Origin of the sequence: Burkholderia semiarida (genome assembly GCF_029268935.1) — a bacterium.
Classification (GTDB): Bacteria; Pseudomonadota; Gammaproteobacteria; order Burkholderiales; family Burkholderiaceae; genus Burkholderia; species Burkholderia semiarida.
The window spans coordinates 488,130-715,631 of the sequence record NZ_JAHLCL010000008.1; the positions used below are offsets into that span (position 1 = coordinate 488,130).

Consider the following 227,502-nt stretch of genomic DNA (forward strand, 5'->3'; position numbering starts at 1 on the left):
CCATGCCGCTGGAGGCGTCCGCCCAGGGGCAGGCGTCGTGACGCATGAGGCGACGCATCGTGCGATCGAGGCGGTCTGGCGAATCGAGGCGCCGAAGATCATCGCGCGCGCCGCGCGCGTGGTGCGCGACGTCGGCGTGGCCGAGGAACTGGCGCAGGACACGCTCGTCGCCGCGCTCGAGCACTGGCCCGTCGACGGCGTGCCCGACAACCCGGCCGCGTGGCTGATGACGGCCGTGAAGCGTCGCGCGCTCGACCGGGTCCGGCAGGAGTCGCTTCATGCGGCGAAGCGCGATCAGCTCGGTCACGAGATGGACGCGCTCGACGCGCATGTCGTCCCCGACATCGCGGACGCGCTCGCCGACGCGCGCGACGACGACATCGGCGACGATCTGCTGCGGCTGATCTTCACGTCGTGCCACCCGGTGCTGTCGACCGACGCGCGCGTCGCGCTGACGCTGCGGCTGCTCGGCGGGCTGACGACGGGCGAGATCGCGCGTGCGTTCCTGACGCCCGAGCCGACGATCGCGCAGCGGATCGTGCGCGCGAAGCGCACGCTCGCGGCGGCGCACGTGCCGTTCGAGGTGCCGGCCGCCGATGCGCGGCCCGCGCGGCTCGCGTCGGTGCTCGAAGTGATCTACCTCGTGTTCAACGAAGGCCATGCGGCGACGGCGGGCGACGACTGGATGCGTCCGGCGCTATGCGACGAGGCGTTGCGGCTCGGCCGCGTGCTGGCCGGGCTCGCGCCGGACGAAAGCGAAGTGCTCGGGCTCGTCGCGCTGATGGAACTGCAGGCGTCGCGCATGCACGCACGCATCGATGCGCAGGGCCGGCCCGTGCTGCTGCTCGACCAGGACCGCAGCCGCTGGGATCCGTTGCTGATCCGGCGCGGCCTCGCGGCGCTGGAGCGGGCGACGAAGCTCGGCGGCGTGCGCGGGCCGTATGCGCTGCAGGCCGCGCTCGCCGCGTGTCACGCGCGTGCGCGGCAGGCGGCGGACACGGACTGGGTGCAGATCGTCGCGCTGTACGACGCGCTTGCCGAAGTCGCGCCGTCGCCGGTCGTCGAGCTCAACCGCGCGGTGGCGGTGGGGATGGCATTCGGGCCGGCCGCGGCGCTCGAACTCGTCGACGTGCTGCGCGACGATCCGGCGCTCGCGCGCTATCACTGGCTGCCGAGCGTGCGCGGCGATCTGCTCGCGAAGCTCGGTCGCACCGACGAGGCCAAGCGGGAATTCCGCCGCGCGGCGGAACTCACGCGCAACGAGCGCGAGCGAGAATTGCTGCTCAAGCGCGCGATGGATGCGTGACGCCTGACGAGCGGGCGCGGTGCCACGCGCCGCGCAACGCCGTTTTCCTGGTACGCGCGCTCTGCCGCCATGCTATCGCCTGCATTGAAAAAGCCTATTGGGTGATGCGAACGCGAGCGCCTAGATTGAAGAGCACGATGCGCGCCCGGCGCGGCATCGTTCCCCACATATCTGATCGGCCCGGCGTCGCACGCGGCCGCGCCGACTCGAACGGAGGCGCAAATGGCTCAACTCAAGGGCAGCAAAACCGAAGCCAACCTGAAGGCCGCATTCGCGGGCGAATCGCAGGCGAACCGGCGCTATCTGTATTTCGCTTCGAAGGCCGACGTCGAGGGGCAGAACGACGTCGCCGCGCTGTTCCGCTCGACCGCCGAAGGCGAAACCGGCCATGCGCACGGCCACCTCGAATATCTCGAAGCAGTCGGCGATCCGGCGACGGGCTTGCCGTTCGGTTCGTCGCGGCTGAACCTCGAATCGGCGATCGCCGGCGAAACGCACGAATACACCGACATGTATCCGGGCATGGCGAAGGCGGCGCGCGAAGAAGGCTTCGACGAAATCGCGAACTGGTTCGAGACGCTCGCGAAGGCCGAACGCAGTCACGCGAACCGCTATACGAAGGCGCTGGACGCACTCGTCGACTGACGCGGCCCCCTGCAAGGCCGCACGGCCCGGTCGGAAAATTTCGCTGGCCGGCGGCCGTGCGCCGCTCGCTGCCCGCACTACACGGGCGGCGCGTCCGCGCGCATGCGCGCCACGCTGGAGGGCCCCATGCCCCACAAGGAAGGCAGTCTCGAAGCGCCGACCCGGCATCCACTCGACTGGCAGTCCGAAGCATTCTACGACCAGGCCGCGATCGACGCCGAAATGACGCGCGTATTCGACATCTGCGCCGGCTGCCGGCGCTGCGTGTCGCTGTGCGGCGCGTTTCCGGCGCTGTTCGATCTGGTCGACGACACGCCGACGGGTGACGTCGAGGAAGTGCCGAAGGCCGCGTTCGGCAAGGTCGTCGACCAGTGCTACCTGTGCGACCTCTGCTACATGACGAAATGCCCGTACGTGCCGCCGCATGCATGGAACGTCGATTTCCCGCACCTGATGCTGCGCGGCAAGGCGGCGCGTTACAAGCGCGGCGAAGCGACGCTGCGCGACAAGGTGCTGTCGAATACCGATGCGCTCGGCCATTTCGCGGGCATTCCGGTCGTCACGCAGGCGGTCAACGCGGTGAACCGCACGCCGCCCGCGCGCCATGCGCTCGAAGCGGCGCTCGGCGTCGATCGCGACGCGTGGCTGCCGGAATTCGCACCGCGCAAGTTCCGGCGCGCCGCTCGGCGCTCGGACGGCCCGCCGGTGCGCGACGGCGAGCGTACGCCCGGCAAGGTCGCGATCTACGCGACGTGCTACGTGAATTTCAACGAGCCGGGGATCGGCCACGACCTGCTCGCGATCCTCGCGCACAACGAGATCCCGTACGAGCTTGTCACGCGCGAAGCCTGCTGCGGGATGCCGTTGCTCGAGCAGGGCAATCTCGACGGCGTCGCCGCGAAGAAGGCGGTGAACATTCCGGTGCTCGAGCGCTATGCGCGCGAAGGCTATGCGCTGATCGGCGCGATCCCGAGCTGCGTGCTGATGTACAAGAGCGAGCTGCCGCTGATGTTCCCCGGCGACGCAGCCGTGCGCGCGGTGGCCGACGCGTTCTGGGATCCGTTCGAATACGTGATCGCGCGGCATCGCGACGGGCTGCTGAAGACCGATTTCAAGACGGGCCTCGGCACTGTGTCGTATCACGTGCCGTGCCATGCGCGCGTGCAGAACATCGGCCGCAAGACGGCCGATGCACTGTCGCTCGTGCCCGACACGCGCGTGAACGTCGTCGAGCGCTGCTCGGGCCACGCGGGCACGTTCGGCGTGAAGAAGGCATTCCATGCGGACGCGATGCGGATCGGTGCGCCCGTGTTCAAGGCGATGGCCGAGCCTCGGCCGGATGTCGTGTCGTCCGACTGCGCGCTCGCCGGCCATCACATCGTGCAGGGCATCGACGAGAGCGGGGTGCCGCCGGCGCCGCTCGCGCATCCGCTGACGCTGCTGCGCCGCGCGTACGGCGTCTGAGCCGCCGGCCATCCACGAGGACACCCATGACGCTGACCCGCGACTCCCTGCTGACGCTCGAAGCGTACGCGAAGATCCGCAAGGCCGAACACGCGCGGCTCGTCGCGTACAAGCGCCGCCGCGCGGTGGCGCTCGGCAACCACCTGCGTTTCCTGTTCGAGGACGAGACGACGATCCGCTACCAGATCCAGGAGATGCTGCACATCGAGAAGATCTTCGACGAGGCCGGCATCGAAGCCGAGCTCGACGCGTATCTGCCGCTGGTGCCCGACGGCACCAACCTGAAGGCGACGATGCAGATCGAGTACGAGCACGAGATCGAACGGCGCGCGGCGCTCGCGCGGCTGATCGGAGTCGAGGATCGCGTCTACCTGCGGGTCGACGGGCACGGGAGCGTCTACGCGATCGCCGACGAGGATCTCGAGCGCGACAACGCCGAGAAGACGTCGGCCGTGCACTTCGTCCGCTTCGAGTTCGATGTGCCGATGCGCGCGGCGCTCAAGGGCGGGGCGGCGCTGTCGATCGGATGCGATCACCCGGCCTATACGATGCCGGCGCAGCGTGTCGACGCGGACGTGGCCGCGTCGCTGGCCGGCGATCTGCGCTAGCGCCACCGCCACTGTCGCGCGCTGTTCACCACGCCGGCTTCCTCCTTTCCGTTCCGGCCTGCAACGGCCGCGCCACATGCCGCGCGGCGCGGCCGCTTGCCGGTCCCCGCGAAGATGTAACAAGCGTGACGGATTTGCATGCGGGGACACATTGGTCGCGCTACGTCAGCGTATTTTCATTACCCGCAGAGAAACAATAAAGAGATTGTGCGGAGAGATAATTTGATTCAACGCAAATTGAATGATTTACCGATCCGTGAATATCTTGTTACGAATTTTCCCCTGATTTACCGATTTCCCGAAGTAATCCCGGAGATTGTTGCCGATCGGGGTCGGATCAGACGGTAACAGCCGGTTCGACGGCATTCTTCAGACGCTGAGGCGCCCCGCCAGACGGGCCTTTGCAGCGATCGGCATAAAGATCCCGCAAAAAAATTCAAGCGTAAATGGATTGCTCGCCCATGGCAGGTTGTTTCAGTGCGTAACATTAAGTCATTGTCATATTGAGATAAACCCTAGGGATGGTATGCTTCGTGCACAAAAATTCCCACATTGGAGTGAGACCGCGATTTGTGCGCCATTGCCGGGAATCGCGGCACCGTGAAAGTGCGGTGTCGCCCGGTATGCACAACGCCGGATAACCATAATGTGCAACCTGGCCGCCCCGCGACGCGATGTGTCGCGACGGCGCCGCCAATCGCAGCCCCGGCCTGGCTGCGTGGAGAGATCGACTATGTTCTTCGATGAGCTTAACGATGAAGAGTGGTTTCGCCTTTCAGCGCTGATCGCCGATGAACCCATCCGGCTGAATCGTCGTGGGCGTCCGCGCGCCGAACCGCGCGTCGTCGCCAACGCGGTGCTCTGGATCCTGACGACCGGGGAAGCCTGGTCAAAGCTGCCGGGCCGCTATCCGTCCGGGCCGACGTGCCGCCGCCGTTACGAGGAGTGGCTGGCGAACGGCACGCTGCTGAAGATGATCGACGTGCTGACGCAGTTCAGCGGGCGCACGTTCGCGTATATTCCGCCGCCGCCGGAGGCAGTCGTGCCGGCTCGCCGCGCGGAGCCCGTGCCCGATAACGACCGTCTGCGCGGCGTGTTCTGGCAGAACCCCGAGTCGTGGCAATTGCCGGTTGCGCAGGCAAACGTTTGGCAGGGCGAAGGGGCGTCGTCGTTGAGCACGATGCGCGACGACCAGGTGGACGGCCGCGCTCGCGTGTCGTTCACGGTGCCCGGTGCGCCGGCCGCGGAGTTGCGCCATGCGCGGGCGTCGTCGGCGAGTTTCGCCGCGGCCGAGCCGCAGGTCGATGAATATCGCGGCTATACGATCAGCGGCATCGCGCAGCCCGTGCAGAACCTGATGTATCGCGCGTGGGCCGAGATCTCGCAGGACGACCGGCGCGTCGAGCGCTCGGGCCTGATCGGCCCGCGCTTCACCGATGCCGAGGCGGCCGAGCAGTACGCGCTCGACTGGGCGCGCCAGTGGATCGATCGACACGGCGCGAGCGACGCACCGGCGCGCGAGCCGCAAGGCGAAGTGCTGGCCGGTTTGTCGGCGCTGGCGCGCGCGGAATCGGACATCAAGCGCTTCATCGCCGAGCGTCGCGCGGGTGCGTTGTCGGAAAGCCGCAACGATCCCGTGCAGTCGGAGCGTCACGAATACGCGTACCGCGTGGGCTGATCGCCGCTGCCGTGCGGCGCGCGGGCCGTCGTGTGCCACGACGCCCGCGCGGAAGTCCGGTGTCTCCATGTGTGCCTTGCCCGGGCGCCGCTGTTACAGCGGCGCCCTGTGGTGCATGACGCGTTACCGTCTGCCGTAGGTATCGTCGAAGCGGACGATGTCGTCCTCGCCGAGATACGCACCCGACTGCACTTCGATCAGTTCGAGCGGCATCTTGCCCGGGTTCTCCAGGCGATGCGATACGCCGAGCGGAATGTACGTCGATTCGTTCTCGGACAGCAGGAACGTTTCTTCGCCGCGCGTGATGCGCGCGGTGCCGCGCACGACGATCCAGTGTTCGGCGCGGTGGTGGTGCATCTGCAGCGACAGTTGCGCGCCCGGCTTCACGACGATGCGTTTCACCTGGAAGCGCTCGCCGGTGTCGACCGAGTCGTAGTGGCCCCACGGACGATGCACCTTGCGGTGATCGGTCGCTTCGGAGCCCTGTCGCGCCTTGATGTGCCCGACGATCTTCTTCACGTCCTGCACGCGCGACTTGTCCGCGACGAGCACGGCGTCGGGCGTTTCGACGACGACCAGGTTCTGCGTGCCGACGCAGGCGACGAGCCGGCTTTCCGAATGCGCGAACGTCGATTCGGCGCCTTCGAACAGCACGTGGCCGCGGCCGACGTTGCCGGTGTCGTCCTTCGGCGAGATCTGCCAGATCGCGTCCCACGAGCCGACGTCCGACCAGCCCGCGTCGAGCGGCACGACGACGCTTTCGCACAGTTGCGGCAGGCTCGCGAGCGGCTCCATCACCGCGTAGTCGATCGAGTTCGACGGCGACGCGGCGAATGCGTCGCGATCGACGCGGAAGAAATCGCCGTCTTCCTTGCCCTGGGCGACGGCCTGTTCGCAGGCCGCGTAGATCGCGGGCTCGAGCTGCCGGATCGCCTTCAGCCAGACCGACGCGCGCACGATGAAGATCCCGCTGTTCCACCAGTATTCGCCGGACGCGACGTACTGCTGCGCGAGTTCGAGGTGCGGCTTCTCAACGAAGCGGTCGAGGCGGCGCACGTCGAGGGCGCCCGTGCCGGCGTCGCCGAGCGGCGCGCCGACGCGGATGTAGCCGTAGCCGGTTTCCGCGTGCTTGGGCACGATGCCCATCGTCGCGATCTTGCCTTGCGCCGCGCAGTGCACGCCGGCCGCGACGGCCGCGTGAAAGCGCGGCACGTCCGCGACCGCATGGTCGGCCGGCATCACGGTCATCACCGCGTCGTTGCCGTTCGCGACGAGCCGCAGCGCGGCGAGCGTCAGCGCGGGCGCGGTGTCGCGGCCGAGCGGCTCGAGCATGATCGTCGCGCGCTTGGCCGTGAGGCGCAGCTGTTCGGCGGTCGTGAAGCGGTGATCCTCGCCGCACACGATCAGCACGTCGTCGTTCAGCGGGTGATCGGCGCTCAGGCCGTCGAGGCGCAGTGCGGTGGACTGCAGCAGCGAATGATCGCCGAGCAGGCCGATCAGCTGTTTCGGAAAGCGCTCCCGCGACATCGGCCACAGGCGCGTGCCGGAGCCGCCGGCGAGAATCACGGGCTGCACGGCGAGGCGCGTGCCGACGGCGGGCGTACCGGCTGCGGGCGTGCCGACGGCGGGTGCGGCGGAAGAAGAATGGCGCGTTTCGGCGGCCACTGCCGGAGCATTCATGATGACACTCTCCATGGTTGAAGTCGGTGCCTGTCGTTGTAGCATGAAGTAAATCGACAATAAAACCGGACCCAATGCCGGATATCCGCCGCGCATGCGGTCGGGAGAATTTTCCGCGGTAGCACCGGCAGGAAATAAAAAAATAAAAAATAATTCCGGGTGCCGGCCCGGCATGCCCGTCTGCAAAGGGCGAGCGGGAAGCGCAATGCATCTGAAAAAATCCCCGTTTCACACCGATTCGGGAAAACCTGCCGATTTAATTAAAAAAGATCGCAGCAAGAATTTCCGATTATTTTTCGAAATACTTGTGCGCTTGAGGCGGAATTTTCTTGTCGCTTCAATAGCGTCATGCAACGTTTGAATCGAAGGTGCGGCACGGGTCGCACGAGGAGCAGTTCGGCAAACGCCTGTTCAAAGAGGAAGCGGACATGTTGAGCGTGCTGGCGAGAGTCATCGATATCGCGATGGTCGTGACGGGGGCGCTGATCGCGGCGGCGCTGCACGACGGCAGCATCGGGCTCAGCGACCTGCAACGTACGACGGTGCTGTTCGATTGCCTGCTCGTCGTCGTGTTCTTTCCGGCCGTCGGCATCTATCAGTCGTGGCGCGGCAAGCGTCTCGTCGGGCTGGTGGTCCGCGTGGCGTTCGCATGGCTCGCGGTCGAGCTCGCGGGCATCCTGCTGAGTTTCAGCTTTCACCAGTCGGGCGACCTGTCGCGGCTGTGGCTCGGTTACTGGGCGCTCGTGACGATGGCGCTGCTCGCCGGCTCGAAAACCTGCGTGCACGTCGTGCTGCGGCAGTTGCGCCGCGGCGGCTACAACCTGAAGGCGGTCGCGATCGTCGGCGGCACGCCCGCGGCGCGACGGCTGATCGCGCAGATGCGGGCGCGGCCGGAAGCCGGCTTCAACCCGGTGTGCGTGTACGACGAAAGCGAGGCGCCGGGCGAAGTCGCGCTCGACGACGTGCGCATCGAGCGGCAGTTCGACTCGCTGGTGTGGCTCGTGCGCAGCCGCGCGATCAGCGAGCTGTGGCTCACGCTGCCGATCACGGAGGAACGCCGGATTCACCATATCGTGACGGTGTTCCGCCACGACTTCGTGAACATCCGCTTCATTCCGGACGTGCGCACGCTGTCGTTCTTCAACCAGGAAGTGGTCGAGGTGCTCGGCGTGCCGGCGATCAACCTCGCGGCGTCGCCGATCACCGACGTGCGGATCCTGCCGAAGTTCGTGTTCGACCGGCTGTTCGCGCTGGCGGCGCTCACGGCGCTCGCGCCGGTGATGGTGCTGATCGCGGCGCTGATCAAGCTGACCTCGCGCGGGCCGGTGTTCTTTCGGCAGAAGCGCAAGGGCATCGACGGGCACGAGTTCGAGATCTACAAGTTTCGCTCGATGAAGGTGCACCAGGAAGTGGCCGGGCAGGTCACGCAGGCGACCAAGAACGACGCGCGCGTGACGCCGGTCGGCCGGTTCCTGCGGCGCACGAGCCTCGACGAGCTGCCGCAGTTCATCAACGTGCTGAAGGGCGAGATGTCGGTGGTGGGGCCGCGCCCGCATGCGCTCGCGCACGACGACATCTACAAGGATCTGGTCAAGGGCTACATGTTCCGCTACCGGATCAAGCCCGGCATCACCGGATGGGCGCAGATCAACGGCTATCGCGGCGAGACCGACCAGATCGAGAAGATGATGGGGCGCGTGAAGCTCGACCTGTACTACATGCAGAACTGGTCGTTCTGGCTCGACATCAAGATCGTCGTGCTGACGCTGTGGAAAGGCTTCACCGGCAGCAACGCGTACTGACGCCGACGCGCCGCGTCACGCAGGCATTCCGGTTTTCCGAATTTCGAATCATTGGTCAAGGGGTCCGACACATCATGAATCTGACTATCATCGGCAGCGGTTACGTAGGGCTTGTCACCGGCGCCTGTCTCGCCGACATCGGGCACGACGTGTTCTGTCTCGACGTCGACCAGGCAAAGATCGACATCCTGAACGACGGCGGCGTGCCGATTCACGAGCCGGGCCTGAAGGAAGTCATCGCGCGCAACCGCTCGGCCGGCCGCCTGCGCTTCTCGACCGACGTCGAGGCCGCGGTCGCGCACGGCGACGTGCAGTTCATCGCGGTCGGCACGCCGCCGGACGAGGACGGCTCGGCCGACCTGCAGTACGTGCTTGCGGCGGCGCGCAACATCGGCCGCTACATGACCGGCTTCAAGGTGATCGTCGACAAGTCGACGGTGCCGGTCGGTACGGCCGAGCGCGTACGCGCGGCGGTCGCCGAGGAGCTCGCGAAGCGCGGCGGCGACCAGATGTTCTCGGTCGTGTCGAATCCGGAATTCCTGAAGGAAGGCGCGGCCGTCGACGATTTCACGCGGCCGGACCGCATCGTGATCGGCTGCGACGACGACGTGCCGGGCGAGCGCGCCCGCGAGCTGATGAAGAAGCTCTACGCGCCGTTCAACCGCAATCACGAGCGCACGCTGTACATGGACGTGCGCTCGGCCGAGTTCACGAAATACGCGGCGAACGCGATGCTCGCGACGCGTATCTCGTTCATGAACGAGCTCGCGAATCTCGCCGACCGCTTCGGCGCCGACATCGAGGCCGTGCGCCGCGGGATCGGCTCCGACCCGCGCATCGGCTACCACTTCCTGTACGCCGGCTGCGGCTACGGCGGCTCGTGCTTCCCGAAGGACGTCGAGGCGCTGATCCGCACGGCCGACGAGCACGGCCAGTCGCTGCAGATCCTGAAGGCCGTGTCGTCGGTCAACGCGACGCAAAAGCGCGTGCTGGCCGACAAGATCGTCGCGCGCTTCGGCGAGGACCTGAGCGGCCGCACGTTCGCGCTGTGGGGCCTCGCGTTCAAACCGAACACCGACGACATGCGCGAGGCGCCGAGCCGCGAGCTGATCGCCGAGCTGCTGTCGCGCGGCGCGCGCGTCGCCGCGTACGACCCGGTCGCGCAGCAGGAAGCGCGCCGCGTGCTCGCGCTCGATCTCGCCGATCACCCGAGCTGGCTCGAGCGCCTGTCCTTCGTCGACGACGAGGCGCAGGCCGCGCGCGACGCCGACGCGCTCGTGATCGTCACCGAATGGAAGGCGTTCAAGAGCCCCGACTTCGTCGCGCTCGGCCGCCTGTGGAAGGCGCCCGTGATCTTCGACGGCCGCAACCTGTACGAGCCGGAGACGATGAGCGAGCAGGGTATCGAGTACCACCCGATCGGCCGGCCGGGCTCGCGCCAGGCGGTCGCCGCGCGCGTGCCGGGCGCCGCGCGCGCCAGCGCGTAACCCGTTTTCCGTCACTCGTTACGAGACGCCATGTTCCGGAACATCCTGATCGTCTGCCACGCCAACGTCTGCCGCAGCCCGGCGGCGGAAATGCTGTTCAAGTCGCACGCCGCGTCGCGCGGCGGCCCGCGTCCGACGTTCCATTCGGCCGGCGTGCACGCGAACGACGGCGACGGCATCGATCCGGTGATGCGGCAACTGCTCGCCGAGCGGGGCGTCGATGCGACGACCCACCGCTCGCGGCGGCTGTCGCGCCGGATCGTGCGCGACGCCGACCTGATTCTCGTCAGCGAGCGCGGACAGATCGCGGCCGTCGAATCGGTCGATCCGTTCGCACGCGGCAAGGTTCACCTGCTCGGCAAGTGGGAAGGGGCCGAGATCGCGGACCCGCACGGCGGCCCCGAGGCCGACTACCGCGAGAGCTACTCACTGATCGAACGTCTGGTTCAAGGATGGCTACAGAAACTATGCTGAAACGCCCGATGCGCCCGGTGGCGCTTGCCGTCGCGCTGACGACTTTCCTGTCAGCCTGTGCAACCGCGCCCGGCAACTACCTCGACTCGTCGAACCTGAAGGACGACGGCCGGCAGGAAGCGGCCGAAACCTATCCGGTTCATTACATCGACGCCAAAGTGGTGATGGACCAGCTGCAGAAAGCGCAGGTCGATCATCCGCTGCCGCCCGGGCGCTATACCGATCCGTCGCAGTACACGTATCGCGTCGGCCCGCAGGACATCCTCGGCGTCACCGTGTGGGACCACCCGGAGCTGACGACGCCGCAGGGCCAGTCGTTCTCGAGCGGCGGCAACACGACGCAATCGGTCGCGGGCGCGTTGCAGCAGCCGTATACGACCGCGCTGCCGGGCCAGGCCGATCCGTACGGCCAGACGGTCGCCGCCGACGGCACGATCTTCTTCCCGTTCGTCGGCCGGATTCGCGTGGCCGGCAAGACGGTCGCGCAGATCCGCGACGAGATGGCGTCGAGCCTCGCGCGCTACGTGAAGAATCCGCAGCTCGACGTGCGCGTGCTGTCGTTCCGCAGCCAGAAGGTGCAGGTGACGGGCGAGGTGAAGCAGCCGGGCCCGCTCGCGGTGAGCGACGTGCCGCTCACGCTCGTCGACGCGATCTCGCGCTCGGGTGGCTCGACCGCCGAGGCCGACCTGCAGCGCGTGCGCCTGACGCGCGACGGCAAGCTGTACACGCTCGACGCGAACGGCGTGCTCGATCGCGGCGAGGTGAAGCAGAACGTGATGCTGCAGCCGGGCGACATCGTCAACGTGCCGGACCGCAGCGATAGCCGCGTGTTCATCATGGGCGAGGTCAAGACGCCGGTCACGGTGCCGATGCTCAAGGGCAAGCTGACGATCGCCGATGCGCTGACCGCGGGCGGCGGGATTCTCGACACCGACGCGAACCCGCGCAAGATCTACGTGATGCGCGGGATGCGCGACAACCCGACGAAGCCCGAAGTGTACCGCCTCGACATGACGCAGCCCGATGCGCTGATGCTGTCGAGCCGCTTCCCGCTTCAGCCGCTCGACGTCGTCTACGTCAGCACGGCCGGTTCGGTGCAGTTCAACCGCGTGCTGCAGCAGGTGCTGCCGACGATCCAGACGATCTTCTACATGCGGCAAATCACGCGCTGATAGCCCGCCGGGGCGGCGTCCGCCCCCCGGCACCACTCAAGCGGGAACGAATGGTGAACACGCAAGCGAAACACTCCTACGCGGACCTGACCGCGAAGACCGAGGAAGAGGACGTCGTCCTCGGCCAGTTGCTCCAGGTCATCCTGGACGACATCTGGCTGCTGCTCGGCATCGCGGTGATGGTCGTCGCGCTCGCCGGCCTCTACTGCTTCGTCGCGAAGCCGGTCTACCAGGCGGACGTGCACGTGCGGGTCGAGGGCAACGACAACACGTCGCAGGCGCTCACGCAGACGCAGACGGGCGCGTCGATCAACAGCGGGCCGCAGCAGGCGCCGACCGATGCGGAAATCGAGATCATCAAGAGCCGCGGCGTCGTCGCGCCGGTGGTCGAGCAGTTCAAGCTGAACTTCTCGATCGCGCCGAAGACGCTGCCGGTGATCGGCAGCCTCGCCGCGCGCGTCGCGACGCCCGGCGAGCCGTCGCGGCCGTGGCTCGGCCTGAAATCGTACGCGTGGGGCGGCGAAGTCGCCGACGTCGATTCGATCAGCGTCGTGCCGGCGCTCGAAGGCAAGAAGCTCACGCTGACGGCCGGCCCGAACGGCACCTATTCGCTCGTCGACGAGAACGGCACGCGGCTGCTGGCCGGCCGCGTCGGCGAATCGGCACAGGGCGGCGGCGTGACGCTGCTCGTGAGCAAGCTCGTCGCGCGCCCCGGCACGCAGTTCACGGTGGTGCGCTACAACGACCTCGACGCGATCAGCGGGTTCCAGGCCGGCATCCAGGTGAGCGAACAGGGCAAGCAGACGGGCGTCGTGCAGATTTCGCTCGAAGGCAAGGACCCGGACCAGACCGCCGCGATCGCGAACGCGCTCGCGCAGTCGTACCTGAACCAGCACGTGATCGCGAAGCAGGCCGAAGCGACCAAGATGCTCGACTTCCTGAAGGGCGAGGAACCGCGCCTGAAGGCCGACCTCGAGCGCGCCGAAGCCGCGCTCACGCAATACCAGCGCACGTCGGGCTCGATCAACGCGAGCGACGAGGCGAAGGTCTACCTCCAGGGCAGCGTGCAGTACGAACAGCAGATCGCCGCGCAGCGTCTGCAGCTCGCGTCGCTCGCGCAGCGCTTCACCGATTCGCACCCGATGGTGATCGCCGCGAAGCAGCAGCTCGCGGAGCTGCAGGGCGAGAAGGACAAGTTCAGCAACCGCTTCCGCAGCCTGCCGGCGACCGAAGTGAAGGCCGTCCAGCTCCAGCGCGACGCGAAGGTCGCCGAGGACATCTACGTGCTGCTGCTGAACCGCGTGCAGGAGCTGTCGGTGCAGAAGGCCGGCACGGGCGGCAACATCCACCTCATCGATTCGGCGCTGCGTCCGGGCGCGCCGGTCAAGCCGAAGAAGGTGCTGATCCTGTCGGCCGCCGTGTTCCTCGGGCTGATCCTCGGCACGGGCGTCGTGTTCCTGCGCCGCAACCTGTTCCAGGGCATCGAGGATCCGGACCGCATCGAGCGCACCTTCAACCTGCCGCTGTACGGGCTGGTGCCGCAAAGCGCCGAGCAGGTGAAGCTCGACGCGGCGGCGGAGAAGGGCGGCAGCCGCGCGCGGCCGATCCTCGCGAGCCTGCGTCCGAAGGACCTGAGCGTCGAAAGCATGCGCAGCCTGCGCACCGCGATGCAGTTCGCGATGATGGACGCGAAGAATCGCGTGATCGTGCTGACCGGCCCGACGCCGGGCATCGGCAAGAGCTTCCTGACGGTCAACCTCGCGGTGCTGCTCGCGCATTCGGGCAAGCGCGTGCTGCTGATCGACGCCGACATGCGCCGCGGGATGCTCGACCGCTACTTCGGCCTCACCGTACAGCCGGGCCTGTCCGAGCTGCTGAGCGATCAGTCGCCGCTCGAGGAAGCGATCCGCGAGACGCCGGTGCAGGGCCTGTCGTTCATCGCGGCCGGCACGCGCCCGCCGAACCCGTCGGAGCTGCTGATGTCGACGCGCCTGCCGCAATACCTCGAAGGGCTCGGCAAGCGCTACGACGTCGTGCTGATCGATTCGCCGCCGGTGCTGGCGGTGACCGACGCGACCATCATCGGCCGCATGGCCGGCTCGACGTTCCTCGTGCTGCGCTCGGGCATGCATACCGAAGGCGAGATCGCCGATGCGATCAAGCGCCTGCGCACCGCGGGCGTCGATCTGGAAGGCGGGATCTTCAATGGCGTGCCGCCGAAGGCGCGCGGCTACGGCCGCGGCTATGCGGCCGTGCACGAATACCTGAGCGCTTGACCGCATTGCACGACACCGGGCCGGCGCGCGCCGCATCGGCCCGGCCGAATGGAGAACCCTCGATGAAAATTTCCGTGCTCGTTCCGACCTACCGGCGTCCCGCCGACCTCGCGCGCTGCCTGCTGGCGCTGCAGCGGCAGCAGCGGCTGCCCGACGAGGTGATCGTCGTCGCGCGCCCGGAGGACGACGCCACGCACGAACGGCTCGCCGACCCGGCGGTCGGCGGCGCGCTGCCGCTGCGCATCGTGCCGGTCGACGTGGCCGGGCAGGTCGCCGCGCTGAACAAGGGGCTCGACTCGGCGGGCGGCGACATCGTCGCGATCACCGACGACGATGCGGCGCCGCACCCCGACTGGCTCGCGCGCATCGAAGCCGCGTTCCTGTCCAACCCGCGCGTGGGCGCGGTCGGCGGGCGCGACTGGGTGCACGAGAAGGGCCGCGTGCTCGACGAATCGCGCGAGCGGGTCGGCCAGCTCACGCTGTCGGGCAAGATCGTCGGCAATCATCACCTCGGCGTCGGCGGCGCGCGTGAAGTCGACATGCTGAAAGGCGCGAACATGAGCTACCGCCGCGCGGCGATCGAACGGCTGCGCTTCGATACGCGGCTGCGCGGCGCCGGCGCGCAGGTGCACAACGACATGGCGTTCAGCATGGCCGTGCAGCGCGCGGGCTGGACGCTGCTGTACGACCCGGCGATCGCCGTCGATCATTTCCCGGCCGAGCGCTTCGACGACGACCGGCGCGATGCGGCGTCGCTGAACGCGATCGGCAACGGCGCATACAACCTGCAGCTGACGCTGCGCGAGCATCTGCCGCCGCTGCGGCGCGAGATCGCGTGGTGGTGGTGGACGCTGGTCGGCACGCGCGTCTATCCCGGCTTCGCGCACGTGCTGCTGTCGCTGCCGAGCCCGCGGCGCGCCCGCGTGCTCGCGCACTGGCGCGCGGTGCGCCGCGGCGCGCGCGATGCACGCCGCACGAACCTCGCCCCCCACCGTGCGGCGATGCCGCCGGTGACGTCTTGAACGGCCTGCGCGCCTCGCGCGCGGCCATGCCCGGAGGGCTCGCATGACCACCAAGGCTGCAACGAACGTTCACGTCCATTTGTTCTACGGCGCCGATCCGCGTACCTACCGGAAAGGCGACGGCATCGGCTGCCTGTACGGCTATCACCACGCCGAATCCGACGAATTCCGGCTGACCTATTCGCAGGACGTGCGCGAGAACCGCGTCGTGAGCCTCGCGCGCCGCGCGCTGAAGGCGGCGCTCGGCTTCGACGTCGTGCATGCGTGGCGCAACCGCGCGGCGCTGCGCGCCGCCGACGTGATCTGGACGCACACCGAGCAGGAGCATCTGGCCGCCGCGCTGATCCTGAAGCTCGCCGGCGCGCAGGGCAAGCGGCCGCTGCTGCTCGCGCAGAGCGTGTGGCTGTTCGACAAGTGGGACGGCTTCGGCGGCCCACGCCGCTGGCTGTACCGCAAGCTGCTCGCGCGCGCCGATGTGCTGACCACGCTCGCCCGCGACAACGCCGAGCTGTGCCGCCGCACCCTCGGGCGCGAAGCCGAGTTCGTCTATTACGGGCTGAACACGCAGGATTTCCCGCCGGTCGAGCCGCGGCAATGGCAGCCGAACCGGCCGCTGCGGATCGCCGCGATCGGCAACGACCGCGACCGCGACTGGCGCACGTTTCTCGCCGCGTTCGGCGGAGACGAACGCTACGACGTGCGGCTCGCGACGCGCCGCCGCGTGCCGCGCGAGTGGCATGCGCCGAACGTGAAGATCGGCTCGGCATCGGGGCTCGCGAAGCAGCACGAGCTGTACGCGTGGGCCGACGTGATCGTCGTGCCGCTGCGGCCGAATTTCCACGCGTCGGGTATCACCGTGATGCTCGAGGCGGCGGCCGTCGGCAAGCCGATGATCGTGTCCGACGTGGGCGGCCTGAGCGACTACTTCCCGCACGATACGGCCGCCTACGTACCGGCGTTCGACGCGCAGGCGATGCGCCAGGCCGCCGACCGCTTCGTCGCCGATCCGGCGGCGGCGCTCGACTGCGCACGGGCGGCCGCCGCGTGCCTGCGCGAGCGCAACCTGACCACGCAGGCGTTCGCCGAGCAGCACGTGCGGATCACGCGCGACATGCTGCGCCGGCGCCGCACGCCCGCGGCGGCGGACGTCGCGATGCCGCTCGCGGATTCGAGCGCGTCGTCGCGGTGAGCGCGGATCGATGAGTACGATTGCCGCCGAACGCGCGCCGTCGCGGGCCCGCAGCTGGTTCGCCGAGCCGAAGCACTGGGCCGGGCAGGCCGGACTGTGGGCGTTCACCGCCGCGCTGATCGCCGTCCACCAGGGCAAGGTGCTGACGCTCGCGTTCCCGGTGCTGGCCATCGCGGTCGGCATCTGGCTGTATTTCAAGAGCCCGGCGCGCTATGTCGGCTTCATGTGGTGGGTGTGGTTCCTGAGCCCGGAAGTGCGGCGCCTGGCCGACTGGTCGAAGGGCGCGTTCACGCCGACGAGCCTGATCCAGGTCGCGCCGCTCGCGGTGACGATGATCGCCGGCCTGGGGCTCGTCAGGCATTACCGCGTGCTCGCGCAGCGGCGCGGGATTCCGGTGCTGCTGATGCTGTTCGGGCTCGTGTACGCGTACCTGGTCGGGATCGTGTCGAGCGGCGTGATGGCCGCGACCTACGACCTCGCGAACTGGCTGTACCCGATCCTGATCGGCTTTCACATCATGGTGAACGCGCGCAACTATCCGGAGTATCGCGACGTGCTGCTGTCCACTTTCATGTGGGGCATGCTCGTGATGGGCGTGTACGGCGTCGTGCAGTATTTCGTGATGCCGCAGTGGGACGTGCTGTGGATGGTCGGCTCGCAGATGGGCTCGCAGGGCGAGCCGGTGCCGTACGGCGTGCGCGTGTTCAGCACGATGAATTCGTCGGGGCCGTTCGCGTTCGCGATGATGGGCGCGCTCGTGTTCGTGCTGGTCGCGCCGCAGAAGATCCGCTGGTTCGCGGGCGCGGCCGGCTTCGTGTCGTTCGCGCTGTGTCTCGTGCGTTCGACCTGGGGCGGCTGGGTGATCGCGCTCGCGATCCAGCTCGTGCAATCGAGCAACCGCGTGCGGATGCGGATCCTGATCAGCGGCGTCGTGCTGGTCGGGCTGTGCGTGCCGCTGCTGACCGTCGGGCCGGTGGCTGACCGGCTCGGCCAGCGCCTGCAGTCGATCACCAACCTGAAGGACGATCGCAGCTACGACGACCGCAACAAGTTCTACGCGACCTTCGCGCAGACGGCGTTCACCGACGTCGCCGGCGAGGGGATGGGCGCGACCGGCGCGTCGACGAAGCTGTCGAGCGACAGCGGCGAGCTCGGCAAGTACGGCAGCTTCGACAGCGGCGTGATGAACGTGCCGTTCGTGCTCGGCTGGCCCGGCACGCTGCTGTATCTCGCCGGCGTCGTGATGCTGTTCGGCCGCACGCTGCGCGCGGCGTTCAAGCTGTGCAAGGACAAGTTCGTCGGCGCGTGCCTGAGCCTGTGCCTGTCGACCTTCGCGATGCTCGTGTTCACGAACTCGCTGATCGGCACCGGCGGCCTGCTGATGTTCACAGCCATTTTTTCGATACTTGCCGCGGCGCACTGGCAGAAGGCGCAACGCCTGCTGGCCGCCGCGCGTTCACGGGGAGGCGACCATTGAGAATCGCGATCGTCACGCACGTCGTGCGACATAACGACGGGCAGGGCCGCGTCAATTACGAAATCGCGCGCGCGGCGCTGGCCGAAAACTACGAGGTCACGCTGGTCGCGTCGCATGTCGCGCCCGAGCTGCTGGCCGATCCGCGCGTGCGCTGGGTGCCGGTGAAGGTCGGGGCCTTCTGGCCGTCGAATCTCGTCAAGCAGCAGGTGTTCGCGCTGAAAAGCGCGGCCTGGCTGCGCGCGCACCGCGGCGAATACGACGTGCTGCACGTGAACGGCTTCATCTCGTGGATCGAGGCCGACGTGAATACCGCGCACTTCGTGCACGGCGGCTGGTTCAAGAGTCCGTACTATCCGTTCGGGCCCACCAAGGGGCTGTGGTCGGCTTACCAGTACGTCTACACGCGCGTGAACACCGTGCTCGAGCGCTGGGCGTACAAGCGCTCGCGCGCGATCACCGCGGTATCGCAGAAGGTGGCCGACGAGATCGCCGGGCTCGGCATCGACAGTCGCAAGATCAGCGTGATCTACAACGGCGTCGACGGCAGCGCGTTCGCGGGCGCGCAGGCCGACCGTGCGGCGTTCAAGCTGCCGGACGACGCGTTCCTGCTGCTGTTCGTCGGCGATCTGCGCACGCCGCGCAAGAACCTCGGCACCGTGCTGAAAGCGCTGACGAAGCTGCCCGCGAACGTGCATCTGGCGGTGGCCGGCTACCTGCCCGGCAGCCCGTATCCGGAAGAAGCGCGCGCGCTCGGCCTCGATTCGCGCGTGCATTTCCTCGGGCTCGTGAAGAACATGCCGACGCTGATGCGCTCGGTCGACGCGTATGTCTTTCCGTCGCGCTACGAAGCGATGAGCCTGTCGCTGCTGGAGGCGATGGCGGCCGGGCTGCCGGTCGTCACCGCGCGCACGGCGGGCGGCGCGGAAATCATCACGCGCGAGTGCGGGATCGTGCTGGAGGACCCGGACGATCCGGCCGCGCTCGCGCAGGCGATCGGCTCGCTCGCGGCGTCGCGCGACACCTGTCGCGCGATGGGCGGCGCGGCCCGCGAACTGATGACCCGTTTCGGCTGGGCGCACATGGGCGCCCAGTACGTCGCGCTTTACCGGCGCATCGGCCAACCCACGCAGCCGTCCGCGTTCGAGCGGGTCGAGCATGCAATCACGCAGGAGCAACCGTGATGTCCCAATCCTCCCGGCCGATCAAATCGTTGCAGATCGGCATGCACTGGTTCCCCGAACGCGCGGGCGGCCTCGACCGGATGTACTACTCGCTCGTCGGCGCGCTGCCCGGCGCGGGCGTCGAGGTGCGCGGGCTCGTCGCCGGCTCGCCGAAGGTCGCCGACGACACGGGCGGGGCGATCCAGGGCTTCGGGCCCGCGTCGCAGCCGCTCGCGCGCCGGATGCTCGCCGCGCGGCGCGCGCTGCGCGACGAGATCCGCACCGAGCGGCCCGACGTGATTTCGTCGCACTTCGCGCTGTACACGTTCCCTGGGCTCGACGTGACGCGCGGGATTCCGCAGGTGTCGCACTTCCAGGGGCCGTGGGCCGACGAAAGCCAGGTCGAGGGCGCCGCGTCGCTCGGGCAGCGCGCGAAGCGCTATCTCGAACAGGCCGTCTATACGCGCTCGTCGCGGCTGATCGTGCTGTCGCAGGCGTTTGGCCAGATCCTGACGAACCGCTACGGAATCGATCCGTCGCGCGTGCGCGTGATTCCCGGCTGCGTCGATACCGCGCAGTTCGACACGCCGCTCACGCCCGCCGAGGCGCGGCACAAGCTGCAACTGCCGCAGGACCGGCCGATCGTGCTGGCCGTGCGCCGGCTCGTGCGGCGCATGGGGCTGGAGGACCTGATCGACGCGATCGGCCTCGTCAAGCGCCGTCATCCGGACGTGCTGCTGCTGATCGCCGGCAAGGGCAAGATCGGCGAGGAACTGCAGCAGCGTATCGACGAAGCCGGGCTGCAGGACAACGTGAAGCTGCTCGGCTTCGTGCCCGACCACCATCTCGCGGCGCTGTACCGCGCGGCGACGGTCAGCGTCGTGCCGACGGTCGCGCTGGAAGGCTTCGGGCTGATCACCGTCGAATCGCTCGCGTCCGGCACGCCGGTGCTGGTCACGCCGGTCGGCGGGCTGCCGGAGGCGGTCGCCGGGTTGTCGAACGATCTCGTGCTGCCGTCGACGGGCGCGGACGCGATCGCGGAAGGGCTCGGCGGCGCGCTGTCGGGCGCGATCGCGCTGCCCGACGAGGCCGCATGCAAGCGCTACGCGCGCGAGCATTTCGACAACGCGGTGATCGCGCGGCGCGTCGCCGGCGTGTACGAAGAGGCGATCCAGGCGGCAGGCTGAACGCCCGCGGCGCGCGCCGCGGGCGCCGCACCGAAGCGGGTCCGAAGCGGGACCGAAGCGGTCCGAAAACCCCACCGGCGCGCGTGCGTGGCCGGTTCGCGTGCCGGCCGTCCGGCAAAGGCGGGCCGGCTTTTCCCGTCCGATCCGCATGGCCGGCGCGCATCACGCGCGCCGGAGCGTCGCGGCCCATACGCCGAGCGCGGCCACGCTCACCCCCGCCCCGAGCACGCACACGCCTGTCCATCCGGCGCGCGCATACATCATCGTCGCCGCGATCGCGCCGAGCCCGCTGCCGGCCGAATAGAACAGCATGTAGCAGCCGACGAGACGCGCATGCGCGTCGGGCCGCGCACCGAGAATCATGCTCTGGTTGACGACGTGCACGGCTTGCCCGCCCACGTCGAGCAGCACGATGCCGACGACCAGCAGCGCAATCGACGTATTGCCGAACGCGAGCGGCAGCCACGCGCACGCGAGCAGCGCGAGTGCGGCGCCTGTCGTCGCTTCGCCGCGCCCGCGATCCGCGAGCCGGCCCGCGCGGGCGGCGGCCGCCGCGCCGAGTGCGCCGACGAGGCCGAACGCGCCGATCTGCGTGTGCGACATCGCGTGCGGCGGCGCGCTGAGCGGCAGCACGAGCGCGGTCCAGAAGATGCTGAACGCCGCGAACATCAGCAGCGCGATCGCGCCGCGCACGCGCAGCACGCGTTCGTCGCACAGCAGCGACCCCATCGAGCGCAGCAGCGCCGCGTAACCGATGCGTTCGCGCGGCGCGTGCATGTCGGGCAGCAGCCGCGACAGCACGACGAGCATCGCGATCGCGAGCGCGCCCGACACGAGATAGACGGCCCGCCATCCCGCGACGTCGGTGACGACGCCCGCCAGCGAGCGCGCGGCCAGCAGCCCGACCACGACGCCGCCTTGCGCGGCCCCCACGACGCGCCCGCGTTCGCCTGCGCCGGCGAGCGCGGCCGAGCACGCGATCAGCCCTTGCGTCATCGCGGTGCCGAGCAGCCCGACCGCGACCATCCCGGCCAGCAACGCGACGCGCGTCGACGCGGCGGCCACGCCGACGCAGGCCGCGGTCAGCAGCAGAAGCTGCACGGCGATCAGGCGCTTGCGGTTCACCAGGTCGCCGAGCGGCACGACGAACAGCAGGGCGAGCGCGCAGCCGAGCTGCGTCGCGGTGATGACGCCGCCGACGGCGGCCTGCGACACGCCGAAGTCCCGCGCGATCGAGTCGAGCAGCGGCTGCGCGTAGTAGACGTTCGCGACGCTCGCCGCGCAGCACGCGGCCAGCAGCGCGACGCGCGCCGGCGACAGGCGGCCACCCTCGGCAGAATGGATCGCATCGATGGGCGTGCGAGCGGCAACGGTGCCGGAATGACAGGACGATCCCATGGTTCCCTTGTGCAATGTAGTTGCAATTTAAAACTGGTTTGGAGTGTAGGGAAACAGGTTTTAAAATGCAACCTGTTGAGTGGCGGGCCAGAGGCCCGTGCACGGATGGCCGGCATGCCCGCGAAGGCGGCCGGCATGCTTGCGGAGAGGAACATGGCCAGACAGAAAAGTCTTGCGGATTCGCCGTGCCCGGTGGCGCGCGCGACCGATATCGTCGGCGATCGCTGGGCGTTGCTGATCGTGCGCGACGCGTTCGACGGCGTGCGCCGCTTCGGCGATTTCCGCGCGAGCCTCGGCGTCGCGAGCAACATTCTGTCCGACCGGCTGAAGATGCTGGTGGACGCCGGTGTGTTCGACGTCGTGCCGGCGTCCGACGGCACCGCGTATCAGGAGTACGTGCTGACCAAAAAGGGCGAGGGGTTGTTTCCGGTCATCGTGATGCTGCGGCAGTGGGGCGAGGCGAACCTGTTCGCGCGCGGCGAGCCGCATTCGGTGCTGGTCGATCGCAGTACCGGGCGCGCGATCCGCAAGCTCGCGCTTCGGCACGACGACGGCCGGCCTTTGAAGGCGGCCGATACGGCCGTCAGGAAGATCGGCGACGAAGCCGGCGCGGCACGGCGGTAAGCGTCATGGGCGATGGTTGCGCCGCCGGATGGTCGTCGATCGTAGGCAGCGACGGACATGCGATGTTTCGGCGGGACGTGAAGCGTCGGTACGGCTGCGGGTGTTGTTGCCTGCTATGTGCGTCGATATGGATTCAGCGAGGCCGATGCGTTCAATGCCGTTCACCGCGCCAGCGTCCCGGCGCGATGCCGAAGCGCTTCGTGAACGCATGCGTGAACGTGCTTTGATCCGCGAAGCCGACGCTGCCCGCGATGTCGACGAGCGAATGCCGGCCGTCGGCGAGCAGCACGACCGCTGCGTCGAGCCGCAGCCGCTGCAGATAGCGATGCGGCGTTTCGCCGAATGCGTCGACGAACAGTTGATGAAACCGGCGCATCCCGTAGCCGCAGTGCGCGGCGAGATCGGCGATGCGCAGCGGTTCGGCGAGGTGGGCGCGCAGCCAGCGGTCGATGCGCGCGAAATCGAGGCCCGACGCAGGCGCGGCGATGCCGGCATCGTCGAGCAGCGCGTCGCACAGGCGCGCGGCGGCCTGCCACTGGAAACGGTGCGCGGCCGCCTGCCGTGCGTCGCCGTCCGGCGCATCGTACTGCGCGGCGGCCGCCGCGACCTGCGCGACGAGCGACGTGAGCGCCGGGTCGATCGACACGGCACGTGCATGGTCGAACAACCGCTGCGGCACCGCGAGCGACGCGAGGGGAAGGTTGAGCACCAGCTGGCGATTCTCGCCCAGGCCCGCGTAATCGTGGCGCGCACCGGCCGGAACCAGCCACGCGCCGTGCCGGTCGAGACGCTGGCTGACGCCGTCCACCGCCATCACCATCGCACCGTCGATGCCGAGCACGATCTGGTGAAAGTCGTGCACATCCGACGCTTCGAGCGTGTCGTAGCGTTGCAGCGCGACGGTGGGGGACGGAAGGTGCGCCATGGGGCAGCGCGTCAGCCGGCGGCTCGCGTGCCGTGTCAGACGTCGAGCAGTTCGACTTCGAACACGAGCGTCGCGTTCGGCGGAATCACGCCGCCCGCGCCGCGCGGGCCGTAGCCGAGTTGCGGCGGGATCGTCAGGCGACGCACGCCGCCGACCTTCATGCCCTGCACGCCTTCGTCCCAGCCCTTGATGACCATGCCGCCGCCGAGCACGAACGCGAACGGGTCGTTGCGATCCTTGCTCGAATCGAATTTCTGACCGTCGGTCAGCCAGCCCGTGTAGTGGACGCTTACCGTCTTGCCGGCTTGCGCTTCCGCGCCGGTGCCTTCGGTCAGGTCCTCGTACTTGAGGCCCGATTCGGTCGTGATGACGGACATGATTTCTCCTGAAAGAGGTTGCGTGAAACCGCTATTGTAGGCGAGCGGGCAGTGGGCCGGCGCGCACGGATTTCGCGCCGCCGCACGCGTGCCGGCAAGCGTGGCGGGGCGCCGAGCGCACCACCGCCCGAAACGCAATTGGAACGCGCGTTTGAATTTTTCGCGAGCCGCTCGGGCCAAGGTTGCACCATGGGGGTGCGCGGCGCGTATGAATCGATGTGACCGGCACGCGTCGCCGCCCGCTGCGCGACGGGTGCCCGATGCGGTGCAAGGCCCGCCGCACGGGGCTCGCGGGCCGACGTGGGGGCGCGGCGCCGCGCCCGGGACCGCGTTCGTCAGTGCACCTCAGCGTTCGAATCGCAACCCGTCCGGGCGTCGTCCGAGCGCCATTTTTTCCGCCTTGCGGACCGCGCGCTGTTTGGAAGCGCGCATCTACCGTGCAGCTTGCGTGTGCCGGCGCGCGCGGCCTATCTTTACATCTGTCGATGTCATGATTTTGGCGGTGCGCGATGCGCCGCCCGGGCTTGCGCCGGCCGCGTCGTACGATGCGCCGGCCGCTCCGCAACAGGAGAACGATGAACATGAAGTCAGCCGCTTGCGCCACCGCAGCCGGGATCATGCCGGTGCGCCGCGACCTGCGCTTCGACCTGCCGGTCGAGCGCGCGAAGGACTGGCATGGCCTCGGATCGCACGTGACCCATTTCTTCAACGCGCTGTCGCTGCTGTTTCCGGCCGGCGAGCGCTTCTTCATGGATGCGGTGCGCAACTATCGCGACCGGATCGACGATCCCGTGCTGAAGCAGCAGGTGCTCGGCTTCATCGGCCAGGAGGCGATGCATACGCGCGAGCACGTCGAATACAACGAGCTGATGCAGGCGAACCGGCTGCCCGCGCGCAAGCTCGACCAGCGCGTGTGGAAGGTGCTCGGCTACATGAAGCGCAAGCTGCCGCATTCGGTGCAGCTCGCGCACACGGTCGCGGCCGAGCATTACACGGCGATGCTCGCCGACTGGCTGCTGCGCGACCCGACGCGCCTCGACGGTTCGGTCGAAGGCTACCGGCAGATGTGGATCTGGCATGCGCTGGAGGAAACCGAGCACAAGGCCGTGTCGTTCGACGTGTGGAATGCCGTGACGGAGCCGGGGCTGCGCCGCTACCTGATCCGCATCGGCGTGTATCTGCTGACGACGCTGACGTTCTGGCCGACCGTGTTTCTGATCCATGTAACGCTGTTGTGGCGCGATCGCGGCGCCGGGCATCACGCGCGCGGCATGCTGCGCACGATCGCGTTCCTGTACGGGCCGCGCCGCGGGCTGTTCCCGCGCATCGCGGGCGAATGGCTGAGCTTTTTCCGGCCGGGCTTCCACCCGTGGGATCACGACAATCGCCACCATCTCGCGCGGGTCGACGTACTGGCCGCCCGCTACGGCCAACACGGCGGCACGCCGGCCGGCCGCGGCCGCGGCCGCGCGAACGCGCCGGCACCGCTCGCATCGGGCCGCTGACCCGGCCCCGCCGCGCGGCGGGGCGCTGAGCATGTTGCGTTCGTGCATCAACCGGCTTCTTTCGGCGATTGACGAAAATCAACCGGAATCGATCTCCCGGGCGCCCGCATGCCCGGCCGACCGGTTGCGCGCACCGGCGCCGGCGCGCCGGCCTTGCATGCGCCGCGTCGCGCGGAATCGCCGCGCGCCAGCACCGGCGCGGCTTTGCGCGTGCAGGGCCGGGCCTTTCCGGTCGCGCGCGGTGCCTGCCACAGGGATAACACCCATCTAGCCGCAGGCCGGCCGCATCGATATACCGTTCATGACAACGTCCACCTCACGCGCGATTCATGCGCAGGGGGATTTTATTCGGACGGAAATACGGCCAATATGTCGGTTCGATCGTGTCCGTCGGATGCGACGGCGAGCCGGCGCGCGATACCAACGCCAAGCGGGGAATAACGATGGTTGCAAGGTCACCCGACGCAAACGGGCAGGCGGCGCCCGAGATGACGGACGTGTCCGTCACCGCTCCCGAGGCCGGACGCAAGCTGTTCGTGATCATGCGCACGCCCGACGAGCCGTTGCTCGCGCAACTGCGCGGGCTCGGCTGGGAGATCTCGGTCGCGAAGACGGCCGGCGCCGCGCAGAACATGACCTCCGGCGTGAGCGTGGCTGCCGGGCTGGTCGATTTCACCGGGTTCACGTCGCGCGACTATCCCGCGCTGAAGATGTGCCTGAGCCAGCCGGCGATCGGCTGGATTTCCATCGCGCAGGCCGGCATCACGATCGGCCCCGCCGTGCGCGAGCTGATCCGCAGCTATTGTTTCGACTACGTGACGCTACCGCTGCCGTACGAATGGATTTCGCACGTGCTCGGCCATGCACGCGGGATGGCCGCGCTCGATCGTGTCGACGGCGCGGCCTATGCGGCGTCGATCGGCGAACACGGGATGATCGGCAACTGCGAGGCGATGCAGCAGTTGTTCAGCACGATCCGCAAGGTCGCGAAGACGGACGCGAGCGTATTCATCTCGGGCGAGTCGGGCACCGGCAAGGAATTGACGGCGCTCGCGATTCACGAGCGCTCCAGCCGCGGCAAGGGGCCGTTCGTCGCGATCAATTGCGGCGCGATTCCGCATCACCTGCTGCAGTCGGAGCTGTTCGGCTACGAGCGCGGTGCGTTCACCGGCGCGAACCAGCGGCGCGCGGGCCGGATCGAATCGGCGAACGGCGGCACGCTGTTCCTCGACGAAATCGGCGACATGCCGGTCGAAAGCCAGGCGAGCCTGCTGCGCTTCCTGCAGGAGGGCAAGATCGAGCGGCTCGGCGGACAGGAATCGATCCCCGTCGACGTGCGGATCATCTCGGCCACGCACGTCGATCTCGACGGCGCGGTCGAGGCCGGGCGCTTCCGCGCGGATCTCTATCACCGGCTGTGCGTGCTGCGCATCCACGAGCCGCCGCTGCGCGCCCGCGGCAAGGACATCGACATCCTCGCGCACTACGTGCTGCAGAAATTCAAGGCCGACAGCGGCCGCAAGATCAGCGGTTTCACGTCGGCCGCGCTCGACGCGATGCGGCGCTACGAGTGGCCCGGCAACGTGCGCGAGCTGATCAATCGCGTGCGGCGCGCGATCGTGATGGCCGAGAGCCGGCTGCTGACGCCGCACGATCTCGGGCTCGACACGCCCGGCGAAACCGAACCGGTGACGCTCGAACAGGCGCGGGCGCTGGCCGAACGCACCGCGATCGAGAACGCGCTGCTGCGCAACGACCACCGGATCAACAAGGCCGCCGCCGAGCTCGGCATTTCACGCGTGACGCTCTACCGGATGATGATCGAACACGGGTTGAACGATCACGACGGCAACGGCGGCAATGGCGACAGCGGCGGGCACGACGGCGCGCCATCGGGCGACGCGGGGCATCAGCGGGTCGGCTGAGCGGCATGCGCGATGCCTGCGATGCGTGCGGACCGGCTTAGCGATAGGTCCACAGCCGGTGCAGCGCGAACGTGACGGGCGGCACGCACAGCACGACCGCGACGATGCTCCATGCGTGGGCGAGGCCGAGCGCGCCGGTGCCGTGCGCCAGCAGCATCGTCACGGCGAGGCCGGCCGTCGCGACCACGAGAAAGCGCGCGAAGTTGCCCCACGTCACCGGCGACGCAAAACTCCACAGCGTGTTGGCGAGATACGAGAACGCGGTCGAGCAGACGAACGCGGTCGCGTTCGCGATGACGGGCGTCGCGTCGAACAGCGCGAACATCGCGGCCGCGATCAGCGCATGCAGCGCGGTCGAGCCCAGGCCCGACACGCCGAAGCGGATCAGTCTCGTGCGCTCGGCGGCGTGAAAGGTTCGGATCATCGTGGGCGCTCGTTTGCGTGAAGTCGCTGGAGGTCGCGTGAGCTCGCGTGAAGCGGTGTCGCAGTATAGCCATGCGATTGGCCGCTGCGTCCAGCGGCGACGTCCGGTGCGTCTAATTGCCGGCGTGGGCATGTAAAGCGCATGAAACATTTCGCGTCGGCCGCCCGGCGAATTTCCGCGTCGAACCGGGCCGATCGGCCAGCCTGCCGCCGGTAAAAATTCCGCGTCCCATTGTTCAGCCTTATTCCGCAAGGCCTCGCCGTTGCCGGGCCGGCGCATGCCCGCGCCCCGATGTTTCAGTTTCGTAACTTCCGGCGGGCCACGCCCGATGCGGCCGGCGGCCGGCCCGATCATCGCCTTGTCCGGCCGGGCTCGCGTGGGGCTGGCCCGGTCCTTGCGACGAGAGACGTGCGAGAGTCGACGACACGAGGTCCATCCGGTCACGCAGCGAAAGCTTCCCGTACCGGCCAGGACGCAGTCCGCGGGGATGCGGCGGCCGAGCGCGGTGCAGCGCAGCAGCCGCGCCGCGGCGAGCACGGAACGTCGTCGCCTGATCGCCGGGGCATCGGCATTGTCCGGTTGCCGGAACACACATCAGACAGCAAACGGGGTAGAAAAATGATCGATCATCACACGCCGCGGTCCGCAGGCCGCGATCGCAGTGATTCGGGACATCGCCGCTCGAACGTCGCGCTTGCGGCCGACCGGCATGCCTCGACAGGCCATCTCTCCGCGCCCGGTGCGAGGCGGATCCGGCTGGTTGCCGGTCATCCGCGCCGGGTCGGCACTTTCCTGCACGCGAACCCGATCCGCATGGGCATGTGCGCACGGGCGCCGATGCCGCGACGCCCGGTCTTCGCCTATTGACCCGAGCGGCACGAGGTCCGTTCGCATGGCCATCTTTTCCGCGAACGATTGATCTGTCATCCGAACGATGGCCGACGCATCGTGCTGCGCGCGATGCAAGACGACAGGCATTCGATGCAACGGCGAACCACGCGCCGCCGTTGCCATCCGGTTGAAGGGGAGGGGCGGTCGGACGCGCGCGACGGAAAAGCGGTATCCGTACGCGCGCGACGCCGTTTTTTCAACCGCCGTAGCGCCGCGTCGAGGCGGCCGGCGATCAGGTCGGCATACACGCCGTCCTGGTTCTGATACGACACGACGTTCGCGCCGTGCTTGCCCCAGTACGCCTTCGCGTACGTCTCCTGCGTCGTGCCCTGCTCGACGCCGGTCGACTTGCCCTTCAGCGATTCGGCGGTCGGCAGCAACGACGAGCCTTTCTTCACGACGAGCCGCGTCGGCGGGTTGTAGATCTTCGTCATGAAGCCGATCTGCTGCGCGCGCCGCGGCGTGATCGACACCGACGACCGCACCGCGTCGAACTTCTTCGCCTTCAGCGCCGGAATCATTCCGTCGAAATCGTTCTCGGGCACGAGCACGGTCGATGGTGCGACCCTTGCAAAAATACAGGAATGGACTAATCTTGTTAGTAAATTCGTTTCGAGACTAACGATCATGTCACAGCCTGCCTATGAATCGCATTCCGCCGTGCCGCGCGCTTCGGTCGCGCAGATGTCGGCGGCCGGCCTGCGTGCATTTTTCAACATCGCGCGCGACTGGGAACTGACGATCGACGAGCAGATCGTGCTGCTTGGCTCGCCCGGCCGCTCGACATTCTTCAAGTGGAAGGCCGCGCCGGAATCGGCGCGCCTGCCGCGCGATACGCTCGAGCGGCTATCGCTCGTGCTCGGCATCTACAAGGGGTTGCAGATCCTGCTGCCGCAACCCGCCGCGGCCGATGCATGGATCAAGCGGCCCAACGATGCGGCGCCGTTCGGCGGCAAGCGCGCGCTCGACCGGATGCTGGCCGGCAACGTCGGCGATCTGGTGGCCGTCCGGCAATATCTCGACGCGATGCGGGGCGGCTGGGCGTGACGATACCGACCGAAGTGACCCGGTGGCCCACGACCACCGTCGACTGGGCGCCCGCCTATCGTGTGATTCCCACCCGTTTTCCCGCCATCAACCTGTTCGATCGCGTCGCGTCGGCGGACGATTTCGACGCGCTCTACGCGCTCGAATCGCTGACCAACGACCGCATCCGCAACGAAGTCGGCACGCTCGACCTCGTGCCGCCCGCCGAGCGTCGCTACGGGCAAGGCTGGGGGCCGATCATGGCCGCATTCACGCACCTGAATCCGCTGGGCAGCCGCTTTTCCGACGGCAGCTACGGCGTGTTCTACTGCACCCGCTCGCGCGACACGGCGATCGCCGAAACGCGCTATCACAGCGGGCTGTTCCTCGCCGCGACGAAGGAGCCGCCGATGCGCCAGCAGATGCGGCTCTATACCGTGTTCGCGCACGGCGACGTCGCCGACGTGCGCACGTGGCCGCAGCGCGATCCCGCGTTGCTGGATCCGGCCGACTACAGCGTCGGGCAGGCATTCGGCCGCGCGGTGCGCAATGCAGGCGGCGCGGGGATTCTCTATCCGTCGGTGCGCGACCCGCGCGGCGAGTGTCTCGCCGCGTTCCGCACGACGCTGCTGCGCGACTGCCAGCATGCGGCCTATCTCGAATACAACTGGAACGGCTCGGCCGTCGATGCGGTGTTCGAACTGAATCAGGTCGGCTAGCGTTCGCCTGGCCCGGGCCGGCTGGGCGCGGTGTACCGTTGCGCGGCCCGGCGCGTCAGGGCAGCGGCCAGTCGCCTGCGCGGCGTTCGCGCGCTTCGGCCTGCGTCATCGACAACGTGTGGCCGGTGCGCGGCTCGGCGAGCGTCAGCCGCCCGGCCGGCGCGAACGCACCCGTGTCGATGAACCATTGCGCGCCGATCCGCTGCGGCGCACGCACGGGCGTGTGCCCGGTGCACGTCAGCGACAGTCCGGCCTGCCACCCGGGATCCGCGAGCCCCTGCACGAGATCGCGGCCCCAGATCAGCCGCTCGCGCACGTCGTGCGCATAACTGCCCGTATCGAGATCCGCATCCGAGCCGAAGAATTCGGCATGCAGCACGTTGAAGCGCGCCGGGCCGTCGCCGATCACGCGCACGAGCGGCAGCGCGTCAACGCGCGCCGCATGCGCGCGCAGCCGCTCCGGCGGCAGCTCGGCCCCCCAGTCGCCGCCGATGCCGCGCCACGCGTCGAGTGGCAGCTTGCCGTGCGCGACGAGGCTCAGCACTGCCTCGTGATTGCCGCGCACGACGTGGCACCACGGCCGGTCGAGCAGGTCGAGCGCGGTTTCGGAGGCCGGGCCGCGGTCGACGAGATCGCCGACCGAGAACAGCCGGTCGCGGGCCGGATCGAAGCGGACGTCGTGCAGCAGCGCGCGCAGCACGTCGACGCAGCCGTGCAGGTCGCCGACGACGAAGTCGCGGCCGGCCGTGTTCGCGGGATGGCGGCAGAGCAGGGCGGTGGCGGTCATCCCCTTATCTTAGGCGCTCGCGCCCATCGCCACGCCACGATGGAATGAGGATAATCGGGGCGCGTTACGTGTCGGCGCCGGGGCTCTCCCGCGCACCGGCCGAATCCTTTCCATCCGCTTTCGGAATCACACGATGACGTTTTATCCGCAGGTATTACGCAACCGGCCGCGCATGGTCGCGGCATTCGTCGCCGGCGTGCTGTGCGCGGTGGTGCTGCCGTTTCCGCTGCGTCCGACCGCGCGCGCGCTGATCGGCTGGGATTGCGCGGTCTGGCTGTATCTGGTGCTGATGTGGGTGCGCATGGTCACCGCGCATCATCACAAGGTGCGCGAAGTCGCGATCCGCGAGGACGAAAACGCGACGACCGTGCTGACCGTCGTGTGCCTCGCCACCGTCGCAAGCGTGGCGGCGATCGCGATCGAACTCGCGACCGCCAAGAGCGTCGGCTTCAGCGCGGGGCTCAGCCACTACGCGATCACGGGCGCGACGCTGTTCGGCGCCTGGTTCCTGATCCCGACGATTTTCACGCTGCACTACGCGCGCCTCTATTACGGCTCGCCGAGCGGCGATCGTGCGCTCCGTTTCCCGGACCAGCACCCCGAGCCCGATTATTGGGATTTCCTGTATTTCGCGTTTACGCTCGCGGTCGCGTCGCAGACGGCCGACGTGTCCCTCGCGAACCGTTCCGCGCGCCGTTCGGTGCTCGCGCAGTCGATCCTGTCGTTCTACTTCAACATGGCCGTGCTCGGCTTGTCGATCAATGTCGCGGCGGGGCTGCTGAGCTGACGCCGGTTACTTGAGCAGGTCGTACCGGCCGCCGCGTTCCAGCGCACGCCGGTACGCGGGCCGTGCATGGATCGCGTCGAGAAAGCGCGCGATCGCGGGATACCGGCTGCCGCCGCCGCGTGCGGTCGCGGCCTCGAGCGGAAAGCTCATCTGGATGTCGGCCGCGCTGAAGCGGTTGCCGACGAACCAGCCGGTGCGCGCCAGCGCGCTGTCGACGTGGCCGAGATGCAGGTCGATCTGCGGATCGACGAAACCCGACTGCAGCGTCGCGGCGATCTTGCGTGCGATCGGCCGCGCGAAGAACGGCATCGGCGCATGCGCGATCCGCAGCGCGACGAGCTTGAGCAGCAGCGGCGGCATCGCCGACCCTTCCGCGTAGTGCAGCCAGTATGTGTAGTCGTGCCGCTCCGGCGAGCCGGGCGGCGGCGCGAGCCGCCCGTCGCCGTAGCGTGCGACCAGGTATTCGATGATCGCGCCCGATTCGGCGAAGGTGCGACCGTCGTCGGTCACGACGGGCGACTTGCCGAGCGGATGGATCGCGCGCAATTCGGCCGGCGCGAGCATCGTCTTCGGATCGCGTTCGTAGCGCACGATCTCGTACGGCACATCCAGTTCTTCGAGCAGCCAGAGCACGCGCTGCGAACGCGAGTTGTTCAGGTGATGGACGGTAAGCATGTCGAGGCCGGAAGGGGGCGGGAACGACATCATACCGAGCGCGGGCGGCGCGTTCGCGAAAGGCGTGATGCGTGCCGTCGCACGTCGCGTCGAACCGTCACGTGCGCCGCACCGCGATCCACGCGCCCCAGAACAGGCTCGCGAAAAAACGCAGCGGCGCATCGAAGCCCGCGTCGCGCAGCAGCGCGAACACGGCTTCCTCGGACGCGGGCGGATCGGCGCCCTGCAGGATCTTCGCGAGTTGCGCGCGCACGGCGTCGGGCGTGGCGCCCTTCATGCGCCAGCGTTGCTGCCACGCATCGAGCAGGCGCGGGTGATCCGCGTAGCGGCGATGGTTGCCGGCGAGCACGAGCGGCGCGCCGGGCTTCAGGCGTCGCGCGATCGCGCGCAGCAGCGCGGCTTTCGCGTCGTCGCCCGGTACGTGATGCAGCACGCCGATCAGCGTCGCGCCGTCGAACGCGGGTGCGTCGGGCAACGCGTCGACGGCATCCTCGACGAACGTCGTCCGCGCGCCGAAACCCGCGGCTTCGACGTTCGAGCGCGCGAGCGCGAGCATCGGCGCGGACGGGTCGACGGCCGTGAATTGCCAGCCCGGTTCCAGCGCGGCCGCGACGCAGATTTCCTGGCCCGTGCCGCCCGCGCCCGCGACGAGCATCCGTGCATCGGCCGCACCGATCGCCGACGCGAGCATGCAGGCGGCGAGTTCGTGGCAGGCATCGTAGCCGGCGAGCGCGATGCGCGATTGCTCGGCATATTCGTGTGCGCGTGACGGATCGAATTTCGCGGCGCTGGCGGGAAGCGACATGGCGGAGTCCTCGAGTCAGGGGGCGGACGACGTGTCCGCGAACGTGACGCAAAGCGTAGGTGCGCGAGGCCGGCGCAACAAGGCGAGCGGTCATTCCGGTATGCCGACTACCCGACTCGCCGGCACGTGCCGGCCGGCGGTTACGACCGCTGGTTTGCCGGGGTCGATTCGCATTTAAAAATGTCTGACCACGCCGCATCGCGGCGGCAAATCCGGCGCATACTCGTTTCTCCCCCCGCCTGGCCTTCGCATGCCGGGCCCCGATGCGCTGCGCCATTGGCGCGGCCATGCCGCTCGGTACGCACGAGGAGCGCATGATGTCCGATTGTCCGCACGATCCGTACGCGCAGCACTACATCCACTGCTTGCCGTTTGGCGCGCAGCCCTGCGGCGCGCTCTGCACGACGCCGCGCACGCATTTCCGCGTGTGGGCGCCCGGCAGCACGCACGTCGAGCTCGAACTCGATACCGGCTACGGCCCGACGCTCATCCCGATGACGAGTGCCGGCCCGAACTGGTTCGAAGTCTTCGTCGATTGCGGCGCGGGCGCGCGATACCGCTATCGTCTCGACGATACCGTGTCGATTCCCGATCCCGCGTCGCGCTCGCAACCCGAAGGGCTCAACGGCCCGAGCGAGGTCGTCGATCCGCGCGCGTTCACGTGGCGCAATACGTTCTGGCACGGGCGCGCGTGGGAGGACATCGCGCTCTATGCGATCCGCCCGCACGCGGTGGGCGGCTTCGACGGCGTGCGCCGCCGCCTGCCGCGGCTCGCGCGCCTCGGCGTGACCGCGCTGGAGCTGCTCGCGTCGCCGCACGACAGCCTGCCGTTCGCGCCGCTCGCGGCCGAAGGCGGCCCGGCCGCGTTGAAGGCGCTGATCGACGATGCGCATGGCTACGGTCTCGCGGTGCTGCTCGAGCTCGACTATGCGCGCTTCGGCAGCGGCACCGATGCGCTTCGCCACTACGCGGGGCCGTTCTTCCATACGCGCGACGATCCGTTGCAGGCCGCGCCGCTCGCGCTCGATCATCCGGAAGTGTGCGATTTCTTCTGCGACAACGCGCTGTACTGGATCGACGAATACCGCTGCGACGGGCTGCGCCTGCGCGAAGCCGACCGGATCGGCGTGTCGTGGCTGCGCGAGATCGCGGATCGCGTGCGCGCCGCCGTGCCGGCCGACCGGCTGATCCACCTCGTGCTCGGCAGCGAGCGGCATCCGGCGCATCTCGCCGATACCCATTTCGATGCGCAGTGGAACGGGTGCGGCGAGCGGGCGCTGCACCGGCTCACGGGGCGCGACACGTCGGCGCATGAAGGCATTTCCACGCATCAGTCGATTCACACGCTCGCCCGCGCGCTGACCGCGGCCGGCGCGGCGTACCAGCCGGCCGCATCGGCGGACGGAATGGCCGCCGAAGGCGGCCTGTCGCTGACGTCGCTCGTGCTGTCCGATGGCGCCTGGCGCGACACCGGCCCGGGCGACAGCGGGCAAGCGGCCGGCCTGGCCGCGCTCGCGCTGTCGCTGCTCACGCCGCAGATCCCGCTGATCTTCGACGAAACCGCGCGCGACATCGATCGTGCGCATTTCGTGCAGTCGGCGCTCGCGGTGCGCGCGAAGCTGATCGCGCCCAGGCTGTCCGATTGCCGGCCGCAGGAAGCCCATGCGCTGAAGGCGAACGGCGACGGCGATGCCGACGCGCTGTGCGCGTCGTGGCGGCTTGCCGACGACGAGACGTTGACGATCGCGTTGAACCTGTCGCCCGATGCGGTGCCGTTCGACGCGCCGGGCGGGCGGGTGGTGTTCGAGACGCCGGCGCGCGCGCGCGACCGGGTCGATGAAGGGGAGTTGCCGCCGTATTCGCTGGTCGCGTGGCTGACCGGCGACGTCAACCACTATGCGCTGACGCACGACGTGCGTCGCATCGACGACGGTTCATGGCGCGCGATGCGTCCGCACCTGAACGCATGAGCGCATGAACGCCTGAGTCGATGAACGTGTGAAGCGGCGGGGCCGGCAGCGCTGCCGGAGGGGGCCGAATTACCAGAACCCGCGAATGCCCGCGATCCCGTACGCGCCGTGACGGCGCGCGTCGTCGAGGTGTGCATGGGTCAGGCCGCCGAGCGCGAACACGGGCATCGCGGCCTGTGCGGCCAGCATGCCGAATTGCGCCCAGCCGAGCGTCGGCGCGCCGGGATGACTCAACGTGGGCAGCACCGGCGACAGCGTGACGAAATCCGCGCCGGCGCGCGCGGCCAGCAGCAGATCTTCCGGTGAGTGGCACGCGGCGGACACCCATCGTCCGGCCGGCAGCGGCCGTTGCGCGACAGCGGGCAACGCGGCGCCGTCGAGATGCCAGCCGGCGCCGTCGAGCCGCATCACGCCGGCTGCCTCGATCGGGCCGTTCAGCATCAGGTGCGCGCCGGCCGCGTCGCAGCGCGCGAGCGCCGCGGCGGCCAGCGACGCGAACGCGGCCGCGTCGAGCGATTTGACGCGCAGTTGCACGAGCGTTTCGCCGCGCGCGAGCACGGCCGACAGCCGGTCGAGGAACGCGGCCCGATCGGCCGCCGACGCGGACGCCGGTTCCGGCGTGATCACGCAGCAGCGCGGCAGCGGCGCGTTCATCGCGCGATGCGACGCGCGGCCGTCATTCGTCGGCCTCCTTCGCGATCTTCGGATAGACGCGCACGAGCACGATGCGCGGCCCGTTCATCTTCTTCACGACGATGTCGAAGCGGTCGAACGATACGCGCTGCCCTTCGGTCGGCAGGTCGCTGAGCGCCTGGATCACGAGGCCGCCGACCGACTCCGCGCGGCCTTCGTCGATGTCGATGCCGAGCGCCTGCTCGAGCGACACGACGGGCAGGCTGCCCTTGCCCATCAGCGTGCCGTCGTCGAGGCGGCTCCAGTCGGCGTCGCCCTGGCGGAATTCGTCGTGGATCTGGCCGACCAGCGCGCCGAGCAGGTTGTCGAGCGTCAGGAAGCCGATCGGCTTCTCGCCCTTGCTGCCGACCAGCGCGAAGTGCGGGGCGCCCTTGCGGAAGCGGCGGAACAGCTCCAGCGCCGGCGTATCGGGCTTCACGTACTGGACCGGGCGCACGTAGTCGGAGAGATCCTCGAGCGCGGCGCCCGCGTGACGCGCGAGCAGCAGGTCCTTCAGGTGGATCAGCCCGCTCACCTGTTCGCGCGACGCATCCTCGAACAGCGGATAGCGGCTGAAACGGTGCCGCGCGACGATCTCCATGTTGTCGGGCAGCGGCAGGTCGCGCCGCAGGCCGATCATTTCATGGGCCGGCCGCATCAGGTCCGACACGGTCATCGACGAAAAATCGAGCGAATGCGCGAGCGTGTTCCACTCGTCGTTGCTGTACGTGCCGCGCGCCGGCTGCGCCGCATTGCCGGCCGCGCTGCGGCGGCTGCGCAGGATCAGCTTCAGCTCGTCGGTCGAATAGTGCGCGTCGCCGCCGTGGTCGGCCGACAGCCCCGCGAGCCGCAGCACCGCGTTGGCGCTGGTGTTGAGCACCCAGATCGCCGGATACATCGCCCAGTAGAACGCGTAGAGCGGCAGCGCGACCCACAGGCCGACCTTCTCCGACTGGCGGATCGCCATCGATTTCGGCGCCAGTTCGCCGACGACGATGTGCAAAAACGAGATCAGCGAGAACGCGAACACGAGCGAGATCAGGTGCACGACGCGTTCGGACTCGACGCCGATCAGGTCGAGCAGCGGGCCGATCAGTTGCGCGAACGCAGGTTCGCCGACCCAGCCGAGGCCGAGCGACGCGAGCGTGATGCCGAGCTGGCACGCGGAAAGATATGCGTCGAGCCGGCCGTGCACGAGGCCGAGGATGCGCCCGCGCAGGCCGTGCTTGCGGGCGAGGGTCTTGACGCGCGTTGCGCGGAGTTTGACGAGGCCGAATTCGGCCGCAACGAAGAACCCGTTCAGGGCCACCAGGAACAACGCGCCGATGAGCGCGAAGATCTGTAACAAAGAATCGCTCCGGTTATGACAGGCCCGTCAGTATAGGGCCCGGAAAGGAAGTTGTAATGTTTCGGGCGGCCGACCGCTTACACCGGCGCCTCGCACGGAATCGAGAACGTGATGGTGGCGGGCGCGCCGTCGGCGAACGCGTCGTGCGCGAACGTGCCGCCGTGCGCGAGTGCGACGCGCTGGCACAGCGCCAGCGTCCACGCGCTGCGTTTCGCGTCGCGCTCGCGCAGCATCTCGCGCCGCGCGAACGATTCGAATACGTGCGGCCGCGCGGGATCGACGAGCACGTCGGCGTTCACGGTGCACGTGGCGCGCGCGGTGAACTGCGCGCCGTCGCGTGTGCATGCGAACGCGACGCGGCTGCCCGCGGCGCTGGCCTCGACGGCTGTCGTCAGCAGGGTCCAGAGCGCCTGCGCGACGCGTTCGCGATCGACGGCGAGCGACGGCTCGCCGTCCGGCAGCGTCGCGTCGAGCGCGACCTCGCGTGCGTCGGCGAGCGCGAAGCGCACGAGCGCCAGCGTGTCGTCGAGCAGCGCGCGCAGCGCGAACCGCTGCGGCGCGAGCGCGAGCGTGCGCGTTTGCGCGCGCGGCGCGTCGAGCACGTCGTCGATCAGCGCGACCTGCTGGTCGATGCCGGTGCGGATGCCCGCGAGCGCGCGCTGCAGGTTCGGATCGGCATTGGCGAGCTGGCGTTCGAGCACGTAGGCCCAGCTGTGCATCGCGTTCAGCGGGCTGCGCAGGTCGTGCGACGCGGTGGAGAGCGCCTGGTCGCGCAGGAACAGCGCCGCCTGGGCGGCGTAGTGCGCTGCGCGTTCGCGCAGCAGGTCGGCGGCGGGATCGACGGAATGGGGCGTCACGGAGCTGGCCTGTCGGAAACGGTTGGCGTAAGGGTCACGCGAATCGTCATTATAGGGACGGTGGCGATCACGCCGGCAGCGCGTCCTCGTCCTTTTTCGGCGCGGCGCCGTTCGGCAGCAACTGGCACGCGAGCAGGCCGGCCAGCATCAACGCGCAGCCGACGAGCGCGCGCAGCGTCAGCGTTTCGCCGAGCGCGGCCCACCCGGCGATCGCCGCGAACACGCCTTCCATGCTGAAGATCACGGCCGCGTGCGCGGGCGCCGCGTCGCGTTGCGCGACGACCTGCAGCGTATAGCCGACGCCGACCGACAGCAGCCCGCCGTACAGCAGCGTGGGCAGCGCGCCGCGCAGCATCGCGACGCTGACCGGCTCGACCGCCAGGCCGACGGCGAGGCACGCCACGCCGCACACGGCGAACTGCAGGAACGCGAGCACGAGCGGATCGTGGCGTTTCGCGAGATGGCCGACCGCCATCACGTGCGCGGCGATGATGACGGCGCCCGCGAGCTGGAACCAGTCGCCGTAGAGCACCGAGAAGTGCTCGTCGATGCTCAGGAAATACAGGCCGATCGCGGCCAGCAACGCGCCGAACCACGTGCCCGCGCCGATCCGGTGGCGCGCGAACACGCCCATCAGCGGCACGATCACGACGTACAGCGAGCTGATGAAGCCGGCGTTGGCGATCCGCGTGTATTGCAGGCCGACCTGCTGCAGCGAGATCGACACGGCGAGCAGCCCGCCGAGCGCGAGGCCCGGCAGCAGCCGCGCCGGGCCGCGGCGGATCGCCGCGAGCTGCGCGCGCGACGCCGGATTCAGCATCAGCAGCGGCGCCAGCACGAGCGCGCCGAGCAGGAAGCGCAGCCCGGTGAACAGGAACGGCCCGATCACGTCGAGGCTCAGGCGTTGCGCGACGAACGCGGAGCCCCAGATCGCGGCGGCGCCGAGCATCAGCAGGTTGGCGCGGAGATGCTTGCGGGCGTCGGGCTTCATCGGCATTCGTCTGGAGATTACGGGCGGCGGGGCCGCTAGTTTACGCCGAGATTGCCAGGCTGTCGGCAAACCTGCGCAGCGCGGCGGCGGCGCGGGCGTCGCGGACGCGCGAATACAGCACGACCTGCGATTGCGGCAGCGCCGGCAGCCCGAATTTCGCGCCGACGTCGACCAGCGTGCGCGGGGCGACGCGCCGCGCGAGCGGGCAGACGGCCAGCCCCGCCGCGGCGGCGGCCGAGACCGCCGCGACTCCGCCGCCCGTGAAGCGCTCGCGCCACGGCAGCCCCGCGCGGTCGAGCGCGCGCAGCGCGGCCGCCCGCACGCCGCAGGGGCCGGCCAGCACCGCGAGCGGCAGCGGCTCGCCTGCGCGCGGCGCCCAGTCGGGCGCGGCGAGCCACGCCAGCGGCTCGGTGAACAGCAGCGTGCCGTCGTCGCGCGGCGGGTCTTCGCCGGGCTCGTGCCGGACGATCACCGCGTCGAACCGCCGTTCGTCGTACTGCGGGAGCAGGCTCGTCGACGCCCCGAGATGCATTTCCAGCGACAGCCCCGGATCCTGGCGGTGCAGGCTCGTGAGCACGGCCGGCAGGTCGGGCACCGCGACGTGCTCGCTGACGCCGAGCGACAGGCGCACCGTGCCGGTCGAGATCGCGCCGAGCGCATGCTCGTGCGCGTCGAGCAGCGCGCGGGCGGCCGGCAGGAAATGCTCGCCGTCGGCGGCCAGCTTGACGACGCGCGGCGTGCGCGCCAGCAGCGGCTTGCCGAGGTGGGCTTCCAGCCGTTTGAGCTTCAGGCTGACGGCCGATTGCGTGGTGCCGAGCGCATCGGCGGCGCGCGTGAAGCTCGCGAGATCGGCGACCAGCACGAACGCGCGCACGGCATCGAGATCGAGTACTTTCATTTCAAATGAAAATGAATGAAATATTCATCAATGACTGTTCATTATAGATTGACGAGCCTAACCTGACGCTGTGTTTTCGTTCTTCAACGTTACTCACCAACAGGAGCAGGACCATGCCATTCACTCGTATCGCCGTACGCGAAGGTAAACCGGCCGCCTACCGCAGGGCCCTCGTCGACGGCGTGCAGCGCGCGCTGATACAGACGTTCAACGTACCCGAGGACGACATCTTCATGGTCGTGACCGAGCATGCGCCTGACAACTTCGTGTTCGGCCGCCATTACCTCGATATCGAACGCAGCGACGATCTCGTGATGATCCAGATCACCGCGAACAACACGCGCACGTTGGAGCAGAAGCGGGCGCTGTACCGGACGATCGCCGAGAACCTCGCGCAGCAGCCCGGCGTGCGGCAGGAAGACGTATTCATCAGCCTTGTCGAGGTACTCAAGGAGAACTGGTCGTTCGGCAACGGCATCGCGCAATATGCCGTCTGACGTACCGGCTTGACCTGCCGGTTTGACGTGCCACACGGAGACAGGGCCGGATCGTCGCCTGCGCCCTTTTGGGGCGTGTACTATGGAAGCTGCTTCACGAGCGACGCCGGCGCGGTGGATGCGCCGGCGATCCTTCTTGTGCGGGAGCCTCCATGTCGCGTGTGCTGGAAATCGTGTTGTCGTTGTCGCTGGAAGGGTGGCCGGTCAAGGGCGCGAGCCGTGCCCGTGGCGCGCAGCGCGACTTCGGCGCCGAACTCGTGCGTGCGTGGCGGATCTGCCCGCAGGTCCGGATGCGGCGTGGCCACGAGCGCGTGACGATCGAGCCGTGCCAGATCGAAGAGGCCGAGCGCAGCCCGGGCGCGAGCTGGTGGACCTGGGTCGAATCGAACGCGCATGGCACGCGGGTCGTCGCGTCGCGCACCGAGGCGTTCGCGCCCGGCGTCACGCAGCGCGAACTGTTCGACGCGGAGCACGCGGGCATCGTCGTCGCGGCGCCGCTGCCGATACCCGCGACGCGTGCCGCAGCCGATGCCGACGCGCCGGCTGCCGACGTGAACGGCGTTGCACCGGACACCGACGAAGCGCGATCCCAGGCATCGGCGCCGCGCATCGTCAGCGAACGGCGGCGCGGGCGCTGGGCCGACGACAGCGGCGTCGTGGTCGAAATGACGCTCGACGACATCACGCTGCACGGCGGCGGCGAGCCGCCGCGCCGCTACGTCGAGCTGCGCCTGGCCGCGCCCGACTGGGACACCGTTGCCGCGCGCACGGCCGCGCTGCACGCGCTGTTCGCCGCGGCGCGCGAACTGAGCGGCGCATGGCCCGCGTTCGTGCAACTGACGAGCGTGATCGACCGCGCCTGTGCGGGCGGCCCGGTGGCCGCCATGCTGGTCAAGGCGCAGCCCGTCGACCTGACCGGCATCCGCACGCAGCGCGCCGCGCTGTTCGCGCTGTCCGGCGACATCACCGCGCAGTGGCTCGGCAACGAGCGTGGCGTGCTCGATCGCGACGATCCCGAATTCGTCCACCAGATGCGCGTCGCGCTGCGCCGCCTGCGCACGCTGATGCGCTTCTTCCCGCGCTTCACCGATCGTCGATGGAAGGACACGCTCGGCGTCGACCTGCGCTGGCTCGCCGCGCTGCTCGGCACGGTGCGCGACTGGGACGTGTTCGCGACCGAGAGCCTGCCTGCGCTGATCGCGGCCGACGGCGGCGGCGGCGACTGGGACGGCACGCTCGACGCGGCCCGCGCGCAGTCGATGGCCGCGCGCGTCGAGCTGCGGCAGGCGCTGCATTCGGCCCGCTATGCGCGGCTGACGCTCGGCTGGCTCGAATGGCTGGGCACGCTCGCGTTGCCGGCGGCCGACGGCGACGACGCGCCGTCGCTGCGGCGTCACGCGACCAAGCGCGTGCGGCGGCTGTTCGGTCATCTCTACGGCTCGCCGTCGCTCACGTCGCTCGACACGGCGGCACGCCATCAGGTGCGGATCGATGCGAAGCGGCTGCGCTACGCGCTCGAATTCTTCGCGTCGCTGGCGTCGCGCCGCACGCGCAACGAGACGGTCAAGACGCTGGCGCGCGTGCAGGGCGTCCTTGGCGAGGCGAACGACGCGATGGTCGCGCTTCACCATCTCGAGCAACTGGGGGCACCGCCGTATCAGCTCGGTTTCGTGCGCGGCTACGGCGCCGCGCTCGAACAGCGCGCGGCGCGCGACGCCGAGGCGCTGCTGGCCAGCCTGCGGCCGCCGAAGCTCGACGGCAAGCCGGGCTGAGCGCCGCGCCCCCCCCTATAATGGCCGCCCGTTTCCCGCACGCATGCCGATGATGACCGACGCCCCGCCTTCTTCCTCGTCCGCCGGACCGCTCGAACTGGGCGGCGAGCTGTGGTTGCGCGCCGGCGAACGGACGCTCGGCGGCGCGACGCGCATCGCGCTGCTCGCGGCGATCGGCGACACCGGTTCGATCACGCGCGCGGCCAAGGCCGTCGGCCTCAGCTACAAGGCCGCGTGGGACGCGGTCGACACGATGAACAATCTCGCCGGCGAGCCGCTCGTCGCGCGTGCGACGGGCGGCAAGGGCGGCGGCGGCACGACGCTGACGCCGCGCGCGACGTCGCTGATCGCCGCGTTCCGCGCGATCGAGCGCGAGCATCGCCGCTTCATCGAGGCCGCGAGCGCGGCCGTTGCCGGCTTCGACGTCGACTGGGCGCTGATCGGCCGGATCGGGATGAAGACGAGCGCGCGCAACCAGTGGTTCGGCAAGGTCGCGTCGATCGTTCGCGGCACCGTCAACGACGAGGTGACGCTTGCGCTGCCTGGCGGGCAAGCCGTCGTCGCCGTGCTGACGCACGAAAGCGCCGACGCGCTCGGGCTGCGGGAAGGCGAGCACGCGTGCGCGTTGGTGAAGGCGTCGTGGGTCGTGCTCGCGGTCGACGATGGCGGGCCCGACCTGAAAGTTTCCGCGCGCAACCGGCTGCACGGCAGCGTGGAAGCCGTCGCGGCGGGCGCGGTGAACAGCGAGGTGACGCTGGCGCTCGACGGCGGCGGAACGCTGACGGCCGTCGTGACCAACGACAGCGTCGATGCGTTGCAGCTCGACGCGGGCCGGCGGGCCATCGCGCTGTTCAAGGCGTCGAGCGTGATTCTGGCGGTGACGGGCTGACCCGGCCGGCAGTGCGGCTTCCGTTGGCCGGCGGCCGTCGTGCGGGGCGGGGTGAAGCCGGTGCCGCACGCGTGTGTGCATCGCACCGACTTCGTTTCCGCTTTCAGCATGTGCCGCGACGCGGCTTCTCCCAGGCTCCAACGCGGCGGCCAGCGCCACGCTCACGACCACGGCGTCGCGCGCTCAGGTGACGCGCGTCGGCCACTCGGCGTGCGGCGAGTTGGCCTGCACGCGTCCTTCGCTCAACTGCACGACCTGGTCGCCGAACGCGGCGACGTCGTCGGGGTCGTGCGAGATCAGCACCATCGGGATGTCGAGCCGCGCCTGCAGTTCGGCGAGCTCGTGACGCATGCGCTGGCGCATCGCGCCGTCGAGCGCCGCGAACGGTTCGTCGAGCAGCAGGATGCGCGGCTGCGCGACCAGCGCGCGCGCGAGCGCGACGCGCTGCTTCTGCCCGCCCGATAGCTGCGACGGATACTGCCCCGCGAGCGATTCGAGGTCGAACGCGCGCAGCCAGTACGCGACTTCCGGCGGCACCGTCCTCGCGCGCGGGTTGCGCAGCCCGGACGTGAGCCCGAACGCGATGTTCTGCCGCACGTTCAGATGCGGAAACAGCGCGTAGTCCTGGAACAGGTACGCGACACGGCGTTCGCGGGTCGGCACGTCGATGCGGCGCGCGGCGTCGAACAGCGGCTCGCCGTTCAGCGTGATCGTGCCTGCGTCGGGCGTCAGCAGCCCGGCGATCGCCTGCAGCGTCATGCTCTTGCCCGCGCCGGACGGCCCGAACAGCACGACGCGCTGCATCGCCGCCGTGAACGACACATCGAGCGTGAAGCGGCGCTCGGCGTTCGCGTAGGTCTTGCGGATGTCGACGACGAGGCTCATGCGGGCCTCCGCCGAAGCGGGCCGGCTGCCGGGCGGCACCGGTGATGCGGACAGCACACGCGCGTCATGTCGGTTGGCTCCGCCGTGCGCGCGACGGTACGAGCCAGCCGGTCGCGAGCAGCACCAGCACGCAGGTGATCGACGTCACCAGCACGAGGAAATTGGCCGTGTTGTCGTCGCCGGCCTGCACGGCCGCGTAGATCGCGACCGACAGCGTCTGTGTGCGGCCGGGCAGGTTGCCGGCGATCATCAGCGTCGCGCCGAATTCGCCGAGCGCGCGCGCGAACGCGAGCAGCGCCCCCGCGAGAATCCCGCGCGTGGCGAGCGGCAGCGTCACGCGGAAGAACACCGCCACTTCGCCGAGCCCGAGCGTGCGCGCGGCGCGCTCGAGATGCGGATCGACGCCTTCGAACGCCGCGCGCGCCGATTTCAGAATCAGCGGAAACGCGACGACCATCGACGCGATCACCGCGCCTTGCCACGTAAACACCAGCTCGATGCCGAGCGTGTCGAGCCACGCGCCGAACACGCCGCGCCGGCCGAGCAGCACGAGCAGGTAATAGCCGAGCACCGTCGGCGGCAGCACGAGCGGCAGCGTCAGCACGGCATCGACGACGTCGCGCAGCGGCGAGCGCCAGCGCGCGAGCACGAACGCGGCCGCGACGCCGAGCACGACGTCGAGCGCGGTCGCCCAGCCGGCAACCTTCAGCGACAGCAGCAGCGGGACCCAGGCGTCTTGCATCGCGAGTCGCTCACCGGGCGGGCTTGAAGCCGAACGTCGACAGCACGGCCTGGCCCTGCGGCGACACGACGAAATCGATGAACGACTGCGCCTGCGCGGCGTGGCGGCTGTCCTTGACCACCGCGATCGGGTAGGTGATGGCCGTCCGGGTCGGCACCGTCAGCGCGACTTTCACGCGGCCCGGCATGATCGCGGCGTCGGTACCGAACACGAAGCCCGCGTCGACCTCGCCGCGCGCGACGTAGTCGAGGCTCTGGCGCACGTTGGCGGCCAGCACGCCTTTCGCGCTGACCGCCTCCCACACGCCGGCCGCGCGCAGCGCGCCCTCGGTGTAGCGGCCGACCGGCACCGATGCCGGGTCGCCGTACGCGATGCGTTTCACGCCGGGCGCGGCCAGGTCGTTCAGCGACGTCGGCGCGGCCGCGTGGCTGTCGGCCAGCACGATCAGCACCAGCGAGTTCGCCGCGAAATCGCGGCGTGTGCCGGGCGCGATCACCTTTTCGTTCACCGCGCGATCCATCGCCTTCTGGTCGGCCGATGCGAACACGTCGGCCGGCGCACCCTTGGCGATCTGCTGCATCAGCACGTCCGATGCGCCGAAGTTGAGCAGCACCCTGGTGCCTGGATGCTGCTTCTCGTACGCGTCGCCGACGGCCTTGAACGCGTTCGTCAGGCTGGCGGCGGCCGACACGACCAGTTCGTCGGCGGCCGAAGCGGGCGCGCTGAACGCGAACCCGGCGGCAAGCGCGGCGAGCGGCAGGAGGCGAAGCAGGGTGCGGCGAAGCGGACGGACGGTTGAGCGCATGGCGGATTCGCTTTGAACGGGGGAAACCGTAATCGTAATATAGGGCGGGTTATAACGCTCGGCATACTGCTCATGCGGCGGTGCGCATGAAATGGTCGGACGTGAAAAGGAGCGGCCCGGCAGCCGGTCACGCGTGAAGCGTATGCGGCGCCGATTCGGTGCGCTGCAGCGACGACGGCTGCGACGCGGGATGGTAGTTCGGGTTGGCCTTCCAGCGCGCGCGGACGAACGGGCGCTCGTGCCCCGACAGTTCCAGCGCGACCTTGGTGACCCAGCGGTGTGACGGCACCGTGATGCCGTGCAGCGCCACGGTGACGAGCGCGAGGCTCGCGACGACCGCGGGCACCGACCAGCGGTGCGGCACCGCGCGCCACGAGCCGGCGATGAACGTGAGCGCGGCGAGCGCGCCGACGATGCAGCCGGTGATCGATTCGGACGGCGAATGCGCGTCGAGCGCGACGCGCGACACGCCGACCGCGATGCCGGCCGCCAGCCCGAGCGCGATGCCGGCGATCCGCAGCGGCGTGCGCGCGCGGATCAGCGCGAGGAAAATCGCGACCGGATACACCGACGTCGACAGCATCGCATGGCCGCTGAACCCGGTGAAATCCCACGCGCGGATGCCGATGCCCCAGCCGAGGAACGCGATCTTCGTGAGCGCCACCACGCCGATCGCGGCCGCGAGCACGCCGAGCCATGCGGCCGCGCGTTGCCACGAATAGCCGAGCGCGAGCCACACGGCAATCGTGATCGCGAGCGGCAAGGTCAGGCCGGCGCCGCCGAACGCGGTGATCATGATCCACAGATGAGAGGGCAGGTCGAACATCGGGAAGGGGACGAACGAGGGCGGGGAGAATGCTTAAATCAACGCGCGAGCCGGGCAGAACGACTACAACGGATACAAGCGGCGAAACCCCAGTATAGCGCCGCGTCCGCATGAGGCCCGTTTTTTGCGCGGCCGGGAACTATCGGCGCGCAGGAAAAATCCCAGAAACAATGTTATGGTGCATTGCACAAAGCTGAACGGTGCACCCATTGCGGCGCTTTCATGGCGCCCCTATTTTTCCTGACTGCGAGCCCGATCGATGACCAAAAGTCTGACCAAGGTGTGGCTGGGCGGCATGAAACGCATGCTGTCTCCGGCCACCAAGCGCGGCGCGCGCGATGCGCAACGCATCGCACGCGACGCACTCGAGGCCGCCTCTCCCGCCGTGTCCGATCTGTCCCCGCCACGCGAATCGCGCGTACGGCCGCGCGCGGCCGCATGGGCGGCGGGCGAGTGGACACGCGGCGAACATCCGATGACGCCCGCGCTCGGGCGGCTGGTCCAGAACCTCGCATACGGGCTCTACGTACCGCCCGGCCGGCGGCGCGGCGCGATGCCGCTCGTCGTGATGCTGCACGGATGTCAGCAGTCGGCGGACGAATTCGCGCAGGGCACGCGGATGAACCTGCTGGCCGACAAGCACGGCTTCGCGGTGCTGTATCCGGAACAGTCGCTGCGCGCGCACGCGCACGGCTGCTGGCACTGGTATGAAGACACCGACCGCGCGGGGCGCGGCGAGGCGGACACGGTGGCGTCACTGGTCGACGCGCTGGTCGACGAGCACGGCTTCGACGCGTCGCGCGTCTACGTCGCCGGGCTGTCGGCCGGCGCGGGGCTCGCGTCGCTTCTTGCACTGCACCATCCGGAGCGCTTCGCGGCGATCGCGTTGCACTCGGGCCCCGCGCTCGGCGAGGCGAACTCCGGCATTACCGCGATGGACGTGATGCGGCGCGGCCTGCGCCAGAACCCGGCCGCGGCGGTCGATGCGCTGGTCGATACCGGTGCGTATCCGGGCATGCCCGTGCTAATCGTCCAGGGCGACGGCGATCATGTCGTCGCGCCGAAGAATGCCGATCAACTGACCGTGCAGTTCATGCGCCTGAACGGGCTTGCCGACAGCCGCGGTGCGCTGCGCGGCGGCGAGCGCGTCGAGACGCGCGAAACGGGCGTGCAGATCACCGATGTATGCCGCGACGGCGAGCCGGTCGTGCGGCTGTGTCACGTGAAAGGGCTCGCCCACGCGTGGGCCGGCGGCGACGAAGCCGTGCCGTTTCACGCGGCGGTCGGCCCCGACGCAAGCGCGATGATCTGGTCCTTTTTCGAAACCTATCGCCGCACTGTGGCGACGGAACGACGCACCGTCTGATCGATGCTGGTCAAAGCCTAGGGTTTTCCCTATAATTCGGGAAAACCCTAGTCCAGAACCTTTGAACAGCGAGATCGACCATGTACCTGCTGAGCCACCTCTTCCTGATGCTGACCAAGAACGCCGAAAAGGCCGCGAAAGAGCGCGCCGACGCGTACCTGGCCGAAGCCACCGACATCTACGATCTCGAATTCCGCATGCGCAAGATCGATCGCGACGCGGCAATGAACCGCCCGTATTCGATCGGCGCGCGCTAAGCAGCGCGCGCGGGCCTTGCCGGCCCGCCAGTTCGACGAATCGCGCAAAAGGGCGCGTGCGGCACGATGCCGCACGCGCCCTTTTTGCATCCTGCCGGAACCCGCGGCCGTCAGACGAGCGTCAGGCGCACCGGCACGTTGTTGCGCGTGGCGTTCGAATACGGGCACACGTGGTGCGCCTTGTCGACCAGCGCCTGCGCGTCGGCCTTGTCGAGCCCCGGCAGCGACACGCGCAGCTCGATGTCGAGCCCGAAGCCGCCTGCGTCGTTCGGGCCGATGCCCACCTCCGCCGTGACTTGCGTGTCGGCCGGCAGCGTCTGCTTGTTCTGGCCCGCGACGAATTTCATCGCGCTCAGGAAACAGGCCGAGTAACCTGCGGCAAACAGCTGCTCCGGATTCGTGCCTTCCGCACCCGTGCCGCCGAGTTCGCGCGGCGCGGCCAGCTTCACTTCCAGCTTGTGGTCGCCGGAAACCGCGCGGCCGTCGCGGCCGCCCGTGCTCGTGGCGCTGGTCTTGTACAGAATGTTCATCGTGCTGCTCCTGTCAGGAAGAGAGGGAGAAAGCGGTCCGGTCGGACGGGGTGTCGCCGGCCACGAAGCAAATATAGAGCACAAATCATTAGTATGCAAATTAAATTTCGAAGAAAAAGCCCGGCACGCCGGGCGGTCGATCCGAGCTCGAGCGTCAGCGTTCGTTGGCCGCCGACAAAGCGTCGCGCAACTGCTGCAGATCGGCGCGCAACCTGATCAGGAATTCGGGTGTCTGTTGCATCGCGCAAAAGAGGTCGGCGGGCACCGAGCGCGCGCGCTCCTTCAGCGCACGGCCTTCCGGCGTCACACGCACGTTGACGACGCGTTCGTCGGTCGCGCTTCGCACGCGCTCGACGTAGCCGAGCGCCTCCAGTCGCTTGAGCAGCGGCGTGACCGTGGCCGGATCGAGGTCGAGCCGCGCGGCGATGTCCTTCACGGCCATGTCGTCGCGCTCCCACAGCACGAGCATCGCGAGATATTGCGGATAGGTCAGCGACAGCTTGTCGAGCAGCGGCTTGTACGCCTTCGTCATCGCGTGCGAAGTCGAATAAAGCGCGAAGCAGAGTTGCTCGTCGAGTGTCTGGGGCAGCGCGGGCAGGCGATCCATGGTTCGGGAAGCGCATCGGATGCGCGAACGATTTGCACACGAATTATTTTGCGCGCAAAAGGTTTGGCTGAACAGGGGGCCGGCGGGCAGTCGATATGGAAAAAGGGGGGAGATCAGAAGCGCGCCGGCGACGACCCGGGGCCGAACAGCGGAGCGGCCGGCGACATGCGCCGGCCGGAAGCAGGATCAGCGGCCCGGCATCGTCGTCGTCGCACCCGGTTCCTGCACGCCGAAGCAGCCGCGATAGGTCGCGTAGAACGAGCAGTACAGCATCGTGACGATGATGATCGTCACCGGCATCATGATCGTCAGCGCATACGCCCCCGCGCCCAGCGCTTGCAGTAGCAGCGACAGCGCGAGCGACGTGCCGAGCGCGACGGCGAACCACAGCACGCCGTACACGACGAACGCGCCGCGATTGCGCCAGCAGCTGACGACGCTGAAGAACAGCGCCTTCGCGGGCGGGACGTCATGCCATGCGACCAGCACCGGCGCGAACCAGAACAGCATCGCGACCGGCAGATAGAGCAGCGTCGCGAAGAACAGCGCGCCGAGCGCACCTTGCGCGGCGAGCGTCTCGGGCGTCGTGTTCGCTTCGCCGGCCGCGCCCATCATCATGTGGAACAGCGCGCCACCGTCCACGAACGACGAAGCGGCGAACACCAGCACCATCGACGCGACGTAGATCACGCCGAGCGCGAGCAGCCGCTGGGTCGCGATGGTGCCGTACGAGCGAAAGCCGTCCACGAGGATCGTCGGCATCACGGTCTTGCCGGCCACCGTGTCGCGGCATGCGGCCATGAAGCCGACCGCGATGCCGGGAATGAACACCAGCGGCAGCGCCGAGCCGATCACGGGCACCATCGACACCAGCGTGATCGCGAGCAGGTACGTGAAGAACAGCGTGATGAACGCGAGCGGATTCCGGCGGAACAGCCAGATGCCTTGACGGAACCAGACATAGCCCGTTTTGGCGGGCACTTCGATCAGTTGCATGCGGTTTGGATCTCGGGAAGCGCGGGCGTATGCGCGATACGCTCACGCAGAATGCGTTCGAAATGGCCGGGGTCGTGCGGCTTGAGCATCTCGGCCGCGCGCGGCAGGTAGAAGTCGTACAGGCGCGACACCCAGAAGCGGTACGCGCCGGCGCGCAGCATGTCGCTCCAGTGGCGGCGCTCCTCGGCCGTGAACGGCCGAACCGTCTGGTACGCGCGCAGCAGCGCATCGGCGCGTGCGACGTCGAGCGCGCCGGTCGCGAGGTCGACGCACCAGTCGTTGACGGTGACCGCGACGTCGAACAGCCACTTGTCGCAGCCCGCGAAATAGAAATCGAAGAAACCGCCGAGCCGGACGTCGTGGCCGGTGCCGGGCGCCGCGTGCGCGAACAGCACGTTGTCGCGGAACAGGTCGCAATGGCATGGGCCGGCCGGCAGCGCCGCATAGTCGTCCGACGCGAAGAAGCCGGCCTGGTGCGCGAGCTCGCCTTCGAGCAGCGTGCGTTGCGCGTCCGTGATGAACGGCACGATGGCCGGCACGTTCTCCTGCCACCACGGCAGGCTGCGCAGGTTCGGCTGGCTGCGCGGATAGTCGCGCCCCGCGAGATGCAGGCGCGCGAGCATCTGCCCGACCTCGATGCAGTGTTCGACCCCGGGCGCGAGTTCGGCCGCGCCGTCGAGCTTCGTGACGATCGTGGCCGGCTTGCCGTGCAGCTCGCCGAACAGCGCGCCGTCGTCACGCGGGACCGGGTCCGGCACCGGCACGCCGTGGGCGGCCAGATGGCGCATCAGGTCGAGGTAGAACGGCAACTGCTGCGCCGTGAGCTTTTCGAAGATCGTGAGGACGTATTCGCCGCGCGTCGTCGTCAGGAAGAAATTGCTGTTTTCGATACCGGACGGAATGCCGCGGAACGCCAGCACGTCGCCCAGTTCGTAGTGGCGCATCCATTGCGCGAGATCGGAGTCGGAAACAGCGGTGAAAACGGCCATGCGGGATGCGTCAGGTCAGGGTGTCGGCACGCGGGCGGCGTGCGTCGCGACAACGGGTGAAGGGGCGGCGCGGCGCGGTCGGTGCGCGGCGCCGCGGAATCAGTAGCGCAGGTTCAGCGACGGCAGGCGCGTGATCGGGATGCCGGCGTCGTGCGGCTTCGGCGACGTGTCGGGCGTCGAGCTCATCTGATAGCGCGTGCCGAAGTTCGACTTCACGTCGATCTCGACCGGCTTGCCGCGGTCGCGGTACTCGGTGACTTCGGTGCCGTTCTTGCTCTTTTCGTGGAAGCTCGGCGTGCGGCGGATGTCCGCGAAGTCGACTTTCGACGTGACTTCGGCGCCCGGCCGGTTGATCTTGCGGAGATCGGGCAGGCCGGCGGCTTCGTTGGCCTCGGCCCGGGCCTGCGCGTCGGCGCCCGGCGCGTCGGCCTCAGGCGTGCCGCCGGCGGCGTGAGCGACGCTGGCGGCGGCAAACGCGACGGCAGCGGCGACGAAAATGAGCGGCTTCATGATGAGTCTCCAGTGAACCCACCGATTTTAGCAAATACTGCGCGCCATCCGGCCCCTGCGTGTGCGGGGGCGGCCATAAAGGCGCCCGGGTTCCGTGGTAATGTCGTCGGATCAGACGAGGTGATGAAAATGAAGAACGATTTGAGCCGCCGGCACCGTGTGCTGTCGCCCGAAAGCCCGTCGGTCGAGGCTTTCGACGATCCGATCGCCGCGGTCGCGCGGCTGTCCGCCATCTACGACACGAACACGGGCTTCCTGCGCGATGCGTTCGCGCGCTATCGCCGCCACGAAGCGATTACCGAGCACGTGCGCGCATGCTATCCGTTCGTGCGGATCCGCACCGACGTCAACACGCACGTCGATTCGCGCCGCTCGTACGGCTTCGTCGCGGGCCCCGGCGTATTCGAGACGACGGTCACGCGCCCCGATCTCTTCGCGAACTACTACCGCGAGCAACTGCGCCTGCTGGCGAAGAACCACCATGTCAAGATCGAGATCGGCGTATCGTCGCAGCCGATTCCGATCCATTTCGCGTTTCCGGAAGGCATTCATCTCGAGGGCGAACTCGATCGCGACCGGCTGCTCGCGATGCGTGACATCTTCGACACGCCCGACCTGTCGTATCTCGACGACCGCATCGTCAACGGCACGTTCGAGCCGGCGCCCGGCGAGCCGCATCCGCTCGCGCTGTTCACGGCCGCGCGCGTCGACTTCTCGCTGCACCGGCTGCGCCACTACACGGCGACGTCGCCCACGCACTTCCAGAATTACGTGCTCTACACGAACTACCAGTTCTACATCGACGAGTTCGTGAAGCTCGGCCGCACGATGATGACGGAAAGCGACGATCCCGAGGTGCGTGCGTACCGCAGCGAGTACAGCGCGTTCGTCGAGCCGGGCGACGTCGTCACGTACAACGCGAACCTCGGCGGCGAGCCCGCCGAGGGCACCGCGCCGCCGCGCCTGCCGCAGATGCCCGCGTATCACCTGAAGCGCGCGGACGGCAGCGGGATCACGATGGTCAACATCGGGGTCGGCCCGTCGAACGCGAAGACGATCACCGATCACATCGCGGTGCTGCGTCCGCACGCGTGGGTGATGCTCGGCCACTGCGCGGGGCTGCGCAACACGCAGCGGCTCGGCGACTACGTGCTCGCGCACGGTTACGTGCGGGAAGATCACGTGCTCGACGCCGACCTGCCGCTGTGGGTGCCGATCCCGGCGCTGGCCGAAGTGCAGCTCGCGCTCGAGCGCGGCGTGGCCGAGGTCACGCGGCTGGAGGGCGTGGAACTGAAGCGCGTGATGCGCACGGGCACGGTCGCGAGCGTCGACAACCGCAATTGGGAGCTGCGCGACCATCGCGAGCCCGTGCAGCGGCTGTCGCAGAGCCGCGCGATCGCGCTCGACATGGAAAGCGCGACGATCGCCGCGAACGGCTTCCGCTTCCGGGTGCCGTACGGCACGTTGCTGTGCGTATCGGACAAGCCGCTGCACGGCGAGCTGAAGTTGCCGGGCATGGCCGACACGTTCTATCGCGGGCAGGTCGACCAGCATCTGCAGATTGGCGTGAAGGCGATGGAGATCCTGCGCACGAACGGGCTCGACAAGCTGCATAGCCGCAAGCTGCGCAGCTTTGCGGAAGTGGCGTTCCAGTGACGTGAACCGCGGCCCCGGGTTGCGGTGCGCGCCGCGATGTCCGGCGCAATCGCGAACCGGGGCATGCCTTTCTTCCGTGACGCGGGGCCGGTTGCGATTCCGTTGCGACCCGGCGTCAGCGCGCGGCTTCGGCGCTCGGCTCGTGCGATCCACGCCGGGCCGTCTCCAGCATCGAGTCGCGCACCGCATCGACGAGCCGGCCCGCATCCGCGCGCCGCTTGATCGCCAGGCGCTGTTCGCCGAGCGCGCGCAGCGTCGTGCCGCCGAAATATTCCATGATGTCCGGCAGCCGGCGCACCGTGCCGCGGCTTCCCCAGCAGCCGTCGTCGATTTCCGTCGGAAAGACCCACACGCGCGTCGCGACGGCGTCGATCGGCACGCCTTCCGCACGTGCGACGGCGGCGGTCACGTCGGCGATCAGCGCGGCGCGCGCGGCGTCCGTGTACTGCCCTTCCGGCACCGTCGGCACGACCCGGTAGATCGGCGCAGGTGCGACGACGCCCGCGCGATACACGGCCGCCGGCCGATGGACGAAGATCCAGGTCACGTCGCGTACGCGCGGATCGTCGGGATCGAGCCCCTCGTGGCGGATCAGCGTGGTGGTCAGTTCGTTCATCAACTGTGCTTCGGCTTGCGGCGCGAGCGCGCCTTCGGGGATGGTCACATCGATCATCGGCATGATGGTGTCCTGGGTTCGGTGGAGATCGCGTCGCTCCGGTCAAGGAGACGTGAACCCAGTGTATGAACCGCGTCGCCACGCGCGAAGTGGCGAAACTGCCATTCGACGATGCCATTCCCGACATCGCGCTTCCCGGCCGTTTCAGGCCCTAACGCGCGAAGCGGCGGCGATATTCTCCTGGGGAGATGCCGGTCTCGCGCTTGAACAGTTGCCGGAAGCCGCTGATGTCCGCATAGCCGACGCGTTCGCACACCGTGTCGATCGCGAGCTTCGTTTCCGCGAGCAGCCGTTTCGCGACTTCGATCCTGAGCGTCTGGAGATACCTGAGCGGCGGGGCGCCCACCGCGTCCCGGAAGCGGCGATGGAGCGTGCGTTCGCTCATCGCGACGTGGTCGCTCAGCCGTGCGAGGCTGAAGGGTTCGCGCAAGTGTTTTTCCATCCAGCGTTGCGCGCGCGCGATGGCCGGATCGTCGTGACCGTGGTGGCCCATCCGGTCGAGGTCGATGAACGAATCCTGCGAGTCGCGATTCATGTCGATCAACATGAGCCTGGCGACGGACGCGGCGACGCGCGCGCTCGCCAGTTTGTCGACGACCCGCAATGCGAGATTCTGGTACGACGTGACCGCGCCGCCGCACAGGATGCCGTCCTGTTCGGTCAGTACGTCGGACGCGCGCAGCGCGACGTCCGGATAGCGTGCGCGGAAGCTCGACGCCTTCGACCAGTGCGTCGTGGCGACGCGGCCGTCGAGCAATCCGGCCTCCGCGAGCAGGAACGCGCCGGTGCAGTAAGTCGCGATCAGCGTGCCGCGCGCGTGTTGCCGGCGCAGTGCGTCGAACAGCGGCGCGAGCGAGGCGGGCTTGTCGAGCAGCCGGTCGAGATCCGCGACGAACGGACCGGTCAGCCAGATCGCGTCGGCGGCACTGCCGCCGTCGATCGCGCCGTCGACCGGAACGACCTGCCCGGACGCCGTGCGCACGGGCCGCCCGTCGATCGATTCGACGCGCCAGCGGAACGGTGTAGCCGTGCGATGCGGTGGCATCGTCGATGCGATATGGTTGGCTGCCGTGAGGATGTCGGTCGGCGCGGCGATACCGGACGCAAGGGCGCGGTCGACGGCCCAGATTCGGATGAGCGGCATGAGTGGCGGGACAGGCCTTGGACGAGGGCAATCCTACCACCCGGAATCGAGCGGCTCCGCCGCCTTTCGTTCGCGGCCCGCCACCCAAAATCAAAGGCCGCCCTGCGCCGAATCGCGCGGGCGGCCTTGCGTCGCGGGTGAACGCGCCCGGGCGCTCAGCACTCGCCCTTTTTCGCGTGTCCCGGCGGGCAGTGATAGCCGCCACGCCCGCGATAGTGCTGGTGCTCTTCCCATTCGCGGCGTTCCCAGTAGCGGCGGCCGTCCCAGTAGCGGTCGCCGTGCCAGCCGACGATGACGGCCGGCGCCGGGGCGACCACGACGGGGGCGGGCGCGACGACGACCGGCGCGGGCGTGCCGATGTTGACGTCGACGTTGACGGCGTGAGCGAGGCCGGACAGCGAAAGGCCGAGGCCGGCGAAAGCGAGGGCGATCAGCGAGCGTTGCATGTTCTTTTCCGTGGTGTCGTGATGAATAGGCCGACGCGACGCGATGGAAGCGAGGGGGGGGCGCTCCACCGGGGGAACGCCGCGCCGACACAATGCAGTGTGCTGCCGCGCGACGGAAAAGGCGAGTCGTGATTATTACGGAGGATTGGCGGTGCACAGGCGCGCGAAGGGCCATCCGTTTGACATTGGCGGGCCGCCGGTGCGGCTGATCCCGCCGCATGACGCAGCGCCGACTGCGGGATTTGACATTCGACCGCGCGCGGCGGCGAACGGGCATTAACAGCGCGTTACAAAGTCACGCCCGGCGGGCCACCGGATCGCGCTGCCCTTTGCGTGAAAAGCACGACAGCCGGCCGTCGGGCCGGCTGTCGTCACTGACCGTTACAGATAGAACATCCGGTCTTCTTCAGGCCGCGGCGGTTGATCGTCGCCGTCCGAACCTTCCTCTTCCTCGCCGCTGTCCTCGTAGAACGCGAGCACCGCGTCGAGCACCTGGTCGGGATCGTCGATCACCTGCATCAGGTTCATGTCTTCCGGATTGATCAGGCCCATCGGAATCAGTTGATCGCGGAACCATTGCAGCAGCCCCTGCCAGAATTCGCTGCCGACGAGGATGATCGGCACGAGGCGCGACTTCTTCGTCTGGATCAGCGTGAGCACTTCGGACAGTTCGTCGAGCGTGCCGAAGCCGCCCGGCATCACGATCACGGCATCCGAATTCTTCACGAACGTGACCTTGCGCGTGAAGAAATGGCGGAAGCGCAGCGAGATGTCCTGATAGTGGTTGCCGGCCTGCTCGTGCGGCAACTCGATGTTCAGGCCGACCGACGGCGCCTTGCCGGCGTGCGCACCCTTGTTCGCGGCTTCCATGATGCCGGGGCCGCCGCCGGAGATCACCGCGAAGCCGGCGTCCGACAGCTTGCGCGCGATCTGCGCGGCAAGTTTGTAGTGCGGGTTGTCGGGTTTGAGGCGGGCAGAACCGTAGATGCTGACAGCCGGGCGGATCTCCGACAGGTACTCGGTCGCCTCGATAAACTCTGCCATAATCGTGAACATCTGCCACGATGCGCGCGCCTTCTTGGCCGTCGCGCGTTCTTGATCTGCGAGCGAACGCAGACTCGGAATCACTTTTCTCTTGTTCATAATGCCTGAAGAACGAAATCTGGAAGGTAAGACCCTGCTATTGGTTGACGGTTCGAGCTATCTGTATCGGGCTTACCATGCGATGCCTGATTTGCGTGGCCCTGGCGGGGAGCCGACCGGAGCGCTCTACGGAATCATCAACATGCTGCGCCGTATGCGCAAGGAAGTCAGTGCAGAGTATAGCGCTTGCGTGTTCGATGCAAAGGGCAAGACGTTCCGCGACGACCTTTATGCCGACTATAAGGCAAACCGCCCGTCGATGCCGCCCGATCTCGCCTTGCAGGTCGAGCCGATCCACGGCGCGGTGCGCGCGCTCGGCTGGCCGCTGCTGATGGTCGAAGGCGTCGAGGCCGACGACGTGATCGGCACGCTCGCGCGCGAGGCCGAACGGCACGGGATGAACGTGATCGTGTCGACCGGCGACAAGGATCTCGCGCAGCTCGTCACCGATCGCGTCACGCTCGTCAACACGATGACCAACGAAACGCTCGATCGCGACGGCGTGATCGCGAAGTTCGGCGTGCCGCCCGAGCGGATCATCGACTACCTCGCGCTGATCGGCGACACCGTCGACAACGTGCCGGGCGTCGAGAAGTGCGGGCCGAAGACGGCCGTGAAGTGGCTGTCGCAATACGACAGCCTCGACGGCGTGATCGAACACGCGGGCGAGATCAAGGGCGTGGTCGGCGACAACCTGCGCCGCGCGCTCGATTTCCTGCCGCTCGGCCGCAAGCTCGTGACCGTCGACACGTCGTGCGATCTCGCGCCGCATCTCGAATCGATCGAGGCGTCGCTGAAGACGGACGGCGAAGCACGCGAGCTGCTGCGCGACATCTTCGCGCGCTACGGCTTCAAGACCTGGCTGCGCGAAGTCGACAGCGCACCCGCGGAAGGCGGCGGCGCCGATGCGCCGGAAGGCGAGCCGGCCCCGGTCGTCGCGGCGGACATCGCGCGCGAATACGACACGATCCAGACCTGGGAGCAGTTCGACGCGTGGTTCGCGAAGATCGACGCGGCCGCGCTGACCGCGTTCGACACCGAGACCACCGCGCTCGATCCGATGCTCGCGCGGCTCGTCGGGCTGTCGTTCTCGGTCGAGCCGGGCAAGGCGGCCTATCTGCCCGTCGCGCACCGCGGTCCCGACATGCCCGAGCAGCTTCCGCTCGACGAAGTGCTCGCGCGCCTGAAGCCGTGGCTCGAGTCGGCCGATCGCAAGAAAGTCGGCCAGCACCTGAAGTACGACGCGCAAGTGCTCGCGAACTACGACATCGCGCTGAACGGCATCGAGCACGACACGCTGCTCGAATCGTACGTGCTCGAATCGCACCGCACGCACGACATGGACAGCCTCGCGCTGCGTCATCTGGGCGTCAAGACGATCAAGTACGAGGACGTGGCGGGCAAGGGCGCGAAGCAGATCGGTTTCGACGAAGTGGCGCTCGACCAGGCCGCTGCGTACGCGGCCGAGGATGCGGACATCACGCTGCAGCTCCATCACGCGATGTATCCGCAGGTCGCGCGCGAACCGGGCCTCGAGCGCGTGTACCGCGACATCGAGATGCCGGTGTCGCTCGTGCTGCGCAAGATGGAGCGCACCGGCGTGCTGATCGACGATGCGCTGTTGCAGGCGCAAAGCAGCGAGATCGCGACGCGCCTCATCGAGCTCGAGGGGCAGGCGTACGAGCTGGCCGGCGGCGAATTCAATCTCGGGTCGCCGAAGCAGATCGGGCAGATCTTCTTCGAGAAGCTGCAGTTGCCGGTCGTGAAGAAAACGCCGAGCGGCGCGCCGTCGACCGACGAGGAAGTGCTGCAGAAGCTGGCCGAGGACTACCCGCTGCCGAAGGTGCTGCTCGAGCATCGCGGGCTGTCGAAGCTGAAGTCGACCTATACCGACAAGCTGCCGCGCATGGTGAATCCCGCCACCGGCCGCGTGCACACGAACTACGCGCAAGCGGTCGCGGTCACGGGCCGGCTTGCGTCGAACGACCCCAATCTTCAGAACATTCCGGTGCGCACGGCCGAAGGTCGGCGCATCCGCGAGGCGTTCATCGCATCGCCGGGCCACCGGATCGTGTCGGCCGACTACTCGCAGATCGAGCTGCGGATCATGGCGCACATTTCCGGCGACGCGTCGCTGCTGCGCGCGTTCTCGCAGGGCGAGGACATCCATCGCGCGACGGCCGCCGAAGTGTTCGGCGTGACGCCGCTGGAGGTCAATTCCGACCAGCGCCGGATCGCGAAGGTGATCAACTTCGGGCTCATCTACGGGATGAGCGCGTTCGGGCTTGCATCGAACCTCGGCATCACGCGCGACGCGGCGAAGCTCTATATCGACCGCTATTTCACCCGCTATCCGGGTGTCGCGCAGTACATGGAAGACACGCGCGCGACCGCGAAGGAGAAGGGCTACGTCGAAACCGTTTTCGGTCGCCGCCTGTGGCTGCCCGAGATCAACGGCGGCAACGGCCCGCGCCGCCAGGCGGCCGAGCGCGCGGCGATCAATGCACCGATGCAGGGCACGGCGGCCGACCTGATCAAGCTGTCGATGATCGCGGTGGACGACTGGCTGACGCGCGACAAGCTCGCGTCGCGGATGATCATGCAGGTGCACGATGAACTGGTGCTCGAGGTGCCGGAAGGCGAGCTGCCGCTCGTGCGCGAGAAACTACCGGAAATGATGTGCGGCGTCGCGAAGCTGAAGGTGCCGCTGGTCGCCGAGGTGGGCGCCGGCGCGAACTGGGAAGAGGCACACTGACGCACCCCCGCGCGATTCCCGTTTCCCGCGGCATATTGTTGCAGGGATGCCAAATATCGAGATGGTTTGCTTGTGGTCAACGCGCAAGCTCCCGGACAATGCATGTGAGTCATGTCATTGACGCGGGGCGGCGCGCCCTGCGTTCCGGATCGGACGCATCGAAGTGCTTCGAACTGCACATCGACGATGTCCGAACCGGTTAATCCACCGGGCGGCGCGCGTATAGGGCGTTTGCTTCATCCGGCGGCAGCAGTTTCGAATCGCAAAGGGGGAATCAGATGCATCGGATCATCATCGTAGGCGGAGGCGCCGGCGGCCTGGAACTGGCGACGCGGCTCGGCGACCGTTACGGCGCGCGCGGCAATCGTCCCGCGCGTGCGCTTGTCACGCTCGTCGACCGCAATCCGACGCACATCTGGAAACCGTTGCTGCACGAGGTCGCGGCCGGCAGCATGGACCCGTTCACGCAGGAGCTCGAATATGCGGCGCAGGCGCGCTGGCACGGCTTCGAGTTCCAGCAGGGCGAGCTGACCGGGCTCGATCGCGCGGCGAAGCGCGTCACGCTGTCGCCCCTCAACGACAGCGACGGCGCGGAGCTGTTGCCGGCGCGCGAGCTGGAATACGACACGCTCGTGATCGCGATCGGCAGCACGACGCACTTCTTCGGCGTGCAGGGCGCACCGGAAAACGCGATCGCACTCGACACGGTCGGGGAGGCCGAACGCTTCCGCAAGCGGCTGATCGCGGCGTGCATGCGCGCCGAGCACCAGGCGCCGGCGCCGAGCGCGCCGGGCGAGTCGGCCGAACCGCGCATCCAGGTCGTGATCGTCGGCGGCGGCGCGACGGGCGTCGAGTTGTCCGCGGAACTGCGCAATACCGCGCAGGTGCTGTCCGCGTACGGGCTGCACAAGCTCGATCCGCGCCATGACGTCGGCATCGTGCTGATCGAATCGGGGCCGCGGATCCTGCCGGCACTGCAGGAGCGCGTGTCGGCGGCGACGGCCGAACTGCTCGAGAAGCTCGGCGTGCGGCTGATGCTCGCCGAGCGCGTGACCGAGGTGGCGCCCGGGTTCGTGCATACCGCGAGCGGCAAGGCGGTGCGCGCGGACCTGACGGTCTGGGCGGCGGGCATCAAGGCGCCGTCCGTGCTTTCGCACCTCGACGGCCTCCAGGTCAACAAGCTCGGGCAGCTCGACGTGCGCCGCACGCTGCAGACCTTCACCGACGACAACGTGTTCGCGCTCGGCGATTGCGCGGCCTGCGCATGGCCCGGCAACGAACGCAACGTCCCGCCGCGCGCGCAAGCGGCGCACCAGCAGGCGAGTTTCCTGCTCAAGGCGATCGGCTGCCGGCTCGAGGGGCGCCCGCTGCCCGAGTTCACGTATCGCGATTTCGGTTCGCTCGTGTCGCTCGGCCACTTCAGTGCGGTCGGCAACCTGATGGGCGGGCTGATCGGCGGCAACATGCTGATCGAAGGGCTGTTCGCGCGCTTCATGTACATGTCGCTGTATCGGCTGCACATCGCGGCGCTGCACGGTTATCCGCGGATGATGCTCGACACGGTCGCGCACTGGTTGCGGCGCACGACGCTGCCGCGCGTCAAGCTGCACTGATCGCGCGCTTGCGCGCGGAGCGGGCGGGGATGCGCCTGTCGAGCGTGTTCGCCGCCCGTTTTTCGTTTCGATTCGCAACGATTCGGCCGCGCGACGAACCACGATGCGCGCCGCCGCACGGTGACTCGGCGGCCCGTCGGCAGGCCGCCGTGCGATGATCGATTCGATCGCCTCAACGCGTCGTAATCGAGTCTTACACATCCGACAGTTGACGCGACAACGGATTATTGGGCATCTTGTCCGGGTTTTCGTTTGCGGCGGGGTGCCAACCGCCGCGACATCCGCGCCGTGCGCCGGTGCGATGCCCCGTCATGCCGTATCCGCGATCGTGACGGCGGCGCCCAATCGAGGAGTGCATTCATGTTGAAACCCGAAGTCGACAGCCTGGTCCCCCATGTCCCGTTCTCGCGCCGCAAGTTCATGCAGGCTGCGCTGGGCGGCACCTTCGCGGCGGCCGTGCTGCCCGTGTCGGCGCAGACGGTCACGACCGACAGCGCCGGGCTGGACGTCGACACCATCGAGATCCGCTCGGGCGATGCGAGCGTACCGGCTTATCGCGCGCAGCCGGTCGACAAGACGAACCTGCCGGTCGTCATCGTGATTCACGAGATCTTCGGCGTGCACGCGCATATCGCCGATGTGTGCCGGCGCTTCGCGAAGCTCGGCTATCTCGCGATCGCGCCCGACCTGTTCGCCCGGCAGGGCAACGCGGCGAAGTATCCGACGATCCAGGCGCTGGTCGACAACATCGTCAGCAAGGTGCCGGACCGGCAGGTGACGGAGGATCTCGACGCGACGGTCGCGTGGGCCGGCAAGAACGGCGGCGACCTGACGCGCCTCGGTGTGACCGGCTTCTGCTGGGGCGGCCGCCAGGCGTGGCTGTATGCGGAACACAATCCGCACGTGCGGGCCGCGGTGGCGTGGTACGGGTTCGTCGAGGGCAAGACCGACGAGATGACGCCGTTCAACCCGGTCGATCACGCATCGTTGTTGAAGGTGCCGGTACTCGGCCTGTACGGCGAGAAGGACCAGAACATCACGCAGGCGTCGCTCGCGGACATGCGCAAGGCGATCCAGGCGAGCGATTCGAAGCTCGCGCGCGAATCGGAGATCGTCGTGTATCCGGATGCCGGCCACGCGTTCTTCGCCGATTACCGGCCGAGCTATGTGAAGGCCGATGCCGAGGATGGCTGGAAGCGCGCCATCGAGTGGTTCCACAAGTACGGCGTGATGTGAACGACGAGCGGCGGCATCGGCCGCCGCGGCACCGGCCGCCGCGGCATCGGCCGCCGCGGCATCGGCCGCCGCATCATCCTCATCGCGTCGCGTGGGTGCTCAAGGGTTCGGGCCGGTCGCGATCGGCCGCGACGGATCGGCGCTCCATTCGCTCCACGAGCCCGGGTACAGCGACGCGCCGTGCAGGCCCGCCACTTCCAGCGCCAGCGCGTTGTGGCATGCGGTGACGCCGGAGCCGCATTGCAGGATCACGCGGTTCGGCTCGGTGCCGGCCAGCACGGCGGTGAATGCCTCGCGCAATTCATGACCGGTCTTGAAGCGGCCGTCGGCAGTCAGGTTGTCCTTGAAGAAGCGGTTGCGCGCACCGGGAATGTGGCCGCCTACCCGATCGATCGTTTCATTTTCGCCGCGATAGCGGTCCGGTGCGCGTGCATCGATCACGACGCGCGCGGGCGACGACACGTTCGCGAGCACGGCAGCTGCATCGACCGTCGATTCGAGTGGCGTTGCCGTGCGGAAATCGCCGGCGGCCGGTTGCGGCACGTCGGTCGTCAGCGGCTGGCCGGCCGCTTCCCACGCCTGCAGCCCGCCGTCGAGCACGGCAACCGAATCGTGGCCGAGCCAGCGCAGCAGCCACCACAGGCGCGCTGCATAGGCGCCGCCTTGCGCGTCGTACGCGACGACCTGCTGACCCTGCTTGAGGCCGCGGCTCGCGAGCAGCGTGGCGAGCGCGTCGCGGGTCGGCAGCGGATGGCGGCCGTTGGTGCCCGTCTTGCGGCCGGACAGGTCGCGATCGAGATGAAGATATTGCGCGCCGGGGAGGTGGCCGGCCGCGTAGGCGGCCTCGCCGGCGCCGGGATCGGCGAGATCGAAGCGGCAGTCGAACAGCGCGACGCTGCCGGGCGCCGCGGCCAGGCGCTCGGCGAGATTGGCGGCGGAGATGAGCGTGGTGTAATGAGTGTGTGGCATGACGGCTCCCTGGAGTGCGAATGGCCTGACACTCCAAGTCTAAACAAAAAAGACGGGCCGAAGCCCGTCTTTTCGCTTGCCGGCGGCCGGGCGGCGTCGAGGCGCCGCGGCCGCTGTCAGAGGTCGCCGAGGTGGCGGCGCAGGAACTCGTGGAAGTGCTGCATCCCGTCTTCCATCGGGCTCTGGTACGGGCCGACCTGCGACTCGCCGCGGGCCATCAGCGCTCGGCGGCCTGCGTCCATCCGCATCGCGATCTCGTCGTCCTCGACGGCCGTTTCCATATAGGCGGCGCGCTCGGCCTCGACGAATTCGCGTTCGAACAGCGCGATTTCCTCGGGGTAATAGAACTCGACGATGTTGGTGGTTTTCTGCGGCCCGCGCGGGATCAGCCACGACACGACCAGTACGTGCGGATACCACTCGATCATCAGGCCCGGGTAGTAGACCATCCAGATCGCGCCGAACTCCGGCGGCACGCCGTTGCGGAACTTCAGCACCTGCTCGTGCCATTTCTGGTAAGTCGCGCTGCCCGGCTTCGCGAGGGCGTTGTGCACGCCGACCGTCTGCACGCTGTACCAGTCGCCGAACTCCCATTTGAGATCGTCGCACGACACGAAGCTGCCGAGGCCCGGGTGGAACGGGACGACGTGATAATCCTCGAGGTAGACCTCGATGAACGTCTTCCAGTTGTAATCGCACTCGTGCACTTCGACGTGATCGAACAGGTACTCGGAGAAGTCGAAGTGATGCTTGGTGCCGAGGTTGGCGAGGTCGCGCGCGACGTTGCGGCCCTCGGCCTCGAACAGCAGCCCCTGCCAGTTCTGCAGCGGGCTCTTGCCGAGGTTCAGGCACGGCTTGTCGGGGAAGTGCGGCGCGCCGAGCAGCTCGCCTTCGAGGTCGTACGTCCAGCGGTGCAGCGGGCACACGATGTTCTGCGTGTGGCCGCGCCCGTTGAGCATGATCGCCTGCCGGTGGCGGCACACGTTCGACAGCAGTTCGATCCGATTCGTCTGGTTACGGACCAGCACGCGGCCTTCCTTCTCGGACGGCAGCGCAAAATAATCCCCCGCCTCGGGCACCATCAGCTCGTGCCCGACGTAACGAGGTCCTTTCTTGAAGAGGGTTTCGATCTCGCGCTCGAGTAGCGCCTCATCGAAATATGCAGTGACTGGAAGCTGGCTGTGGGCCGACTTCAACTGAAGCGCATCGCTCAGATTGGACATTCCCACTCCCGGTGTTAGCGTGAAAGCAGTGAACAACCCAACCATCGAAAAATCGATTTAGGGAAACGGAGAATTATACCCGGTTCGCCTCGCAAGGCTAGGATTAAGTGCCTGATTTGTGTCAATTTTTTGTCGGGCTACCCTCGAAAGGCGCACACTGTGCGTCGAAGATGGGGCCGGAATCGTGCGCGGGCGCCCAAGACGGCAGGTCGGAAAATTCTCTTTTGCCGTAGAATGTCCGACTTGTTTTGAAATTTGACACCCTCGTCCATGGCGAAAACCGCATCCCCAGGCGCCACGCCGCCCGGCAATGGCACCGAACCGTTGCCGGACAATTACGAGATGGCGCTCGCGGAACTCGAGACGCTGGTTGCCCGGATGGAAGGCGGCGCGTTGAGCCTCGAGGATTCACTGGCGGCGTATCGTCGCGGTGCGACCCTCGTTGCGTTTTGCCAACAGCAGCTCGAGAAAGTGGAGCAGCAGGTCCGCGTGCTCGACGGCGCGACGCTGAAGCCGCTTTCGTCCGGAACGGCCGCCACGGACGGCGAAGACGACGATCTATGACATTCGAACAATGGATGCGGTCCGTGCTTGACCGTGTCGAGGACGCCCTCGGCCACTATCTGCCGGCCGAAACCGCGACGCCCGCGAAACTTCACGAGGCGATGCGCTACGCGGTCCTCGGTGGCGGCAAACGCGTTCGCCCGCTGCTGTGCCATGCGGCAGGCGAGCTGACCGGTGCGACGGAGGCGGCCCGCAACGCCGCGGCGGCGGCGCTGGAGATGATCCACGTCTACTCGCTCGTGCATGACGACATGCCGTGCATGGACGACGATGCGCTGCGTCGCGGCAAGCCGACCGTGCACGTGCAGTACGACGAGCCGACGGCCCTGCTGGTCGGCGACGCGCTGCAGTCGCAGGCGTTCGTGGCGCTGACCGACGCCGATGCGCTGTCGCCGGCGCAGCAGGCGGCGCTCGTGCGCGAGCTGGCGCTCGCGAGCGGCTCGATCGGCATGGCCGGCGGGCAGGCGATCGACCTGGCGAGCGTCGGCCTGAAGCTGACGCGCGAGCAGCTCGAAACGATGCACCGGATGAAGACGGGCGCATTGCTGCGCGCGGCCGTGCGAATGGGCGCGCTGGCGGGCGAGACGCCTTCGGCGGAAACGATGGCTGCGCTGGACGTGTACGCGGGGGCCGTGGGTCTGGCCTTCCAGGTCGTCGACGACATTCTCGACGTCACGACCGATTCGGCGACACTCGGCAAGACGGCCGGCAAGGACGCGGCGAACGACAAGCCGACCTATGTATCGATCCTCGGTCTCGAGGCGTCGCGCGAGCTGGCAGCGCAGCTGCGCGCCGAAGCGCACGACGCGCTGAAACCGTTCGGCGCACGCGCACAGCGTCTCGCCGAACTTGCCGACCTGGTGGTGAACCGGGTCAGCTGACGCGAAAGCCCGCCGCCGCGCACACGCTACGGTGCGTGCAAAAGAATGCGGGCGCGTTTGATTTCCTACAATGGAACGACGATGTACGACTTGCTGAAAACCATCGACGACCCGGCGGATTTGCGCCGCCTCGATCGTCGCCAACTGCAACCGCTCGCGGATGAACTGCGCGCGTTCGTGCTCGACAGCGTGTCGAAGACGGGCGGCCATTTGTCGTCCAACCTCGGGACGGTCGAGCTGACGATCGCGTTGCACTACGTGTTCAACACGCCGAACGATCGCATCGTCTGGGACGTGGGTCACCAGACCTACCCGCACAAGATCCTGACGGGCCGCCGCGACCAGATGCATTCGCTGCGTCAGTACGACGGCATCTCGGGCTTCCCGCGCCGCAGCGAATCCCAATACGACACGTTCGGCACCGCGCACTCGAGCACGTCGATTTCCGCCGCGCTCGGCATGGCGATCGGCAGCCAGCTGAACGGCGACGACCGCTTCTCCATCGCCGTGATCGGCGACGGCGCGATGACGGCCGGCATGGCGTTCGAGGCGATGAACAACGCGGGCGTGTCGGAGGATGCGAAGCTGCTCGTGATCCTGAACGACAACGACATGTCGATCTCGCCGCCGGTCGGCGCGCTGAATCGCCATCTCGCCCGCCTGATGTCGGGCCGCTTCTACGCGGCCGCACGCGCGGGCGTCGAGCGTGTGCTGAGCGTCGCGCCGCCGGTGCTCGAACTCGCGCGCAAGCTCGAGGAGCACGCGAAGGGCATGGTCGTGCCGGCCACGCTGTTCGAGGAGTTCGGCTTCAACTACATCGGCCCGATCGACGGTCACGATCTCGATTCGCTGATCCCGACGCTGCAGAACATCCGCGAACTGCGCGGCCCGCAGTTCCTGCATGTGGTGACGAAGAAAGGCCAGGGCTACAAGCTCGCCGAAGCCGATCCCGTGCTCTATCACGGCCCCGGCAAGTTCAATCCGGCCGAAGGCATCAAGCCGTCGACCACGCCTGCGAAGAAGACGTACACGCAGGTGTTCGGCGAGTGGCTGTGCGACGAAGCCGAGCGCGATACGCGCGTGGTCGGCATCACGCCCGCGATGCGCGAAGGCTCGGGCATGGTCGAATTCGAGAAGCGCTTCAAGGATCGCTACTACGACGTCGGCATCGCCGAGCAGCACGCGGTGACGTTCGCGGGCGGTCTCGCGACCGAAGGGCTGAAGCCCGTCGTCGCGATCTACTCGACGTTCCTGCAGCGTGCGTACGACCAGCTGATCCACGACGTCGCGCTGCAGAACCTGCCGGTCGTGTTCGCGATCGATCGCGCGGGCCTCGTCGGCGCGGACGGCGCGACGCATGCGGGCGCGTACGATCTCGCGTTCATGCGCTGCATCCCGAACATGACGATCATGGCCGCATCCGACGAGAACGAATGCCGCCAGATGCTGCACACGGCGCTCCAGCAGCCGAACCCGACCGCGGTGCGCTATCCGCGCGGCGCGGGCACGGGCGTGGCGACGGTGAAGGAATTCACCGAGATCCCGCTCGGCAAGGGCGAAGTGCGTCGCCGCACGTCGCAGCCGGAAGGCAAGCGCGTCGCGATCCTCGCGTTCGGCACGATGGTCGCGCCGTCGCTCGCGGCGGCCGACGAACTCGACGCAACGGTCGCGAACATGCGCTTCGTGAAGCCGATCGATGCGGCGCTCGTGCGCGAGCTCGCCGAAACGCACGACTACGTCGTCACGGTCGAGGAAGGCTGCGTGATGGGCGGCGCAGGCTCGGCCTGCGTGGAAGCCCTGATGGAGAGTGGGGTTATCCGACCCGTACTACAATTGGGCCTCCCTGACCAGTTCATCGATCACGGCGACCCCGCGAAGCTGCTGTCGCAATGCGGCCTCGACGGCGCGGGCATCGCGAAATCGATTCGCGAACGCTTCCTGAACCCGGCGGCCGACGTCGCCGGCCAGGCGAAGCGCGTCGCATAAGCTGACGCCGCCCGCGGGCGGCGTCGGTGCGACTGGCGCAACCGGTCTACATTGATGCGGAAAACATGGGCCTGCGGGCCCATGTTGCTTTTCCGGCTGCCGCATGACGCGGCGTGCGCGTCGTCGAACGCGCGGCTTACAAGGATTGAACAAGATGAACCAGATGAATCCCGCCTTCGTGATGCCCGACGTGCAGAGCACGGTGGATACCCGTCAGATTCCGATTCAGCGCGTGGGCGTGAAGGCGGTCCGGCATCCGTTGACGGTGTGTACCGAAAGCGGCGACGTGCAACCGACGGTCGGCGTCTGGAACCTCGATGTCCGTTTGCCGGCCGATCAGAAGGGCACGCACATGTCGCGCTTCGTCGCGCTGCTCGAAGAGAATCGTGCGCCGCTGACGGTCGAGCGTTTTCGCGCGATGCTCGCGTCGATGCTCGAAAAGCTCGAAGCCGAAGCCGGCCGCATCGAAGTCACGTTCCCGTATTTCGTCAACAAGACGGCGCCGGTGTCCGGCGTGCAAAGCCTGCTCGACTATGAAGTGACGCTCGCGGGCGAAAGCCGCAACGGCGATACGCGCCTGTTCCTGAAGGTGCTCGTGCCGGTAACGAGCCTGTGCCCGTGCTCGAAGAAGATCTCGCAATACGGTGCGCACAACCAGCGCTCGCACGTGACGATCGATGCGGAGCTGGCTGCCGATCTGCCGGTCGAGGCGCTGATCCGCATCGCGGAAGAAGAGGCGTCGTGCGAGCTGTGGGGGCTGCTGAAGCGTCCGGACGAGAAGTTCGTCACCGAGCGTGCATACGAGAATCCGAAGTTCGTCGAGGATCTCGTGCGCGATATCGCGCAGCGCCTCGATGCGGACGAGCGCGTGGCCGCTTACGTGCTCGAAGCCGAGAACTTCGAGTCGATCCACAATCATAGCGCGTATGCGTTGATCGAGCGCGACAAGCGGCTGGCTGCATAACGCCGCGGCGTCTTGTCGCGCCCATGAGAAAGGCCGCTCGTTCGAGCGGCCTTCTGTTTTCCGGCTGACGGTGTCGCGTTGCGCGATTCAGCGTGCGAGCGACGCGAGATCCCAGCGCGGCTTCACCGTGAACGCGTAGTCGGCATTCGCCTGTTCGGGCCAGCGGCCGAGCCGCAACGCACCCGCGAGCGCGATCATCGCGCCGTTGTCGGTGCAGAGCGCGAGATCGGGGTAGTGCACGTCGAAGCCGCGCTTGGCTGCGGCCGCCGACAGTGCCGCGCGCAACTGGCGGTTCGCGCCGACGCCGCCCGCGACCACGAGGCGCTTGAGCTTCGTCTTCTTCAGCGCGGCGAGCGACTTCGCGACGAGCACGTCGACGGCCGCATCGACGAAGCCGCGCGCGAGGTCGGCCTTCGCACGTTCGAGTGCTTCGCCTTCCAGCTTCGCCGCTTCGAATTTCTTCATCTGCGTGAGCACGGCGGTTTTCAGGCCGCTGAAGCTGAAGTCGAGATCGCCCGAGTGCAGCATCGGGCGCGGCAGCACGACCGCGCCCGGCGTGCCCGTTTCGGCCAGCTTCGATACTTCAGGGCCGCCCGGGTAGCCGAGGCCGATCAGTTTCGCCGTCTTGTCGAACGCCTCGCCGGCCGCGTCGTCGAGCGTTTCGCCGAGCGTCTCGTACACGCCGACGTCGGTCACGCGCATGAGTTGCGTGTGGCCGCCGGACACCAGCAGCGCGACGAACGGGAACGGCGGCGGCTCGTCGACCAGCAACGGCGACAGCAGATGGCCTTCGAGGTGATGGATGCCGACGGTCGGCTTGTTCCATGCGAGCGCGAGCGCATTCGCGATGCTCGCGCCGACGAGCAGCGCGCCGGCGAGGCCGGGGCCTTGCGTGAACGCGATCGCGTCGATGTCGTCGCGGCGCGTGCCGCTTTGCGCCATCACTTCCTCGAGCAGCGGCAGCGCACGGCGGATGTGGTCGCGCGACGCGAGCTCCGGCACGACGCCGCCGTAGTCGCGGTGCATCGCGATCTGCGAATGGAGCGCGTGCGCGAGCAGGCCGCGCTGCGTGTCGTAGAGCGCGAGGCCGGTTTCGTCGCAGGAGCTTTCGATGCCGAGAACGAGCATGGGTGAGGGCAGGACGCGCCGTTTCGGACGCGCCTCGGGTAGGTCAACGTAACCGGAAAGTATAGCAGGCGAGGGCGGACCGCCGCTGGCGGCGGCCCGGGCCCGATGCCGGGCAGGTACAATCCGCGCCATGGAAACTTATGACATCGCCGTGATCGGCGCGGGCGCCGCCGGCATGATGAGCGCCGCGGTCGCCGGGCAGCTCGGCCGCCGCGTCGTGCTGATCGATCACGCGTCGCGGCTCGCCGAGAAAATCCGCATCTCGGGCGGCGGCCGCTGCAACTTCACGAACCTGTATGCCGGGCCCGACAACTACCTGTCGTCGAATCCGCATTTCGCGCGCTCGGCGCTGGCGCGCTATACGCCGCGCGACTTCCTCGGGCTGCTCAAGCGCCATCACGTGACCTGGCACGAAAAGCACAAGGGCCAGCTCTTTTGCGACCATGGCAGCGACGCGATCATCGACGTGCTGAAACACGAGTGCGACGCGGGCGGCGTCGCGTGGCGCCGGCCCGTCGTCGTCGGCGCGGTGCGCCATGCGCCGTCCGACGGCTTCGTGCTCGATACGCAGCAGGCCGGGGCGATCGGCGCGCGCGCGCTGATCATTGCGACCGGCGGCCTGTCGATCCCGAAGATCGGCGCGACCGACTTCGGCTACCGGGTCGCGAAGCAGTTCGGCCACAAGCTCGTCGATACGCGGCCCGCCCTCGTGCCGCTGACGTTCGCGCCGCAGGACTGGGCGCCGTTCGTGCCGCTGTCCGGCGTGTCGCTCGAAGTGCGCGTATCGACCGGCGACAGGAAGCGCGGCGGCGAATTCGTCGAGGACCTACTGCTGACCCATCGCGGCCTGTCCGGCCCCGGCATCCTGCAGATCTCGAGCTACTGGCAGCCCGGCGACCCGATTCGCATCGACCTGCTGCCGCAGCGCGACACGGTGGCCGACCTGCTCGAGGCGAAACGCACGTCGAAGCGCCAGATCGGTTCGCTGCTCGCCGACTGGGTGCCGGCGCGCCTCGCGCATGCGTGGCTCGACACGCATCGCGTCGCGGCCGACACGCGGCTCGCCGATCTGCCCGACAAGACGCTGCGCCAGATCGGCGACGCGCTGTCGGGCTGGACGCTGACGCCGAACGGCACCGAAGGCTACAGGAAGGCCGAAGTGACGAAGGGCGGGGTCGACACGCGGGAGCTGTCGTCGGCGACGATGATGAGCGCGCGCGTGCCGGGGCTGTTCTTCGTCGGCGAGGCGGTGGACGTGACGGGCTGGCTCGGCGGGTACAACTTCCAGTGGGCGTGGGCGTCCGGCACGGCGGCCGGGCAGGCCGCGGCCGAGTATGCGCGCGGCGCCTGACGCGCCGGCCGGCGCCGTTCCGGCGGGGCCGGGCCCCGTGCCTTTGAGCAATCGCTCTGCTATACTCGGTAGTCTTTCCCTGCAAACCTTTATTCGTGTCGGATCATGACGATCATTCGCGTTAAAGAGAACGAGCCGTTCGAAGTTGCAATGCGTCGCTTCAAGCGCACGATCGAAAAGAACGGTCTGCTGACCGAGCTTCGTGCGCGCGAGTTTTACGAGAAGCCGACCGCAGAACGCAAACGCAAGAAGGCTGCTGCGGTGAAGCGTCATTACAAGCGTATCCGCAGCCAGACGTTGCCGAAGAAGCTGTACTGAACGATTGGGCGCCGCGCGGTTCACTGAGCGGCGCACCGGCGATTCCGTGCGATCGGGTGCGATCGTGCAGCCGATCAGGCGGCGAGTCGCCGATGCCGGATTCGAGCAACCCGCTTGAGACACTGTCCCAAGCGGGTTTTTGTGTTGACGCCCGTTTGCGGGCGTCGGATTCACATTTCCATCCCGGGTGAAAGATGAGTTTGAAAGAGCAGATCAGCGAAGACATGAAGGCCGCGATGCGCGCGAAGGAAAGCGAGCGCCTGGCAACGATTCGCCTGCTGATGGCCGCGATCAAGCAGCGCGAGGTCGATGATCGGGTCACGCTCGACGACGCCGGCATCACGGCCGTGATCGACAAGATGATCAAGCAGCGCAAGGATTCGATCAGCCAGTTCCAGGCGGCCGGCCGCGACGATCTCGTCGCGAAGGAGCAGGCCGAGCTGACCGTGCTGGGCGGCTACATGCCCGCGCAACTGTCGGACGCCGAAGTGGCGGCCGAAGTCCAGGCGGCGGTCGCGCAAACGGGCGCGGCGGGCCCGCAGGACATGGGCAAGGTAATGGGCGTGCTGAAGGGCAAGCTCGCCGGCCGCGCCGACATGACGGCCGTTTCCGCGCAGGTCAAGGCCGCGCTCACGAAGTAAAACCCGTTCCCGGCGCGCCCAGCGATGCGTGCGCCGGGCGTCGTATCGTCCTTTTTCGCTCGATCCCACGGTGATTCCGCATTCGTTCCTGCAGGATTTGCTGAACCGCGTCGATATCGTCGACGTGGTGGGCCGGTACGTGCAGCTCAAGAAGGGCGGCGCCAACTTCATGGGGCTGTGCCCGTTCCATAACGAGAAGAGCCCGTCGTTTACCGTCAGCCCGACCAAGCAGTTCTATCACTGCTTCGGTTGCGGCGCGCACGGCACGGCGATCGGCTTCCTGATGGAGCATGCGGGGCTCACGTTCCCGGAAGCCGTGCAGGAGCTCGCGCAATCCGTCGGGCTGACCGTGCCGCACGAGCCGTCGATGCGCGGCGGCGGTGGGGGCGGAGGCGGTGGCGGCGACTATCCGGCGCCCGTGTCGAAATCGGTGGCGACCGCGCTGTCCGACGCGATGACGGCGGCGTGCGACTACTACCGCAAGCAGTTGCGCGGCGCGACCGTCGCGATCCAGTATCTGAAGAACCGGGGCCTGACCGGCGAGATCGCCGCGCGCTTCGGTCTCGGCTATGCGCCGGACGGCTGGCAGAACCTCGAGGCCGCGTTCCCGGATTATCGCGACGAGTCGCTCGTCGAAGCGGGGCTCGTGATCGTCAGCGAGAAAACCGACGCGCAGGGCGTCGCGCGCCGCTACGACCGGTTCCGCGAGCGGATCATGTTCCCGATCCGCAACGTGAAGGGGCAGGTGATCGGTTTCGGCGGCCGCGTGCTCGGCAGCGGCGAACCGAAGTACCTGAACTCGCCGGAAACGCCGCTGTTCAACAAGGGCAGCGAGCTGTACGGGCTGTTCGAGGCGCGGCTCGCGATTCGCGAGCGCAAGTACGTGCTGGTCGTCGAAGGCTACATGGACGTCGTCGCGCTCGCGCAGCTCGGCTTTCCGAACGCGGTCGCGACGCTAGGCACCGCGTGCACGCCGATTCACGTGCAGAAGCTGCTGCGCCAGACCGACACGGTCATTTTCAGTTTCGACGGCGATTCGGCCGGGCGGCGCGCGGCCCGGCGCGCGCTCGAGGCCTGCCTGCCGCATGCGGGCGACAACCGGACGATCCGGTTCCTTTTTCTTCCGCCCGAGCACGATCCGGACAGCTATGTGCGCGAGTTCGGCGCGGATGCGTTCTCCGAGCAGGTCGAACGCGCGATGCCGCTGTCGCAATTTCTGTTGAACGAAGCAATTGCCGGCAAGGCGCTCGATCAGCCGGAAGGCCGCGCGAAGGCGCTGTTCGATGCGAAGCCGCTGTTGCAGGCGCTGCCCGCGAATGCATTGCGCGCGCAGATCATGCACATGTTTGCCGACCGCCTCGATATCCCGTTCGAGGAAGTCGCGGGGCTGTCGGAAGTCGATACGCGCATCGCGGCGGCGCCGCGCCAGGCGCCCGCGCGCAGCGAGCGGCGACGCGTGACGGACAGCGAAAAGCGCGCGTTGCGCACACTCGTGATGCATCCGCGCATCGCATCGCAGCTCGACGACGAACAGATCGCGACCCTGCGCGCGCTGCCGCGCATCGGCGAATTGTTCGCGGAAGTCGTCGATCATGCGCGTGCGCTGGGCGACGGCGCGGAGTTCCGGCTGCTGTCGGATGTCCTGAGGGCGTCCTCGAACGGGGCGACTTACGAGGAAATCTTCCGCGAAATTCTGGACTATGATGAAAACGTCCGCGATCTGCTGTTACAGAACCCGGAAGACGAGACGGTGCTCGAGCGGCAACGCGAGCAGGAGCGGATCGCGGGGGAGGAGCTGCAGGCAGCGGTGCTCAAGATGCGTTATGACGCCTGCTGCGACCGGCTGGACAGGCTGGCGCGGCAATCCACCTTCACCCCCGAGGAGTTGGCCGAATTGACGGAATTGAACCAGCAGCGAACCGACATGAAGCGTCGGCTCGGGCTGTAGGCGGCCGGGGCGCTTAGAGAGGGCTCCCCAGCGTGCTATAATATAAGGTTTCCAGCGGTTTGTTTTCCAAGCAGAGGCGAGAATCGCGATGGCAAAGACGACAGGCGGAAAGAAAGCAACAGGCAAGGGCTCGACGGAGCCGACCAAGAAGGTCACAGCGGCCAAGTCTGCTTCTTCCACCAGGACAACGTCTTCAGCCACGTCAGCCCCTGCAGGAAAGAAAACCGCGGCCGGCACCGCTCAGGCTGCGCCGGCACCGGCAGCCAGAACACGGGCTGCCGCCAGACCCGACTCCGGGCCGGCCAAGCCGGCGGCGAAGCGGGCAAGTGCGAAAAGCGCAAGGGACACGACTGCCGCCGCGGACGAAACGGCAGTACGTACTACTCATGCACCCACGGTTCAACCGGCTGTCGTCCAGCAGCCGCGAGTCGATATAGCCGGTACGGCGAACTCCATGACCAAAAAGCTGAACGAAGTATCCGTCGAAGACGACGCAAATCAGAGCGACGAGCAGCCCGCAGCCGCGGCTGCACCGGGCAAGTCCAAGGTGCGTGATCGTCGCGCCAAGGAAAAGGCGCTGCTGAAGGAAGCGTTCGCGACGAGCACGCCGGGCACGGCCGAGGAGCTCGAAGAGCGCCGCGTGAAACTGCGCGCGCTGATCAAGCTCGGCAAGGAGCGCGGCTTCCTCACGTACGCCGAAATCAACGACCACCTGCCGGACAACTTCACCGAGACCGAAGCCCTCGAGGGCATCATCGGCACGTTCAACGACATGGGCGTGGCGGTTTACGAGCAGGCGCCGGACGCGGAAACGCTGCTCCTGAACGACAACGCGCCGGCCGCGTCGTCGGACGATGAAGTCGAGGAGGAAGCGGAAGTCGCGCTGTCCACCGTCGATTCGGAATTCGGCCGCACGACCGATCCGGTCCGGATGTACATGCGCGAGATGGGCACGGTCGAGCTGCTCACGCGCGAAGGCGAAATCGAGATCGCGAAGCGGATCGAGGACGGCCTGCGCCACATGGTGATGGCCATCTCCGCATGCCCGACGACGATCGCCGACATCCTCGCGATGGCCGAACGCGTCGCGAACGAAGAGATCCGCGTCGACGAGCTCGTCGACGGCTTGCTCGATCCGAACGCCGCGGATGCCGCCGATACGGACGGCTTCTCCGCGAAGGAAGCGGAAGCCATCGAGAACGAGGACGAGGAAGCCGAAGAGGAAGAGGAAGAAGAGGAAGAGGAGGAAGACGACGGCGCCGCGCAGGCATCGGCGAACGCCGCCCAACTCGAAGCCCTCAAGCGTGCGTCGCTCGAGAAGTTCTCGCAGATCAGCGAGTGGTTCGACAAGATGCGCCGCGCGTTCGAAAAGGAAGGCTACAAGTCGAAGGCCTACCTGAAGGCGCAGGAAACGATCCAGAGCGAGCTGATGACGATCCGCTTCACCGCGCGTACCGTCGAACGCCTGTGCGACACGCTGCGTGCGCAGGTGGACGAAGTGCGTCAGGTCGAGCGCCAGATCCTGCACATCGTCGTCGACAAGTGCGGCATGCCGCGCTCGGAATTCATCGCACGCTTCCCGGGCAACGAGACGGATCTCGACTGGGCCGAGAAGATCACCGCGGAAGGCCATCCGTACAGCGCGGTGCTGTCGCGTAACGTCCCGGCGATCCGCGAACAGCAGCAGCGTCTGCTCGACCTGCAGGCGCGCGTCGTGCTGCCGCTGAAGGACCTGAAGGAAACCAACCGTCAGATGGCGGCCGGCGAACTGAAGGCGCGCCAGGCGAAACGCGAAATGACCGAGGCCAACCTGCGTCTCGTGATCTCGATCGCGAAGAAGTACACGAACCGCGGCCTGCAGTTCCTCGACCTGATCCAGGAAGGCAACATCGGCCTGATGAAGGCGGTGGACAAGTTCGAATACCGTCGCGGCTACAAGTTCTCGACCTATGCGACGTGGTGGATCCGTCAGGCCATCACGCGCTCGATCGCGGACCAGGCGCGCACGATCCGGATTCCGGTTCACATGATCGAAACGATCAACAAGATGAACCGCATCTCGCGGCAGATCCTGCAGGAAACCGGTCTCGAGCCGGATCCGGCAACGCTCGCCGAGAAGATGGAGATGCCGGAAGACAAGATCCGCAAGATCATGAAGATCGCGAAGGAGCCGATCTCGATGGAAACGCCGATCGGTGACGACGACGATTCCCATCTCGGCGACTTCATCGAGGACACCAACACGGTCGCGCCGGCGGATGCCGCGCTGCATGCCAGCATGCGCGACGTCGTGAAGGACGTGCTCGATTCGCTGACGCCGCGCGAGGCGAAGGTGCTGCGGATGCGTTTCGGTATCGAGATGAGCACCGATCACACGCTCGAGGAAGTCGGCAAGCAGTTCGACGTCACGCGCGAGCGGATCCGTCAGATCGAGGCCAAGGCGCTGCGCAAGCTGCGTCACCCGAGCCGTTCCGACAAGCTGAAGTCGTTCCTCGAAGGGAACTGATTTCCGGCGTTTCTCTTGCGAACGCTGCCGGTATCCGCATGATGCCGGTGGCGTTCGTTCCCTTTGTCGTCTTTGTTGTTACAATGCCGGCCCGGCTTCGTTGCCGGGGTGGCGTGTAGCACGCCGTGCTTCTCGTCTGGGCCCCTAGCTCATGCTTGGTTAGAGCAGCGAACTCATAATTCGTTGGTGCCGGGTTCGACTCCCGGGGGGCCCACCAGATTTCATGCCGCGCCGCGCTGTGTCGCGGCATGCCGAAAACCCGCGATCGCGTCATGCGTCGCGGGTTTTTCTTTGGGCGCACGCGCGGCAACAACGCAGGCCTGCCGCGCCGACGGCAATCGAAGTATGCTGTGGCGCGGCAAGCCTCGGCGCGATACTCGCGTACGTCGGGACCGCCGATCGATGCCGCCTCCATCCGGCGGCCAGAACAAACGGATTTCACCCGGGAGCGGGGACGGCGATCATGATCAGGCTGCGTTGGTGGGGTGCGATTCTGTCGTTGCTGATGCTTGCCGCGTGCGCAAGCCTGCCGCCGCAGGCCGATCGCGCGCCGACGCATGCGTACACCGATACCGACAATACGCGGCTGGGCGCCGCGTTTCAGCAGCAGGCCCGCACGCACCCGGGGCAGGACGCCTTTCATTTGCTGACCGATCCGGTCGATGCGCTGGACGCACGCGTGCTGCTTGCCGACCGCGCCGACCGCTCGCTGGACCTTCAATACTACATCTGGCACGACGACCTGACCGGCCACGAACTGGCCGACGCGGTCATCCGTGCGGCGGACCGCGGCGTGCGCGTGCGCGCGCTGCTCGACGATCTCGGCACCAACGCGGACGACCGAAAGCTGCTCGAGATCAGCGCGCATCCGAACATCGAGATCCGGCTGTTCAATCCGGTGGCTACGCGCCGGTTCAAGAAGATCGGCACCGTGTTCGAGTTCTCGCGCGTCAACCGGCGCATGCACAACAAGGCGATGATCGCGGACAACCAGGCGGCGATCGTCGGCGGCCGCAATATCGGCGATGAATACTTCGGCGCATCGTCGATGCTGGAGTTCGGCGATCTCGACGTCGTCGTTCACGGCCCGGTCGTGAAGGACATCTCGACCGAATTCGATACGTTCTGGAATTCGCCGTATGCGTATCCGATCGATACGCTCGTCGGACACGATGCGGCGCCGGGCGGCCTCGACCGCGAGCGCGAACGGTTGCGCGACTACCTGCGGGCCATGGAGGACAATCCGTACGTGCTCGAGGCACGGCAGCGGCTCGACCGGATCGTTCACGGAGAGGGCACGGCGCTGTCGTGGGGGCATGCGACGGTGCTGTACGACGATCCGTCGAAGATCGCGCACCCGCCGAAGGACAGCGACGGGCATCTGATGCCGCAACTGCGTGCGCTCGCGTTGCAGCCCAGGCACGACCTGCTGATCGTGTCGCCGTATTTCGTGCCGGGCAAGGAGGGGGTCGAGCGGCTGCGCGCGCTCACGGCGCGCGGCGTACGCGTGACGGTGCTGACCAATTCGCTCGCGTCGACCGACGTGGCGGCCGTGCATGCCGGCTACCGGCGCTATCGAAGCGATCTGGTGCACGCCGGCGTGCGGCTCTACGAGCGCCGGCCATCGGGCGACAAGAGCATTTCGAAGCAGGTCATCATCGGCTCGTCGCGCGCGTCGCTGCATGCGAAGACCTACGTGTTCGATCACACGAGCATCTTCATCGGGTCGATGAATCTCGATCCGCGTTCGCTGAACCTCAATACGGAGATCGGCGTTTACTGCGAGAGCCCCGCGATTGCGTCGCAGGTGGCCAACGATCTGGAAGCGCGGCTCGACCAGATCGCGTGGCGTGTCGAGGCGAGCACCGACGCGGCCGGCAACGGGCGGCTCAAGTGGATTCAGACCGATGCGGACGGGAAGGTCACCGAGATCGATCACGAGCCGGAGGTATCTGCCGGGCGGCGGATGGAAGTCTGGTTCCTCGGGCTGTTTCCGATCGAATCGCAACTGTGAGCGACGCTCAGCGTCGCGCGCGGCGGTGCGGCTCGATGACGTTCGCGAACTGTGTCGCCGCTGTCTCGATCGTCGCGTCGTTCAGCCCTGAATAGCCGAGCACGAAGCCGTCGTAGCGGCGGACGTCGCCGCGAGATCCGCACAGACATGCATGCCGCCCGGGCTCTCCCGCACGCTCAGCGACGTGCCGATCGGCAGAGGCGAGATGACGCGGCATGCAGACAACCCGCGAAGGCTGCGCAGCCTTCGCGGGTCGTCAGACGCGGTTGCGTACGATACGTCGCGCTTGCGCAACCGCAACGGTCAGCAGCGCGTCAACGCGCGAAGTCCGACGTGCTCTGGATGAACGCGTTCAGCTTCGAGATGTTCACGCTGCCGAAGCCCGTCGTCGCATCCCAGCCGGCCTTTGCCTTGTAGCCGTAAGTGCCGCTGCCGTTGTTCCCGGACGTGACGTCGTGCAGCAGCGCGGCGTTGGTCGGGAAGTACTTGTAGATGCTCGACGCGGGGAACCCGAGCGCATTGTTGTTGGCCGATTGCAGCCGCGCCCAGATGCCCGTGAAGATCGGCGCGGCGAGGCTCGTGCCGCCTTCGTTGTTCAGGTAGCCCGAACCCCACAGCGTGTCGGACGTCTGCCCGTTCACGACGAGAATCGCACCCGTGCGCAGGTCGGCGTCGAAGCCGACGTCGGGCAGCGCACGCTTGGTCGAGCCGGTGAGCGTCGACGACTGCCACGCCGGCGCGGCCTCGTACTTGCTGTACCCGCCGCCGGTCGACCACACGGTGCCCGACTGCCAGCTCGGATCGTTCCAGACGATTTCGCTGTTGTACGCATTGGTCGACGTATTCGTGAACAGCGTCGTGCCGCCGACCGCGATCACGTACGGCGACGTGGCCGGCTCGCTCACCGTGTAGGTCGAGCGCGACGGCTTGCCGCTCGCGCATTCGTACGCGCCGTGGTCGCCGGCGGAAACCGAGAAGGTTTGCCCTTGCGCGACCGCCTGCTTGAAGATGGTGTCGTCGGTCGCCTGCGAGCCCGTGCTGTACGCGGACGATTCGCACACGCCGAGCGACACGTTGATCACCTTCGCGACGTTGTCGGTCACGGCCTTGTTGTACGCGGCCGTGATCGCGGTGAGCGTCATCGACGGCGCGGTGTAGAACACGACCTGCTTCACGCTGCCGCCGGCCGTGCCGACGATCGACTGGCTGTCGAGGTTCCACTCGACGGTGCCGTCGGTGTCGGTGTACGAACTGCCGGCCGGGCCCGTCTTCACGATGCTGCTGCTGATCGTGCCGAGGCCGTTGTTCGCGGCGAACGTATTGAGGTCGCTCACCGTCTGCGACAGGTCGCCTTCGGAGATGATGCCGACGGTGGTCTGCGATGCCGTCGGCGTGCCGTCGCCGCCGTAGATCGACGAGAATTCGGTCGGGTTGTGCGGGACCGCCGACGCGCCGGCCGGGATCGTCAGGTTGCTGGTGTTGCCTTGCGGCTTGCCGCCCGCACCCGTATGCATCAGCTCGACGTTCTGCAGGCCGAGTACCGCGCCGACGATGTTGCCGATCGCGTTCGGCACTTGCGCGGCGTCGGTATTCGCATAGACGCTGCGGCCGTTGCGGGTGAAGCGCTTGAGCGTCGTGCGGAACGCGGACTGGACGGTTCCCGCGGTGCCGGATGCGGAGACGAGCAGCCGGTTGGGTGCGACGACGATGTTCACGAAGCCTGCCTTGCGCAGGTGGGCGACGACGGAGGCGACCTGCTGATCGGTCGGCGCATATTGCGCGGCGAATTGCGCAGGCGTGAGGAACTGCCGGTAGTGCGGCGAGCCGGGCGTATGCAGGTCCCGCAGGTACTGGTCGAGTTGAGCTTCGTTGCGCAGGTTCAGCCCGAGCACGATGTCCACCGATTCGCCGGGCGCCATGTCGATGGCAGAGGCGGCAGCGGCCGCCGTGCTCGCGGCGGGCGCGCCGGCCGTACCGGCTTCGTTCTGCTGCACGAGCGGCAGGAATCCCTTGGTGCGTGTTTCCGTCCAGCCGGCCGCGGGCGCGGCATGGGCGGTCGCCATGCCGAACGAAGCGGCTGCTGCGGCGGCGAACGCGAGTTTGACGATGCGAATGTGCTTGTGTTTCTTGTTTGCAACCTGATTCATTTGAATTACCCCTCCGGTTGAACATCGAACGGCACGAACAACGACGGTCGACAGCGGTGCGGGTCATGCACCGCCGCTTTCTGTCGCATGCGGGCGGATGGCACGGACGCGACAGGGCCTTTCACCCGATCCGGAAAACGGTTTTTCTCCGGGGGCGAAATACGGAAAACGCGATGACGGGAAGGCTGCGCCGCGGGGCGGAGCAGTCGCGCCGGATTCGGCGCGGGCGGATTGCTAGAGCAACAGCTTCGTTGTCCTGCTCATTTGATTCGATCCTTCGGCCCGCTGCCGAATGGCAGCCGTCCAGTGAAATGCATCGGGATGCCGCGCGCGCCGGCGTGCGAACGAATCGTTCGGCGGCGCGTACTTCGGTGCAGCGGAAGCAAAAAAACGTGGAGCGGAATCGATTGCGTGGCGGGCAAACCGTCGGATTGCTTGCATCGGACGGTATCAAGAACGAAAGCGCGGTGTCAAACTTTTTTTGATTATATGAAATAAAATTAAACCGAATTAACCGCAATGGTTTTGAAAAGATCGGCGGCATTTTGTAATGTTCGAAACCCGCAACGCAGGTAATGCCGAATGCGATTCGCCGATCATTTCCGATGCGTGTTGAAACGGCCCGGGTTAGACGGCCAATCGTCATCGAGGAAATGCTCGAATCGTTGCGGCCTGTCGTTCGGCACCCGAAGATCGTCGACGAACCGGAACAGCGCGTCGATATGCTGAAGCAGCGCGTCGCGCGAGGGCGCATTCGTATCGGCGGCAAGCGCCTTGATCGTGTCGAGCCGGGTTGCGAGTTCGGCGAGCTGGGTGTGCGTGACGTGACTGCTGGTGGCGACGGTGGCCGTCGCATCGGATGGATTTGCCGGTTTCATTGAATGAGTGATCGCGTTGAAGTGCTCGATGAAGCGGGACAGGCCGGCCGGGCAGCCGTCGACGGAAACCGCGCGCGCCGACGGATCGCCGGCCACGATCCGGCCAACCGTGTCCGCCATCGCGTCGAGCGTCGCGAGCATGCGGCGGATCAGCCTGATCAGGTCGAACGCGGCGGCCAGCAGGCAGACGGACAGCGCCGCCGCGAGCACCACGTAAGTAAATGCATTGCGGAGCATCGCGTCGGCCGCCGCGTCGTGCGGCAACGCGGCCGGCGCATGCAATGCATGGACGAAGAACGCGACGGTGCAGGCGAGCAGCACGACGACGATCGCGGCGACGCCGATCGCCCGCCCGATTTGCCGGCCGGGCCGTGCCGGCAGCGTCACTGCACGCCCCGCAGCCGGTAGCCGACGCCGCGCATCACTTCGGGCATGCCTGGCGCGCCGGCCCGTTCGAGTTTCTTGCGCAGCCGGCAGATGTGGCTGTCGACCGTGCGCTCCAGCGCGCTCACGTCGGCCATGCACGCATCGAGCAGCTCGCCGCGCGTGAACACGCGGCTCGGCGATCTCGCCATGTGCGCGAGCAACCGGAACTCCGTCAGCGTCAGTGGGATCGGCACCTCGGCGCCCGCCGTGCGCACGCGGGCCAGATAGCTGTCGGTATCGATCTCCAGGTCGCCGACGCGCAGCATGCGCGTGGCGGGCGGCGCGGCCGACCGGCGCAGGATCGCGCGCAATCGCGCGACGACCTCGGCCGGGTTGAACGGCTTGACGATGTAGTCGTCCGCGCCGGCGTGCAGCGCCTGCAGCCGGTCGAGGTCGCGATCGAACGCGGTGACGACGACGACGGGCGTATTGTCGCGCCGTCGCAGCTCGGCGAGCACGTCCCAGCCGTTTTTCCGCGGCATCTTCACGTCGAGCAGGATCAGGTCGGGCTTCAGGCGCGGTTGCATGTCGAGCGCCGCTTGCCCGTCGGCGACGCGGTAGGTGCGAAAGCCGTCGTGCTTCAGGTACGCATCGAGGATGTCCGAGATATCGGGCTCGTCTTCTGCAATGAGTATCAGGGAATTCGTCATGGAGTGTGCCGTGCGATGGCGAACAGTCGGGGCGGCCCGTCGCCGGGCCGGGGCGCGCCGTTCCGCCACGCTGCCGCGCGGGCGGAACGGCGCCGTTCGTTCAGTTCTGCACCACGCGCTTCGACGGTGCGACGTCCTGGTCCGTCAGGCCGCCGCCGAGCGCCTTGTACAGCGCAACGGCATTGCTCAGTTCGCTGCGGCGCAGGTCGAGCAGCGCTTGCCGTGCCGCATAGAGTTGCCGCTGCGAATCGAGCAACTCCAGCCGTCCCTCGACGCCCGCGCGATAGCGCAGGGTCGACAGGTCGGTGCGGCGTTCGGCCGAACCGACCACGCGGGTCTGCGCTTCGATCTGGCGGCCGAAGGTTTCGCGTCCGGCGATGCCGTCGGCCACTTCGCGGAACGCGGCCTGAATCGCGCGTTCGTACTCGGCGACCGCACCGGACTTGCGCACTTCCGCAAGACGCAGCTCGGCACGCAGCCGGCCGCCCTGGAAGATCGGCACCGTGACCTGCGGCGCGAAGCTCCACACGCGCTGGCCGCCGTCGAACAGGCTGCCCATCGCGGGGCTGAGGAAGCCGATCGACGACGTCAGCGACAGGCGCGGGAAGAACGCGGCGCGCGCGGCGCCGATGTCCGCATTCGCGGCGACGAGGTTTTGTTCGGCCTGCTGGATATCCGGGCGACGAAACAGCAGCTCCGACGGCAGGCCGGCCGGCAGTTGCGTCATCACCGGTTGCTGCTGAAGCGGCAGCGGCTCGGGCAGATCCTTCGGCAGCTCGGCGCCGACCAGCAGGCGCAGCGCATTGCGCGCCTGCTCGACGGCGCGCGTGCGCGCCTCGAGATCGGCCGTCGCGCTCGCGACCTGGCCTTCGGCCTGCGCGATGTCGACGCCGCTCGCCTGATGCGCGTCCTTCAGGCGGCGCGCGAGATCGAGCGACTGCCGCCAGTCGGCGAGCGTGCGCTCGGACAACTGGCGTTGCTCGTGCGCGAGGCGTTCCGCGAAGTACGCGTCGGCCACGCCGCCGACGAGCGAGATCTGCACCGCACGGCGGCCGTGATCGGTCGCGACGTAGCGCGCGAACGCGGCATCCGACTGCGACTTCACGCGGCCGAACAGGTCGATCTCGAACGCGCTGATGCCGACGTTCACGCCGTACTGGTTCTGCGTCGTGCCGAACAGCGGCGGATTCGACTGCGTGTCGTCCGACGTACGCTGACGCGTGAAGTTCGCGCCCGCGCCGATCGACGGCAGGCGCGCGGCGCGCTGGATGCCGTACTGCGCTTCCGCGGCCTCGACGTTCAGCGCGGCCACGCGCAGGTCGCGGTTGTTGTCGAGCGCGAGCTCGATCAGGCGCTGCAGGCGGCGATCGCCGAACATCGTGCGCCAGCCCAGATCGGCGGCGTTCGCATCGAGATCGGCGGCAGCGGCGGCGGTGTAGGCCGTCGGCACCGGCATCGCGGGTTTGACCAGCGTCGGCGCGAGCGAGCAGGCCGACAGCGCGAGGATGAGGGGAAGAACAAGCAATCGCATGGCATCAACCTTCCTGTTCGCGAGTCGGGGTAGCCGGCTGCTTGCGGGACGCCCGCCATGCGCCGATGCGCTCCTGGATGCTCATCACGAACACAAAGAAAACAGGGACGAAGAAAATGGCCAGCACCGTGGCGGTCACCATGCCGCCGAACACGCCGGTGCCGATCGCGTGCTGCGTTTCGGCGCTGGCGCCGGTCGCGATCATCAGCGGCACGACGCCGAGGCCGAACGCGAGCGAGGTCATCAGGATCGGGCGCAGGCGCAGCTTCGACGCCTGCACGGCCGCCTCGATCAAGCCCTTGCCTTCCTCGCGCAACTGCTTCGCGAACTCGACGATCAGGATCGCGTTCTTCGCGGACAGGCCGATCACGGTGATCATCCCGACCTTGAAGAACACGTCGTTCGGCAAGCCGCGCAGCAGCACCGCGCCGATCGCGCCGATCAGGCCGAGCGGCACCACGAGCATCACCGACAGCGGAATCGACCAGCTTTCGTACAGCGCGGCGAGCACCAGGAACACGACGATCATCGACAGCACCATCAGCATCGGCGCCTGCGACGCCGACTGGCGTTCCTGCAGCGACTGGCCGGTCCACTCGACCGCGAAGCCCGGCGGCAGTTGCGCGGCAAGCCGCTCCATCTCGGCCATCGCCGCGCCGCTCGATTGGCCCGGGGCGGCGTTGCCCGAAATCCGCGCGGACGGGTAGCCCTTGAAGCGCACCATCTGCAGCGGCGTGTCGGTCCACACCGGGCGCACCACTTCCGACAGCGGCACCATGCCGCCGGCCGCGTTGCGCACGTACAGCTTCATCACGTTGTCGATCTGCATGCGTGCCGGCGCGTCGGCCTGGATGATCACCTGCTGCATGCGGCCCGCGTTCGGGAAATCGTTCACGTAGGTCGAACCCATCGCGGTCGACAGCGTGTCGCTGAGCGTCGTGAACGACACGCCGAGCGCCTGCGCCTTCGCGCGGTCGATCTCGAGGCGGATGCTCGTGCCGGCCGGCAGGCTGTCCGGGTACACGCCGGTCACGACCTTGCTTTGCGCGGCGAGTTCGAGCAGCTTCGCTTCGGCCGCCTTGAGCGCCGCCGTGCCCTGGTTGGCGCGGTCTTCCAGGCGCATCGAGAAGCCCGAGCTGTTGCCGAGTTCGTCGATCGCGGGCGGCAGCAGGCTCATCACCGTGCCTTCGGTCACGCCGGCCATCGCCTGTTGCGCGAGCATGCCTTCCTCGAGGGTCGATGCGCCGCCGCGGTTTTTCCAGTCCTTCATCACGGACCAGTTGATCGCCGCGTTCGGCCCTTGTCCCGAGAAACCGTAGCCGATCACGGAAATGCTCGACTGGATTGCCGGACGCGAGGCAAGATGTTTTTCCAGCGTGTTGACCACGTCATGCGTGCGCTCGGCGGTAGCGTCCGCGGGCAGCAGGAAGCTGGTGATGAAGTAGCCCTGATCCTCGTCCGGCAGGAACGACGACGGCAGGCTGCGGAAGCCGAACACCAGCGCGCCCGCGATCGCGACGAACACCAGCATCACGCGGCCGGTGCGGCCGACCAGGCGGCCGACGCGCGTCTCGTACCATTTCGTCAGGCGATCGAAGCGACGGTTGAACCAGCCGAAAAAGCCGCGCTTCTCGTGATGGCCCGGTGCGAGCGGCTTGAGCATCGTCGCGCACAGGGCCGGCGTGAGCGTCAGCGCGAGCAGCGCGGAGAACAGGATCGACACGGCCATCGACAGCGTGAACTGCTTGTAGATCACGCCGACCGAGCCGCTCGCCATCGCCATCGGCAGGAACACCGCGGTCAGCACCAGCGTGATGCCGACGATCGCGCCGGTGATTTCCTTCATCGCCTTCGACGTCGCGTCCTTCGGCGACAGCCCTTCCTCGGCCATCAGGCGCTCGACGTTCTCGACGACGACGATCGCATCGTCGACGATGATGCCGATCGCAAGCACCATGCCGAACATCGTCAGCACGTTGATCGAGAAGCCGGTCAGCAGCATCACCGCAAAGGTGCCGAGCATCGCGACGGGCGCGACGATGGCCGGGATCAGCGTATAGCGCACGTTCTGCAGGAACAGGTACATCACGAGGAACACGAGCACCATCGCCTCGAACAGCGTGGCCAGCACTTTCTCGATCGAGATCTTCACGAACGGCGACGTGTCGAGCGGGATGGAGTAGCGCATGCCCGACGGCATCGACTTGCCCAGTTCGGCCATGCGCGTGCGGATCGCGTCAGCCGTCTTCACGGCGTTGGCGCCCGGTGCGAGCTGCACGCCGGCGAGCGTGGCCGGCTTGTTGTTCTCGCGGCTCACGAACATGTAGTTCTGCGAGCCGAGTTCGACGCGCGCGACGTCGCCGAGCACGACCTTCGAGCCGTCCGCGTTCGCGCGCAGCACGACCTTCGCGAATTCTTCCGGCGTCGTGAGCTGACCCTGCGCGGTGAGCGGCACGGTCACGCGCTGGCCCGGCAGCGCGGGCAGCGCGCCGAGGCTGCCCGGCGCGATCTGCACGTTCTGCTGGCCGATCGCGGTCGTCAGGTCGTTCATCGACAGGCCGAAATTGATCAGCTTCTGCGGATCGACCCAGATGCGCATCGCGCGCTCGGAGCCGAACTGCAGCACACGCCCGACGCCGTCGATGCGCCGCAACTCCTCGGACACGCTGCGCGCCATGTAGTCGGCGAGCGCGCCTTCGTCGAAGCGGCCGTTGTCGGAGCGCAGGCCGATCAGCATCAGGAAGCCGGACGACGCGGATTCGACGATCAGCCCGTTCTGGCGCACGGCGGCGGGCAGGCGCGGCTCGATCGACTTGATCTTGTTCTGCACGTCGACCTGCGCCAGCGCCGGATCGGTGCCGGGCTTGAACGTCACGGTGATCTGCGCCGAGCCGGACGTATCGGCCGACGATTCGAAATACAGCAGGTTCTTGACGCCGGACAGTTCGCGCTCGATGAGGCTCAGTACGCCGTCGTTCATCGTCTGCGGCGTGGCGCCCGGGTAGTTCGCGGTGATCGTGACGGACGGCGGCGCGACCGACGGGTAGCGCGCGACCGGCAGTTGCGGGATCGCGATCACCCCCATCAGGATGATGAAGAGGGCGATCACCCACGCAAACACCGGGCGGCGGATGAAGAATTCAGCCATGGCTGGAGGCTCCTCGTGACTCAGTGCGTGGACGCGGCGGCGGCCGCGTCAGGCGACTTCCAGTCGGTCGCGGCGGCCGGCGCGCCATCGGTCAGGCGTTCCATGCCCTCGACGACGATCTTCTGGCCGGCCTGCAGGCCCGACTTGATGCGGTAGTGGCGGTTCGCGAGCTCGCCGACTTCGACGGCCTTCAGACGCGCGTGCCCTTTCGCGTCGAGCACCCACACCTGCGGCTTGCCGCCGGCGCGCACGACGGCCTGTTGCGGCACCATCACCGCGTTGGCGTAGTGCGCGCGCGGAATGCGGGCACGCACGTACATGCCCGGCAGCAGTTGGCGTTTCGGGTTGTCGACCAGCACGCGCAGCAGCACGTCGCCGGTGCCCGGATCGACGTTGACGCCCGAGAACAGCATGCGGCCCTTTACGTCGTAACGCGTATCGTCGTCGCGCAGCACGTCGACCGGCAGGCCGTTGCCGTCCGACGCTTGCGGCTGCGACGCGAGCGCGCCGCGCAGCGCTTCGAGCGACGCGGCCGGCTGGCGCACGTCCACATAGACCTGGTCGATCTGCTGGATGCGCGCCATCGGCTGGCTGTCGCCGCTCGACACCAGCGCGCCTTCCGTCACGAGCGCCTGGTCGATGCGGCCGGCGATCGGCGCTTCCACGGTCGCGAATTTCAGATCGAGCTGGCGGCGCGCGAGCGTCGCGCGGGCCTGCGCGACGTCGGCCGCGGCCTGGTCGCGTTGCGATACGGCGTCGTCGTACACCTGGCGGCTGATCGCATCGGCTTCGACGAGCGGCTTGAAGCGCGCGGTCTGGACCTTCGCGCGTTCGAGCGCGGCCTGCGCCCGCAGCAACGAGGCGGCGGCCGTATCCATCTCGGCCTTGAACGGCGCCGGATTGATCTGGAACAGCGGCTGGCCCTGGCGTACTTCGGTGCCCTGCTCGAACAGCCGGCGTTGCACGATGCCGCTCACCTGCGGCCGGATCTCGGCCACCCGCACGGCCGCGACGCGGCCGGGCAGATCTTCGGTCACGTCGACGCGCGTGGCGGCCACCGCCATGGCCGCCACCGGGGTGGCCGGCGCGGCGGCCTGCTGTTCGGACGGCCCGCAACCGGCCAGCATCGCCGCCACCAGCACACATACGGCGCCGTGGCAGCATCGGTTCTGATTGTTCATAACGACTCCAGGAAGCGCAGGCAGCCCACTGCCTGCTTTGACGGGGCGGAGTGTGCTTGGAGTAGTTGGCGGCTTTTATGCGGAAAGATGGAGATTCGATGGAGGCGGCGAAAGGCGCCGAAAAGCAGGGAGTGAGCCGAAGCGGAATGCTCGGACGAACGGGATGCCGCGCGGTGTCATGCGCGTGATGTTTCGACTCGATGCGGGCGTCGGCTCGCGCCGGTATTTAAAGATCGAGCCGGCAGGGCCGCCGGGCGAACCGCCCGACGACGCGGCGCCGGCGTCGCGCGATGGCGAAGCGGGCGGGGGGCAGAGAATGGGGCGCGCCATTTGACGCGCCGTCGCGCTACGGTCTGGCGCCGGCTTCCCGCAGCGCGTCCGCGGCGTACGTGTTGTCGTGCGTCAGCGCGAGCTGAAGCAGCGACTGGCCGCGCCGGTCGACATGGTTCGGATTTGCGCCACGCGCGACGAGCAGCGGAATCAGCTCGAAGCGGTTGAACAGTGTCGCGAAGCCCAACGCGGTTTCGCCGGCGCCGTTGGTCTGGTCGATCGGGCAGCGTGTGTCGATCAGGCGCCGTGCGATGTCGCGCTCGTTCCTGAAGAGCGCGCCCATCAGTGCGGTGTTGCCGTGACGATCGCCGACGCACGCGTCGGCACCGGCCGACAACAGGTAGTCGAGCGCCGCGGGCTGGCCGTCGTACGACGCGAGGATCACGGCCGTATAGCCGTGGCTGTCGGTCGCGTCGACCGGATAGCCGGCCTCGTGCAACGCGCGCAGGATATCGACGCGGCCGACGCGCGCGGCGTCGAACCAGTCGTCGTCATAGCGACGCAGCGCGGCGGGATCGGCCTTGCCGTACGCCGGCTGGTCGGGCAGGTGCGTGCAGCCGGCGAGTGCGGCGAGCGCGAGCGCCGCCGCGGCCGCGCGGATCGCATGGGGAAAGCGTTCGGATCGCATGGGGAAGTCCTGATGAGGTGGCCGGGCCGACGTGCGCGGCGCAATTGCGCACGTCGGCAGCGACCGGCGTCGCGGGATCAGTTGTCGCTCAGCTTCGCCGCGAGCGACTGCACCTGCTGGACGTTCGCGTGAACGGCCTGGGCGAGGCGCGTACCGTAGTCGGCGTCGGCCTTGTAGAAGTACGAGAGCATTGCGTACTGGTTCTGCGCGTTCTTCACCTGGCCGAGGTCGCCGGACAGCGCGGTGACGAGGTCGTCCTTGTCCTGCTGCGACAGGCTGCGGTAGTACTCGCCGGCCTGACGGAACGGCAGCTTCTTGCGGATCGCTTCCTGCTGCGTCGTGCCGCTGAGCGCCATGCGGACCGACTTGTACTGCGGATCCTGCGCGAGCTCGTTCAGCGTCGACGGCTCGTAGTTCACCTCGCCTTTGCGGTCGCCGGCATTCATCGTGCCGTCCTGGTTGTTGTTGACCACCGGCACGACGGGGCGGTTGATCGGCAGATCCATGTAGTTCGCGCCGAGCCGGTACATCTGCGTGTCGGCGTACGCGAACAGGCGATCCTGCAGCATCCGGTCCTCGGACGGCTCGATGCCGGGCACGAGCCGCGACGGCGCGAACGCGGATTCCTCGGTCGACTGGAAGTAGTTGTCGGGCACGCGGTTGAGCGTCATCGTGCCGATCTTGCGTTCAGGCACGCCGGTCCACACTTTCGTGTCGTCGAGCGCGTCGAAATCGAAGCGGTTCAGGTCCTTCGGCGTGAGCACCTGGACGTACAGGTCCCACTTCGGGAAATCACCCTGTTTCAGCGCGCCGTACAGATCGTTCGTCATCATGTTCCAGTCGCGACCGATCGACGCGGCGATCTCTTTCGGGCGCAGGCCGTGCACGCCTTGCTGGCTCTTCCAGTGGAATTTCACGTAGTGCACGTCGCCTTGCGCATTGACGAACTTGAACGCATGCACCGCGAAGCCGTCCATGCGGCGATACGAATCGGGCATGCCCTCGTCCGTGTACAGTCGCGTCAGCATGTGGGTCGCTTCGGGCGTGTGCGCGAAGAAGTCGAACGCGAGGTTCGGATCCTGCACGCCGGTCACGGCGCTCGGCTTGTTCGCGTGCACGAAGTCGGGGAACTTGATGCCGTCGCGAATGAAGAACACCGGCCAGTTGATGCCGACCATGTCCCAGTTGCCCTGCTGCGTATAGAACTTCACCGCGAAGCCGCGCGGGTCGCGCGCCTGCTCCGGCGAGCCGCGATAGCCCATCACGGTGGAGAAGCGCACGAACACCGGCGTGCGGGTGCCCGGCGTGAAGACTTTCGCTTTCGTCAGGTCGGAGATGTCGGCGCTCGGCACGAACTCGCCGAATGCGCCGGTGCCGCGCGCATGCACGACGCGTTCCGGAATGCGTTCGCGATCGAAGCGCTGCAGTTTCTCGATGAGCGCGGAGTCCTGCAGCAGCACCGGGCCGGCGGGGCCGGCCGTCTGCGAATTCTGGTTGTCGCCGACGGGTGCGCCGGTGTCGCGCGTGAGTTCGGCGGCGTATGGGGAAGCGGAGAGTGCCACGCAGATTGCGGCGACTGCGTGCCGCAGCACGCGATGGGAAGACGAGGACATGACGATGGAACTCCTTGATCCGATCGGTGGTGGGGAAGCCGACTGAATTAGAAGAGATCGTCAGACGATTGGCTAATTGATATTCGATATGTCATCGATAGCCGTGGGCACGATGCGGCGCGAACCGTTCGTTGCGCACGAAACGAAGCAGTATTGTTGCGCGCGCAATGAGTTGTTGCCGAATTGTTTCGACGAGCATGATGCATCGGTCGTACATGATTTGCGGCGGCGCCGTCAACCGGCGCCTGTTTGCCATCCGAGCCCGAGGCTCTTCTGCACCGACACGTAGTCCTTGATCAGTTCGGCTTGCCCGGCGATCACGTTCTGCTGCGCGGCTAGCGCTTCGCGTTGCGTATCGAGCAGGTCGATCATCGACGCGACGCCCGCGCGATAGCGCTGGTCCATCAGCGCGCGCGAATGCACGGCCGACGTCTGCACCTTCGTCAACGCGACCACATGTTCGCGCTGATGCCCGTAACGCTGCAACGCGGTGTTGGCATCCTGTAATGCATCGAGCACGGCTTTCTGATAATTCGCTTCCGCTTCGTCGCGCGATGCTTCGGCCGCGCGTACCGCACCGCGCGTGCGTCCGAAGTCGAGAATGTTCCATTGCAGGTACGGCGCGCCGACCCACGTGAAATTCTGCTTGCGCAACAGGTGGCCGGGGTCGGTCGCGCTGAAGCCAAGATCGCCGAGCAGCGTCACCTTCGGGAAATAGTCGGCCACATGCTCGCCGATCTGCGCATTGCTCGACGCGAGCCGGCGTTCGGCCGCGCGAATGTCGGGGCGCTGTTTCAGCAGCGTGGCCGGATCGCCGATCGCGACGCTGCCCGGCAGCGTCGGCAATGCCGCGTCCGGCGTCGACAGCGCGGCGTCAAGCGCGCCCGGCGCGCGGCCCGTCAGGATCGCGAGCCGGTCGAGCGATTCGGTCACCTGGGCATCGAGCGGGATCAGCGAGGCGCGCGTGTTCTCGACCTGCGTCGTCAGGCGCTCGATGTCCGCATCGGCCGCGACGCCGCGCGCGCGGCGCTGCTGCGTGAGTTCGAGCATCTGCTGCTGCAATTGCGCGGTGCGCCGCGACAACGCAAGCCGTTGCTGCTGGTCGCGCAGGTCGACGTACGCATTCGCGACTTCCGCCGCGATCGACACCTGCGTGTCGGCAAGATCGGCATCGACCGCTTCGGCCTGTGCGGATGCGGCTTCGATCGCGCGGCGCGTGCCACCGAACAGATCGATTTCCCAGGTCGCGTCGAAGCCCGCCGAATAGAGTTGCAGCGGCCCCGATCCGCCGAGCGACGGCGACGTGCCGGCCGACTGGCCCGAGTCGTTCGACGGCAGCAGCGAGCCGAGCGCGCCGACGTCCGGTTCGCGCATGCGGATGGCCGCGACGGTGGCCGACGATTTCGGCATTCGCGCGGCGCGCTGTTGCGAGAGCTGCGCGCGTGCCGCGCGCAAGCGCGCCTGCGCCGCGTGCAGATCGGGGTTGTAGACGAGCGCGGCGACGATCAGCTCGTCGAGCTGGCGGTCGTTCAGCGCGTGCCACCACGCGCTCGGCGCGGGCGCGGCGGTGTCGACGCCGGTGGCCGGTGCGCGCACGAAGGTCGGCGCATCCGGTGCGGCGGGCGCGCCGCGGTAGTCGGGGCCGACCGTGCAGCCGGCGAGCAGGCACGCGGCCGCGCACAGGGTGAGCGCGGGGCGGCGGGGCAGGGTGAAGGGTTTCATCGCGTAAGACGGGTCAATGGCCGGACGACATCGGTTGCGGGCCGCGCGGCGTGCGCAGCAGCAGCGCGAGCGGCACGCAGGCGAGCAGCGCGAGGCCGAGCAGATAGAAGGTTTCGGAATAGGTCATCACGACGGCCTGGATCTGGATCTGTTGCGCCAGTTGGCCGAGCGCGCGCATGTTCGAATACGCGAGATCGCCGGTGTGCGCGAACCAGTTGGCCGCATAGGCCGACAGGCGATCCTGCCCGATCAGCGAGTTCGCGCTCACCGATTCGCGCAGCGCGGCCGTATGGAAGGTCGTGCGCCGGTCGATCACGGTGCCGATGATCGCGAGCCCGATCGAGCCGCCGAGGTTGCGCGCCATGTTGTAGAGCCCGGCCGCATCGCCTGAATCCTCGCGCGCGACGGCCGCCATCGACGCCTGGTTGAGCGGCATCATCGCGAGCATCTGCGCGAGGCCGCGGATCAGTTGCGACCACACGAAATCGTGGCCGACGCTCTGCGCGGTCAGGCTGATGTCGAGCATGCAGCTCAGGCAGAACAGCAGCAGCCCCGCGATCACGAGGATGCGGAAATCGACCTTGCCGAGCAGGCGCGGCAGGATCGGCATCACGAGAAAGGCCGGCAGCCCCGACAGCAGCATGATCGCGCCGGCCTGTTCCGCGTTGTAGCCGGCGACGATCGCGAGGAACTGCGGCAGCAGGTAGGACACGCCGTACAGCCCGGCGCCGACCGCGGACACGATCACGATCACGCTCGCGTAGCGCGGGTTGCGCATCAGCGACAGCCGCATGATCGGCCGCTTCGCGAAGCGTTGCGACAGCGCGATCAGGATCATCCCGACGAACGACACGACGCTCAGCGTGACGATCATCTGCGATTCGAACCAGCGCTCGCGCTGGCCTTCCTCGAGCACGACGGTCAGCGAGCTCAGGCCGATCGCGAGGCCGAAGATGCCCAGCCAGTCCGCGTTGAAGAATGCGCTCCATTGCGGGCGGTCCGACGGCAGCCCGAACACCAGCAGCGCCATCAGCAGCAGGCATACGGGCAGGTTCAGGAAGAAACACCAGCTCCAGTTCACGTTTTCCGCGAGCCAGCCGCCGAGCACCGGGCCGAACAGCGGCCCGAGCAGCACGATCAGGCCGAACAGCGTCATCCCGACCGGCAACTGCGACAGCGGCAATCGCGTGCGGATGATCGTCTGCGCGGTCGGGATCAGCGCGCCGCCGGTGAAGCCCTGGCCGATCCGGCCGGCGATCATCATCGGCAGCGAATGCGACCAGCCGCACATCATCGAGAACGCGATGAACAGCGCGGAGTTCGTCAGCAGGAAATTGCGCAGCCCGAACACGCGCGTGAGCCACGCGGCGAGCGGGATCATCACGATTTCCGACATCAGGTAGCCGGTCGAGATCCACGTGCCTTCGGTGCCGGTCGCGCCGATTTCGCCCTGGATCTGCGGCAGCGCGGAGTTCGTGATCGAGATGTCGAGCGTCGCCATCAGCGCGCCGAGCGCGCCGGCCGCGACCGCGATCCAGTCGGTCACGCTCGCGCGGCCCTCGTGCGGCGGCATGGGTATCGTGGCGGACGTATCAGCCATGATGCGTCTCGTCGCGGGCCGAGCGCGTATCGACGTCGACCGTCACCGACAGCCCGGGCAACAGCATGCGCTGCGCGCGGGCATCCGCGGCGAGACGGATGCGCACCGGCACGCGCTGGACGATCTTCGTGAAGTTGCCGGTCGCGTTCTCGGGCGGCAGCAGCGCGAACTGCGCGCCGGTGCCGGGTGCGAAGCTGTCGACGACGCCGGACAGCGGGCCGTCCGGCAGCGCGTCGACATGCAGCTCGACGGGCTGGCCGATGCGCATGTTGCCGATCTGCGTTTCCTTGAAGTTCGCGACGAGATAGATCGAGTCGACCGGCACGACGGTCAGCAGACGCGTGCCGGGCTGCACGTATTGACCGACGCGCACCGTGCGATCGCCGACGCGGCCCGCGAGCGTGCTGCGCACGATCGTGTTGTCGAGGTCGAGTTGCGCCTGTGCGGCGCTGGCCTGCGCGGCCTCGAGCTGCGCGCGCGCCTGCTGGAGCTGTGCGGTGAACGACGCGATCTGCGTGCGGGCGGCGGCGATCGACGCGTTGTTCGCGGCGAGCGTCGCCGCCGCCTGGTCGCGCGTGCTTTTCAGGTCGGCCACGCGTTCGTGCGTCTCGGCGCCCGTCGCCGCGAGCGGCGCGTAGCGCGTGTACTCGTCGCTTGCGTGCTGCGCGTTGATGCGCGATACCTTCGCCTGCGCTTCGGCCTGCTCGAGATTCGCGCGCTGCTGGCTGATGTCGGCTTCGGCGCGCGCGATATCGGCGCGGCGGGCGTCGACGGTAGCGAGCGCCTGCGCGAGCGCGACCTGATACTGGCGCACGTCGAGCCGCACGAGCGGATCGCCGGCCTTCACGGGCTGGTTGTCGCGTACATAGACGTCGGTCACGTAGCCGGCGACCTTCGGCGCGGCGGTCATGCTGTCCGCTTGCAGATACGCGTCGTTGGTGCTCTCGATGAAGCGGCCGACCGTCCACCAGCGGCCGAGCCAGACCGCGCCGCCGACGGCCGCGAGCACGGCGACCGCGAGCAGGATGCGCCGCCTTCTCCCGCCGTTTCCGTTGCGGGGCGTTGTTCCGTTTTCCTGACGATCTGCTTTCTGTGGCGGGTCTTGTGGCGTCGACATGCTGAGTCCAATTTATTCCAAGTGGAAGAATTATTCCAGTTGATAAAATTGTGTCAAGTAGAATGTCGATCGATCGAATGACGAGGAAGGCATGAACGAAGCGAAGAAGCTGCGCCGCACGTCGGCGGGCGGCTACGCGCGCGGCGACGAAACGCGCCAGCGGATCATCGAGGCGGCGCTCGAACTGTTCGGCGAACGCGGGTTCGCGGGCGCGTCGACGCGCGAGATCGCCGCGAGGGCGGGCGTGAACGCGCCGGCGCTCCAGTACTACTTCGAGAACAAGGAAGGCGTGTACCGCGCGTGCGTCGAGACGATCGCCGAGCACGGCTGGGCGGTGTTCGCGCCGGCGGTCGGCCATGCGCGGGCGATGCTCGACACGGACGCGAGCGTCGACGAGCTGATCGATGCGTTCGTCGGGCTGCTGCGCGCGCTGTCGGACCGGATGTTCACCGCACCGAAGACGATGAACCAGCGGATGTTCTTCGCGCGCGAGCAGGGCGGACAGGAACCGGCGAGCGCGAGCGAGATCCTGATGACGCGCATGCGCAAGCCGCTGAACGACGTGAGCGCCGAGCTGATCGGCCGCATTTCGGGGCGGCCGGCCGACGATCCCGTCACGCGGTTGCGCGCGCTGAGCCTGTTCGGCCAGATCACGGTGTTCCACATCGCGCAGCGTTCGGCGCTGCAGTTGCTCGAATGGGACGCGTTCGAGGGCGAGCGTGCGGCGCTGGTAACCGACACGATTGCCGAGCAGACGCGCGTGCTGCTCGAGCAATGGCATGCGCAGCGCGATGCGGGTGCCGCTGGCCCGGCAACCGCTGCGAAGCGCGGGCAGCGTGCCGCGGCGAAACCACGTGCCGCGAAGCCGGGGGCGGTACCCCCCGCCGCGAAAAGCACGGCGGGCGTGAAGAAGCCTGCCGCGCGTTGAGCGCGGCCGGTCGCCGGCCCCGGGCGAGCGCGATCAGCCCGGCTTGCGCTCTGCTCCGTCGGGCGACGGCGGCCGGGCTGCCGCTTCGGCGACATTTCGCGTGTCGGGGCGCGCGTCGTTCTCATCGTTGCCGGCAGGCCGCGATCCATCCGCATAGGCTACGACGCTGCGCTGCGGATTGGCGATCCGGATCCCGCGTTCGCGGAACGTTTCCGCGATCCGCCGGTTGAATTCGCGCTGAACGCTCCAGCGCGCCGAGTCCGTGCACTGGATCTGCCCGGCCAGCGCGAGCGCCGCGCCATCGACCTGATCGATACCCCAGTAGCTGAAATCCGACAGGATGCCGTCTTGGTATTTCGGATCGTCGCGCAACGCGGCGCCGATTTCCTTCAGCGTCGCGATCGCGCGGTCGATGTCCTCGCCGTACGCGATGCTGACCTTGACGGCCGCGTTGCCGAGCCCGCGATTCGTGTTGTTGACGGTCGTCACCGAGCTGAACGGGATCGTGTACAGCGACCCGTCGCCGGCGCGCAGCCGCACGGTGCGGATCGACAGGTATTCGACCGTGCCCGATACGCCGGCGAGCGTGACCCAGTCGCCGACCTGCATCGCGTTTTCCATCAGCAGGAAGATTCCGGTGATGAAGTCCTGCACGAGCTTCTGCGAGCCGAACCCGAGCGCGACGCCGAAGATGCTGGCGCCGGCCAGCAGCGGGCCGACGTTTACGCCGAGTTCACTGAGGCCCGTCAGCACGACGACGAGCGCGATCATCACGAACAGCAGCGAGCGCAGCATCGGCAGCAGCGTGCGCAGCCGCGCCGCGCGCACCAGGTTGCCCTCGCGCGTCCAGCGTTGCAGGCGGCGCTCGATCGCGATGTTGGCCGCTTCCCACACGACGAGCGCGACGATTGCCGCGATCGCGATCGTCACCAGCGCGGACGCGAGGCGGTGGCCGATCGTGCCCGTCTCGAACGCGCGGAAGATCGGCACGCCCCAGATCTGCAGCAGCAGTACGACGGTCACGATGCCGATCGCGCCCGACACGATCTGGCGCAGCAGCGGGTAGTAGCGGTACGCGTGCAGATGAACGAGCGTGCGGTCGTCCTCGCGGCGCTGGAACAGCCGCGCGAGCGCGCCGAACACGACGATCGACACCATTCGCATCACGATCATCACGGCGATCGAGCGGCCCCCGAGCGCGATCAGCACGCGGTAGCCGTTGTGGACGTCGAGCGCCCACACGAACCACAGCGCCATCACGATGAAGACCGAGACAGGCGCCCACGCGTCCGCGAGCGCGTTGGCGACGACGGTGAAGGTCGGCCGATCCGCGCCGGCGGCGCGGATGCGTGCCGCCACCGGCCGGCGGCACTGCAGGATCAGTACCGAGATCATCACGTGCCCGACGAGCGCGACGGCCTTCAGCAGCGCGACATGGCCGGCTTCGGTCAGGCCGAAGTTGGCCGCGATCTCGACGGCCGCCGTGCACGCGCCGACCACGATCACGATCCGCGCGATCGAGCGTTGCGCGAAATCGGCCCATGCGTCGCTGATATGCAGCAGCCGCAACTGCCGCGCATCGGGCTGGAAGAACAGCCGGCTGACGATGGTGACGAGCCGGCAGATCACGTAGATGTCGATCAATGCTTCGAGCGCGGATTCGATCGGCGTGTCCGCTTCATCGAGCAACGACATCGTCAGGCTCGCGACGCCGACGAACACGAGCAGCGGCACCGCGCGCAGCGCGAGACTCACGAGCGCGCGCGGCATCCGGTGCAGCAGCGTGGTGTGTCGGCGTGCGTGGCCTCGGCTTTGCGAGGACGGAGGGGCGTCTGCCGTGCCTGCGGTTGCGGTGTCGAGCGCGGTGGACGTATCGGGCGGCGGCGTGTTGCCCTCGTCCGACGCGGCGGAATCGGACGCCGCGCGGCGCGCGGCCACTGCAGCCAGCGCGCGTCGCAGCAGCCGCTTCGCGAGCCATTCGACGAAGAGCGCGGGCACGAGCACCGCGAGGAGGATCACGAGCGTGTGAGTGAGGTCCGCGCGCTGGTCGGCGCGCACGAGCCTGTCGTGCCACCAGCTTCCCACCGACCCGATATCGAGCAGCGAGCGCAGCGATTCCTGCAGTGCATTGCCGATCTGGACGGCCCAGCGCGATCCCTGGCGAACGAGCATCGATGCGAGCCCGTTCGACGTGAGCGCCGCCGGCGCTGCGGCAGCCGATGCGCCGCTGGCAGGCGCGGCGCTTGCCGGCACGGCGGGCGCGCTCAACGCGCCGACGGCCGCGATGGCGCGCAGCGTCGTTTCGACCTGTGCGCGCTCGCGCGGGTTCTCGAGCACATTCAATGCCTGCCGCGCCTGCTGCGGCGTCAGTGCGGGCTCGGCGCCGGAGGCGGCCGACGCGGCGGCCGGAGCGGGCGCGGCCGCGTGGGCGGCCGAGACGACGGCGGCGAGCAGCCAGCCGAGGAGAAGATGTCGCATGGAGTGGAGAGGCGGGTGCGTATCGTCACGCGGCCCGCCGGGCTGAACGATGGACGGAAGTTAACATGATTGCGACCGGGAGCGAATAGTTCCGTCGCAGACTATTCGGATCGGGTATGAGCGGGGCTGTGCGGGCGCTGGCGGTGCATGTCCGCAAGCCATGTACCTGATACCTGATGCAGGCTGCCGCCGTCCGGCATCGGCGGGAACGTCCCGCTTTCCCGATCGCAGGGGGGCCGCCTGTAACGCGTGTCTTTCGATGCCGGCTCGCGATGCGTTGCCCGGCGAGCGTTCGTCCGGCCGCGACCCACGCTCGCATCGCGTCATCTGAATTTGGATTCCTGATGAATCACGCTTGCTCGTCGTGAAATACCGGCAGGACATGTTCGGCGATTTCTTCGATGACATCGCGCACGGGCCGGTCCGATCCGAGGTTCAGCGTGACATGGTGCGTACCTGCCGCACGCATGTCCCGCAGGATATCGACCAATGCGCGGCGCCCGGTTGCATAACCGAGCGGCAGCGCGGTGGCGGGCGTATCCGGACGGGCGGCGAGGTCGAGCCGCATCGCGACGCCGAACGCGCGAAATGCCGGCGAGGCGAGCCGGTCGACCGCCGCGCGCCACATCGAATAGCGGGCGCGCTGCGTTTCCGGATCGCGGTGATACGTCATCCAGCCGATCGAATGCCGTGCGATCCAGTCCACGCTCTGTCCGCCCGAGCCGACCGCAAGCATCGGCACCGCGTCGGCGCTGCGCGGCAGCAGCGTGAATTCGGGCGCATCGGGCGGCGCTTCGTCCGGCCGCACGCGCGACGGCACGCCGAGTGCGGCCGCGACGACGTCCCAGTGCGCGCGATAGCGGTCGCGCCGCGTTTCCGCGTCGACGCCGAACGCCGCATATTCGGGCGGCCGGTCGCCGGAGCCGAGCCCGAGGATGAAGCGCCCGCCCGACAGCGTCGCGACCGACAGCGCGCCTTTGGCGATATGCAGCGGATGACGCAGCGGCAGCACGATCGCGCCGCTGGCGAGTGCGATCCGGCGGGTGCGCGCCGCAAGCGCGCCGAGGAGCACCCACGGGTCGAGGTGGCCGACCGGGTCGGGATAATCTGCGCTGTTCAGCGGCACGTCGCGAATCCACAGCGCGCGAAAGCCGAGCGAATCGGCCCGCGCCGCGAGTTCGAGCTGTTCGTTGAAGTCCGCGACGACATGGCCGCTGCGCAGGAGCGGAAGCGTGAGGCCGATCGACAGCCGCCCGGCCGAAAACACGGGATGCGCGACGTCGGGGTGGGCGGCAGCAAGTGCGGTCATGGCGGGTCCTTGGAGGCGAGGCGGCGGGAACGCGCGGCGTTCCCTATGTAAAGAGACTCTAGCGTGTTTGCGCGACGGACGAGCGGGACGGCCAAGCTCGCGCTATCCGGCCCGCGGGGGGCGTGCCGCGCGGCGCCAAACGTCGGGCGATCTCAAGGCGATCGTAAGGTAATCGACCGCCCGGCTCGGAGGCCGCACGACGACGCCCGGCGGGCCCGGCGATGCGTTTCAGTTTCGAAACGTTCGCGCTTTCTGGCGGGGTGCGATGCTTGTTCGCGGTCTTGCAGGTGCCCGCGAGGCCTTGCGGCATGAAGCATGGTGCGCTCCTTGCATGGTTGTATGTGCCGTGAGCGCGATCGCGGGCGAAGTCGATCCCGGCAATCGCTTCAGTGGGTCGGATGTATCGGAGACGGGGACAAGAGAATGAAAAAAGACCGAAACGCAACGAATCGTGTTGCAAACATGAATCGCCGACCTGCCAGGGTAGTCGCTTCGCCGTTGATGACGGCGACGTGAACGAGCGGCTTTCCGTTTCATCCGGGCAATCGGGTTCGTTCTGAACGACGGCGTGCATGCGTGACGCACGAGGCCGACCAGTGCCGCTCGGCCGTCGACGATGAACAGCGACGCAGGCGGATGGCCGCAGCCTGGATCCCGGAATCGTCATGCCATGGCGCCACGCACGTCGTCGCGCGGCGAATGCATTTGCACGCCGGGCATCGTGTCGGCGTGACGAGCCAGCCGAACAGGATCGAATCGGGAAAGCCGGTGACGCGCCGATGTGCGCGGCAGCGCGGAACACGAAGTCCGGGGAACGTCCGTCGATCGCGGTACGACGGGCGTCGCAACATTGTGCTGTCAGTTGATCCACTACCCCGATGGATCAATTGTTGAAGCGCCCGTCGCCGAGCGGCGATGGGCGTCTTTTTGCGGGTTTTTCGTGCCCCGGCTTACCGCGGCGGCGGCCCACCCGATCGCGCGGCGTTCTGTATCATGTGCTGGCATGCGTGGCCAGCCCGTGCGGGCGCACGGCCTGCCGGCACGACCGATCACGTTGCCAACATGAACGATAAAGCCTTGCCCGATTCCTCCCTCGCCGACGTCGATCCGGCCGCGCTCGATGCGCTGCACACGTTCGTCGAGCGTCATCCGCGCCTGCTCGTGCTGACCGGCGCGGGCATCAGCACCGATTCCGGCATTCCCGGCTACCGCGACCGCAACGGCCAATGGATGCGCTCGCCGCCGATCCAGCTCCAGGAATTCCTCGGCTCCGATGCCGCGCGGCGCCGCTACTGGGCGCGCAGCATGATCGGCTGGCCGGTCGTCGGGCGCGCGCGGCCGAACGGGTCGCATGTCGCGCTGGCGCGGCTCGGCGGCGCGGGCCGGATCGAGCGCCTCGTCACGCAGAACGTCGACGGCCTGCATCAGCGCGCGGGCAGCGACGACGTGATCGAGCTGCACGGCGGCATCAACGGCGTGACCTGCCTCGACTGCGGCGCGCATCACGCACGCGCGACGATCCAGGCCGTGCTCGAAGCCGACAATCCGGATCTGCTAGGCGCGCAGGCCGAGCCGGCCGCGGACGGCGACGCGCATCTCGAATGGGCCGCGCTCGATACGTTCCGCATCCCGGCGTGCCCCGCGTGCGGCGGGCTGCTGAAGCCGGCGGTGGTGTTCTTCGGCGAGAACGTGCCGCGCGAGCGCGTGGCGCTGGCGTCGCAGGCGCTCGATGCGGCCGACGCGCTGCTCGTCGTCGGCTCGTCGCTGATGGTGTATTCCGGCTACCGCTTCTGCGTGTGGGCGCAGGCGCAGCACAAGCCGGTTGCCGCGCTCAATCTCGGCCATACGCGCGCGGACCCGATGCTGACGTTGAAGGTCGAGGCGCACTGCGCCCCCGCGCTCGACGCGCTCGTGGCGCGGCTGGGGCTCGGAAGCAACAGCCACACGACGGAGCATGCATCGTGACGGGCGCCGCTTCCTCGCCCGATCCGTCCGCGCGGCTGTCGGCGCCGGCGGCCGAACGCAATCGCGGGCCGATCCTCGACGTGCTGCGCCGCGTGCTGCCGGCGAGCGGCAGCGTGCTCGAAATCGCGAGCGGCACCGGGCAGCACGTCGTTCACTTCGCGCAGGCGTTGACGGGCCTGCACTGGCAGCCGAGCGATCCCGACGCGCAGGCGCGGCGCTCGATCGCGGCGTGGATCGCGCACACGGGCCTCGCGAACGTCGCCGGCCCGCTGGCGTTCGACGTGCGCGACACGCCGTGGCCGGTCGCGGCGCTCGACGCGATCGTCTGCATCAACATGATCCACATCTCGCCGTGGGCCTGTACGGAAGCGCTGTTCGCGGGCGCGTCGCGCGTGCTGAGGCCGGGCGGCGTGCTGTTCCTGTACGGCCCGTACCGTCGCGAAGGCCGCCATACGGCGCCGTCGAACGCGGCCTTCGACCAGCAGTTGCGCGGCCGCGACCCGTCGTGGGGCGTGCGCGATCTCGAGACGGTGGTCGCGCTCGGGCTCGATCGCGGGCTCGACTGCCGCGAGGTCGTCGAGATGCCGGCGAACAACCTGAGCGTCGTGTTCCGGCGCCTGCCGCACGCGGAGCAATGACACGCAAGCGCGCAGCGCCGCCGGGTTTCCTCTATCCTTTCGCCTGTGCGCGCGGCCCGGCTCGGGTCGCGCCCCGTTTTTTCCGGAGAATTGACTAATGGGCAAACAAGCAATCGGTGTGATCGGGCTCGCGGTGATGGGCCGCAATCTCGCACTCAATATCGAGAGCCGCGGTTACGCGGTATCGGTGTACAACCGCAGCCGCGAGAAAACCGACGAACTGATCGCCGAATTCCCCGGCCGCAATCTGGTGCCGACCCATACGCTCGAGGAATTCGTCGCGTCGCTCGAAACGCCGCGCCGGATCCTGATGATGGTGAAGGCCGGGGAAGCGACCGATGCGACGATCGCATCGCTCAAGCCGCTGCTCGAGAAGGGCGACGTGCTGATCGACGGCGGCAACACGCACTTCACCGACACGATCCGCCGCAACCAGGAACTCGCGCAGTCGGGCCTGCATTTCATCGGCACCGGCGTGTCGGGCGGCGAAGAGGGCGCGCTGCGCGGCCCGTCGATCATGCCCGGCGGCCAGCGCGACGCGTACGACCTCGTCGAGCCGATCCTCAAGCAGATCGCCGCGAAGGCGCCGTCGGACGGCGAGCCGTGCGTCGCGTACATGGGCTCGGACGGCGCGGGCCACTACGTGAAGATGGTCCACAACGGCATCGAATACGGCGACATGCAACTGATCGCCGAGAGCTACTCGGTGCTGAAGGACGTCGCGGGCCTGACCAACGACGAACTCGGCGCCGTGTACACCGAATGGAACCAGGGCGAGCTCGATAGCTACCTGATCGAGATCACGTCGAAGATCTTCGGCAAGAAGGACGAAGAGACCGGCAAGCATCTCGTCGACGTGATCCTCGATCGCGCCGCGCAGAAGGGCACGGGCAAGTGGACGAGCCAGAACGCGCTGGATCTCGGCGTGCCGCTGCCGCTCATCACCGAGTCGGTGTTCGCGCGCGTGCTGTCGTCGCTGAAGACCGAGCGCGTCGCGGCCAGCAAGATCCTGTCGGGCCCGGCCGCCGCGCCGTTCGACGGCGATCGTGCCGCGTTCGTCGAAGCGGTGCGCCGCGCGCTGTATCTGAGCAAGGTGATCTCGTACGCGCAGGGCTTCGCGCAGTTGCGCACGGCGTCGGAAGAATACGGCTGGAACCTCGATCTCGGGACGATCGCGAAGATCTTCCGCGCGGGCTGCATCATCCGCGCGCGCTTCCTGCAGAAGATCACCGACGCATATGCGAAGGATCCGGCGCTCGCGAACCTGCTGCTCGATCCGTATTTCAAGGACATCGCCGCGAACTACCAGACGGCGCTGCGCGACGTCGTGGTGGCCGCGGTGAAGGCCGGCGTGCCGGTTCCCGCCTTCGCATCGGCGGTCGCGTATTTCGACAGCTACCGTTCCGAGCGGCTGCCGGCGAACCTCGTGCAGGCGCAGCGCGACTTCTTCGGCGCGCACACGTTCGAGCGCACCGACAAGCCGGGCAGCTTCCACGCGAACTGGTCGTAACCGGCTTGCGGCGGCATTGTTGCGAAAATCTATTCTTTGAATAGGGTTTCTCTATCCCGGATGCTGACATTGTTGGCTCCGGGGAAACAGTGTTTTCGCTCTTTCATGGTTTTCCCTAGGTGCTGTCGGGACTAAACTCTGTTCCATCGCTGCAGACATGGTGTGTGCGGCGGAGCAAAAAAATCCCGGAGGTAATCATGAAATCGCTGATCGCAACGTTCGCTGCTGCTGCTGTCCTCGCCGTCCCCGCCGTCTCGTTCGCCCAACAAAACGCGCCCGTCACCCGTGCCCAGGTGAAGGCCGAGCTGGTCCAGCTGCAACAGGCCGGCTACAAGCTGGGCAGCGACCGGACGAACTACCCGGAAGGCATCCAGGCTGCTGAAGCCCGCGTGAACCCGCAACAGAACGTCGCCGCGGCCGACACGACCGGCTACGGTGCGCAACCGGCCGCCGGCCAGGAATCGGGCGCGCCGGCTCCGGCCAAGACCGGCTGGCAAGTCAAGCGCATCTCGGACGGCGCACCGGTCTACAAGGGTCGTTAATGGTTCGGCCACGCTGGCGACCGCATCCGACCCTCTGTCGTACAAAAGCCCGTCGTACCGCATAGCGGTACGGCGGGTTTTTTCATTGGCGGCGCGCGATGCGCGGCCGTTCAGTGCAGCGGGCGCCTGCCGCGCCCGATATCGCGGAACAGCGCTTCGGCCGGTTCCAGTACCTGCAGCCACGTTTCGTCGTAACCGCTCAGCGTATCGAGCGCGTCGCGCAGCCGCTCGATCGCGAGGACCGGCAGCTCGACGCTGTGGCGCGTGGCGCCGGTCAAATGCGTGACGCTCGCCAACTGGACGAGCGCATCGGCCGCTTCGGCGACGTCGGTCGCGAACAACAGGTGCCGGTTGAGCAATTCGACCAGACCGCTGGAACCGGCGAAATCGTCGGCGTCGAGCTGCACGGAGAGAAACGTCGCGTTGTTCATTGTCATCCTCGTCGTTGTCGTTGGATTCGCGCTGCGCATCACCGAGTATAGGCGGGGATCGAAGCGGACAATATGACGGCACCGAGACCGCTGGCAAGGGCGGCCGCGCCAGCGAAAAACCCCCAAAGCGCCCGCCGGCACGGCCCGCAGGCGACCGGCGCCCCCCGTGCGACGCCGCAAGATTGTTTCCGGGTCGGGCAACTGTCGGGGCCTTGACCGCGACAAATGGTATCTTTGCCGATCGGGACGACGCGAAAAAGGGGCCGGTGAGCTCATTCGCGTCGACGTTCCGCTGTGGAAACTGACGGCCGCGCAAGCGGTCGGATACTGATTGATCCGGCCGTTCGGCCGGACATCGTGCGTCGCGCGCCGGAGGGCGGTGGGCGGCGCAACGACGCAAATCCGGGAGGACCCTTGAGAGAAACTATTCCCATCCACGACACGCTCACGCGCTGGCTGCCACAGGCGGCGCTCGTTGCCGCGGCCATCGCGCTGACGGGTTGCACGATGACGCCGTGGACCGACAACTGGCAGCCCGCCCGCCAGCCGGCGCCCACGTCGGCGGCAACGCCGGGCGTGATCGCCGGCTATTACCGCGTGAACCCGGGCGATACGCTGGCGGGCATCGCGAACGCCTACGGGCAGCGCGTGCAGGACGTCGCCAGCTGGAACCACATGGCGCCCACCGATGCCGTGTCGCCCGGCCAGGTGCTGCGGGTCGCGCCGCCGCCGGCTGCGACCTCGTACGGGCAGCCGCCCGCGTCGGCCGCCCAGCCGGGCTCGCTCGCATGGCCGGCCACGGGTGTCGTCGCGACGCCGTTCTCGGCCGGCAAGACGCGCGGCGTCGTGATCGCCGCATCCGGGCCCGACCGTTCGGTGCGGGCCGCGGCGAACGGGCGCGTGGTGTATGCCGGCTCCGGCGTCCAGGCGTACGGTCCGCTCGTGATCCTGAAGCACGACAACGGGCTCATCACGGCCTACGGGCACAACGGCAAGCTGCTCGTCAACGAAGGCGACGCGGTGCGCCAGGGTCAGCCGGTCGCCGAAATGGGCACCGACGCGAGCGGTCGTTCGACGTTCGAGTTCGAAGTCCGCCAGAACGGCAAGGTCGTCGATCCGATGAACTTCCTGCCGCGCAACGGCCGCTGATCGCCCGCATCGCCACGTGTGCGCCGGGCGGCGCACACGTTCCCGCTTCTTTCCTCTTTTCCGTCTTCATCCTTCCTTAAGCGTCGCGCTGCCAGACTGTCTCGCATGATTGCCGAGCCAGCAAATGCCCAGCGCGAGCGCCGCCGCGCCGAGCGCGATCATCGAACACTGGATCGCGACCGGCAGGTACCCGTGCGGCCGCGGATCGACGAACGGATACGGATACCAGTCCTCCACCGCGCCGCGCACGAGCGTATAGCCGAGATAGACGACCGGAAAGCCGAGCCACGCGAACGCACTGCGGCGCGGAATCGGCGAGCGCGGTTCGACATACAGCCAGTCGCACAGCACCACGAGCGGCACGATCCGGTGCAGCACCCAGTTGTTGAACGCCGGCGTGACGTGGCGGAGCGCATCGAGCCGCGCGAGCAGCAGCTCGTAGACGATCGCGGTGATCAGCACGTACAGCACCGCCGCGCCGCGCATCGATTCGTAGCGGGCGGAGCCGGGGCGCGCGATGCGCGACAGCCCCGCGGCCAGCATCGCGGCCGCGTAGAGGCTGCTCAGTTGCGTGAAGTAGCTGAGGTAGTTGCCGAGATGAAAGTCCGGCAGGCGCCAGTAGTCGGCGACGCTGTGCAGCGTGGTGGACACCGCGAGCAACGCGGCGATTAGCCGGTAGGCCGCAACGAAGAACGCCTTGCTCATGATGCCCGCGCGCCGTCGCACCAAAGCTTCATCGTGCCACAGCCGCCCGGGCGCGCGATGCGGATTTTCCATAGGGCGGCCATTGTGCGGCGCGCGTCGACGATGGATCGGATATTTGACCGCGTCGTGCAAAGCCGGACACCCGTGCGGCTACAATCGTCACAGCTTTGCCGGGCGCAGGCCGGTGGCCGGCGCCTCTCCCCGAATACGACACGAGACGAAGCATGAAAAACATCCTCGCGAAACAGACGCGCTACAGCTCGCCCGCGATCTTCTTCCACTGGGCCGTCTTCCTGCTGGTCGCGCTCGCCTATCTGGCCATCGAGATCCGCGGACCGAAGGGCAGCGATAGCCGCGCGTTCTGGATGAACGTGCATGTGACGGCCGGTACGTGCGTCCTCGTGCTGTCGGTGCTGCGCGTACTGTGGCGCGTCGTCAGCCGCGTGCCGGAACCGGTTGCGCAGGCGGCGCTGCTGCGCTGGCTGTCGAAGCTCGCGCATTTCGCGCTTTATGCGTTCATCATCGCGCAGCCGCTGCTCGGCATCATGACGATCAACATGGGCGGCAAGCCGGTGTCGCTCGACTGGCTCGGCGTGTCGTTTACGCTGTTCGGCCCCGACAAGGCGCTGCGGCCGACGATCAAGGAAGCGCACGAGCTGATCGGCAACGCGTTCTACTTCGTGATCGGTCTGCATGCGCTGGCCGCGCTCTATCATCACTTCATCCGGCGCGACGACGTGTTGCGGCGCATGGCGCCCTGATCATCCGCCGCCGGCGCGCACCGCATGCGGGGGGCGCATGGTTGTGTTGACAACCATGCGCCCCCGGTTCGTTTACGGTCGTCCGCACTGGTCATCACGTTGAACATTCTGTAACATCTCGGCTGTTTTTACGTTCCGCTTACGCGTCGCCGTCCATGCTGTACCGACATCGTCACCTGACTGCCTGGCTTGGCCTGCTCGCGATCTGGATCGCGATCGCGGCGCCGCTGGTGTCGCAGTGGCGTATCGCGCAGGCGGCCACGCCCGAGGCGATCGTCTGCAGTACCGAGCATGGTGCGCATCGTTCATCCGGTGCGGGCGGCGTGCACGATCATGCGCTGCATCTCGACGCGTGCGGCTACTGCGCTTTCTTCGCGCATAGCCCGGCGATCGGCGCGCCTGCCGCCGCATCGGTCGAATCCATTCCCGTCGTTTCCGTTGCCGCCGCCGCGTCGCCTGCCGTCGCGGCGCACAGCGACCGCTATCCGCGCGCCTATCCGCGCGCACCGCCCGAGCGCGCCTGACGCGTTTCTTTCCGTTCCTATCACCGCCGATATCCGTGCGGCCCGCCAAGGCCGCGTGGAGGGCGTCACTCGGGCTTTCGATCATGACCCATTCCCAGTTGCGTGCGCCGCGGGCGCTCCGCAATGCCTGTGCGCGGCCTCTGCCGCGCATGCTGAAACTTACCGTTCCGGCGCTGGCCGCCGGCGCGCTCGCCGCGAGCACCGCCGCGGCCGAAACCGTGCCTGCTGCCGGCGCGGCGACGGCCGACGCGGCCGCGCTGTTGCCGCCCGTCGAAGTCGTCGCGTCGCCGCTGTCGACGCCGCTCGTCGTCGTCACGGATCCGAAGGCGCCGCGCCAGCCGCTGCCCGCCAGCGACGGCGCCGATTACCTGAAGACGATCCCCGGCTTCACGTCGATCCGCAGCGGCGGCACGAACGGCGACCCCGTGCTGCGCGGGATGTTCGGGTCGCGGCTGAACATCCTGGCGAACGGGATGCCGACGCTCGGCGCGTGCCCGAACCGGATGGATGCGCCGACGTCGTACATCGCACCGGAAAGCTATGACAAGGTCACCGTCGTGAAGGGGCCGCAGACCGTGCTGTACGGTCCGGGCGCGTCGGCCGGCACCGTGCTGTTCGAACGTGTGACACCGCGTTTCGAGCGCCCCGGCATGCGCTTCGACGGCAGCCTCGTCGGGGGGGCGTTCGGCCGCAACGACCAGAACGTCGACCTGAGCGCCGGCACGCCGGACGTCTATGGCCGCGTGACCGCGAACCACGCGCATTCGCAGGACTACCAGGACGGCAACGGCAACACCGTGCCGTCGCAGTGGGACAAGTGGAACGCCGATGCGGCGCTCGGCTGGACGCCCGACGACCATACGCGCGTCGAGCTGACCGCCGGCACCGGCGACGGCTATGCGCGCTACGCCGGCCGCGGGATGGACGGCGCGCATTTCCGCCGCGAGACGTTCGGCCTGTCGTTCGACAAGCGGCATCTCGGCGACGTGCTCGACCGGATCGAGGCACGCGTGTACTACAACGAAGCCGATCACGTGATGGACAACTACACGCTGCGGCAGCCCGACCCGGCGAGCAGCATGCCGATGCGGATGGCCGCGGACGTGCGGCGCCGCACGGTCGGCGCGCGCGCGGCCGCGACGTTCCGCTTCGGCGACGACGTCAAGCTCGTCACGGGCGTCGATGCGCAATCGAACCGGCTCGATTCGCGTTCGGCGATGGGGCGGCAGAACTACCGCGACCAGCCGTGGAATGCGCAGGCGACGATGTGGAACGCGGGCGTGTTCGGCGAGCTGACCTGGTATGCGAGCGACGTGTCGCGCGTGATCGGCGGCGCGCGAGTCGACTATGCGAGCGCACGCGACAAGCGCGCGACGACGAGCGGCATGATGAAGAGCAAGCCGAACCCGACTTTCGACGACGACCGGTCGAGGGTGCTGCCGAGCGGCTTCGTGCGCTACGAGCGCGATCTCGCGTCGCTGCCCGTCACGTGGTACGCGGGGATCGGCCATGCGGAGCGTTATCCGGACTACTGGGAACTGTTTTCCGCGACCCGCGGGCCGGCCGGCTCGGTCAACGCATTCTCGGCGGTGCAGCCGGAGAAGACCACGCAGCTCGATATCGGCGCGCAATACAAGAGCGACCGGTTCGATGCGTGGGTGTCCGCGTATGCGGGTTACGTACAGGACTTCATCCTGTTCAACTATGCAGCCGGCATGATGGGCGCGACCACGCAGGCCACGAACGTCAACGCGCAGATCATGGGCGGCGAAGCCGGCTTGTCGTGGCGGCCGGTCGCGCCGCTGCGCGTCGAGACGTCGCTCGCGTATGCGTGGGGGCGCAACGTGGCGAGCGGCGATCCGCTGCCGCAAATGCCGCCGCTCGAGGCGCGCATCGGGCTCGAATACACGCGCGGTGCATGGTCGGCGGGCGGCCTGTGGCGCATCGTTGCGCCGCAGCATCGCTATGCACTCAACGCGGGCAACGTGGTCGGCAAGGACTTCGGCCCGAGCGCCGGATTCGGCGTGCTGTCGCTGCATACGCAGTACAACGTCAGCAAGACCGTGCAGATCTCGGTCGGCGTCGACAACGTGCTGAACAAGGCCTACACCGAGCATTTGAACCTCGCCGGCAACGCGGGCTTCGGCTATCCGGCGAACGCGCCGGTGATGGAGCCGGGGCGTACCGCGTGGGTGCGCGTGAGCGCGAAGCTGTAGCGAGCCACGCGTGTGTGCGTCGCAGCATGCGCGTGCCTGGGCGCCGCACCGCCCGAACGGGCGGCGCGCGTCAACCGATTAGAGAACCGTATCTAGTCGGGGCGCAAACGTTCGCGAGTCGTGCTTCACTCCCGCATTCGACACACGCGGCGCGCGCGATGCGGCGTGCGTGTCGATCCGGTGTCATTCGCACCGGCAGCACAATAACCAGGAGAACATGCATGGCCAAATCGATGCGTTCCAGGGTAATGGCAGGGGCAGTGGCATGCGCGATGAGCGTCGCGCCGTTCGCGGGGACGACCGCATTGACGACGCTCGCGACGACGCATACGGCGATGGCGGCAACCGCGCCCGCCGACGACTATGCGACGACGCGCTATCCGATCATTCTCGTGCACGGGCTGACCGGCACCGACAAGTATGCGGGCGTACTCGACTACTGGTACGGCATCCAGGAAGACCTGCAGCAGCATGGCGCGACCGTCTACGTCGCGAACGTGTCGGGCTTCCAGAGCGACGACGGCCCGAACGGGCGCGGCGAGCAGTTGCTGGCCTACGTGAAGACGGTGCTCGCCGCGACCGGCGCGACCAAGGTCAATCTCGTCGGTCACAGCCAGGGCGGGCTGACGTCGCGCTATGTCGCGGCCGTCGCGCCCGATCTCGTCGCGTCGGTGACGACGATCGGCACGCCGCATCGCGGCTCCGAGTTCGCCGACTTCGTGCAGGGCGTGCTCGCGTACGATCCGACCGGATTGTCGTCGACGGTGATCGCCGCGTTCGTCAATGTGTTCGGGATCCTGACGAGCAGCAGCCACAACACCAACCAGGACGCCCTCGCCGCACTGAAGACGCTGACGACTGCGCAAGCGGCCACCTACAACCAGAACTATCCGAGCGCGGGCCTCGGCGCGCCCGGCAGTTGCCAGACCGGCGCGCCGACGGAAACCGTCGGCGGCAACACGCATCTGCTGTATTCGTGGGCCGGCACGGCGATCCAGCCGACGCTTTCCGTGCTCGGCGTGACGGGGGCGACGGACACGAGCACCATTCCGGTCGTCGATCCGGCGAACGCGCTCGACGTGTCGACGCCCGCGCTGTACGGCACGGGCACGGTGATGATCAATCGCGGCTCGGGCCCGAACGACGGGCTCGTGTCGAGGTGCAGCGCGCTGTATGGCCAGGTGCTGAGCACGAGCTACAAGTGGAACCATGTCGACGAGATCAACCAGCTGCTCGGCGTGCGCGGCGCGTATGCGGAAGATCCGGTCGCGGTGATCCGCACGCATGCGAACCGGTTGAAGCTCGCGGGCGTGTGATCGATGGCGGCACGTGAAGGGCGCGCGCCGCTCGCGCGGCGCGCTGCAATCTATGGTGTCGTGGGGCTGGCGGCGATTGCCGGCGTCGCGATGTGGAGCGGTGCGGGATCGCATCGAGGCACGGGCGCGACGAGTGATGCGCAGGATGCGGCCGCGGTCGGGGGTGTAGCCACCGCCGCACCGCAGGCCGCCGCGCCGGCGAGGGCGGGCCTGCCGCCGTCGCTCGCCGGCTCCAGCGCGCCGCGGTTGCCGCTCGATGCAGGCGGCCATCTCGCGAAATCGCGCGCGGTGCGCGATTTCTTCGACTATTGCCTGACCGCGCAGAGCGACCTGAGCGCGGCCGCGCTCGACGCGTTCGTCGCCCGCGAAATCGCCGCGCAGCTCGACGGCACGGTGGCGCAGGCCGAGGCGCTCGACGTGTGGCACCGGTATCGCGCGTATCTCGACGCGCTCGCCAAATTGCCCGATGCCGGCGCGGTCGACAAGTCCGACCCGGGTGCGTTGCAGCTCGCGCTCGACCAGCGCGCGTCGCTTGTGTACCGCACGCTCGGCGACTGGAGCCAGCCGTTTTTCGGCGCGGAGCAGTGGCGGCAGCGCTACGACCTCGCACGATTGAAGATCGTTCAGGATCGCTCACTCACGGACGCGCAGAAGGCCGAGGGGCTCGCGGCGCTCGAACAGCAGATGCCGGCCGACGAACGCGCGGCGCGGCAGCGGGTGGAGCGGCAGCGCGCCGCGATCGACCAGATCGCGCAATTGCAGAAGAGCGGCGCGACGCCCGACGCGATGCGCGCGCAACTGACGCAGACCCTCGGCCCCGAGGCGGCCGCACGCGTCGCGCAGATGCAGCAGGACGACGCGTCGTGGCAGAGCCGTTACGCGGACTACGCGGCGCAGCGTGCGCAGATCGAGTCGGCTGGCCTGTCGCCGCAGGATCGCGACGCGCAGATCGCCGCGCTGCGGCAGCGCGTGTTTACGAAGCCCGGCGAGGCCGTGCGTGCGGCATCGCTCGATCGTGGAGCGGGAAGCGCGCATTGATCCGCGCGCCGCCGCGCGCGGCGGGCGTCATGCCGCGCGCGAGATGTTGCGTGGCAGATGTTGCTCGATGGCACGGGCGAGCGTGTCGAACGCGGGCCGGATGCCTTCGTGCGGGACGCATGCATAGCCGAGCAGCAAACCCTGCCGCGCGGTGTCGGCATTGCTGTAGTAGCTGGTGAGCGGGCGCACGATCACGCCGGCGTCGAATGCACTCTGCGTGACCGTGCGATCGTCGCACGCATCGGGCAGGCCGAGCACCAGGTGCAGGCCGGCCTCGTCGCCCATCACGGGCAGCGCGTCGCCGAAGCGCGCGCGGATCGCGTCGATCATCAGTTGCCGGCGCTCGCCGTACAGCGTGCGCATGCGTCTGACGTGCGACGTGAGGTGGCCGTCCATGATGAATTCGGCCAGCACGGCCTGCTGCATCAGCTGGCCTTCGCGGTACAACTCCGACAGCCCCGTGCGGAAGGTGTCGACCAGATGCTCGGGCACGACCATGTAGCCCATCCGCAGCCCCGGGAACAGCATCTTGCCGAGACTGCCGACGTAGATCACGCGGCCGCCGTCGTCGAGCCCCTGCAGCGACGCGAGCGGGCGGCTGCCGTAGCGGAATTCGCTGTCGTAGTCGTCCTCGATGATCCAGCAGCGGTGCTGGCGCGCATATTCGAGCAGCATGCGGCGCCGCGCGAGGCTCATCACCATCCCGAGCGGGTACTGGTGCGACGGCGTGACGAGCACGAGCCGCGGCGGATGCTGCATGTCGCTCGCGCGCGGGTCGAGCCCTTCCTGGTCGACCGGCACCGGCGCGAGCGTGAGGCCGGCCGCCTGCAGCACGCTGCGCACGCCCCAGTAGCACGGCTCCTCGACCCACGCGCGATCGCCGATGTCGGACAGCAGCCGCACCGCGAGATCGATCGACTGATGGATGCCGGTCGTGATGATCACCTGGTCCGGCGAGCATTTGACCGAGCGCGCGACGCGCAGGTAATCGGCGAGCGCGCGCCGCAGCGGGCGGTAGCCGCCGCCCGGCGCATAGGTCAGCAGCTCCGGATTGGCCTCCTTCCACAGCCGTGCCTGCAGGCGGCTCCACGTGCGGCTCGGGAATTCCGACACGTCCGGCACGCCCGGCATGAAGGCGCCCCACTGGCGCCGCGAGACGCCCGCATGCTCGACCAATTGCCGCCCGCGCATCGACAGGCTGCCCTGCGCGTCGGGCGGCGGGAGTTCGCCGGCCGTTGACGGCGGCGCGGCGCCCGGTACGCGGATCGCGGCGGCGTCCGGCCGCGTGTCGGCCACGTAGGTGCCGCTGCCGGTGGTCGTCAGCACGTAGCCTTCGGCGGTCAACTGGTCGTACACGTGCAGCACGGTATTGCGCGCGATCGACAGGTCGCCCGCGAGCGTGCGCGAACTCGGGAGCTTCGTCCCTGGCCCCAATTCCCCGGTCAGGATGGCCTGCTGCATCAGTTGCAGCAGTTGCCGGTACATCGGCTCGGACGAGCTGCGGTCCAGACGGGCGGACAGCCAGTCGGCGAGGATCACGGTATCCAAAGTGGTCCTACTAGGAATATTGAAATGGTTCCCTAGTATAGAACCGTGCGGGCCGTATAGTGGCTCGCATCTCAAAATCAATTGGCGCGGAACCAGGGGACAGCACGATGAAGTCCGATGATGTAATCGTCAGCTTTCGCGGCGTGCGGAAGACCTACGACGGCGAGACGCTGGTCGTCAAATCGCTCGACCTCGACATCCACCGAGGGGAATTCCTGACGCTGCTCGGGCCGTCCGGCTCGGGCAAGACCACCTGCCTGATGATGCTGGCGGGCTTCGAGTTCCCGACGGGCGGCGAGATCCGCCTCGACGGCGAGCTGCTGAACAACGTGCCGCCGCACAAGCGCAACATCGGCATGGTGTTCCAGAACTACGCGCTGTTTCCGCACCTGACGGTCGAGCAGAACGTCGCGTATCCGCTGACGGTGCGCAAGCTGCCGGCCGGCGAGCGTGCGGAGCGCGTCGCGCATGCGCTGAAGATGGTGCAGATGGAGCGCTTCGCGAAACGCTATCCGGCGCAACTGTCGGGCGGCCAGCAGCAGCGCATCGCGCTGGCGCGCGCGCTCGTGTTCGAGCCGAAGCTGGTGCTGATGGACGAGCCGCTCGGCGCGCTCGACAAGCAGTTGCGCGAACACATGCAGTACGAACTGAAGGCACTGCACGAAAAGCTCGGCGTGACCTTCGTGTACGTGACGCACGACCAGGGCGAGGCGCTGACGATGTCCGATCGCGTCGCCGTGTTCGACAAGGGCATCGTGCAGCAGCTCGACACCGTCGACCGCCTGTACGAATCGCCGTGCAACGAATTCGTCGCGAACTTCATCGGCGACAGCAACCGGCTGCGCGGCACCATCGCGCGCGTCGACGGCGAATTCTGCGAGTTCCGGCTCGACGACGGCACGAAGCTCGTCGGCCGCCATATCGGCGAGGCCGCCGAGGGCGCGGCGGCCGTCGCGTGCATCCGCCCCGAACGCATGAGCCTCGCCAACGGCCTCGCGAACGGTCACCAGAACGGCGCCGCCGCCAACCGCGTGACCGGCGAGGCGCGCAGCCTCATCTATTTCGGCGATCACGTGCGCATGCGCTGCGCGCTGCCGGGCCAGGACGAATGCTTCGTGAAGGTGCCGCTCGGCACCGGCGCGCTCGACGCGTTCTCGCCCGGCGCACCCGTCTCGCTTGCGTTCTCGCCCGAACACCTGCGCGTGTTCGCGTGAGCATGGCTCACCCGGTTTCCCGTAGCACGTCGTCAACAACAAAGCCCACTTCCACCACGAGAGGAGAGGAACCATCATGAAACGAGCAAGCTTTACCGCGCGCCGCACGGCGCTCGCGCTGGCGCTGGTCGCGTTCGGCGCATCGGCCGCCGCTGCCGAACTCACGGTCGTCAACTTCGGCGGCGCGAACGGCGACGCGCAGAAGGTCGCGTTCAACCAGCCGTTCGAGAAGGCGACCGGCAACAAGGTCACGGCCGTCGAATACAACGGCGAGCAGGCGAAGGTGAAGGCGATGGTCGAGGCCAAGCACGTCAACTGGGACGTGGTCGAAGTCGAATCGGGCGACCTGAACCGCGGCTGCGACGAAGGGTTGTACGAGAAGCTCGACTGGTCGAAGATCGCGAAGAAATCCGACCTGATTCCGGAATCGCCGCAGGTGTGCGGCGTCGGCTTCTTCGTATGGTCGACCGCGCTGTCGTACAACGCGGACAAGCTGAAGACCGCGCCGACCGGCTGGGCCGATTTCTGGAACGTGAAGAAATTCCCCGGCAAGCGCGGGATGCGCAAGGGCGCGCGCTACAACCTCGAATTCGCGCTGATGGCCGACGGCGTCGCGACGAAGGACGTCTACAAGGTGCTCGGCACGAAGGCCGGCCAGGATCGCGCATTCAAGAAGCTCGACGAGCTGAAGCCGTACATCCAGTGGTGGGAAGCGGGCGCGCAGCCGCCGCAGTTCCTGGTCGCCGGCGACGTCGTGATGTCGACCGCGTACAACGGCCGCATCGACGCCGCGCAGAAGGAAGGCAAGAACCTGAAGGTCGTGTGGAACGGCAGCATCTACGACCTCGACTACTGGGCGATTCCGAAGGGTTCGCCGAACAAGGCGCTCGCCGAGCAGTACATCGCGTACACGCTGACGCCGAAGCCGCAGCAGGCGTATGCACAGCACATCGCGTACGGCCCGGCGAACGTCGCCGCGATCAAGTCGCTCGACGCGAAGACGCTCGCGAACCTGCCGAACTCGCCGGCCAACGGCAAGAACGCGGTACTGGAGGACATCGGCTTCTGGACCGACCACAGCGACGAGCTCGAACAGCGCTTCGCCGCGTGGGCCACGAAGTAACCGGTCGGGCATCCTGAAGGATGCCGTGATGCAACCGGCCGCGCGACGCGTCGAACCCGTCGCGCGGCCTTCCGCCGGAACGTGCCCGGCCGGAGAGAACCGTTGAATACGATCACGATCGCGCCTTCCTCGCCGTCGACCGCCGCGCTCAAGCGCGAGCTGAAGGCCGCCGAGGCGCGCAAGCGCACGATGGCGCTGCTGCTGGTCGCGCCGCTCGCGATTTTCCTGCTGCTGATCTTCGTCGTGCCGATCGGCACGCTGCTCACGCGCGCGGTGCAGAACCCGGAAATCGCGACCGCGTTGCCGAACACGGTCGCCGCGTTGTCGGGCTGGGACCGCAAGACGCCGCCGGCGGACGCCGCGTATGTCGCGCTCGCGGCCGACATGACGAAGGTGGCCGACAGCGAGGCGATGGGCGCGCTCGCACGGCGCCTGAACACCGAGATTCCCGGTTATCGCTCGCTCGTCGCGAAGACGGCACGCGCGATGCCGATCAAGGGCGACGGTAACGCGGGCGACGCGGCGCTGACGCCCGCGCAGACGCGCGCGAAATTCATCGATCTCGATGCGCGCTGGGGCGAGCCCGCGTACTGGCAGGCGATCGCGAAGAACGGCAGCCAGGTGTCGCCGTTCTATCTGCTCGCCGCGCTCGACCACAAGCAGGACGGCTTCGGCCATATCGTGCAGGCCGATCCCGATCAGTCGATCTACCTCGCGATCTTCGGGCGCACCTTCGTGATCGGCATCGCCGTCACGCTGTTCGCGCTGCTGCTCGGCTATCCGCTCGCGTACTGGATCTCGACGCTGTCGGAACGGCGCGCGAACCTCGTGATGATCCTCGTGCTGATTCCGTTCTGGACGTCCGTGCTGGTGCGCGTCGCCGCATGGATCGTGCTGCTGCAGAGCGAAGGGCTCATCAACACGGCGCTGATCGGCAGCGGGCTGATCTCGCATCCGCTCACGCTGCTGTTCAACCGCGTCGGCGTGTACATCTCGATGACGCACATCCTGCTGCCGTTCATGATCCTGCCGCTTTACAGCGTGATGAAGTCGATTCCGCCGACCTACCAGCGTGCGGCCGTGTCGCTCGGCAGCCATCCGTTCGCCGCGTTCTGGCGCGTGTACGTGCCGCAGACGTATCCGGGCGTCGGCGCGGGCGCGCTGCTCGTGTTCATCCTCGCGATCGGCTACTACATCACGCCCGCGCTGCTCGGCGGGCCGAACGACCAGATGGTCAGCTACTACGTCGCGTACTTCACGAACGTGACGATCAACTGGGGCATGGCGTGTGCGCTCGGCGGGCTGCTGCTCGCGGCGACGCTCGTGCTGTATGCGGTGTACGGGCGCTTCGCGCGCTCGAACGTGAGCCTCGGCTGAGCGCCGGGCACAGGAAAACGGGAAGGGGATGCCGACCATGAAACTCGCCAGGCCGCTGTTCGCGCCGCACATGTCGTTCGTCGAGCGCGCGTGGTACGTCGCATTGCGCGTGCTCGTCGTGCTGACGCTGCTGTACCTGATCCTGCCGGTGCTCGCGATCGTGCCGCTGTCGTTCTCGTCGAGCACGTTCCTCGTGTATCCGATTCCAGGCTTTTCCACGCGCTGGTACGAGAACCTGATCGCGTCGGACGAGTGGCGGATGGCCGCGAAAAACAGCTTCATCGTCGCGCCGTCGGCGACCGTCGTCGCGACCGTGCTCGGCACGCTCGCGGCCATCGGCCTGACCAAGGCCGACTTCCGCGGCAAGGCGTTGCTGATGGCCGTGCTGCTGTCGCCGATGATCGTGCCCGTCGTCGTGGTCGGCGTCGGCATGTACCTGTTCTTCGCGCCGCTCGGGCTCGCGAATACCTACACGGGGCTGATCGCCGCGCACGCGGCGCTCGGCGTGCCGTTCGTCGTGACGACGGTGGCCGCGACGCTGCAGGGCTTCAACCAGAACCTCGTGCGCGCGAGCCTGTCGCTCGGCGCGAATCAGGTGTCGACCTTCTTCCGCGTGACGCTGCCGGTGATCGCGCCGGGCGTGATGTCGGGCGCGCTGTTCGCGTTCGCGACGTCGTTCGACGAAGTGGTCGTCACGCTGTTTCTCGCGGGCGCGGACCAGACGACGCTGCCGCGCCAGATGTTCACGGGCATTCGCGAGAACATCAGCCCGACGATCGCCGCGCTCGCGACGATCCTGATCATTTTCTCGACGAGTTTGCTGCTCGCGCTCGAATGGCTGCGCGGCCGCAATGCGCGGCGTGCGGTGTCGTAAATGGCGGCGGCCGGCCGCGTGCCGTCCGGCGGGGCCGCGAGTGCGCCGGTCGTTGCGTCTGCATCGATGGCGCGCGCCCGCCGCGGCGCACCGAATCTTTCGTTTCGCTGACTGACGAGGCGGCCGCCTGCACGTTCGATGCGGCTCTGCAACAATACGGCTCGCGGTGCCGCGCGTTCCCGTGCTGCTGCACGGGGCGTCCGGCGCCGCGCCGCTCAATCCGCGACGCCGCGCGTCGCTCGTCAGCCGAGCCCATCTTGTCCGAATTCGCTTCCCCCGCCGGCGCGCACGAGCCGGCCGTCAACTGGCGCGCGATGTCCGCCGTGCTGCTGGCCGTCGCGCTCGCGACGCTCGACACCGCGATCGCGAACACCGCGCTGCCCGCGATCGCCGCCGACCTGCACGCGTCGCCGGCCGCGTCCGTGTGGATCATCAACGCGTACCAGCTCGCGATGGTCGCGACGCTGCTGCCGTTCGCGTCGCTCGGCGACATCGTCGGCCACAAGCGCGTGTATGTCGCCGGGCTGGCGGTGTTCACGCTGGCGTCGCTCGGTTGTTCGCTCGCGGCCACGCTGCCGATGCTGACGGCCGCGCGCATCGTGCAAGGCTTCGGCGCGAGCGCGATCATGAGCGTGAACGTCGCGCTGATCCGCGGCCTGTTCCCCGCGCACCGGCTCGGGCGCGGCGTCGGCTTCAACGCGCTCGTCGTCGGCGTGTCGTTCGCGGTGGGGCCGACGATCGCGTCGCTGATTCTCTCGGTGGCCGCATGGCCGTGGCTGTTCGCGGTGAACGTGCCGCTCGGCGTGTTCGCGCTCGCCGTGGCGATTCCGTCGCTGCCGCGGACGGCGCGCGGCAAGCATGTATTCGATCCGGTCGCCGCGCTGTTCAACGTGATCACGTTCGCATCGCTGATCTTCGCGCTCGGCGAATTCGCGCAGCGCGGGCCGCGCTCCGTCGTGTTCGCGGCGGCCGCGGTGGCATTCGCGTTCGGCTGGCTGCTGATCCGCCGCCAGGCCGGGCACCCGGCGCCGATGCTGCCGATCGACCTGTTCCGCCGGCCCGTGTTCACGCTGTCCGCGCTGACCGCCGTGTGCGCGTTCGCCGCGCAGGGGCTTGCGTTCGTGTCGCTGCCGTTCTATTTCGAAACCGTCCTGCATCGCAGCGCGGTCGAAACGGGCTTCCTGATGACGCCGTGGTCGGCGGTCGTCGCGCTCGCCGCGCCGATCGCGGGGCGGCTGTCGGATCGTTATCCGCCCGGGCTGCTCGGCGCGATCGGCCTCGCGCTGCTGAGTGCGGGGATGGTGTCGCTCGCCGCGCTGCCGGTGTCGCCGGGCGTCGTCGACATCGGCTGGCGGATGATGCTGTGCGGCGCGGGCTTCGGCTTCTTCCAGTCGCCGAACCTGAAGGCGCTGATGTCGAGCGCGCCGCCCGAACGCAGCGGCGGCGCGAGCGGGATCATCGCGACCGCGCGGCTGATCGGGCAGGCCACGGGCGCGGCGCTGGTTGCATTGTCGTTCGGGATCGCGGGCCGCCACGGGCCGACGCTTGCGTTGATGCTCGGTGCGGGGTTCGCGGGCGCGGCGAGCGTCGCGAGCGGGCTGCGGCTGTTCGCGCCGTCGCATCGGGCCGGCGCGCCGGTCGTGTCGGAGCGCGTGAAGGAGCCGGCGGCGGAGTAGCGCGCGGCACGGTCACAGCCGGCGCGCGGCAAGCCATCGCCGCGCGCCGGCTTTCATGCATCGCTCAGAACCCGCCCGACTTGATCAACTGGTTGAGGTTCGCGATGTTCAGGCTGCCGAAGCCGGTCGTCAGATCCCAGCCGGTGCCGGCCTTGTAGCCATACCCCTGATAGCCGTTGTTGCCCGACACGACGTCATAGCGCACGAGCGACGGATGCGACGGAATGTCCGCATAGAAGTTGCCGGCCGGGAAGCCGAGGCCCGTGCCGTTCGCCGCGAGCAGCCGCGCCCAGAAGCCCGTGAAGATCGGTGCGGCGAGACTCGTGCCGCCGATCTGCTGCAACTGGCCGTAGTTATAGATGTACGCGCCCGTGCTTTGCGCGGCATCGAACGCGACGTCCGGCAACCGGCGATTGCTGCCCGATTGCCACGACGGCGCGGGCAGGATCGAGCTGACGCCGCCGCCCGTTGCCCACAGCTTGCCGTTCGAATCGAGCCCTTCGTTCCACACGGTCTCGTTCGAGAACGCACCGGCCGACGTCGTGTACAGCGTCGTGCCGCCGATCGCGAGCACGTGCGGCGACGAAGCCGGCCACGACACCGTGTAGTTCGAGCCGTCCGGATAGCCGCGGTTGTTGCACTCGTACACGCCTTCGTCGCCCGACGATACCGAGAACGTCTGGCCTTGCGCGGCTGCCGTCGTGAAGATCTGTTCCTCGGCGTCGAGCGTGCCGTCCGCGTCCGCATCGGTTTCGCACCAGCCGAGCGAGACGTTGATCACCTTCGCGGTGTTGTCCGACACCGCGCGGTTGAACGCCTGCGTGAGGCCGGTGTTGCCGGCGGCGTTCAGGTCCGCCATGTAGAACACGAGCTTGCCGACCTGGCCGCCGGCCGAGCCGACGATCGACTGGCTGTCGAGATCCCATTCGCCCTGGCCGTCCTGGTCGTCGGCGTAGCTGCCGCCCGTGCCGTTGGTCTTGACGGTCTGCGTCGAGACCGTGCCGTAGCCGTTGCTCGACGTGAACTGCTTCAGGTCCTGCAGCGTCTGCGACACGCCGCCGATCGTGATGATGCCGACGGTCACGCCGGCGGCGGTCGGCACGCCGGTCGCGTTGTAGAGGCCCGGGAATTCCTTCGGATAGTGGCCTGTCGCCGTGCCGGCCGCGAGCGCCTGCGGCTTCGCCACGTTGCCGATGCGCAGCATCGGCCGCGCCCGCGCGACACTTTGCAGCCCGAGCACCGAGCCGACGACGTCGCCGAGTGCGCGCGGCACCTGCGCGGTCGACGTGTTCGCGAAACCCGAGCGGCCCGCGTACTGGAAGTGCACGAGCGACGTGTTGAACGCGGCCTTCACCGTGCCGGCCGTGCCGCTGGCGGAGACCAGCAGGCGGTTCGGCGCGACCTCGACATTCGTGAAGCCGCTCTTGTGCAGATAGTCGACGACCGACTTCACCTGCGCATCGGTCGGCGCGTAGTCCGCGAGGAACTGCTCGTGCGTCAGGTACTGGCGGTAATGCGCGCTGCCGGGCCGGTTCACGTCGCGCGCCAGCTGCTTGAGCTGCGCGGCGTTGCGCAGCTTCAGGCTGACGACGACGTTGGTCGTCTCGCCGGCCGCGAGTTCGAGCGACGGCGCCGCACTGCGCGCCATCAACTGCGGGCCGGTCAGAAAGGCTTTCGTATGGGTATCGACCCAATCCGTCGCCGCATGCGCCGCAGCGGCGGCGAACACGAGCGGTGCCACGCACGCCAGGCGGCGGGGCGACGGAAGGGGAAGGGCAAACCAGGCGTTCCTTTTCATCGGGAGTCCTTTTTTAGGAGAGGCGACGTTACTGGAACCCCCGGCCCTTGTGGGGCCGCGAGCGGTGACGAGCGTAGGGCGTCGATGCCGTTCGGGTAGCTGCCAGTTTCCATAGCTGTCAGTTCTGACAACCGGACGCATGGCGGGCACGCGCGGCGGCGTACGCGACGGCGATGGTGGGCCCGGTGAGCGAACCGGTTTGCGGTACGACGGCGCGGCAACGCGCGTCGCTCGCACACACGAGCCGTTCGTTGCAGCATCGGAATGTGCGCGGTCCCGGAAGGGCGCGCCGCATGGATGCATGGCGTGTGCGTGTCAATGGCTGCGCGCCGTATCGCACTATGTGGTCATTGGAAGCGACTCGTCAGGAACGGATTCGCGCATGCACAACGACGGGGCCGGTGGAGCCCGGATGTTTCCCGAACTGTGGAACAGCGCGCCGGGCAGTCTTGCAGGCGGCTTTCGGATCGCGTGGCGCGACTGCGGATTAGAGGAGAGTCTCGAATTCGACGAAGGCCGCGTGCCGGCGCGACCGAGCGATGCGTGCGCCGAATCGAACGGCGCCGTTCGCGAAATCCCGCCTTGACTCGAGCCGATCAGCGGATATTCTTGAATTCATAACCACAGAGTTATGAATTGTGACCGATATGCAGAATGCACACGACACGCTTTTCCGGACACTCGCCGATCCGACGCGCCGCGCGCTTTTCGAGCGGCTGTGCGCGGAGGGCGAGCTGACGGTTGCTGCGCTCACGGCCGATGCGGGCGTGTCGCAGCCGGCCGTGTCGAAGCACCTTGGCGTACTGAAGCAGGCCGGGCTCGTGAACGACCGTCACGAAGGCCGGCAGACGCACTACAGCGCGCAGCCGCAGGCGCTGGCCCCGTTGATCGACTGGACGAGCCAGATGGCGGGCTTCTGGCGGAGCCGGTTCGATGCCCTTGAAGATCTGCTCAAAAGGATGGATCAGTAATGAACCAAGCCACTACCGAAACACGCTCCGTCGTCGTCGACCGGGAGCTGCCCCATCCGCCGGAGAGGATCTGGCGCGCGCTCACCCAACCGCACCTGATCGAGGCGTGGCTGATGAAGAGCGACTTCGAGCCCGTCGCGGGCCGGGCGTTCAGCTTCCGGGCGGACTGGGGCTCGGTCGACTGCACGGTCCTCACGATCGAGCCGCACCGCGCGCTGTCCTATACGTGGGCGGCCCACGGCCTCGAAAGCGTCGTGACGTGGACACTCACGCCGACGCCTGCCGGCACGCGCCTGCGCATGGAGCAGGTCGGCTTCCGGCCCGATCAGGAGCAGGCGTATCGCGGCGCGCAGTACGGCTGGGTACGGTTCCTCGACGCGCTCGAACAGGTGCTGGCGCGCCCCGACGCGCAAACGGAGGCCCGCGCATGAGTACGCGTGCCAACGAGCTGCAACCGTCCGAGCGCATCGACGCGCTGATCGCCGGCATCGCCGACTGGCGCGGCGAGACGCTCGCCGACCTGCGCCAGACGATCCTCGATGCGCAAGCGGGCATCGTCGAGGAATGGAAGTGGATGGGCAGCCCCGTGTGGTCGTGCGACGGGATGATCGCGGTCGCGAACGCGCACAAGGGCAAGGTGAAGCTGACGTTCATGCACGGCGCGCACCTGCCCGATCCCGACGGGTTGTTCAATGCGGGCCTCGAAGGGAACGCGCGTCGCGCGATCGATTTTGTCGAAGGCGACGAGATCGACAAGCGGGCCTTGAAGCACCTCGTGCGTGCGGCAATTGAATACAACCGCATGCATTTGAAGAAGAACGCGCGAGGGGCGGCCGCGAAGGCGCGCGGCGACAAGGCGGCGTAAGGCCGCATCGAGCACCGGCGAAAAAAAGCCCGACACGAGGTCGGGCATCCAAATCGGCCGCAACCGCCCGCGAGGCGGCTGCGGCACCTGCAACAGGCAGCGCTTACGCTGCGAGCAGCGAGCGCAGCACGAACGGCAGGATCCCGCCGTGCTTGTAGTAGTCGACTTCGATCGGCGTATCGATGCGCAGCAGCACCGGCACGCGCTGCGTTTCGCCGTTCTTGCGATGGATCACGAGCGTGACGTCCTGCTGCGGCTTGAAATCGTCGCCGAGGCCTTCGATATCGTACGTCTCTTCGCCGGTGATGCCGAGCGACTGGACGCTGTCCGCGCCCTTGAACTGCAGCGGCAGCACGCCCATGCCGACCAGGTTCGAGCGGTGGATGCGCTCGAAGCTGCGTGCGATCACGGCCTTCACGCCGAGCAACTGCGTGCCCTTCGCGGCCCAGTCGCGCGACGAGCCCGTGCCGTACTCCTCGCCCGCGAACACGACGGTGGGCGTGCCGGCGGCGACGTACCGCATCGCCGCGTCGTAGATCGACTGCTGTTCGCCGCTCGGCTGGTGGATCGTCAGGCCGCCTTCGACGCGCGTGCCGTCCGGCTTCGCCGGGATCATCAGGTTCTTGATCCGGACGTTCGCGAACGTGCCGCGCATCATCACGTCGTGGTTGCCGCGGCGCGAGCCGTAGCTGTTGAAGTCGGCCTTCTGCACGCCGTTTTCCTTCAGCCACTTGCCGGCCGGCGAATCTTCCTTGATCGAGCCTGCCGGGCTGATGTGGTCGGTCGTGACCGAATCGCCGAAGATGCCCAGCGCGCGCGCGCCCTTGACGGTCGGGATCGACGCGGCCGGTTCCATCGAGAAGTCGTTGCCGAAGAACGGCGGCTCGGCGATGTACGTCGATTTCGGCCAGTCGTAGACCTCGCCCGTTTCGCCCTCGATCTTGCTCCAGAGGTCGCCCTTCTTGGTCAGCTTCGAGTAGTTGTCCTCGAACTTCTTCGGATCGAGCGCGAACTTGAGCAGCGCGTGGATCTCGTCGCTCGTCGGCCAGATGTCGCCGAGGTAGATGTCGCGGCCGCCCTTGCCCTTGCCGACCGGCTCGGTCATCAGGTCGCGCGTGATGTTGCCGGCGATCGCGTACGCGACGACAAGCGGCGGCGACGCGAGGAAGTTCGCGCGGATGTTCGGGTGGATGCGCGCTTCGAAGTTACGGTTGCCCGACAGCACGGCCGCCGCGACGATGTCGTTCTTCGTGATCGCTTCGTTCAGCTCCGGCGTCAGGTCGCCCGCGTTGCCGATACAGGTCGTGCAGCCGTACGCCGCGACTTCGAAGCCGAGCTTCGACAGGTAGGGCAGCAGGCCCGTCTTCGTCAGGTATTCGGTGACGATGCGCGATCCCGGCGCGAGCGAGGTCTTGATCTTCGGATCGACCGTGAGGCCGGCCTCGACCGCCTTCTTCGCGAGCAGGCCCGCCGCCAGCAGCACGCTCGGGTTCGACGTGTTCGTGCACGACGTGATCGCGGCGATCAGCACGTCGCCGTTCTTCACGTCGACGCCGTTGCTCGTCGTGTACTGCGTGTTCAGGTCTTCCGCCTTCTTCGCGAAGCCGTTTTCCGCGACCGGCTTCGAGAACAGGTCGGTGAACGTCGACTTGACGTGGCCGATCTCGATGCGGTCCTGCGGGCGCTTCGGGCCCGCCAGCGACGGCGCGACCGTCGCGAGGTCGAGCGTCACCGTCTTCGTGTAGTCGATGTCGCCGGCCTTCGGAATGCCGAACAGATTCTGCGCCTTGAAGTAGTTTTCGAACGCGGCGATTTCGGCCTTCGTGCGGCCCGTGCCTTCGAAGTACTCGATCGTCTTTTCGTCGACCGGGAAGAAGCCCATCGTCGCGCCGTATTCCGGCGCCATGTTGCCGATCGTCGCGCGGTCCGGCAGCGACAGCGAGCGCGTGCCTTCGCCGAAGAATTCGACGAACTTGCCGACGACCTTCTCCTTGCGCAGCATTTCCGTGATCGTCAGCACGAGGTCGGTGGCCGTCACGCCTTCGCGCAGCTTGCCCTTCAGCTCGACGCCGACGACGTCCGGCGTCAGGAAGTACACCGGCTGGCCGAGCATGCCGGCTTCCGCCTCGATGCCGCCCACGCCCCAGCCGACCACGCCGATGCCGTTGATCATCGTCGTGTGGCTGTCCGTGCCGACGAGGGTGTCCGGGTAGTACACGGTGTCGGCGCCGTCCGTCTTCTTGTGGACGCCGCGCGCGAGGTATTCGAGGTTCACCTGGTGGACGATGCCCACGCCCGGCGGCACGACCTTGAACGTGTCGAACGCCTGCATGCCCCACTTCATGAACTGGTAGCGCTCGTTGTTGCGCTGGAATTCCAGCTTCATGTTCAGGTCGAGCGCGTCCTTCTGGCGGAAGTAGTCGATCTGGACCGAGTGGTCGACGACGAGATCGACCGGGACCAGCGGCTCGATTTTCTTCGGGTTCTTGCCCGTGCGCTCGGCGACGCCGCGCATGGCCGCGATGTCGGCGAGCAGCGGCACGCCCGTGAAATCCTGCAGCACGACGCGCGACACGACGAACGGAATCTCGTCGACGCGCTTCGCGGTCGGCTTCCAGTTCGCGAGCTGCTCGATGTGCTCTTCGGTGATTTTCTTGCCGTCGTAGTTGCGCAGCACGGACTCGAGCACGATGCGGATCGACACCGGCAGGCGTTCGATCTTCGTCTTCAGTTCCTTGCCGAGCTGCGGCAGCGAGTAGAACTTGCCTTTGCCGGAACCGCTGTCGAATTCCTTGAGGGTCTTGTGGAGATTGTGGGCCATGGTGATTTTCCTGGGTTTGAGGCTAGGAAACAAAGAGTCCTGTATCTGACGGCTAGATCATATACAGATCGACGTACTCATCGACCGGCATCGCTTCGAGCTTTGCCTGGTCCAGCGACACGTCGAGAATCGCTTGTTGCTGCTTGGCCGGAAAGCGGCGGGCGAGGTTGGTCCTGAACTTCTCGACCAGCAGCGGGATGCCGTCCGCACGGCGCCGCCGATGGCCGAGCGGGTACTCGACCGCCACTTCGGCAAGCTTCGATCCGTCCGTGAACTCGATCGTCAGCGCATTCGCGATCGATCGCTTGTCCGGATCGTGATAATCCTTCGTGAATTGCGGATCCTCGACGCACACGGTCTTCGCGCGCAGCGCGTCGATGCGCGGGTCCGCCGCGGCCGAGTCTTCGTAGTCGGCCGCGGTCAGCCGGCCGAACAGCAGCGGCACGGCGACCATGTACTGGATGCAGTGGTCGCGATCGGCCGGATTGGCGAGCGGGCCCTGCTTGTCGATGATGCGGATCGCGGCCGCGTGTGTGCGGATCGTGATCCGGCCGATGTCGTCGGTCGTGCGGCCCGCCGCGGCGAGCCGCGCGTGCAGCAGCAGCGCGGCCTCGGCGGCCGTCTGCGCATGGAATTCGGCGGGGAACGCGATCTTGAACAGCACGTTTTCCATCACGTACGTGCCGTACGGGCGCTGGAAGCGGAACGGCTTGCCGTCGAACAGCACGTCGTAGAAGCCCCAGGTCTTCGCGGTGAGCGCCGACGGATAGCCCATTTCACCCGTTTTCGCGATCAGCGCGAGGCGCACCGCGCGGGACGTGGCGTCGCCGGCCGCCCAGGATTTGCGCGAACCGGTGTTCGGCGCATGGCGGTAGGTACGCAGCGCGTGGCCGTCGACGAACGCGTTGGACACCGCGTTGATCAGCTCGTCGCGCGTGAGCCCGATGAGGCGCCCGACGACGGCCGTCGATGCGACCTTCACGAGCAGCACGTGGTCGAGCCCGACCGCGTTGAACGAATTCTCGAGGGCGAGGCAGCCCTGGATCTCGTGGGCCTGGATCATCGCGACCAGCACGTCACGCATCGCGAGCGGCTTGCGGCCGGCCGCGCGGGCCGTGCGGGAGAGCCAGTCGGCCGTCGCCAGGATCCCGCCGAGGTTGTCGGACGGATGACCCCATTCGGCGGCGAGCCAGGTGTCGTTGAAGTCCAGCCAGCGGATCATCGCGCCGATGCCGAACGCGGCCTGGACGGGATCGAGCTGGAAGGACGTGCCGGGCACCTTCGCGCCGTTCGGCACGATCGTGCCGGGCACGACGGGGCCGAGCAGCTTGGTGCAGGCAGGGTAGGACAGCGCCTCGAGTCCGCATCCGAGCGTGTCGATCAGGCAATGACGCGCCGTCTCCAGCGCGAGCGCGCTGTCGATGCCGGTGTTCAGCACGTAGTCGACGATGTCGACGAGTACCGTATCCGGAGCAGGGCGGACGTTGGAGACCGGGGCGGACATCGAGGGGCCGAGAGCGGAAAAATGCGCGCGCTTAGTTCGTTGCCGGCTTCAGTTCGTTCGCCTGCGTCGGCGCTGCGCCGCCTTGCGCCATTTCCGGCGTCACGCACTCGTCCGCGAGGCGCTCGCCGCCGTTCGCGTCGGAGAACAGCATCGCCTTGGTCGGGATCACGACCAGCTTGAAGCCTGCTGCCGGATCGTAGAACGTGTCGGCGCCCGTCGTCGTGGTCTGGCGCGGCAGCTTGTAGTTCTTCTTCGCCCAGTGAACCGTGACGACCTGGTCGCGCTTCATGTCGCCGGCGAGGTCGAACGACAGACCTTCCTTGCAGGACCACTTGACCGCGCCTTCCGGCACCGGATCGACCTTGGCGGCCGCGCGCGCCTGCGCCTTCTTGCTGCGCGGGATGATGCGCTTGGCCGGCGCCGGGCGCTTGGCCGCTGCCTTCTTCGCGGTCGTGGTGGCCGTACCCTGGGCAAACGCGCTCGGAGCCGACACCAGCATCGTGGCGGACAAGGCGCCGATGGCGGTAGCGATCAGGAGTTTCTTCATGGAGTCAGAACCTTTCGATAATCAGTTGACAAGGGCCGGCAATCGACACTGCCGGCCGGTTTGAAACTGCACGCGCCCCGAAAGCGCGCAGCGGCCGCTATTTTCACCTATTTGGCCGCGCATATATCAGGTTTTCGGGCTCCGTTACGTTTTTTGTCGTTTCGCAAACGTCTGCCGGCTCGCGTGCCGGCGGATGCATGCAACGCGTGGCTCGGCCGGCGGCGCGCACTCAATGCGCGACGCCCGCGGCGGCCGGGCCGAACAGCGGCGCGGCCTCGGACGGTACGGGCTGGCCGGTGGCCCGCGCACGGCGCAGCACCGACCAGTAATAACGATAACTCGCGCGATCGTGCAGCGTATCGCCGTGGCGCGTCGGGCCCCAGTCGGCGGCCTGCGCGGCCAGCAGGATCTCGGCGGCCAGCGCGACTTCGTCGGTGCGCGGGGCGAACGCGTCGACGATCGCGCGGATCTGCGCGGGGTGAATGCTCCACATCCGCGTGAAGGCGAATTCGTCGCGCGCGCGGCGCGCATCGCCGGCGACCACGCTCATGTCGCGCACCTCGGTCGTCACATTGTGTGACGATGTTTTGCCGTGTGCGTGACAGGCCGCGGCGATTTCCAGCTTCGCGCGGCGCACGAGCGGGTGATCGAACTGGCCGGGCGAGCGCATCGCGGAGTCGGGGATCGCGCCGTGGTGCGCGGAGACGAAATCCATCAGCCCGAAGCTCAGCGTGCCGACCGTCGGCAGCGCGGCGAGGGCGGCCGCCTGCGCGAGCGCGCCGTGCGTTTCGACCAGCACGTCGACAGGGATCGGTTGCGCGATGCCGAGCTCGCGGCGCGTGCCTTCGATGAACGCGGTCATTTCGGCCGCGTCGGCGGCGTTCGCGATCTTCGGCAGCGTGATGTAGGCCGGTACGCGCGCCGCGCGCAGCACGATGCGCACGTCGTCGCGCCAGTGCGGGTGGGAAAAGTCGTGGATGCGCACGCCGACGCGGCCGAAGCGGTTCTCGGCGCTGCCGAGCAGGTCGGCCACGAGCGCCGCGTGCGCGGCTTCCTGGCCGACGGCCGCGCCGTCCTCGCAGTCGAGCGTGAGGTCGAACACGGGACCCAGCTCGGCCTGCAGTGCGAGCGACTTGCGCATCAGCTTCTCGCTGCCCGCGTAGTGATCGCAGCAGGGCAGGATCGCGGGCGGGGACGCCCCGTCGTAGAGCACTTGTGCAGGAGTGAGCGCGGCCATCTCTTCTACGTCAGGGAAGCGGGTCAACGTGGAGAAAATCGGATTCGGGCAGGTTCTGGGCCGGCGAGAGGTGGCGCGAGGCGGCAAAACGTGCGCGAATCGGATCGCTCGGCGCGGGGCGGCGGCCTGCCGGCCCGCGCCGAAGCCGGGCGCCCGAAGGCCGCCCGGCCCGATGCGTGATGCTTAGTTCTTCAGCAGGTGGGCGACGCCGTCGCGCTCTTCGAGCAGCTCGGCCAGCGTGCCGTCCATCTTCTCGCGCGAGAACGCGTCGATTTCCAGGCCCTCGACGCGCTTGTATTCGCCGTTTTCGCAGGTGACCGGCACGCCGTAGATGATGTCTTCGGGGATGCCGTACGAGCCGTCCGACGGGATGCCCATCGTGACCCACTTGCCGTTCGTGCCGAGCACCCAGTCACGCACGTGGTCGATCGCCGCGTTCGCCGCCGACGCTGCCGACGACAGGCCGCGCGCTTCGATGATCGCCGCGCCGCGCTTGCCGACGGTCGGGATGAACGTGTCGCGGTTCCACACGTCGTCGTTGATCAGCTTCAGCAGCGATTCGCCTTCGGCGGTCGCGAAGCGGAAGTCCGGGTACATCGTCGGCGAGTGGTTGCCCCACACGGCGAGCTTCTCGATCGACGCGACCGGCTTGCCCGACTTGGCGGCGAGCTGCGACAGCGCGCGGTTGTGGTCGAGGCGCAGCATGGCCGTGAAGTTCTTCTTCGGCAGATCCGGCGCCGACTTCATCGCGATGTACGCGTTCGTGTTCGCCGGGTTGCCGACGACCAGCACCTTCACGTCGCGGCTCGCGACTTCGTTCAGCGCGGCGCCCTGGACCGTGAAGATTTCGGCGTTCGCCGACAGCAGGTCCTTGCGCTCCATGCCCTTCGAGCGCGGACGTGCGCCGACCAGCAGCGCGACGTCGGCATCCTTGAACGCGACCTTCGGATCGTCGGTGATCACGACGCCCGCGAGCAGCGGGAACGCGCAATCGTCGAGTTCCATCACGACGCCTTTGACGGCGGCTTGGGCTTGCGGGAGGTCGAGCAGTTGCAGGATGACCGGCTGGTCCTTGCCGAGCAGGTCGCCGTTCGCGATGCGGAACAGCAGGGAGTAAGCGATTTGACCTGCGGCGCCGGTGACGGCAACGCGCTTTGCGGGCTTAGCCATTGAAAATCTCCAGGACGGGTGAAGCGTTGGACGCGAGCGAAAACGCCATTCTATGCGCGTTGTGCGTAGCGTTGCATTGAAGCAGGGCGGAGGACTCGCGATGGCAGACGCGGTGAACCTGGAGACGGCCGTGGCACGTAGCCGGGGACGCGCTGTTGCACCCGCGAACCCTTGCTCGACCGGGAGTGTAGGAGCCGTCACGCGCAAAGTCAAACGGTATCATATGTCTTATATAAGACAGATGTTTTGCGGAAATTGAGTGGACGAAAAAGTGCGGTTTGTGATGAAATGCGCGCCATGACATCGAACCAGGCGAACACCGCGAATCAGACCGGCGCAGGCGGCCCAGGGCAGCCGGGCGCGGGCGATCCCGCGGCTTCGCCCGCGGCGGCCGCGTCGCCGACGTTCAGCCCGTTATACCAGCAGATCAAGTCGTTGATCACGCAGAGTCTCGAATCCGGCGAATGGAAGCCGGGCGAGATCATCCCCAGCGAAGTCGAGCTCGCGGCCCGTTACAAGGTCAGCCAGGGCACCGTTCGCAAGGCGATCGACGAGCTGGCCGCCGAAAACCTGGTGGTCAGGCGGCAGGGCAAGGGTACTTTTGTTGCAACGCACAACGAGGATCGCGCGCAATTCCGCTTTCTGCGTCTGCTGGCCGACGACGGCGCCGAGCACCCGCACGTGAGCCGTCTGCTCGAATGCCGGCGCCTGCGCGCGCCGGCCGAGATCGCACGGCAGCTCGACCTGAAGCCCGCCGACCCCGTCGTGCAGGTGCGCCGCCTGCTGGAGTTCGACGGCGAAGTGACGGTGCTCGACGAGATCTGGCTGCCGGGCGCGATGTTCCGCGGGCTCACGTTCGAGCGGTTGAGCGAATACAAGGGGCCGCTCTACGCGATGTTCGAGACGGAGTTCGGTACGCGGATGATCCGCGCGACGGAGAAGATCCGCGCGGTCGCGGCGGATCCGGCGGTGGCCGACCTGCTGCACGTGCCGGCGGGTTTCCCGCTGCTGTCGGTCGAGCGCGTGTCCTATACGTACGGGGACCGGCCGGTGGAAGTGCGTCGCGGCTGGTATGTCACAACCGGGTACTACTATCAGAATGACTTGAGCTGACGACGTTCGGTTCAGCCGCGTGCATTCGCGTTTCCCACGCTCGCGAAGCACGTTTCGGGCCGCCTTTGTTCGTGTTCGCGCAATTATCCAGAGCAGACTTTCGCTGCAGCGCGATATGAAAAGGCGCTAAAATCGCGGATTAGTGTGACAACATAGTAGGGGTCTAGCATGACTGACGCAGTAAGAAAGCCGAGGCCGGAATACCGGAACATCGGAATCGGCGACATCACGTTGAAGTATCGCATGCCGCTGGCGGCGATACTGTCGATTCTCCACCGAGTCAGCGGCGCGCTGCTGTTCCTGTTCCTGCCGTTCCTGCTGTTCCTCTTCGACCAGAGCCTCACTTCCGAGCTCAGCTTCGAAGTCTTCAAGGCTTTCCTCTCCAACATCGTCGTCAAGCTGATCGTCCTCGCGTTGTCGTGGGCCTTCTTCCACCATTTCTGCGCCGGCATTCGCCACCTGCTGATGGACGTCAACCACGACGCCGTCTCGAAGGAAGGCGGCAAGCGGACGGCCGTCGTCGTCTTTGTCGTCTCGATCGCGCTGACGATCGCCATGGCACTCAAACTGTTCGGAGCATTCTAAGAAAATGGCAGCCAACAACCGAATCGGCTCGAAGCGCCTCGTCGTCGGCGCACACTACGGCCTGCGCGACTGGCTCGCGCAGCGCGTCACCGCCACGATCATGGCGGTCTACACGGTCATTCTGCTCGTCCTGTTCTTCGGCGCGCACGATTTTTCGTACGAAGGCTGGGCATCGATCTTCGCCGCGCAATGGATGAAGCTCGCGACCTTCGTGATGCTGCTTTCCCTCTTCTACCACGCATGGGTCGGCGTGCGCGACATCTGGATGGACTACGTGAAGCCCGTCGGTGTGCGCCTGCTGCTGCAATCGCTGACCATCGTCTGGCTGCTCGCATGTGCGGGCTACGCCGCGCAGATTCTCTGGAGAGTGTAAAGAATGGCTGCAATCAAAACTTCCCTCCCGCGCCGCAAGTTTGACGTCGTGATCGTCGGCGCGGGCGGCTCCGGCTTGCGCGCGGCGCTGCAACTGTCGCGCGCGGGCCTGTCGGTCGGCGTGCTGTCGAAGGTGTTCCCGACCCGTTCGCACACGGTCGCCGCGCAAGGCGGGATCGGCGCGTCGCTCGGCAACATGAGCGAAGACAACTGGCACTACCACTTCTACGACACGATCAAGGGTTCCGACTGGCTCGGCGACCAGGACGCGATCGAGTTCATGTGCCGCGAAGCGCCGAACGTCGTGTACGAACTCGAGCACTTCGGCATGCCGTTCGACCGTAACGCGGACGGCACGATCTACCAGCGTCCGTTCGGCGGCCATACCGCGAACTACGGCGAGAAGCCGGTCCAGCGCGCTTGCGCGGCCGCCGACCGTACCGGTCACGCGCTGCTGCACACGCTGTACCAGCAGAACGTCGAGGCAAAGACGCAGTTCTTCGTCGAATGGATGGCGCTCGACCTGATCCGCGACGCGGACGGCGACGTGCTCGGCGTGACGGCCCTCGAGATGGAGACGGGCGACGTCTACATCATGGAAGGCAAGACGACGCTGTTCGCGACGGGCGGCGCAGGCCGGATCTTCGCGGCATCGACGAACGCGTTCATCAACACCGGCGACGGCCTCGGCATGGCGGCCCGCTCGGGCATCGCGCTGCAGGACATGGAGTTCTGGCAGTTCCACCCGACCGGCGTGGCCGGCGCGGGCGTGCTGATCACCGAAGGCGTGCGCGGCGAAGGCGGCATCCTGCGCAACGCGAACGGCGAGCGCTTCATGGAACGCTACGCACCGACGCTGAAGGATCTGGCGCCGCGTGACTTCGTGTCGCGCTCGATGGACCAGGAAATCAAGGAAGGCCGCGGCGTCGGTCCGAACAAGGATCACGTGCTGCTCGACCTGTCGCACATCGGCGCCGAGACGATCATGAAGCGTCTGCCGTCGATCCGCGAAATCGCGCTGAAGTTCGCGAACGTCGACGCGATCAAGGAGCCGATCCCGGTCGTCCCGACGATCCACTACCAGATGGGCGGCATCCCGACCAACATCCACGGTCAGGTCGTCGGCACGTCGCGCGATCACAAGGAACCGGTCAACGGCTTCTACGCAGTGGGCGAATGCTCGTGCGTGTCGGTGCACGGCGCGAACCGTCTCGGCACGAACTCGCTGCTGGACCTCGTGGTGTTCGGCCGCGCGGCCGGCAACCACATCGTCCAGCACGTGAAGAACCAGAAGGAACACAAGCCGCTGCCGGCGGATGCGGGCGAGTTCTCGCTCGCGCGCCTGAACAAGCTCGACAAGTCGAGCTCGGGCGAGTACACGCAGGACGTCGCGAACGACATCCGCGCGACGATGCAGAAGCACGCAGGCGTGTTCCGCACGTCGGCGCTGCTGAAGGAAGGCGTCGACCAGATGGCCGGCCTGAAGGCGCGCGTGGAAAACATCCACCTGAAGGACAAGTCGAAGGTGTTCAACACCGCGCGCGTCGAAGCGCTCGAGCTGGAGAACCTGATCGAAGTGGCCCGCGCAACGATGGTGTCGGCGGAGGCGCGCAAGGAAAGCCGCGGCGCGCACGCGCACAGCGACTACGAACACCGCGACGACGAGAACTGGCTGCGCCACACGCTGTGGTACAGCGAAGGCGACCGCCTCGACTACAAGCCGGTTCAAATGAAGCCGCTGACGGTCGATTCCGTGCCGCCGAAGCCGCGCACGTTCTAAGCCGAGTCAAAGGAATCCGAAATGGCAAAACGCATTTTTGAAGTCTACCGCTACGATCCGGACAAGGACGCAGCGCCGCGCATGCAGACGTACGAGCTCGAGATCCAGCATGAGCGCATGCTGCTCGACGCACTGGTCAAGCTGAAGGCACTGGACGAGACGCTGTCGTTCCGCCGTTCGTGCCGCGAAGGCGTGTGCGGTTCGGACGCGATGAACATCAACGGCAAGAACGGTCTCGCGTGCCTGACGAACCTGAACGACCTGCCGCACAAGATCGTGCTGCGCCCGCTGCCGGGCCTGCCCGTCGTGCGCGACCTGATCGTCGACATGACGCACTTCTTCAACCAGTACCACTCGATCAAGCCGTACCTGATCAACGACGCGCCGCCGCCGGAGAAGGAACGCCTCCAGTCGCCGGAAGAGCGCGACGAGCTCGACGGCGTGTACGAGTGCATTCTGTGCGCGAGCTGCTCGACGTCGTGCCCGAGCTTCTGGTGGAACCCGGACAAGTTCGTCGGCCCGGCCGGCCTGCTGCAGGCTTACCGCTTCATCGCGGACAGCCGCGACACCGCCACCGGCGAGCGTCTCGACAACCTGGAAGACCCGTACCGTCTGTTCCGTTGCCATACGATCATGAACTGCGTCGACGTTTGCCCGAAGGGCTTGAACCCGACGAAGGCGATCGGCAAGATCAAGGAACTGATGGTTCGGCGCGCGGTATAAAGTTTGATGAGCGACGAATCGCATCAATCCGACCCGCACCGCCGCGCGCGCCTGCGCTGGCGCGCGCGGCGGGGTCTGCTGGAAAACGACATCGTATTCGAGCGTTTCTTCAGCCGATACGAGCATGACCTCACCGATGCAGACGTAGGCGCGTTGTCGCGCCTGCTCGATCTGAGCGACAACGACCTGATGGACTTGCTCCTCGCGCGCAAGGAACCAGAAGGCGACCTAGACAGCCCGGACATTCACCGGCTGTTGGAGATGCTGCGCAACGTGTGACGCCAAGGTGTAACGCGCTGCGCCCGTTATCGAATCCCGTTTCTTTATTTCGATTGAGGATGTGCCATGACTCCGTCTGATGTTAAAGCCACGCTATCGTTCAGCGACAACTCGCCGAGCGTCGAAATGCCGATCTACAAGGGCACGATGGGCCCGGACGTGATCGACATCCGCAAGCTGTACGGCCAGACCGGCAAGTTCACTTACGACCCGGGCTTCATGTCGACGGCTTCGTGTAATTCGGCGATCACGTACATCGACGGCGACAAGGGCGAGCTGCTGTACCGCGGCTACCCGATCGACAACCTCGCACAAAACGCGGACTTCCTCGAAAGCTGCTACCTGCTGCTGAAGGGCGAACTGCCGAACGCCGCGCAGAAGAAGGAATTCGTCGACACCGTCACGAAGCACACGATGGTGCACGAGCAGATGCACTTCTTCTTCCGTGGCTTCCGTCGCGACGCGCACCCGATGGCGATCCTGGTCGCCGCGGTCGGCGCGCTGTCGGCGTTCTACCACGACTCGCTCGACATCAACGACCCGCGTCACCGCGAAGTGTCGGCGATCCGCATGATCGCGAAGCTGCCGACGCTCGTCGCGATGGCGTACAAGTACAGCATCGGCCAGCCGTTCGTGTATCCGAAGAACTCGCTGTCGTACAGCGCGAACTTCATGCACATGATGTTCTCGAATCCGTGCGAAGAGTACAAGGTCAACGACGTGCTTGTCCGCGCGCTCGACCGCATCCTGATCCTGCACGCCGATCACGAGCAGAACGCATCGACGTCGACGGTCCGTCTGGCCGGCTCGTCGGGCGCGAACCCGTTCGCGTGTATCGCGGCCGGTATCGCGTGTCTGTGGGGCCCGGCGCACGGCGGTGCGAACGAAGCCGCGCTGAACATGCTCGAGCAGATCGGTTCGCCGGACAACATCCCCGAATTCATCAAGCAGGTGAAGGACAAGAACTCGGGCGTGAAGCTGATGGGCTTCGGCCACCGCGTGTACAAGAACTACGACCCGCGTGCGAAGCTGATGCGCGAGACGTGCTACGAAGTGCTGAACGAACTGGGCCTGCACGACGACCCGCTGTTCAAGCTCGCGATGCAGCTCGAGAAGATCGCGCTGGAAGACGAATACTTCGTGTCGCGCAAGCTGTACCCGAACGTCGACTTCTACTCGGGTATCGTCCAGCGCGCGCTGGGCATCCCGACGTCGATGTTCACGTGTATCTTCGCGATGGCACGTACGGTCGGCTGGATCGCACAGTGGAACGAAATGATCGCCGATCCGGAACAGAAGATCGGCCGTCCGCGCCAGCTGTTCATCGGCGATACGCCGCGCGAAGCGAAGCCGCTCAACGCACGTTAAACCGTGTGCGGCGCGAACGGCCGGCAGGCCGCTCGCGTCGGGCAACCGCAACGCCACGACACCCCGACGGGTCAGCCCGTCGGGGTGTTTTCATTTGCGCGGCCGACGTTGGCCCGAGCCGGCGCGGCGCTCCAGCGACGGCGGCCGCGTGTCGAGCGCGGGCGCGTCGTCGTCCGGTGCATGGCCGTGCTGCTTGAAGAACTGCCGGTACGCGCCGGGCGTCGTGCCGCGCGCGGCGAGGAACTGGCGATTGAAGTTCGCGGCATTCGGAATGCCGCAGCGCGCGGCGACCGTCGCGATCGGCCAGTCGGTGCCGACGAGATGGCGGCATGCATGCGCGAGGCGCAGCCGCTGCACGTAACGGCCGACGCTTTCGCCGAGATGCCGGACGAACAACCGTTGCAGCGTGCGTTCGGACAGGTGCGCGGCAGCGGCGAGTGCGTCGATGCGCAGCGGTTCGTGGAAATGCCGGTCGATCGCGTCGAGCACGCGGTCTAGACGTTCGGCTTCGGGCGCGCCCGGCCCGCCGGGCGACGGCGCGCCGTCGGGCCGGTCGTACGCATGCGCGGTGGCGAGCGGTTCGCCGCCGGCCTCCGCGAGATCGGCAAGCGTGTCGAGCGTGGCTGCAAGCCGTACGCGCGGCGACGGATCGAGCAACCGCGGCAGCCGCGCGCGCATCGCGCGGGCCGTCTCCACGTCGAAGTGCAGCCCCGGCGCCGCGCGCCGCAGCAGCGAGCGCAGCGGCGCGTATTCGGGGCAGCAGTCGGCCAGCCGCCGCGCCCAGTCTCCGTCGAACCAGACGACGAGCGCGACTTCGGGCGCGTCGCGATCGATGCGCGCGTTCGACGACCACGTATGCGGCAGGTTCGGCGGCACGAGCACGAGATCGTCGTCCGCGTAGCGCGCGACGTGATCGCCGATGAAGCGCTGGCCGCGGCTGTTGAGCGTCAGCGTCAGTTCGTACTCGGGATGGCGATGCCATTCGAACGGAATGCGCGCGAGCTGGCGGTGATAGACGCGGATCGAACAGCCGGACGCGAACGTCACGTGCTCGTATTGCGGTTTCATCGCGGCCTCCGGTAGGGGCGGGCAGTGCGCCGTGGCATGATCGTGGGCGATTCTCACCAAGGAGCGATGCCATGTTTTCACATGTGTGCGTGGGCGTCGGTGATACGGCGCGCGCCTACGATTTCTATGCGCCGCTGTTCGCGGCACTCGGGCTGCGCCTGAAATTCCGCGAGCCGGACGGCTGGTCGGGCTGGATGCCGGCCGACGCCGAGCGGCCGCTGTTCTTCTTCGGCAAGCCGCTCGACGGCCGCCCACCGGAGCCGGGCAACGGCCACACGATCGCGTTCGATGCGCCGACCCGCGCGCACGTCGATCGCTGTCACGCGCTCGCGCTGCGGCATGGCGGCACCTGCGAAGGGCCGCCGGGCCTGCGGCCGCACTATCACCGCGACTATTACGGCGCGTATTTCCGCGACCCGGACGGCAACAAGCTCTGCGTGGTCTGCCATCGTCCCGAATGACGCACGATTGTCAGGATTGTATCGATCGTTGGCCGGATAGTGGTGATGACGGCCGTGTGCCGGCCGTACGCTGACAGCACATCACGACACGCTTTCAGCGAGGAGACGACGATGCAACTGACGATTGACGACATGCCTGCCGCGATCCGCGCGGCGAAACGGGCGCTGCGCGCCGATTTGCCCGGTTATGCGGCCACGTTCCGCGAAGTGGAGGGCGACATCGCCCGGCAGGTCGATGCGATCCGCCGCGCGCACGCGCACGGCCACGACGTGATTCCGGTCGTGCCGTTCGCGGATATCGCGGGCGGCCGGGTCGATCCGCATGCGGTTGCGGCGATCCGCACGCATGGCGCGGTCGTGATCCGCGGCGTGTTCGATGCGAGGCAGGCACGCGACTGGAACGACGAGATCGGCGCGTATCTGGATGCGAACCGTTTCGCCGACCGGCTGCACGCGCGCGCGGAAGACCGCTATTTCGGCAATCTGGCGTCGGGCAAGCCGCAGATCTACGGCGTCTACTGGTCGAAGCCGCAGGTGGCCGCGCGCCAGTCGCCGGCGCTCACGCAGGCGCGGGTGTTCCTGAACCGCCTGTGGCGGCATGCGGACGGCGCACGTGCGCATTTCGATCCCGACCGGGTGCCCGCGTATGCGGACCGGATCCGCCGCCGGCCGCCCGGTTCGACGTCGCTCGGGCTGTCGCCGCATGTCGACGGCGGCTCGGTCGAGCGCTGGCTCGGCGCGAATTTTCGGCAGGTCTATCGCCATGTGCTGGCCGGCCGCTGGCGCGAGTACGATCCCTTCGATGCGGCGTTCCGGCCCGACGTCGAAGAGATTCCGTCGCCGGCCGTGTGTTCGATGTTCCGCACGTTCCAGGGCTGGACCGCGCTGACACCGCAGGGGCCCGGCGACGGCACGCTGCAGCTGATCCCGGTTGCGAACGCGATGGCCTATGTCGTGCTGCGCGCGCTGCAGGACGACGTCGCCGACGACGACCTGTGCGGCGCGCGTCCCGGCCGCGCGCTGTCGATTCGCCCGGAATGGCACACGCTGCTGCTCGATGCGCTGGTGCCGATCCCGCATATGGAACCGGGCGACGCGGTGTTCTGGCACGGTGACGTCGTGCATGCGGTCGAGGATGCGCATCGCGGCAGCGGCGACAGCAACGTGATGTACATCGCGGCCGCGCCGGGCTGCGCGAAGAACGACGCATACTTGCAACGCCAGCGTTGCGCGTTCCTGCGCGGCGACAGCCCGCCCGATTTCCCGGCCGACCATTTCGAGGTCGATTTCGACGGGCGCGCGGGGGAGGCCGAACTCACGGCGCTCGGCCGCGCGCAGATGGGATTCGAGCCCGGCGCATGACGCGCGGGCGGCCCGTTCGCCGAATCGGCTGCGTGGTGCGCGCAATTCGACGCAATCGGCTGTCGGCGCCGCCGAATTCGACGCGAATTGCGCAATTTGGCTTCCGATAATGGTCCGGTCACGACGCCGCCGGCCCGTGCACGGCACGGGTGCGGCGCAGATCATGGAGGAGTCGATGCAATTCACGCAAGCGATCGTTCGCCGTCCCGCGCCGTCCTGCGGCGCGGGCCTGACCACCGCCGAACTCGGCGCACCCGACTACGACAAGACGCTCGCGCAGTTCCACGCATACTGCGACGCGCTGCGCATGCTCGCGGTCGAGCTGACCGAACTGCCGCCGCTCGATGCGTTTCCCGATTCGCACTTCGTCGAGGACGTCGCCGTCGTCACGCCGGAGTTCGCGGTGATCACGCGCCCCGGCGCGCCCGCCCGGCGCGGCGAGACCGCGCACATCGAAGCGTCGCTGCGCGTGCATCGCGAGCTGCTGCCGATGCAACAGGGCCGCCTCGACGGCGGCGACGTGATGCTGGTCGGCAAGCGCTTCTTCATCGGGCTGACGAGCCGCACCGACGCGCAAGGCATCGCCGCGTTCGAGTCGCTGGTGTCGCGCCATGGATATTCGGTCGTCGCGGTGCCGGTTGGCGCCGGCCTGCACCTGAAATCGGTCGTCAATGCGCTTGGCGACGACACGCTGCTCGTGACCGACGCGCTGGCCGCGCATCCGGCGTTCGCCGACTATCGAAGGATCGCGATTTCCGCCGCCGACGAATATGCGGCCAACACGCTGCGCGTGAACGGCACGCTGATCACGCCGGCCGGCTATCCGCGCGTGCATGACGCGATCGCGTCGCTCGGCATGCCGCTGCACGTGATCGACACGAGCGAGTTCCGCAAGATGGACGGCGGCCTGACGTGCCTGTCGCTGCGGTTCTAGTCGATTGGCGCGCGGCGGCGGCCGGATAATATGGCCCGCGTGTGGAACGGCAGACGTTCCTCCCATGAGCCACGACCCGACCGGAGCGAACGCGGATGACCGACAAGAAGATGCAGTTGGACAAGATCGATCTCCGGATTCTCGACATCCTGCGCACCGACGGACGGATTTCCTACCGGAAGCTGTCGGAACGCGTGAATCTCACGCCGCGGCCGTGCCAGGCGCGCGTGGAGCGGCTCGAGGCGCTCGGCGTGATCGAAGGGTACCGCGCGGTGATCAACGCGCCGCGCGCGACCAAGCCGATCGTCGTGATCGCGCAGATCGTGCTGGCCGACCACGGGCGTTCGCAGGCGCCGTTCGAGGAGGAAATGCGCGCGAATCCGGCCGTGCTCGATTGCTGGCTGGTGAGCGGCACGTTCGATTTTCTCGTGCGGCTCGCGTGCGAGGATCTCGACGAGTACCGGCGGATCGCGAACGTGTGGCTGGAAAGCCCGCGATTCCGGATCGAGAAGATCGTGACGACGGCCGAACTGCAGACGATCAAGCGCAGCGTCGTGTGAGGCGACCGGCCAGCCAGGGCCGGTTTCGATGCGAATGACCGGCGCGATCGATTTGCATCCCGAATCGAATCGACTGTCCCGGATCACGATCGGGGTGAACATTATGGATGCCGCGCAAGCGGCAGCGCAGACGGCCGCGCCGTCCGGAGCGACGCTGAAACGCCGTCTGCAGGGCCGTCGCATCGCGATGATCGCGATCCAGCTCGCCGCCGGCGCGATGAATCCGTTGATCCTGACGGCCGTGCTGTCGGCCGGCAATTCGGGTGCCTACGCGGCGGCACGGACGCTGTACAACCTCGCATCGGAAGGGCACGCGCCGATGTTCGCGACGCTGTCGCCGCGCGCGCAAAAGCCGGCTCGTGCGCTACGAGGAAATGGACATCGGGCCGTGGCTCACGCGCTCGGTCGAGGCCGTCGACGCGGCCGCCGCGCGGCACGGGCCACCGCGCCGGTCGGCCGCTGCCGCGATGGGGTAACGGCAGCCGGCCGTTACTTGTCCAGCTCCGGATAGTGCCGGAAGATCCCCATGTCGTTGAACGGGATGCGGCGTTCCGACTCGAGGTAGTGCGCGACGGGCGGATGCCGTGCGACGCGATCGTGCAGCGCGACGAGCCCGGCGATCTTGCGTTCCGCGCGCTTCATCGCTTTCGGAAACGCATAGCGCAGGCCCTCGATCAACTGGAACATCGACAGGTCCGCGTAGGTGAGCGTGTTGCCCGCGATATAACCGCTCTTGTGCGGATTCTGTTCGAGCACGCGATCGAAGTAGCCGAGGAATTTCGGCAGCCGGTTCTCGAGGAAATCGGCCGCGCGCTCGGCCGCTTCCGCCTTCTGGTCCTCGTAGTACAGGCCGCTGCCGATCGGATGGTGCGTGTCGTGGATCTCGGTGATGAAATCGGCGGCGGTCAACTGGAGCTGGTGCACCCACAGCCGGCCGGCTTCGTCGTCGGGCGCGAGTCCGAGCCGCGCGCCGAGAAACAGCAGGATGTTCGCGGTCTGTCCGACGACCACGTCGCCCGCCTTCAGGAACGGCGGTGCGAACGGCACGCATTCCGCTTTCGTGTCGTCCATCATGCGCATCATCGCCGCCACGCCCATCCCGCGTCCCGATTCGCGCGCGACGTCGACGTAGTCGGCCTCGGCTGCTTCCAGCGCGAGGCGCACGTACTCGCCGCGGCCCTGGATTTCAGGCCAGTAATAGAGTTCATATCGCATGCAGTGCTCCTGTCCTTCGATGCTTCGGGTGATGCTCGCATCGTGATGGCGGGAGGGCGGCCGCGTGCCGCCCGTTGCGAATAGACAGTCTACGAGATCGAGTGCGAAATGCCAGCGGCGCCGCGTTTCATGCGCGGCGTTCGTCGCGCCCACACGCCTTCGTGGCTGCGTTCGACCAGTTCACCGCCGATCATGCCAGGGTGCGTGTCGCCGCTGGCGAAGCGGGTCAGCGCCAGCGCAAGCCCGTCACCTATGGGCGCGAACAGGCCTTGACCTTCCCCGTCGGTCGGAAGCCGCCCCGATGCGGAACCCGCGAGGACGAACCCTGCAAGAAACGGAAGGAAAGGCGCGTTTTCGGCCGGTCGTTTAATCGTATGCCTCGTTGCGCGGTTCCGGATCGCTTGATTTGGAAATGATCATTTCCTATAATGCCGCATGGCGACGAAAATTGCACCGAACGTTGGCAGGCCGCGAGAATTCGACATGGAGCAAGCGCTGGACGGCTTCATCCGCGTCTTTCGCGAGCGTGGCTATCATGCGACTTCCATCGGCGATCTGTCCCGGGAGACAGGGCTCACCACCGGCAGTCTTTACAAGGCTTTTGCGGACAAGAACGCCATATTCGTTGCCGCGTTGAACCGGTACGTCGATCGGCGCGCGAGCGAACTCAACACGATCCTTGCCGATGAAAGGAACGGACGGGACAAGGTGCGCGCGCTGCTGCGCTTTTATGCGGACGTCTCGCATGGAGACGAGGGCCGAAAGGGCTGTCTGGTCGTGGGCGGCGCTATTGTTCTCGGTACGTTGGATAGCGAGATCGCCGACATCGTTCACAAATCGATGCAGCGGGTCGAGCGTCTCCTTCGCGATTTGATCAGGCAGGGGCAGGCCGATGGGTCCGTCGATGCCACGCTGAACGCACAAGCCACGTCGAGCTGTCTGTTCACCATGGTGCAGGGGCTTCGAGTGGTGGGTAAGCTCGGCCAACGCCGCAGCGATATGTCGATGCTGGTCGACGAGGCCATGCGGCTGCTCAACTAGGGTAGAGCGTCATCCCTTGGGTAACTCGATGTGAAGTAACACGCGAAACCACGCGTGCGCGCGATCTGGTTCTGTCGAATTAGGAAACGACTATTTCCCAATGCCATTGCTCGCGCTGCGCGTGGTGAACCATCATCCAGGAAAGTCGATTCCATAGAGAGGACGAACTTATGCACCAGCATCAATCGACCGCGGATTCTTTGCCGCTTGCGACCACACCCTATTTTCGCGAAGACCCGCGGCTCAGCGGCTTTCGTCATCGGTTCGATACGGTGGACGGGGTGCGCCTTCATTATGTCGAAGGCGGCCGCACCGACGGCGAGACCATTGTGTTGCTCGCGGGGTTTCCGGAAAGCTGGTACGCGTGGCGCAGAATCATGTCCCTGCTCGCGGACGAATTCAGGATCGTGGCGCCGGATCTTCCCGGGCAAGGCGACTCGGACCGGCCGCTCACCGGGTATGACACGCAGACCGTCGCGACAACGCTTGCGCGCCTGCTGGAGCGGCAAAATATCTCGCGCTTTTACCTGGCCGCTCACGACGTCGGCGCATGGGTCGCCTATCCGTTTGCGGCGATGTATCCCGATTCAGTGAAGCGCATGGCGTTGCTCGACGCCGGGATACCCGGCATCACGCTGCCCGACGCACTGCCGATCGAGCCTCGCAGCGCATGGCGCACGTGGCACTTTGCATTCCATGCGGTAGCCGACCTGCCGGAGACGTTGATCGCCGGCAGGGAGCGCGCGTATCTCGATTGGTTCTTGCGTCGCAAGGCGGCAAATCCCGAATCGTTCTCCGACGCGGATATCGACGAGTACGTCCGGGTGTTCACCAGGGACGGCGGGTTGCGAGCGGGCCTGGCATTTTATCGGGCCGTGTCGGAATCGTCGGCCCAGAACCGCAAGCTGCAGGCGCGAGGAAAGCTGAAGATGCCCGTGCTCGCTGTCAGTGCCGACCAGGGATCCATACCCGACATGGCAGGGCCGCTCGAACATGTCGCGGAAGACGTGACGGCTGCGACGATCGCATATAGCGGGCATTTCATCCCTGAGGAACAACCGCAGGCGCTGGCGCGCGCGTTGCGCAATTTCTTCCGGTAGCACGTCGCCGCGAGTCGATTGCAAGGGCTGGAGCGGCCCACGACGGCCGACATGGTGCGCGGAGCAAGCCCCGTCGGTGCGGCACGCGCCTGTGCCGCACGCGCTGCCGCGCTTGCCGGGTAATACTTATCCGGGTATCGCGTGTACCACCCAACTCACTGTTTTTATTCACTTTTTTCGTTATCGTGGTACTCCATGGGCCGATTTTGCGTGGCATAATCGATCGCATCCGCAAGGCTTGTAGTCACAACGACCCCGCATACCCATGGCACAGACTCTCTACGACAAACTGTGGAACACCCACGTGGTCCACACCGAGGAAGACGGCACGACCCTGCTCTACATCGACCGTCAACTGCTGCATGAAGTCACGAGCCCGCAGGCATTCGAAGGGCTGAAGATCGCGCAGCGCCCGGTGTGGCGCATCAGCGCGAACCTGGCCGTGTCGGACCACAACGTGCCGACGACGGACCGCAGCCACGGCATCGCCGATCCCGTCTCGAAGCTGCAGGTCGACACGCTCGACGCGAACTGCGATGCATTCGGCATCACGCAGTTCAAGATGAACGACGTGCGCCAGGGCATCGTCCACATCATCGGGCCGGAACAGGGCGCGACGCTGCCGGGCATGACGATCGTGTGCGGCGATTCGCATACGTCGACGCACGGCGCGTTCGGCGCGCTCGCCCACGGCATCGGCACGTCCGAAGTCGAGCACGTGCTCGCGACGCAGACCCTGCTGCAGAAGAAGAGCAAGAACATGCTCGTGAAGGTCGAGGGCGCGCTGCCGCGCGGCTGTACCGCGAAGGACATCGTGCTCGCGATCATCGGCAAGATCGGCACGGCAGGCGGCACGGGCTACGCGATCGAATTCGGCGGCTCGACCATTCGCGCGCTGACGATGGAAGGCCGCATGACCGTCTGCAACATGGCGATCGAGGCCGGCGCGCGCGCGGGCATGGTCGCGGTGGACGACACGACGATCGACTACCTGAAGGGCCGTCCGTTCGTGCCGACCGGCGCGGAATGGGATCAGGCCGTCGAGTACTGGCGCCAGTTCAAGTCGGACGACGGCGCGCAGTTCGACCGCGTGGTCGAGCTGAACGCGGCCGAGATCGTCCCGCAGGTCACGTGGGGCACGTCGCCGGAAATGGTCACGTCGATCGACGGTCGCGTGCCCGATCCCGAACGCGAGAAGGATCCGGTCAAGCGCGACGCGATGGAGCGCGCGCTGGCGTACATGGCGCTCGAGCCGAACACGCCGATCGAATCGATCAAGGTCGACAAGATCTTCATCGGCTCGTGCACGAACGCCCGGATCGAGGACATCCGCGCGGCCGCGTACGTCGTGAAGAAGCTGAACCGCCGCATCGCGTCGAACGTGCGGCTCGCGATGGTCGTGCCGGGCTCGGGCCTCGTGAAGGCGCAGGCCGAGCGCGAAGGGCTCGACAAGGTGTTCACCGATGCGGGCTTCGAATGGCGCGAGCCGGGCTGCTCGATGTGCCTCGCGATGAACGCCGACCGGCTCGAGCCGGGCGAGCGCTGCGCGTCGACGTCGAACCGCAACTTCGAAGGCCGGCAGGGCGCGGGCGGTCGCACGCACCTCGTGAGCCCCGCGATGGCGGCGGCCGCGGCGATCGAAGGCCACTTCGTCGACATTCGCCAGCTGGGGTGACGCGTGACGGCATCGAAAGTCATCGCGCGGCTGGTTGCCGCGCTGGCGCTGGCGGGGCTGGGTTTCGGCCTGGCCGGCTGCAATACCGTCCGCGGCTTCGGTGAAGACGTCAACGCCGCCGGCAGCGCGCTGAAGCGCGCCGCGGAGTGACGGTTCCCGCCGAGAATTTGTCGATGTGCGCCGGCTGACTGCCGGCCCTTCAACCGGATAGACGGATCATGGAAAAATTCACTGTACATACCGGCGTCGTGGCGCCGCTCGATCGCGAGAACGTCGACACCGACGCGATCATCCCGAAGCAGTTCCTGAAGTCGATCAAGCGCACGGGCTTCGGTCCGAACGCGTTCGACGAATGGCGTTACCTCGATCACGGCGAGCCGGGCCAGGACAACTCGAAGCGTCCGCTGAACCCGGACTTCGTGCTGAACCAGCCGCGCTACCAGGGTGCATCGGTGCTGCTCGCCCGCAAGAACTTCGGTTGCGGGAGCTCGCGCGAGCACGCGCCGTGGGCGCTGCAGCAGTACGGCTTCCGCGCGATCATCGCGCCGAGCTTCGCGGACATCTTCTTCAACAACTGCTACAAGAACGGCCTGCTGCCGATCGTGCTGACCGAGCAGCAGGTCGATCACCTGTTCAGCGACACGTACGCGTTCAACGGCTACCAGCTGACGATCGACCTCGACGCGCAGGTCGTGCGCGCGGGCGACGGCCGCGAGTATCCGTTCGAGATCGCCGCGTTCCGCAAGTACTGCCTGCTGAACGGCTTCGACGACATCGGCCTCACGCTGCGCCACGCGGACAAGATCCGCCAGTTCGAAGCGGAGCGGCTCGTGAAGCAGCCGTGGCTCAGCACCAAGCTGGTCGGCTGAGCGCGCGTTGCAGGCGGGCGCGCCGTGCGTGCGCTCGCCGGCCTGCCTCCATAACACCCTACCCAGTCAGGAATTTCGCATGAAGATTGCAGTGCTGCCCGGCGACGGCATCGGTCCGGAAATCGTCAATGAAGCGGTGAAGGTGCTGAACGCACTCGACGAGAAGTTCGAACTCGAACAGGCGCCGGTCGGCGGCGCGGGCTACGAGGCGAGCGGCCATCCGCTGCCCGACGCGACGCTGGCGCTCGCGAAGCAGGCCGACGCGATCCTGTTCGGCGCGGTCGGCGACTGGAAGTACGACTCGCTCGAGCGCGCGCTGCGCCCCGAGCAGGCGATCCTCGGGCTGCGCAAGCACCTCGAGCTGTTCGCGAATTTCCGCCCGGCGATCTGCTATCCGCAGCTCGTCGATGCGTCGCCGCTGAAGCCGGAGCTCGTCGCGGGCCTCGACATCCTGATCGTGCGCGAACTGAACGGCGACATCTACTTCGGCCAGCCGCGCGGCGTGCGCTCGGCGCCGGACGGCCCGTTCGCCGGCGAGCGCGAAGGCTTCGACACGATGCGCTATTCGGAGCCGGAGGTGCGCCGCATCGCGCACGTCGCGTTCCAGGCCGCGCAAAAGCGCGCGAAGAAGCTGCTGTCGGTCGACAAGTCGAACGTGCTGGAGACGTCGCAGTTCTGGCGCGACATCATGATCGACGTGTCGAAGGAGTACGCGGACGTCGAGCTGTCGCACATGTACGTCGACAACGCGGCGATGCAGCTCGCGAAGGCGCCGAAGCAGTTCGACGTGATCGTCACCGGCAACATGTTCGGCGACATCCTGTCGGATGAGGCGTCGATGCTGACGGGCTCGATCGGCATGCTGCCGTCCGCGTCGCTCGACAAGCACAACAAGGGGCTGTACGAGCCGTCGCACGGTTCGGCGCCGGACATCGCGGGCAAGGGCATCGCGAACCCGCTCGCGACGATCCTGTCGGCCGCGATGCTGCTGCGCTATTCGCTGAATCGCGCGGAGCAGGCCGATCGTATCGAGCGCGCGGTGAAAACGGTGCTCGAACAAGGCTACCGCACGGGCGACATCGCGACGCCGGGCTGCAAGCAGGTCGGCACGGCGGCGATGGGCGATGCGGTGGTCGCCGCGCTGTAAGCGTGGGAAATGAAGTGCGGTAACTAATGTGGAAAAGGGCGCGAACGGGCCGTGAAAATCGGCCGGTTCGCGCGCGGTTGGCCGTTGTGCGGGCCACCGGCTTTGTGTAGACTCGAACGATGGCGCTGATTTCCCTGATCTCCCCGGTCCTGAAACTCCACGGCAACACTGCCCGTGCGGGTGCGCGCGCCATCGTCATCACGAAAACCATTACCACGAAAACGATCATTAAACGCTGATCGCCGTCGTGCCCGCCTGTTTCCCCGCGCGGTCACGCGGGGACGGAAATGGCGGGGAAGCTCCATTCAAAGCAAAGGGTTAGTCATGAACGTAGGTCTCGTAGGTTGGCGCGGCATGGTCGGCAGCGTCCTGATGCAGCGCATGCAGGAAGAGGGCGATTTCGACCTGATCGAACCGGTGTTTTTCAGCACCAGCAACACGGGCGGCAAGGCGCCGTCGTTCGCGAAAAACGAGACCACGCTCAAGGACGCGACCAGCGTCGACGAGCTGAAGAAGTGCGACGTGATCATCACGTGCCAGGGCGGCGACTACACGAACGACGTGTTCCCGAAGCTGCGCGCGGCCGGCTGGAACGGCTACTGGATCGATGCGGCATCGTCGCTGCGGATGCAGGACGACGCGGTCATCATCCTCGATCCGGTCAACCTCGACGTGATCAAGGACGCGCTCGTCAAGGGCACGAAGAACTTCATCGGCGGCAACTGCACGGTCAGCCTGATGCTAATGGCGCTCGGCGGCCTGTTCCGCGAGAATCTCGTCGACTGGATGACGGCGATGACCTACCAGGCCGCATCGGGCGCGGGCGCGCAGAACATGCGTGAGCTGCTGTCGCAGATGGGCACGCTGAACGGCGCGGTACAGGAACAGCTCGCCGATCCGGCCTCCGCGATCCTCGACATCGACCGCCGCGTGCTGGCCGCGATGAACAGCGACGCGATGCCGACGAGCCAGTTCGGCGTGCCGCTCGCCGGTTCGCTGATCCCGTGGATCGACAAGGATCTCGGCAACGGGATGTCGAAGGAAGAGTGGAAGGGCGGCGCGGAAACCAACAAGATCCTCGGCAAGCCGGCGATGGGCGAACCGGGTTCGATCCCGGTCGACGGGCTGTGCGTGCGGATCGGCGCGATGCGCTGCCACTCGCAGGCGCTGACGATCAAGCTGAAGAAGGACGTGCCGCTCGACGAAATCAACGGCATCCTCGCATCGGCGAACGACTGGGTGAAGGTCGTGCCGAACGAGCGCGAAGCGTCGATGCGCGACCTGTCGCCGGCGAAGATCACCGGCACGCTGTCGGTGCCGGTCGGCCGCCTGCGCAAGCTCGCGATGGGCGGCGAATACCTGTCGGCGTTCACGGTCGGCGATCAGTTGCTGTGGGGCGCGGCCGAGCCGCTGCGCCGCATGCTGCGCATCCTGCTCGACAAGTAAGCACGCTCGCTGTCCGGCTCGCGGGCCGGGCTGCACGATACGACGCGCCGCGTCGGCCTCGAGATTCGGGGCCGGCGCGGCGCGTTTTTCATGCGCGGTTCAGCGCAGGTTCAGCAACGTCTGGTCGACGGCCTGCTGGGTCTTGATCGTCTGCGCATTCGCCTGGTAATTGCGCTGCGCAGTGATCAGGTTCACGAGCTCGGTGGTCAGGTTGACGTTCGCGTTTTCGAGCGCGCTGCCCTGCAGCGTGCCGTGGTTCGTGCTGCCCGGCGCGGAGATCTGCGGCACGCCCGACGCGGCCGTTTCCGCATACTGGTTGCCGCCGATGTTCACGAGCCCGTTCGGGTTGTTGAAGTTCGCGAGCGCGATCAGGCCGAGCACCGTGCTCTGTCCGTTCGAATAGTTGCCGGTCAGCTTGCCGTCGCTGCCGATCGAGAACGTCGTCAGCGTGCCGCTCGCGAAGCCGTCCTGCGCGAGATTGTTCACGCCGTCCTTGCCGCCGTATTGCGTCGTGCCGCCCAGGTCGAGCGTCAGGTTCTGCGGATTGGCGCCGCCCGTCGTGTTCGGGATCGAGAACGCGAACTGGCCGAGGCTCGGCGTCGGCTGCCCGGTCGCGGCCGACGTCGTCGAGCTGATCCGGCCCGATGCGTCGAACGTGACGGTGCCGAGATGCGTCGGCGTCTGGCCCTGCACGCCCGCGTAGGCCTGCCACGTGCCGGCCGCGCTCTTTGCGAAGTACATCGTGACCTGCTGCGAGCCGCCGAGCGTGTCGTAGACCTGGATCGACGAGTTGTAGTTGAACGTCGTGTTGTCGGTCGCGTTGAACGGCGTCTTGGCCGGCACCTTGTCCTGGGCGTTCAGGTTGAACTGGCCGGTGATCTTGTTCGTCGCGCGCGGCGCGATGTTGCTGGTCGGCGCCTGCAGCGGCACGGTCTGCGCGGTGTTGATCGCGCCGCCGGCGCCTGCCGCATAGCCCATCAGGTTGCGGCCTTGCGCGTCGACGATCGCGCCGTTCTTGTCGCGGTGGAACGTGCCGTCGCGCGAGTACGTGGTCACGCCGTTGCTCGACATCTGGAAGAAGCCGTTGCCGTTGATCGCGACGTCGAGCGACGACTTCGTCGAATTGATGGTGCCCTGGCCGAAATTCTGTTGCACCGACGCGAGCCGCGTACCGATGCCGATCTGCGTGTTGACCGACGTCGCGACCGAATTCGCGTACATGTCCGCGAAGTTCGCGCGCCCCTGCTTGAAGCCGACCGTGTTTGCGTTCGCGATGTTGTTGCCGATCACGTCGAGGTTGCTCGACGCGCCGGCCAACCCGCTCAAACCCTGCTGATAGCCCATGTTCGTCCCCGTAACGAGCTGGTAGTGAATGCAGTCGTGCGACTGCGCGATGGCCCTCTGGTCCTTCACGGCATCGGTCCGACCGCGAAGTCGAAATATGCCGATTCCCGTTTGAAGGCGATCGTATCGACGGCAACGGTTGGGTCTGTGTAATTTTGTGTAATGAAATTGAATTGATGCGGAAAAGATCGCCTTTGTATGAGAGACAGGTGGGCGGAAGGCGATGAAAGCCTTATGGGGCGGGGCTTTGGTGATGTGGATTTTCATTTCGCCGATAAGCGGGATGAACTGCCTTCTTATCGACGAATTGAAATTTGTTGGTTCGGGATTGATTGCCGGCTGGGATTATTTGGATTTCCTGCGGCTAATTCTTTAACGGCTGGCGGGGCGGGTCATTGAGGGAGCGTTTGCGATGCTGTCGCCGTGATCCTGCGGTGGACGCGCAGTGAGCACCGAAAGGCCGCGTCATTCGAGCAGGGGGCGGTGCTGTTGCGAGACGGTTTTCGACAGCGCGCGTGGGGGGCGTTCTGGTCGATCGAATGCATGGGCTGCGGCAGGCGGACCCGCCCGACGCGCGCGCCGGCTGGCGACGAATTCGGCCGGAACTCGAGCGCGTGAAGTAAACTACGCGGTTACGACGCACAGACCCGCCGAAAGCGTCGCGTTTCGCGCGACGCTTTTGCATTTCTGCAGCAACTTTATTGACGCTTCCAACCGCGAATCCGAGCCGCGCCCGCGCGCGGCGATAGAGCCAACGATGTCCCGAATTTCCTTGTTTCCGCGTCAGTCCCGTCTGTCGCGCGCCGTGCGTGGGGCGCTGACGATCCTGGCGCTTGGCGCAGCCGCATCGGCGTGGGCAGTCGGCACCGGCGAACTGCCGGCGTCCGCCGCCGGCGCCGCCGCACCGCTTACCGTGACGGTCCAGCCGGGCCAGTCGCTGAACGACATCGCGAAAGCGGCCACGCAATCGCACGACCCGGCCGTGCTCGCGCGCGCCGCCCGTGCGCTGTTCGACGCCAATCCGCAGGCGTTCATGAAGCGCGACGCGAGCCGGCTGAAAGTCGGCGCGACGCTGACCGTGCCCGCGCTCGACGCCACCGGCGCGGCGCTCGTGCCGGCCGGCGCGTCCGCTGCCTCCGGTGCGACGGCCGCTTCCGCGCCCGCCGCCGCATCGGGTGGGGCGGCGATCGCGCAGCACGGCGCATCCGCGCCGCATCCTGGCTCGGCGGTGCAATCCGCGCCGGTGGCGTCGGCCGTGCATGCGGCTCCGGTGAGCGGTGCGAGTGCGCCGGCGGCGGGGGTGGCGGTTTCGATCGGTGCTTCGGCTTCGACCGGTGCTTCGGCTTCGACCGGGGCGGCGGCCGCACAGGGCGCGTCGGGTGTCGACAGCACGCAGCCGGCGGCGCCCACGGGCGGTGCCAGCGGCCCGCATGTGTGGAGCGGGGCGATCCAGTCGGCGCCGTCGTCCGCGAGCGAGGCGGCGGGGCAGGCGGTGCCGGGCAGTCCGGTTTCCGGCGTGCGCGAACCGGGCGGCGCGGCGCCCGCCGTGGGAGCGTCGCAGCCCCGGCCGTCGAGCTTGCAGCAATTGCTGGCGTTGAAGAATCGCGTGCTGATGGAGTTGCAGAAGCACGGCATCGGCAAACCGGCGACGACGACCGGCGTCGCGCCTGCGCCGGCTCCGGCGCCCGCCGCGCCGCGTCTGGCCGCGAATGACGCGAGTGCGTCGGCCGCCGCATCGACGGTGGACGAAGCCGCGTCGGGTGTGGCAGCCAGCGCACCGCAACCGGCATCGGCTTCCGTGCAACCGATCGCGCCCGTCGCCACACCGGCACGTCGTACCGAACAGATGGACTGGCGCCCGGCCGCCGCGGCCGGTGCAGCCGTGATCGTGCTCGCGGCCGGCTTCGTATGGCGCAAGCGCCGGAAGGGTCGCCGCGCGGACGACGCGGGTGCCGATACGACCGCAGCCGCAGCAGGCGGCGCCGCGGCTGCGGGAGCCGCGCCGACCGTCGAACGTGAACTGCCGATCACGCCCGAAATGCCGGTCGCACGCGATGCGGCGTCCGACATGAATCTCGCCGCGGCCACTGCTGCGGCGGCGGAGGCGGTCGAGCCGCCCGCAGCGGACACATCGACTGCGCCTGAAGTGGCGGCACCGCGCGACGAGTCGCCCGAATTGCCGGCTGCCGTCGCTGCCGTGTCGCCCGCGAACGACGCGATTCCGGTTCCGGCTGAGGCTCCGCCCGACGCAGAACCGGCGGAAAAAACCACTGGCGCCGACAAGCAGGCCGAGCCGACCGAGCCGACCGCCGCATCCGTCGCCCCTTCGACGACCGAAGCACAGCACGCGACGCTGATGCAGAACGCGATCAGCGCGCTCAACAGTCTCGACATGCCGTTGCCGCCGCGGGCGGCGGACGAGCCGTCGTTGACGCCGGAGGCCCTTGCCACGCGGGCAACGCAGTCCGACACCGGCAAAATCGCAACTAACGGTCAATCCGCCCAGCACCCGCCAATGGGTTCGGGTGAAACGACACCGGAACATCCGGTCGACCACGACGACGAGTTCGACTGGGATCCGGACGCGGCGACGCCCGCCGGCCAAGCGGGCGGCCCGCCTGCGGCGACATCGCTGCCGCCGCTCGGCGGCGCGCAGTTCGGCGCGCTGAAGCTCGATTTCGATCTCGACCTGCCGTCCACCCCGGGCGCCGCACTGCCCGCGCTCACCGCGGACGAGCTCGCGCGCATCGCGCGCAACAAGCTCGACCTCGCGGCCGAATACGTCGAGCTGGGCGATCTGGCCGGCGCGCGGACGCTGCTGCAGGAAGTGGTCGACGCGAACGACGCCGCGACGCGCGACGATGCACGCGCGCTGCTCGCGAAACTGGCGGACGAGGCGTGATGCGGATCGCGCTGGGCATCCAGTACGACGGCGCGGCGTTCTGCGGCTGGCAGGCGCAGCCGCACGGCAAGACCGTGCAGGACCGGCTCGAGCATGCGCTGGCCGAGTTCGCGCGGGTGCCGCTGCACACGACGGTGGCCGGGCGCACCGATACCGGCGTGCACGGGCTCGGGCAGGTCGTGCATTTCGACACGGATCTCGAGCGCGAGGTGTTCTCGTGGGTGCGCGGCACCAACGCGTTCCTGCCGCCGACCGTGTCGGTGCAATGGGCGAAGCCGATGCCGGACACGTTCCATGCGCGCTTCTCGGCGTTCGAGCGCACCTATTACTACGCGCTGTACGTGCATCCCGTGCGTTCGCCGATGCTGGCCGGGCGCGCGGGCTGGATCCACACGCCGCTCGACGACGACGCGATGCGCGCCGCCGCCGCGCACCTGATCGGCGAGCATGATTTTTCGTCGTTCCGGTCGTCGGAATGCCAATCGAAGACGCCGGTCAAACACCTGTATCAGATCGACGTGCGGCGCGCCGGGCATTTCATCCATTTCCGCTTTCGCGCGAACGCGTTCCTGCATCACATGGTGCGCAACCTGATGGGCTGCCTCGTCGCGGTCGGGCGCGGCCGATATCCGGCCGACTGGCTCGCCGACGTGCTGGCCGGGCGCGACCGCAACCTCGCCGCACCCACGTTCATGGCCGACGGGCTGTACCTCGCCCACGTCGGCTACCCGGCGGAATTCGCCGTCCCGCCCGCGCAGCTCGGCAGCGTGCCGTGGAGCAGCGTCTGGGCCGATCTGGACCCACAATCATGACGGATCACGCCGTGTCCCCTTCGAGTTCCGCCGCGGCGGCGGGCGTGCCGCCGCGCACGCGCATCAAGCTGTGCGGGCTGTCTCGGCCCGAGGACGTGCTGCACGCGGCAGCCCTCGGCGCCGATGCGATCGGCCTCGTGTTCTACCCGAAGAGCCCGCGCGCGGTGACGATCGCGCAGGCGGCCGAGCTGGCGAGCCTGGCGCCGCCGTTCGTCTCGGTGGTCGGACTGTTCGTGAATGCGACCGAGGCCGAGATCGAAGCCGTCGTGCGCGACGTGCCGCTCACGGTGCTGCAGTTCCATGGCGACGAGACGCCCGAGCAGTGCGACGCGCTCGGCCGCGCGGCGCGCCTGCCGTGGTTGCGCGCGGTGCGCGTCGGCCCCTCGACGCAGCGTGCCGATTTGGTAGAATCGGCTCTTCATTATTCGAAAGCGCGCGGCCTCCTGTTCGACACCCTGGTGCCGGATTACGGCGGTAGCGGCAAGGTCTTCGATTGGTCTCTTATTCCCGCAGAGCTCGCGCGTCGGGCCGTTTTGAGTGGTGGCTTGAACGCGCAAAACGTCGGTGATGCGATCCGCCAGCTGCGTCCGTTTGCTGTCGATGTCTCCAGTGGCATCGAGGTGGAGGGCGCGAAGGGCGTGAAGGATCACGCCCGGATGGCGGCGTTCGTACGCGCGGTGCGCGAAGCGGACGCCGGGTGATGCAAGCCGGTGCGGCCCCGCGGGCGGGGCGCACCGACCGATCGAGAGAGACACCATGTACAACCTTCCTGATGATCGTGGCCATTTCGGCCCGTATGGCGGCGTGTTCGTCGCCGAGACGCTGATTCACGCGCTGGACGAATTGCGCGCGGCGTATGAAAAGTTCCAGAACGATCCCGATTTCGTCGCCGAATTCGAGCGCGAGCTGAAGCATTTCGTCGGCCGTCCGTCGCCGATCTACCACGCGCAGCGCTGGAGCGAGACGCTCGGCGGCGCGCAGATCTACCTGAAGCGTGAAGACCTGAACCACACGGGCGCGCACAAGATCAACAACGTGATCGGCCAGGCGCTGCTCGCGAAGCGCATGGGCAAGAAGCGCGTGATCGCGGAAACGGGCGCCGGCCAGCACGGCGTCGCGACCGCGACCATCTGCGCGCGCTTCGGGATGGAGTGCGTCGTCTACATGGGCGCCGAGGACGTGCGCCGACAGGCCGCGAACGTGTACCGGATGAAGCTGCTGGGCGCGACGGTCGTGCCGGTCGAATCGGGTTCGCGCACGCTGAAGGACGCGCTGAACGAAGCGATGCGCGACTGGGTCACGAACATCGAAAGCACGTTCTACATCATCGGCACGGTCGCGGGCCCGCACCCGTACCCGATGATGGTGCGCGACTTCCAGCGCGTGATCGGCGACGAGTGCAAGGTGCAGATGCCCGAGCTCGCGGGCCGGCAGCCCGACGCGGTGATCGCCTGCGTCGGCGGCGGGTCGAACGCGATGGGCATTTTCTATCCGTACATCGACGATACGTCGGTGCAGCTGATCGGCGTCGAAGCGGCCGGCGACGGCCTCGACACGGGCCATCACGCGGCGTCGCTGATCGCCGGCAGCCCGGGCGTGCTGCACGGCAATCGCACGTACCTGCTGCAGGACGACAACGGCCAGATCATCGAGACGCATTCGGTGTCGGCGGGCCTCGACTATCCGGGCGTCGGCCCCGAGCACGCATGGCTGAAGGACAGCGGCCGCGCGCAGTACGTGCCGATCACCGACGCGGAAGCGTTGAAGGCGTTCCACGACTGCTGCCGGATCGAGGGGATCATTCCCGCGCTCGAGTCGAGCCACGCGATCGCGTATGGCGTGAAGCTCGCGCCGACGTTGCCGAAGGACAAGATCCTGCTCGTCAACCTGTCGGGCCGCGGCGACAAGGACATGCACACGGTCGCCGAGCGATCGGGCATCGCGCTCTGACCCCGACCGATGCGTGACCTGATCGAAGAGCCGGGCGGCGGCGCCGCGAGCGAGGCGGAGGCGGTTCAGCCGGCCGCCGCCGTGCCGCGCGCGCTGCCGTCCGGTATCGAACTGCACAACCGCGATTTCCTGACCGATGCCGCGCACTTGCCGGATGCGTCGATCGACCTGATCGTCGCCGATCCGCCGTACGGGCTCGGCAAGGACTACGGCAACGATTCGGACAAGCGTTCGGGTGACGATTTCCTCGCGTGGACGCGCGAGTGGCTCGACCTCGCGATTCCGAAGCTGAAGCCGAGCGGGTCGATGTACATCTTCTGCACGTGGCAGTACGCGCCGGAAATCTTCAGTTTCCTGAAGACGCAACTCACGATGGTCAACGAGATCATCTGGGACCGGCGCGTGCCGAGCATGGGCGGCACGACGCGCCGTTTCACGTCGGTGCACGACAACATCGGCTTTTTCGCGGTTTCCAAAGCGTATTACTTCGATCTCGATCCGGTCCGCATCCCGTACGACGCCGACACGAAGAAGGCCCGCTCGCGCAAGCTGTTCGAAGGCAGCAAGTGGCTGGAGATGGGCTACAACCCGAAGGACGTCTGGTCGGTCTCGCGCCTGCACCGGCAGCACGCGGAGCGCGTCGATCATCCGACCCAGAAGCCGCTGGAAATCATCGAGCGGATGGTGCTCGCAAGCTGCCCGCCGGGCGGCCGCGTGCTCGATCCGTTCATGGGCAGCGGCACGACCGCGGTGGCCTGCGCACGGCAGGGGCGCGACTTCGTCGGCTACGAGATCAACGAAAGCTATTGTGCGATCGCGCACGAGCGCGTGAGCGCGCTCGCCGCGCCGGCGTGCGCGTGAATCGCGCCGCCGCCGAATGCACTGAGGAAAATTGCCATGTCCCGTATTCAGCAGACCTTCGCCGCGCTCGCCGAACAAGGCCGTAAGGGCCTGATCCCGTTCATCACGGCCGGCGACCCGGACCCCGCGAAAACCGTCGAATTCATGCACGCGCTCGCCGCCGGCGGCGCGGACGTGATCGAGCTCGGCGTGCCGTTCTCGGACCCGATGGCCGACGGCCCGGTGATCCAGCGCTCGTCGGAGCGCGCGCTCGCGCGCGGCGTCACGTTGAAGAGCGTGCTCGCCGACGTGAAGCGTTTTCGCGAAACCGACCCCAAAACCCCCGTCGTGCTGATGGGCTATGCGAACCCGATCGAACGGATGGGTGTCGACGCGTTCGCGGCCGAAGCGCACGCGGCCGGCGTCGACGGCGTGCTGGTGGTCGACTATCCGCCGGAAGAGGCGGGCGTGTTCGCCGAAAAGATGCGGGCCGCGCAGATCGATCCGATCTTCCTGCTCGCGCCCACGTCGACCGACGAACGCATCGCCGACGTCGGCAAGATCGCGAGCGGCTACGTGTATTACGTGTCGCTCAAGGGCGTGACCGGCGCGGGAAATCTGGATGTTTCGAGCATTGCAGGTAAAATCCCGGCCATCAAGTCGCGCGTGCCGGTTCCGGTGGGTGTCGGCTTCGGTATCCGCGACGCCGAAACGGCGCGTGCGGTGGCCGAAGTGTCGGACGCCGTCGTGATCGGCAGCCGCCTCGTGCAACTGCTCGAGAGCGCCGCGCCGGAAGGTGCCGCCGCCGCGCTGAAGACGTTCATCGCCGAGCTGCGCGCCGCCCTGGACGGTGCCGGCAACACGGCGCGATAAACACAACACAGGAAGCGGGAACGGGCCGCGTCGGCCCGCCCCGCCACGGAACAGGAAACCATACGATGAGCTGGCTCGACAAACTGTTGCCGCCGAAGATCAAGCAGACCGACCCGAAAAGCCGCAAGGGCATTCCGGAAGGCCTGTGGGTCAAGTGCCCGTCCTGCGAGGCCGTTCTCTATCGCAACGACGTGGACGCGAACCTGCACGTGTGCCCGAAGTGCGATCACCACATGCGCATCGGCGCGCGCGAGCGCCTCGACGGGCTGCTCGATCCGGAAGGCCGCTACGAGATCGGCCAGGAGGTCGTGCCGGTCGACTCGCTGAAGTTCAAGGACAGCCGCAAGTACCCCGATCGTCTGAAGGAAGCGATGGACGAAACCGGCGAGACCGACGCGATGGTCGTGATGGGCGGCGCGATCCACACGCTGCCGGTCGTGGCAGCGTGCTTCGAGTTCTCGTTCATGGGCGGCTCGATGGGTTCGGTCGTCGGCGAGCGCTTCGCGCGCGGTGCGCAGAACGCGCTGGAGCAGCACGTGCCGTTCATCTGCTTCACGGCATCGGGCGGCGCACGGATGCAGGAAAGCCTGCTGTCGCTGATGCAGATGGCCAAGACCACCGCGATGCTGACCAAGCTGGCCGAAGCGAAGCTGCCGTTCATCTCGGTGCTGACCGACCCGACGATGGGCGGCGTGTCGGCGAGCTTCGCGTTCCTCGGCGACGTCGTGATCGCGGAGCCGAAGGCGCTGATCGGCTTCGCCGGCCCGCGCGTGATCGAGCAGACGGTCCGCGAGAAGCTGCCCGAAGGCTTCCAGCGCGCCGAATTCCTGCTGAAGACGGGCGCGATCGACATGATCGTCGACCGTCGCAAGATGCGCGACGAGATCGCGCAGTTGCTCGCGCTGCTGCAGCGACAGCCGGCCGACGCGCTGGCCTGACCGGCGCAACGTCGTGACTCCGCGCGTCGCCTGGCTTCTCAGGCGGCGCGCTTTGCTTTTTGGCGTAGTGGCGGTACCGATCCAGATTTGATCCGATGAGCACATTTCCCACTCTCGACGCGTGGCTTTCGCATCTCGAACGCGCGCACCCGGTCGGCATCGACATGGGCCTGACCCGCATCGGGCAGGTCAAGGCGGCGCTGCAGCTCGAATTCGCGTGCCCGGTGATCACCGTCGGCGGCACGAACGGCAAGGGCTCCACCTGCGCGTTCCTCGAGACGATCCTCGTGCGCGCGGGTTACAAGGTCGGCTGCCACACGTCGCCGCACCTGCTCGCATTCAACGAGCGCGCGCGCGTGAACGGGCAGAACGTGACCGACGACGAACTGCTGCCGCACTTCGAGGCCGTCGAAGCCGCGCGCACGTCGCTGGCCGAGCCCGTGTCGCTCACGTATTTCGAATTCACGACGCTCGCGATCCTGCATCTGTTCGCCTCGCGCGGGCTCGACGCGGTGATCCTCGAAGTCGGCCTCGGCGGCCGGCTCGATGCGGTGAACATCATCGACACCGATTGCGCGATCGTCACGAGCATCGACATCGATCACACCGAATACCTCGGCGACACGCGCGAGAAGATCGCGTTCGAGAAGGCGGGGATCTTCCGCGCGGGCAAGCCGGCGATCTGCGGCGATCCGGCCGCGCCGCAGACGCTCGTCGACCACGCCGAAGCGATCGGCGCCGACCTGTGGCTCGTCGGCCGCGATTTCCGCTACGAGGCGCAGGCAGGGGCCGAGCGCCAGCAATGGAGCTACCTCGGCCGCGACAAGCGCTATCCGGCGCTCGCGTATCCGGCGCTGCGCGGCGCGAACCAGCTGATCAACGCGTCGGCCGCGCTCGCCGCGCTCGAGGCGCTGCGCCCGGTGCTGCCGGTGTCCGCGCAGGACATCCGGCTCGGGCTCGCGAACGTCGAGCTGCCGGGGCGCTTCCAGGTGCTGCCCGGCAAGCCGGCGATCGTGCTCGACGTCGCGCACAACCCGCATGCGTCGGCCGTGCTCGAGCAGAACCTCGGCAACATGGGTTTCTTCCCGTACACGTACGCGGTGTTCGGCGCGATGCACGACAAGGACATCGACGGCGTGCTGCAGCACCTGAAGGGCGAGATCGACCACTGGTGCGTGACCGACCTGCCGCTGCCGCGCGCAGCCTCCGCGGAGCAGCTCGAAGCCGCGCTGCGCAAGGCCGGCGTGGAGGAGGGGCCCGATTCGAGCGTGACGCGTTACGCGTCGCCCGCGGAAGCGTTTCGCGATGCACTAAAAAGAGCATCCGAGAATGATAGAATCGTGGTTTTCGGCAGTTTCCATACGGTTGCCGGCGTGCTGGCCTACCGTAAATCGCAGCAACACTGACTGACGGGCAGTTTCGGACTCAGCCATTCATGGGAATTTTCTCGTTCGGCAAGAAAGACGACGACGCGCCCCCGCGGCGCGCCGGTCGCACCGGGGCCTCCCGGAACGTGCGCACGGAGCGCACTGAACGCGTCGAGCGCCGCACGCGCCGCACCGAGCGTCCGGAATCGGACGCACTGCTCCTCGATCCGACCCTTCCTGAAAAGCAACGCGCGCGCCGTCGCCTCGTCGGCGCGATCGCGCTCGTCGTGGCCGCCGTGATCGTGCTCCCGATGGTGCTCGACTCGCACCCGAAGCCGGTCACCGACGACATCGCGATCGACATCCCGAACCGGCCCGCGCACCAGGCGGTCGCGCCGCGCGACGACGACGTGTCCGACGTGCAGGCGGGCGTCGCGCATGACGAACCGCCGGCATCCGACGCGGCCGTGGCGGCCGCACCGGCGCCCGCGCCGAAGGACGCCGCCAAGCCGGCCGCGAAACCCGATACGACCACCACCGCGAGCGTGACGCCGCCGAAGCCCGCGCCGAAGCCGGCCGCTCCGGCGGCGAAACCGGCCGCGCCGAAGCCTGCGCCCGCAACCGTCGCGAATGCCGGCGCCGCGAGCCCGGACGGCGGCGACGCATCGTCGCCGGCGTCGCCGGCGTCGCCGGCCGGTGCGCGCTTCGCGGTGCAGCTCGGTTCGTTCAAGGACGCCGCGACCGCCCGTTCGTGGGCCACCAAGTTGAAATCGGCGGGCGTGCCCGCATATGTCGAGCACAGCAAGCAGGCCGACGGCAGCACGGCTACACTGCTGCGTGCCGGCCCGTTCGCGGATCGTGCGGCGGCATCCGCCGCGATCGCGAAGGTGCGCGAAGCCGGACTGACGCAGTAACGTGCGATGCTGACGGCTTTCGACTACGCTGTATTGGCGGTGATCGCGTTGTCGGCGCTGCGCGGCGCGTGGCGCGGCTTCGTGTCCGAGATTTTCGGGCTGATCGGCTGGATCGCGGCGGTCGTGATCGCGGGCCGCTACGTCGGGCTGGTCGTGCCGTACATTCCGGCGAACTGGCCGGGCGGCGCGCTGACGCAGTGGGTGATCGCCTTCGCGTTGCTCGTGATCGGCGTCGTGCTGGTCGCCGGCGTGGCGAACGCGCTGCTGTCGCGGATCGCGCAGGCGAGCGGCCTGGGCGGCGTCGACCGCTCGCTGGGCATGATGTTCGGGCTCGTCCGCGGCTGTGTGCTGGTGGTGCTGCTGGTCGCGGCGGCCGGGCTGACCGAACTGCCCAAACAGGATTTCTGGCGCAATGCGCTATTGCGTCCTTTTGCCGAACAGGGCGTGCACGAGCTGAAGCAGCTCCTGCCCGACGGCATGGCCCAGTACGTACGCGTGTGACGGCGCGGCCGGGCAGGACGGAACCGATTTTGTCATCTTGAAGGACATGCCATGTGCGGCATCGTAGGCGTTATCTCCCAATCCCCTGTCAATCAGCTGATCTATGACAGCCTGCTGCTGCTGCAGCATCGCGGTCAGGACGCGGCGGGCATCGCGACGGCGGACGGCAGCAATTTCCACATGTACAAGGCGAACGGCATGGTGCGCGACGTGTTCCGCACGCGCAACATGCGCAGCCTGCCCGGCACCTACGGCATCGGCCAGGTACGCTACCCGACGGCCGGCTCGGCGTCGAGCGAGGCCGAGGCGCAGCCGTTCTACGTGAACGCGCCGTTCGGGATCATCCTCGCGCACAACGGCAACCTGACGAACTGGATGCAGCTGAAGGACGAGATGTTCCGGATCGACCGCCGGCACATCAACACCAACTCCGACAGCGAAGTGCTGCTCAACGTGTTCGCGCACGAGCTGCAACTGTCGACCACGGGCCTCGAGCTCGACCCGGCGTCGGTGTTCAAGGCGGTCTCGGGCGTGCATCGCCGCCTGCAGGGTTCGTACGCGATCGTGTCGCTGATCGCCGGCTACGGCCTGCTCGCGTTCCGCGACCCGTTCGGCATCCGCCCGCTGTGCATCGGCAAGCTCGAAACCGAGCACGGCACCGAATGGATGGTCGCGTCGGAGTCGGTGGCGGTCGAAGGCATCGGTTTCGAATTCGTGCGCGACCTGGAGCCGGGCGAAGCGGTCTTCATCGACAAGGCCGGCAACTTCCACAGCCAGCAGTGCGCGGAGAACCCGACGCTGAATCCGTGCATGTTCGAATACGTGTATCTGGCCCGTCCGGATTCGTGCCTCGACGGCGTGCCGGTGTACAACGTGCGCCTGCGCATGGGCGACTATCTCGCCGAGAAGATCAAGCGCGAACTGCCGAACGTGCCGATCGACGTCGTGATGCCGATTCCCGATTCGTCGCGCCCGGCCGCGATGCAGGTCGCCGCGAAGCTCGGCGTCGAATACCGCGAAGGCTTCTTCAAGAACCGCTACGTCGGCCGCACGTTCATCATGCCGGGGCAGGCCGTGCGCAAGAAATCGGTGCGCCAGAAGCTCAACGCGATGAGCATCGAGTTCAAGGACAAGCACGTGCTGATCGTCGACGATTCGATCGTGCGCGGCACGACCTCGCACGAAATCGTGCAGATGGCGCGCGATGCGGGCGCGAAGTCGGTGATCTTCGCGTCGGCTGCGCCGCCCGTGAAATTCCCGAACGTGTACGGCATCGACATGCCGACGCGTGGCGAGCTCGTCGCGCACGGCCGCACCGACGAAGAAGTCGCGAAGATCATCGGCGCCGATCACCTGATCTATCAGGACGTCGACGATCTGCGCCGCGCGGTGCGCGACATCAACCCGAAGCTCGAGCGCTTCGAGGCGTCGTGCTTCGACGGCAACTACATCACCGGCGCCGTGACGCCCGAGTACCTCGATGCGATCGAGCGCGCGCGTCTCACGCCGGCGTCGCAGGCCGATCGCGATACGGCCAGCGATACCGAGCGCTCGCAGATGAACCTGCAACTGTCGGTCGAGTAACTCACGCCGGCGCGCGCTTGGATCGAGGCGTGATAGGATGTGGCCTTGCGTCGATTTGATATCAGCTTGCGGACGCGGGGCAACTTCCCAAAACAGCTAAAGCGAAGGCCGGCGGCAGCCGGCCCGAGTCGATCGCTGTCGTACCGCACCGAAGCCCGCTGATGCCGACGCATAGCGGGCTTTTTGTTTTTGGCCTCGGTTTTGACCGGGTCCGCGCCTCGTGCATGACCGTCGGCGCGGCCATCGAATACGGAAAACGGAACATGGACGACCCCCTCAACTTCGACACGCTTGCCGTGCGCGCTGGCACGCTGCGCAGCGACTTCAACGAGCATTCGGAAGCGCTGTTCCTCACGTCGAGCTTCTGCTTCTCGAGCGCGGCCGACGCGGCCGAGCGCTTCGCGAATTCGGAAGACTATTTCACCTATTCGCGCTTCACGAACCCGACCGTCACCATGTTCCAGGAGCGTCTCGCGGCGCTCGAGGGCGGCGAGGCGTGCATCGCGACGGCGTCGGGCATGGCCGCGATCATGTCGGTCGTGATGTCCGCGCTGCAGGCGGGCGACCACCTCGTCAGCTCGCGCAGCCTGTTCGGCTCGACGCTCGGGATGTTCTCGCAGATCTTCAGCAAGTTCGGGATCACGACGACCTTCGTCGACCCGACCGACCTGAACGCATGGCAGGAAGCCGTGCGGCCGGAAACGAAGATGTTCTTCCTCGAGACGCCGTCGAACCCGCTGACCGAACTCGCCGACATCGAGGCGATCGGCAAGATCGCGAAGGCCGCGAACGCGCTGTTCGTCGTCGACAACTGTTTCTGCAGCCCGGTGCTGCAGCAGCCGCTGAAGCTGGGCGCGGACGTCGTGATGCACTCGGCGACGAAATTCCTCGACGGGCAGGGCCGCGTGCTCGGCGGCGCGCTGGTCGGCTCGAAGGAATTCATCATGGGCAAGGTGTTCCCGTTCGTGCGCAGCGCGGGCCCGACGCTGTCGGCGTTCAACGCGTGGGTGCTGCTGAAGGGGATGGAGACGCTGTCGCTGCGCGTCGAGAAGCAATCGGCGAACGCGCTGGAGATCGCGCGCTGGCTCGACGCGCATCCGGCGGTCGCGCGCGTGTTCTACCCGGGCCTCGAATCGCATCCGCAGCATGAACTCGCGAAGCGCCAGCAGAAGGCGGGCGGTGCAATCGTGTCGTTCGAGCTGAAGGGCGACACGCCGGAGCAGCAGCGCGCGAACGCGTGGCGTGTGATCGACAACACGAAGCTGGTGTCGATTACCGGCAACCTCGGCGACACGCGCACGACGATCACGCATCCGGCCACCACGACGCACGGCCGCATCACGCCGGAAGCGCGTGCGGCGGCGGGGATCACCGAAGGGCTGATTCGCCTCGCGGTCGGGCTCGAGCACGCGGGCGACATTCGTGACGATCTCGCGCGCGGCCTGGACGGCTGAGCGATACGGCCGGTTTTTGCCCGGCATCGACGATGAAACGGGCCGCTCGAGAGAGCGGCCCGTTGTCGTTTCGGCGCATGCCGTCGTGCGTGTTTTGCCGACGTTCAGCCCGCGGCGTGCGCGGGCGGCGCGGCGCGCATCGCGTCCACCATCCAGCGCAGCGTTTCGTCGAGCGGCGTGATCGGTAGTTCGCCCACCGCGCGCCGCAGCTTGTCGCGCGACCCGCTCAGGCGCTTTACTTCGTTGTGCCGCACGAAGCGCGGATCGATCGTCACGTCGATCACGTAGCCGGCGATGCGCGACAGCATCGCCAGCACTTCCTTCAGCGAATACGCGCGCTCCGAGCAGACGTTGAACGTCTCGCCGGCCGGCGCGGCTTCGATCAGCTTCAGATAGGCGGCCGTCACGTCGCGCACGTCGGAGAAATCACGGCTCACGTCGAGGTTGCCGAGCGAGATCCGCGGCGCGTTGCCCGCAAAGTGCGCGACGAGCTTCGGCAGCAGATACGCATCGCTCTGGCCGACACCCGTGTAGTTGAACGGCCGCGCGATCACGATCGGCAGCCGGTCGGCCCACAGCTTCGCCGCATATTCCATCGCGAGCTTGCTGACCGCGTAGTCGTTCGCCGGGGCCGGCGCGACGGTTTCGTCGAGCACGCCGGCCGTCGAGTTGCCGTAGACGTTCGCGCTGCTTGCGAGCAGCACCGCCGACGGGCGGCGGTCGAGGCCGTCGAGCGCGGCCAGCAGGTTGCGCGTGCCGACGATGTTGACCGCGTAGGTGTGCGACGGCTCGTCCTGCGCGACATGCGCGCGCGCGGCCAGATGCACGACCGCGTCGGGCCGCGCGTCGGCCGCGGCCGCGCGCATGGCCTGCGCGTCGAGCAGGTCGACGGGCAGCAGCGTGCACTGCGCGAACGCCGGATCGGCGGGGCCGGGCGTGCCGGGCGCGACCGTGCCCCAGACGTCGTAGCCGGCCGCCTGCAGGCGTTCGACCATGTAGCGGCCGGTGAAGCCCGTCAGGCCCGTGACGAACGCACGGCGCGACGGACGCCCGGCCTCAGAACGTGTCATGGTGTTGATTCCGCGTCAAATCCGCTTCGACCATCATCTGGCAAAGTTGTTCGAGCGTCGTCTTGGGTTCCCAGCCGAGTTTGCTTTTCGCCTTGTCCGCGCAGCCGATCAGCAAGTCGACTTCCGCGGGGCGGTAGAACTTCGGGTTCACTTCGACGAGCACGTTGCCGGTCGATGCGTCGAGGCCGCGCTCCTGCTCGCCCTTGCCGGTCCATTCGAGCTGGTAGCCGGCCGCCGCGAACGCCATCCGCACGAAGTCGCGCACGGTTTCGGTGCGGTTGGTCGCCAGCACGTAGGTGTCGGGCTCGTCGGCCTGCAGCATCCGCCACATGCCTTCGACGTATTCGAGCGCGAAGCCCCAGTCGCGTTTCGCGTCGAGATTGCCGAGCTCGAGCCGGGTCGCCTTGCCGAGCCAGATCTTCGCGACCGTGTCGGTGATCTTGCGCGTGACGAATTCGCGGCCGCGCAGCGGCGATTCGTGGTTGAACAGAATCCCGCTGCTGCCGAACAGGCCGTACGACTCGCGGTAGTTCACGGTCATCCAGTGCGCGTACAGCTTCGCGACGCCGTAGGGGCTGCGCGGGTAGAACGCGGTGGTTTCCGTTTGCGGGATGGCCTGCACCTTGCCGAACATCTCGGACGTCGACGCCTGGTAATAGCGGGTCTTCGGGCTCACGACCCGAATCGCCTCGAGCAGGTTCAGCGGGCCGATGCCGGTCACTTCGGCGGTGGTCGCCGGTTGGTCGAACGACACGCCGACGAAGCTTTGCGCGGCCAGGTTGTAGAGCTCGTCCGGCTGCGTGCGTTCGAGCAGGCGCAGGCTCGAGCCCGCGTCGGTCAGGTCGTGTTCGACGAGCGTCAGGTTCGGGTGCGTGTCGACGCCGAGCTCGGCGATGCGCCAGAAATTCACCGAGCTGGTGCGGCGATAGGTGCCGGTGACTTCGTAGCCCTTGTCGAGCAGCAGTTTGGTCAGGTACGCACCGTCTTGCCCCGAAATTCCGGTGATGATGGCCTTTTTACGCGTTTGGCTCATGGCGTTGTCCTGGTAGAAGCGATGGATGATGAGATTCAGGCGGTCGTGCCGGCGGCGGCCGGCAGCGCGCGGCGCGCGGGCCCGCGCGTCAGGCGCCGTTCGAAGCCGTACCAGCTCAGGGTCGCGTACGCGAGCGTGATCGCAAGCGCCAGCGCGGCCGTGACGAAACGGTTCAGGTGCAGCGGCCACAGCGCGTACAGCACGCTCAGGTGGATCAGGTAGACGGTGTAGCTGACGGTGCCGACGTAGACGAGCATCGGGTTCGTCAGCACGCGTTGCACGAGGCCGCGCCCGCGCAGCGCGATCACGACGATCGACGTGCACAGCAGCAGCGAGATGCTGTAGAGCGCCGCGTTCGACAGCGGCGTGTTCGCGGCGCGAAAGCGCGGGAACGACAGGTGCAGCCAGCCGAGGATCGCGAGCGACACGAGCGCGCCGACGATCGCGAGCGGATAGAACGGCTCCAGCGCGCGCCGGTCGCGGCGCAGCACGATCGCGAGCAACGCGCCGGCCGCGAGCAGGTCCATCCGGAACGGCGTCAGGTAGTAGATCGGCCAGAACGAATCGAACCACGGCGTCGCGATCGCGCGCAGCACCGGCGCCGCGACGATCAGCGCGGCGGCGACCCACAGCAGCGCGCGCTCCGAGCACCACAGCACGACGAACGGCCAGAAGATGTAGAACTGCTCCTCGACCGCGAGTGACCACAGCACGTTCAGGCTGTCATGGCCGATGCTGCCGAGCGACAGCCCGATATTGGTCGAGAAGAACGCGAACCACGGCCAGTGCGGCAGCCAGCTCGCGCCGAACAGCAGCGTCGACACCGCCAGCAGCAGCACGTACGGCGGCAGGATGCGGCGCACGCGGCGCGCGTAGAAGTGGCTGAAGTACGACTGCCCGCGCGCCTTGCGATCGAGCAGGATGCCGGTGATCAGCAACCCGCTCAGCACGAAGAACAGATCGACGCCCATCCACAGCGGCGCCTTCAGCGCGTGCTGCAGGAACACGGCGCCCACGGCGATCGCGCGCAGCCCGTCGAGCTGCACGATGCGGCCGTGTTGCGGCGGGGCGAGGTCGGCGGGGCGCGACAGGGCCGTCATCGCGCGGCTCCTTCACGACCCGCATCCGATGCGTGTACGTATTGCATGCCTTTAAATGAAATAGGGAATCGAAAACGATTCTAGGGAAAAGAAATCGGTAAAAAAACGCGCGCCATTTATCTGACGGCAAATATCCGAATGCCGATTATTACGGTCGCGAGACGAAAGATTTGCACCGGGCGGCCGCCAGACGTGGCGCGGGGCGGAATTTTCTACGTGGCGGCGCGGGAAAGGCGGTCGTTATTGCCGTTTCCGGGCCGGATTGACTGCCTGTTCCGGTTCGATATTTCTGGCCGAAACATCCCCAAATATTTCCAAATTTCTTGTGATTATTTTTGCTTGTAACCTGCATCGCGACGTTTGAAACCCATTTAGCGACAGGGCGCAGCCGCCGGCCATCCGAGGCTGCGCCGGTCGTTGTTGCATCGAGTCTGGAGAAGCGCATTGCGACGTCTGATTCTGGTTGGCGTGACGGTATGCGCGGCGCTGCTGACGAGCGCCGTGCCGGCCGAAACGGTGTTGCCCGCGACGACCTCGTGGATCGGCAACACGTTCGGCTATGGCGACGGCAGCTGGACGCAGATCGACATCCGCGCGATCGCGGTGACGCCCGACGGCAAGGTGTATACGAATGCGCCGTGGGACGAGAGCGGCGCCGAGGCGAGCGTCTACCAGGACGGGAAGATGCTCGGCTTCGCCGGCGGCACCCACGGCTGGGGCAATCTCGGCGGCAACGCGATCGCGGTGAACGGCAAGTATGCGTATGTCGCGATCGGTGTCGGCAACGAGCGCGGCCACCTGCAGTCGCCCGGCATCTGGCCGGACAAGGGCAAGCAATGGTTCGGCATCTCGCGGCGCACGATCGGCGACATGAAGCAGCCCGCGCCGTTTCGCGCGGCGCCGCCGGTCGCGCCGGGCGGCCGCGCCGATGCCGGCCGCGCGCGAATGGCCGCCAGCTTCATGATGATGAACGAGGTGCCGGCGCCCGCGCGCTCGGAAGTGGGCGACGCGAAGGCGGAAGTGGGCGGCCTCGCGGCCGACGACAAGACGCTGTTCGCGACCAATCCGTCGCGCGACGCGGTGGACGTGTACGACGCGGAGACGATGCAGCGGAAGGGCACGTGGAGCGCGCACGAGCCGGGCCGCATCGCGCTAGCTGGCGACGGCACGCTGTGGCTGCTGACCGATACGCTCGGCGGGCCCGCGCATCTCGTGCACGTGCGGGCCGACGGCCGCAAGCTCGACGACGCGCCGGCGCTGCCGGCAGGCACCGACGCGGTGGACGTGGCGGTCGATGCGAAAGGGCGCGTGCTGGTCGCGGACAACGGGCCGCGCCAGCAGATCCTGATCTTCTCGAAAGGCGCGAACGGCTACGCGCAGTCGGGCTCGCTCGGCGAGCGCGGCGGCATCTTCGCGGGGCCGGTGCCGGGGCGCCCGGGGCCGCAGCGCTTCAATGGGCTGACGGGCGTCGGTGTCGACCGCGCGGGCAACGTCTACGTGTCGATGAACGGGATCGGGCCGCGCCACGACACGATCGGCGCCGGGCTCGGCGCGGTGCTGGAAAGCTACTCGCCGGACGGCAAGCTGCGCTGGCAGGTGCAGGGGCTGCTGTTCGTCGACGGCGCGTGGCTCGACCCCGCGCGGCCGAACAGCGTGTACACGGGCAACAAGCGCTTCGAGCTCGACCTGTCGAAGCCGCCGGGCCAGGACTGGAAATACGTCGGCTTCCTGTCGAACCGCTTCAAGTATCCGGACGACCCCGTGTTCCACACCGACCAGTATCCGGGCATGCCGATCGCGCGGCGCGTCGACGGCCGCACGTTCCTGTACCTGACCGACATGTACGCCGATCATCTGAAGATCTACCGCTTCGACGCGAAGCGCGACGGCGAGGTCGCGATTCCGTCCGGCCTGATCGCAGGCCGCGCGCGGCCGGTCGACAAGGTGCCGAACAAGCCGCCGGGCGGCGACTGGCTGTGGCGCGACGCGAACGGCAACGGCCGGATCGATGCCGACGAGTCCGAGCTCAACACGACGGGCAAGGCGAAGGCGGGCGGCTGGGGCTGGTGGGTCGACACGAAGGGCGACATCTGGCGCACGAGCGACGTGCGCGGCATCCACCGCTTCCAGTACGGCGGCGTCGACAAGGCCGGTAACCCGATCTATTCGTACGACAAGGTCACGACCTACCCGATGCCGCAGCCGTTCACGCAACTGCGCCGGTCGATCTACGACGCGCAGACGGACACGCTGTACGTGACCGGCTACACGGCCGACGCGCCGCCGCAGCCGGGCATCAACAAGGAAGTCGGCCGCGTGCTGGTGCGCTTCGACAAGTGGTCGAGCGGCTCGCCGGTGGTGCGCTACCAGGTCGCGCTGCCATGGCAGCTCGATGCGAAGCCGATCCTCGACCTGATCGGGATCACGGTCGAAGGCCGCTACATCTTCACGGTGGAGCCGGTCGGCAAGATCCACGTGTACGACAAGGAAACCGGCAAGGAAGTGGGCGTGATGAGCCCGGGCGCCGAGGTCGGCAAGGCCTCCGGCTGGGTCGACGTGCCGTTCGGCATCAGCGCGTTCCGGCGCGAGAACGGCGAATACCTCGTGTTCGTCGAGGAAGACGCGCGCGGCAAGGTGCTGATGTATCGCTGGAAACCGTGACGGGCGGCGCGCCGTCGTCGACGTCACTCAAGGCTTAAGCATGGACAAGGGCATACTCAAGAACGTTTCGATCAACTTCATCGGGCTGATCCTGCCGACCTTCGTGTCGCTGGTGACCGTGCCCGCGTACATCCACGCGCTCGGCGTCGAACGCTACGGCGTCGTCAGCCTCGTATGGACGCTGATCGGCTATTTCGGGATCCTCGATCTCGGGATGAGCATGGCCGCGCAGAACCACATCTCGAAGGCGCTCGCGAGCGGCGACGCCGACGAAAGCGCGCGCGTGTTCTGGAGCGCGTTCTGGCTGAATCTCGGCACCGGCATCGCGGGCGGGTTGCTGATCTATTTCGGTGCGTTCGTCTACACCGCGTATTTCACGAAGGTGTCGGCCGCGATGCAGCACGAGGTGTATCTCGCGCTGCCGTGGCTCGCGCTCGCGATTCCGCTCGCGAACGTGTCGTGGGTGTTCGCCGGCGCAATCAACGGCGCCGAACGGTTCGGCGTGTTCAACACGAACCAGACGATCGGCACGTTCCTGTTCCAGCTGCTGCCGCTCGCCGCCGCGTGGTGGATCGCGCCGAACCTGCAGACGGTGCTCGCCGCGGCCGTCGTCGCGCGGCTGATCGCGGCGGTGATGCTCGGCCAGGCCAGCATCAAGGTGCTCGGCATCCGCCGCATCGATCCGCCGCAGTGGGGTACCGCGAAGGGGCTGTTCAACTTCGGCGGCTGGATGCTGATCGCGAGCACGACCAGCATGATCGCCGACACGCTCGACCGCGTGATGCTCGGCGCCGGCATGGGCGCGAAGTTCGTCACCTACTACACGGTGCCGCAGAACCTCGTCACGCGCCTGAACATGCTGCCGAACGCACTGGTGCGCACGCTGTTTCCGCGCCTGTCGGCGGTCGGCCGCGATCACGCGGATACCCTCGCGCGCCAGTCGCTCGAATTCCTGAACGGCGTGTTCACGCCGGTCGGCATCGTCGCGATCTTCGCGCTCGCGCCGTTCCTCACGCTGTGGGTCGGCGCCGATCTCGCCGCGCATTCGGCGCCGGTCGGCCGCGTGCTCGTGATCAGCGTATGGCTCGTCGGCCAGGCGAGCGTCACACGCATCCTGATCCAGTCGCAGGTCAACCCGGCCCGCGCGGCATTCGCCGGGCTCGTCGAGATGCCGTTCTTCGTCGGCGGCCTGTGGCTCGGCATTCATCACTTCGGGCTGATCGGCGCGGCGGTGGTCGTCGCGGCGCGCGCGCTCGTCGACTACGGCGTGCTGCTGTACCTGTCGGCGATCCGGATGCGCGCGATCGTGCTCGACATGCTCGCCCATCTCGCCTTCCTGCTCGCGAGCCTGTTTCTGGCGCAAGCGTGGCCGGGGCTGGTCCAGTCGATCGGCCTGTGCGCGGTCGTGCTGGTGCTGAACGTTGCGTGGTCGCTCACGATGACGCCGGGATTGCGTGCACTCGTGCGCGACCTGTTCGTCCGTCTCAATGCGAGGAGAACTGCATGAATCGCGATCTGGCGGAACACGCCGTCCTGAATCTCGCCACGGCCGACGCCGCCGTGGCCCACGCGGGCGACGCCGCCGCGCTGCACCGCGCGGTGCCGGCCGAACGGGCCGGCGCGCGGCAGCCGGCGCGTGCGCTGCGCGTGGCGATCGTCCACGACTGGCTCGTCACCTACGCGGGCGCCGAGCGCGTGCTCGAACAGATCGTCGCGTGCTTTCCCGACGCGGACCTGTTCAGCCTCGTCGATTTCCTCGACGACCGCGCGTTCGTGCGCGGCAAGCCGGTGACGACGTCGTTCATCCAGAAGCTGCCGTTCGCGCGCACCAAGTACCGCAGCTACCTGCCGCTGATGCCGCTCGCGATCGAGCAGCTCGACGTGTCCGAGTACGACCTCGTGATCTCGAGCAGCCACGCGGTCGCGAAGGGCGTGCTGACCGGGCCGGACCAGGTGCACATCAGCTACGTGCATTCGCCGATCCGCTATGCGTGGGACCTGCAGCACCAGTATCTGGAACAGTCGAATCTCACGCACGGGCCGAAATCGCTGCTCGCGCGGATGATTCTCCATTACATCCGCAACTGGGATACGCGCACCGCGAACGCGGTGGACGGCTTCGTCGCGAATTCCGCGTTCATCGCGCGGCGCATCAAGAAGGTCTACCACCGCGACGCCGCGGTGATCTTCCCGCCGGTCGACGTCGACGCGTTCTCGCTGAACGCGGCGAAGGAGGACTTCTACCTGACCGCGTCGCGGATGGTGCCGTACAAGAAGATCGACCTGATCGTCGAAGCGTTTTCGCGCACGCCCGAGCGCAAGCTCGTCGTGATCGGCGACGGCCCCGAGATGCAGAAAATCCGCGCGAAGGCCGGCCCGAACGTCGAGATCATGGGCTATCAGCCGTTCGCGGTGCTGCACGACCGGATGCGGCGCGCGAAGGCGTTCGTGTTCGCGGCCGAGGAGGATTTCGGGATCTCGGTCGTCGAGGCGCAGGCGTGCGGCACGCCGGTCATCGCGTACGGCAAGGGCGGTGCGCTCGAAACCGTGCTCGACCCGCAGTCGAGCCTGAACCCGACAGGCCTGTTCTTCGACGAACAGACGCCGCACGCGATCGTCGCGGCCGTCGACGATTTCGAGCGCGCGCCGCAGCGCTTCACGCCTGACGCGTGCCGCGCGAACGCGGAGCGGTTTTCCGCCGATACGTTCCGGCAGCGCTTCCTCGACTACGTGGAGCAAGCGCTGCCCGGCTCGACCGCACGGCGCGGCACGGCCGCGCCGATGCCGGCCGCGCGCGGCCCGGCGACGCTCGTGCTCGACCAGAGCGGCGTGCTCGGCGGCGCCGAGCTGTCGCTGCTCGAGATCATGAAGCACATGCGCGCGAACGCCGACGTGCTGCTGTTCGACGACGGCCCGTTCCGCGCGGCGCTCGACGAGATCGGCGCACGCGTCGACGTGGTCGACCAAGGCGCGCTCGCGGGCGTGCGCAAGCAGGGCGGCGTGTCGTTCGGCGCGGTGAAGCAGCTCGTGCGGCTCGTGCGCGACGTCGCCCGGCGCGCGCGCCGCGCCGAGGTGATCTACGCGAACACGCAACGCGCGATGGTGGTCGCCGCGCTTGCCGGGCGGCTCGCGCGCAAGCCGGTGGTCTGGCATTTGCGCGACATCGTCAGCGCCGACCATTTCGGCGGCAAGCAGTTGCAGGCGATCAAGTACTGCGCGCGGCTCGGCGTCACGCGCGTGATCGCGAACTCCGATGCATCCGCGCAAGCGTTCCGCGCGCTGACGGGCTTCACGCCGCAGCACGTCGACGTCGTGTTCAACGGCATCTCGGCCGAACCGTTCGATGCGCTGGAAGGCGTGAGCCAGGCGGCGCTGCGCGCGCGCCTCGGGTTGCCGACGGACGCATGGCTGGTCGGTTCGTTCAGCCGGCTCGCGCGCTGGAAGGGGCAGCACGTGCTGCTGGAGGCCGCCGCGCGGCATCCCGACATGCACGTGGTGCTGGTCGGCGCGCCGCTGTTCGGCGAGGACGACTATGCGGCGCAACTGCACGAATACGTCGCGCAGCACGGGATGGACGAGCGCGTGCATTTCCTCGGATTCCAGCGCGACGTGGCCGCGTGCATGACGGCGGTGGACGTCGTCGCGCATACGTCCATCACGCCCGAACCGTTCGGGCGGGTGATCGTCGAGGGGATGCTGGCGCGCCGGCCGGTTGTCGCGGCGCGTGCGGGCGGCGTCGTCGAGATCATCGAGGACGGCGACAACGGGCTGCTCTGCGAGCCGGGCAACGCGGCCGCGCTGGCCGACGCGCTGACGACGCTCAAGCGCGACGGCGCACTGCGCGAGCGGCTCGTCGCGAGCGGGCGCGCGACCGCGGTGCGGCGGTTCGGGACCGAAACCTACGTGGAGCGGGTCGAGAAGATTCTCTCCGATACGGCGAAGGCCGCCCGGGCCGCGAAAGCGAAGAAATAGCAGCCGGCGCGCGCCGGCGGGAAACGAGCCTCCGTGCGGCGTCGTGCCGTGCGGGGGCTTCGTCTTTCGGCGGGCGACGCGCCTGGTTGGGGCGGGTTGGCGGGCTCGAGTCCGAGTCCGAGTCGGCGTGATCGCGGCCGATCGTCATCCGGAACGGGAGCGGGCCGTCGGCAACGTGACGCGAGCAGGACACCGTCGCAGTCGTACCGAGGAAACCGCGCACCGGCGGCTCGCGCGGGCCGTGGCGCGGTCGGCGCGCAGCAGGCTGCCGGGTCCCTTGTCGAACCGGCCTGCAACCGCGTGCAGCCGTGAAAAAGCCCTCGAGCGGCGGGACGCCGCGCGAGGGCTCCGGAGCCGGACGGGCCGGCCGCCCGGCGTCAGGCCGCCTGTTCGGGCGTCGACGCGACGACGCGGGCGGCGCGGGTCGGCTTGAAGCTGGCCGACCACATCATCGCCGGCCGTTCGAACATCCGGTAGAACAGGTACGCCACCGGAATCGCGACGGCCATGAACGCGAACGACGGCCAGATCGACAGTTGCAGCTCGGAGTGGAACAGCACCGAGCCGAGGCAGACGAACAGCGGCAGGTGGACGAGATACAGCGAGTAGCTGAAGTCGCCGAACCAGCTCAGCACGCGCAGCGGCGGCGTGGCGCGCGGCGGGCGGGCGAGGGCGCGGTACAGGAAGCACGCGAAGCCGGCCGACCACAGCTGGAACGCGCCGTACTGGCCGAAATGGAACGCGCCGCAGCCGGCGGCGAGCAGCACCGCGGCCGCGACGTACCATGCGCGCGACGGCACGACGGCCGTGCCGCGCGACTGCTGCGCGCGCACGTCGGCGATCCACGCGCCGATCGTCCAGGACAGCCAGTAGGACGTGAAGAACTGCAGGTCGTGCCGTTCGAGCAGCCACGCCGACGCGACGTTGACGAGCGCGACCGCGGCCACGACGGCCGGCATGCCGATGCGCCGGCGCAGCGCGAACAGCAGCGGGTAGATCGCATAGAACTGCACTTCGAGCGACAGCGTCCACAGCGCGCCGTTCGACCCGTACGTATAGCCGGCGACGCCCTGCAGCGAGAACAGGTTCACGAGGAACGCGACGACGCCGACGTCGCGGATCTTGTGGCTGACGGGCTCGATCTGCAGGCTGACCGCGTCGAGCGCGAGCGTGAACAGCAGCGCGGCGAGCAGCACCGGGTAGATGCGCGCGAAGCGGCGCACCCAGAAGTTCGGCGCGTCGAGCCGGTACGCGGGGTTCGCCGCCAGCTTGAGCGCCGCGTTGCGGTGGATGCAGTAGCCGCTGATCACGAAGAAGATCGGTACGCCGGCGGAGCCCCACGCGAACGGAAAGGTCAGGTAGCCGGCGATCGCGCCCGGGCTCAGCGCGTGGCCGTAAGCGTGATGGAAGCTTTGCATGCCGACCCAGACGACCTGGCGGCAGTGGAAATAGGCGACGAGCAGCGCCGCGAAGCCGCGCATCGCGTCGATCACGTGTTCCTTGTGGTCGGCGACGGGCGGCGCGGCCAGAGACGATCCGCTGAAAGCTTGCATGCGATTCGATTCCTTGCGACGGATGGACGGGAAGTTTCATCCAATCGTAATGCGCAAGAATTCCGTCAATGAATAAAAAAATCTCGTCCGGAAATATCGGTATTCCGCATCATGGGTTTATCGATACCTGAAAGCGGTTCCGAGAGCCGCCTGAATTATTTGCCGATTTTTTTCTGATAGTTTGAAGCTCCAGTTGATTGATGCAAGGAGCGGCAAGATGGACATGCATTGGATCGCGAGCGCTGCAGTACTACTGGTCATGGCCGTGCTGTCGGCGTACCGCGAGGCGCTGAAGAACGAACCGATCCGCCCAGGCCTCGAACGGGGCGGCGTGCCCTATATCGAGGAATTCGAATCGTAAGAATTTGTATCCGGAAAATCGGTAATTTGTTTCTGCTCCGGCAATCGGTTCGGCAATATCGACCGGCCTGAAACGATTATATTTTTTTCCGGAATAATTGGGCAATCAGTTCATATCGAAAATGAGCGGAGCGGAATTGGCAGTGCCGTCGATTCTCGATATGCCGTTCGGAACACAATCGCGCCGGGTCGCGGGTCGACGCGGCGCAGACAACGCTATCAGGATGCGAACATGTTGAAAGTCACCAAGGCCGTGTTCCCCGTTGCCGGTCTCGGCACGCGGTTCCTCCCGGCAACGAAGGCGAGCCCGAAGGAAATGTTGCCCGTCGTCGACAAGCCGCTGATCCAGTACGCGGTCGAGGAAGCGATCAACGCCGGTATCACCGAGATGATCTTCGTCACCGGGCGCAGCAAGCGCGCGATCGAGGATCATTTCGACAAGTCGTACGAGATCGAGGCCGAACTCGAGGCACGCGGCAAGGAAAAGCTGCTCGAGCTCGTGCGCGGCATCAAGCCGAGCCACGTGAACTGCTTCTACGTGCGGCAGCCGGAAGCGCTCGGCCTCGGCCATGCGGTGCTGTGCGCGGAGAAGCTCGTGCACGGCGAGCCGTTCGCGGTGATCCTCGCCGACGACCTGCTGCACGGCGAACAGCCGGTGCTCAAACAGCTCGTCGACGTGTTCGACCACTATCACAGCTCGGTGATCGGGGTCGAGACGATCCCGCGCGAGGACAGCCGCTCGTACGGCGTCGTCGAAGGCCGGGAATGGGAAGAGGACATCATCAAGCTGTCGGGCATCATCGAGAAGCCGGCGCCCGAGGATGCGCCGTCGAACCTCGGCGTGGTCGGCCGCTACGTGTTCATGCCGACGATCTTCGATCATCTGCGCAAGCTCAAGCCCGGCGCGGGCGGCGAACTGCAGCTCACCGACGCCGTCCAGTCGCTGCTCGCGAACGAACAGGTGCTCGCGTATCGCTACTACGGTACGCGTTTCGACTGCGGCAGCAAGCTGGGGTATCTGAAGGCAACCGTCGAGCTCGCGCTCCAGCATCCGGAAGTGAGCCGCGAATTCGAGGCGTACCTGCGTACCTGCCTCCCCGCGCTGGCTGCCGTCGCTTAAGCGGCCGCGCGCTCCGTCGTTTCAGGTGGTGGTTGTTCCGTTGGCCCCGGCCGCTCGCGCGCCGGGGCTTTTTTGTATTTGCGGCGCACGAGCATGGTGCGCGACGTTTGCGTGCGGCGCCGGGAATGGGTGCGGGGTGGTGGCGCGCGACGCGCGACGTCTGTCGACGCGGCAGGACGTCGTGCGTGAAACCGGTGCCGCGGCATTCGCCGCGTGACCGGATCGGTGGATGGATTGCGCGGTATGCGCGACGCTCGCGCGTCGCGCGGATGTCGCGCGATGACGCATCGGCTGCCATCCCGCCGGACGTCGTCACCGGTATCGACGCGTTCCGATCCGGTTCCGGCCGCGCACCGCGTCGGCGCGCCGCTCAGCGCGGCGACGCGCTCGGCTGCGCGGCGAAGTGCCGGGCCAGCATCGCGGCGATCGGCTTTTTGAAGTCGAGCAGCCGCTTTTCGAGATAGCGCCACGACAGGTGCGCGAGCAGTACGGCGAGCGCGAATTGCAGCATTTCCGGCAGCGCGTCGCGGACGAGGTCCGGCATCGGCACGTGCGCGAAGGACGCGGGCAGCGCGCCGAAACGCGCCGGGATCAGGTTGTGGAACAGGTAGAAGCCGTAGCTGATCGTGCCGAGATAGGCGAGCGGCGCGCAGTCGAGCAGCGCGACGACGGGATGCTCGGGCTCGCTGACGATCCACAGCATCAGCGCGCCGAGCGACGCGGACAGGCCGAGATCGGCGAGCCCTGCAGCCGCATCGGGCAACGCCGTGCAGGCGGGCAGCGCGAGGAAGAAGGCGACGCCTGCCGCGCCGAGCCAGCCCGGCGGTACGCGGCGCGCGGCGGCCGCGCCGCGATCGGCGAGCGCCATCGCGCCGACGCCGCCGAGCGCGATCAACGCGAAATTCCACGGGGAAAACGCATAGATCAGCACCGGCGATGCGTCCGCCAGGTAGAGCGCGAGATGCGCGACCGCGCACAGCGCGACGGCCGCCACACTGAGCGCGACGTGGCGCGCGGCGGGCACCGCGAGCAGCGCGAGTGGCGCGATCAGATAGAACTGCTGTTCAACGGCGAGGCTCCAGAAGTGCGACGTGGAGCCCGGCCAGCCATCCTTGACGACGCCGATCCAGTAATTCGACAGGAACGCCGCATGCCAAGCGAGCCCGAGGTTGACGCCGCGCTGGTAGAACAGCGCATGCGCGATCGCGAGCGCCGCGAGCAGCAGGTAGTACACGGGAAAGATCCGCAGCGCGCGTTTCGCGAGGAACAGCGCGAGCGCGTGGCGGCGCGTGATGGCGCCGCGCTCGACCGCCTGGCGGTTGCGATGCAGTTCGCCGACGATCAGGAATCCGCTGATGAGGAAAAACGTCCACACGCCAAGCTTGCCGACGTCGATGGCAAGGACGTGGCCCTTGTGGGACAGGAAAACGAGGATGACGGCGAGGGCTCGCAGGCCGTCGAGTCCTTTGACGTATCTGACTTCGCGCATGGAGGCATCCGGGCATTGAGCGGGCCCAGTATAGGTGCGCAAATATCGAACGTAATTCGCGTTCGCCCCATTTGAGCGCCTACGTGAAGGCGTTTTTTCACGCTCGAGCGTCGATGAAGTCGGTCGCGCGCAACAAAACGTGCGGGAAACCCCGCGAAAACGCATAAAAGTACTGCACGAAGCGTCAAGGCGCTTGTAGAATCCGGCGTTGAAGCGCGCGCGTTGCACGCTTCGTGTATCCAACGACCACACCTGGTAGGAGAAACATGGCGACTTCCGCAAAAAAGGTGGCCAAGAAGGCTGCCGCACCGGCGACCAAGAAAGTGGCTGCCAAAAAGGCTGCGCCCGCGAAGAAAGTAGTGGCCAAGAAGGCTGTCGCGAAGGCAGCACCGGCTGCTCCGACGCCGCTGAAGGACAAGTTCACGAAGGCATCGCTCGCAACGCACATCGCTGAGCGCGCAGCTGTCGAAGTGAAGGCGGTCAAGGCAGTGCTCGCCGCACTCGAGAACGTCGTGCTGGGCTCGGTTCACAAGAAGGGCGCAGGCGAGTTCACGCTGCCGGGTCTGCTGAAGATCACGGCGCAAGTCGTGCCGGCGAAGAAGAAGCGCTTCGGCAAGGATCCGTTCACGGGCGAAGAGCGCTGGTTCCCGGCGAAGCCGGCCAGCGTGCGCGTGAAGGCACGTGCGCTGAAGAAGCTGAAGGACGCGGCAGCGTAATGCCGCAGCAACGCTGCCGCACGCATGTCGGCAGCCGTTGCGATGTCCCGCGGTCCCCGTACGCGAAAGCGTGCGGGGATTTTTATTGGTGCGCCCGGCAGGCGCACTCACTTGGGGGTGAAAGTCCCTACCGCCTGTTGCGTGCGCATCGTGAGGCCCGCGCATCGTGACTGAATTCGTTCCGTCTGAGATCGCCGGGCAGGTCGCTGTCGCGCGCGCCGCGATCGAGCGGCATCTCGGTGCGACGATGGAAGCGATCCACCTGTTCGGCTCGGCGCTCGACGGCGGCTTGAAACCGCGCAGTGACATCGACCTGCTGGTGACGGTGGCCGTGCGGCCCGACGCAACGGTGCGGCGGGCGCTGATGTTCGACCTGCTCGCTGCGTCGGCGCCTCCCGGTCACGCAGGCGGCATGCGTCCGCTCGAGGTCACCGTCGTCGCGCACGGCGACGTGGCGCCGTGGCGTCATCCGGCGCGGCGCGAACTGCAGTTCGGCGAATGGCTGCGTCGCGACCTGGAAGCCGGCATCGTCGAAGCGCCGCTCGTCGATCACGATCTGGCGATCCTGCTGACGAAGGTGCGGCAGCACGGTGTCGCGCTGGTCGGGCCGCCCGCAGCCGTGCTGTTCGAGCCGGTGCCCCCGCGCGATTTCGGCGCCGCGCTGCTCGCCACCGTTGCGCAGTGGAATGCCGAGCCGGACTGGCGCGGCGACGAGTGCAACGTGGTGCTCGCGCTCGCACGCATCTGGTACAGCGCCGCGACCGGCAGGATCGCGCCGAAGGACGTCGCCGCGGCGTGGGTGCTGGCGCGCTTGCCGGACGCGCACCGGCCGGTCGTGGCGGCCGCGCGTGCCGCCTCTCTCGATGGCGAAGCGGGCGCGGCGATCCTGTCCGGCGAACCGCTGGCCGAATTCATCGGCTACGCGCGGCGGACGGTCGAGTCGATGCTGTCTGCGTCGCAGTCGGCGCCAACGATGCACGCTACCGGCTGGCCGGCCAGCGACGGATAGCGAACGCGTGCGAGCCGGCTGCATGCGCAAACGGTCGAGCCGGGTGCGTGCAGGCCAGCCGGCGCGGCGTCACGCCAGCGCGGCCCGACGCGTTTCGTCAGCCCGCGGTGCCCGCAAAGGCGGCCTTCAGCGCGGCGTCGTCGAACTTGGTCATCTGCATCATCGCGGCGGCCACGCGTCCCGCCTTGACCGCGTCGCGATCGGCCATCATCGGGATGAGCGCCTCCGGAACGATCTGCCACGACACCCCATAACGATCCCTCAGCCAGCCGCAGCCGTCGGCCGTGCCGCCGTTGTCGAGCAGGGCGCTCCAGTAGCGGTCGAGTTCCGCCTGGTCCGCGCAACTGACGAGCAGCGAGATCGCGTGGTTGAACGTCTCCGTGCGCGGGTGGCTCATCGCGAAGAACGGTTGCCCGAACAGCTCGAATTCGACCATTCGCGTGCCGTCGGTGCCGGGCACGGCCGTGACGCGCACGACGCGCGAATCCGGAAAGATGCCGGCATAGAAGGCCGCTGCTTCTTCGGCTTGCGTCGAATACCAGAGGAACGGCGTGATCTTCTGAATCGTCATGACGAGTCTCCTGTCTGTATGGGGCCGCGGCAAACCGGATGCCGCCATCGATACGACGGACGACGCCTGCCGAAATCGACACGTGCGACCAACAAGTCGCGCATCGGATGAAGCGGGCGGTGCCGGCTGTGCGGATGGTAGCCGTCGTACGGAGAAATGGCGACCTGCCCGACCATTCGGAAACGGTGTTCCGGGCCGCTGACAGCCGCAAGGTGCCGTTGCCGGCAAGCAGGCATGGAGCGGTTTGCCCGGCAGCCCGTGCAGCGAATGCCGGCTCGCTCGCCGGAGGCGGACGAAAAAAAGCCAGCCGCGGCCGAAACCGGGGCTGGCTTTCCAGGTCGGCGGCAGGGCGTCGGAGACGCCATGCACACCGGATACTTCGTTTTTAGAACTTGTGACGCAGGCCGAGTGCGACGATTTCCTGCGAGCTCTTGCCGGCGATGCCGTACGAGCCGATCGACGCTTGCGCTTCGCTGCCGTCGGCGTTGTGGCCGCTTGCGTGCTGATATGCGCCAACCAGGTAGATGTCCGTACGCTTCGACAGCGAGTAGTCCGCGCCGAGCGAAACCTGATGGTACTTGGCGTCGGTCTGGCCGCTACCCTTCGTGTAGATGTAGCCGAGGCCGAGCAGCAGCGGTGCCGATGCCTGGTACGTGACGAATGCGCGACCCGTGTTGTACTTCTGGTTCGTGCCGAAGCCGGAGTTCGCGTCAGCCTTGTACTGTGCGTTGCTGTAGCCGAGGCCGAACGTTACCGGGCCGAATGCATACTGGCCGGCGGCTTGCGCGATGCCGATCGACGATGCCGACGTGTATGCGTTGTTGATGAAGCTGCCCGAACCGTCGAAGATCGCGTCCGACGTGCCGGCCCAGCCGGTGCGCACGCCAGCGGGGCTCAGCGGAGCCGAGTTGTTCGCGTGGAAGTAACCTGCAGCCAGGCCGAGCGGGCCGTTGTTGTAAGCTGCAGCCGCCGCCCACGTCTGACCCTTGCCGGTTGCGCCGGCGACACCGCCGAGTGCGTACATCGCCTCGACCTGAAGGCCTGCCCAGACCGGCGACGTGTACTTGATCGCGTTGCTGACGCGCAGGCTGTTGTCGTTGTTGTCGACGTCGCCCGGCGTGGCGAACACGCTGCCGAAGTAGTTGTCAGCCGTGACCGCCTGGACCAGGTCGACGAGCGGGTCGTACTGGCGACCCAGCGTCAGCGTACCGTACTGGTCGCTTTGCAGGCCGACGAAAGCCTGGCGGCCGAACATGCGCTGGCCTTGGCCCAATGCACCCGTTGCCGAGTTGAAGCCGTTTTCCAACTGGAAGATCGCCTTCAGGCCGCCACCGAGGTCTTCCGAACCCTTCAGGCCGAAGCGGGCGCCTTGCAGGTTGCCGCTACCCATCGACCACGAATTGTTACCTTGACCATCGTTACCGTGAACATAGGTGATCGACGTGTCGATCACGCCATACAGCGTCACGCTCGATTGCGCCTGAGCAGCACCGGCAGCGCCCAGCAGCGCGAGCGAGAGGGTCGAGAGAGCAAGTTTCTTCATCGTTGAGTTTCTCCACGCAAGTGATTCATCGTTATTTGTTGCGGATTGGAGAATAGCTCAGTGCCATACACGCAAGAAAGCTCAAAAAATAAAGTGTCTCGAAAAGGTAACAGCGCGGAAAAGTCCATATATATCAAGCACATCAGCAACTGTTCCTGTTTATGAAACAGTTGACAATTGCTGCGCCGCGATTGTTTCAATCGCTGACGCGCACACCCGTGAACCGCCTGTTTTGGCCCGTTGCAGCAACAAAACGAGGGCATGCAAACGTTTGCCGTTGCAGGTGCATGCAGGTCGGCGAGCAACGCATGCGCCGACGCCGCACGAATGCGCGGCGGACACGGGGTTGCAAAGGGGCGAGGCGTGTGCCGGGCGCGCGCGACATCGATGCGCGGCCGTTTGCAGGCGGTGGGTAAATCAGTCGTCGCGCGGGCGATGATCGGCGTGGCCAGGTTGAGCAACTTGAGCCGACCCGGCCGGCGCCGAATCCTCGGTCGGCCGATGCGCATCGCCGCGTGCCGCCGCGAACTCCGCGCCGAGCAGCAGCACGATCGCGGAGAAGTACAGCCACATCAGCAGGACCGCGAACGATCCGGCCGCGCCGAACGCACTGGCGGTGCCCGCATGCGCGAGATACAGCGCGAACAGCTTCTTGCCGCCGGAGAACAGGATCGCGGACACGATGCCGCCGATCGCGGCGTCGCGCCACGCGACGCGCGCGTCGGGCAGGAACTTCATCAGCGACGCGAACGCGGCCGCGAGCACCGCGATGCCGACGAAGAACTGGATGAAGTTCGTGACGACCACGTACGGCGAATCGCCGAGCAGCCAGGTGCCGATGAAGGTGATCGCCGTGTCGAGCACGAGCGACACGATCAGCAGGAACGCGACGCCGAGCACCAGCCCGAACGAGATCAGCCGCACGCGCACGAGGCCGAGCATGCTCGACCAGCGGCTTTCGGTGGCCGGCCAGATCACGCTGAGCGCCGCGCTGAGCGACGCGAACGTGGCCGACGCGCCGATCGCGAGCGCGGCGAACGAGATCAGCGTGGCGAGGCCGCCGCGCTCGCCCGCGCGGTGCGCGTTCTGCACGATCGTCTGGATGGAGGCCGCCGCGTCGTCGCCGATCAACTGGTGCGCCTGTTCGAACACCTGGCCTCGCGCGGCGTCGTCGCCGTAGAACCAGCCGGCCACGGCGATCACCATCACGAGGGTCGGCGCGAGCGAGAACGCGGAGAAAAACGCGATGCCCGCGGCCATCGCGGAGCAGCGGTCGGACGAGAAGCGCTTGAACGCGGTGAGGGCCCAGTTGGCCTGCTGCTGGGCGAGACGGGTGGCTTCGGAAGTGATCTGTCGTTTCATGACGGTTCGGTTGCGCGCGGAACGCGGATCATCTCAGATAAATCGGACCAATCGGTATTGATCCGAGGATTCGATCATAGTTGCCTGAACTGTCTATAATCCCTTTCAGTTGCACCCCACCCCACAATAACGCCGAGACCATCATGCTACAAATGTCCCGGCGCCAGTTCCTGAAGGTGACGGCCACGTCGCTCGCCGGATCGAGTCTTGCCCTGATGGGCTTTTCTCCGTCCGAAGCGCTGGCCGAAGTCCGGCAGTACAAACTGGCGCGCACCGTCGAAACGCGCAACACCTGTCCTTACTGTTCAGTAGGTTGCGGCATCCTGATGTACAGCCTCGGCGACGGCGCGAAGAACGCGCAGCCGAGCATCATCCATATCGAAGGCGATCCCGACCACCCCGTCAATCGCGGCACGCTGTGCCCGAAGGGCGCGAGCCTGATCGACTTCATCCACAGCCCGAACCGCCTGACGCACCCCGAGTATCGCGCGCCCGGCTCGGACAAGTGGGAACCCATCTCGTGGAACGACGCGCTCGACCGCATCGCGAAGCTGATGAAGGTCGACCGCGACGCGAACTTCGTCGAGACGGCCGAAGACGGCGCGAAGGTCAACCGCTGGCTCACGACGGGCATGCTGGCCGCGTCGGCGGGCAGCAACGAGGTCGGCTACCTGACGCACAAGACCATCCGCAGTCTCGGGATGCTCGCATTCGACAATCAGGCGCGTGTCTGACATGGCCCGACGGTGGCAGGTCTTGCCCCGACGTTTGGCCGTGGAGCGATGACGAACCATTGGGTCGACATCAAGAACGCGGACGTGATTCTCGTGATGGGCGGCAATGCAGCCGAGGCCCATCCGTGCGGTTTCAAGTGGGTAACGGAGGCGAAGGCGCACCGCAAGGCGCGGCTGATCGTCGTTGACCCGCGCTTCACGCGTACGGCCTCGGTGGCCGATTACTACGCGCCGATCCGCACCGGCACCGACATCGTCTTCCTGGGCGGCGTCATCAACTATCTGCTGACGAACGACAAGATCCAGCATGAGTACGTGAAGAACTACACGGACTTCTCGTTCATCGTGCGCGAGGATTTCGCGTTCAACGACGGCATCTATTCCGGCTACGACGCGGAGAAACACGCGTACCCGGACAAATCGAGCTGGGACTACGAGCGCGGCGACGACGGCTTCGCGAAGGTCGATCCGACGCTGCAGCATCCGCGCTGTGTATACAACCTGCTGAAGCAGCACTACGCGCGCTATACGGCGGACATGGTCCAGCAGGTCTGCGGCACGCCGAAGGACAAGTTCCTGAAGGTGTGCGAGATGCTCGCGACCACGGCCGTGCCCGGCCGCGCCGGCACGGTGCTGTACGCGCTCGGCTGGACCCACCACTCGATCGGCGCGCAGATCATCCGCACCGGCGCGATGGTGCAGCTGCTGCTCGGCAACATCGGCATCGCCGGCGGCGGGATGAACGCGCTGCGCGGCCACTCGAACATCCAGGGGCTGACCGACCTCGGGCTGATGTCGAACCTGCTGCCCGGCTACATGACGCTGCCGATGCAGGCCGAGCAGGATTTCGACGCGTACATCAAGAAGCGCGTGCAGCAGCCGCTGCGGCCCAACCAGTTGAGCTACTGGAAGAACTACAAGGCGTTCCACGTCAGCTTCATGAAGTCGTGGTGGGGCGACGCGGCCACCGCCGAAAACAACTGGGCGTACGACTACCTGCCGAAGCTGGACAAGCAGTACGACCTGCTGCAGGCGATCGAGCTGATGAATGCCGGCAAGATGAACGGTTACATCTGCCAGGGCTTCAACCCGCTCGCGGCGGCGCCGTCGAAGGTGAAGACGGCGGCCGGCCTCGCGAAGCTGAAGTGGCTCGTGATCATGGATCCGCTCGCGACCGAGACGTCCGAGTTCTGGAAGCATCACGGCGATTACAACGACGTCGATGCGTCGAAGATCCAGACCGAGGTGTTCCGCCTGCCGACCACCTGCTTCGCGGAGGAAAACGGCTCGCTCGTCAGTTCGAGCCGCGTGCTGCAGTGGCACTGGAAGGGCGCGGAGCCGCCCGGCGAGGCGAGGAGCGACCTCGAGATCATGTCGGGGCTGTTCCTGCGCTTGCGCAAGATGTACCAGAAGGACGGCGGCAAGTACCCGGACCCGATCGTGAACCTGACCTGGCCGTACGCGAACCCGGAAAGCCCGACGCCCGAAGAGCTGGCGATGGAGTTCAACGGGAAAGCGCTCGCCGATCTGCCCGATCCGAAGGATCCGGCGAAGACGCTCGCGAAGAAGGGCGAGCAGCTCGCCGCGTTCGCGCAACTCAAGGACGACGGCACGACCGCGAGCGGCTGCTGGATCTTCTGCGGTGCGTGGACGCAGGCCGGCAACCAGATGGCGCGGCGCGACAACGCCGACCCGACCGGCATCGGCCAGACGCTGAACTGGGCGTGGGCGTGGCCGGCGAACCGGCGGATCCTGTACAACCGCGCATCGTGCGACGTCGCCGGCAAGCCGTTCGACCCGACCCGCAAGCTGATCGGCTGGAACGGCAGCGCGTGGAAGGGCGCCGACGTTCCGGACTTCAAGGCGGACGAACCGCCCGAGAACGGGATGGGGCCGTTCATCATGAACCCGGAAGGCGTCGCGCGCTTCTTCGCCCGCGCGGGGATGAACGAAGGTCCGTTCCCCGAGCACTACGAGCCGTTCGAGACGCCGCTCGGCGCGAACCCGCTGCACCCGAACAACCCGCTGGCGCTGAACAACCCGGCCGCCCGCGTGTTCCCGGACGACCGTGCGTCGTTCGGCAAGGTGGCGGACTTCCCGCACGTGGCGACGACCTACCGGCTGACCGAGCATTTCCACTACTGGACCAAGCATGCGCGGCTGAATTCGATCATCCAGCCCGAGCAATTCGTCGAGATCGGCGAAGACCTCGCGAAGGAGGTCGGCGTCGCGCATGGCGAACGCGTGAAGGTGTCGTCCAAGCGCGGCTACATCGTCGCGGTCGCGCTCGTCACGAAGCGGATCAAGCCGCTGACGGTCGACGGCAAGAAGGTCCAGACGGTCGGCGTCCCGTTGCACTGGGGCTTCAAGGGTCTGACGAAGCCCGGCTATCTCGCCAATACCCTGACTCCGTCCGTGGGCGACGGCAACTCCTATACACCGGAATTCAAGTCGTTCCTGGTGAAGGTCGAAAAGGCGTAAGGGGAAAGAGATGGCATTGCAATCGCTGGATATCAAGCGCGTCTCGGCCACCACGACGCCACCGCCCACGGTGCGCGAACCGGTGACCGGGAGCGTCGCGAAGCTGATCGACGTATCGAAGTGCATCGGCTGCAAGGCATGCCAGACGGCATGCATGGAGTGGAACGACCTGCGCGACGAGGTCGGCACCAACGTCGGCGTGTACGACAACCCGGCCGACCTGAGCGAGCATTCGTGGACGGTCATGCGGTTCTCCGAATACGAGAACCCGGCGGGCGACCTCGAGTGGCTGATCCGCAAGGACGGCTGCATGCACTGCGAGGATCCGGGCTGCCTGAAGGCGTGTCCGTCGCCGGGTGCGATCGTGCAGTACAACAACGGGATCGTCGATTTCCACGAGGAGAACTGCATCGGTTGCGGCTACTGCGTGACCGGCTGCCCGTTCAACGTGCCGCGGATCTCGAAGAAGGATCATCGCGCATACAAATGCACGCTCTGTTCCGACCGCGTCGCGGTCGGCCAGGAACCGGCCTGCGTGAAGACCTGCCCGACGGGCGCGATCGTGTTCGGCACCAAGGAGGACATGAAGCAGCACGCGGCCGAGCGGATCGAGGACCTGAAGGAGCGCGGCTTCGAGCATGCGGGGCTGTACGACCCGCAGGGCGTCGGCGGCACGCACGTGATGTACGTGCTGCATCACGCCGATAAACCGTCGCTGTACCACGGGCTGCCCGACAATCCGTCGATCAGCCCGATGGTGAAGCTGTGGAAGGGCATCGCGAAACCGCTCGCGGTCGCGGGCCTCGCGCTGACCGCGCTGGCCGGGTTCTTCCACTACACGCGGGTCGGTCCGAACGAGGTCACAGACGACGAAGAAGCCGCCGCCCGGGACGAGGCGCGACGCATCAAGGAGGACGCGAAATGAGCCACGACGACCCCAACCTGATCGTCCGCTACACGCCGAACGAGCGCACGAACCACTGGATCACCGCGATCACGTTCGTGCTGCTCGCGCTGTCCGGGCTCGCGCTGTTCCATCCGTCGATGTTCTGGCTGACCGCGCTGTTCGGCGGCGGCCAGTGGACGCGGATCCTGCATCCGTTCGTCGGCCTCGTGATGTTCGTGTCGTTCGCGATTCTCGTGGTGCGCTTCTGGCACCACAATGCGCTCGACGCGGACGACCGGCAGTGGCTGAAGCAGATCGGCGACGTGCTGACCAACCAGGAAGACAAGCTGCCGCCGGTCGGGCGCTATAACGCCGGGCAGAAGCTGCTATTCTTCACGCTGGTGGCGTGCCTGCTGCTGCTCCTGCTGTCGGGAATCGTGATCTGGCGGCGCTATTTCTCGTTCTACTTCCCGATCGGGGTGATCCGCGCGGCCGCTGTCGTGCATGCCGTGGCGGCCTTCGTGCTGATCGCGAGCATCATCGTGCACATTTACGCGGCGTTGTGGGTGAAGGGTTCGATCGGCGCGATGGTGCGCGGCACCGTCACGCTGGGCTGGGCCCGCAAGCATCACCCGAAGTGGTTCCGTGAAAGCGTGAAGTAGCGCAGCGGAGCGGGGCGGCACGCCGATTGCGGCGGGCCGCCCCGTCAGCCGTCGGAACCGCCCGAAGCGCCGACCTGTCGGCGCTTGTTTTTTTGGAAGATATTGTCGTGACACAACGCATTCTCGAACCGACCGAGATCTCGGCGCTCGATCATTCGGCCATTCCGCGCTTTCGCCTGCCGGAGCGCGCGACCGCATTCGCGGCGCGCGCCGCGCGGCTGCGCAAGCTTGCCGACCTGAACCCGATCAGCGGCTACCTGCGGCTGATGGCCACCGTCGCCGACGCGCAGCACGCGACGCTGCAGACGCTGGCGCTGCCGCTGCCGTCGAAGGAAGCGATCGCGCGCGCGCAGGAACATTCGATGCCGCTCGTGCCGGCGCTCGACGGCGAGCGCGATGCGCGCTGGCGCGCCGTGCTGTATGAACTGCTCGATCGCGTCGAAGGCGCCGGGCTTGTCAATCCGCCGCTCGCGAAGCTGCTCGACCGGCTGCGCCTGATGGCGCCTGCCGAGCTCGACGCGCAGGCCGATGCGATCCTCGCGCTGCGCTTCGCCGAGGTCGACCCGGCCACCGCGCCGTTCCTGATGGCCGCGCTGCAGGTCGCGTGGACGGACCTCGCGAGCCGCGTGACGCCGGCCGACGTGCCGTATCTCGACCAGCCGGGGCTGTGCCCGGTGTGCGGCACCCATCCGGTCGCGAGCGTCGTGCGGGTGGGCGGCCAGTATCAGGGCTACCGTTTCCTGCAGTGCGGGCTGTGCACGACCGAGTGGCACATGGTGCGCACCAAATGCTCGCACTGCGATTCGACGAAGGGCATCGCGTATCACGGGATCGAAGGCGGCAGCGAAGCCATCAAGGCCGAATCGTGCGACGAATGCAAGACCTATCGCAAGATCGGCTATCAGGAGAAGGACTACGAGTTCGAGCCGCTGGCGGACGATCTCGCGAGTCTCACGCTCGACCTGCTGATGAACGAAGCCGGCTACCAGCGCAGTTCGCCGAACCCGCTGCTGTGGCCCGACGTGTCGCGGGAAGCGGATTGACGGCACGGGGCCGGGGCGGTGCGCGAGCGTCGGCCCCGGCCGACTGCGAAGCATGAGACTGGAGCGACAACGACGTGACCGAACCGGGTGTGAATGAATTGAATGCCGTGCTGGCGCGTGTGCCGTCGGTCGAGCGCGTGCTGTCGTCGGCGCCGCTGCAACCGCTCGTCGCCGACCATGGACGCACGCGCGTGCTGAACGCCGTGCGCGCCGAACTGGAACGCTGGCGCACGGCCGCCCAGCACGATCCCGCGGCGGCCGAGCCGCTCGACGAGCTACGCATCGCCGCTGCCGTCTCGCGCACGTTGGCCGCGCAGAACGCAGGCGCCGTGCGCACCGTGTTCAACCTGACCGGCACCGTGCTGCACACGAACCTCGGGCGCGCGCTGCTGCCCGATGACGCGGTGCGTGCGGTGGTCGACGCGCTCACGCGGCCCGTCAACCTCGAATTCGATCTCGCCACCGGCCGCCGCGGCGATCGCGACGACCTGATCGACACTTTGCTGTGCGAACTGACGGGCGCGGAAGCCGCGACCGTCGTCAACAACAATGCGGCGGCCGTGCTGCTGACGCTGTCGGCGCTCGCGACGAAGCGGGAAGTGGTCGTGTCGCGCGGCGAACTGGTCGAGATCGGCGGGGCATTTCGCATTCCCGACATCATGAGCCGTGCCGGCGCGAAGCTGCGCGAGGTCGGCACGACCAACCGCACGCATTTGCGCGACTACGCGGACGCGATCGGCCCGCGCACCGCGCTGCTGATGAAGGTGCACTGCAGCAACTACGCGATCAGCGGCTTCACGAAGGAGGCGACGCTCGCCGAACTCGCACCGCTCGCGCGCGAGCGCGGCGTGCCGGTCGCCGTCGATCTCGGCAGCGGCACGCTGGCCGATCTGACGCAATGGGGGCTGCCGCACGAGACGACCGTGCAGGAAACCGTCGCCGCCGGTGCAAACGTTGTCACGTTCAGCGGCGACAAGCTGCTCGGCGGGCCGCAGGCCGGCCTGATCGTCGGCGATCGTGCGCTCATCGCGAAGATCAAGAAGCATCCGCTCAAGCGCGCGTTGCGCGTCGGCAAGCTGACGCTCGCGGCGCTCGAACCGGTGCTGCGCCTGTATCAGTCACCCGAATTCCTGCGTGACCGGCTCACGACGCTGCGCCTGCTGACGCGCCCGCAGCGCGACATCGCCGAAGCCGCCGAACGCGTGCGCCCGGTGCTGCAGGCCGCACTCGGCGGCGGTTTCGACGTGACGGTCGAACCGATGTTCAGCCAGATCGGCAGCGGCGCGCTGCCGGTCGACCAGTTGCCGAGCGCCGGGCTCGTGGTGCGCTCGTCGGACGGCAAGCGCAGCGGCCGCGCGCTCGCGCAGCTCGAGAAACGGCTGCGCGAATGGCCGCGCCCCGTGATCGGCCGCATCGCCGACAACGCGCTGCGGCTCGACCTGCGCTGCCTCGAAGCGGCCGACGAAGCGGCGTTCGTCGCGCAATGCGCGCCGCTCGCGGGGCCCGCCGCATGATCGTCGGGACCGCGGGACACATCGACCACGGCAAGACCACGCTCGTGCGTGCGCTGACGGGCGTCGACACCGATCGCCTGAAGGAAGAGAAGGCGCGCGGCATCTCGATCGAACTCGGTTACGCGTATACGCCGCTCGACAACGGCGACGTGCTCGGGCTGATCGACGTGCCGGGCCACGAGAAGCTGATTCATACGATGGCGGCGGGCGCGTGCGGGATCGACTTCGCGCTCATCGTGATTGCCGCCGACGACGGTGTGATGCCGCAGACGCGCGAGCATCTCGCGATCCTGCAACTGCTCGGCGTCACGCATGGCGCCGTCGCGCTGACGAAATGCGATCGCGTCGATGCCGCGCGCGTCGTCGAGGTGCGCGACGAGATCGCCGCGTGGCTGCACGATTCGACATTGGCCGGCGTGCCGATTTTCGAAACGCGTGCGACCGTTGCCGACGATCCGGGCGTCGCCGCGTTGAAGCAGCACCTGGCCGACGCGGCGATTGCGTGGCGCGCGCGTCGCGACGACGGGCTGTTCCGGCTCGCGGTCGATCGCGTATTTACGCTCGCCGGGCAGGGTACCGTCGTGACGGGTACCGCATTCGCGGGCCGCGTCGCGACGGGCGACACGCTCGCGATCTTGCGCACGGGCGGCGCGGCCCGCGTGCGCAGCATTCATGCGCAGAACCGGCCGGTCGAGGCCGGCCGCGCGGGTGAGCGTTGTGCGCTGAATCTGGCCGGCGTCGACAAGGCCGACGTCGAGCGAGGCGACACCGTCGCCGACGCGCGGCTCGTCGCGACGTCGCCGCGCCTGGACGTCGAGCTGACGTTGCTTGCGGACGCCGGGCTGACGCTGACCCACTGGGCGCCGCTGCACGTGCATCTCGGTACGCTGCATCGCGTGGCCCATGTCGCGCTGCTCGACGGCGACACGCTCGCGGCCGGCCAGCGGATGCGCGTGCAACTGGTATTCGACGAGCCGGTGTTCGCGCTGCCGGGCGACCGCTTCATCGTTCGCAATCCGCAGGCGACGCGCACCGTCGGCGGCGGCCGGGTGCTCGATCCGTTCGGGCCGGCACGCAAGCGCCGCACGCCCGCGCGCCGCGCGTGGCTCGATGCACTCGCGGCGTGGCTCGACGAAGGGCGCCTCGATGCGCTGCTCGCGCAGGCGCCGCTCGGCATCGCGCGTGCGACGCTCACGCATCTGACGGGGTTTGCGCCGAATGTGCTGGCGTTGCCTGGCGATGCGCTGGCGATCGGGCAACGCGATGCCGCGTCGAACGAAGGCGCGGTGATTTCCCATGCGCACTGGCGTGCGTTGCAGACGCGGGCGGTCGATACGCTGCGCGTGTATCACGAACGCATGCCCGACGAACAGGGGCTCGACGCCGCACGCCTGCGGCGGATGGCTGCGCCGCTCGTTGGCGATTTGCTGTGGCGCGCGCTCGTCGATGCGCTGGTGGCGGGCGGCGAAGTCGCGCGCAGCGGGCCGTGGCTGCATCTGCCGTCGCATTCGGTAAGCCTCGAGCCGCGCGAGGAAGCGCTCGCGCGGCAACTGCTGCCGTTGATTCACGCGGGGCGCTTCGATCCGCCGTGGGTGCGCGACCTGGCCCGCGATACTGGCGCGGCCGAGGACGCGGTGCGCACGCTGCTGCGCAAGCTCGCGCGGCGCGGCGACGTGCACCAGGTCGTGCGCGACCTGTTCTATCATGCGGACGTCGCGCGCGAACTGGCGGCGCTGGTCGCGCATCTCGCACCGTCGCGCGGCGGCGGGCTCGATGCCGCGACGTTTCGCGACGCGACGGGGCTCGGTCGCAAGCGCGCGATCCAGATTCTCGAGTTCTTCGACCGGGTTGGGTATACTCGCTTCCACCGCGATCTTCACTACCTGCGGCCTGACAGCGGTTGGGTGGGTATTCAGGCGTAGGCGCTCGTTGTTCTTCGGTTTCTTTTCCCGCGGAAGGCATTCGTATCCGGTGGTACGGCTGGACTTCAAATCCAGTTGGGGGTGTCAGACACTCCCGGGTAGGTTCGACTCCTGCTGCCTTCCGCCAGTCATGGCTTCTTGCGCATTCCGGCGCCTTCCGTAAACGCCCTGTAGATCCCACCCGTGAAGTAGCGGTCCGCGCGAAGGAGGGCGGGGCGATGTTCACAATCGTGGTGTCGAGCACGATCATCAGGACGCCCACGCAGCGCACGGCCCGCGCAATCCAGCGTTTCGATTCGTCGATCGATGCGTGATGGACAGCGCCTCCTGCCCGTGGTGATCGCTCCATTTCATGAGCCGACGCCTGCGGACGCGGCATCGGTCGCCGGGCGTGATTCGATGGACGCATCCTGGCCGATGGCCGGGGCGCATCAACCGATGGCGGGCCTTCTTCTACGCCGGGCATAAAGCAAATCCCCTTCCGATACACGGCGAGCCCGCCGGCCTGTCGCACCGATCGCTTCCATCGCCGCGGTCGGTATTCTTCTCCGTTCTCTCTTCGCATCCCGATCGTTCCGTTCGCATCGCGTCGGCAAAAGCCGACCCGATGCAAGAGACTAACCGCCAGGGGACGTCCACCGCACGAGCCGGCAGCTAGCGCGGCACGGCTGGGCGCGGCGCCGCCGTGCGCTTTTTGATTGCAGCACTCCAGCAGACGAGGACATCGTGACTTACACAGGATGCAGGGACGAGATTGCCGGCGGCCTAACCAAGGTGCTGTGGACGGCTTCGCAGCTCGACGACGAAGCCGACTTCGAGGATCTCCTCGAGGCGATCCGCGTGCTTCGGCCCAAGTGGCCCGGGACGGGGACGGTCGCCGCGTGGCGCTACGTCCGGCGCCAGGCATGGGGCGACGCGCGCCGCGTGCTCGAAGACGACGACACCGAAGCGAAGCGCTCGGGGCTTCATACCGCGCTGATGGCGGTGTGTCTGTTCGGCCTCGAAGACCCGCTGTGGCACAGCTATGCACTCAGCGCGGCCGAGCAGCGCGAAAGCATCGAGGGCGCGAAGATCGGCGCGCGTCTGCTCGAGCGTGCCGCCAAGCTCGACGCCAGCGTTCAAGCGCCTGCGTCCACCGACGCGCCGGCGAGCACGCACGGCGGGCCGGCCGACAACGGCGGATTCTCCGCGTCGATGACGTGGGTCCGCGCATGAGTATCCGTTTTCATGTTTTCCGCGCGCCGGGCGATTCGCATTTCAATCGCAGCCTTCGCATCGGTGCGCTTGTAGCAGCGACAGCAACCTAGACTGACTTTGCTTCGTAGTACCCACGGTCACGCAACACTTACCCGACAGGAAGGAAACATCATGAATCTGAACGTTCCGAGTATGACCACTTACCCCACCGATCCGGCGAGCTACCTGCAACGGCTGACCAACGGTGCCTCGGCGAGCTCGACGCAGGACGTGCTCAAGGATCTCATCGGCCTCATCAGCCAGTTGCTCAAGCAGATGCAGACGGGGCAGAACGGGCAGCCCGGCGGCATGCCGGGCGGCGCCGGCGGTGCTGGCGGCATGCCCGGTGGCGGCGCGGGCGCGATGCCCGGCGGTGTGGGCGCCACGCCCGGCGGCATGGGGGGCGCGGGCGCCATGCCGGGCGGCACCGGCGGGATGACGGTGCAAAACGCGGCGGGCGTGCTGGCCTCGTACATGGGGCAGCATGGCATCAACGCGTCGGACCCGAACACGATGTACAAACTCGCGACGAACGCCGACGGCGGCACGCCACCCACGGTGCAGCAAGCGGCGCAGACCATGCTCGCGAACCCGGCTGCCTACCAGCAGATCGACACGCACGACGTGGCGGGCACCGACGGCAAGTCCGCGGTCGGCAATTTCCAATGGGCGGCTCAAGGCGGTCTCGGCGCGGCGGGCAACGCAACGGGTGGCGCGGGCGGCGCGGCGGGGCAGTCGGGGGCGACGGGCGGCTTGCCTGGCACGGGCGGTTTCCCGACGAACACCGGTACGCTGCCGACGACGGGTGGCTTGCCGACGACGGGCGCGACGGCAGGCTTCACACCCGGTACGGGCGACCTCTTGAAGGACGGCAAGCCGCTGCAGATGGCCGACGAGGGCAAGGCGCTGGCCAATTTCAACGCGCAGGACGGCGCCGACTTCCAGGCCATGGAAAGCGCGTTGTCGCACGGCGACGGCAATGCCGCGGCGAAGACGCTCGCCAACGCGGTGAAGTCGGGCAAGCTGAGCCAGTCGGATGCGGCGGCGATCGGTGCACAGCTGCAGCAGACGGCGAACGCGCATGGCGGCGGCAAGATCAGCCACGACGCGAGCAAGGCGCTTTCGGATGCGCTGGGCGGCGCGAACGTGCTGACGCCGGGCAAGACGCGCGCCGCGATTGCCTTCGAGAACATCACCGGCATTCACACGGGTACGATCGCCGGCGTCAGCACGAAGTAACGTCGCCGGCCGTTCAGGCGATCATCCCGATCGGCGACCCGAGCGGCCGCCGATCGGGAGGTGCAGGAAGCAACGATCGGTGACAAGCGGCCACAATCGGCGGCCGCGCTGCGATACACCGCAGCGCGGCCGCTTCGTCGTTTACCCGCGCAACCGATGTCCCGATTCAGCCCTCCATCTGCCGACGAAGGGACGCGTTCAGCGGGCTCCATTCGAGCAAGGCGACGAAGCCGTCCTGCGCGGCGACCACGACCCAGCGCCGGTACTGATGCACGATCTGCCCGGGCTCGTACGTGTGTGCTTCCTGCCACGCGGTGGCGCGCCGCACGTGGACGGTCGTGCCGAAGAGCGGCGCGATCGATTCGACGTTCCCGCAGGCCCGCACGACGCGCATCACCTCGGCCACGGGCCGCGCGAAATCGATCGTGCGCTCGGCATCGGCAACGCGCGGCCAGTAGCTGCCCGCACCTTGCGGACGCCGTTCGTTCCAAAGCCGATCGAAGTCGCGGGCCACGCGCGTGGCCAGCCGATGGGCGGCCATCTGCAGCTTCAGCTGCAGCGTCTCGTGCCATTCGTCGGCATCGAGCGGAAAGCATTCGGCATCGACGATCTCCCCGGTATCGAAATCGGCGTCGATGCGATGGCAACTGACGCCCCACTCGCGCCGCCCCTCGAGGATCGCGCGCATGGCCGGGTACGGGCCGCGCCCGTCGGGCAGCGGTGACGGATGGAAGTTGGCCGCATGGCGCAGATAGGGCTGCCACGCCGGAATCTTCCAGTTGTAGCCGGCCACGATCAGTGCGTCGCATTGCCGTTCGGCGAGCCGGCGCAGATCGTCTTCGTTCATGCGTGACAGCTGCACCGGAATACGCAGCTTGTCCGCGCGCTCGACGAGTTCGCTATTGAAGTCGAGCCGGTTGTCGACCGGAATCGAGTAGAGCGCCACAGGCTCCCAGCCGGCGGCGACGAACGCGTCGAAGACGACACGCCAGCGATCGAAGCCGGCGAACGCGAATCGCATGATCGGTTCTCCCTTTCGCATTGAAGGTCAGGGCGGCATGGACGGCGATGACGGCCGACGGCCACCCCGCTTCACGGTAAGCGCGCACGGTGGCGGATAGCCTGCGTATCCCGAAGTTTCGTCGAGTGCCGCGAACCGGCGAATCAATCGCCGGCTGCGCGCCGCGGCGAGGGCGTCGCGATTGGGCGCGACGCCGCGCCGCGCGTCAAGACCTCAGCGCGAGGTTTTTCTTGATGAGGTCCTCCGCCGTCTTGGCGGCGGTTGCCGTGAGGCCGGGCTGCCCGATGATGTTGGCGATCTGTTTGAGCCGCTCGCTGTCGGTCAGCGGTGCGGCGCTCCGGCTGGAAGCCGATGTATCGCGCGGCGCCGGCGCCTCTTGCGGTTTTTCGCGCCGCGCGCGTGCAAGCTGCGAAAGCAGCAGTGCCGCTTCGCCCTTCGGAATGCCGCTGTCCGTCAGCAGCGTGTGCGCGGCGATCAGATCCTGGTTGCGGCTCGCGCGCGGATGGTTGCCCACGATCGCGAGCGCCTGCCTGGCGCGCTGCGACGCTGATGCATCGACTGCCATGTCGGCACCCGCGAGCGCCGCGAGCGTGGCCGGATCGAGGCGCCCGATGCTTCTGGTGACCATCGACAGAATGTGCTTGACCACGATGTCGCGCTCGGCATCCTTGTGTACCTTCGCCTTGTCTTCGGCGTGCATGCCCGCGATCAAGCGCTTGCCGAACGACGTCGTGCTGTTGGCGTAGCGGCGTGCATCGTCATAGAGCGACGCATAGATACCGGCCTGCGCCTGCGGGCTGCGCACGTCCGCGGGCAGGCCTTCGTCCGCCGGCAGCGCCTCCATGGCGCGCAGATCGTCGATCTTCGCGCGGCTCGTTTGCAGCGCCGCGCGCAGGCGCTCGTCCTGCGTCTGGCCCGTGTAGTCGTGCGGGGCCAATACCGTGTCGACGTAGCGTTGAATCGTGGCGGCCTTCGCATTGCGCAGGTTTTGCCGTCCTTCGACAAACGGCTTCTTCAAATCGAGCGCTTCCTTGACCGCGTTGGTCAGGTGCCCGGATGCCGCGAGCGGCGCCAGCGCGCCGTGCGAGCCGCCCACGAGCAGCCCGCTTGCCGTCAGACCGAGGGCGGACGTGACCGACTGGTAGAGCGCGCCGTTACGTTGCTTGCCCTTGTTCTCGGCGATGCTCATGGCGGTCAATACGTCGCGGGCATGCTGCGTGAGCGGATGCGCGTCGTCTCGCGCGATGCGCGAGAGCTTGCCGGTGTCGTATTGCCATTGTCCGTTGCCGTTTTTCGTCAGCAGCAGGTTGTCGACCTGGTTGGGCATCGGCGCGCCCGGCGGGCGTTTTTCGGGGTGCTCGAAGCGTTCGACGTCGGCGGCGAGCATCGCCTTGACCTTGTTTTCGTAACGGCGATGGATCGAATGCGCGGCGGCGGCGGCCGAGCCCGAGGCCAGCGCGTTCACGAGGTCGGTGGCGGGCGCCGCGTCGTAGCCGAACTGCCCGTGCGCCGCCGTCGATACGCCGTTCAGGCCGTCTTTCGCGGGCCGCTTGGCGGCGAAGGCCGTCAACGTCATGCCTTTGCGGTTGACGCCCATCGCGTGCGCGAAATCGGCGAAGCGCCGGCCTTTGCCGCCGGCACCCGGCACGAATGCGCCGATGTCGTCCACACCGGGCTTCTGCGGTGCGATAGCCGCGGCGGGCTTGGGCGCAGCGGGCGCGGTGGGCGGACCTTCCGCGCGCGGGCGCTTGCCGAGGCCGCCGAGCTCGTCGATGAGCGCGCCGGCACTCGCGCGCCGGGTTGGCACCGGCGCGGGCTTCGCTCCCGTGGACGGGCCGGGGTCGCTCGGCGTGCGGGTGAGGGCGGCGGATTCGATCGCACGCGACCGGAACTCGATCTTCGGTGGAGCAGCCATGATGTTCTCGGACCAGGAGACAGGATGGACTGGACTGTGCAGGCCGGTCATGACACTCCCGTGAACCGCGCGAAGCGTCGTCCGGATTGACGAAGCAGGTTCGCGGCGGCCTGCCGCCGAGCCGTCTCGCGGGTGTCGCTCATTCGGTTTTCGCGGTGCGGCTTCGCGCGCGCGAACGCGTTCGCATCCGCATTCATTAGATTGGAACGAGGGCCGGCTTCGCGCGGTTCGGTTCCGCGCGTTTCATCGAACGCGCGTTTCTTTCACGATCAAGGAGAAAACGAATGAGCTTCATCGGCAATATTGTGAAAAGCGTGGTCGGGGATGTCACCAAGGCTGCCGGGGATGTCCTTCATGGTGTCGGCAACGCGCTGCACGGCGCGGCGACGTTCGGCAAGGGGCTGCTGAGCGGCAACCCGAAGGAAGCCCTTGCGGGGGCGGGGGCCATTGCGACGGGTGGGCTCGAGGCGCTCGAGGGCGGCACGGCGCTCGCGGAAAACCTGACGCCGGAGGGCGCCGCTACCGCACTCGCATTGGCGGGCGGCAAGGAGGCGGTGCGAACGCTGACCTCGGGCACGGGCGCAGCCTGATGCACGGACGGTGACGAGCATGATGGAGCTTCTTACCGAACTGCCGGCCGATGCGCCGGCCATGGCGCAGGCGATCATCGAGCATATCGAGGCCAACGAGCTGGACGAGGCCGAGGCGCTGCTGGCGCGCATGCACGATGTCTACCCCGAAACGCGCGAGGTGCACGTGTTTGCCGTGACGATCGCATTGGTGCGCGGGCGTCCGCACGATGCGTGGCAGATCGTGAACGGATTGCCCGACGATCGCGCGCCCGAACTGAAGGCAATCTGCCTGAAAGTCCTCGACGATCCGTCGTGGCATGGCTATGCGACGGCACACGAGGACAGTGCCGATCCCTACGTGCGCCTTGCCATGCGACGCCTGCTCGAACGAGACTGATGCCCGATTGCACCGCGCCGGATCGAATCGTCGTGCAAGCCGATTCGGCGCAATCGGGCTCTCGACCTGCCACCCGATAACGGTGTACGCGCCTGGACCGCACCAGCCGCGCCTGACGCATCAACGATCGAGCTCGACAAGGCCGACGTCGTGTCCGAGCAAGCGCAACGCTTGCGACATCCTCCCGCTGCCGTCGCTTCGACGAGCCTCCTCATGAATACGGCGCACCGCCGCCGGCGCCATCGCGTCGCAGATTTGATCTGCGTGGGCGCGACCGGGTAGTTCGTAAATTGCCGGCGAGCGGTGTTCTCGCGCGGCAAAAAAATCCCGCCCGGACATCGGGCGGGATCGTGCGAGCTTCAAACGCCCCGGGGGGCGGACGCGTTCGCGTTCAGAAACCTTGCGCGAGGAATTGCTCGGCGTACTTGTTGCGGTTTTCCATTTGCGGATCGGTGGCCTGTTCGTAGTCCTTGTCCCAGACCAGGGCCGCTTGTTCCGCCGTCGTCGTCTGCTTGATGTCCGTGATCGTCTTGCTGTACGTCGTGTCGAGTTCCTGATTCATGAAGCCGATGTTGGCTTCGAGGCTGCCCGGGTCGAGCCCGTGCTCCTTCGCATAGTTGATTTCGCCTTGTTTGCGTGTGCCGCCCCATTGCGCAAGACCCCAGCCGTTGGCGTTGTCGTCCGCGAAGTTGCCGGAGGGCGCGCCCTTCGCGCCGCCTTGATTGACGTTGCCTTGCAGCCCGCTTTCCTGCTGCAGGTTGCCGAGCACGCCGGCTACCTGCGCGTCGGTGAGGCCGTAGCGCGATTTGAGATCCTGTGCGATGGCGTGCGCGGCGTCGCCGCCCGATACTGTGGGCAGCGTGTTGCCGTGGCTGCCGCCGCCACCGCTTCCACCGCCGCCTATGCCCGGCGACGCGCCGCCACCGCCCTGGCCGCCACCGCCGCCACTCACGCCAGCGGGTGCGGTGCCGCCGCCGCCGGCATAGGCGGGCGGCGCGGAGTACGAAGGCGTACCGCCGCCGATGCCGCCCACGCCACCCGCATCGCCTGAATTCTGGCTGGAGGGATCGAGAATCTGCTTGATTTCTTCGATGAGCAACTCGAGCAGTTGTGCGAGCTGCGATTCGTTCGTGCCGCCAATGCCGCCGACATCATCGATGCCGTTCAGATAGCCGGCGTTATAGCCTTGTACTGCTGTAGTGGACATGATTTTCTCCGCGTGAGAATGACGGTATTCATCAGCTGCTGATGGAGGGCCGATAGCGGCCGCCCGCGAAACCTAATTTATTGCCCGGCGCTTACAGTGCGTTGACGGATGCGAAGTCGTCGTCGGATTGCCGAACCGCGTGGCGACCGCGATGCCGTTGCGAGCGGCTTGCGGCAGGCGAGCCGCCGCGCCACCGATGCGGCCACCTGCGCGAACCTGCGTCGTTTCGCTTGCTCGGCGCACCCCGGTTGCTCAGGCGGTCGTGCGATGCATCACGCCCAGTTCCACCGCGTTGTCGGCGCCGATCGTTCGCCCCTCGTTCGACCGGTTCGACGGGCCCGACGTGCTCGCGGCAAACGGCAGGCATCCCGCGATGATGAGCAGTGCGCCCAACGCGTTCTCCGCGAAGCTCTTGCCGCCGGCGGACCAATCGCCTTTACCCTCCACGGCGTGATTGACCACGGCGGTGGCGGCATAAAGGGAGAGGAACAGGCTGAGACGCGCGATTCCCGCGCCGGCCGCCTTGTCCCCGAGCTGCCTGGCCGTGCTGGTTGCGGAGGTGTCGATCTTGCCCCAGCTCAGGCGCAGCGTCTTCAGTTCATCGAGCGCCTTGCCCGTGAAGCCGTGCGTCGCGATTTCCGAGGCCACGCGTCCCCCGATCGCATCCAGCCCCTCGCCGGCGGCATTCGCCGCCGAATAGCCGAACAGGCCTTTGATCGCTGCGTTGCTCTTCGTGTGGTGAATGAGGCTGTCGACGTAGGACGGGGCCGACCATTGCGAGCTGCTCTGCGCGGTGTTCACGGCGAGCTGGTTTCCGAAATACGGAGCGTCGTTGAGCAGCTGACCTCTGACGGGGTGCTCGTAGCCTGCGTCGTGATTGCCTTCGAGCGGGCGGAACACGTTGATCACGTCGCGCGCCAGGTATGCGTACGATTTGATCGCGCTAGGCAGTATGCTGGAGAGCTGCCCAAGGTGCCCGTTGCCCTCGTCGTTCTTGCCGGTATAGGCTGCGGTGGCCACTGTTGCTATCAGCGCGAAGATCTGCGCACCGTGGCCCGCGTAGGTCTTGTTGTCCGCGGCGCCGGTGTGATACTTGTGCAACATCGCGGCCAGGTTGCCCATCGCGGCCGCCGTGAACAGCGTGGCCGTAATGGCGCCGCGTGTTTCGGGCCCGGCACCGGTCTTGTCGAGGACTGCTTCGGCAGCCATCGAGCACAACTCCCGGAAGAGCGTGGCGCCGCCGGTTGCGACGAATTCATGACTGAACGCGTTGACGAGGTTGGCCGTCCACCCTTTGAGCGGTTGCGCGGCGCCGTAGGGGTTCCGGGTCAGCATGTCGCCGACGTTCGAGATGAACGACTGGATCTGTCCCGGCCGGGACAGCGCGGCCGACAGGTTGTTGGTGATCGAGGCGGCCGATGCCGGACGTGTGCCCTCGGTCTCCGCGCCCGAGATCTCCGTGGGCACCGATGTCGCGGCGGCGGCCAGCGTGCGGGTTTCCGGTGCTACCCGGGACGACGCGCTCGGAACGGTTGCTTCGGGCGGGCTTTCGGAATCCTGACTGTTGACGTCGTGCGCGACGACGTGAGGCGCCGAGAAGCTGGCCGGCTTCGGGGAGAGGGCGCTCCGGGACGCCGTGTCGTGCGCCTTGGGCAACGAAGGTGTGTCGGGCAGGCGCGACGATGAGGCTTCCGCGTGGGAAGGCGTCGTGAAAGTGTTTTTTGTCGGCATCGGTTCGTCTTGCGGTGGCGCGGCGCTCGTCGTTGCCTTTTCTTCGAGCGCGGGCGCCTCTTTCGGGAGCGGCACCGGGCTGGCCGCGCGCGACGTGTCGGGAGTCGATTCCGCCTCGCTCGTCGTCGCGGCTGTCAGCCCCGTGGCCGCGTTCTCGTGCGGCAACGGGCTGCCCGAACGCGACGTGGCCGGTTGCTTGTCGGGAGTTTTCGTTTCCACGGTCTCCTGATGTCGAACGGGCGCCGCACTGTCGTGCTGCGATGCAGGCGTGCGTGGCCGCGGCTCCTCGTGTACGGGCACTTCTTCGCTCGACTCCCCGCCGCCCGACAAGTTGAGCACCGGTATCGCCTCGTCCGCCAGGGCTGCACGTTGAGCGCCCAGCTTGCCCGAACCGGGCAGCGACCGTGAGCCGCCTTGGCGGCCGATCGCGGAGCCTGACGACGATGCGCGCGTAGGCAGCGAGCTGCGCCTGACCGGCATCGGCGCCGGCAGCGGCGGCGATGGGAGCTGCTGTACCGTCCCGGCCGGTTGCGATGTCGTCGAAAGCGGGCCCGGCTGCGCCGGTGCATGGTTGCCGGTGTGCGCCGGAAGGGCGGGCGCATTGCCCAGAGCGCCGAGCAATGCGCCGCCGGAGGGGCGCGGGCCGGTCATCGATGCGCTTCGTTGGCGCGGGGCCGGCGCGGGCTGCGCGTTGTCGCGCGGGAGGTCGAGCGATGATGACCGTACTTGCGTGCTGTTTCTGATCGTCATGACGTTTCCTTTCGGTTGATTTCGATCGTTCGACGTCGCCTCGCGACAAAGGCCCTGATGGACTTTCGCGCTGCCTCATCGCGTCCAGGTGGTCGACGTGTCTCGCCCGTCGATTCCGTCTTCGCGCTTTGCGAACGTGGGTTCTCGTGTTGGAAAGGTAAAACGACATAACGGTGGCAGCCTGCCGATTCCGAAGTGGCGTGCAAAAAAGCGCACGTCGATGCCGGCGCGGTGCTGCGAGTGCGGACCCATCTGCGCACTTCATCGCATTTGCCGCATGCGCGCTTCGCAATTTCGCTCGCCGCGTCGCGTCGCTTGCGTGGCGCAATGCCGTGGAGCATAAGCTTGGGCTTGCATTCCTCGATATCGCTCCGCGTGAGTGGGATGCGGGGACCGTACCGCACCGACATCGAGCGATGTTGCCGGCGACGGAAATCGTCATGTCACTCAAGGAGTTCTCCATGAGCAAGTTAGGAATTCAACCGGGGCTCGTCCAGTCCACTATCGCGAAATTCGAGAAAGGGACGAAGAACGGTGCGACCGACGGCGCGCAAAAGCAAGCGCCCGCGCGCAGCAAAGGCCAACTGGACGGGCTGTCCAGCTTCAAGGGGGCCGACGGCGCGCCGCCGCCTCCTCCGCCGCCGCGCAACTTCGCGAGCCTGCCGGGGCGCGCGGGGAACGTCGGTGCACAGGTGCTGAGTTCGGCGCTGCATGCCGGAAGCCACTTTCTGCCGCCTGGTATCGCGTCCACCGCGATGCATGCGGCGGGTGACATCGTGCGTCCATCGGCCCTCGGCGCAGGGGACCCCGTGACGCAAATGGCCGCGATGCAAAACGACTTCATGAGGCAGCAAAGCGAGATGACGCGGCTCAACAACGCGAACACGTTGGCGGCCGCCGTCAACCAGCAGTCGCAGGAGCTCACATCGGCGCTGGCGTCGGTGGGTAACAAGGGCGCCAGCAACATTTCGAACGCCGCCAAGGGGCAGTAACGGCTGCGGCGGGCCGCGGCGTTTTCGCGCGCGGCTCGCGAACGCCCCGGTCTGATCGTCCACACGTCCTGCCTGCCTTGTTCCTGCTTCGTCTGCGCTTCGTGCTTGCCCTGGCGCTCGCCATGCGGGACGATTTCTTCATGCAACGTCGCATTCTCGCTTGACGACGTTCGCCGGCAGCCGGGTCTCCCCGGCTACCCCCTCGTCTTACTGCCCGTCATCCGTCAGCTTCATGCGCTCGACGATGTGTTCCACGGAACGCGCGTAGCGGTCGCGCTCGGCAGGTGTCTCCGAATGGTAGGCACCGATCGCCGCCCAGGTATTCCCGTACTTGACCATCATCTTGTGCAGGTGCCACGCAGCCACGTAGACGCTCAGGCATGGGTTCATGAGGTCGTCCGCCGAGACGCCGTAGCGCGACAGCAGCGGAAGGTGAATCGAGTTGATCTGCATCATGCCGTAATCGGTCGAACCGTTCCGGTTGCGATGGAGCGCGTTCGCATTGCCATGCGATTCTTGCCACGCGATCGCGCGCAGCACGACGGGGCTCACCTGCTGATAGGCTGCAGCCGCTGCAAAGCAGTCGGGAGTCTGCGCGCGCACTTCGGCGGGCCGCGCGGACAGAATGGCAAGCGCCAGCACGAGCGCCGGCTTGGGGGTGAATGGTCGCATCATGGATCATCCGGTAAGAGAAGCGGTGCGGGGAATCGCTTCGCACCGACGTGCGAATGAAAACGCCGTCCGACCCACGCGTTTGCGTTTCGTCGGACGGCGTTGGCGAAAAAAGCCGTGGGCCGGCCGTGTTGGCGATCGGCGGTGCAGGCGCTTGGGCGCCGCACACCGCTGCCCTCAGCGGCCCATCGTCTCCGACGGCGCTTCCTGGAACACGCGCCGGTAGCCGTTGACCAGCGTCGAACGATGGCGCACGCCCCACTTGTTCGCGACGTCGAGCACGCGCGTGGCCGGTGCGCCGTCGTCGAGCAGATCGCCGCGAATGCGCTCCATCCGCTGGCGCCGGATCAGCTCGCTCGGCGACAGCCCGAGGTGGTTCTTGAACGCTGCCTGCATCGCGCGCTCGGTCACGCCCACATGCGATGCCACTTCGCGCACCGAAAGGTCCTTTTGGTCGAGGTTGTCCATCAGGTAACGATAGGCGCGGCGGTATTTCGCCGGCAGGCGCGCGCTCACGTCGTCGGAGCGCTGCGCCGTGCGCGACGCCTGCATGTGATCGGCCGCGGCGGCGGGCATCGACATGCTGTCCGCGCGCACGTGCTGAATCGACGCGAGCGCGTAGCGGCCGTAGAACTGCGCGAATTCCTGCGTGCGCATCTGCTGCTGCATGATCTTCGCGCGGCAGTAGAGGTAGTCGAGGTACCAGCGCGCATGCTGGCTGCCTTGCGAATTCGCCGCGCCGGACGCATCGAGCATCGCTTCGGCCAACGGCGTCGCGTGGCCGGCGATCGCGGCCAGCGTGATTTCCAGACACAGGCTGCGGTGGTAATCGTTGAGGCCGGCCTGGCGGCTCCAGCTCACGTATTGCTTGAGCGTTTCGCCCGCGCTCGTCCGGCCGTCGGCCAGCGAAACGAGCCGGCTCAGGTGCGAGAGTCGCTCGGCCAGCAGCGGCAGCACGGTCCCGGCGGGCTGCGAGCCGGGTACCGGTGCCTCGCTCGGCTCGAACTCCGCGATGGCCGAGCGCCAGTAGATGTGGTCGGCGAGCCGCTCCGCACCGTGCAGTTCGTGCTGCGCGAAGAGGTCCCGCCGCAGCGCGTCCACGAGGTAGCTCCAACGGCGATCGCCATGCGTTGCCGCCAGAGCGGCCAGCTCGCCGAGGCGATGGCACGCTGCCTGGATCAAGCCCAGATGAAACGAAACGAGCGTCGCACCGAGGAGGCTGTCGAGACGTTGGCGCGGCGTGGCCGCCTTTTCCTCGCCGACGCGCTTGAAGCAACTGAGCGCGACGTTGAACTGGTTGCGGAACAAGGCTTGCCAGCCGGTATTGCGGCACGACGCGATACGCAGACCGTCGCGATGGGCGCGAATGGCTTTTTGCGCGCGGCGATACGTTTCCTCCGCTTCTTCATGGCGGCCGAGCATCAGCTCGAGGTCGGCGCAGACTTGCAGCTGTGCGTAGCCGGGCTGAGCTTGCGCCGTGTCGGTATCGGCATGGCGTGCGGCGTGGCGGACAGCGTCGAGAAACTGGCCGTGGAGCATTTTCGAGGCGACGTCCGCGGGGGTGTCGTCGAAAGCGAGGGCCGAGGCGGCGGCGAAGTAGATCGTTGAGAACATGTCGTGCTCCTGACTCAATGAGCGATGCGTTAAGCGGCGTGAAACGATTCGTGAAGCCGTGAGCGCATGTTTTCATCGCGGGCCGATTCAGGCGCGTGTTTGTGATGGTTTGTTACCTTCGATTCGGTATCGGCATGTGCCGGATAGGGCGGTGCCGCGGTGGACTTTCACGCACGAGCGGGAGGCCTGCGTCGCGGCTTTTTGATGATTTGTTACGTTTGCCGCCGCCGTGCGCCGTTTGGCGCGGTGCACGCCGAGCCTGTCCGGATCTTCGTGTGTGACGCATGAACCGACGGCCAGGGGGCCGCTTCATGCCACGCAAACTCGAGTCGCTGCACATGCAGCCTCGGAAGATGATCACGGCGCGGCCACTTCCCGTCGGATGAGGCGGCGCTCAAGCTGATCTGGCCGCCGCTGCGCAACGTCTTGGTCAATGGACCGGTTCCCCGCACGATTGGAGCGCGCCGTGAATCAGTTCGCGCTTGTTTATTCAGAAAGATTAAACAATGGAATCTGAATATCAATCCGCCTGACGCACGGAATTCCGAATACCTCCTGTACGGCACCCAATTGGCGGCTTGCCCGCGAACGGCGCCATAGCACACGTTTGTATCTGCCATATTTCCAGGGCGGCCATTCCGCGATTCGCGCCTAAACGTCCAAAAAAAATTCCGCGGCTGCCACAGCGCCATGCTGGGCGGGGCTTGCGACGCGAAGGCGACGTTCTCTCGCCAGTGCCTGTATCATCCATGCCGGCCGAGACAGGATGATTTTCCAGGATTATTTTTTTACTTAAAGGTGCGGTGTACGTTGTCGTAAACACCCATTGAGCTGTAGTGCTATCCTTACGCGGCGTTACGGTTTTCTTACACAATTTCTTTCGAATTCCTGACGCCTTTCGGTGCTGCTTTTCGGGCGGCCATTGGCGTGGTTCAAGTAGATTGAAAAGAACGTGGCAACAAGAAAAATAGAGCTTCCGGTGCATCCGAGGTGCATGAGCGACAAGAGGTGGAACCGGGCGAGGGCGAATGTCTGGATAGCGGCGATGCCGCCGGCAATTCGGGCGCTGCTGTGCGGCGTCTGGTTCGCCTGCACGGTCGCGCACGCTTCCGATCAGCAAGTGATCGTCGACGGCGGGCAGCGCCTGGGCGGCGTCGTGCGCACGGGCGGCCACGACGTTCCGTTGCTGCGCGCGCTCGAGCAGATCATGCCGACGAGTTACAGCATCAATGTGCCGAACGCGGGCGCTTGGGCCGACGCGCCGGTGAGCTGGCGCGCCGGCTCGTCGGTCGCGCACGCGCTCGGCGAGGTGCTGTCGGTCGATCCCGCGCTGCAGGCGCGCATCGATACGGATATGCGCTTGCTCACGGTGACTGCGCATGCACGGCGCGCAAACGTTGACGCGCCGCGGCCTGCCTCGCAGGCGGCCGGCGCGGCGTCACGGATGAACGGTGCCGCCATGAATGCGTCTTCCACGTTGCCCACGGGCGCGACGGCGATGGCGCCCGCGGCGGGGCCTGCCATTGCACAGGCGCAGACCGTGGCGCAGGCGCGCGTTTCGACGTCGACGCCTGCAGCACCGGCATCGGCTCGCATACCGGCGGCAGCACCGGCGGTCGTGCCCGTGGCGGCACCGGCACCGGCACCGGCACCGGCACCGGCACCAGCACCAGCACCAGCACCAGCACCCGCACCCGCTCCGGTGACGTCGCCCGCACCGGCAGCCGGGCCGGCGATGCCGGCATCGGTGCCGACACTTGTTTCAGCACCGCCGCGAGCGCAGGTGCCCGCGCCCGCAAAGCGTGACGCCATCGAGCCCCCGCTGCTCGCCGCCATGCAGCCGGCGTCCGGCCCGGACTCGCCGGCCGCATCGTGGGCGCCCGTCGCGACGCCGGCGTTCGCGCCCGCGGTGGCGCCCGAGCGCACGGAGTGGCAGATGCGCCTGTCGGACGGCTCCGTGCGCAATGCGCTCGCGCGCTGGGCGAGCGAAGCCGGCTGGCAATTCATTTGGGACGTGCCGACCGATTTTCAGGTCGACGCGACGGCCACGATACACGGCACGCTCGCCGAAGCGCTGCGTCAGGTGACCAATGCGCTCGCCGGCGCGCAGGTGCCGATTCAGGTGGTCTTGTACCAGCGCAACCGCGTCATGCGCGTCGTTCCCAAAGGAGCAAGTTGATGAGCGTCCTCCGTCGTCCTTTCGTCATCCTTGCCGCCTGCCTCTCGCTGCTCGCGGGGTGCACCGGCCTCCTGGACAAGATCGAGCGCAGCTCGCAGGCCGATACCGCGCGTGCGGGGCAATTGCTCGGCAAGCTGTCGAACGGCGACAACCGCGCGGTGCCGGGCAGTGACGACGTCATCGTCAAGGACGAACTCTGGCTTTCGGGCAAGACGATCAAGATCGCCGCGAAATCGACGCTGCCGAAGCTCTTCGACGAGCCGGCGAGCTTCGACGGCACGGTCGATTCGCTGCGCATGTTCGCCGATCGGATTTCGCGCCTCGCGCACCTGCCGGCCAAGGTCGCGCCGGGCACGAGCGAAGCGGCCGCGCGCGCGACGCAGACCGCGGTCGATACGGGCGGCGCCGGAGCCTATCCCGGCGTGCCGCCGCTGCCACCGGGCCTGCTGCAGGGGCCCGCGCCGAGCACGAGCGCCGCGACGGTGGCCGCGCGCGTGCCGAACGTATCGTCGCCCGTACGCATCGCGTATTCGCGCGGCACGCTGCGCGGGCTGCTCGACACGGCGTCGGCCCGCTTCGGCGTCTACTGGAAGTACGAGGACGGCGCGATCGTCTTCTTCTACACGGCCACGCGCGTCTATCAGGTGGTCGCCATTCCGGGCGACTCGAGGCTGGATACGAACGTCGTGAGCGGTGCGAGCAACAGCGGCGGCGCGTCGGGCAACGGCGCGGGGGCCGCGGGTGGATCGGGCGCCGGTGGCGCGGGCATCGGCGGCGGAGGCGGCGGGGCGTCCGGTTCGCCGTCGGTGTCGTCGGACAACACCGCGAACATCACGATGAACGCGCAACTCTCGGTGTACAACGGCTTGCAGACGGCGATCAAGGCGATGCTCTCTCCGGCAGGCTCGGTCATCACCTCGCCCGCCACGGGCTCGATCTCGGTAACCGATACGCCCGACGTGCTCGAACGCGTGGGCGAGTTCATGGAGCAGCAGAACCGCGTGCTCGCGCGGCAGGTGCTCGTCAACGTGACGGTGCTCTCGGTCACGCTTTCCGCGCAGGACAGCTACGGCATCAACTGGCACGCGGTCTATCAGGCGCTCGGCACGCAGTTCGGCATCACCACCGCGTTCACGAGCATGATCCAGAACCCGAGCGAGCTCTCGGCCACGGTGATCACACCGTCGAGCCGCGCCTCGAGCACGACGGCCATCATCGATGCGCTTTCGACGCAGGGTACGGTGCACCGCAAGACCTCGGCCTCGATCACGACGCTCAACGATCAGCCCGTTCCCGTGCAGGTGGCCGAGCAGCAAGGCTATCTCGCGCAGATCTCGACGACCAACACCGTCAACATCGGCAGCCAGACTTCGCTCACGCCGGGCACGATCACGACCGGCTTCAACCTCACGGTGCTGCCGCACATCCTCGACGACGGCACGATCATGATGCAGTTCTACAGCAACATTTCGTCGCTCGTGAACCTTGCGCCGTTCGGCCCGGCGAACCAGCAGATCCAGCTGCCGACCGTCGACACGCGCAACTTCCTGCAGCGCATCGCCGTGAAGTCGGGGCAAACGCTCGTCATCAGCGGCTACGAGGGCATCACCGATCAGGATAACCGGCAAGGCGTCGGCCATCCGTCGAACTACGCGATGGGCGGATTCAACGCGTCGGGCACGCGCGAGGTGATCGTCATCCTGCTGTCGCCGATCGCGATCAACGGCGCTTGACGCGCGCTCGGGCACAGGATCCGTCATGGCGACGCAAGTCATCCAGATCGGCCGTCAGCGTTTCATATGCGGCCTTTTCTGGCAATCGCTCTCGCGCCGGCACGCGCTGCGCGCGGAGGCCGTGGAACTCGCCGCGCGCCTGAATTTCGACGCGATGGTGCTGCGTATCGACCGCACCTTCGCGGGTGTGGGTTTCGCGAGCACGCGCGAGGGCGCGCAACTGGGCTTGCCGTCGCTCGGCGCGCTCGTGTCGAAGACGATCGCGGCCGAAGGCGCGTTTTACGACGGGCGCCAGCAGCCGGCGCCCAACTGGCTCGGTGCGTTTCATCTGCCCGACGGGCGCTGGGCCTACTTCGCCGTGCGCGACGGCGCGTTCCTGCCGAACGGCGACTGGATCGGTTCGAGCGAAGACGTGTTCGAGCGGCTGCACGGCGATTACAGCCTCGGCGGCTGGAACGTCGTCATCGGCGATCCGCAGCTGGAAGTGCAGGGGTTCCACAACTTCTACGCGCGGCGCATCGAGGACATGATCCCGCGCCGGGGCGGCAAGCCGCATTTGCCGCGCTGGCTCAATCTGTCGCGTGTCTCGCGGCGCGCACCGCGGCGCGAGGTGCTGCTGGTCGCCGGCGCGATCGTGGTGGCGGCCGCGGTGGCGGCCGGCATCGTCGCGTACCGGCGCCACCGTATGGAACTCGAGCGGCAGCAGGCGTTCGAGCGGATGCGCGCGGAACTCGCGCTGCATCCGCCCAAGCCCGTGGCGCCGCCCGAAGCCGCGCACCCATGGGCCGGCGCGCCGCGGCCCGATGCGTTCGTTCGCGCGTGCCTCGATCACTTCACGCATATCGCGCCGGGCGGCTGGGAACTCGACGACTACGTTTGCCGCGCGTCGAACGTCAGCTACAGCTGGTCGCGGGGCGGATCGAACGTGGCGATGCTGATGGCGGCGGAGCCGCGCGCGACGATCGACGGCAACGGCGAGCATGCGAGCTACGTGGAGCCGCTGGCCTTGCCCGCAGGGGGAGACGAAGTGCTCGATGGCGTGCACGGCGTGCGCTTGCGCATGCTTTCCGCCTTCCAGTTGCTGGGCATCGGCCTGACGTTCACGCTGCAACCGGCAAGCGCGCCGCAGCGCGGCCTCGCTTCGCAAACGCTGGACCGGCTGCATCCGGGCGGCGGCCCGCCCCCGGCGCCGAGCTGGCAGACCTGGCGCATGTCGGCGCAACTGGGCGACGTGCGGCCCGACAGCCTCGTCAGGTACCTCGACGAGCCGGGCGTGCGCGTCGAGACGCTTTCATACAAATCCGGGCAGTGGACGCTCGACGGAGTGCTCTATGAGAAATGACGATGCATTGACTGTGCTGGTGCTCGCCTGCTGCTGGGCGTGGCCGTTGGCCGCGTTCGGCGAGGCCAGCGCCACGGCCGCCGCAGCCACCACGGCCGCCGCGCCCGCTGAAGCGGCGCCGCGCATGAACGTCGTTCCGACACCGGCCGCCGTGCAGGCAGCCAACGAACTGATGCGGCTACAGGAGGAAACGATGATCCTCAAAGCGCAGCTGAAAAAGCTCGATGCGCAGGCGCAGGTGGCGGAGCGGCAAGAAGCGCTGCACCGGATGGGCAGTACCGTCTCGTCGTATTCGGACGTGTCGCTCGTGGCGACACAAGGGCTCGGCAAGAAGCTCGGCGCAACCGTGGCGACGAGCGACGGCGCGGAGTTCGACGTCGGGCCCGGCGATACGCTGCCCAACGGCATGCGCGTGGCGGCCATTCGCCCGGGTGCGATCGTCCTCGCATCGCAAGACGGACGGCGCACGACGCTGACCGTCTCCGCGAGCGTGCGGCAGCAGCCCGCGCGCAACGTGGCGTCGACAGGCTCGCCCGGCGTGCCGCCGATACCGACGCTGCCTGCGTTGCCGATGCCTGCGAGGTGACGCCATGAGTTCGTCTCCCACACCGCCGGGCAAGACGCCCACGAGCGTGACGCCGCTGATTCTCTCGCGCGCCGTGAAGCCGATCGAAACCGATCCGTCTGTTGCGCAGGCTCAGCCCGCGGCCCCGGCCGCGCCGGCTCTCGCGCCGGTTGCTCGGCCACGCGAGCCGGTGCTGAGCGCCGTGGCCGCGGCCGCCGCCGCTTCGGTGCGGCCCGCGCAAACGGCGTCGCAAAGCCAGCCGCCGGGGCAGGCGCTGCCGCTCGCCGCGGTGGCGCGCCCGCTTTCGGACAGCGGCGAGTTCGCCGCGAGCGACGAGGAGCGCAAGTTTCTCTGTCTGCTCGACGACGGCACGCTGCTCGTTGCCGAAGGGCACGAAATGAATCCGTTCGTGCTGTCGTACTGCGCGAGGCTCGAACGGCTCAATTGCCGCTATACGACGCGGCTCGTGACGCTCGATGCGATCAGGCGCAGCTATCAGGGCCCGCGCCGCGACGGTAGTGCCGAGCGCATCGATCACACGCAGATGCAGGCCGTCGCGAAGAACCTGATCGCGCGGGCGTGCGACGAGCGTGCGTCGGATATCCATATCCGTGTGAACCGCTTCAGCACGGAGATTCTTTTTCGCATCCACAACGAACTCGTGCGCATGTCGGAGCAGACGCGCGAGTATGGCGAGCGGCTGCTCGCCACGCTTTACGCGGCGATGTCGAGCGTATCGGACAACACCTACAAGCCGAACGAACGCCAGGACGCGGCCATCGGCGATCGCGACAAGCTGCCGGACCGGCTTTTCGGCGTGCGGATCGCGACGGCGCCCACGAGCGTCGGCAGCGTCATGGTGCTGCGGCTGCTCTACAACGATGCGGGCGAGGCGACGGCCCTGACCGAGCTCGGCTTCACGGTGGCGCAGGCGAACGCGTTCGAGCTGCTCGCGCAGCAGCCGCACGGCATGAACATCATCAGCGGCCCGACCGGCTCGGGCAAATCCACGACGTTGCAGCGCGTGCTGACGAGGCAACTGCGCGAGATGGCCGGCTCGATCCACGTCATCACCGTGGAAGACCCGGTGGAGTACCCGATCGAGGGCGCCGTGCAGACGCCCGTCGTCAACGCGCCGACGGAAGAGGCGCGCTCGCTCGCGTTCGCCGCCGCGATCGCGAACGCGATGCGGCTCGATCCCGATACGATCATGATCGGCGAAGTGCGCGACCGTGCATCGGCGCAAAGCGCGTTGCGCGCCGCGATGACGGGCCATCAGGTCTGGACGACGGTGCACGCGAACGGCGCGCTCGCGATCGTGGACCGTCTCGTCGATCTCGGCTTGCCGATCGCGATGGTGACGGACGAATCGCTCGTCACGGGACTCATCAGCCAGCGGCTCGTCAAGCTGCTGTGTCCGCACTGCTCGCGCCCGCTGGCCGAGTCGATGGCGCAGCTCGACATGGGGCTCGTCGCGCGCTTGAAGCGGGCCGTCGGCGCGCGGTTCGACGCGGTGCGCGTGGCCGGGCCTGGCTGCCCGCATTGCAAGAACGGCACGGTCGGCCGGACCGTGGTGGCCGAGGTCGTGCGCACCGACGCGACGTTTTGCGAATTGCTGCGCGCCGGGCGCAAGCCCGATGCGCACGCGTACTGGCTCGGCGAGCTCGCGGGGCAGACGGTCGCGCAGCACGCGCTCGAAAAAGTGGCGGCAGGGCTCGTCGATCCGCGCATGGCGGAGCGCGTGGTCGGGCCGTTCATGCAGGGCAGCGGGGGGCGGCCGCAGCCGCTCGGAAGCGGCTATGGCACTTGAGCTCAACCGGCGCTGGGCGCGCCTGCAACTCACGACGCAGGCGCGCCTGCGGCTCTATCGCAAGATCGCGAAAATGCTCGCGAACGGTTTGCCGTTGCTCAAGATTCTCGAGGAGCTCGAATTGCGCGCGTCGCACGAGGGCCGCAAGCCGAACGAGCCGCTGGCATTGACGCTCGCGGACTGGCGCGGCGTCGTGCAAAACGGCGGCATGCTGGCCGAGGCAATGGCGTGGTGGGTGCCGCATACCGAGCAGATGATCGTCATGGCCGGCGAGCAGTCCGGGCGCCTCGAGGCCGCGCTGCTGAACGTGTGCAACGTCGTGCAGTACGGCCGCCGGATCCGGACGGCCATCGTCGGCGGGTTGACCTACCCGTGCGTGATCGTGGCGATGACGATCGGGTACGTGTATCTCTTCGGCAAGCTCGTGATTCCGCGCTTCGCGTCGATCGTGAGCCCGGAGCGCTGGCACGGCGTCGCGAAGTCGCTCTACGAGCTGTCCCGGTTCGTGCAGGGCGGCATGATCTACTGCCTCGTGGTGCTCGCGATCCTCGTCGCGGCGCTCTTGTACTCGATGCCGCGCTGGTCCGGCAACGTGCGGGCCTGGCTCGACCGCTACCCGCCTTACTCGATCTATCGGCTCATTACGGGCTGCGGTTTTCTCGTCGCGCTTTCGTCGCTGCAGGCGGCGGGCTTCACGGTCGAACGCTCGCTCGCGCGGCTGGCCGCCGATGCGACGCCGTGGCTCAGGCAGCGAATCGACGACATGCTGTTCGGCGTGAAGTCGGGGCTCAACGTCGGCGAGGCGATGAAGAACGCCGGCTACCGGTTTCCTTCGGAGGAGATCGTCGACGATCTGTGTGTGTATGCCGAATACAAGGGCTTCGCCGAGGCGCTGCACGCGATCGCCAACGAATGGATGACCGACGGCGTGGAGACGATCGAGGCGCAGATGCGCGTGGTCAACGGCGCGGCGATCGTGGTGCTCGCGCTCGTGCTGTCGTGGCTCATCAGCGGCTTCTTCGGAATTCAGCAGGAAATTGCGGCTTTGGCCCGGAGTGTGCATTGAGCCTGCCGTGTAATGACGTGCAAGCGCAGTGCAAACGAACGGGTGTTGAAGGTAGGGGGCACGTCTTTCTCGCGTGCCGATTGAGGAAACCAAGGAGAGCAACATGAATGTCAAGACCGTCGCATCGATTCGCGCCCGGGTGGGCAGCCGTGGGGCGCGGCACATGCAGCGTGGCGCCACCCTGCTCGAAGCGATCGCCTATCTCGGGATCGCCGCAATCGTCGTCATCGGCGCGATTGCGCTGCTGCGCGGCGCATTCGGCAGTGCTTCGTCGAATCAGACGGCCGAGCAGGTGACGGCCATCCAGACCGGCGTCAAGAAGCTGTATATGGGGCAGACCAACGGCTACACCGGGCTGACGACGACCGTCGCCATTGCCGCCGGCATCATCCCGACGACGCTCGTCATCGACACCGCGGCAAATACCGTCACCGACGCCTGGGGTGGCGCAGTCACCGTTAACGGCACTGGCACCGGTACATTCACGATCACATTCGATTCCGTGCCGACGGACGTATGCATCAACGCGGCGTCCGCCGGCGGAACCTGGACGGCCGTCTCTATCGGCGGTACGCCGCAAACCGTGCCGGTCACGCCCGCCGCCGCTCAGGCCGCTTGTGCCGGTGGTGCGAAGACCATCGTCTGGACCTCCGCCTGATCGAGGCCAGAGTATCGGCCTTCACTCCGATTGACGCCACGAGCCGCCTGCCATGTTCCTGATCTGGATCGTCGCCGCCTTCGCGATGCTGACCGGTGCCTACGCGCTGCTCGGCGCCGAGGCGGCGCCGGCACCGCTCGCGCCGTCGGCGATGGCGCTCGCGGCGAACATGAGCGCCTACCGGCAGGCCGTGGTGGCCTTCGCGCGCGCCAACCCGTCGTTCGCCGGCAGCGTGCCGGCGGCGAGCGTCGCGCCTTACCTCGGGGCGACCGTACCCGATCCGATGTGGCGGAACTACGTCCAGCCCAATACCGGCTATGCGGGCAGCCTGGTCGTGGTCTATGCGGCGTCGGCGGCGGCCGCGACCGCGGTCGACGGCATCGAGCAGATTGCGCAGGGCTCGGCGCTGGCCGGCGTGGCGCTCGGCGCCAACCTCGTGTCCCCCGGCAACCCGGCCGTGCCGCTGCCGGCCGCACTGGCGAACGCGATCCCGAACGGCATGCCGGTATGGATGGCGCAAGCGTATGACTGAGCGCACCCGTACCCTCGCTCGCATCGGCATGCGGCGCGCCGGCCCCCGTGCGCGGCCGGCGCGCCGCATGTCCGGCTTCACGATGGTGGAGATGCTGGCGGTACTTGCGCTCGCGGCATTGATGATGGCGGGCCTTGTCACGCTCACGAACTCGTCGCTCGACGATACGCGCGCGCAGCAGGCCGCGCTTTATCAGTCGCAGCTGACGGCGGCCGCCACGCGGCTCATTCGGCAGAACTACACGGCGCTCGCGGCCCAGGCCACGACCACCTCGCCGGTGATCGTGAAAATGACCGGCTCGCCGTATCAGCTGTCGACCTACCTGTCGAATGCGTTGAGCGGCACGAACCCGTATGGTCAGACGCCGTGCCTGCTCGTCTACGCGGCCCCGGGCGGCGCCAGCCCGGTGGCGTTGCAGGCGCTGCTCGTCACGGAGGGCGGCCGGACCATTCCCGATCCCGAACTCGGCTACATCGCGGCGAACGCCGGCCCGGGCGGTGGCTCGATCCAGGCGACGAACAATGCGAGCGGCGCGGCCATCGGCGCCTTCGGCACCTGGAAGGTCGATACGCCCAACCCGGCGAATACGTCCTGCACCAACACGAAAACGGGCACGGGACATCTGGCGAGCCTCATCTTCTACGACGGCACGCAGGCGCAGAACGTCGACTATCTGTACCGCGTGGCCGTGCCGGGCAACCCGCAGGCGAACACGATGCAAGTGCCGATCGTGCTCGCGCAGCAGATCGACTACGCCGCCTGCACGCAGCCCGGCGCCATCGCGGCCGACTCTTCGGGCAACGTCCTGAATTGCGATGGAACGCAGCACATGTGGGTGCCGCAGGCGGCCTATCACTGGCGCGAACCGGTGGCCGACGAAGCGGCGCTCGCGGGCGTTGGCGCACATCAGGGCGACGTGCGGCTCACCGCCGCGACGAATCGGGCCTATGCGTACGACGGCGCCGCATGGCAGGCGCTGGCGGTGGACGAAGCGGGCAATCTCGCGCTCGGCAACGCGAACAACGTCGGCGACCCATGCCCGCCCGCGCCGCAGAATGCGGCCATCGCCCCCGCGTCGGCGAGCACGACGCTCGTCTCCACCGATGCGAACGGGCGCGTGCTGTCGTGCCGCGGCGGCAGGTGGCAAACGCAAAGCGAAATCGAGCCGGCGTCATCGCTCACGGGCTGTCAGCTCGTGATGGCCAACCCGAACGGCGCGGGCGATTACTCGGCCTGCACGAGCCAGCCGGCGACGAACTTCCAGTCGGGTGCCTATTCGTACAACGGCAGCAATGGCACGTACTCGTATACGTTCAGGACGACCGTCAACCTCACCAAGCCGGGGATCATCGTCGCGTCCACGTGGGCGCACCTGAACGACGGCATGTGCAACGGGCCCTCCGGCAACCGCGGGCAGCTCTCGCAGAGCATCGACATCACCGACGGCGGCAACCACAACCTCGGGCATACGGAGAGCCAGACGCCGACGCTTCAGGACGATTCGGGCGGGATCAACAACGCGCTGTCCCAGGCGGGCACGCCTGGCACCTACACGATCGTCGTGACGACGAACTGGGCGACGTACGCCGGCATCACGACGCCGTGGGTCAGCAGCTTTTGCGGGGAGTCTGGCCAGACGGTCTGGAACACGCCCGTCGCGGCGGGCTGGACGATCAACTCCTACTACTGAGCGCCCAACCGTGAGCCCGTCGACACCGCACACCTTCGCAGCACCGCCACGCACGGCGCGACCGGCGCCATCGCGCCGGCGCGGCCTTCGCGCGGGCTCAGTGCGGCGCGAGCGTCTGCAGCATTTCGTGCAGCTCGAGCCGGTTGTAGGTCGCGCGCAGCACGTCGCGCGGCAGGCATTGCCGCTTCGATACGAGGCTGAAGAGGTGATCGTTGAGCATGCGCGACATGTTGTCTTCCTTGCGCTTCATGAATTCGGCAAGGTAGGGCAGCTTGCCCGGATCGGTCAGCAGGCCGCTGATCTGCTGATTGTTGTTGAAGAGCAGTTCGCTCGCGAGCACGAGGTTCTCGCCATCCTCCGTCGGCACGAGGCACTGGCAGATCACGCCGATCAGGCAGTTCGCGAGCGCGGCCGCATAGCGCTCGCGCTGCTCGGCCGGAAAGAACGACAGCAGCCGCGTGAGCGTGCCGATCGCGCTGCCCGTGTGCATCGTCGCGAGCACGAGGTGGCCCGATTCGCCGGCCTGCAGCGCCGTCTCCGCCGTCTCGGGGTCGCGCACCTCGCCCACCATGATGACGTCGGGCTTTTGCCGCAGCGCTTCGCGCAGGCCGGCCGAGAAGCTCGGCGTGTCGGTGGGCACTTGCCGCTGCGACACGATCGACGTGCGGCCCTCGAGTTCGTATTCGATCGGCTCCTCGATCGTGACGATGTGGCTGTTGCGCGTGCGGTTGATGTGCTCGAGCAGCGACGCGATCGTCGTCGTCTTTCCCGAGCCGGTCGGGCCCGTCACGAGGATCAGCCCCTTGGCGCTGTCGATCATCGAGCGCACGTAGGCGGGCAGGCCGAGCTTGTCGAGCGCGAGCGGCTGCAGCGGCAGGCGCCGGATCGAGATGACGAGCTTGCGGCCGCCATTGGTGCGGTAGATGTTGCAGCGAAGGCGGCAGCGCGTGAGCACGAACGGGCGATCGATCGCGCCGTGCTGAAGCTGCGCCTCCCAGTCCGGTTCGATCGAGGCCAGCGTGGGCAGCATTTCGTCGTGGAGCACGGGCTCCTCGCCGACGGCGAGCCAGCCGCGCGGCGCCTTGATCATGATCGGCCGGTCCTGCTCGATGTGAATATCGGTGAAAGTCTGCCGCAGGTCGATCAATTCGAGAATCTCGCGCGTCAGGTCGCGACGTTCGTGACTCGGAGCGTTCATCGTCAGTGCCCTTCCTATGAAAGATAGTCGGAACTTACATGAAAACTTTGTCTATGTGTCGGCGAAGCATCGGGCGGCGCCGCGTACGTTTCATCGCGGGCGGCGCGTCATGAACTGGGCTTGCCGACTGGGCACCGTGGCCCTCGCCGCCGCGCTCGCATTCGGGGCGACGGCCCCCGTTGCCGAGGCGGCGGCCGTGCGCTGGAAGTCGTCGATCGTCGATTACGAAGCGCAGGGCAAGGACATCAAGGATGTGCTGCGCGACTTCGGCGCGAGCCAGGGCGTCCCCACGCGCATCGCCGCCGATGTGGGCGGCACCGTGAGCGGCAAGTTCCATCTGCCGCCGCGGCGCTTTCTCGATACGCTCGCGGCGTCGTTCGGCTTCGTGTGGTACTACGACGGCGAAGTGCTCGACATCACGACGGCCGCCGAACTGCAGAGCACGCTCGTGAAGCTCGATTCGGCCGATACGGGCGCGCTGCGCGAGGCGCTCGACCGGCTGCGCATCTCCGACGAGCGCTTTCCGATCGTCTACGACAGCGCGCAGGGCACGGCGCTCGTGAGCGGGCCGCCTCGCTACGTGCAGATGGTGACGAACGTGGCGTCGCGGCTCGACAACAACGCCGCGCATCGAAGCGGCACGCAGGTACGCGTCTTTCCGCTCTATCACGCATGGGCGCACGACCGCACGGTGCCCATCGATGGCCAGCAGGTCACGCTGCAGGGCGTGGTGGCCGTGCTCAACGGCATCTACCACCCGCGCACGGCCAAGGCCGCCGACAAGCGCGGCGACGGCGAGGGCGGCCGCCCGGCGAGCGGCGTGAAGCGCACCACGCCGATCAACGACGTGAACGGCAATGCCTACAACGGCCCGTACATTCCGCCGCCGGTGCCGTCGGGCGCGGCCGGCAAGGGCATGTTCGCCGGGCTCACCGGGCAGCCTTCGCCAGCCGTGGCCGCGGCGGTGGGCGAGCCGCCGCCGCCGCAGAACACGAGCACGGCGCCGGCGAGCGACGATCAACTGCCCGTCATCGTCGCGGACCAGCGCACGAACTCCGTCGTGATTCGCGATACGGCCGACCGGATGGATCAGTACGGCAAGCTGATCGATCGCCTCGACGTCAAACCGCAACTGATCGAGATCGAGGCGCACATCATCGAGATCGACGACGACGCGCTGCATCAGCTCGGCGTCGACTGGACCGCGCACAACAGCCACGTCGACGTGCAGACCGGCACCGGCACGCTCGCACAGAGCACCTACAACGGCACGCTCTCGCAGAACTTCGGCCAGACGGCGCTGCCGGGCAACTTGCTCGCGGCGGCGACGCCCGTGGGCGCATCGGTGGCCGCCGTGCTCGGCGACGCCGGCCGCTATCTGATGGCGCGCATCTCGGCGCTGCAGCAGACGAACGCCGCCAAGATCGACGCGAGCCCGAAGGTCGTCACGCTCAACAACATCGAGGCCGTGATGGACAACCAGACGCAGTTTTTCGTGCCGGTGTCGGGATACACGTCGGGCGACCTCTACAGCGTGTCGACGGGCATCTCGCTGCGCGTGCTGCCGATGGTCGTGGAGGAGGACGGGCGCACACGCATCAAGCTCGACGTGGCGATTCAGGACGGCCAGCTCACCGACCGGACGGTCAGCAACCTGCCGGTGATCCAGAACAGCACGATCAACACGCAGGCGTTCATCGAGGAGGGGCAGGCGCTGCTCATCGCCGGCTATCGCGCGGACAGCGCGACGATGGGCGTGACCGGGGTGCCCGGACTCTCGAAGATTCCGTTGATCGGCGCGCTCTTCCGAACCGACAGCCGCCAGAAGAGCCACATGGAGCGGCTCTTCCTGCTGTCGCCGCGCGTCATCTCGCCGTGATTCACCGCAACCGCCCGCACCGGGGAATGCAGGAGGCCATGTGAACGAATCCGATACTCAGCCGCATTCGCTGCCCGGCGGGCAGCCCCGCAAGCCGTCCGAGCCGCGGCCCGCCCCCTCGGGCTTGCCCGCCGAGGGATGCGCCGACGGCGCCGCCGATCGCCGCCTGTCCGACGACGAGGCGCGCCGCGTGCGCGGCACGCTGCGCGGGCTGCCGTGCGGGGTGATCGTGCTCGATCGGGCGGGCGCGGTCGTTCACGCGAACGCACGCGCGCTCGAGATGCTGGCGATGGCGTTGCCCGCGGGCGTCGATTTCAGCGTGGCGCTGAGCGAGCGCTTCGAGATGACGGACGTGCCGAGGCTGCGCGATCTCGAAGCGGGCCGCGAGGTGCGCGTGGACGATTCGACCTTCTGGATTCAGGCGGGCCCCGCTGGTGCGTGCGGCGGTGCGGGGGCGGGCGAATCCGTCATCGCCGTGACCGACGTGACGCCGTTCGCGCGCTCGCTCGACGAGCGGGCCATGTCGCTGCGCTTCTTGCTGCACGATCTGCGCTCGCCGCTCAATTCGATCAGCGCGCTCACGCAGCTCGACGCGAGCGACCCCGAGGCGTTCGAGCGCTGCGGCGGCATGCAGCAGATCACCTCGCTCGCGCAGTACGTGCTCTCGCTCGGCGAGCAGTTCATCTTCTCGTCGGTGACCGAGCATTTGCAGGCGCGCGACTTCAAACGGTTCGATCTGCGCGCGACGCTGCGCCAGATCATCTCGCAGCTGGAGGTCACCGCCGTCTATTGCGGCGTCGCGCTACACTTGTGGCTGCCCGACAGCGCACCGCTCTGGGTGAGCGGCATGCGCAACTTCGTGGCCCGCGCCGTCCAGAACGTCATCGACAATGCCGTTCGCGCGTCGCCGCGCGGCGAGGCGGTGACCGTGTCGATCCGGCAGGCCGACGGTTTCGCCGAGGTGGTCGTCGACGATCGCGCGGGCGGGCTGCCGGGTCTCGTCGAGGGCGATCGGCTGGCCGACTTCGAGAAGCTCGGCAAGCGGACGGCAACGGGCTTCGGCCTCGGGCTCAAGCTCGCCGTGCAGATCGTCGGCATGCACGGCGGCGCACTTTACGCGGAGCTCAACGGGCAAGGCGGTACCATGTTCGTGCTGCGTCTGCCGTGCCTGAATCCTGTCGCCGCGAAGCCGCCCGCGACATCGCTCGTCGATGCCGACCGCGCGTTGCGCGCGGCGCGCGGCGAGTGAGGCGCCGGAGCGCGGCCCGTATTCGTTTGGCACGCGTCGCGCGGACCGGGCGCCGGCTCCCGCGCGGCCGTTGGAACCAAAGGCCCATATGAAATCGCTTGCAGGCAAACCCGTACGCATTCTGTTCGTCGAGGACGACGTCGCGCATCACGCGCTCATCCATTCCTGGCTCAAGAGCGAGGGCTACCACATCGACGCTTTTCACAGCGGGCTCGACGCGCAGCAGTTTCTCTCGGAGCAGTGGGCCGATCTCGCGATTCTCGACTGGGACCTGCCGGGCGTTTCCGGCGACAAGCTGCTGCAAAAGATCCGCAGCCGTTCGCAATCGATCATGCCCGTGATTTTTCAGACCGTGCACTCGGCGGAGTCCGACATCGTGCGCATACTGGATGCAGGTGCCGACGACTATCTCGTGAAACCCTACGACAGGCAGGTGCTGCTTGCGCGCATGCGCGCGCTGCTGCGGCGCTTCGCGCCGATGAACGTGCAGGGCCGCAAGATGTTCGTCGACGGCGAATGCGCGCTCGATCAGCAGGCGCGCTCGCTCGTGGTGGCGGGCGTGGCGCACAAGCTCGGCACCAAGGAGTTCGACATTCTCTGGCATCTCGCCCGGCACACGGGCGCCGTCGTGCTGAGGCAGGATCTGATGAGCGTGGTCTGGGGCTGGGATGCGGCCGTGCAAAGCCGCTCCGTCGACATGTACGTGAGCCGCCTGCGTGCGAGCCTGAAGGCGGCCGGCGTCGGCTGGACCGTGCAATCGGTCTATGCGACGGGTTACCGCCTGACCCTCAAGCCGGATGTGGATCAGTCGGGCGCCGGTGCGTCGGGCGCCGATGCGTCGGGCGCCGGTGCGTCCCCGGAAGGCGCCGCATGAGCGCGGCCCGCATGCGGACGCTCGCACGCGGCGCCGTCGCGGCCTTCGTCTGCGCGGCCGCCGTGCACGCGCAGGCGGCGAGCATGGCGTGGGCCGGCGGCCCCGGCGCGCGCTTCGTCTACGTGACGAACGGCGCGGGCCTCGCGGAGGTCCTGAATGCGTTCGCGGCGGGGCAGCACGTTGCCCTGCGCATCGACGGTCAAGTGGACGGCGTCGTGAGCGGCCGTTTCGCGATGCCGCCGCAGCGTTTTCTCGACGTCATGAGCCGTTCGTACGGATTCGTCTGGTACTACGACGGCGCGGTCCTGCACGTGTCGCCCGCGAACGAGCAGGCGCATGTCGCCATCCGGCCTCACTTCCTTTCCGCGAATGCGCTGCGTGCGTCGCTCGAGCAGGCGGGTCTTGCCGATACGCACTTCCCGTTGACGGTGGATGCCGGCGCGCAAACGGTGAACGTGCGCGGGCCGGCGACCTACGTGGAGCGTATTCGTGCCGCGGCCGAGCGCTTCGAGCGCGACGCGCGAAAGCGCGTGCGTTTGTCCGTGCGGGTGTTTCGCCTGAGTGCCGCGAATGCCGCCGACGAAACGCGCGTGGTCGATGGCCGCACGCTCGTCGTGCCCGGTGTGGCCACGCTGTTGCGGCGCCGTTTCGAGCGCCCGGCCGTCGCGAGCGGGCCCGCCGTTTCCGATGCACCGCGGATCGTCGAGTTCGATGCGGCGCTGCCGGCGATCGAAGCGGATGCGACCACGAATTCCATCCTGATACGCGATCGGGCCGAGCGCATCGACGCCGACGGCGCGCTCGTCGCGAGCCTGGACGTGCGTGCGCAGCTCGTATCGGTCCAGACGTGGGTGGTGGACGTCGATGGCGACGCGCTCGACGCGTTGCGGCCCGCACTGCCGCCGGCCATGGCCGGCGGGGCAGGTGCGCAGGAGGCGACGGCGGCCGCGCGCGAGCACCGCGATGCCGGTATCGCGCCCGACGGCGGCCGCGCGCTGCTCGCGCAGCTCAAGGCATTGGCCGGGAGCGGCCGCGCCGAAATCGAGGTGTCGCAAACGGCGCTCACGCACGACCGCTCGCCGGCCGTCATCGATCGCCACGAGGCACGTCTCGCGCGCCGCGACGAGGATGACCTGCCCGATGACGGCGCCCGCGATCTCTGGCTGTCGATTGCACCGACGGTCGAAGGCGCCGCGTCGATGCCGCGTATCGGCTTGCGCGTGGAACTGGGGCGCCGCGGCGATGCACGCCGCTATCGGGCCGTCGACGAAAGCCTGGCGCCGGGCGAGTGCCTCGTCATCGAGGGACCGGCGCCGTACAACGGCGATGTCGCGCGTCGCGCGGACGATACCGATTCCGGCAGTGCGGGAGAGGGCGGTATGCGCCGCCGCCTCGTCTTGCTGATACCGCGCGTGGCAGCATAGCCGCCGATCGGATGAGCGCCGGCGATGGCGTGAGGGTGAGGCGACGTGCCGTGTCCGAACGGATGCGACGGCTGGTCAGTCAGGCATCGACGCGCGCGGATGCGCCCGTTGCCCGAGGCGCGCTGGCGCTCGCCGGGGTTACGCCCGCAGCCACATGAAATTGCCCGACGCGATGCCCTCGAACATTTCGTCGGGCGATTCGAGGATGTTGTTCTGCCAGTAGCGGCCGTGTTCGGCGTAGTGCGAGAAGAGATCGGCGAGATAATCGCCGGTGATGGTCGGGCCCATCGGCAGATGGACGAGCAGCAC

At 67.5% G+C, this 227,502-nt stretch carries 196 protein-coding genes, 2 tRNA genes and 4 pseudogenes (2 of these 202 running past the window's edge); 129 read left to right on the plus strand and 73 right to left on the minus strand.

Annotated elements, in window-relative coordinates; translation table 11 throughout:
- From KPB06_RS25500 to KPB06_RS25525, 6 genes are all read left to right on the plus strand, one after another.
- Window positions 1–41, plus strand: the 3' portion of a protein-coding gene (locus tag KPB06_RS25500) for a VOC family protein (RefSeq protein WP_059573774.1). The gene continues 376 nt to the left of window position 1, outside the view; the window shows 41 of its 417 coding nt (coding positions 377–417); the start codon falls outside the window, past its left edge; its stop codon occupies window positions 39–41.
- On the plus strand, window positions 38–1,306 hold the full coding sequence (locus KPB06_RS25505) for an RNA polymerase sigma factor (RefSeq protein ID WP_059573775.1): 1,269 nt from the start codon (window positions 38–40) through the stop codon (window positions 1,304–1,306). The genes KPB06_RS25500 and KPB06_RS25505 overlap by 4 nt, the downstream gene beginning before the upstream one ends.
- Window positions 1,307–1,528: 222 nt before the next feature.
- Complete coding sequence (locus KPB06_RS25510) at window positions 1,529–1,951, plus strand: rubrerythrin family protein (protein ID WP_059583052.1); 423 nt, start codon at window positions 1,529–1,531, stop codon at window positions 1,949–1,951.
- 126 nt (window positions 1,952–2,077) lie between these two features.
- Complete coding sequence (locus KPB06_RS25515; protein ID WP_059583049.1) at window positions 2,078–3,415, plus strand: heterodisulfide reductase-related iron-sulfur binding cluster; 1,338 nt, start codon at window positions 2,078–2,080, stop codon at window positions 3,413–3,415.
- A gap of 26 nt (window positions 3,416–3,441) precedes the next feature.
- Entirely contained in the window at window positions 3,442–4,023 is a 582-nt protein-coding gene (locus tag KPB06_RS25520) for a DUF3501 family protein (protein ID WP_059583047.1), read from the plus strand.
- Window positions 4,024–4,756: 733 nt separating this feature from the next.
- The gene (locus tag KPB06_RS25525; protein ID WP_059583044.1) at window positions 4,757–5,701 is read left to right on the plus strand and encodes a transposase; all 945 of its coding nucleotides are present in this window, start codon (window positions 4,757–4,759) and stop codon (window positions 5,699–5,701) included.
- A 123-nt stretch (window positions 5,702–5,824) separates the two neighbouring features.
- On the opposite strand, the gene KPB06_RS25530 is transcribed toward KPB06_RS25525, so the two are convergent.
- Window positions 5,825–7,381: a mannose-1-phosphate guanylyltransferase/mannose-6-phosphate isomerase gene (locus KPB06_RS25530; RefSeq protein WP_059583041.1), complete on the minus strand. Its 1,557-nt coding sequence runs from the start codon at window positions 7,379–7,381 to the stop codon at window positions 5,825–5,827.
- Window positions 7,382–7,809: 428 nt separating this feature from the next.
- Here KPB06_RS25530 and KPB06_RS25535 point away from each other — a divergent pair, with 428 nt between their 5' ends.
- The 10 genes from KPB06_RS25535 to KPB06_RS25580 all read left to right on the plus strand — a co-directional run bounded on the left by KPB06_RS25535 (window position 7,810) and on the right by KPB06_RS25580 (window position 20,627).
- Window positions 7,810–9,183, plus strand: coding sequence for an undecaprenyl-phosphate glucose phosphotransferase (locus KPB06_RS25535; RefSeq protein ID WP_059639845.1), 1,374 nt, complete (start codon window positions 7,810–7,812; stop codon window positions 9,181–9,183).
- A 74-nt stretch (window positions 9,184–9,257) separates the two neighbouring features.
- On the plus strand, window positions 9,258–10,670 hold the full coding sequence (locus tag KPB06_RS25540; protein ID WP_059639103.1) for a UDP-glucose dehydrogenase family protein: 1,413 nt from the start codon (window positions 9,258–9,260) through the stop codon (window positions 10,668–10,670).
- Window positions 10,671–10,700: 30 nt separating this feature from the next.
- Window positions 10,701–11,144 (plus strand): low molecular weight protein-tyrosine-phosphatase, encoded by a 444-nt coding sequence (locus KPB06_RS25545; RefSeq protein ID WP_059583036.1) that lies wholly within the window; start codon window positions 10,701–10,703, stop codon window positions 11,142–11,144.
- Complete coding sequence (locus KPB06_RS25550; protein ID WP_059583033.1) at window positions 11,138–12,316, plus strand: polysaccharide biosynthesis/export family protein; 1,179 nt, start codon at window positions 11,138–11,140, stop codon at window positions 12,314–12,316. The genes KPB06_RS25545 and KPB06_RS25550 overlap by 7 nt, the downstream gene beginning before the upstream one ends.
- 50 nt (window positions 12,317–12,366) lie before the next feature.
- Window positions 12,367–14,592 carry a polysaccharide biosynthesis tyrosine autokinase gene (locus KPB06_RS25555; protein WP_059639105.1) on the plus strand — a complete coding sequence of 742 codons (2,226 nt, stop codon included), beginning with the start codon at window positions 12,367–12,369 and terminating at the stop codon, window positions 14,590–14,592.
- 62 nt (window positions 14,593–14,654) lie between these two features.
- Window positions 14,655–15,614 (plus strand): glycosyltransferase family 2 protein, encoded by a 960-nt coding sequence (locus tag KPB06_RS25560; RefSeq protein ID WP_059583028.1) that lies wholly within the window; start codon window positions 14,655–14,657, stop codon window positions 15,612–15,614.
- 43 nt (window positions 15,615–15,657) lie between these two features.
- The gene (locus KPB06_RS25565; protein WP_226223823.1) at window positions 15,658–16,803 is read left to right on the plus strand and encodes a glycosyltransferase family 4 protein; all 1,146 of its coding nucleotides are present in this window, start codon (window positions 15,658–15,660) and stop codon (window positions 16,801–16,803) included.
- Between the two features lie 10 nt (window positions 16,804–16,813).
- A complete protein-coding gene (locus KPB06_RS25570; RefSeq protein ID WP_275905954.1) occupies window positions 16,814–18,280 on the plus strand; it encodes a glucose-6-phosphate isomerase in 1,467 nt (488 codons plus the stop codon).
- A complete protein-coding gene (locus tag KPB06_RS25575; RefSeq protein ID WP_275905953.1) occupies window positions 18,277–19,461 on the plus strand; it encodes a glycosyltransferase family 4 protein in 1,185 nt (394 codons plus the stop codon). The genes KPB06_RS25570 and KPB06_RS25575 overlap by 4 nt, the downstream gene beginning before the upstream one ends.
- Window positions 19,461–20,627, plus strand: coding sequence for a glycosyltransferase family 4 protein (locus KPB06_RS25580; protein ID WP_059583017.1), 1,167 nt, complete (start codon window positions 19,461–19,463; stop codon window positions 20,625–20,627). Before KPB06_RS25575 ends, KPB06_RS25580 begins: the two co-directional genes overlap by 1 nt.
- A gap of 162 nt (window positions 20,628–20,789) precedes the next feature.
- On the opposite strand, the gene KPB06_RS25585 is transcribed toward KPB06_RS25580, so the two are convergent.
- Window positions 20,790–22,025 carry an MFS transporter gene (locus KPB06_RS25585; RefSeq protein WP_059583014.1) on the minus strand — a complete coding sequence of 412 codons (1,236 nt, stop codon included), beginning with the start codon at window positions 22,023–22,025 and terminating at the stop codon, window positions 20,790–20,792.
- Window positions 22,026–22,178: 153 nt separating this feature from the next.
- Between KPB06_RS25585 and KPB06_RS25590 the strand changes: the two genes are divergently transcribed.
- Window positions 22,179–22,649 carry a winged helix-turn-helix transcriptional regulator gene (locus KPB06_RS25590; protein ID WP_181035465.1) on the plus strand — a complete coding sequence of 157 codons (471 nt, stop codon included), beginning with the start codon at window positions 22,179–22,181 and terminating at the stop codon, window positions 22,647–22,649.
- 151 nt (window positions 22,650–22,800) lie between these two features.
- Here the strand turns inward: KPB06_RS25590 and KPB06_RS25595 are convergent, their stop codons facing one another.
- Entirely contained in the window at window positions 22,801–23,574 is a 774-nt protein-coding gene (locus KPB06_RS25595; RefSeq protein WP_059583011.1) for an AraC family transcriptional regulator, read from the minus strand.
- 35 nt (window positions 23,575–23,609) lie between these two features.
- Window positions 23,610–23,951, minus strand: a complete 342-nt coding sequence (locus tag KPB06_RS25600; RefSeq protein WP_006479474.1) for an FKBP-type peptidyl-prolyl cis-trans isomerase — start codon at window positions 23,949–23,951, stop codon at window positions 23,610–23,612.
- A gap of 581 nt (window positions 23,952–24,532) precedes the next feature.
- On the opposite strand from KPB06_RS25600, the gene KPB06_RS25605 reads away from it, so the two are divergent.
- Together KPB06_RS25605 and KPB06_RS25610 are read left to right on the plus strand one after the other, a co-directional pair.
- Window positions 24,533–25,456: a metal-dependent hydrolase gene (locus tag KPB06_RS25605; RefSeq protein ID WP_059583163.1), complete on the plus strand. Its 924-nt coding sequence runs from the start codon at window positions 24,533–24,535 to the stop codon at window positions 25,454–25,456.
- A 443-nt stretch (window positions 25,457–25,899) separates the two neighbouring features.
- Window positions 25,900–27,381 (plus strand): sigma-54 dependent transcriptional regulator, encoded by a 1,482-nt coding sequence (locus KPB06_RS25610; protein ID WP_059583008.1) that lies wholly within the window; start codon window positions 25,900–25,902, stop codon window positions 27,379–27,381.
- Between the two features lie 37 nt (window positions 27,382–27,418).
- Here KPB06_RS25610 and KPB06_RS25615 read toward each other — a convergent pair whose 3' ends face one another.
- Entirely contained in the window at window positions 27,419–27,805 is a 387-nt protein-coding gene (locus tag KPB06_RS25615) for a GtrA family protein (protein WP_059583005.1), read from the minus strand.
- Window positions 27,806–28,423: 618 nt separating this feature from the next.
- Between KPB06_RS25615 and KPB06_RS25620 the strand changes: the two genes are divergently transcribed.
- Window positions 28,424–28,672, plus strand: a complete 249-nt coding sequence (locus tag KPB06_RS25620; protein ID WP_081059116.1) for a hypothetical protein — start codon at window positions 28,424–28,426, stop codon at window positions 28,670–28,672.
- 227 nt (window positions 28,673–28,899) lie between these two features.
- On the opposite strand, the pseudogene KPB06_RS25625 reads toward KPB06_RS25620, so the two are convergent.
- Window positions 28,900–29,235, minus strand: a pseudogene (locus KPB06_RS25625) (transporter substrate-binding domain-containing protein); the annotation flags it as partial.
- Window positions 29,236–29,323: 88 nt separating this feature from the next.
- Between KPB06_RS25625 and KPB06_RS25630 the strand changes: the two are divergent.
- Window positions 29,324–29,743, plus strand: coding sequence for an MbcA/ParS/Xre antitoxin family protein (locus tag KPB06_RS25630; RefSeq protein WP_059583003.1), 420 nt, complete (start codon window positions 29,324–29,326; stop codon window positions 29,741–29,743).
- Window positions 29,740–30,441, plus strand: coding sequence for an RES family NAD+ phosphorylase (locus KPB06_RS25635; protein WP_059583000.1), 702 nt, complete (start codon window positions 29,740–29,742; stop codon window positions 30,439–30,441). Before KPB06_RS25630 ends, KPB06_RS25635 begins: the two co-directional genes overlap by 4 nt.
- A 55-nt stretch (window positions 30,442–30,496) precedes the next feature.
- Here the strand turns inward: KPB06_RS25635 and KPB06_RS25640 are convergent, their stop codons facing one another.
- Complete coding sequence (locus tag KPB06_RS25640; RefSeq protein ID WP_059582997.1) at window positions 30,497–31,228, minus strand: metallophosphoesterase; 732 nt, start codon at window positions 31,226–31,228, stop codon at window positions 30,497–30,499.
- A 133-nt stretch (window positions 31,229–31,361) separates the two neighbouring features.
- Between KPB06_RS25640 and KPB06_RS25645 the strand changes: the two genes are divergently transcribed.
- The gene (locus KPB06_RS25645) at window positions 31,362–32,015 is read left to right on the plus strand and encodes a DUF1345 domain-containing protein (RefSeq protein WP_059582995.1); all 654 of its coding nucleotides are present in this window, start codon (window positions 31,362–31,364) and stop codon (window positions 32,013–32,015) included.
- Window positions 32,016–32,021: 6 nt separating this feature from the next.
- Here KPB06_RS25645 and KPB06_RS25650 read toward each other — a convergent pair whose 3' ends face one another.
- Both KPB06_RS25650 and KPB06_RS25655 read right to left on the minus strand, forming a co-directional pair.
- The gene (locus tag KPB06_RS25650; RefSeq protein WP_059583161.1) at window positions 32,022–32,690 is read right to left on the minus strand and encodes a glutathione S-transferase; all 669 of its coding nucleotides are present in this window, start codon (window positions 32,688–32,690) and stop codon (window positions 32,022–32,024) included.
- Window positions 32,691–32,787: 97 nt separating this feature from the next.
- Window positions 32,788–33,495, minus strand: a complete 708-nt coding sequence (locus KPB06_RS25655) for a class I SAM-dependent methyltransferase (protein ID WP_059582992.1) — start codon at window positions 33,493–33,495, stop codon at window positions 32,788–32,790.
- Window positions 33,496–33,812: 317 nt separating this feature from the next.
- Between KPB06_RS25655 and KPB06_RS25660 the strand changes: the two genes are divergently transcribed.
- Window positions 33,813–35,465, plus strand: a complete 1,653-nt coding sequence (locus tag KPB06_RS25660) for a DUF3459 domain-containing protein (protein ID WP_059583158.1) — start codon at window positions 33,813–33,815, stop codon at window positions 35,463–35,465.
- A gap of 69 nt (window positions 35,466–35,534) precedes the next feature.
- Here KPB06_RS25660 and KPB06_RS25665 read toward each other — a convergent pair whose 3' ends face one another.
- From KPB06_RS25665 to KPB06_RS25685, 5 genes are all read right to left on the minus strand, one after another.
- A complete protein-coding gene (locus tag KPB06_RS25665; protein ID WP_059582989.1) occupies window positions 35,535–36,119 on the minus strand; it encodes a thiamine phosphate synthase in 585 nt (194 codons plus the stop codon).
- Window positions 36,120–36,141: 22 nt separating this feature from the next.
- Window positions 36,142–37,485, minus strand: coding sequence for a hemolysin family protein (locus KPB06_RS25670; protein ID WP_059582988.1), 1,344 nt, complete (start codon window positions 37,483–37,485; stop codon window positions 36,142–36,144).
- 77 nt (window positions 37,486–37,562) lie between these two features.
- Complete coding sequence (locus KPB06_RS25675) at window positions 37,563–38,342, minus strand: sensor histidine kinase (RefSeq protein WP_059582985.1); 780 nt, start codon at window positions 38,340–38,342, stop codon at window positions 37,563–37,565.
- Window positions 38,343–38,409: 67 nt separating this feature from the next.
- Complete coding sequence (locus KPB06_RS25680) at window positions 38,410–39,333, minus strand: DMT family transporter (RefSeq protein ID WP_059583155.1); 924 nt, start codon at window positions 39,331–39,333, stop codon at window positions 38,410–38,412.
- A gap of 40 nt (window positions 39,334–39,373) precedes the next feature.
- Entirely contained in the window at window positions 39,374–40,231 is an 858-nt protein-coding gene (locus KPB06_RS25685; protein WP_059582984.1) for a LysR family transcriptional regulator, read from the minus strand.
- A 113-nt stretch (window positions 40,232–40,344) separates the two neighbouring features.
- Here KPB06_RS25685 and KPB06_RS25690 point away from each other — a divergent pair, with 113 nt between their 5' ends.
- The 3 genes from KPB06_RS25690 to KPB06_RS25700 all read left to right on the plus strand — a co-directional run bounded on the left by KPB06_RS25690 (window position 40,345) and on the right by KPB06_RS25700 (window position 43,389).
- The gene (locus KPB06_RS25690; RefSeq protein ID WP_059582981.1) at window positions 40,345–40,728 is read left to right on the plus strand and encodes a tautomerase family protein; all 384 of its coding nucleotides are present in this window, start codon (window positions 40,345–40,347) and stop codon (window positions 40,726–40,728) included.
- Window positions 40,729–40,880: 152 nt separating this feature from the next.
- Window positions 40,881–42,500 carry a CHAD domain-containing protein gene (locus KPB06_RS25695; RefSeq protein WP_059582979.1) on the plus strand — a complete coding sequence of 540 codons (1,620 nt, stop codon included), beginning with the start codon at window positions 40,881–40,883 and terminating at the stop codon, window positions 42,498–42,500.
- A gap of 52 nt (window positions 42,501–42,552) precedes the next feature.
- Window positions 42,553–43,389 (plus strand): TOBE domain-containing protein, encoded by an 837-nt coding sequence (locus tag KPB06_RS25700; RefSeq protein WP_059583152.1) that lies wholly within the window; start codon window positions 42,553–42,555, stop codon window positions 43,387–43,389.
- Window positions 43,390–43,572: 183 nt separating this feature from the next.
- On the opposite strand, the gene KPB06_RS25705 is transcribed toward KPB06_RS25700, so the two are convergent.
- From KPB06_RS25705 to KPB06_RS25720, 4 genes are all read right to left on the minus strand, one after another.
- Window positions 43,573–44,274: a sulfate/molybdate ABC transporter ATP-binding protein gene (locus KPB06_RS25705; RefSeq protein ID WP_059582977.1), complete on the minus strand. Its 702-nt coding sequence runs from the start codon at window positions 44,272–44,274 to the stop codon at window positions 43,573–43,575.
- A gap of 64 nt (window positions 44,275–44,338) precedes the next feature.
- Window positions 44,339–45,016 (minus strand): molybdate ABC transporter permease subunit, encoded by a 678-nt coding sequence (gene modB / locus KPB06_RS25710; RefSeq protein WP_089465462.1) that lies wholly within the window; start codon window positions 45,014–45,016, stop codon window positions 44,339–44,341.
- Window positions 45,017–45,026: 10 nt separating this feature from the next.
- Complete coding sequence (gene modA, locus KPB06_RS25715; RefSeq protein WP_275905952.1) at window positions 45,027–45,821, minus strand: molybdate ABC transporter substrate-binding protein; 795 nt, start codon at window positions 45,819–45,821, stop codon at window positions 45,027–45,029.
- Between the two features lie 127 nt (window positions 45,822–45,948).
- Window positions 45,949–46,647 carry a phosphatase PAP2 family protein gene (locus tag KPB06_RS25720; protein ID WP_059639125.1) on the minus strand — a complete coding sequence of 233 codons (699 nt, stop codon included), beginning with the start codon at window positions 46,645–46,647 and terminating at the stop codon, window positions 45,949–45,951.
- Window positions 46,648–46,906: 259 nt separating this feature from the next.
- Between KPB06_RS25720 and KPB06_RS25725 the strand changes: the two genes are divergently transcribed.
- A complete protein-coding gene (locus tag KPB06_RS25725; protein WP_226094081.1) occupies window positions 46,907–48,013 on the plus strand; it encodes an extracellular catalytic domain type 1 short-chain-length polyhydroxyalkanoate depolymerase in 1,107 nt (368 codons plus the stop codon).
- 80 nt (window positions 48,014–48,093) lie between these two features.
- Window positions 48,094–48,270 (plus strand): DUF3563 family protein, encoded by a 177-nt coding sequence (locus KPB06_RS25730; protein ID WP_069618521.1) that lies wholly within the window; start codon window positions 48,094–48,096, stop codon window positions 48,268–48,270.
- A gap of 110 nt (window positions 48,271–48,380) precedes the next feature.
- Here the strand turns inward: KPB06_RS25730 and KPB06_RS25735 are convergent, their stop codons facing one another.
- The 5 genes from KPB06_RS25735 to KPB06_RS25755 form a co-directional block, all read right to left on the minus strand.
- The gene (locus tag KPB06_RS25735; protein WP_124860698.1) at window positions 48,381–48,800 is read right to left on the minus strand and encodes an organic hydroperoxide resistance protein; all 420 of its coding nucleotides are present in this window, start codon (window positions 48,798–48,800) and stop codon (window positions 48,381–48,383) included.
- A 154-nt stretch (window positions 48,801–48,954) separates the two neighbouring features.
- A complete protein-coding gene (locus KPB06_RS25740) occupies window positions 48,955–49,407 on the minus strand; it encodes a MarR family winged helix-turn-helix transcriptional regulator (protein WP_060967773.1) in 453 nt (150 codons plus the stop codon).
- Between the two features lie 186 nt (window positions 49,408–49,593).
- On the minus strand, window positions 49,594–50,403 hold the full coding sequence (locus tag KPB06_RS25745) for a BPSS1780 family membrane protein (RefSeq protein ID WP_089465466.1): 810 nt from the start codon (window positions 50,401–50,403) through the stop codon (window positions 49,594–49,596).
- Window positions 50,394–51,392, minus strand: coding sequence for a homoserine kinase (locus KPB06_RS25750; RefSeq protein WP_275905951.1), 999 nt, complete (start codon window positions 51,390–51,392; stop codon window positions 50,394–50,396). Before KPB06_RS25750 ends, KPB06_RS25745 begins: the two co-directional genes overlap by 10 nt.
- Window positions 51,393–51,491: 99 nt before the next feature.
- Window positions 51,492–51,902, minus strand: coding sequence for a hypothetical protein (locus tag KPB06_RS25755; protein WP_059582953.1), 411 nt, complete (start codon window positions 51,900–51,902; stop codon window positions 51,492–51,494).
- Between the two features lie 129 nt (window positions 51,903–52,031).
- Here KPB06_RS25755 and KPB06_RS25760 point away from each other — a divergent pair, with 129 nt between their 5' ends.
- Complete coding sequence (locus KPB06_RS25760; RefSeq protein WP_011548157.1) at window positions 52,032–53,558, plus strand: AMP nucleosidase; 1,527 nt, start codon at window positions 52,032–52,034, stop codon at window positions 53,556–53,558.
- A 115-nt stretch (window positions 53,559–53,673) separates the two neighbouring features.
- On the opposite strand, the gene KPB06_RS25765 is transcribed toward KPB06_RS25760, so the two are convergent.
- From KPB06_RS25765 to KPB06_RS25780, 4 genes are all read right to left on the minus strand, one after another.
- Window positions 53,674–54,237 (minus strand): tautomerase family protein, encoded by a 564-nt coding sequence (locus KPB06_RS25765; RefSeq protein WP_059582950.1) that lies wholly within the window; start codon window positions 54,235–54,237, stop codon window positions 53,674–53,676.
- A gap of 148 nt (window positions 54,238–54,385) precedes the next feature.
- Window positions 54,386–55,378 carry a GlxA family transcriptional regulator gene (locus KPB06_RS25770; RefSeq protein ID WP_059582947.1) on the minus strand — a complete coding sequence of 331 codons (993 nt, stop codon included), beginning with the start codon at window positions 55,376–55,378 and terminating at the stop codon, window positions 54,386–54,388.
- Between the two features lie 155 nt (window positions 55,379–55,533).
- Window positions 55,534–55,824: a hypothetical protein gene (locus tag KPB06_RS25775; RefSeq protein WP_059582944.1), complete on the minus strand. Its 291-nt coding sequence runs from the start codon at window positions 55,822–55,824 to the stop codon at window positions 55,534–55,536.
- Between the two features lie 381 nt (window positions 55,825–56,205).
- The gene (locus KPB06_RS25780) at window positions 56,206–56,967 is read right to left on the minus strand and encodes an LOG family protein (protein WP_059582942.1); all 762 of its coding nucleotides are present in this window, start codon (window positions 56,965–56,967) and stop codon (window positions 56,206–56,208) included.
- Between the two features lies 1 nt (window position 56,968).
- On the opposite strand from KPB06_RS25780, the gene polA reads away from it, so the two are divergent.
- From polA to KPB06_RS25795, 3 genes are all read left to right on the plus strand, one after another.
- A complete protein-coding gene (polA, locus tag KPB06_RS25785; RefSeq protein ID WP_059582940.1) occupies window positions 56,969–59,722 on the plus strand; it encodes a DNA polymerase I in 2,754 nt (917 codons plus the stop codon).
- A 278-nt stretch (window positions 59,723–60,000) separates the two neighbouring features.
- Window positions 60,001–61,335, plus strand: coding sequence for an NAD(P)/FAD-dependent oxidoreductase (locus KPB06_RS25790; protein ID WP_059639129.1), 1,335 nt, complete (start codon window positions 60,001–60,003; stop codon window positions 61,333–61,335).
- Between the two features lie 360 nt (window positions 61,336–61,695).
- Window positions 61,696–62,571, plus strand: coding sequence for a dienelactone hydrolase family protein (locus KPB06_RS25795; RefSeq protein WP_059582935.1), 876 nt, complete (start codon window positions 61,696–61,698; stop codon window positions 62,569–62,571).
- 99 nt (window positions 62,572–62,670) lie between these two features.
- On the opposite strand, the gene KPB06_RS25800 is transcribed toward KPB06_RS25795, so the two are convergent.
- On the minus strand, window positions 62,671–63,540 hold the full coding sequence (locus KPB06_RS25800; protein WP_059582932.1) for a sulfurtransferase: 870 nt from the start codon (window positions 63,538–63,540) through the stop codon (window positions 62,671–62,673).
- A gap of 116 nt (window positions 63,541–63,656) precedes the next feature.
- A complete protein-coding gene (locus KPB06_RS25805) occupies window positions 63,657–64,763 on the minus strand; it encodes an aromatic ring-hydroxylating oxygenase subunit alpha (protein ID WP_059582927.1) in 1,107 nt (368 codons plus the stop codon).
- Window positions 64,764–65,033: 270 nt separating this feature from the next.
- Here KPB06_RS25805 and KPB06_RS25810 point away from each other — a divergent pair, with 270 nt between their 5' ends.
- The 4 genes from KPB06_RS25810 to folE2 all read left to right on the plus strand — a co-directional run bounded on the left by KPB06_RS25810 (window position 65,034) and on the right by folE2 (window position 69,158).
- Window positions 65,034–65,327 (plus strand): exodeoxyribonuclease VII small subunit, encoded by a 294-nt coding sequence (locus tag KPB06_RS25810; RefSeq protein WP_006479428.1) that lies wholly within the window; start codon window positions 65,034–65,036, stop codon window positions 65,325–65,327.
- Window positions 65,324–66,208: a polyprenyl synthetase family protein gene (locus tag KPB06_RS25815; protein WP_059582924.1), complete on the plus strand. Its 885-nt coding sequence runs from the start codon at window positions 65,324–65,326 to the stop codon at window positions 66,206–66,208. The genes KPB06_RS25810 and KPB06_RS25815 overlap by 4 nt, the downstream gene beginning before the upstream one ends.
- Before the next feature lie 81 nt (window positions 66,209–66,289).
- On the plus strand, window positions 66,290–68,194 hold the full coding sequence (gene dxs, locus KPB06_RS25820) for a 1-deoxy-D-xylulose-5-phosphate synthase (RefSeq protein ID WP_059582921.1): 1,905 nt from the start codon (window positions 66,290–66,292) through the stop codon (window positions 68,192–68,194).
- Between the two features lie 154 nt (window positions 68,195–68,348).
- A complete protein-coding gene (folE2, locus tag KPB06_RS25825; RefSeq protein ID WP_059583149.1) occupies window positions 68,349–69,158 on the plus strand; it encodes a GTP cyclohydrolase FolE2 in 810 nt (269 codons plus the stop codon).
- Between the two features lie 87 nt (window positions 69,159–69,245).
- Here folE2 and tsaD read toward each other — a convergent pair whose 3' ends face one another.
- A complete protein-coding gene (gene tsaD, locus KPB06_RS25830) occupies window positions 69,246–70,286 on the minus strand; it encodes a tRNA (adenosine(37)-N6)-threonylcarbamoyltransferase complex transferase subunit TsaD (protein ID WP_059582919.1) in 1,041 nt (346 codons plus the stop codon).
- Between the two features lie 130 nt (window positions 70,287–70,416).
- On the opposite strand from tsaD, the gene KPB06_RS25835 reads away from it, so the two are divergent.
- The 7 genes from KPB06_RS25835 to KPB06_RS25865 all read left to right on the plus strand — a co-directional run bounded on the left by KPB06_RS25835 (window position 70,417) and on the right by KPB06_RS25865 (window position 79,064).
- Window positions 70,417–71,637, plus strand: coding sequence for a BaiN/RdsA family NAD(P)/FAD-dependent oxidoreductase (locus KPB06_RS25835; protein WP_420831947.1), 1,221 nt, complete (start codon window positions 70,417–70,419; stop codon window positions 71,635–71,637).
- 105 nt (window positions 71,638–71,742) lie between these two features.
- Entirely contained in the window at window positions 71,743–71,955 is a 213-nt protein-coding gene (gene rpsU / locus KPB06_RS25840) for a 30S ribosomal protein S21 (protein ID WP_006479415.1), read from the plus strand.
- A 194-nt stretch (window positions 71,956–72,149) separates the two neighbouring features.
- Window positions 72,150–72,596: a GatB/YqeY domain-containing protein gene (locus KPB06_RS25845; protein WP_006479409.1), complete on the plus strand. Its 447-nt coding sequence runs from the start codon at window positions 72,150–72,152 to the stop codon at window positions 72,594–72,596.
- 70 nt (window positions 72,597–72,666) lie between these two features.
- Window positions 72,667–74,544, plus strand: coding sequence for a DNA primase (gene dnaG / locus KPB06_RS25850; protein WP_059639132.1), 1,878 nt, complete (start codon window positions 72,667–72,669; stop codon window positions 74,542–74,544).
- Window positions 74,545–74,632: 88 nt separating this feature from the next.
- On the plus strand, window positions 74,633–77,050 hold the full coding sequence (gene rpoD / locus KPB06_RS25855; protein WP_081066417.1) for an RNA polymerase sigma factor RpoD: 2,418 nt from the start codon (window positions 74,633–74,635) through the stop codon (window positions 77,048–77,050).
- A gap of 138 nt (window positions 77,051–77,188) precedes the next feature.
- Window positions 77,189–77,267, plus strand: a tRNA-Ile gene (locus tag KPB06_RS25860).
- Between the two features lie 246 nt (window positions 77,268–77,513).
- Window positions 77,514–79,064 carry a phospholipase D family protein gene (locus KPB06_RS25865; protein WP_275906029.1) on the plus strand — a complete coding sequence of 517 codons (1,551 nt, stop codon included), beginning with the start codon at window positions 77,514–77,516 and terminating at the stop codon, window positions 79,062–79,064.
- 314 nt (window positions 79,065–79,378) lie between these two features.
- Here KPB06_RS25865 and KPB06_RS25870 read toward each other — a convergent pair whose 3' ends face one another.
- The 12 genes from KPB06_RS25870 to KPB06_RS25925 form a co-directional block, all read right to left on the minus strand.
- Window positions 79,379–81,211: a S53 family peptidase gene (locus KPB06_RS25870; protein ID WP_059582906.1), complete on the minus strand. Its 1,833-nt coding sequence runs from the start codon at window positions 81,209–81,211 to the stop codon at window positions 79,379–79,381.
- 121 nt (window positions 81,212–81,332) lie between these two features.
- The gene (locus tag KPB06_RS25875) at window positions 81,333–81,857 is read right to left on the minus strand and encodes a hypothetical protein (RefSeq protein ID WP_275920556.1); all 525 of its coding nucleotides are present in this window, start codon (window positions 81,855–81,857) and stop codon (window positions 81,333–81,335) included.
- Complete coding sequence (locus tag KPB06_RS25880; protein WP_275905950.1) at window positions 81,808–82,476, minus strand: histidine kinase; 669 nt, start codon at window positions 82,474–82,476, stop codon at window positions 81,808–81,810. Before KPB06_RS25880 ends, KPB06_RS25875 begins: the two co-directional genes overlap by 50 nt.
- A complete protein-coding gene (locus KPB06_RS25885) occupies window positions 82,473–83,165 on the minus strand; it encodes a response regulator (protein ID WP_275905949.1) in 693 nt (230 codons plus the stop codon). Before KPB06_RS25885 ends, KPB06_RS25880 begins: the two co-directional genes overlap by 4 nt.
- A gap of 100 nt (window positions 83,166–83,265) precedes the next feature.
- Window positions 83,266–84,696 (minus strand): efflux transporter outer membrane subunit, encoded by a 1,431-nt coding sequence (locus KPB06_RS25890; RefSeq protein WP_059639138.1) that lies wholly within the window; start codon window positions 84,694–84,696, stop codon window positions 83,266–83,268.
- 4 nt (window positions 84,697–84,700) lie between these two features.
- Window positions 84,701–87,844, minus strand: a complete 3,144-nt coding sequence (locus tag KPB06_RS25895) for a multidrug efflux RND transporter permease subunit (protein WP_124657207.1) — start codon at window positions 87,842–87,844, stop codon at window positions 84,701–84,703.
- Window positions 87,845–87,864: 20 nt separating this feature from the next.
- Complete coding sequence (locus tag KPB06_RS25900; RefSeq protein ID WP_275905948.1) at window positions 87,865–89,025, minus strand: efflux RND transporter periplasmic adaptor subunit; 1,161 nt, start codon at window positions 89,023–89,025, stop codon at window positions 87,865–87,867.
- Between the two features lie 346 nt (window positions 89,026–89,371).
- Window positions 89,372–89,983 (minus strand): ankyrin repeat domain-containing protein, encoded by a 612-nt coding sequence (locus KPB06_RS25905; protein ID WP_226223784.1) that lies wholly within the window; start codon window positions 89,981–89,983, stop codon window positions 89,372–89,374.
- 77 nt (window positions 89,984–90,060) lie between these two features.
- On the minus strand, window positions 90,061–91,596 hold the full coding sequence (locus KPB06_RS25910; RefSeq protein WP_275905947.1) for a catalase: 1,536 nt from the start codon (window positions 91,594–91,596) through the stop codon (window positions 90,061–90,063).
- Between the two features lie 234 nt (window positions 91,597–91,830).
- Window positions 91,831–93,318 (minus strand): efflux transporter outer membrane subunit, encoded by a 1,488-nt coding sequence (locus KPB06_RS25915; protein WP_275905946.1) that lies wholly within the window; start codon window positions 93,316–93,318, stop codon window positions 91,831–91,833.
- A gap of 13 nt (window positions 93,319–93,331) precedes the next feature.
- The gene (locus KPB06_RS25920) at window positions 93,332–94,918 is read right to left on the minus strand and encodes an MDR family MFS transporter (protein WP_059582883.1); all 1,587 of its coding nucleotides are present in this window, start codon (window positions 94,916–94,918) and stop codon (window positions 93,332–93,334) included.
- On the minus strand, window positions 94,911–96,035 hold the full coding sequence (locus KPB06_RS25925; protein WP_059582880.1) for an HlyD family secretion protein: 1,125 nt from the start codon (window positions 96,033–96,035) through the stop codon (window positions 94,911–94,913). Before KPB06_RS25925 ends, KPB06_RS25920 begins: the two co-directional genes overlap by 8 nt.
- A gap of 91 nt (window positions 96,036–96,126) precedes the next feature.
- On the opposite strand from KPB06_RS25925, the gene KPB06_RS25930 reads away from it, so the two are divergent.
- On the plus strand, window positions 96,127–96,963 hold the full coding sequence (locus tag KPB06_RS25930; RefSeq protein WP_275905945.1) for a CerR family C-terminal domain-containing protein: 837 nt from the start codon (window positions 96,127–96,129) through the stop codon (window positions 96,961–96,963).
- A 33-nt stretch (window positions 96,964–96,996) separates the two neighbouring features.
- Here the strand turns inward: KPB06_RS25930 and KPB06_RS25935 are convergent, their stop codons facing one another.
- Window positions 96,997–99,441, minus strand: coding sequence for a mechanosensitive ion channel family protein (locus tag KPB06_RS25935; protein WP_275905944.1), 2,445 nt, complete (start codon window positions 99,439–99,441; stop codon window positions 96,997–96,999).
- A gap of 349 nt (window positions 99,442–99,790) precedes the next feature.
- Window positions 99,791–100,750 (minus strand): LLM class oxidoreductase, encoded by a 960-nt coding sequence (locus KPB06_RS25940; RefSeq protein WP_275905943.1) that lies wholly within the window; start codon window positions 100,748–100,750, stop codon window positions 99,791–99,793.
- Window positions 100,751–101,812: 1,062 nt separating this feature from the next.
- On the opposite strand from KPB06_RS25940, the gene KPB06_RS25945 reads away from it, so the two are divergent.
- From KPB06_RS25945 to KPB06_RS25960, 4 genes are all read left to right on the plus strand, one after another.
- Window positions 101,813–102,715 (plus strand): NAD-dependent protein deacetylase, encoded by a 903-nt coding sequence (locus KPB06_RS25945; protein ID WP_059639149.1) that lies wholly within the window; start codon window positions 101,813–101,815, stop codon window positions 102,713–102,715.
- Window positions 102,712–103,353 carry a DUF938 domain-containing protein gene (locus tag KPB06_RS25950; RefSeq protein WP_226223752.1) on the plus strand — a complete coding sequence of 214 codons (642 nt, stop codon included), beginning with the start codon at window positions 102,712–102,714 and terminating at the stop codon, window positions 103,351–103,353. Before KPB06_RS25945 ends, KPB06_RS25950 begins: the two co-directional genes overlap by 4 nt.
- A gap of 97 nt (window positions 103,354–103,450) precedes the next feature.
- On the plus strand, window positions 103,451–104,863 hold the full coding sequence (gene gndA / locus KPB06_RS25955; RefSeq protein ID WP_275905942.1) for an NADP-dependent phosphogluconate dehydrogenase: 1,413 nt from the start codon (window positions 103,451–103,453) through the stop codon (window positions 104,861–104,863).
- Between the two features lie 197 nt (window positions 104,864–105,060).
- Entirely contained in the window at window positions 105,061–105,405 is a 345-nt protein-coding gene (locus KPB06_RS25960; RefSeq protein ID WP_060967751.1) for a DUF4148 domain-containing protein, read from the plus strand.
- A 110-nt stretch (window positions 105,406–105,515) separates the two neighbouring features.
- Here KPB06_RS25960 and KPB06_RS25965 read toward each other — a convergent pair whose 3' ends face one another.
- Window positions 105,516–105,836 carry a hypothetical protein gene (locus tag KPB06_RS25965; protein WP_011694691.1) on the minus strand — a complete coding sequence of 107 codons (321 nt, stop codon included), beginning with the start codon at window positions 105,834–105,836 and terminating at the stop codon, window positions 105,516–105,518.
- 414 nt (window positions 105,837–106,250) lie between these two features.
- Here KPB06_RS25965 and KPB06_RS25970 point away from each other — a divergent pair, with 414 nt between their 5' ends.
- Window positions 106,251–106,985, plus strand: coding sequence for a peptidoglycan DD-metalloendopeptidase family protein (locus KPB06_RS25970; protein WP_275905941.1), 735 nt, complete (start codon window positions 106,251–106,253; stop codon window positions 106,983–106,985).
- A gap of 66 nt (window positions 106,986–107,051) precedes the next feature.
- Here KPB06_RS25970 and KPB06_RS25975 read toward each other — a convergent pair whose 3' ends face one another.
- A complete protein-coding gene (locus tag KPB06_RS25975) occupies window positions 107,052–107,690 on the minus strand; it encodes a Pr6Pr family membrane protein (protein ID WP_124860666.1) in 639 nt (212 codons plus the stop codon).
- Window positions 107,691–107,914: 224 nt separating this feature from the next.
- On the opposite strand from KPB06_RS25975, the gene KPB06_RS25980 reads away from it, so the two are divergent.
- From KPB06_RS25980 to KPB06_RS26000, 5 genes are all read left to right on the plus strand, one after another.
- Complete coding sequence (locus KPB06_RS25980; protein WP_059582855.1) at window positions 107,915–108,451, plus strand: cytochrome b; 537 nt, start codon at window positions 107,915–107,917, stop codon at window positions 108,449–108,451.
- Between the two features lie 155 nt (window positions 108,452–108,606).
- Window positions 108,607–108,975, plus strand: coding sequence for a DUF2946 domain-containing protein (locus KPB06_RS25985; protein WP_059639152.1), 369 nt, complete (start codon window positions 108,607–108,609; stop codon window positions 108,973–108,975).
- A gap of 83 nt (window positions 108,976–109,058) precedes the next feature.
- Window positions 109,059–111,191: a TonB-dependent copper receptor gene (locus KPB06_RS25990; RefSeq protein WP_124657196.1), complete on the plus strand. Its 2,133-nt coding sequence runs from the start codon at window positions 109,059–109,061 to the stop codon at window positions 111,189–111,191.
- Window positions 111,192–111,412: 221 nt separating this feature from the next.
- A complete protein-coding gene (locus KPB06_RS25995; RefSeq protein ID WP_275905940.1) occupies window positions 111,413–112,507 on the plus strand; it encodes an esterase/lipase family protein in 1,095 nt (364 codons plus the stop codon).
- A gap of 3 nt (window positions 112,508–112,510) precedes the next feature.
- Window positions 112,511–113,545 (plus strand): lipase secretion chaperone, encoded by a 1,035-nt coding sequence (locus tag KPB06_RS26000; RefSeq protein ID WP_275905939.1) that lies wholly within the window; start codon window positions 112,511–112,513, stop codon window positions 113,543–113,545.
- A 27-nt stretch (window positions 113,546–113,572) separates the two neighbouring features.
- Here the strand turns inward: KPB06_RS26000 and pdxR are convergent, their stop codons facing one another.
- A complete protein-coding gene (gene pdxR / locus KPB06_RS26005) occupies window positions 113,573–115,093 on the minus strand; it encodes a MocR-like pyridoxine biosynthesis transcription factor PdxR (RefSeq protein WP_059639156.1) in 1,521 nt (506 codons plus the stop codon).
- A 107-nt stretch (window positions 115,094–115,200) separates the two neighbouring features.
- Between pdxR and KPB06_RS26010 the strand changes: the two genes are divergently transcribed.
- The 5 genes from KPB06_RS26010 to KPB06_RS26030 all read left to right on the plus strand — a co-directional run bounded on the left by KPB06_RS26010 (window position 115,201) and on the right by KPB06_RS26030 (window position 121,357).
- On the plus strand, window positions 115,201–116,307 hold the full coding sequence (locus KPB06_RS26010; RefSeq protein WP_059582835.1) for an ABC transporter ATP-binding protein: 1,107 nt from the start codon (window positions 115,201–115,203) through the stop codon (window positions 116,305–116,307).
- Between the two features lie 76 nt (window positions 116,308–116,383).
- Entirely contained in the window at window positions 116,384–117,430 is a 1,047-nt protein-coding gene (locus KPB06_RS26015; protein WP_059582832.1) for an ABC transporter substrate-binding protein, read from the plus strand.
- Between the two features lie 102 nt (window positions 117,431–117,532).
- Window positions 117,533–118,807: an ABC transporter permease gene (locus KPB06_RS26020; RefSeq protein ID WP_275905938.1), complete on the plus strand. Its 1,275-nt coding sequence runs from the start codon at window positions 117,533–117,535 to the stop codon at window positions 118,805–118,807.
- Between the two features lie 37 nt (window positions 118,808–118,844).
- The gene (locus KPB06_RS26025) at window positions 118,845–119,681 is read left to right on the plus strand and encodes an ABC transporter permease (RefSeq protein ID WP_275905937.1); all 837 of its coding nucleotides are present in this window, start codon (window positions 118,845–118,847) and stop codon (window positions 119,679–119,681) included.
- 257 nt (window positions 119,682–119,938) lie between these two features.
- A complete protein-coding gene (locus KPB06_RS26030) occupies window positions 119,939–121,357 on the plus strand; it encodes an MFS transporter (protein WP_081075298.1) in 1,419 nt (472 codons plus the stop codon).
- Between the two features lie 64 nt (window positions 121,358–121,421).
- Here KPB06_RS26030 and KPB06_RS26035 read toward each other — a convergent pair whose 3' ends face one another.
- On the minus strand, window positions 121,422–123,155 hold the full coding sequence (locus KPB06_RS26035) for a S53 family peptidase (RefSeq protein WP_060009501.1): 1,734 nt from the start codon (window positions 123,153–123,155) through the stop codon (window positions 121,422–121,424).
- Between the two features lie 647 nt (window positions 123,156–123,802).
- Here KPB06_RS26035 and KPB06_RS26040 point away from each other — a divergent pair.
- From KPB06_RS26040 to KPB06_RS26050, 3 genes are read left to right on the plus strand one after another with little or no spacing between them, the layout of a single operon-like run.
- Complete coding sequence (locus KPB06_RS26040) at window positions 123,803–124,126, plus strand: ArsR/SmtB family transcription factor (protein WP_059582824.1); 324 nt, start codon at window positions 123,803–123,805, stop codon at window positions 124,124–124,126.
- Window positions 124,126–124,557, plus strand: a complete 432-nt coding sequence (locus tag KPB06_RS26045; RefSeq protein WP_124860652.1) for an SRPBCC family protein — start codon at window positions 124,126–124,128, stop codon at window positions 124,555–124,557. Before KPB06_RS26040 ends, KPB06_RS26045 begins: the two co-directional genes overlap by 1 nt.
- The gene (locus KPB06_RS26050; protein WP_059582820.1) at window positions 124,554–124,991 is read left to right on the plus strand and encodes a DUF1801 domain-containing protein; all 438 of its coding nucleotides are present in this window, start codon (window positions 124,554–124,556) and stop codon (window positions 124,989–124,991) included. The genes KPB06_RS26045 and KPB06_RS26050 overlap by 4 nt, the downstream gene beginning before the upstream one ends.
- A 103-nt stretch (window positions 124,992–125,094) precedes the next feature.
- Here KPB06_RS26050 and acnA read toward each other — a convergent pair whose 3' ends face one another.
- The 5 genes from acnA to KPB06_RS26075 all read right to left on the minus strand — a co-directional run bounded on the left by acnA (window position 125,095) and on the right by KPB06_RS26075 (window position 132,270).
- The gene (gene acnA / locus KPB06_RS26055) at window positions 125,095–127,812 is read right to left on the minus strand and encodes an aconitate hydratase AcnA (RefSeq protein WP_059582818.1); all 2,718 of its coding nucleotides are present in this window, start codon (window positions 127,810–127,812) and stop codon (window positions 125,095–125,097) included.
- 52 nt (window positions 127,813–127,864) lie between these two features.
- Window positions 127,865–129,316 (minus strand): bifunctional 2-methylcitrate dehydratase/aconitate hydratase, encoded by a 1,452-nt coding sequence (locus tag KPB06_RS26060; protein WP_275905936.1) that lies wholly within the window; start codon window positions 129,314–129,316, stop codon window positions 127,865–127,867.
- A gap of 31 nt (window positions 129,317–129,347) precedes the next feature.
- Complete coding sequence (locus tag KPB06_RS26065; RefSeq protein ID WP_059582813.1) at window positions 129,348–129,863, minus strand: hypothetical protein; 516 nt, start codon at window positions 129,861–129,863, stop codon at window positions 129,348–129,350.
- A gap of 229 nt (window positions 129,864–130,092) precedes the next feature.
- Window positions 130,093–131,100, minus strand: coding sequence for an HpcH/HpaI aldolase/citrate lyase family protein (locus KPB06_RS26070; protein WP_275905935.1), 1,008 nt, complete (start codon window positions 131,098–131,100; stop codon window positions 130,093–130,095).
- A gap of 183 nt (window positions 131,101–131,283) precedes the next feature.
- Entirely contained in the window at window positions 131,284–132,270 is a 987-nt protein-coding gene (locus KPB06_RS26075; protein ID WP_006487742.1) for a malate dehydrogenase, read from the minus strand.
- Between the two features lie 297 nt (window positions 132,271–132,567).
- Between KPB06_RS26075 and KPB06_RS26080 the strand changes: the two genes are divergently transcribed.
- The 7 genes from KPB06_RS26080 to gltA all read left to right on the plus strand — a co-directional run bounded on the left by KPB06_RS26080 (window position 132,568) and on the right by gltA (window position 138,490).
- Window positions 132,568–133,383 carry a GntR family transcriptional regulator gene (locus KPB06_RS26080; protein ID WP_059583137.1) on the plus strand — a complete coding sequence of 272 codons (816 nt, stop codon included), beginning with the start codon at window positions 132,568–132,570 and terminating at the stop codon, window positions 133,381–133,383.
- A gap of 168 nt (window positions 133,384–133,551) precedes the next feature.
- Window positions 133,552–133,968 (plus strand): succinate dehydrogenase, cytochrome b556 subunit, encoded by a 417-nt coding sequence (gene sdhC, locus KPB06_RS26085; RefSeq protein WP_059582807.1) that lies wholly within the window; start codon window positions 133,552–133,554, stop codon window positions 133,966–133,968.
- Between the two features lie 4 nt (window positions 133,969–133,972).
- Window positions 133,973–134,341, plus strand: a complete 369-nt coding sequence (gene sdhD / locus KPB06_RS26090) for a succinate dehydrogenase, hydrophobic membrane anchor protein (protein ID WP_006487767.1) — start codon at window positions 133,973–133,975, stop codon at window positions 134,339–134,341.
- Between the two features lie 3 nt (window positions 134,342–134,344).
- Window positions 134,345–136,120 carry a succinate dehydrogenase flavoprotein subunit gene (sdhA, locus tag KPB06_RS26095; RefSeq protein ID WP_059582803.1) on the plus strand — a complete coding sequence of 592 codons (1,776 nt, stop codon included), beginning with the start codon at window positions 134,345–134,347 and terminating at the stop codon, window positions 136,118–136,120.
- 21 nt (window positions 136,121–136,141) lie between these two features.
- A complete protein-coding gene (locus KPB06_RS26100) occupies window positions 136,142–136,843 on the plus strand; it encodes a succinate dehydrogenase iron-sulfur subunit (RefSeq protein WP_059582800.1) in 702 nt (233 codons plus the stop codon).
- Window positions 136,844–136,849: 6 nt separating this feature from the next.
- Window positions 136,850–137,122 carry an FAD assembly factor SdhE gene (locus KPB06_RS26105; protein ID WP_059582797.1) on the plus strand — a complete coding sequence of 91 codons (273 nt, stop codon included), beginning with the start codon at window positions 136,850–136,852 and terminating at the stop codon, window positions 137,120–137,122.
- Window positions 137,123–137,188: 66 nt separating this feature from the next.
- A complete protein-coding gene (gene gltA, locus KPB06_RS26110; RefSeq protein WP_011881720.1) occupies window positions 137,189–138,490 on the plus strand; it encodes a citrate synthase in 1,302 nt (433 codons plus the stop codon).
- A gap of 90 nt (window positions 138,491–138,580) precedes the next feature.
- Here gltA and KPB06_RS26115 read toward each other — a convergent pair whose 3' ends face one another.
- Window positions 138,581–139,558: a helix-turn-helix domain-containing protein gene (locus KPB06_RS26115; protein ID WP_059582794.1), complete on the minus strand. Its 978-nt coding sequence runs from the start codon at window positions 139,556–139,558 to the stop codon at window positions 138,581–138,583.
- A gap of 71 nt (window positions 139,559–139,629) precedes the next feature.
- Between KPB06_RS26115 and KPB06_RS26120 the strand changes: the two genes are divergently transcribed.
- The 5 genes and pseudogenes from KPB06_RS26120 to KPB06_RS34645 form a co-directional block, all read left to right on the plus strand.
- Window positions 139,630–140,019 carry a VOC family protein gene (locus tag KPB06_RS26120; RefSeq protein WP_059582792.1) on the plus strand — a complete coding sequence of 130 codons (390 nt, stop codon included), beginning with the start codon at window positions 139,630–139,632 and terminating at the stop codon, window positions 140,017–140,019.
- A 111-nt stretch (window positions 140,020–140,130) separates the two neighbouring features.
- Window positions 140,131–141,381, plus strand: a complete 1,251-nt coding sequence (locus KPB06_RS26125; protein ID WP_060009498.1) for a DUF1479 domain-containing protein — start codon at window positions 140,131–140,133, stop codon at window positions 141,379–141,381.
- Between the two features lie 175 nt (window positions 141,382–141,556).
- A complete protein-coding gene (locus KPB06_RS26130; protein ID WP_059583135.1) occupies window positions 141,557–142,315 on the plus strand; it encodes a dimethylarginine dimethylaminohydrolase family protein in 759 nt (252 codons plus the stop codon).
- A 95-nt stretch (window positions 142,316–142,410) separates the two neighbouring features.
- Entirely contained in the window at window positions 142,411–142,875 is a 465-nt protein-coding gene (locus KPB06_RS26135) for an Lrp/AsnC family transcriptional regulator (RefSeq protein WP_059582787.1), read from the plus strand.
- A gap of 202 nt (window positions 142,876–143,077) precedes the next feature.
- Window positions 143,078–143,215 (plus strand): annotated as a pseudogene (locus tag KPB06_RS34645) (hypothetical protein); the annotation flags it as partial.
- A 149-nt stretch (window positions 143,216–143,364) separates the two neighbouring features.
- On the opposite strand, the gene KPB06_RS26145 reads toward KPB06_RS34645, so the two are convergent.
- Window positions 143,365–144,090, minus strand: coding sequence for a glutathione S-transferase (locus KPB06_RS26145; protein ID WP_059582781.1), 726 nt, complete (start codon window positions 144,088–144,090; stop codon window positions 143,365–143,367).
- Between the two features lie 435 nt (window positions 144,091–144,525).
- On the opposite strand from KPB06_RS26145, the gene KPB06_RS26150 reads away from it, so the two are divergent.
- The 8 genes from KPB06_RS26150 to asd all read left to right on the plus strand — a co-directional run bounded on the left by KPB06_RS26150 (window position 144,526) and on the right by asd (window position 151,368).
- The gene (locus tag KPB06_RS26150) at window positions 144,526–145,131 is read left to right on the plus strand and encodes a TetR/AcrR family transcriptional regulator (RefSeq protein WP_081066418.1); all 606 of its coding nucleotides are present in this window, start codon (window positions 144,526–144,528) and stop codon (window positions 145,129–145,131) included.
- 170 nt (window positions 145,132–145,301) lie between these two features.
- The gene (locus tag KPB06_RS26155) at window positions 145,302–146,231 is read left to right on the plus strand and encodes an alpha/beta fold hydrolase (protein WP_059582776.1); all 930 of its coding nucleotides are present in this window, start codon (window positions 145,302–145,304) and stop codon (window positions 146,229–146,231) included.
- 265 nt (window positions 146,232–146,496) lie between these two features.
- Window positions 146,497–147,906, plus strand: coding sequence for a 3-isopropylmalate dehydratase large subunit (gene leuC / locus KPB06_RS26160; RefSeq protein ID WP_059582772.1), 1,410 nt, complete (start codon window positions 146,497–146,499; stop codon window positions 147,904–147,906).
- 3 nt (window positions 147,907–147,909) lie between these two features.
- The gene (locus tag KPB06_RS26165) at window positions 147,910–148,056 is read left to right on the plus strand and encodes an entericidin A/B family lipoprotein (RefSeq protein WP_011548098.1); all 147 of its coding nucleotides are present in this window, start codon (window positions 147,910–147,912) and stop codon (window positions 148,054–148,056) included.
- Window positions 148,057–148,124: 68 nt separating this feature from the next.
- Window positions 148,125–148,775, plus strand: a complete 651-nt coding sequence (leuD, locus tag KPB06_RS26170) for a 3-isopropylmalate dehydratase small subunit (protein ID WP_059582769.1) — start codon at window positions 148,125–148,127, stop codon at window positions 148,773–148,775.
- A gap of 79 nt (window positions 148,776–148,854) precedes the next feature.
- A complete protein-coding gene (gene leuB / locus KPB06_RS26175; RefSeq protein WP_059582767.1) occupies window positions 148,855–149,922 on the plus strand; it encodes a 3-isopropylmalate dehydrogenase in 1,068 nt (355 codons plus the stop codon).
- Window positions 149,923–150,041: 119 nt separating this feature from the next.
- A complete protein-coding gene (locus KPB06_RS26180) occupies window positions 150,042–150,161 on the plus strand; it encodes a hypothetical protein (RefSeq protein ID WP_006756675.1) in 120 nt (39 codons plus the stop codon).
- 85 nt (window positions 150,162–150,246) lie between these two features.
- Complete coding sequence (gene asd / locus KPB06_RS26185; protein ID WP_059582764.1) at window positions 150,247–151,368, plus strand: aspartate-semialdehyde dehydrogenase; 1,122 nt, start codon at window positions 150,247–150,249, stop codon at window positions 151,366–151,368.
- 99 nt (window positions 151,369–151,467) lie between these two features.
- Here the strand turns inward: asd and flgE are convergent, their stop codons facing one another.
- The gene (flgE, locus tag KPB06_RS26190) at window positions 151,468–152,712 is read right to left on the minus strand and encodes a flagellar hook protein FlgE (protein ID WP_059583132.1); all 1,245 of its coding nucleotides are present in this window, start codon (window positions 152,710–152,712) and stop codon (window positions 151,468–151,470) included.
- Between the two features lie 223 nt (window positions 152,713–152,935).
- On the opposite strand from flgE, the gene KPB06_RS26195 reads away from it, so the two are divergent.
- The 13 genes from KPB06_RS26195 (at window position 152,936) to KPB06_RS26255 (ending at window position 166,847) form a co-directional block, all read left to right on the plus strand.
- On the plus strand, window positions 152,936–153,088 hold the full coding sequence (locus tag KPB06_RS26195) for a hypothetical protein (protein WP_155634597.1): 153 nt from the start codon (window positions 152,936–152,938) through the stop codon (window positions 153,086–153,088).
- 381 nt (window positions 153,089–153,469) lie between these two features.
- Window positions 153,470–155,614, plus strand: a complete 2,145-nt coding sequence (locus KPB06_RS26200; protein WP_059582762.1) for a motility hub landmark protein FimV — start codon at window positions 153,470–153,472, stop codon at window positions 155,612–155,614.
- Complete coding sequence (gene truA / locus KPB06_RS26205) at window positions 155,614–156,426, plus strand: tRNA pseudouridine(38-40) synthase TruA (protein ID WP_059582759.1); 813 nt, start codon at window positions 155,614–155,616, stop codon at window positions 156,424–156,426. The genes KPB06_RS26200 and truA overlap by 1 nt, the downstream gene beginning before the upstream one ends.
- A complete protein-coding gene (locus KPB06_RS26210; protein WP_059582757.1) occupies window positions 156,423–157,127 on the plus strand; it encodes a phosphoribosylanthranilate isomerase in 705 nt (234 codons plus the stop codon). The genes truA and KPB06_RS26210 overlap by 4 nt, the downstream gene beginning before the upstream one ends.
- Window positions 157,128–157,182: 55 nt before the next feature.
- Window positions 157,183–158,376, plus strand: coding sequence for a tryptophan synthase subunit beta (trpB, locus tag KPB06_RS26215; RefSeq protein ID WP_059582753.1), 1,194 nt, complete (start codon window positions 157,183–157,185; stop codon window positions 158,374–158,376).
- Window positions 158,377–158,385: 9 nt separating this feature from the next.
- On the plus strand, window positions 158,386–159,237 hold the full coding sequence (locus KPB06_RS26220) for a DNA-methyltransferase (RefSeq protein ID WP_275905934.1): 852 nt from the start codon (window positions 158,386–158,388) through the stop codon (window positions 159,235–159,237).
- A gap of 36 nt (window positions 159,238–159,273) precedes the next feature.
- Window positions 159,274–160,089 carry a tryptophan synthase subunit alpha gene (gene trpA / locus KPB06_RS26225; RefSeq protein ID WP_059582749.1) on the plus strand — a complete coding sequence of 272 codons (816 nt, stop codon included), beginning with the start codon at window positions 159,274–159,276 and terminating at the stop codon, window positions 160,087–160,089.
- Window positions 160,090–160,154: 65 nt separating this feature from the next.
- Entirely contained in the window at window positions 160,155–161,027 is an 873-nt protein-coding gene (accD, locus tag KPB06_RS26230; protein WP_040139428.1) for an acetyl-CoA carboxylase, carboxyltransferase subunit beta, read from the plus strand.
- 95 nt (window positions 161,028–161,122) lie between these two features.
- Window positions 161,123–162,433 (plus strand): bifunctional tetrahydrofolate synthase/dihydrofolate synthase, encoded by a 1,311-nt coding sequence (gene folC, locus KPB06_RS26235; RefSeq protein WP_060311225.1) that lies wholly within the window; start codon window positions 161,123–161,125, stop codon window positions 162,431–162,433.
- Between the two features lie 29 nt (window positions 162,434–162,462).
- Window positions 162,463–163,308: an SPOR domain-containing protein gene (locus tag KPB06_RS26240; RefSeq protein ID WP_275905933.1), complete on the plus strand. Its 846-nt coding sequence runs from the start codon at window positions 162,463–162,465 to the stop codon at window positions 163,306–163,308.
- A gap of 6 nt (window positions 163,309–163,314) precedes the next feature.
- Window positions 163,315–163,809, plus strand: a complete 495-nt coding sequence (locus KPB06_RS26245) for a CvpA family protein (RefSeq protein WP_059582742.1) — start codon at window positions 163,315–163,317, stop codon at window positions 163,807–163,809.
- A gap of 51 nt (window positions 163,810–163,860) precedes the next feature.
- A complete protein-coding gene (gene purF / locus KPB06_RS26250) occupies window positions 163,861–165,393 on the plus strand; it encodes an amidophosphoribosyltransferase (RefSeq protein WP_059582739.1) in 1,533 nt (510 codons plus the stop codon).
- 263 nt (window positions 165,394–165,656) lie between these two features.
- Window positions 165,657–166,847 (plus strand): O-succinylhomoserine sulfhydrylase, encoded by a 1,191-nt coding sequence (locus KPB06_RS26255; protein WP_275905932.1) that lies wholly within the window; start codon window positions 165,657–165,659, stop codon window positions 166,845–166,847.
- Window positions 166,848–166,951: 104 nt separating this feature from the next.
- Here the strand turns inward: KPB06_RS26255 and KPB06_RS26260 are convergent, their stop codons facing one another.
- The 3 genes from KPB06_RS26260 to KPB06_RS26270 are packed head-to-tail and all read right to left on the minus strand — an operon-like array spanning window position 166,952 to window position 170,050.
- Window positions 166,952–167,917 carry an NAD-dependent epimerase/dehydratase family protein gene (locus KPB06_RS26260; RefSeq protein ID WP_275905931.1) on the minus strand — a complete coding sequence of 322 codons (966 nt, stop codon included), beginning with the start codon at window positions 167,915–167,917 and terminating at the stop codon, window positions 166,952–166,954.
- Window positions 167,904–168,950, minus strand: coding sequence for a GDP-mannose 4,6-dehydratase (gene gmd / locus KPB06_RS26265; protein ID WP_275905930.1), 1,047 nt, complete (start codon window positions 168,948–168,950; stop codon window positions 167,904–167,906). Before gmd ends, KPB06_RS26260 begins: the two co-directional genes overlap by 14 nt.
- A gap of 35 nt (window positions 168,951–168,985) precedes the next feature.
- A complete protein-coding gene (locus tag KPB06_RS26270; protein ID WP_060311222.1) occupies window positions 168,986–170,050 on the minus strand; it encodes an acyltransferase family protein in 1,065 nt (354 codons plus the stop codon).
- Window positions 170,051–170,494: 444 nt separating this feature from the next.
- Between KPB06_RS26270 and KPB06_RS26275 the strand changes: the two genes are divergently transcribed.
- From KPB06_RS26275 to KPB06_RS26285, 3 genes are read left to right on the plus strand one after another with little or no spacing between them, the layout of a single operon-like run.
- Complete coding sequence (locus tag KPB06_RS26275) at window positions 170,495–172,711, plus strand: NHL repeat-containing protein (protein WP_275905929.1); 2,217 nt, start codon at window positions 170,495–170,497, stop codon at window positions 172,709–172,711.
- Between the two features lie 40 nt (window positions 172,712–172,751).
- The gene (locus tag KPB06_RS26280) at window positions 172,752–174,218 is read left to right on the plus strand and encodes a flippase (RefSeq protein ID WP_059639181.1); all 1,467 of its coding nucleotides are present in this window, start codon (window positions 172,752–172,754) and stop codon (window positions 174,216–174,218) included.
- Window positions 174,215–176,683 carry a glycosyltransferase family 4 protein gene (locus KPB06_RS26285; protein WP_275905928.1) on the plus strand — a complete coding sequence of 823 codons (2,469 nt, stop codon included), beginning with the start codon at window positions 174,215–174,217 and terminating at the stop codon, window positions 176,681–176,683. The genes KPB06_RS26280 and KPB06_RS26285 overlap by 4 nt, the downstream gene beginning before the upstream one ends.
- Before the next feature lie 377 nt (window positions 176,684–177,060).
- Here KPB06_RS26285 and KPB06_RS26290 read toward each other — a convergent pair whose 3' ends face one another.
- Window positions 177,061–178,236 (minus strand): acyltransferase family protein, encoded by a 1,176-nt coding sequence (locus KPB06_RS26290; RefSeq protein ID WP_275905927.1) that lies wholly within the window; start codon window positions 178,234–178,236, stop codon window positions 177,061–177,063.
- Window positions 178,237–178,453: 217 nt separating this feature from the next.
- Between KPB06_RS26290 and KPB06_RS26295 the strand changes: the two genes are divergently transcribed.
- Both KPB06_RS26295 and galU read left to right on the plus strand, forming a co-directional pair.
- A complete protein-coding gene (locus KPB06_RS26295; protein ID WP_006479318.1) occupies window positions 178,454–178,597 on the plus strand; it encodes a hypothetical protein in 144 nt (47 codons plus the stop codon).
- A 231-nt stretch (window positions 178,598–178,828) separates the two neighbouring features.
- On the plus strand, window positions 178,829–179,716 hold the full coding sequence (gene galU, locus KPB06_RS26300; RefSeq protein WP_006482949.1) for a UTP--glucose-1-phosphate uridylyltransferase GalU: 888 nt from the start codon (window positions 178,829–178,831) through the stop codon (window positions 179,714–179,716).
- Window positions 179,717–180,086: 370 nt separating this feature from the next.
- Here the strand turns inward: galU and KPB06_RS26305 are convergent, their stop codons facing one another.
- The gene (locus KPB06_RS26305) at window positions 180,087–181,205 is read right to left on the minus strand and encodes an acyltransferase family protein (protein ID WP_124658365.1); all 1,119 of its coding nucleotides are present in this window, start codon (window positions 181,203–181,205) and stop codon (window positions 180,087–180,089) included.
- A 266-nt stretch (window positions 181,206–181,471) separates the two neighbouring features.
- Between KPB06_RS26305 and KPB06_RS26310 the strand changes: the two genes are divergently transcribed.
- Window positions 181,472–181,921 carry an HU family DNA-binding protein gene (locus tag KPB06_RS26310; protein ID WP_006492882.1) on the plus strand — a complete coding sequence of 150 codons (450 nt, stop codon included), beginning with the start codon at window positions 181,472–181,474 and terminating at the stop codon, window positions 181,919–181,921.
- A gap of 166 nt (window positions 181,922–182,087) precedes the next feature.
- The gene (locus tag KPB06_RS26315; RefSeq protein WP_275905926.1) at window positions 182,088–182,930 is read left to right on the plus strand and encodes an AadA family aminoglycoside 3''-O-nucleotidyltransferase; all 843 of its coding nucleotides are present in this window, start codon (window positions 182,088–182,090) and stop codon (window positions 182,928–182,930) included.
- A 97-nt stretch (window positions 182,931–183,027) separates the two neighbouring features.
- Here the strand turns inward: KPB06_RS26315 and KPB06_RS26320 are convergent, their stop codons facing one another.
- The 3 genes from KPB06_RS26320 to KPB06_RS26330 all read right to left on the minus strand — a co-directional run bounded on the left by KPB06_RS26320 (window position 183,028) and on the right by KPB06_RS26330 (window position 186,406).
- Window positions 183,028–183,501, minus strand: coding sequence for a VOC family protein (locus KPB06_RS26320; protein WP_059582714.1), 474 nt, complete (start codon window positions 183,499–183,501; stop codon window positions 183,028–183,030).
- Between the two features lie 385 nt (window positions 183,502–183,886).
- A complete protein-coding gene (locus KPB06_RS26325) occupies window positions 183,887–185,044 on the minus strand; it encodes a porin (protein WP_059582711.1) in 1,158 nt (385 codons plus the stop codon).
- Window positions 185,045–185,461: 417 nt separating this feature from the next.
- Window positions 185,462–186,406, minus strand: a complete 945-nt coding sequence (locus KPB06_RS26330) for a YihY/virulence factor BrkB family protein (protein WP_124859375.1) — start codon at window positions 186,404–186,406, stop codon at window positions 185,462–185,464.
- A gap of 143 nt (window positions 186,407–186,549) precedes the next feature.
- Between KPB06_RS26330 and fdnG the strand changes: the two genes are divergently transcribed.
- The 9 genes from fdnG to KPB06_RS26375 all read left to right on the plus strand — a co-directional run bounded on the left by fdnG (window position 186,550) and on the right by KPB06_RS26375 (window position 198,123).
- Window positions 186,550–189,621, plus strand: coding sequence for a formate dehydrogenase-N subunit alpha (fdnG, locus tag KPB06_RS26335; protein ID WP_275905925.1), 3,072 nt, complete (start codon window positions 186,550–186,552; stop codon window positions 189,619–189,621).
- Window positions 189,622–189,631: 10 nt separating this feature from the next.
- Window positions 189,632–190,546 (plus strand): formate dehydrogenase subunit beta, encoded by a 915-nt coding sequence (fdxH, locus tag KPB06_RS26340; RefSeq protein ID WP_059639188.1) that lies wholly within the window; start codon window positions 189,632–189,634, stop codon window positions 190,544–190,546.
- Window positions 190,543–191,169, plus strand: a complete 627-nt coding sequence (locus KPB06_RS26345) for a formate dehydrogenase subunit gamma (protein ID WP_006488816.1) — start codon at window positions 190,543–190,545, stop codon at window positions 191,167–191,169. Before fdxH ends, KPB06_RS26345 begins: the two co-directional genes overlap by 4 nt.
- 107 nt (window positions 191,170–191,276) lie before the next feature.
- On the plus strand, window positions 191,277–192,212 hold the full coding sequence (gene fdhE, locus KPB06_RS26350; RefSeq protein WP_179231769.1) for a formate dehydrogenase accessory protein FdhE: 936 nt from the start codon (window positions 191,277–191,279) through the stop codon (window positions 192,210–192,212).
- A 74-nt stretch (window positions 192,213–192,286) separates the two neighbouring features.
- Window positions 192,287–193,726, plus strand: coding sequence for an L-seryl-tRNA(Sec) selenium transferase (gene selA / locus KPB06_RS26355; protein ID WP_059582698.1), 1,440 nt, complete (start codon window positions 192,287–192,289; stop codon window positions 193,724–193,726).
- Entirely contained in the window at window positions 193,723–195,648 is a 1,926-nt protein-coding gene (gene selB / locus KPB06_RS26360) for a selenocysteine-specific translation elongation factor (protein WP_059583126.1), read from the plus strand. Before selA ends, selB begins: the two co-directional genes overlap by 4 nt.
- A gap of 31 nt (window positions 195,649–195,679) precedes the next feature.
- A tRNA-Sec gene (locus tag KPB06_RS26365) sits at window positions 195,680–195,775 on the plus strand.
- 599 nt (window positions 195,776–196,374) lie between these two features.
- Window positions 196,375–196,863: an HrpB1 family type III secretion system apparatus protein gene (locus KPB06_RS26370; protein WP_059582696.1), complete on the plus strand. Its 489-nt coding sequence runs from the start codon at window positions 196,375–196,377 to the stop codon at window positions 196,861–196,863.
- Between the two features lie 153 nt (window positions 196,864–197,016).
- A complete protein-coding gene (locus KPB06_RS26375) occupies window positions 197,017–198,123 on the plus strand; it encodes a hypothetical protein (RefSeq protein ID WP_060009478.1) in 1,107 nt (368 codons plus the stop codon).
- Window positions 198,124–198,289: 166 nt separating this feature from the next.
- Here KPB06_RS26375 and KPB06_RS26380 read toward each other — a convergent pair whose 3' ends face one another.
- Window positions 198,290–199,144, minus strand: a complete 855-nt coding sequence (locus KPB06_RS26380; protein ID WP_059582691.1) for a methionyl-tRNA formyltransferase — start codon at window positions 199,142–199,144, stop codon at window positions 198,290–198,292.
- 205 nt (window positions 199,145–199,349) lie between these two features.
- Window positions 199,350–201,110 (minus strand): hypothetical protein, encoded by a 1,761-nt coding sequence (locus KPB06_RS26385; protein WP_275905924.1) that lies wholly within the window; start codon window positions 201,108–201,110, stop codon window positions 199,350–199,352.
- Between the two features lie 233 nt (window positions 201,111–201,343).
- Here KPB06_RS26385 and KPB06_RS26390 point away from each other — a divergent pair, with 233 nt between their 5' ends.
- Together KPB06_RS26390 and KPB06_RS26395 are read left to right on the plus strand one after the other, a co-directional pair.
- A complete protein-coding gene (locus tag KPB06_RS26390; protein WP_059582687.1) occupies window positions 201,344–201,649 on the plus strand; it encodes a hypothetical protein in 306 nt (101 codons plus the stop codon).
- Between the two features lie 19 nt (window positions 201,650–201,668).
- Window positions 201,669–202,028, plus strand: a complete 360-nt coding sequence (locus KPB06_RS26395; RefSeq protein ID WP_059582684.1) for an HrpB1 family type III secretion system apparatus protein — start codon at window positions 201,669–201,671, stop codon at window positions 202,026–202,028.
- On the opposite strand, the pseudogene KPB06_RS26400 reads toward KPB06_RS26395, so the two are convergent.
- The 3 genes and pseudogenes from KPB06_RS26400 to KPB06_RS26410 all read right to left on the minus strand — a co-directional run.
- Window positions 201,954–202,329: pseudogene (locus KPB06_RS26400) on the minus strand (IS3 family transposase); the annotation flags it as partial. The gene KPB06_RS26395 and the pseudogene KPB06_RS26400 sit on opposite strands and share 75 nt — an antisense overlap.
- A 90-nt stretch (window positions 202,330–202,419) precedes the next feature.
- On the minus strand, window positions 202,420–203,235 hold the full coding sequence (locus KPB06_RS26405; protein ID WP_060311205.1) for a phage tail tip lysozyme: 816 nt from the start codon (window positions 203,233–203,235) through the stop codon (window positions 202,420–202,422).
- Window positions 203,236–203,487: 252 nt separating this feature from the next.
- Window positions 203,488–205,617 (minus strand): hypothetical protein, encoded by a 2,130-nt coding sequence (locus KPB06_RS26410; protein WP_410469502.1) that lies wholly within the window; start codon window positions 205,615–205,617, stop codon window positions 203,488–203,490.
- 539 nt (window positions 205,618–206,156) lie between these two features.
- Here KPB06_RS26410 and KPB06_RS26415 point away from each other — a divergent pair.
- Entirely contained in the window at window positions 206,157–206,708 is a 552-nt protein-coding gene (locus KPB06_RS26415) for a hypothetical protein (protein ID WP_226094076.1), read from the plus strand.
- A gap of 207 nt (window positions 206,709–206,915) precedes the next feature.
- On the opposite strand, the gene KPB06_RS26420 is transcribed toward KPB06_RS26415, so the two are convergent.
- Window positions 206,916–207,383: a lytic transglycosylase domain-containing protein gene (locus KPB06_RS26420; RefSeq protein WP_059582679.1), complete on the minus strand. Its 468-nt coding sequence runs from the start codon at window positions 207,381–207,383 to the stop codon at window positions 206,916–206,918.
- Between the two features lie 174 nt (window positions 207,384–207,557).
- A complete protein-coding gene (locus KPB06_RS26425) occupies window positions 207,558–208,994 on the minus strand; it encodes a helix-turn-helix transcriptional regulator (RefSeq protein WP_059582676.1) in 1,437 nt (478 codons plus the stop codon).
- Between the two features lie 323 nt (window positions 208,995–209,317).
- Here KPB06_RS26425 and KPB06_RS26430 point away from each other — a divergent pair.
- From KPB06_RS26430 to pilV, 10 genes and pseudogenes are all read left to right on the plus strand, one after another.
- Window positions 209,318–209,511 (plus strand): annotated as a pseudogene (locus KPB06_RS26430) (IS256 family transposase); the annotation flags it as partial.
- Window positions 209,512–209,988: 477 nt separating this feature from the next.
- Complete coding sequence (locus KPB06_RS26435) at window positions 209,989–211,173, plus strand: TcpQ domain-containing protein (protein ID WP_275905922.1); 1,185 nt, start codon at window positions 209,989–209,991, stop codon at window positions 211,171–211,173.
- Window positions 211,173–212,906: a PilN family type IVB pilus formation outer membrane protein gene (gene pilN / locus KPB06_RS26440; RefSeq protein WP_059639198.1), complete on the plus strand. Its 1,734-nt coding sequence runs from the start codon at window positions 211,173–211,175 to the stop codon at window positions 212,904–212,906. The genes KPB06_RS26435 and pilN overlap by 1 nt, the downstream gene beginning before the upstream one ends.
- Before the next feature lie 25 nt (window positions 212,907–212,931).
- Window positions 212,932–214,248 (plus strand): type 4b pilus protein PilO2, encoded by a 1,317-nt coding sequence (gene pilO2 / locus KPB06_RS26445; protein WP_099317271.1) that lies wholly within the window; start codon window positions 212,932–212,934, stop codon window positions 214,246–214,248.
- A gap of 13 nt (window positions 214,249–214,261) precedes the next feature.
- Window positions 214,262–214,834, plus strand: a complete 573-nt coding sequence (gene pilP / locus KPB06_RS26450; RefSeq protein WP_230951182.1) for a type IV pilus biogenesis protein PilP — start codon at window positions 214,262–214,264, stop codon at window positions 214,832–214,834.
- Window positions 214,835–214,838: 4 nt separating this feature from the next.
- Entirely contained in the window at window positions 214,839–216,623 is a 1,785-nt protein-coding gene (locus KPB06_RS26455) for a GspE/PulE family protein (RefSeq protein WP_099317272.1), read from the plus strand.
- The gene (locus KPB06_RS26460) at window positions 216,613–217,689 is read left to right on the plus strand and encodes a type II secretion system F family protein (RefSeq protein ID WP_059582659.1); all 1,077 of its coding nucleotides are present in this window, start codon (window positions 216,613–216,615) and stop codon (window positions 217,687–217,689) included. The genes KPB06_RS26455 and KPB06_RS26460 overlap by 11 nt, the downstream gene beginning before the upstream one ends.
- Window positions 217,690–217,792: 103 nt before the next feature.
- Window positions 217,793–218,347, plus strand: coding sequence for a type 4 pilus major pilin (locus KPB06_RS26465; protein WP_275905921.1), 555 nt, complete (start codon window positions 217,793–217,795; stop codon window positions 218,345–218,347).
- A gap of 52 nt (window positions 218,348–218,399) precedes the next feature.
- Window positions 218,400–218,879: a type IV pilus biogenesis protein PilM gene (gene pilM, locus KPB06_RS26470; RefSeq protein WP_059582652.1), complete on the plus strand. Its 480-nt coding sequence runs from the start codon at window positions 218,400–218,402 to the stop codon at window positions 218,877–218,879.
- Window positions 218,872–220,569, plus strand: a complete 1,698-nt coding sequence (pilV, locus tag KPB06_RS26475) for a shufflon system plasmid conjugative transfer pilus tip adhesin PilV (protein WP_319001246.1) — start codon at window positions 218,872–218,874, stop codon at window positions 220,567–220,569. The genes pilM and pilV overlap by 8 nt, the downstream gene beginning before the upstream one ends.
- A 97-nt stretch (window positions 220,570–220,666) precedes the next feature.
- Here the strand turns inward: pilV and KPB06_RS26480 are convergent, their stop codons facing one another.
- Window positions 220,667–221,773, minus strand: coding sequence for a type IV pilus twitching motility protein PilT (locus tag KPB06_RS26480; RefSeq protein WP_416045987.1), 1,107 nt, complete (start codon window positions 221,771–221,773; stop codon window positions 220,667–220,669).
- Window positions 221,774–221,876: 103 nt separating this feature from the next.
- Between KPB06_RS26480 and sctC the strand changes: the two genes are divergently transcribed.
- The 4 genes from sctC (at window position 221,877) to KPB06_RS26500 (ending at window position 227,193) form a co-directional block, all read left to right on the plus strand.
- Window positions 221,877–223,646, plus strand: a complete 1,770-nt coding sequence (gene sctC / locus KPB06_RS26485; RefSeq protein ID WP_059583120.1) for a type III secretion system outer membrane ring subunit SctC — start codon at window positions 221,877–221,879, stop codon at window positions 223,644–223,646.
- A 40-nt stretch (window positions 223,647–223,686) separates the two neighbouring features.
- The gene (locus KPB06_RS26490) at window positions 223,687–224,895 is read left to right on the plus strand and encodes a sensor histidine kinase (protein WP_059582645.1); all 1,209 of its coding nucleotides are present in this window, start codon (window positions 223,687–223,689) and stop codon (window positions 224,893–224,895) included.
- A gap of 88 nt (window positions 224,896–224,983) precedes the next feature.
- Entirely contained in the window at window positions 224,984–225,769 is a 786-nt protein-coding gene (locus KPB06_RS26495; protein WP_059583117.1) for a response regulator transcription factor, read from the plus strand.
- Window positions 225,766–227,193 carry a secretin N-terminal domain-containing protein gene (locus KPB06_RS26500; protein ID WP_059582643.1) on the plus strand — a complete coding sequence of 476 codons (1,428 nt, stop codon included), beginning with the start codon at window positions 225,766–225,768 and terminating at the stop codon, window positions 227,191–227,193. The genes KPB06_RS26495 and KPB06_RS26500 overlap by 4 nt, the downstream gene beginning before the upstream one ends.
- A gap of 138 nt (window positions 227,194–227,331) precedes the next feature.
- Here the strand turns inward: KPB06_RS26500 and KPB06_RS26505 are convergent, their stop codons facing one another.
- Window positions 227,332–227,502, minus strand: partial view of a type III secretion system chaperone family protein gene (locus KPB06_RS26505; RefSeq protein WP_059582641.1) — the 3' end only. The gene runs 285 nt beyond the window's last position; only the last 171 of its 456 coding nucleotides appear in the window; its start codon lies beyond the right edge, outside the window — the gene reads right to left on this strand; the stop codon is at window positions 227,332–227,334.

What these genes read in the sequence shown, in the direction of transcription:
- KPB06_RS25815 (WP_059582924.1), top strand. Translation starts at nt 65,324, where the DNA reads ATGACATTCGAACAATGGATGCGGTCCGTGCTTGACCGTGTCGAGGAC.
- KPB06_RS26380 (WP_059582691.1), bottom strand. Translation starts at nt 199,144, where the DNA reads ATGCGATTCGCGTTCGCCGGCTTCGATCGCTGGCGTGTCGTCTTCGAC.
- accD (WP_040139428.1), top strand. Translation starts at nt 160,155, where the DNA reads ATGAGCTGGCTCGACAAACTGTTGCCGCCGAAGATCAAGCAGACCGAC.
- KPB06_RS25555 (WP_059639105.1), top strand. Translation starts at nt 12,367, where the DNA reads ATGGTGAACACGCAAGCGAAACACTCCTACGCGGACCTGACCGCGAAG.
- KPB06_RS26310 (WP_006492882.1), top strand. Translation starts at nt 181,472, where the DNA reads ATGGCGACTTCCGCAAAAAAGGTGGCCAAGAAGGCTGCCGCACCGGCG.
- KPB06_RS25795 (WP_059582935.1), top strand. Translation starts at nt 61,696, where the DNA reads ATGTTGAAACCCGAAGTCGACAGCCTGGTCCCCCATGTCCCGTTCTCG.
- KPB06_RS25685 (WP_059582984.1), bottom strand. Translation starts at nt 40,231, where the DNA reads ATGAAAGTACTCGATCTCGATGCCGTGCGCGCGTTCGTGCTGGTCGCC.
- KPB06_RS26290 (WP_275905927.1), bottom strand. Translation starts at nt 178,236, where the DNA reads ATGCAAGCTTTCAGCGGATCGTCTCTGGCCGCGCCGCCCGTCGCCGAC.
- KPB06_RS26345 (WP_006488816.1), top strand. Translation starts at nt 190,543, where the DNA reads ATGAGCCACGACGACCCCAACCTGATCGTCCGCTACACGCCGAACGAG.
- KPB06_RS26460 (WP_059582659.1), top strand. Translation starts at nt 216,613, where the DNA reads ATGGCACTTGAGCTCAACCGGCGCTGGGCGCGCCTGCAACTCACGACG.
- gmd (WP_275905930.1), bottom strand. Translation starts at nt 168,950, where the DNA reads ATGAGCCAAACGCGTAAAAAGGCCATCATCACCGGAATTTCGGGGCAA.
- KPB06_RS26405 (WP_060311205.1), bottom strand. Translation starts at nt 203,235, where the DNA reads ATGTCCACTACAGCAGTACAAGGCTATAACGCCGGCTATCTGAACGGC.
- KPB06_RS25835 (WP_420831947.1), top strand. Translation starts at nt 70,417, where the DNA reads ATGGAAACTTATGACATCGCCGTGATCGGCGCGGGCGCCGCCGGCATG.
- KPB06_RS25525 (WP_059583044.1), top strand. Translation starts at nt 4,757, where the DNA reads ATGTTCTTCGATGAGCTTAACGATGAAGAGTGGTTTCGCCTTTCAGCG.
- KPB06_RS26500 (WP_059582643.1), top strand. Translation starts at nt 225,766, where the DNA reads ATGAGCGCGGCCCGCATGCGGACGCTCGCACGCGGCGCCGTCGCGGCC.
- KPB06_RS25655 (WP_059582992.1), bottom strand. Translation starts at nt 33,495, where the DNA reads ATGTCGCTTCCCGCCAGCGCCGCGAAATTCGATCCGTCACGCGCACAC.
- KPB06_RS25805 (WP_059582927.1), bottom strand. Translation starts at nt 64,763, where the DNA reads ATGTCCAATCTGAGCGATGCGCTTCAGTTGAAGTCGGCCCACAGCCAG.
- trpA (WP_059582749.1), top strand. Translation starts at nt 159,274, where the DNA reads ATGTCCCGTATTCAGCAGACCTTCGCCGCGCTCGCCGAACAAGGCCGT.
- KPB06_RS25560 (WP_059583028.1), top strand. Translation starts at nt 14,655, where the DNA reads ATGAAAATTTCCGTGCTCGTTCCGACCTACCGGCGTCCCGCCGACCTC.
- KPB06_RS26145 (WP_059582781.1), bottom strand. Translation starts at nt 144,090, where the DNA reads ATGCGATATGAACTCTATTACTGGCCTGAAATCCAGGGCCGCGGCGAG.
- KPB06_RS25730 (WP_069618521.1), top strand. Translation starts at nt 48,094, where the DNA reads ATGTACCTGCTGAGCCACCTCTTCCTGATGCTGACCAAGAACGCCGAA.
- KPB06_RS26150 (WP_081066418.1), top strand. Translation starts at nt 144,526, where the DNA reads ATGGCGACGAAAATTGCACCGAACGTTGGCAGGCCGCGAGAATTCGAC.
- KPB06_RS25520 (WP_059583047.1), top strand. Translation starts at nt 3,442, where the DNA reads ATGACGCTGACCCGCGACTCCCTGCTGACGCTCGAAGCGTACGCGAAG.
- KPB06_RS26015 (WP_059582832.1), top strand. Translation starts at nt 116,384, where the DNA reads ATGAAACGAGCAAGCTTTACCGCGCGCCGCACGGCGCTCGCGCTGGCG.
- KPB06_RS25610 (WP_059583008.1), top strand. Translation starts at nt 25,900, where the DNA reads ATGGTTGCAAGGTCACCCGACGCAAACGGGCAGGCGGCGCCCGAGATG.
- truA (WP_059582759.1), top strand. Translation starts at nt 155,614, where the DNA reads ATGCGGATCGCGCTGGGCATCCAGTACGACGGCGCGGCGTTCTGCGGC.
- KPB06_RS26070 (WP_275905935.1), bottom strand. Translation starts at nt 131,100, where the DNA reads ATGGCCGCGCTCACTCCTGCACAAGTGCTCTACGACGGGGCGTCCCCG.
- KPB06_RS25620 (WP_081059116.1), top strand. Translation starts at nt 28,424, where the DNA reads ATGATCGATCATCACACGCCGCGGTCCGCAGGCCGCGATCGCAGTGAT.
- KPB06_RS26425 (WP_059582676.1), bottom strand. Translation starts at nt 208,994, where the DNA reads ATGTTCTCAACGATCTACTTCGCCGCCGCCTCGGCCCTCGCTTTCGAC.
- KPB06_RS26060 (WP_275905936.1), bottom strand. Translation starts at nt 129,316, where the DNA reads ATGTCCGCCCCGGTCTCCAACGTCCGCCCTGCTCCGGATACGGTACTC.
- KPB06_RS25745 (WP_089465466.1), bottom strand. Translation starts at nt 50,403, where the DNA reads ATGCAACTGATCGAAGTGCCCGCCAAAACGGGCTATGTCTGGTTCCGT.
- tsaD (WP_059582919.1), bottom strand. Translation starts at nt 70,286, where the DNA reads ATGCTCGTTCTCGGCATCGAAAGCTCCTGCGACGAAACCGGCCTCGCG.
- KPB06_RS26260 (WP_275905931.1), bottom strand. Translation starts at nt 167,917, where the DNA reads ATGACACGTTCTGAGGCCGGGCGTCCGTCGCGCCGTGCGTTCGTCACG.
- KPB06_RS26280 (WP_059639181.1), top strand. Translation starts at nt 172,752, where the DNA reads ATGGACAAGGGCATACTCAAGAACGTTTCGATCAACTTCATCGGGCTG.
- purF (WP_059582739.1), top strand. Translation starts at nt 163,861, where the DNA reads ATGTGCGGCATCGTAGGCGTTATCTCCCAATCCCCTGTCAATCAGCTG.
- KPB06_RS25945 (WP_059639149.1), top strand. Translation starts at nt 101,813, where the DNA reads ATGAACGATAAAGCCTTGCCCGATTCCTCCCTCGCCGACGTCGATCCG.
- KPB06_RS26155 (WP_059582776.1), top strand. Translation starts at nt 145,302, where the DNA reads ATGCACCAGCATCAATCGACCGCGGATTCTTTGCCGCTTGCGACCACA.
- KPB06_RS26410 (WP_410469502.1), bottom strand. Translation starts at nt 205,617, where the DNA reads ATGACCGGCCCGCGCCCCTCCGGCGGCGCATTGCTCGGCGCTCTGGGC.
- leuD (WP_059582769.1), top strand. Translation starts at nt 148,125, where the DNA reads ATGGAAAAATTCACTGTACATACCGGCGTCGTGGCGCCGCTCGATCGC.
- folE2 (WP_059583149.1), top strand. Translation starts at nt 68,349, where the DNA reads ATGAACCAGATGAATCCCGCCTTCGTGATGCCCGACGTGCAGAGCACG.
- KPB06_RS26420 (WP_059582679.1), bottom strand. Translation starts at nt 207,383, where the DNA reads ATGATGCGACCATTCACCCCCAAGCCGGCGCTCGTGCTGGCGCTTGCC.
- KPB06_RS25915 (WP_275905946.1), bottom strand. Translation starts at nt 93,318, where the DNA reads ATGAAACCCTTCACCCTGCCCCGCCGCCCCGCGCTCACCCTGTGCGCG.
- KPB06_RS25940 (WP_275905943.1), bottom strand. Translation starts at nt 100,750, where the DNA reads ATGACCGCACTTGCTGCCGCCCACCCCGACGTCGCGCATCCCGTGTTT.
- KPB06_RS25595 (WP_059583011.1), bottom strand. Translation starts at nt 23,574, where the DNA reads ATGGCGCACCTTCCGTCCCCCACCGTCGCGCTGCAACGCTACGACACG.
- KPB06_RS26220 (WP_275905934.1), top strand. Translation starts at nt 158,386, where the DNA reads ATGCGTGACCTGATCGAAGAGCCGGGCGGCGGCGCCGCGAGCGAGGCG.
- KPB06_RS25885 (WP_275905949.1), bottom strand. Translation starts at nt 83,165, where the DNA reads ATGACGAATTCCCTGATACTCATTGCAGAAGACGAGCCCGATATCTCG.
- KPB06_RS25720 (WP_059639125.1), bottom strand. Translation starts at nt 46,647, where the DNA reads ATGTTCGACCTGCCCTCTCATCTGTGGATCATGATCACCGCGTTCGGC.
- KPB06_RS25615 (WP_059583005.1), bottom strand. Translation starts at nt 27,805, where the DNA reads ATGATCCGAACCTTTCACGCCGCCGAGCGCACGAGACTGATCCGCTTC.
- KPB06_RS26385 (WP_275905924.1), bottom strand. Translation starts at nt 201,110, where the DNA reads ATGACCGGCCTGCACAGTCCAGTCCATCCTGTCTCCTGGTCCGAGAAC.
- KPB06_RS25530 (WP_059583041.1), bottom strand. Translation starts at nt 7,381, where the DNA reads ATGAATGCTCCGGCAGTGGCCGCCGAAACGCGCCATTCTTCTTCCGCC.
- KPB06_RS26200 (WP_059582762.1), top strand. Translation starts at nt 153,470, where the DNA reads ATGTCCCGAATTTCCTTGTTTCCGCGTCAGTCCCGTCTGTCGCGCGCC.
- rpoD (WP_081066417.1), top strand. Translation starts at nt 74,633, where the DNA reads ATGGCAAAGACGACAGGCGGAAAGAAAGCAACAGGCAAGGGCTCGACG.
- KPB06_RS25810 (WP_006479428.1), top strand. Translation starts at nt 65,034, where the DNA reads ATGGCGAAAACCGCATCCCCAGGCGCCACGCCGCCCGGCAATGGCACC.
- trpB (WP_059582753.1), top strand. Translation starts at nt 157,183, where the DNA reads ATGTACAACCTTCCTGATGATCGTGGCCATTTCGGCCCGTATGGCGGC.
- leuC (WP_059582772.1), top strand. Translation starts at nt 146,497, where the DNA reads ATGGCACAGACTCTCTACGACAAACTGTGGAACACCCACGTGGTCCAC.
- KPB06_RS25935 (WP_275905944.1), bottom strand. Translation starts at nt 99,441, where the DNA reads ATGCGACATCTTCTCCTCGGCTGGCTGCTCGCCGCCGTCGTCTCGGCC.
- KPB06_RS25980 (WP_059582855.1), top strand. Translation starts at nt 107,915, where the DNA reads ATGAAAAACATCCTCGCGAAACAGACGCGCTACAGCTCGCCCGCGATC.
- KPB06_RS26080 (WP_059583137.1), top strand. Translation starts at nt 132,568, where the DNA reads ATGACATCGAACCAGGCGAACACCGCGAATCAGACCGGCGCAGGCGGC.
- KPB06_RS26125 (WP_060009498.1), top strand. Translation starts at nt 140,131, where the DNA reads ATGCAACTGACGATTGACGACATGCCTGCCGCGATCCGCGCGGCGAAA.
- KPB06_RS25985 (WP_059639152.1), top strand. Translation starts at nt 108,607, where the DNA reads ATGCTGTACCGACATCGTCACCTGACTGCCTGGCTTGGCCTGCTCGCG.
- KPB06_RS25690 (WP_059582981.1), top strand. Translation starts at nt 40,345, where the DNA reads ATGCCATTCACTCGTATCGCCGTACGCGAAGGTAAACCGGCCGCCTAC.
- KPB06_RS25510 (WP_059583052.1), top strand. Translation starts at nt 1,529, where the DNA reads ATGGCTCAACTCAAGGGCAGCAAAACCGAAGCCAACCTGAAGGCCGCA.
- KPB06_RS26000 (WP_275905939.1), top strand. Translation starts at nt 112,511, where the DNA reads ATGGCGGCACGTGAAGGGCGCGCGCCGCTCGCGCGGCGCGCTGCAATC.
- KPB06_RS26395 (WP_059582684.1), top strand. Translation starts at nt 201,669, where the DNA reads ATGATGGAGCTTCTTACCGAACTGCCGGCCGATGCGCCGGCCATGGCG.
- KPB06_RS25700 (WP_059583152.1), top strand. Translation starts at nt 42,553, where the DNA reads ATGACCGACGCCCCGCCTTCTTCCTCGTCCGCCGGACCGCTCGAACTG.
- KPB06_RS25905 (WP_226223784.1), bottom strand. Translation starts at nt 89,983, where the DNA reads ATGCGATCCGAACGCTTTCCCCATGCGATCCGCGCGGCCGCGGCGGCG.
- KPB06_RS26195 (WP_155634597.1), top strand. Translation starts at nt 152,936, where the DNA reads ATGAAAGCCTTATGGGGCGGGGCTTTGGTGATGTGGATTTTCATTTCG.
- KPB06_RS26415 (WP_226094076.1), top strand. Translation starts at nt 206,157, where the DNA reads ATGTCACTCAAGGAGTTCTCCATGAGCAAGTTAGGAATTCAACCGGGG.
- KPB06_RS25660 (WP_059583158.1), top strand. Translation starts at nt 33,813, where the DNA reads ATGTCCGATTGTCCGCACGATCCGTACGCGCAGCACTACATCCACTGC.
- KPB06_RS26075 (WP_006487742.1), bottom strand. Translation starts at nt 132,270, where the DNA reads ATGGCTAAGCCCGCAAAGCGCGTTGCCGTCACCGGCGCCGCAGGTCAA.
- KPB06_RS26305 (WP_124658365.1), bottom strand. Translation starts at nt 181,205, where the DNA reads ATGCGCGAAGTCAGATACGTCAAAGGACTCGACGGCCTGCGAGCCCTC.
- KPB06_RS26285 (WP_275905928.1), top strand. Translation starts at nt 174,215, where the DNA reads ATGAATCGCGATCTGGCGGAACACGCCGTCCTGAATCTCGCCACGGCC.
- sdhD (WP_006487767.1), top strand. Translation starts at nt 133,973, where the DNA reads ATGGCAGCCAACAACCGAATCGGCTCGAAGCGCCTCGTCGTCGGCGCA.
- KPB06_RS26035 (WP_060009501.1), bottom strand. Translation starts at nt 123,155, where the DNA reads ATGAAAAGGAACGCCTGGTTTGCCCTTCCCCTTCCGTCGCCCCGCCGC.
- KPB06_RS26330 (WP_124859375.1), bottom strand. Translation starts at nt 186,406, where the DNA reads ATGAAACGACAGATCACTTCCGAAGCCACCCGTCTCGCCCAGCAGCAG.
- KPB06_RS26455 (WP_099317272.1), top strand. Translation starts at nt 214,839, where the DNA reads ATGAGTTCGTCTCCCACACCGCCGGGCAAGACGCCCACGAGCGTGACG.
- KPB06_RS26295 (WP_006479318.1), top strand. Translation starts at nt 178,454, where the DNA reads ATGGACATGCATTGGATCGCGAGCGCTGCAGTACTACTGGTCATGGCC.
- KPB06_RS25735 (WP_124860698.1), bottom strand. Translation starts at nt 48,800, where the DNA reads ATGAACATTCTGTACAAGACCAGCGCCACGAGCACGGGCGGCCGCGAC.
- KPB06_RS25650 (WP_059583161.1), bottom strand. Translation starts at nt 32,690, where the DNA reads ATGCTTACCGTCCATCACCTGAACAACTCGCGTTCGCAGCGCGTGCTC.
- KPB06_RS25665 (WP_059582989.1), bottom strand. Translation starts at nt 36,119, where the DNA reads ATGAACGCGCCGCTGCCGCGCTGCTGCGTGATCACGCCGGAACCGGCG.
- KPB06_RS26255 (WP_275905932.1), top strand. Translation starts at nt 165,657, where the DNA reads ATGGACGACCCCCTCAACTTCGACACGCTTGCCGTGCGCGCTGGCACG.
- gndA (WP_275905942.1), top strand. Translation starts at nt 103,451, where the DNA reads ATGGGCAAACAAGCAATCGGTGTGATCGGGCTCGCGGTGATGGGCCGC.
- KPB06_RS26025 (WP_275905937.1), top strand. Translation starts at nt 118,845, where the DNA reads ATGAAACTCGCCAGGCCGCTGTTCGCGCCGCACATGTCGTTCGTCGAG.
- KPB06_RS25930 (WP_275905945.1), top strand. Translation starts at nt 96,127, where the DNA reads ATGAACGAAGCGAAGAAGCTGCGCCGCACGTCGGCGGGCGGCTACGCG.
- KPB06_RS26210 (WP_059582757.1), top strand. Translation starts at nt 156,423, where the DNA reads ATGACGGATCACGCCGTGTCCCCTTCGAGTTCCGCCGCGGCGGCGGGC.
- KPB06_RS25515 (WP_059583049.1), top strand. Translation starts at nt 2,078, where the DNA reads ATGCCCCACAAGGAAGGCAGTCTCGAAGCGCCGACCCGGCATCCACTC.
- KPB06_RS26105 (WP_059582797.1), top strand. Translation starts at nt 136,850, where the DNA reads ATGAGCGACGAATCGCATCAATCCGACCCGCACCGCCGCGCGCGCCTG.
- leuB (WP_059582767.1), top strand. Translation starts at nt 148,855, where the DNA reads ATGAAGATTGCAGTGCTGCCCGGCGACGGCATCGGTCCGGAAATCGTC.
- KPB06_RS26045 (WP_124860652.1), top strand. Translation starts at nt 124,126, where the DNA reads ATGAACCAAGCCACTACCGAAACACGCTCCGTCGTCGTCGACCGGGAG.
- KPB06_RS25925 (WP_059582880.1), bottom strand. Translation starts at nt 96,035, where the DNA reads ATGTCGACGCCACAAGACCCGCCACAGAAAGCAGATCGTCAGGAAAAC.
- KPB06_RS26325 (WP_059582711.1), bottom strand. Translation starts at nt 185,044, where the DNA reads ATGAAGAAACTTGCTCTCTCGACCCTCTCGCTCGCGCTGCTGGGCGCT.
- KPB06_RS25695 (WP_059582979.1), top strand. Translation starts at nt 40,881, where the DNA reads ATGTCGCGTGTGCTGGAAATCGTGTTGTCGTTGTCGCTGGAAGGGTGG.
- flgE (WP_059583132.1), bottom strand. Translation starts at nt 152,712, where the DNA reads ATGGGCTATCAGCAGGGTTTGAGCGGGTTGGCCGGCGCGTCGAGCAAC.
- KPB06_RS26135 (WP_059582787.1), top strand. Translation starts at nt 142,411, where the DNA reads ATGACCGACAAGAAGATGCAGTTGGACAAGATCGATCTCCGGATTCTC.
- KPB06_RS25775 (WP_059582944.1), bottom strand. Translation starts at nt 55,824, where the DNA reads ATGCAACGCTCGCTGATCGCCCTCGCTTTCGCCGGCCTCGGCCTTTCG.
- modA (WP_275905952.1), bottom strand. Translation starts at nt 45,821, where the DNA reads ATGCGCTCAACCGTCCGTCCGCTTCGCCGCACCCTGCTTCGCCTCCTG.
- KPB06_RS25600 (WP_006479474.1), bottom strand. Translation starts at nt 23,951, where the DNA reads ATGTCCGTCATCACGACCGAATCGGGCCTCAAGTACGAGGACCTGACC.
- KPB06_RS25910 (WP_275905947.1), bottom strand. Translation starts at nt 91,596, where the DNA reads ATGTCCTCGTCTTCCCATCGCGTGCTGCGGCACGCAGTCGCCGCAATC.
- KPB06_RS26010 (WP_059582835.1), top strand. Translation starts at nt 115,201, where the DNA reads ATGAAGTCCGATGATGTAATCGTCAGCTTTCGCGGCGTGCGGAAGACC.
- KPB06_RS26320 (WP_059582714.1), bottom strand. Translation starts at nt 183,501, where the DNA reads ATGACGATTCAGAAGATCACGCCGTTCCTCTGGTATTCGACGCAAGCC.
- KPB06_RS26240 (WP_275905933.1), top strand. Translation starts at nt 162,463, where the DNA reads ATGGGAATTTTCTCGTTCGGCAAGAAAGACGACGACGCGCCCCCGCGG.
- acnA (WP_059582818.1), bottom strand. Translation starts at nt 127,812, where the DNA reads ATGGCCCACAATCTCCACAAGACCCTCAAGGAATTCGACAGCGGTTCC.
- pilV (WP_319001246.1), top strand. Translation starts at nt 218,872, where the DNA reads ATGACTGAGCGCACCCGTACCCTCGCTCGCATCGGCATGCGGCGCGCC.
- KPB06_RS25975 (WP_124860666.1), bottom strand. Translation starts at nt 107,690, where the DNA reads ATGAGCAAGGCGTTCTTCGTTGCGGCCTACCGGCTAATCGCCGCGTTG.
- KPB06_RS25965 (WP_011694691.1), bottom strand. Translation starts at nt 105,836, where the DNA reads ATGAACAACGCGACGTTTCTCTCCGTGCAGCTCGACGCCGACGATTTC.
- KPB06_RS25630 (WP_059583003.1), top strand. Translation starts at nt 29,324, where the DNA reads ATGTCACAGCCTGCCTATGAATCGCATTCCGCCGTGCCGCGCGCTTCG.
- KPB06_RS25740 (WP_060967773.1), bottom strand. Translation starts at nt 49,407, where the DNA reads ATGGATCGCCTGCCCGCGCTGCCCCAGACACTCGACGAGCAACTCTGC.
- KPB06_RS25570 (WP_275905954.1), top strand. Translation starts at nt 16,814, where the DNA reads ATGAGTACGATTGCCGCCGAACGCGCGCCGTCGCGGGCCCGCAGCTGG.
- KPB06_RS26495 (WP_059583117.1), top strand. Translation starts at nt 224,984, where the DNA reads ATGAAATCGCTTGCAGGCAAACCCGTACGCATTCTGTTCGTCGAGGAC.
- KPB06_RS25725 (WP_226094081.1), top strand. Translation starts at nt 46,907, where the DNA reads ATGACCAAAAGTCTGACCAAGGTGTGGCTGGGCGGCATGAAACGCATG.
- KPB06_RS25870 (WP_059582906.1), bottom strand. Translation starts at nt 81,211, where the DNA reads ATGAATCAGGTTGCAAACAAGAAACACAAGCACATTCGCATCGTCAAA.
- KPB06_RS26245 (WP_059582742.1), top strand. Translation starts at nt 163,315, where the DNA reads ATGCTGACGGCTTTCGACTACGCTGTATTGGCGGTGATCGCGTTGTCG.
- KPB06_RS25990 (WP_124657196.1), top strand. Translation starts at nt 109,059, where the DNA reads ATGACCCATTCCCAGTTGCGTGCGCCGCGGGCGCTCCGCAATGCCTGT.
- KPB06_RS26050 (WP_059582820.1), top strand. Translation starts at nt 124,554, where the DNA reads ATGAGTACGCGTGCCAACGAGCTGCAACCGTCCGAGCGCATCGACGCG.
- KPB06_RS25755 (WP_059582953.1), bottom strand. Translation starts at nt 51,902, where the DNA reads ATGAAGCCGCTCATTTTCGTCGCCGCTGCCGTCGCGTTTGCCGCCGCC.
- KPB06_RS25895 (WP_124657207.1), bottom strand. Translation starts at nt 87,844, where the DNA reads ATGGCTGAATTCTTCATCCGCCGCCCGGTGTTTGCGTGGGTGATCGCC.
- KPB06_RS26115 (WP_059582794.1), bottom strand. Translation starts at nt 139,558, where the DNA reads ATGAAACCGCAATACGAGCACGTGACGTTCGCGTCCGGCTGTTCGATC.
- fdxH (WP_059639188.1), top strand. Translation starts at nt 189,632, where the DNA reads ATGGCATTGCAATCGCTGGATATCAAGCGCGTCTCGGCCACCACGACG.
- modB (WP_089465462.1), bottom strand. Translation starts at nt 45,016, where the DNA reads ATGCAAGACGCCTGGGTCCCGCTGCTGCTGTCGCTGAAGGTTGCCGGC.
- KPB06_RS25790 (WP_059639129.1), top strand. Translation starts at nt 60,001, where the DNA reads ATGCATCGGATCATCATCGTAGGCGGAGGCGCCGGCGGCCTGGAACTG.
- KPB06_RS26130 (WP_059583135.1), top strand. Translation starts at nt 141,557, where the DNA reads ATGCAATTCACGCAAGCGATCGTTCGCCGTCCCGCGCCGTCCTGCGGC.
- rpsU (WP_006479415.1), top strand. Translation starts at nt 71,743, where the DNA reads ATGACGATCATTCGCGTTAAAGAGAACGAGCCGTTCGAAGTTGCAATG.
- KPB06_RS26120 (WP_059582792.1), top strand. Translation starts at nt 139,630, where the DNA reads ATGTTTTCACATGTGTGCGTGGGCGTCGGTGATACGGCGCGCGCCTAC.
- dxs (WP_059582921.1), top strand. Translation starts at nt 66,290, where the DNA reads ATGTACGACTTGCTGAAAACCATCGACGACCCGGCGGATTTGCGCCGC.
- KPB06_RS25765 (WP_059582950.1), bottom strand. Translation starts at nt 54,237, where the DNA reads ATGCCGATGATCGATGTGACCATCCCCGAAGGCGCGCTCGCGCCGCAA.
- KPB06_RS26040 (WP_059582824.1), top strand. Translation starts at nt 123,803, where the DNA reads ATGCAGAATGCACACGACACGCTTTTCCGGACACTCGCCGATCCGACG.
- galU (WP_006482949.1), top strand. Translation starts at nt 178,829, where the DNA reads ATGTTGAAAGTCACCAAGGCCGTGTTCCCCGTTGCCGGTCTCGGCACG.
- selB (WP_059583126.1), top strand. Translation starts at nt 193,723, where the DNA reads ATGATCGTCGGGACCGCGGGACACATCGACCACGGCAAGACCACGCTC.
- KPB06_RS25780 (WP_059582942.1), bottom strand. Translation starts at nt 56,967, where the DNA reads ATGAACAAGAGAAAAGTGATTCCGAGTCTGCGTTCGCTCGCAGATCAA.
- sdhA (WP_059582803.1), top strand. Translation starts at nt 134,345, where the DNA reads ATGGCTGCAATCAAAACTTCCCTCCCGCGCCGCAAGTTTGACGTCGTG.
- KPB06_RS26100 (WP_059582800.1), top strand. Translation starts at nt 136,142, where the DNA reads ATGGCAAAACGCATTTTTGAAGTCTACCGCTACGATCCGGACAAGGAC.
- KPB06_RS26180 (WP_006756675.1), top strand. Translation starts at nt 150,042, where the DNA reads ATGGCGCTGATTTCCCTGATCTCCCCGGTCCTGAAACTCCACGGCAAC.
- KPB06_RS25550 (WP_059583033.1), top strand. Translation starts at nt 11,138, where the DNA reads ATGCTGAAACGCCCGATGCGCCCGGTGGCGCTTGCCGTCGCGCTGACG.
- KPB06_RS26375 (WP_060009478.1), top strand. Translation starts at nt 197,017, where the DNA reads ATGAATCTGAACGTTCCGAGTATGACCACTTACCCCACCGATCCGGCG.
- KPB06_RS26390 (WP_059582687.1), top strand. Translation starts at nt 201,344, where the DNA reads ATGAGCTTCATCGGCAATATTGTGAAAAGCGTGGTCGGGGATGTCACC.
- KPB06_RS25590 (WP_181035465.1), top strand. Translation starts at nt 22,179, where the DNA reads ATGGCCAGACAGAAAAGTCTTGCGGATTCGCCGTGCCCGGTGGCGCGC.
- KPB06_RS25960 (WP_060967751.1), top strand. Translation starts at nt 105,061, where the DNA reads ATGAAATCGCTGATCGCAACGTTCGCTGCTGCTGCTGTCCTCGCCGTC.
- folC (WP_060311225.1), top strand. Translation starts at nt 161,123, where the DNA reads ATGAGCACATTTCCCACTCTCGACGCGTGGCTTTCGCATCTCGAACGC.
- KPB06_RS25750 (WP_275905951.1), bottom strand. Translation starts at nt 51,392, where the DNA reads ATGGCCGTTTTCACCGCTGTTTCCGACTCCGATCTCGCGCAATGGATG.
- KPB06_RS25535 (WP_059639845.1), top strand. Translation starts at nt 7,810, where the DNA reads ATGTTGAGCGTGCTGGCGAGAGTCATCGATATCGCGATGGTCGTGACG.
- KPB06_RS25760 (WP_011548157.1), top strand. Translation starts at nt 52,032, where the DNA reads ATGAAGAACGATTTGAGCCGCCGGCACCGTGTGCTGTCGCCCGAAAGC.
- KPB06_RS25580 (WP_059583017.1), top strand. Translation starts at nt 19,461, where the DNA reads ATGTCCCAATCCTCCCGGCCGATCAAATCGTTGCAGATCGGCATGCAC.
- KPB06_RS25865 (WP_275906029.1), top strand. Translation starts at nt 77,514, where the DNA reads ATGATCAGGCTGCGTTGGTGGGGTGCGATTCTGTCGTTGCTGATGCTT.
- KPB06_RS25645 (WP_059582995.1), top strand. Translation starts at nt 31,362, where the DNA reads ATGACGTTTTATCCGCAGGTATTACGCAACCGGCCGCGCATGGTCGCG.
- KPB06_RS26435 (WP_275905922.1), top strand. Translation starts at nt 209,989, where the DNA reads ATGAGCGACAAGAGGTGGAACCGGGCGAGGGCGAATGTCTGGATAGCG.
- pilM (WP_059582652.1), top strand. Translation starts at nt 218,400, where the DNA reads ATGTTCCTGATCTGGATCGTCGCCGCCTTCGCGATGCTGACCGGTGCC.
- KPB06_RS25845 (WP_006479409.1), top strand. Translation starts at nt 72,150, where the DNA reads ATGAGTTTGAAAGAGCAGATCAGCGAAGACATGAAGGCCGCGATGCGC.
- sctC (WP_059583120.1), top strand. Translation starts at nt 221,877, where the DNA reads ATGAACTGGGCTTGCCGACTGGGCACCGTGGCCCTCGCCGCCGCGCTC.
- KPB06_RS25995 (WP_275905940.1), top strand. Translation starts at nt 111,413, where the DNA reads ATGGCCAAATCGATGCGTTCCAGGGTAATGGCAGGGGCAGTGGCATGC.
- pilN (WP_059639198.1), top strand. Translation starts at nt 211,173, where the DNA reads ATGAGCGTCCTCCGTCGTCCTTTCGTCATCCTTGCCGCCTGCCTCTCG.
- KPB06_RS25640 (WP_059582997.1), bottom strand. Translation starts at nt 31,228, where the DNA reads ATGACCGCCACCGCCCTGCTCTGCCGCCATCCCGCGAACACGGCCGGC.
- sdhC (WP_059582807.1), top strand. Translation starts at nt 133,552, where the DNA reads ATGACTGACGCAGTAAGAAAGCCGAGGCCGGAATACCGGAACATCGGA.
- pilO2 (WP_099317271.1), top strand. Translation starts at nt 212,932, where the DNA reads ATGGCGACGCAAGTCATCCAGATCGGCCGTCAGCGTTTCATATGCGGC.
- KPB06_RS25680 (WP_059583155.1), bottom strand. Translation starts at nt 39,333, where the DNA reads ATGAAGCCCGACGCCCGCAAGCATCTCCGCGCCAACCTGCTGATGCTC.
- gltA (WP_011881720.1), top strand. Translation starts at nt 137,189, where the DNA reads ATGACTCCGTCTGATGTTAAAGCCACGCTATCGTTCAGCGACAACTCG.
- KPB06_RS25900 (WP_275905948.1), bottom strand. Translation starts at nt 89,025, where the DNA reads ATGAACAATCAGAACCGATGCTGCCACGGCGCCGTATGTGTGCTGGTG.
- KPB06_RS25565 (WP_226223823.1), top strand. Translation starts at nt 15,658, where the DNA reads ATGACCACCAAGGCTGCAACGAACGTTCACGTCCATTTGTTCTACGGC.
- KPB06_RS25585 (WP_059583014.1), bottom strand. Translation starts at nt 22,025, where the DNA reads ATGGGATCGTCCTGTCATTCCGGCACCGTTGCCGCTCGCACGCCCATC.
- KPB06_RS25545 (WP_059583036.1), top strand. Translation starts at nt 10,701, where the DNA reads ATGTTCCGGAACATCCTGATCGTCTGCCACGCCAACGTCTGCCGCAGC.
- KPB06_RS26065 (WP_059582813.1), bottom strand. Translation starts at nt 129,863, where the DNA reads ATGAAGAAACTCCTGATCGCTACCGCCATCGGCGCCTTGTCCGCCACG.
- KPB06_RS26465 (WP_275905921.1), top strand. Translation starts at nt 217,793, where the DNA reads ATGAATGTCAAGACCGTCGCATCGATTCGCGCCCGGGTGGGCAGCCGT.
- polA (WP_059582940.1), top strand. Translation starts at nt 56,969, where the DNA reads ATGCCTGAAGAACGAAATCTGGAAGGTAAGACCCTGCTATTGGTTGAC.
- KPB06_RS25800 (WP_059582932.1), bottom strand. Translation starts at nt 63,540, where the DNA reads ATGCCACACACTCATTACACCACGCTCATCTCCGCCGCCAATCTCGCC.
- KPB06_RS25770 (WP_059582947.1), bottom strand. Translation starts at nt 55,378, where the DNA reads ATGCCGCTCATCCGAATCTGGGCCGTCGACCGCGCCCTTGCGTCCGGT.
- KPB06_RS26270 (WP_060311222.1), bottom strand. Translation starts at nt 170,050, where the DNA reads ATGACGGCCCTGTCGCGCCCCGCCGACCTCGCCCCGCCGCAACACGGC.
- KPB06_RS25875 (WP_275920556.1), bottom strand. Translation starts at nt 81,857, where the DNA reads ATGACGATTGGCCGTCTAACCCGGGCCGTTTCAACACGCATCGGAAAT.
- KPB06_RS25890 (WP_059639138.1), bottom strand. Translation starts at nt 84,696, where the DNA reads ATGCGATTGCTTGTTCTTCCCCTCATCCTCGCGCTGTCGGCCTGCTCG.
- asd (WP_059582764.1), top strand. Translation starts at nt 150,247, where the DNA reads ATGAACGTAGGTCTCGTAGGTTGGCGCGGCATGGTCGGCAGCGTCCTG.
- KPB06_RS25705 (WP_059582977.1), bottom strand. Translation starts at nt 44,274, where the DNA reads ATGAGCCTCGTCGTCGACATCCGCAAGACCTACGCGAACGCCGAGCGC.
- KPB06_RS25540 (WP_059639103.1), top strand. Translation starts at nt 9,258, where the DNA reads ATGAATCTGACTATCATCGGCAGCGGTTACGTAGGGCTTGTCACCGGC.
- KPB06_RS25605 (WP_059583163.1), top strand. Translation starts at nt 24,533, where the DNA reads ATGAAGTCAGCCGCTTGCGCCACCGCAGCCGGGATCATGCCGGTGCGC.
- KPB06_RS25920 (WP_059582883.1), bottom strand. Translation starts at nt 94,918, where the DNA reads ATGGCTGATACGTCCGCCACGATACCCATGCCGCCGCACGAGGGCCGC.